The sequence below is a fragment of the Nitrospirillum guanabarense genome, from assembly GCF_034653355.1.
Taxonomy (GTDB): Bacteria; Pseudomonadota; Alphaproteobacteria; order Azospirillales; family Azospirillaceae; genus Nitrospirillum.
Genome location: NZ_JAYEER010000003.1, coordinates 1 through 228,897, shown reverse-complemented (window position 1 = coordinate 228,897; position 228,897 = coordinate 1). Strand labels below are relative to the sequence as shown.

The following is a 228,897-nucleotide window of genomic DNA, read 5'->3' as shown; positions in this document are numbered from 1 at the left end:
CTGGATTTCCGCCGCGTGCCGGGGCCCTTCGTCGCCAGCACCCAGACCAAGAACCCCTCCGCCCCCGAGGTCGCCGGCCTGATCATGACGGAGATGGGCAAGCTGGGCACCCAGGCGCCGGCGGAGACGGAACTGGCCGGCCGCAAGGCCGTACTGATCGGCAATTTCGGCCGCACGGTGGAAACCACCCACGGCGTGGCCAGCCTGGTCGGCAGCCTGGCCCTGCAGGGCGTCGATCTGGCGGAGATCGGCCGCTACATCAGCAGCGTGCAGGCGGTGACCCCCGCCCAGGTGCAGGCCGCCGCCGCCCGCACCCTGTCGCCGGCCCAAAGCAGCCTGGTGGTGGTGGGCGACAGCGCCCAGTTCCTGCCCGCCCTGAAGCAGAAATACCCCAAGGTGCAGGTCATCCCCGCCGCCCGGCTGAACCTGGACAGCGGCAGCCTCAAGGCGGCGCCCAAAAAGGACGGGGACAAGAAGGCCGATGCGCAGGCCACGCAGCCGTGAACCCGGGGGAAACACCATGCATGAGGAGATGCGGCGGCTGACCGCCGCCTTCGCCGGCGACTGGGTGGGCACGGACGCCGTGCAGCCCAGCCCCTTCGGTCCCGGTGGCCCCGGCACGGGGCGCATGATCGTGCGCCCCACGCTCAACGGCCACCACCTGATGCTGGACTATGTCTTCGACCGGGGGGAGGCCGGCGCGTTCACCGCCCACGGTGTCCTGACCTGGGATCCGGACGTGGCGGTGCACCTGCTGTTCTGGTTCGACGACATGGGCTATGTGCCCGCCACCCCGGCACCCGGCCTGTGGGGTCCGGTCGAGGGGGCGGCGGAGCCGGGTGCCGAAGGGTTCACCTTCATCCGCACCTCCCCGCGCGGCCGCGCCCGCCACCGCTATTGGTGGCCCGTGCCCGACCACATGGAAACCGCCATAGACCGCTCCATCGACGGCGGCCTGACCTGGACACCCTTCCTCAAGGGCACCTACCGGCGGCGGGGGTAAGAAAAAGGCCCCCAGGCGTGCCAGCCTGAAGGCCTTCTCCCTTATTTGCGCTACCCGTCACCCGGAGCGAAGCGACAAGCCCGCGACCGCGGGCGCCGGACCTTTTCGGGGAACGCAGTGGACTGAAAAGGGAGGATAGCAAGGGCCCGGATGGGCCCGCCCGCAGGGCAGGGCGGCGTCAAGCCGCTTTAGAAGCCGCCTTGGTCTGGTACATCAGCACGTCGGCGCGGTGCAGCACCTCGTCCTCGCGGTCGTCGGCGCCGTAGGCCTGGCAACCGAAGCTGGCCTTCAGGGGCAGGCTGTGGGTCTGCCAGTCCAGCGCCATCCGGTGCAGGGTGGCGGACAGGGCCTCGGCGCGCTGCATGCCCTGGTCGGGCGCCACGCGGGTCAGCAGCACGGCGAATTCATCGCCGCCCAGGCGGGCCACGATGTCCTGGGCGCGGACATGGTCGGCCAGGGTGCGGGCCACCATGCGCAGGTAGGCGTCGCCGGCCTGGTGGCCGTGCGCGTCGTTGATGCGCTTGAACCCATCCAGGTCGACCATCACCAGCACGCCGCCCCGGCCGCCGCGCCGGGCCGCCGCCAGCTCGCGCCGGAAGGCGATCTGGAAGCCGCGCCGGTTCAAGAGGCCGGTCAGCTCATCCGTGGTGCTCAGCGTTTCCAGGTAGTCGATACGGTCGCGCTGTTCGGTGATGATGCGCTCCGCGTCCGCCAGGCGCATGGCCAGTTCCTGCACCAGCAGCTGGTTCAGGCTGGCCGCCGCCTCGGGTCCGCGCAGGCCCACCGGCATCTGGCCCCGGGGCAGGGTCAGGTTGATGGCGGGCATCAGGGGCAGGGCGGTGTCCGGCGGGGTCATGGGCGCTACTCCGTTGGGGGCGTCGGGTATGACGCGAACCGGAGATCGCAAGGGCTGTGCCGCTGGTTAGAGCGTTGAAATGAAAGGGTTTGCGTTTTGCAGCGGTGGGCCACGCCCCACCTGCGGCAGTTTTTGCCGACCCCCTTTCGCCAGATCCCACCGGCAATGTCTGCCCCCTATCCCAAAGGGTGGGGGACCGGGGGGCGACGACAGGGGCCGGCGCGACCGTATCACCCAAAGCCCAGGGCGTGCGGCGCCCTGTGACGACAAGAAGCTTGGCGTCGGGCCCCGGTACACGGCATGCTGAGGGTTCGGGCCTGGCCCGGATCGAGGTAGCGAGAGTGACCATAAGAATGCGCGCACGTCTGGTGAGCATGGGTTTGGCGTCCCTGGCCGTTCTGGCCTTGCCGGCGGCGACGGCCGTCGCCGCCACGCCCCCATCGTCGGCGGCCCCCGCCCCTGCGGCGCCGCCCGCCGCCCCGCCCACGATCGCCCCAACTTCCAACGGCGGCCCCATGGCTGGCACGGTCATGGCCGTGGGCGCGCAGATGTCTCCCCACCGGGCCGCCTATCGCCTGACGCTGGCCTCCTCGCGTGAGGGCAGCCGCGTCACCGGGGTGGTCGGCGCCATGAACTTCGCCTGGAACGACGTCTGCCGCGGCTGGACGACGGAACAGCGCTTCCAGATCCGCTTCCTCTATTCCGAGGCGGACGACCAGGAGATGACCACCAGCTACACGACGTGGGAGGCCAAGGACGGCAGCGTCTACCGCTTCAACGTCCGCAAGCAGACCACCGGCCAGCCGGATGAGGAGATGAAGGGGGTCGCCACCCTGAACGGCGAGGACGGCGGCGTCGCCCATTTCGAGAAGCCCAAGGCGCAGGACATCGAGCTGGCGCCCGGCACCGTCTTCCCCACGGCCCACACCCTGTTGCTGATCAACCAGGCCCGCCACGGCGACACGCCGGTCTATGTCCGCCCCGTGTTCGACGGGTCGGAGGCGGAGGAGGCGGGTCCCGTCTCCGCCGTCATCGGCAAGGCCAAGCCCCTGGCCAAGGACGCCATCGTCGTGGCCGCCCTGCACAAGGACAAGGCCTGGCCCGTGCACCTGGCCTTCTTCGCCAACGACGACCAGCAGGCGCTGCCCGACTACGACACCGCCATGATGCTGATGGACAACGGCATCGTGCAGTCCATGCTGATCGACTATGGCGACTTCAAGGTGCGGGCCGAGCTGGTGGCGCTGGAGCCCCTGCCCAAGCCCACCTGCTGAGGCGCCGTGGCGCCCGACGGCGATCGAACACTAGAACCGCAGGAACAGGCTCTTCAGCCACACCGGGCTGGTCTTGGCCGCCTGGCGCCAGTCGGCGATGTCCTCCTCCGCCTCCCCGCCGGCGTAGCCCCAGGGGTTGAAGACCTTCAGCCGGCCGGTGCGGTAGGCCGCCGCGTTGGGTGTCACCAGCGTCAGGCCGTGCGCCAGGGCCGTGGCGGCCAGCAGGGCGTCGCGGTTGTTGGGCAGGGCGACGGTGGCGCGGCGCAGGGCGACGGCGGCGTCGATGGGCAGGATGCGGCCCTCGAACGCCACCATGACGCGGTCGTCCAGCCAGGCGCGGAGTGCCGCCCCGGCGGCCTTGTCCGTCCGTTCCGCCTTGGCGACCGACTCCGCCAGTTCCATCAGGCTGAGGGCTGACAGGAACAGCTGCTGGCGGGGGATGTCGGTGGCCCAGGCGCGCACGCCGGCATCCGCCCTGTCGGTCTTGGCGCCGCGCAACTCCAGGATGACGGGGGTGTCCAGCAGGAACATCAGGCGAGGTCCAGGCGGGCCGGGGCCAGGGGCACGTCGTCGGCCATGGCCAACAGGTCGACGATGCTCTGCCCGTCACCGGTAAGCCGCAGGAAAGTCTCGAAATTCATCAGCACATGGGTGGGCGTGCCCCGATCGGTGATGAACACCGGTTCGCTCAGCGCCGCCCGCTTGGCGCCGCCCACGTCCTGGTTGAAATCCCGGCTGCTTATTGTAGCCATGTTGCTACATTCCTGGCGTTTCAGATGTTGCTACATTCCTACGTTTTTTATTCTTTGACAACGTGCGAAACCTACCCCTAACCCTGGTATCGGTAACAGGCGCAAAGCCGGGAAACGAATCAAAGAACGAGGGTGGAATCGCGTCATGGCTTCGGATCTTTTCTCTGCCGACACAGTGCAGAACATCGTCGACACGGCGACGCACCTGCTGTCGCCGCACGGTCCCAGCGGGGCCATGACGCCGACGGATTACAGCGTCCATTTCTTCCTGCAGCTGACGGCCATTATCCTGACCTGTCGCGTCGTCGGCTGGCTGGGACAGAAGCTGTTGGCCCAACCCCAGGTGGTGGGTGAGATGATCGCCGGCGTGGTGCTGGGCCCGTCCCTGCTGGGCCTGCTGTTCCCCGGCTTCGCCGCCGAGCTGTTCCCCAAGGAGACCAAGAACGTGCTGTACGTCGGCGCCCAGTTCGGCGTCGGTCTCTACATGTTCCTGGTGGGCACCACCTTCCGGGGCGACCATTTCCGCACCAACGGCAAAAGCGCGTTCGCCGTCTCCCTCTCCGGCATCGCCGCCCCTTTCCTGATCGCGGTGCTGATCACGCCCATGCTGCTGAAGGTGCCCGGCCTGTTCGCCGAAGGCCTGCCGCTCAGCCAGGCCACCCTGTTCATGGGCGCCTGCATCGCCCTGACCGCCTTCCCCATGCTGGCCCGCATCATCAATGAGCGCGGCCTCAGCAACTCCGCCCTGGGCACCCTGTCACTGACGGCCGGCGCCTTCGACGACGCCGCCTCCTGGTGCGTGCTGGCCATCGTGCTGGCCATCTTCGGCGCCGGCCCCGGCATCGCCGTGCTGGCCATCGGTGGCGGTGTGGCCTACGCCCTGCTGGTCATCCTGTTCGGCCGCCGCCTGCTGGCGCCGCTGGGCCGCGCGGTGGAACGGCGGGGCGAGATGACGCACACCGTGCTGGCCATCACCATGTCGGTGTTCTGCCTGTCGGCTTTCATCATGGACGCGGTCGGCATCCACGCCATCTTCGGCGGCTTCATCGTCGGCACCGCCATGCCGCGCGGCAAGTTCGTGGAAGAGCTGAAGAGGAAGGTGGAGCCGCTGGCCGTGGTCCTGCTGCTGCCCATGTTCTTCACCTATTCCGGCCTCAACACCCGCATGGACATGGTGAACTCCGCCTCGCTGCTGCTGATCGCGCTGGGCGTGCTGGTGGCCTCCATCGTCGCCAAGGGGGTGGCCTGCTACGCGGCGGCCCGCCTGTGCGGCGAGGACAACCGCACGGCCCTGGGCATCGGCGCGCTGATGAACTCGCGCGGCCTGATGGAGCTGATCATCATCAACATCGGCCTGCAAAAGGGCATCATCGGGCCGACGCTGTTCTCTATGTTGGTGCTGATGGCCATCGTCACGACTATGATGGCGTCCCCGCTGTTCGAACTGGTCTACGGCCGCAAGGCCCGGCTGAGTGGTGAATTGGGGGCTGTTCCCGAACGGGCGTGACGTTGACCTGATGACCTTGAAGCGGACCATCCTGATCGTGGGCGGCGGCACGGCCGGTTGGCTGGCCGCCGCCTACCTCGCCAGGTACCTGGGTGTGCGCCCGGATGGTCCCATCGGCGTCACCTTGCTGGAGGCGCCGGACATCGGCATCGTCGGGGTGGGGGAGGGGACCTTCCCCACCATCCGCGGCACCCTGAGGTTCCTGGGCCTGAACGAGGCCCAGTTCATGCGCGAGACCGCCGCCACCTTCAAGCAGGGCATCCGCTTCGCCCGCTGGGTGGACGGGGGCGGGGACGACAGCTTCTTCCACCCCTTCGAGGCGCCTTTCCCCACGGATGGCGCGGGCCTCGTGCCCTACTGGCTGCTGCAGGAGGACGGGCGCCGCCTGCCCTTCGCCCAGGCCATGACCTTCCAGCAGCAGGTGACCGACGCCCAGCGGGCGCCCAAGCGAGGGCCCGAGGGCGACTTCGAGGCGCCGCTGAACTACGCCTATCATTTCGACGCGGCCAAGGCCGCCGTGGCCCTGGCCGCGCGCGCGCGGGAGCTGGGCGTCCAGCACCTGCAGGGCACGGTGACGGACGTGGCCCTGGCGGCGGACGGCGCCATCGCCCACCTGATCACGCGGGAGCACGGGGCGATCTCCGCCGACTTCTACCTGGACTGCAGCGGCTTCCGCGCCGAGCTGATCGGCCGGGCGCTGGGCGTGCCGCGGAAGTCGGTGAAGCCCATCCTGTTCACCGACCGCGCCCTGTCCTGCAAGGTGCCCTATGGCGCGGCGGACGCCCCCCTGGAAAGCTGCACCGTGGCCACGGCGCACGCGGCGGGCTGGACCTGGGAGATTGGGCTGGAGGGCGCGCGCGGCGTGGGCTGCGTCTATTCCAGCGACCACATGTCGGACGACGAGGCCGAGGGGGTTCTGCGCGCCTATGTCGCCCCCCACCTGGGCTCGGGTGTCGAGCCGCCGCCCCTGCGCAAGACCGCCTTTGACGCCGGCTATCGCGAGACGCCCTGGGTCAAGAACTGCGTCGCCATCGGCCTGTCCGGCGGGTTCCTGGAGCCGCTGGAGTCCACCAGCGTGGTGCTGATCGAGGTGGCGGTGGGCATGCTGGCGGAGCTGTTCCCCCATGATGGCAACTGGGACGCGCCGGCCGCCCGCTTCAACGAGCTGATGACCCGGCGCTTCGAGAACATCGTCAATTTCCTGAAGCTGCACTATTGCCTGAGCAGGCGGGAAGAGCCGTTCTGGCGCGACAACCGCGACCCCGCCTCCATCCCGCCGGGCTTGCGCGACCTGCTGGCGCAATGGCGCACCCGGCCGCCCAGCCGCTTCGACTTCGCGCTGGATCTGGAGGCTTTCGCCTTCTTCAACTACCAGTACATCCTGTACGGCATGGGGTTCGAGACCGACCTGTCGGCGGCGCGCGCCGCCTATCCCGAGGCGGACGCCGCGCGCAAGACCTTCGCCCGCATCCAGGCCTATGGCGACCACGCCACCAGGGATTTGCCGGCCCACCGGGCGCTGATCCGGCGCATGCACCAGATCAGCGCGCTCGGCAAGGTCGGGGCCTGAGGCCCGCACCGGACTGTTACGCCGACAGGGCCTCCGGCGCGGTTTCGGCCAGCATGCTGCCTGTCGCCTGCGCCCGGGTGTGCCAGCTGAACGCCTCTTCCAGGACATGCGGGGTTTGCCCGCCCCGGGCCACGGCCCGGCGCACATAGTCGGCCATCTGCGCGCGATAGCTGGGGTGCAGGCAGTTCTCCATGATCACCCGCGCCCGCTCGCGCGGCGCCAGGCCGCGCAGGTCGGCCAGGCCGCGTTCCGTGACGATCACGTCCACGTCATGCTCGGTATGGTCCACATGGGTGACCATGGGCACGATGCTGGAGATGCGGCCATCCTTGGCCAGCGATTTGGTGACGAACACCGACAGCTGGGCGTTGCGGGCGAAGTCGCCCGACCCGCCGATGCCGTTCATCATGTGCGTGCCATTGACGTGGGTGGAATTCACGTTGCCGTAGATGTCGCACTCGATGGCGGTGTTGATGGCGATCAGGCCCAGGCGGCGCACCACCTCGGGATGGTTGCTGACCTCCTGCGGGCGCAGGACGATGCGGTCGCGGTAGCTGGCGATGTTGGGCATGACCCGGGCCATGACCGGGGCCGTCAGCACGATGCTGGAGGCTGAGGCGAAGGCCAGCTTGCCGGCATCGAACAGGTCGAAGGCGCTGTCCTGCAGCACCTCGCTGTACAGCTCCAGGTCGGTGAAGGGGCTGTCCTTCAGGCCTGCCAGCACGGCGTTGGCGATGGCGCCGATTCCCGCCTGCAGCGGTGGCAGGTGCCGGGGCAGGCGGCTGGCCAGCACCTCCTGCTCCAGGAAGGTGATCAGGTGGCGGGAGATGGCGGCGGTGTCGGCGTCGGCCGGCTGCAGGGTGGTGGCGCTGTCCGGCTGGTTGGTCACCACGATGGCGGCGATCTTGGCCGGGTCGACCGGGATGGCCGGCGTGCCCACGCGATCCGACGCCCGGGTCAGGCCGATGGGCTCGCGCGCCGGGCGGCGCTTGGGGATGTAGATGTCGTGCAGGCCCTCCAGGTCCGCCGGCTGGGCCAGGTTGATCTCCACGATCACCTTGTCGGCCAGGATGGCGAAGCTGGCGGAGTTGCCCACGCTGGTGGTGGGGACGATGGCGCCCGTCTCGGTGATGGCGCTGGCCTCGATGATGGCGCAGTCGAGATGCCCCAGGGCGCCGGACCGCAACTGCTCCACCATTTCCGACAGGTGCTGGTCGATGAACATGACCTCGCCCCGGTTGATGGCGGCGCGCAGGCGGGCGTCGGCCTGGAAGGGCAGGCGGCGCTTCAGCATGCCGGCGTCGGCCAGCATGCCGTCCAGATCGTTGCCCAGCGAGGCGCCGGTCAGCAGGTTGATGTGCAGGGGTTCGGCCCGCCCGCGATTGATCAGGGCCAGGGGGACGGCCTTGGCATCACCGGCGCGGGTGAAGCCGCTCATGCCCACCGTCATGCCGTCCTGGATCAGGGCGGCCGCCTGCTCGGCGCTCATGACGCGGTCGTGCAGGCTGCTCAGACGAATTCGCTCTCTAACCATGTTCTTGTCCGTTGTTCGTCACCGGCCGCCTGGGTGGCCAAGGACCCTTGGTCATTGTGGTCCCTGCGGCGTGCGGGCACCGAATATTTGGGGCCCTGCGCCGCTGCCCCTCCAATAGTTTCTCAAGGGCGCGACGATCACGGATTCTGATCGTGGGCTTGAGTCCCAACCATATCGAATAGATATTGAAGATGCCATTTCGATATATTAGACGCACCGCAACAGACGGGCGCATAGTTCATCTCACCAACGACCGCGCCGACTGAAGGCGCTGTACCTGACAGGACGCGGCCCGGTTGATTGATGGAGATGCTTGAATGTTCGCCCCGCTGAAGAATTCGTCCCGTAAGGTCGCCGCCGTTGCCGCCGCCCTGTCGGTTCTGGCGCTGTCCACGCCGTTGAGCGCCAACGCGGCCGGCACCGAGGTGGTGGTGACCCCGGCGGTCAGCCAGGCCTGCCAGGCCATGGGCCTGCACCCGGCCAATTCCGACTTCGCCGCCTGCACCAACGTGCTGACCCATGTGAAGGGCGCGCATGCCCAGGTCTCGGCCCAGGTCGGCCGTGAACAGCAGGCCTGTGCCGCCGCTGGCGCCACCCCCGGTACCGCCGACTTCAATTCCTGCGTCGACAATCTGGACGCGGCGCTGACGGCGCAGGCCCTGTCGGCCAACTGACAGGGTCTTTACGGGGCGGGGGAGGCCTAATGGTCCAGGGGCGGTTGATCCGGTTCCGCCCACCCCTGCCCCCTTCGTGACGGTGCCCGCCGGCCCCCCTCCCATCGGGTTGCCGGGCACCTCACGCTCAGGGAAAGGACGCGGCAAGGGGAGCACCCTCGGGCCGCGTCCTTTTCTTTTTCCACACTCCCAACGAGGTCCTTTCCGTCATGGCCGAATTGGATGTCGCCGGCATCTTCATGGCCCCCATTGTCGGCTATGTCGCCGTCACCCTGGTGCTTTTCCTGTTGCTGCGCGGCTTGCTGGCCTACCTGGGCTTCTGGCGCGTCGTCTGGCACCCCGCCCTGGTCGAGGCGGCCCTGTTCTCCATCCTGCTCTCCGGTCTGGTGCTGCTGTGAACGCTCGCCTCATGACCCTGGCGCGCGCCCTGGGGCGCGGGGCCTCCACCCTGGTCCTGGTGGCGCTGGCCATCCTACTGATCGGCGCCCTGTGGCAGCGCTACATGCTGGCGCCCTGGACGCGCGACGGCCGCGTGCGGGCGGAGGTGGTGGACGTGGCGCCGGAGGTGGCCGGCACCATCGTCGACATTCCCGTGCACGACAACCAGCTGGTCCACAAGGGCGACGTGCTGTTCGTCATCGATCCGGTGCGGTTCCGCATCGCCCAGGCCCAGGCCCGCGCCGCCGTCGCCGCCGCGCGCGATGACCGGGCCCTGAAGCTCAGCGATGCGCAGCGCCGCCAGGGCCTGGCCGGTGTGGTGTCCGAGGCCGAGCAGGACCGGTTCCGTAGCACCGCCAGCGTGGCCAATGCCCAGTTGGACGCGGCGACGGCGGCGCTGGACTTGGCCAACCTGAACCTGGAACGCTCCATCATCCGCGCGCCGGTCAACGGCTACGTCACCAACCTGCGCCTGCGCGTGGGCGACTACGCCACGGTGGGCCAGCCCCGGGTGGCGGTCATCGACACCGACAGCTTCTGGGTCTCAGGCTATTTCGAGGAAACCAAGCTGGCCCGCATCCATGAGGGCGACCCGGCCCGCATGAAGCTCATGGGCTACGCCGCGCCCCTGACCGGCCATGTCGAAACCATCGCCCGTGGCATCAACGACCGCAACAGCGCGCCCAACGCCTATGGCTTGCAGGACGTGAACCCGGTCTTCACCTGGGTGCGGCTGGCGCAGCGCATCCCCGTGCGCATCGGCATCGACACCGTGCCGCCCGGCGTGGTTCTCGCCGCCGGCATGACCTGCACCGTGTCGGTGGGGGATGAGGCGGCACGTCCGCAGGGCGTCGTGGGCCGGGTGCTTGCCCGCCTGGAATCGAGGATCTGAGCCATGATCCGCCGTAAGGCCCTGGCCGCCCTGATGCTGGGTGGCATGGTGTCCGCCTGTTCCGTGGTTGGCCCCGACTACAAGCCCGTGCCGCTGGACGATTTGCCCAAGGGGTGGATCGAACAGCTGCCGCCGGCGGCCGGCGTGGACGCCATGCGCGCCTGGTGGGACGGCTTCGGTGATCCCACGCTTAGCCGCCTGGTCCAGGTGGCCATCACGGATAACGAAGATTTGAAGATCGCGCGCCAGCGCCTGGTGCAGGCCCGGGCGGCGCGGGTCATCGCCAAGTCCGCCGACCTGCCCGATGTCCGTCTGGGTATCGATCCGGCCTTGCAACGATCCAGTGAAAGCGTGGATTGGCCGGCCGGCATCGGCAGCTACCACACCTGGCAGGCGGAATTGGACGCGACCTGGGAGATAGACGTGTTCGGGGGTACCCGCCGGGCGGTGGAGGCGGCCGACGCCGACGTCGCCGCGACCGAGGAAGGCCGGCGCGCCGTCCTGGTCAGCCTGCTGGCGGAGGTGGCGTCCGATTACGCCCGCCTGCGCGCCGCCCAGCTGCGCCTGACCATCGCGCGGAACAACATCGCCGTTGCCACCAAGGCCCTGGACCTGGCGCAGCGCGCCTATCAGCGCGGCCTGGGCACGGTGCTGGACATCGCGCAGGCCAGGGCGCAACTGGAAACGGTGCAGGCCGCCACCCCGCCGCTGGAAGCCACAGTGGCGCGCATGAGTTACGCCATCGCCTTGCTGTTGGGCCGCTACCCGGGGGAGTTGGAGACGGAATTGAGCCAGCCGGCGCCCCTGCTGTCCGTCCCCGACAGCCTGCCGGTGTCCGTGCCGTCCGAGGTGGTGGCCAACCGGCCGGATGTCCGCCAGGCCGACCGGCGCTATGCGGCGGCCACCGCCCGCATCGGCGTGGCCACCGCCGCCAGCCTGCCCCACTTCGCCATCCCGCTGACCCTGCTGCCCCAGGCGGCCGACCTGGGCAAGCTGTTCAGCCTGGCCAGCCTGACCTATTCCCTGGGGGCCCAGGTGACGGGCCCCGTCTACAACGGCGGCCGTGACGACGCCCGCATCACCATGGCCAAGGCGGAGGCCGAGGCCGCGCGCATCGATTATGAGCGCACGGTGAAGGAGGCGCTGCGCGATGTTGAGGACGCGCTGGTGAATTACCAGACGGAAACCCGGCGGCAGCAGACCCTGGCCGCCGCCCGCGACGACGCGGGCCAAGCCCTGGATCACGCCACCCGCCTGTACGGCGCCGGCCTCACCGACTTCCTGAAGGTGCTGGACAGCGAGCGCCAGGCCTACCAGGCGGAGGACCGGGAGGCGGAAAGCCGCCTGGCCCGGGTGGAGCACGTCATCACGCTCTACAAGGCGCTGGGCGGCGGCTGGCAAGGCGTCGATCTTGACGGGGCCGATTAGGCCTCCGCCGCCGCGCCGGCCAGGCTGACGAAGGCCCGCACCGCCGGTGCCGGATCCTGGGGGCGGTGGGCCAAGGCCAGGGTGTACTGGATGTCGGCATCGGCCAGGGGGCGGTAGATCACGCCCTCCACGGCCAGCCAGGCGATGGACCCGGGCAGGAGCGACAATCCTAGGCCGGCGGCTACCAGCCGGACGGTCAGCGATATCTGCGGCACCGACTGTACCACCTGGGGGGTGAAGCCATGGCGGCCGCACAGGTCGTCGATCAGGCTGCGCAGCTCCGCCGCCCCGGCACGGTGGTGCAGCACCATGGGCTCCGTCGCCAACGCCGCCACCGGGATGGCATCCAGTGCCGCCAGCGGATGGCCGGCCGGCAGCGCCGCCACCAGGCTGTCCGGCCGCAGGGGCAGGACCGTCACCCCAGGCGGCAGGCTGAGCGGCGGCAGGCGGACGAAACCGACGTCCAGGGTGCCGGCGGCGATGGCGGCCAGCTGCGGCCCCACCGCCATTTCCACCAAGTGCAACTCCACGGCCGGATGACTGCGCCGGAAATCACGCAGCACCGCCGGCATCAGGGCGCCGACACCGGCGGAGCCGACGAAGCCCACCTCCAGCTTGCCGACTTCGCCCCGGCCGGCCAGGCGGCCGATGGCCTCCGTCCGTGCCGCCTGCTCCAGGGTCTTGCGCGCCTCCGCCAGCACCAGGGCGCCGGCGTCAGTCAGGCTGATGCGGCCGCGCGCCCGGTTCAGCAGGGGCGTGCCGATCTGCCGCTCCAGCGACTGGATCTGCTGGGTCAGGGCCGGCTGCACGATGTGCAGCCGCTCCGCCGCCCGGCCGAAATGCAGCTCTTCCGCCAGCAGGACGAAGGAGCGCAGCAGTTTCAGTTCCAACATGGTCTTCGGGTCCCTCAGGGGGTGGCGGCGGCGCGGCGGGCCTGGGCCACCAGGTCGCGCACGGCGGTGGCGCCCTCGTTGGAGCGGTAGACCAGGACGATGGGCGCCTTGTCGTGACCGCCCTTCAGGTCCAGCAGCCGCACGCTGTCCAGGCCCATGGACCGCAGACTGTCCGGCACCACCCCCACGCCCAGGCCGGCGCCCACCAGGTTCAGCAGGGGCGGGAAGGCCGGCACCTCCTGCACGATGCGGGGGCTGAAACCCGCCTCGCGGCAGGCGGCGATGATGATGTCGTACACGTTGGGGCCGGCGCTGCGCGAGATCAGCAGGAAATCCTCGTCCGCCAACTGGGCCAGGTCGATGGGCCCGACCCCGGCCAGCGGATGGGTGGCGGGCAGGGCCGCCATCAGCTTCTCCTCCACCACGGTGTAGGAGGTGAGGCCGGGAATCTCCGCCGTGCGGCCGCGCAAGAGGGCCACGTCCAGGGTATGGTCGCGCACCGCGTCGGTCAGTTGGCCGAAATCGTTCATCTCCAGCGTCAGCTGCACGCCCGGGCTTTTGGCGCGGTAGTCGCGGATCAGCCGGGCGATCCAGGGATGGGCCGTGACCGACATGCTGAGGCCCAGGCGCAGGCGCCCCTTTTCCCCCGCGCCACCTGGCGGGCGGAGGTCACGGCCCGGTCGATCTGCGCCAGGATGGCCTTGGCGTCCTCCAGGAAGCTGGCGCCCACGGCCGTCAGCTCTACGCCGCGGGACAGGCGGTGGAACAGGGGGCTGCCGATCTCCCGCTCCAGCTGCTGGATCTGCTGGCTCAGCGGCGGCTGGCGGATGCCCAGCTTCTCCGCGGCGCGGGTGAAGTGCAGCTCTTCGGCGACGGCGGTGAAATAGCGCAGGTGGCGGATGTCCAAGGCGGCGCGTCCTGTCTGTTTTGGATATCGAAAACCATCCAGCCATATATTGGACCGTAGGCAGGCCGGGGAGCATCATCCAAATCGATGAACTGGCTGGCGTCTCGCTCATGGGCCAGCCCAGTCCCCGATCCTTTGGCGTTTCCCCTGCCGTGCCGCCCACCTTCCCCTCCCGGTATCTCACCAGCCTGGTTCCAAGCCGAGGGGCGCTGGGTCACGCCGTGCGCACGGTGCTGGCGGCCCTGCTGGCGCTCTATCTCGCCTATGCCTTGCAGCTGGAAAGCCCGCAGACGGCGGCGGTGACGGTGCTGATCGTCAGCCACCCCATGAGCGGCGCCGTCATCGCCAAGAGCGTATGGCGCATCGCCGGCACCCTGGTGGGGGCGGCGGCGGCGCTGGCGCTGATGGCGGGCTTCGGCCAATCGCCGGAGGCCTTCCTGCTGCTCTACAGCCTGTGGCTGGCGGGCTGCGTGGCGCTGGCCACCCGCCTGCGCCGCTTCCGGTCCTATGCCGCCGTGCTGGCGGGCTACACCCTGGCCCTGGTGGCGCTGGGGGCCGTGGACGACCCCTTGCGTACCTTCGACATCGCGGCCGCCCGCGTCGCCGCCATCGTCGTGGGGGTGCTGGCCAAGATGACGGTGTCGGGCATCGTCTGGCCGGTGACGGCGGCCCAGCGGCTGGACAGCCGGGTGAACCGCGTCACCGCCGCCGTGACCGGGGCGCTGGCCAACGACCTGACCGGCGCCGGCGCGTCCGGCCCGCACCGGGAACTGCTGGCGGAACTGCAAGGCTTGGACGACCTGGCGACTTACGCCGCCGTGGAGTCGGTCGCTTTCCGCCGCCAGGCCGACGGCGCCCGCGTCACCGCCGCCGCCCTGTTCGGCCTGCTGGCGCGGGTGGACGCGGCGCGGCGGGCGCTGACGGTGCTGCCGGCCGCGGATCCGCTACTGGCCTGCCTGACCCTGCTGGGGGCCGGCGACGGGCCGGCCTTCCGCGTGGCCGCGGCAGCCGCGCGGCGCCGCCTGCGCGCCGCCTTGCGCCTGGCCCGCCGGGTGGGCGATCCGGGGTCCATCTCCGCGGCCCACCAACTGGGGGAGGTGATGGACCTCATGGTGCAGGTGGCGGTGGCGCGCGACCCGACGCGACGCCTGTCCTTCACCCTGCCCGAGCCGGCGGATGGGCCCCTGGGCAGCGCCGTCATCGCCGCCTTGCGCACCCTGATCTCCGTCGGCCTGGCGGCGGGCTTCTGGATCGCCACGGAATGGCCGGCCGGCACCATCATGGTCAGTTGGACCAGCGCCTTCGGTGCCCTGCTGGCCAGTCGCGCCAACCCCGAACAGGTCAGCATCCAGATCTTCCGCGCCGCCCTCTGGGCCGGGCTGCTGGGCCTGCCCGTCACCTTCCTGGCGCTGCCGGCCGTGTCGGAATTCTGGGGCCTGTCGCTGGTATTGGCGCCCGTGATCCTGGTAACCGCGCTGATGTCGCAGCGGCCGGGGCGGGGGGACTTCGGCGCCTTCATGCCGCTGCTGTTCCTGACCCTGGTGGCTCCGACCAATCCGATGAACTACGACCTGCAGGGTTTCCTCAACGCCTTCGCCGCCATCGTCCTGTCCGCCCTGTGGATCCTGCTGACCTACCGGCTGATCCTGCCGGTGGACGGGCGGGGGGAGGTGCGGCGCCTGTTGGCCAGCTTCACCGCCAGCGTGCGGACGCTGGCGGGTGGCACGGCGCCCCTACCGGACGTGGCGGCCTGGGAATACCGCCACAATCACCGTCTGGCGCGGCTGGCCGTGTGGGGCGGACGGGGGGACGGCGGCGCCCTGGCCACCGCCCGCGCCCGCATGGACGTGGGGCGCGTCCTGATCGCCATGCGCGTCCTGCTGCCGGGTCTGGCGCCCCAGGATCGCCGTCGGGGCGACGCGGTCATGCGCGCGCTGGGCCGGTTGGTCGAGAAACCGGCGCGCCTGTCGTCCTTCGCCCGGCGGGCCGGGCGGCGGCTGGAAGTCGCGGCGGCCGACGCGACCGGCCCCCGGCGTCACGGCCTGCTGGATCTGGCCGCCTGGTGCCGGCAACTGGCCGGCTAGCGCGGGCCGGTGGATTCGCGGGTCCGCGAGGACAGCGCTGCCGATTCTCCCTGGTTTAGCGCGATTTCCGGATTACCTGTTGAGGAGACATGGGCGCCATGGGGGTACCCACAAGGCCTAGAACAGGGGAATGGCGCCGCCATGGCGACGCGACATCGAGCAGGCGGGGCGTTACCCGCGAGTGCGCCGGATGACGGTTGTACCCGTTCGACTTGTCCCTTAGTGTAGCTGCCACATCGCCACGGACGGCCTCATGGCCACGGTTGCCGCCGCCAAAAAATGTGTCCTCATCGTCGAGGATAACGAGTTGAACATGAAGCTGTTCAACGACCTGCTGGAGGCGCACGGCTATCGCACGGTGCAGACCCGCGATGGCGGCATGGCCGTGGAACTGGCGCGGACACACCGTCCGGATCTTATACTTATGGACATACAGCTTCCGGAGCTTTCCGGTCTGGACGTGACGCGTTGGTTGAAGGAGGATCAAGAGCTTGGGTCGATCCCCGTCATCGCCGTCACGGCCTTCGCCATGAAGGGTGACGAGGAGCGTATCCGGGAAGGCGGTTGTGACGACTACATCGCCAAACCGATCTCCGTTGCCACTTTCATCCGGACAGTTCGGCGCTTTCTGGATTAGGGTGCGCGATAGTACCTTGGAATAAGCCGCGCCCTCTCGGCGCGGCCGGAATAAGTGGTGTCATGTCGGCTCGCGTCCTGGTCGTTGATGATGTCCTGCCCAACGTCAAGCTGCTTGCGGCGAAGCTGACGCGCGAGTACTTCGACGTCATCACCGCCAGCAGCGGGCCCGAGGCGCTGGAGAAGATCAAGGCGCAGGCGCCCGATATCGTCCTGCTGGACGTCATGATGCCCGGCATGGATGGCTTCGAGGTGTGCGAGCGCATCCGCAGCGATCCCGCCATCATGCACATCCCCGTCGTCATGGTGACGGCCCTGTCCGACATCGCCGACCGCGTGCGGGGGCTGGAGGCCGGTGCCGACGACTTCCTGACCAAGCCGGTGAACGACGTGGCGCTGTTCGCCCGCGTGCGCTCCCTCGTCCGTCTCAAGATGATGATGGACGAATGGCGCCTGCGCGAGAGCACGTCCGGCCAGCTGGGCATGCTGGTCTCCACCGACAGCATGCACAACCAGTCGGCGGAGGGCGCCAACGTCCTGGTGGTGGAGGACAGCTCCATCGACCTGGACAAGATCACCGAGACGCTGGGCCGCGACCGGGGCCGCGTGGTGGCTGCCGACACTTGCGCTACCGGGCTGGAGCAGGCGCTGGCCGGCGACTTCGACTTCATCGTCATCAGCCTGACGCTGATGCGCGAGGATGGCCTGCGCCTCTGCTCGCAGTTGCGCTCGCAGGAGAAGACGCGCCAGGTGCCCGTTCTGCTGGTGGCGGACGAGACCGACATCGACCGCGTGGCCAAGGGCCTGGAACTGGGCGCCAACGACTACCTGATCAAGCCCATCGACCGGAATGAGCTGATGGCCCGCGCCCGGACCCAGATCCGGCGCAAACGCTACCAGGATCGGCTGCGCGCGAATTATGAGCAGAGCCTGTCCTTGGCCCTGACCGACAGCCTGACCGGTCTGTTCAACCGCCGCTACCTCAGCGCGCACCTGCCGCGCCTGCTGGACCGGGGCGGGGACAACCACAAGCCGGTGGCGGCCCTGCTGTTCGACATCGACCACTTCAAGGTGGTGAACGACACCTACGGCCACGGCGTGGGTGACGAAGTGCTGAAGGAGGTGGCGCTGCGCGCCAGCCGCAACCTGCGCAACTTCGACCTCGTGGCCCGGCTGGGCGGCGAGGAATTCGTCGTCGTCATGCCGGACACCGACTTGGCCGCCGGCGTGCTGGTGGCGGAGCGTCTGCGCCGCCGCATCGGCGAGACGCCGTTCCACGTCACCACCGATGGTGGGGAGATCACGGTCACCATCTCCGTCGGCGTGGCCGTGGCCGCCGGCGCCCAGGGGCCGGATGGCCGCATGGAGACGGGCGACAGCCTGCTGCGCCGGGCCGACATGGCGCTTTATGAGGCCAAGCGGGCGGGCCGCAACCGCGTGGTGACGGACAGCAGCCTGGACGCGGCGCCGCTGAGCCACGCCGACGCGCCGGACCTCAGCCTGCCGAGGTAGTTTTCGCTGTTCCTCAGTCGCCGGGCGCCGCCATCCAGCGGCCTTGATCGCTTCGGGTTATGGGGGAGGTTCAGCCCCGGTACAGGCGCTTGCGAACGCTGTCCGACAGGCGCTGCCAGCGGCGGGTCAGCCGGATGGCCAGGGGCTGGCCCTCATGCCGGCCGGCGGGCCGGGCGCCGATGCGCGAGTCCATGTCGGTACGCTGGCGCACAGGGATGGGGCGGACCAGGTAGGGGGCGATGCCGTTGTCCCAATAGCGGTCCATGGTCTGGTCCACCGGCATGAAGATGCGCCGGCCGTAGTCCAGCATGCGCCGCGCCCCGTCCAGGCGGATGAGATAGGCGCCGAAGCCCAGGACGTGGGTGCCCAGGCGCACCAGCTCGCCATCACGCAGGGCCTTGACCGTGCGGCCCCTGAACTTGGGCGTCTGGGGCTCCCGCACACGGGGGCGCAGGGATTCCAGCCGCACCACCTGCCATTCCGGCGCCGGGTCGGCCAGCAGGTCCTCCACGATGCGGGGCAGGGCCGGGCTCAGCTCCACGTCGTCCTCCATGATCAGGGCGGCGGGGATGTTCTCCCGCGCCATGCGCTCATAGAGGCGGTAGTGGCTGAGGTAACAGCCAATCTCCGTGTCCAGCATCTCCACGCCATAGACGCGCAGCGCCCGGGTGCGGTCATAGACGGCACGGTCGGCCTCGCCGAGGGCCCGGCCGTTCACCGCCGGCACGAACTCCGCCGTGATGCCCAGGCGCGCGCATTGTTCGGTCATATGCGCGCGTCGCGCCCCGTCATGCTCAAGATTGATGACGAAGACGGGGCACGGAAGGGGTGGGCTGGAAGGCACGGAAGTGGTGTTCCCAAGGTTCCGGGGCGCCGGGGAGAATACCCCAGCCACCGGACATGCCAATAGGAAAGGGCCGCTCCAGGAGCGGCCCTTCGCCTGACCAGGGTCCGTTCGGTTCCGGTTGTCCGCCGCCGGCCAAGGGGCGGGGCGTCGCTCCGGAACGGCGCGCCCGATACGGGCGCGCGGGACTTACTTGATCTTGGCTTCCTTGAACAGCACGTGCTTGCGGGCGACCGGATCGTACTTCCGGAACTCCAGCTTCTCGGTCGTCTTGCGCGGGTTCTTCTTCTTCACATAGAAGAAGCCGGTTTCAGCGGAGCTGATCAGACGGATCAGCACGGTATTCTGCTTGGCCATGACCTTCAATCCCACCTACGACAACCCCGTTCGGTCGCCAGCTCGGCGGGTCGGGGGCGGTCAAAAACAATTCCGTACCGTGTCCCTCGGGGGCACGGCGTCGCGGCACTTTAGTCAGCGGGCCCTGAGAGTCAAGGCCAAAGAGCCATACACCCGGGGAACCGGCGCTGGGGCAGGGGATGCGCGCCGCGCATGAGGCCGCGCCACCCTGGGTGGTCGCCGATTCCCCGTCCCCGGAAGCCCACGGCCGCTACCTTGATGCGCCCCCACGCGCTATCCTGCGCGCGTATTCCGTGCGGCCGACGCACTTCCCAGGCAGGAGAACCCCCATGGCCTTTCCCACCGCCGTGAACAGCCAGATCACCAATTCGGTCACGCAGGTGAACACCAAAGTGGTCGGCGAGGCGCCCGCCACGGCCATAGGCACGGCCGAGCGGACCCTGGCCCATTCCGTGGCGATCCTTGCGGAGAACACCGCCGAGGCGTCGCAGGGGGCCGCCGACGGCAACGCCGCGAAGGAATAAGGCTCAGGGACTGGAGCTGGCCGCCACCGGCTGGTCGGCCAGCAGGGTCTGGCCCGCCAGCCGGGCGCGGCGCAGCAGGGATGGGTTGGACAGCAGATCCTCGGCCACCGTCAGATCCACCGGCGCCGGCCGGTTGCGCTCAGCCGGGCAGGTGGCGGTCACGCTGCCGACGACAGGGCGGGCTTGCGCGCGCAGGGGGGCCAGGATGGCGGCGGCGTCGGTCAGGCCGGCGGTGCACAGGGCGGGCGCCAGGCCGTGATGGTCGAACATGCGGCCGGCCGGCGTCAGGATGCGCGACCAGGTGATGAACAGTTCCCCCCGTTGGGCAGGGGGGCCACGGTCTGCACCACGCCCTTGCCGAAACTGGTGGTGCCCACGTCCAGGGCCCGGCCGCTGTCGACCAGGGCGCCCAGCACGATCTCGGCGGAGGAGGCGGTCTGCCCGTCGGCCAGCACCACCAGGGGGGCGCCGTCCAGGATGTCGTCCGGCGTGGCGTCATAGTGCTGCACGCTGTCCGGATGGCGGCCCACGGTGTTCAGGATGGGGCCGCTGGTGATGAACAGGTCGGCCACGGCCACCGCCTGGTCCAGCAGGCCGCCGGTGTTGCCGCGCAGGTCCAGCACCCAGCCGGTGGGCCGGCCCAGGCCATCGGCGTCGCGCAGATGGCGGATGGCGGCGGCCAGGGCGTCGGCGGTGCCGGCGTTGAAGCGGCTGACGTGCAGCACGCCCACGGCGCCCGCCCGCTCCGCCGTCACGGTGGGCAGGATGATGCGCTGACGGCTGATCAGCACCGTCACCATGCCGCCGGCCCGGGACACGCGCACCGGCACGCCGGTTCCCTCCGGCCCGCTCAGGCGGGTCATGACCGCCTCCACCGTCATGGCGGGGCCGCCCCCGCCGTGGGCGTCCACGGGCACGCCGCCCACGGCGGTGATGATGTCGCCCACCAACAGGCCGGCGGCGGAGGCCGGGCTGCCCGGGGCCACGGCGATGATGCGGAAGCCGCGCGGCGTTTCCTCCAGCGTCACGCCGATGCCGACATAACCTTCGCGGCGCGACCGCTCCGTCCGCGCCGCCGCCGGCACGGAATAGCGGCTATAAGGGTCGAGGTCGGCCGTGCCGCCCTCCAGCATGGCGCGGAACAGGGTTTCCCGCGTCTGGTCGCCGGGGCCGGCATCGGCGCTTTGCGCCACCGTCCAGTCGGTGGTGAGGGCGGCCAGATGGGCCCATGATGCCGCGTCGTGGCCGGTGGGAAGGGCGAAGGTGCGTGGCGCCCGCCGGCCAACCACCAGGGTCACGGCACCGCCCCCCGGCGGCATCGTCACCGTCAAGTCGGGCACGACCACGCCGGCATGGACCAGGCCGTCCACGACCAGGCGGCGCATGTCCACCGGTTCCAGGTACAGCTCGTCGATCTTGCCATAGGCGCTCTGGTAGAATTGCTCGGCGGTGACGCTGCCGCGATTCCCGGGACCGCCGGCACAGGCGGCCAGGGCCAAAACACCGGCCAAAGCCGTCACCGTCCGGGCCAGGGCGGCGCCCCGGCGGATGCGGTCAGGCCTGACATGGGCGGGCCGGGCGCGGTGTGCCCGGCATGTGGCCTGGGCCACGGCGCCTCCCGGTTTGTTGTTCCCCTAGCCGCGGATGCCCATGGCCCACTGCACGCCGATCACGGCCCCCTTGAACAGGGGCAGCAGGGCCAGCGACAGGCCTATGGTCAACGGACCCCACAGGGCCGCGTGGACCCATAGGTCGGGGTGGAAATTCTGTTCGACCGCCAAGGCGGCGCCGACCACGATATGGCCGACGACGAAGATGGTAAAGTAGGGCGGCGCGTCGTCGGCGCGGAATTTACCCAATTCCAGGCCGCAGTTGGTGCAGACCGGCGCCACCTTGGTATATCCCGCGAACAGGGTGTGGGCGCCGCAGTTGGGGCAGCAGCGGCGGATGCCGCGCATCATGGCCGTGCCGGCCATGCCCTTGGGCGGTGCGATGATTTCCTCGTGCGTGTCCGTCATGGTGTCCTCCATCTCGGCGACGCTGGCCTCGCGGACTGCCCTCGGATGCGGGTCAACAGGGGGGACGGGGTCGGTCGTCATGGCCTAGATGATGGGTATGGCCCGAGCCATGGTCCAGACGCGTTTCACAGGGTACAGCCCTGCTATCTACACTTGTTGTGATTTGCGCGAATTGTGCGCTGGGGAACTGGTTGAGGCGCCGCCACGCGGCTTATCCGTTGAGCTGCAACAGATCCCAGCGGGTGCCGTAGAGGTCCTGGAACACCACCACGGTGCCATAGGCCTCAACCCGGGGTTCCTCGCAAAAGGTGACGCCGGCCGCCTTCATGCGGGCGTGGTCGCGCCAGAAGTCGTCGGTGCGCAGGAACAGGAAGACGCGGCCGCCGGCCTGATTGCCGATGGCGGCCTCCTGCTCCGGCCCCGCCGCCTTGGCCAGCAACAGGCGCGTTTCATGAGATCCCGGCGGGGCCATGACCACCCAGCGCTTACCCCCGCCCAGATCCGTGTCCTCCACGGCGTCGAAGCCCAGCACGTCGCGATACCAGGTCTTGGCCTCGTCATAGTCGCGCACGACCAGGGCGACGCCGCCGATGAATTGAGGCATTCACTTATCCTTTCAGCGGCGCCCGCTTGACGCGGGCCTTGGTGGCGGTCTTTCTGATCAGGCGGGCGCGGCCACCCTTGCCATCAGATTTGCCACCCGCCAGCCAGGGGGCGTCGTCGGTATCCTCACCCAGCAGGGCGAACACCATGCTGCCGGAGATGCGGTCGGCCTCCACCAGGCGGACCTTGACGACCGTGCCCAGGCGGTAGGTGCGGCCCCAGCGGCGGCCCACCAGCTGGTGGTTGGCCTCGTCGTGGTCGTAGAAGTCGTCCGGCAGGGTGGAGATGGGCACCAGTCCATCGGCGCCCGTCTCGTCCAGGGTGACGAACAGGCCGAAGCGGGTGACGCCGCCGATGCGGCCGGTGAAGGTGCCGCCCACCCTGTCCGACAGGTAGGCCGCGACATAGCGGTCCAGGGCGTCGCGCTCGGCTGTGGCGGCGCGGCGTTCGGTGACGGAGATATGCTCCCCCACCTGCACCAGGCGGCCCGCTTCCTCCTCATCCAGCCCGCCCGGCCCCAGGCCGTAGGCCTTCACCAGGGCGCGGTGCACCACCAGGTCGGCATAGCGGCGGATGGGAGAGGTGAAGTGGGCGTAGCGCGGCAGGGCCAGGCCGAAATGGCCGATGTTCTCCGGCTGGTACAGCGCCTGGGATTGGCTGCGCAGGATGACGGTGTTCACCAGGTCCGCCTCCGGCGTCTCCGCCGCCGTGTTCAGGATGCGGGTGAACAGGATGGGCTTCATCACCTGGCCCTTGGCCAGGGTGTAGCCCAGGGAGCCCAGGAACTGGCGCAGGGCCTCCAGCTTGTCGCGCGCGGGTTCGGCGTGCACGCGGTACATGCAGGGGCTGTGCTTGGCTTCCAGGGCCTCCGCTGCCGCCACGTTGGCGGCGATCATGAACTCCTCCACCAGGCGGTGGCTGTCCAGGCGGGGGCGCACGCCGATGCTCTGGATGGTCCCGGCCTCGTCCAGCTTCACCAGCCGTTCCGGCAGGTCCAGTTCCAGCGTGCCGCGCGCGTCGCGGGCCTTCTGCAGCACGGCGAAGGCGCCGTACAGCGGGGTGATTACCCGCTCCATCAGCGGGCCGGTCAGGTCATCCGGTTCGCCGTCGCGGGCCTTCTGCACCTGGGTGTAGGTCAGGCGCGCGACGGAGCGCATGAGGCCGCGCACGAAGCGGTGGCGCTTCAGGCGCCCTTGCGCATCGATCCACATGTGGACCGCCAGGCAGGCGCGGTTGACCTCGGGCTTCAGAGAGCAAAGCTCATTCGACAGCGCCTCGGGCAGCATGGGCACGACGCGGTCGGGGAAATAGACGCTGTTGCCCCGGTCGAAGGCGTTGCGGTCCAGCGCCATGCCGGGCCGGACGTAGAAGCTGACGTCGGCGATGGCCACCAGCAGGTGCCAGCCACCGGGATTGTTGGGGTCGGCGTCGGGTTCCGCGAACACTGCGTCGTCGAAGTCGCGCGCGTCTTCGCCATCGATGGTCACCAGGGGGAAATCGCGCAGGTCGGTGCGCCCCTCCACCGTCGGTTCGGGCGCGGCCTCCGCCTCCTCGATCGCCGCCTTGGCGAACTGGGTGGGGATGGCGTGCTGGGCGATGGCGATCAGGCTGACGGCACGCGGCTCCTCGATGCTGCCCAGCCGCTCCACCACCCGCACCTGCTTTAGGCCCAGGCGGGACGCGGGCAGCAGTTCGGCCACCACCAGCTCGCCCGGCTGCGCCCCTTCCGCGTTGGCGTCGGCCACGGCGAATTCCGCCTTGGCGCGGCGGTCCACCGGTTTCAGCCGGCCGCCGTCGCGGGCGCGCTCATAGATGCCGACGATGCGGGTGGCCGTGCCGCCGTCCAGCTTGCGCATGGTGCGGCCTTCATAGACGTCTTCCCCGCCAGGCTGGGGTTGCCGCGACAGGCGGGCCAGAACGCGGTCGCCCACCGCCAGTGCTGGATGGCCGCGCTTCTCGGCGGCCATGTAGATGCGCGGTGGTGGCGCCTCATGCGCCCAGCTGGTGGGCCGGGCCAGCACCTCGCCATCCGGCGTCACTTCGCTGACGATCAGCACGGCGACCTCGGGCAGGGCCGCCGGCACGGCCACGCGCCGGCCTTCGCCCTTCTCGATGCTGCCCTCGCCCTCCAGCTCCTTCAGCAGCTCCTTCAGGACGATGCGGCCGTCGCCGGTGATGTTGAAGGCGCGCGCGATCTCCCGCTTGCCCACGGGCACGGGGCTGGACTGGATGTAGTCCATGATCTCTTCCCGGGTGGGGAAGGGGGCGTCGGCCGCACGGCGGGCCGGCACCGGCCTGGGCAAAGCCCGCCGGGGGCCCTCCGGACGCTTCGGCATGGGAACTTCCTTAAGTTGGGCCGGCGGGCTCAGTCGCCCGCCGCCGCCTTCTTCACCGCCGGCTTCTTGGCGGCCGTGGTGGTCTTCTTCGGGGCGGCCGCCTTGCTGGCCGCCGTTTTCGCCGGCGCCTTCTTGGCCGGCGCCTTCTTCGGCTTTTCCTCGCCGTCCGTCGCCGCCGCCGCCGGCTTCTTGCCGCTGTCCTTGGCCGCTTTGGCCGCCAGCAGCTCCACCGCCTGCTCCAGGGTGATGGTGTCGGCGTTGATGGCCTTGGGGATGCTGGCGAACAGCTTCAGGTGCTTGACGTAGGGGCCGAAGCGGCCGCTGCCCAGGGTGATGGGCTTGCCGTCTTTGGGATGGTTGCCCAGCTCACGGCCCGCCACCGTCTTGCGCGCGGCCACGCCGGCCAGCAGCACCACGGCCCGGTTCAGGCCGATGGTCAGCACGTCGTCGTCCGGCGTCAGGTTCTTGTACGCGTCGCCATGCTTCAGATAGGGGCCGAAACGGCCGATGCCGGCCGTGATCTCCTGCCCCGTCTCGGGATGCGGGCCCAGGCTGCGCGGCAGGGCCAGCAGGCGCAGGGCGATATCCAGGTCCACGTCCTGCGGGTTCATGGCGCGTGGCAGCGACACGCGCTTGGGCTTGGGCTCATCCGGCGCGCCCGTCTGGACGTAGACGCCGTAAGGGCCCCGCTTCATGGACACGGGGTAGCCCGTCTCCGGATCGTTGCCCAGCTCGCGGTCGGCGTTGCCCTCCTCGCCACCCTCGACGCTCAGGGGGCGGGTGTACTTGCAGCCCGGGTAGTTGGAACAGCCGATGAAGGCGCCGTTCTTGCCCAGCTTCAGCGACAGCCGGCCCTCGCCGCAGACGGGGCAGACGCGCGGGTCTCGCCCGCCCTCGGCCGGCGTCGGGAAGAAGTGCGGGCCCAGCGCCTCGTCCAGGGCGTCCAGCACCTGGGTGATGGTCAGGTCCTTGGTTCCCTCCACCGCGGCGGAGAAGGCCTGCCAGAACTCGCGCAGCACCGTCTTCCAGTCGATGCGACCGCCGGAGATGTCGTCCAGCTTGGTTTCCAGGTCGGCGGTGAAGCCGTACTCGACATACCGGTTGAAGAAGTTCTCCAGGAAGGTCGTGACCAGGCGGCCGCGATCCTCCGGCTCGAACCGGCGCTTTTCCAGGCGGACGTAGTTCCGGTCCTGCAGCACCTGCAGGATGCTGGCGTAGGTGGACGGCCGGCCGATGCCCAGCTCCTCCATCTTCTTCACCAGGCTGGCCTCGGTATAGCGCGGCGGGGGCTGGGTGAAATGCTGGTCGGACTTGACCTCGCCCTTGGCCAGGTCGTCGCCGTCCTTCATGGCCGGCAGGCGGGTGTCCTTGTCCTCCTCGTCGCCCGCGTCGTCGCGGTCCTCCTGGTAGACCTTCAGGAAACCGTCGAAGGTGACGATGGAGCCGGTGGCGCGGAACTGCGCCTCGGCCTTGGGCGAGGCGATGTCGACCGAGACCTGGTCCAGCTCGGCGCTGGCCATCTGGCAGGCGATGGTGCGCTTCCACACCAGCTCGTACAGGCGCTGCTCATCCTTGTCCAGGAAGCGGCCCATCTGGTCCGGCCGGCGGAACATGTCGGTGGGGCGGATGGCCTCGTGCGCTTCCTGCGCGTTCTTGGCGCTGGACTTGTACACGCGCGGGGCGTTGGGCACATACTCGTTGCCGAAGGCGGAGGAGATCAGGCGGCGGGCGCCGTCGATGGCCTCGTTCGACAGCTGTACGCCGTCGGTACGCATATAGGTGATCAGACCCACCGTCTCGCCGCCGATGTCCACGCCCTCGTACAGCTTCTGGGCGATGCGCATGGTCTTGGTGGCGCCGAAGCCCAGCTTGCGGCTGGCCTCCTGCTGCAGGGTGGAGGTGGTGAAGGGCGGGAAGGGGTTGCGGCGCACCTGGCGCCGTTCCACCGACCGCACCATGAAGGACAGCGGGCGGATGGTGGCCAGCGCCGCGTCGGCGTCGCCCTTGTTGCCCAGGGTGAACTTGTCCAGCTTCTTGCCATTCAGGCCCACCAGGCGGGCGGTGAAGGGCGCGCCGGCCGGCGTGCGGAACTCCGCCTCGATGGTCCAGTATTCCTGCGGGCGGAAGGCCTCGATCTCCGACTCACGCTCGCAGATCAGGCGCAGGGCCACGGACTGCACACGGCCGGCGGAGCGCGAGCCCGGCAGCTTGCGCCACAGCACCGGCGACAGGGTGAAACCCACCAGGTAGTCCAGGGCGCGGCGGGCCAGGTAGGCGTCGACCAGTTCCTGGTGCACGTCGCGCGGATGGGCGATGGCGTCCAGCACGGCGCTCTTGGTGATCTCGTTGAAGGTGACGCGCTTGATGTCCACCTTGCCGGAGATGCGCTTTTCATCCAGCAGCTGCTTGACGTGCCAGGCGATGGCCTCCCCCTCGCGATCCGGGTCGGTGGCGAGGTAGACGCGGGTGGCGCCGCGGGCGGCCTTGGTGATGTCGTCGATATGGCGTTTGGAGCGGTCGCCCAGCTCCCACTCCATCGAGAAGTCCTCTTCCGGCTTCACCGAACCGTCGCGGGCCGGCAGGTCGCGCACATGGCCGTAGCTGGCGAGAACGGTGAAATCATCGCCCAGGTACTTGTTGATGGTCTTCGCCTTGGCCGGCAATTCGACGATGAGGACGTTGCTGCCCGACAAGGGGACCCCGCACTGCAATAGGTGGCGATGTTTTCCGAAAACCTTGATCCCGGGACGGCGCCGTCCAGCATCACGCCAGGCTCACGCGGCCCCCGGGGTGGCGATGCAGACGGCCCGCCAGCTCCAGTTCCAGCAGGATGGTCAACACCACCGCCGCAGACAATTGGCAGTCCCGGACAATTTCGTCAATGTGTACCGGGGTCGGGCTTAAGCACAGGGTGACCCGGGGACGGGCCGCCTCCACCTCCTTTTCCCCGGGATCGGCGGGGGGCGGGACGGGTCCGCCGCCCGTAGGCGGGGCATTGAACGTGGCCAAACCCTGGGGCCCCAGATAGGCCAGGATGTCGTCCGCCGTCTCCACCAAGACCGCGCCGTCCTTCAGCAGGCGGTTGCAGCCCTGGGCGCGCGGGTCCAGCGGCGACCCCGGCACGGCGAACAGATCGCGGCCCTGTTCCAGCGCCAGCCGGGCGGTGATCAGGGATCCGGACTTCAGCGCCGCCTCCACCACCAGCACGCCGCGCGACAGGCCGGAGATCAGGCGGTTGCGCCGGGGAAAGTGGCGGGCCTGCGGCTCCGTCCCCGGCGGCGATTCGGCCACCAGGGCGCCCTGGTCGGCAATGCGCCGGTGCAGCTCCGCGTTCTCCGGCGGGTAGATGACGTCCACGCCGCCGGCCAGCGCCGCGATGGTGCAGCGGTGCAGCGCCGCCTCGTGCGCCGCCGTGTCGATGCCCCGCGCCAGGCCGGAAACGACGGTGATGCCGGCCTCCGCCAGGTCGCGAGCGATCATGGCCGCCAGCTTGCGCCCGGTGAGGGAGGCGTTGCGGGCGCCGACGATGGCGACGGACGGGCGGCTGAGGCGGGCGGGGTCGCCCAGCACGGTGAGGACGGGCGGCGCGTCCTCGATGGCGGCCAGCTGGGCGGGATAGTCGGGCTCACACCAGCACAGCAGGCGGGCGCCCATGCGGTCCAGCACCACCAGCTCCCGTTCGGCGGCGGCGCGCGGTGCGATGCTCAGGGGACGGTCGCGCCCGCCGCGCCGGGCCAGGTCGGGCAGGGCCTCCAGGGCCGCCGCCGGGGTGCCGAAGCGCTCCATCAGGCGATGAAAGGTGACAGGCCCCACCGACTCCGTGCGCGTCAGGCGCAGCCAGTCCAGGCGCTCGACAGGGGAAAGGGCGCGCGTGCCCCTCAATTGGGCTGTTCCGGAATCTTGAAGCCCAGATAGGTGCCGGCGCTGATGCCCAATACGCCCAGGCTATAGGGGTCGAGGTCCGGCATCTTGCGGTGGACCACCGTCTCGATCAGGAACAGCACGCCGATGACCACCGTCCACACCGCCGTCTGGAACCGGTGCAGGCTGATGCCGTTGGCGTCGGTCAGGATGTCATGGACGAAATCCCGCGACGCCAGCTGGCGGGCCAGCGTGTCGCGGGTGGCGGTCAGGGTGGGCAGGTCGGCCGGCGCCGTGGCCGGGTCGGCGATCTGGGTCAGCACGGCCTGGTAGGCGGCCAGGATGGGGTTGGTCTTGTTCTGCTCCACCATCGCCGCCCCCATGGCGGTGCCGGTGCCCAGGCCCATCAGGCACAGCGCCTGGCCGGTCAGGGTGTCCAGCTCCCCCGTCACCAGGAACAGGTAAAGGTAGGCCGCCAGCACGATGACGAACCACCAGGCCATCTGGCTTTGCGCCAGGCTGAAGGCGCGGCGCAGCGGCTTGCCCGTAGCGCTGGTGACGCCGGCGAAGGTGGACGGCGTGTTGTCGCGCAGCATGTCGGTGGACATGGCGAGGTACAGCAGGGCGGCGGTGACCGCCACCAGCACCAGCACGCTGCCCACCGCCAGGGTCTTCTGGTTTTCCGGCAGCGCCCGCCAGGTGGCGGACAGGCTGGGCTGGGGCGCGGCGGCGCCTGGGTCGACCAGGATGGTTGTGCGCGGCGCCGGGGCGGACGGACCGGGGGCCGTCCCGGGCGCCGGCGCGGTGGCGGCAGGGGGGGCCGTAGTCACGACCGGCGGCGCGGTCTGCGCCTGCGCGTCGGCCGTCGTCGTCGCCATATGGAATCCGGCGCCCAGCAGCGCCAGCAACGCCGTCACCAGAAACATCCTGCGCACCATGCCCCTCCCCAACCGCAAGGCCCCGCCTGAGAGCGGTAAATCTATCGCGACACACCTATTGAGGGAACGACCAAACAGCGCGGCGCAGTAAAGTGGTGGCGGGTATAGGCCCCAGGGCAACCGTCGCCGCCGTGGCGCTGATATATGAAGGAAGGCTTTGTAGCTTACCTTCGCATCTGCTAGATCCAGGGCATGAACGATCCCCTGAACATGCCCGGCACGGGCGATCCCGATGCTCCGGCCGTCATGGCGACGGCGGTGGAGCTGCGCGTGGTCATGGGCCAGCTGCGGCGCAAGTTGCGTGAGCAGGCCAACGTCGGCGACCTGACGCCCTCGCAAATCGCCGTGCTGCGCCGGCTGGACGGCGGGCCGGCCACGGTGACGGCCCTGGCCAAGGCGGAGGGCGTGCGGCCCCAGTCCATGGGCGCCACCGTCGCGGCGCTGGAGGCGGCGGGCCTGGTGATGGGCAGCCCCGATCCCGCCGATGGCCGCCAGACCTTGTGGGACCTGACCCCGGCCTGCCGCGAGCGGGTGCGGGTAGGCCGCGCCCTGCATGAGGACTGGCTGTTCCGCGCCATGCGCGCCCGCCTGACGGCGACGGAGCGGGCGGAACTGGGCCGCGCGGTCGACCTTTTGAAGCGTCTGGTCACCGACTGATATTCCCAAATTTAAGGAGACCGGCCATGGCCGTCACCACCCTGGATGCCCGCACCGCCCTGATCGTCATCGACCTGCAGAAAGGCCTGCTGGCCATGCCCGGCCTGCCGCCCCTGGACGGGATTCTGCAGAACGCCGCCGATCTGGCCGCCGCCTTTCGCCGCAAGGGCCTGCCGGTGGTGCTGGTTACCGTGACCGGCGGCCCCCCGGGCCGGACGGAGCAGGGGCGCGTTCCTCGCGACCTGCCAGTGGACTGGACCGAGCTGGTCCCTGAACTGGATGCCCAGCCGGGCGACCATCGTGTGGTGAAGCGCACCTGGGGCGCCTTTCCCCATACCGATCTGGACGCTTACCTCAAAGGTCGGGACGTGACCCAGGTGGTGTTGGCCGGCGTCGCCACCAGCATCGGGGTGGAATCCACGGCGCGCGAGGCGCATGCGCTGGGCTACAACGTCACGCTGGCGGTCGACGCCATGGCCGATCGCGATGCCGAGGCCCATGACCATAGCGTCACGCGCATCTTTCCCCGCCTGGGTGAAATCGGCACCACGGCCGGGATCCTGGCCCTGCTGGACGGCACCTCATGACGGTGCCCGCCACCCCGGCCTCGACCGGCACTTTCCGTGCCCTGGCCAACCGCAATTTCCGTCTATGGTCCGCCGGCGGTATCGTGTCCAACGTGGGCACCTGGATGCAGCGCACGGCGCAGGACTGGCTGGTGCTGACGGAACTGGCGCACGTCAACGGCGCCTCCGCCGTCGGCGTTGTCATGGCCCTACAGTTCGGCCCCCTGGCCCTGCTGCTGCCCTTCAGCGGTTTCGCCGCCGACTATTTCGACCGGCGGCGCCTGCTGTTCTGCACCCAGGCCGCCTCCGCCCTGCTGGCGCTGGGCCTGGGCCTGCTGACCGTGCTGGGCCTGGTGCAGCTGTGGCACGTCTACATCTTCGCCTTCCTGCTGGGCTGTGTCGCCGCCTTCGACGCGCCCGCGCGCCAGACCTTCATCGGTGAACTGGTGGGCGAGGCGGACCTGGCCAACGCGGTGGCGCTCAACTCCACCTCCTTCAACGCGGCGCGCATGATCGGGCCGGCGGTGGCGGGCGTGCTGATCGCGGCGGTGGGCACCGGCTGGGTGTTCCTGATCAACGCCGCCTCCTTCGTCGCCGTCATCGGGTCCCTTTGCCTACTGCGGGCGGCGGACATCCATCCCCGCACGCGGGCGGTGCGCAGCCGGGGCAGTTTCGTCGGCGGCTTCCGCTATGTCTGGGGCCGGCCGGACCTGCGGGCCTTGCTGCTGATGCTGTTCCTCATCGGCACTTTCGGCCTGAACTTCCCCATCTTCATTTCCACCATGTCGGTGCACGTCTTCCGGGCCGGGGCGGACGAGTACGGCGTGCTCAGCTCCACCATGGCCATCGGCTCCGTCGCCGGCGCGCTGCTGGCGGCCAGACGCGCCACGCCCACCGTGTCCTTGCTGACGGGCGCCGCCCTGCTGTTCGGCGCGGGATGTGCCCTGGCGGCGGTCATGCCCACCACGTGGGCGTTCGGCATCCTGCTGGTGGTCGTCGGCGTGGCGGCGCAGACCTTCACCACCTCCACCAACAGCTTGGTGCAATTATCGACTGACAGCGCCATGCGCGGCCGGGTGGTGGCCCTGCTGCTGGCCATCGCGGTCGGGGGCACGCCGTTGGGCGCCCCCGTCGTCGGCTGGGTGGCGGACGTGGCCGGCCCGCGCTGGTCCCTGGGGGTGGGCGCCGCCTCCGGCTTGATGGCGGCGCTGGTGGGCTTGCGCCACCTGGTCAGGCACGCCGGCTGGCGGCCTTGGGGCGGGGTTAAAACCGCAGAGTAAACACCGTGCCGCCACCTTCCACCGGTGACGCGGCGATGGTGCCGCCGTGGGCCAGCATGATCTGGCGGGCGAGCGGCAGGCCGATGCCGCTGCCCTCGCGCTTGGTGGTGTAGAAGGGCACGAAGATCTTGTCGGCGACGTCGGGCGGGATGCCGGGGCCGTTGTCGCGCACCAGCAGATTCAGGTGCCCGGTCACGTCCAGGTGCCCCGCCAGGATGATGGCCGGGGCGCGGGTCGCCATGCCGCCGGCCTTCCACTCGTCAAGCGCCTCCACCGCGTTCTTCACCAGGTTGATCAGCACCTGGTCGATCAGGTCGGGGTCGGCGCTGATCTCCAGCGAGGGTGGCAGCACCACCACCTCCAGCGCCACGCCGTGCTCCGCCATCGCCGGGCCCATCAGCCGTTCCACCCGGCCGAACAGCTCGCGCACCTTCAGCCGCTCCACCTTCGGCCGCGGCATCTGGGTGAAGCGGCGGTAGCGCTCGACGAAGCGCAGCAGGCCGCCGGCGCGCCGGGTGACCGTGTCCATGGCCTCCCCCGCGTCGGCCGCGTCCAGCAGCACGGCGGGGGGCAGGCCGGGGATGGTCTCCAGCTGGGTGCGCAGATCGGCCAGCAGCGACTGCGCCGTGCCCGCCAGGGAGGAGACGGGCGTCAGTGAATTCATCATCTCATGCGTCAGCACCCGCACCAGATCCGACCAGGCCTTGACCTCCGTCGCCTCCAGCTCCCCGCCGATGTTCTGCAGGCTGATCAGCAGGCGCGGCCCCTCGGCCAGGGTCAGCTGGGTGGCGCGCACCGTCAGGTGCAGGGGCGTGATGCCGCCCGCCACCTTCAGCAGGGCGCTTTTCCCCGGTTCCAGCACGCGCAGGGCGCTGTCCAGCGTGCCGCCGTCCACGAGGCGGCGGTTCAGGTCGTCGTGGCCGATCAGGCGCCGGGCCACGTTGTTCAGCAGGTTGACGCGGCCGTCGGGATGCACCTCCGCCAGGGCCACGGGCACATGCTCCACCAGCACGTTCAGGTAGTCGGCCTTGCGCTCGGCGTCGGCGCGGGCGTCGCGGAACTTGTCGAACACCCCGGCGAAGGCGCGGCCCAGTTCCTGGAAGCTGGGGCCCATGGCGCGGTAGCTGAAGCTCTGGGTGAAGTCGGAATGGCTGAGCGCGTTCAGGAAGCGGGCCAGCTCGCGGTTGGTGGTGTTCACCACCCGCACCACGCCGCCGATCTGCAGCACGATCAGCACGCCCACCAGCAGTTCGGTCGCGTGGTAGTCCGTCGCCTGCAGCAGCAGGCCCAGGGCCACGCAGCTGAGACACAGCAGGGCCACCCGCAGGGTCAGCGCCGTGCTGAACGACGACTTAAAGACCATGCTTCTCCATCCGGCGGTAGAGGGAGGTGCGGGTGATGCCCAGCTCTGTCGCGGCGTGGCTGATGTTGCCCTGGTGCTTGTCCAGCGCCCGGCGGATCACCTGGGCTTCCACGGTCTCCAGGTCCAGCGTGCCCAGGGTGAAGCCGTCATCGTCCACCGCCGCCAGGGCCGTGGGTGGCGGTGCCGCCGGCCGGGGCGCCCCGCCGGGGGCGGAGGGCAGGGAGAAATCCTCCGCCTCCAGCACGTCGCCGGCGCCCAGGATCATCGCGCGCTCCACCGCGTGGCGCAGGGCGCGGACATTGCCCGGCCAGTGATAGGCCTTCAGCCGCGCCAGCGCGTCGTTGGACAGGCGGCGCGGCGGGATGGCGTATTTCCGGGCGTACAGTCCCATGAAATGGCTGACCAGGGCCGGGATGTCGTCCGAGCGGTCGCGCAAGGGGGGTAGGCGCAGCTCCACCGTGTTGATGCGGTACAGCAGGTCCTGGCGGAAGGTGTCCGGGCTTTCCAGCTGTTCCACCGGCATGTTGGTGGCGGAGATCAGGCGCACGTCGATGGGGATGGGCCGGTTGCCACCCACGGGGATGACCACGCGCTGCTCCAGCACCGACAGCAGCTTGCTCTGCTGGTACAGGGGCAGGTTGCCGATCTCATCCAGGAACAGGGTGCCGCCGTTGGCCGCCACCAGCCGGCCCACGCGGTCCTCCTTGGCGTCGGTGAAGGCGCCCTTCTTGTGGCCGAACAGCTCGCTCTCGAACAGGTTCTCGGCGATGGCGCCCAGGTCCACGGCCACGAACACCTGGTCGGCGCGGCGCGACCGGCGGTGGATCTCGCGGGCGATGACCTCCTTGCCGGTGCCGTTCTCGCCCAGGATCAGGACGTTGGCGTCGGTGGGCGCCGCGCGGTCCACCAGGGTCAGCACACGGGCCATGGCCGGGCTGCTGCCGATCAGGGTCTGTCCCGGTTGGTCCAGGGCCGCCGCCAGCTCCTTGTTGCGGGCGCCCAGTTGCGCCGCCTCGCGCCGGGAGGCGGTCAGGGTCATGGCGCTCATCAGGGTCGCCACCAGCCGCTCGTTGGACCAGGGCTTCAGCACGAAGTCGCAGGCGCCCTGCTTCATCGCCTCCACCGCCGTGCCCACGTCGCCGTACGCGGTCATCAGGATGACGGACAGGGTGGGGTCGATCTCCAGCACCCGCTTCAGCCACTGGAAGCCCTCGCGCCCGGTGTTGGCGCCGATGGCGAAGTTCATGTCCAGCAGGACGGCGTCGAACGCCTCGTCCTTCAGCAGCAGGGGGATGCGGTCCGGCTGGCTCTCGGTATGGACCAGGATGCCTTCCCGCTTCAGCAACAGGCGGGCGGCCACCAGGATGTCCTGGTCATCGTCCACCATCAGGATGCGGCCGCTTTTCTGTGTCATCGGTGCGAAGTCCCCCACAATACTGTCCGAAATCGTACACCGCCCAGGGGCGGAGCGCATGTCCGTTCTGCGGTGGTTCCCCCTGGCGCACCTGGAATGGCTCCCCTCCAATGTCGGCAACAACCATCAGCCAAAGGGAGCGACATCATGGCCGGCAAGCAGCACACCTATCGTGTCACCGCCACCTGGACCGGGAACAAGGGGCGGGGCACAGCCAGCTATCGCGCCTACACCCGCGACCATGAAATCCAGGCGGCGGGCAAGCCGGTCATCCCCGGCTCCTCCGATCCCGCCTTCCTGGGCGACGCCACCCGCTACAATCCGGAGGAGATGCTGGTCGCCTCCCTCTCCACCTGCCACAAGCTGTGGTATTTGCACCTGGCGGCCGAGGCCGGGCTGGTCGTCACCGCCTACCAGGACCAGGCGGAGGGCACGATGGTGGAGACGGCGGACGGCAATGGCCGCTTCACCCAGGTCACGCTACGGCCCACGGTGACGCTGGCGGCTGGCGGCGACGCGCAACTGGCCCAGGCGCTGCATGAAAAGGCGCACCATTTCTGCTTCATCGCCAACTCCGTCAACTTCCCGGTGGTGACCGAGGGAACGGTAGTGACGGAATAGAGGGCCTACACGGTAATGGTTCTGTAATCTGATCCTGTCACAACTTGTGACATGTGAATTGTGTACTATGGCGTGTATGTGACTTATCCTCCACGACCATGAGGGCGCTTCTCCGCAAAGAAGCGTCCTCACATGGATGAGGAGGCCGCGCGCCATGCGCCTAAAGGATGATGAGTGGACCATCGCCCATCTGCACCAGCATTTGCAGGCGGCGGTGGATTTGGAATTTTGGACCATCCCCTATTACATGTCGGCGCTGTATTCGGTCGTCGATCGGACGGCACAGGCCGTTCAACTGGTGCAAAGCGTGGTGAACCAGGAGATGTTGCACGTCCAGTTGGCGTGCAACATCGCTAATGCCTACGGCTTGTCGCCGCGCTTCGCCGCCCCCGTCTACCGGGGCCACGACATTCCCCACCTGGACTTCGCCCTGGACAAGCCCGATCCCCGGCCGGAGTTCGCGCCCTATAGCGCGGAGATCCGTCTGCTGGATATCCCGCGCATCAACGGCATGTGCCTGATCGAATATCCGGAGTGGGACACGGGCGGTAAAGCGATCCTGCGCGACACCATCACCGAATACGGCAGCATCGGCGAGTTCTACGACGCCTTGCAGTATGGGGCGGGCCTGCTGCGCCGTCACATCCAGGGCGGCGTGCGTCAGGTCGACCACTTCTCCGCCTTCTACAACAACATGCCGTCCCTGACCGTCACCGACAGCGATGGCGACGGCTACAACCAGGTGGTGCTGCTGATCAACACCATCCGGGAGCAGGGGGAGGGGGCGAGCGGCGCCAGCGCGGCGCTGCCGGCGGCCTATCAGAACACCGCCGACGACAGCGACCCCAGCTGGCCCCATTTCCAGAAGTTCCAGACCATTCGGCAGACGGTGGGAAAGCCGCTGACCTATCCGGTGACGCTGGCGGTGGATTACAGCGACCACCAGCGGGCCTTGGCCGCCACCCTGGCGGAGACGTTCGGCCGCTTCCGAACGGCGCTGGAGCAGTTGTTCGCCGGGGGTAATCCCGGCGGTTTTGTCCCGCTGATGATCTCGGTCGGCGCCGGCATCCAAAACTGCTGGAAGAACGGCGTCACGCCGCGCTTCGGCTGACGCCCACCGCCGCATCCCCGTCACTTCCGGACAATTGAGGTTGCGCCCCATGTCGACCCGGACCGTTTTCCGCGTTCACCCGACCATCAACTTCGCCCGCTTCGGCACCAGCCAGGATTTCTACTATTCGCCGGAGACCAGCGCCGGCCTGCCCCTGGACGGCACCGACACCACCGGCGGCTTGCCCTTGCAGGCGGCCGCGGACGGGACGGAGTCCTTCGTGCGCAGCGGCGATCTGCGCGACGCCGACGGCAACCTGAAGCGCCAGGCCGCGCGCTTCCGCCTCTACGCATACGATCTGGCGGGGCCGGACGCCTATCCCAACGGTGGCGGGGTGGAGATCCTGCCCGGCACCACGCTGGCTGATGGCCGCACCGTGGCGCAGGTAGTCTGGACCGTGCACTTGGCCAACAAGAAGGCCAACAACTATTGCGTTGTCAGCTCCGAAGGCTTGAACGCCTTCGCCGACGGCCAGGTGCCGCAGCTGCGCAATCCCCAGGTCTACGGCACGCCCGACAGCGAGACGCGGCTGAAGTCCCTGGTGATCGATCCCGGCCCCCGCGCCCTGGTGGCCGGTGGCACGCCCGGCGCGGTGGTGGATTTCGACGCCACCACCCCGGCCAGCTATTCCGACGGCAAGGGCGGCATCGCCGAGAACGCCGACTATCCCAAGAGCTTCCCGTCCGGCCTGCTGTATGAGCCCATGGGCGCCATCGACACCCTGGGCGAATTGCGCACCGACGCGCAGGGGCGCCTGCTGGTGCTGTCGGCCTTCGGCCGCACCGCTGGCAAGTATGACGAATACAGCCAAGTCGTCCAGATGACCGGCGACACCAACAACCCCAGCTGGTTCGACGATGCCGCCGACGGCCCGGTGTCGGCCACGCTGGTGTTCACCGACGGCACGGTGGCGGAGGCGTTCGGCGGCTGGGTCGTCTGCTGCGATCCGTCCTACGCCCCGCAGATCCGCAACGTCGTCTCCGTCTGGGATGACGTGTTCGACGCCTGGGTGCGCACCTTGGACCTGATGCCGTCGCTTTACGCCAACGGTGTCTACAACGGTGACTACGTGCCCAATTTCGAGACGGACATCCACCCGGTGTTCCGCGCCGCCGCTTTGCAGCGCTGGACCGTGAACCTGCCGCCTATCGCCCAGCGGGCGCACGCGGCGGTGGACGCCATCGCCGCCGCCGACGACCCCGACCAGACCATCATGGCGGGCCTGACCTTCATCCGTAACCCCAACTTGGCGGGGGAGACGTCGGTGGGCGTGCCGTTGATGCCCCTGTCGCTGGGCGATGCGGGCAAGGCCTTCCTGACGGTCACGCCCACCCAGTACTTCTTCCTGGAACAGTGGAGCAAGCATCGCTTCAACACCGCCGCAGCACCCGCCCTGGGCCCTGGCGAGCTGTTGGACCAGGCCTCGCTCAGCAACTGCCTGGGCGGGCGCTATGTACCGGGGATCGAGGTCAGCTACACCATCCGCCAGAAGGACATTTACCAGCAGGACTGGGCCAGCACCGGCGCCGGACCCTTCCGCATCAAGCATAAGCCGCTGGATTACAGCCGGGCCGTCGCGGCCAAGCCCTTCCTGAAGGGCGGGTGGATACCGCTGCGCCACCAGGATGATGGGTTGGAGCCGGGCGACCTTTGCAAGTTCATGGCCATCCCCTGGCAGACCGACTACAACTCCTGCTCCATCCACCAGACCAGCATCAACGGCACCAATACCGCCACCGGCAGCCCGACCACGCTCTACTGGTCGTGGCCAGCGCAGCGGCCGGACGCCGTCTATGTGGCGGACGAGGTGGTGGCCAAGGTGCTGCCGCCGCAGAAATGGTCCATCCGCGGCCAGGGTAGCTTCGCCCTCAATCCCCGGACGGCCAGCACCTTCCAGGACCCGTTGGAGGCTGTGCAGCAGTGGGACCAGATCGGCATCGTGCTGCAGGGCACGGTGATCGACGGCAACGATGTGTCGCCGGATCATTATCTGGAGGTCGCCAGCCAGTTGCAGGACGCTGGCGATCCGGATGAGCCGGTGCTGGCCTGGCCGTTCAACGCCAACCCGGCCAAGGCGGTGCTGGACGGTCCCCTGGGCGGGATTGCCGGTGGGGCCAGACGGGCGCCGGCCGGCCGGCGGCGGCGTGGCCGCTGACGGCAGGGTGCTGCCGGTGCGGACGCGGTACGACGCCGTCATCCTGGGGGGTGGGCCCGCTGGCCTGGCCACGGCCCTGTCCCTCAAGAACCACTGCCCGGACATCGCCGTTCTGGTCGCGGAGGCGGGCGTGGCGGGGCGGCGGCGCATCGGCGAAAGCGCGCCGCCCGACCTGTTGCTGCCCCTGGGGCAACTGGGGCTGACGGCGCGCTTCCGGGCCGATGGCCATGCGCCGTGTCCGGGCAGCGTGTCCCTGTGGGGTGGCGACCGGGTTGGCCATAACGATTTCCTCTACAACCCCATGGGGCCCGCGTGGCGGCTGGACCGCCGCCGGTTTGACGCCATGCTGGTGGCTGCGGCGGAAACCGCCGGCGTGACGGTGGTTTTCGACGCCGCGTTCCGGCGGGCGGAGGTCATGCCGGATTTGGGCCATCGGGTGATGCTGGACGTGGCGGGCACGGCCCGGGCCGTGGAAACCCGCCAGGTGGTGGACGCGACGGGGCCGGAGGCGCGCTTCGCCCGCGCGCTGGGTGTGGAACGCCGGGTGGACGACACCCTGTACGCCCTGGCCGCTTTTCTGCCCCTGCCCGGAATTCTGACTTGGCAAACCCTGCTGGAGGCGACGCCCGACGGCTGGTGGTACGCGGCCCGTCTGCCCGATGAGCGGGTGGTGGTCATGATGGTGACCGACCAGGCGGGTCTTCGCCGGTTGCGCGATGACGGGACACTGCCGTCCTGGCGGCGCGGATTGGCGGCCACGGCCCTGATCGGGCCGCGGCTGGCGGCGGCCGGGGTGGATCCGGATGCCGATGAAGCGGAACCGGCGCTGGTGCCCATCCAGTCCAGCCTTCTGGCGCGGGTGGATGGGCCAGGCTGGCTGGCCGTGGGGGACGCCGCCGCCAGCTATGACCCGGTGGCGGCGCAAGGGGTCTACAAGGCGCTGGTGGATGGCGTCGCCGCTGGCCGGGATGTTGCCCGGGGCTGGGGCGCCGCCCTGCCGCCGCCGTCCCGGCCCCGGGCGGCGCTGGTGGCGGAACGCTATGCCGACTATTGCTTGAACCGCGCCTACCTCTACGGCCTGGAAACCCGATGGCCCGACGCCTTGTTCTGGCGGGAGCGGCAGCGGCGCGCCGACCTGGCGCGGCCGGGCGCATCTTCGGATGGCGCACCAACCCGCGTCATGACCGATTGATGATAAGGAGAGGCCTCATGTCTTTGTTGCCCAGAAGCCCGCGCCGCCTGCTGGCCGGCGCGCTGATCGCGATGGGATTGGCGCCGGTGGCCCAGGCGGCCGGCTCCACGCCCGATTACAGCGCCTACACCACGACCGTCCTGATCCCCTTCATCCCGTCCATCACCCAAATGGTCACCAATCCCGATGGGACCAAGCAGCTGGAGAAGTTCGTCAACGCGCCGTCCTTTCACGTGAGGATCGGGACCAAGGCCGACGCCAAGGTCCACACGATGGACATGGACACGGGCTCCACCGGCGTGATGCTGCCGATTGGCGAAATCGTCGGCTATACGCGCGACCAGGTCGTGAAGATGGAGAAGGGGTGGGAATTCCTGTCCAGCGACAATCTTCTGTCGGTCGGTTACTGGGTTCCGCAGGATCTGGTATTCGTGGACAAGGACAAGAACCCGGTGGCGATGGCGCACCTGCGCGTGCTGGCGGTGGAAAAGCAGATCAAGTGCAGCTCATATGACGAGCAGAAGGCGCTGCCCGACTGCGAGGGTGAGCCCAGGCCGCCTTATCCGCACTACATGGGCGTGGGGTTCGGCCGGCGTTATGACGGCCAGCCGCAGGGTTTCCCGGACCGCAACGCGCTGCTCAGCATCGTCAGCATCAAGGGCAAGCCGGTGCAGCCCGGCACCATGCGCGCCGGCTACGTCATCACGGCGGACGGCATGCAGCTGGGCCTGACCCAGGACAATACCGCGGGCTTCACCTTCAGCCAGTTGGCCCCCTATCAGGGGTCGACGCTGGCGCGGGATTGGGCCCAGGTGACGGCCTGCATTTCCGTCAAGGGACAGGAATGCGTGGCCGGTAACGCCCTGATCGATACCGGCATCGCGCAGATGTACCTGAACCTGCCGCAGGCCAAGGCGGAAACGTTGGGCAAGGGGGATGCCGTCAATATCCGGATCCCGGCGACCGGCACGCCCATCGCGGCATACGCTTTCACGGTCAACCCCCAGGACCCGTTGCAGCCTTCCGCCGTCTACGTGCATCAGCGGCCGGCCTTCGCCAACACCGGCCGGCATTTCCTGCGCAGCTATCAGGTGGCGTTCGATGCCGACGGCGGTTATTTCGGTGTCCGGCCGAACCAGCCGCCATCGCGGCCTCGGCTGTGAGGGTATGGTCGCAAAGCGATCAGTGTCACCTGTTCCACGAACACATCCGGTTATGCGCGCATTCAATGGTCGAATGTCGGCACGGATCGGGACACGGCCGGCTTGGCCGCGCTGGCCATCCGCAACATCACGTTCGGCAGCGCCCAGGAAACGACCCCGATTATCATCAATGGCTCCAATCCGTTCTGACGCCAGCCGCTGGCATTGAGGGCGGGCGGGGGCCGGGCTACCATGCCGGGCCCCCGATCCATCGCGCCGGTTTCCATCCCTTGTCCCGCTCCGCCCGCCTGCTCGACCTTATCCAAGCGTTGCGGCGTCATCGCCGGCCGGTGACGGCTGCTGCTTTGGCCGATGAACTGGGCGTGTCACTCCGCACCGTCTATCGCGACGTGGCGACGCTGGCCGCGCAAGGCGTGCCGGTGGAGGGGGAGGCCGGCTTGGGCTACGTCCTGCGCCCTGGCTTCATGCTGCCGCCCCTGATGTTCGGGGATGACGAGATCGAGGCCCTGGTGCTGGGCCTGCGCTGGGTGGCACAGCGCGGCGACGGCCCCCTGGGCCTGGCGGCGCAGAACGCCACCGCCAAGATCACGGCCGTGCTGCCCGCCGACTTGAAGGCCCTGGCCGAGGACAGCGGCCTGGTGCCGGTGTCGCTGAAGCCCAGCGTGACGGAACCGCGCGACCTGACGGAAATCCGCCGCGCCATCCGGACGGAGCGCAAGCTGCGCATCGCCTACACCGACGGCCAGGGGCGGGCCAGCGACCGCACCATCTGGCCCTTCGCCCTGGCCTTTCTGGAACGGGTCCGCATGGTGGCGGCGTGGTGCGAGACCCGGCGGGCCTTCCGCCATTTCCGCACCGACCGCATCGTCGAGGTGACGGTGGAGGCCGACCGCTATCCCCGCCGCCGCCACGCCCTGCTGGCCGATTGGAAGGCGGAGATGGACGCCATGGACCCGGACGCCCCTTAGGAGGCGGGCTTCACGCTGTCGTAGGTCAGCAGCACCTCGGTATGGCCGTCGGCCAGGCGGTGGAACAGGGTGCCGGTCACGGCCACCCGGCGGCCCAGTGGGGGCTTGGCGCCCTTGGGCAGCCGCAGCTGCAGGGCGTCGATGGACTCCACGTCCTCGTCCGTTTCCGCCGTGCCGCCCGCCACGCAGATCATCTGCGGCAGGGTCAGCACGTAATAGTCTTCGTTGGTCACGCCCTTGGCGCCGCTGCGGGTGCCGTGCAGCAGGGTGATCTCCCCCGTCAGAGTCACGGGCTCCGGCTGGTAGGGCTGGCAGTCATGGGCCCAGGCGGTGGAGGTGACGGGCACGGCGGTGATGGCGGCCAGCGCTATCCGCGGAAGGGTTCTGGAATACATTCGAATGTCCCGAAACGTGCGAAGACTGGGACCGTAAAGGTTGCCGTTGCGTTTGGCGAGTGATGGCATGGTTGCGGCGGGATGAAGGGCTGGGCCAGTCTGTCGCCGCTGCCAAACTCTCCTGGAGCATTAGAATTCAAACAGGGTAGCAACACATGATGTGTCGCTCTGCTTGACATATTGAACGCGGATAAGGGGTGTGTTGGTCGCCTTGGCGCTGAGCACCAGGGAATAGAGCGCTTGTCCCGCGTTAGTCGTGACATCGATATAAAGAACGTCCCATATGCACCCTGCGGACGGCGGTGTGCTGAAGCCGACGTAGGCATAGGTGCTGCTTTGGGCGCCTACCCGGGATATGACCCTGTTGTAGTCAACTGTGTCGGCTAGGGCGCTTGTCGAGACAATGGAGAAAAAACTGATAGCACTAATCTTCATCAGTGATCGCACTGCCGAGTCTCCATATATATAGTTGATAATAAAATGACTAAGTCCCCTGTGGAAGTGTGTCAACATGCCAGTCGCCAGATGGAGCGTTTCTGTGTGCGCGCCTGTTCAGCCTGGCCAGGAAACATGGATTTAGGGCACAGTGGCCTCCTGACAGGATCTGTCAGGGCATGGCGCTAGGATACAGGTCCACCCGTCGATGGAGTGTCGCCATGACCCCCGAAGCCGCCACCGCCTCTTGCCTGCCGCTTCCGCCCGCCGTGTCGCTGGTCACCGGCACCCCAGGCTGGGTGTGGGTGGCGTCCGTGGGCGCCATCGGGCAGGGCCGGGCGGTGGGGGACGTGCGCCTGCCGGCCCGTCATGACGGGGGGCTGCGGCGGGTGGCGGCGGGGGACCGCGTGGCCTGTTTCGCCCCGGACGGCATGGGCGGCGCCTGCTTCCTGGCGGTGGGCCAGGTTCTGCCCGGCGGGATGTATGTCGAGCATGACGCCGCCGGGCGCGCCTGGGCCTGCCTGCCGGTCGCCTATCTGCCGTCGCGGCCCGTGCCGCTGGCCGCCGTGCTGGATGGGGCGCTGGCGGCCATGGGCTGGGGGTTCAGCCTGCCCGTGGGGCTGACGCGGCTGGACGGCGCCAGCCTGGACGCCATCGCGGCGGCGCTGGTGGGGAAGGCCGGGGCGGGCGGGGATGGCGACGATTCAGTCATGGCCTTTCCGCCGGTCCGTATTGCGTCCCTGGAAGGTGTTGATTGATACAGGTCAGGGATAGGGCGGCCAATCTCCAATAAAACTCCTCTCATTGAAAAATAAGTGCGGCGTTGAGGCGGCGGAACATTCGCCGGCCGCACTGTTCAAGGAGGGGTAAGTGATGAAGTTCTTGTCCGTCACGGTGGCCGCCGCTGCGCTCATGGCTGGGATTTACGGTATGGCCCCGGCGGCTCATGCCTCCGATGCTGGCGATTTCCTGATCCGGGGCCGCGCCCTGGTGGTGGCGCCGGACGTCGGCAGTTCGTTGTCCCTGGGCGGGGCCGGCATTCCCGGTCACACCGACATCAGCACGGCCATCGTGCCGGAAGTGGACTTCAGCTACTTCTTCACCGACAGCATCGCTGCGGAACTGATCGCCGGGACCACGCCGCACAACGTGAAGGCCTCGGGCACGCCGCTGGGGAAGGTCGATCTGGGCAATGTCTGGCTGCTGCCGCCGACGCTGACCTTCCAGTACCATTTCATGCCGCATGAAAAGATCAGCCCGTACATCGGCGTGGGCGTGAACTACACGCTGTTCTACGGCGTCGACAAGGGTGACGCCCTGGGCCTGAAGTACGACAACACCTTCGGCTACGCCTTTCAGGCCGGCGTCGATTACAAGCTGGACGACCACTGGTCCCTGAACCTGGACCTGAAGAAGCTGATGCTCAACACCACGGCCACGGTGAACGCCGGCCTGGGCACGCCCATCAAGGCGGACGTTGACATCAACCCCTGGCTGGTCGGTTTTGGCGTGGGCTACCGCTTCTGAGGCGAGGCGCCCATCGATTGTTGAAGCAACGGGTCGTTCCACCAGGCGTGGGCGGCCCGTTTGTCTTTTGCCGGGGATCGATAGCAATAAAACGAATTCCATCAAAAGAGGAACTAATCCTTCAGGTTAGTAATAAACGCCGCGTGAATGACCGGTTAAGTCTTTGATATGAAAACGTTAACCAGACCATTTGTAGTCTGTGTGTTTAAGGGAAATTTAAGGATACCGGCCCTAATCCTCGCATGTCCGGTCGGGAAATCTCGGCCACGCAATAAGGAAAAGGGCGGGCCAATCATGATGAGCGGGCTGTTTTCCCACGGCGCGGGTGCTAACCTAAAGGCGACCCTGGAGGCCGTTAACCGTTCCCAAGCCATCATCGAGTTCAAACTGGATGGCACCATCCTGACGGCCAACGAGAACTTCCTGAACGCCATGGGCTACAGCCTGGCGGAGATCCAGGGGCGGCACCACAGCATGTTCGTGGACCAGGCCCACAAGGACAGCGACGACTACCGGAACTTCTGGGACGCCTTGGCCCGGGGCGAATTCCAGACCGCCGAGTACAAGCGCGTGGCCAAGGGTGGCAGGGAGGTCTGGCTGCAGGCGACCTACACCCCGGTGATGGACGCCTCCGGCAAGCCGGTGAAGGTCATCAAGCTGGCGACCGACATCACCGCCCGCCGTCGGCGCAACGACGACCTACGCGGCCAGCTGAAGGCCATCCACAAGAGCCAGGCGGTCATCGAGTTCAACATGGACGGCACCATCCTGACGGCCAACGAGAACTTCCTGAACGCCATGGGCTACAGCCTGGCGGAGATCCAGGGGCGGCACCACAGCATGTTCGTGGATGATGCCTTCAAGGGCAGCGACGAATACAGGCGCTTCTGGGCGGCGCTGGGCCGGGGTGAGTTCCAGTCGGCCGAATACAAGCGCCTGGGCAAAGGCGGCCGCCCCGTGTGGATCCAGGCGACCTACAACCCCATCTTCGACATCGGCGGCAAGCCCTACAAGGTGGTGAAGTTCGCCACCGACATCACCGAGCAGGTGGAGGCCCGCGATCGCCGCGCGGCCACGCAGAAGGTGATCTCCCAGGATCTGAACGGCTTGGCGGGCGCCATGACCGTGACCGACGAGCAGGTCAGCCACGCCTCCAGCGCCGCCATGATCGCCTCGGGCAACGTGCAGGCCATCGCTGGCGGCGCCACCGAGCTGGTGGCCTCGATCGAGGAGATCAGCCGCCAGATGGCCGAAGCCTCCAAGATTTCCGAGGACGCGGTCCATCAGACGGACCTGACCAACGCCTCCGTCTCCGGCTTGCTGAACGCCGCCCAGCGGATCGGTGAGGTGGTGAAGCTGATCAGCGACATCGCCAGCCAGACCAACCTGCTGGCCCTGAACGCCACCATCGAAGCCGCCCGTGCGGGCGAAGCGGGCAAAGGCTTCGCCGTGGTGGCTTCCGAGGTCAAGGCCCTGGCCAACCAGACGGCCAAGGCCACGGGCGAGATCGCCGAACAGATCAACACGGTGCAGCTGGCCACCACGGAATTGGCCACGGCCATCCAGGGCATCGGCGGCATCATCAACCGCATCAACGCCATCTCCAGCGCCATGGCGGCGGCGGTCGAGGAACAGAACGCGGTCGCCCGCGACATCTCCAGCAACATGCAGACCGCCGCCGACGGCGTCTCCAGCATCAGCGAAAGCCTGACGAAGATCGCCGACGCCACCAATGGCGCCAACGCCTTGACCCGCCGGATCAACGAGGCCTCGCTGGCCATGGTCGGCTGACGACCCCCGCCTTGTTGAACCCGGACCTTGAAGGGCGTCCCCTCGGGGGCGCCCTTTTTTCGCGCACGACCCAGGGGCGGGCATCGCAACGCCCCCCATCGAAATGCAGGGTTCTAATCGGGCGTCCAAGCGGTTATCTAAGCGGTCCGTTACAAGACCATTTCATGACCCGAGACGAGGAGGACCGCGATGCGGGCCGAGATCGAGGCGGTCGTCGAGGCTGTGCGACAGTCCTTGACGCTGCTAAGGAGGCATCTTTGACTGGGAGAATGCCCTCCGCCGCTACGACGAACTGAACGCCCTGTCGGAAGACCCCAAGCTGTGGGACGATTCCGACCGCGCGCAGAAGATCATGCGGGAAAAGACCCAGCTTGAGACCGCCATCGAAGGCTATCGCGCGCTGGAGCGCGACCTGAACGACGGCATCGAGCTGATCGAGATGGGTGAGCTGGAAGGCGACCAGGAGATCGTCACCGACGCCGAGCAGGGCCTGATCGCCCTGCAGAAGCGCGCGGCCGCCCTGGAGCTGGAAAGCCTGCTGTCGGGTGAGGCCGACGCCAACGACTGCTACCTGGAAGTGAACGCCGGCGCCGGCGGCACCGAGGCCCAGGACTGGGCGCTGATGCTGCTGCGCATGTACACCCGCTGGGCCGAACAGCATAAGTTCAAGGTGGAACTGCTGGACGAGACCAACGGTGAAGAGGCGGGCATCAAGTCGTCCACGATCCAGATCAAGGGCCACAACGCCTATGGCTGGCTGAAGACGGAATCGGGCGTGCACCGCCTGGTGCGCATCAGCCCCTTCGACAGCCAGGCGCGCCGGCACACCAGTTTCTCCAGCGTCTCCGTCACCCCGGTCATCGACGACAAGATCGTGGTGGAGATCAACGAGAAGGACGTTCGCGTTGACACCTACCGCGCCTCCGGCGCCGGCGGCCAGCACGTGAACAAGACGGACTCGGCCGTGCGCCTGACCCACATGCCCACGGGCATCGTGGTCGCCTGCCAGCAGGAACGCAGCCAGCACAAGAACCGGTCCAAGGCCTGGGACATGCTGCGCGCCCGCATCTATGAGATGGAGCTGCGCAAGCGTGAGGAGGCCGCCGCCAACCTGGAGGCGCAGAAGACGGAGATCGGCTGGGGCCACCAGAATCCGCTCCTACGTCCTGCAGCCCTACCAGATGGTGAAGGATCTGCGCACCGGCGTGGAAACCAGCCAGAGCGGCGCCGTTCTCGATGGCGACATCGACGAGTTCCTGCAGGCCGCCTTGGCCCACAGGATCAAGGGCCAGGGCGATGAGGCGGAGGCGTAAGCCTGTGTGCGCCTGCGTCGTTCTGAAAGCGTAATGAAAGGGCCGGGGAGAAATCCGCCGGCCCTTGTCATTTTCAGAGCCGGGCGACCAGGCGGCGGATGGTCTTGCCGGAGGAGCCGCCGGTTGCGGTGGCGCGTCCAAGGCCGATCCTCCTTATGCCGCCCCACCCGGTGCGGCGGCCTCCGGTGGATTGAAGGCATTCCAGGCCGTCAGGGCGTCGCTAAACGTGGTGTGTCCCAATTCGCACGCCAGGGTGTCATGGTCCATGCGAATTGGCTGGTTGCGAACGGAAGGGCTGGGGGCGCCGCTGCCCGCCAACCACAGCTCAGCCAGATGCTTGATCGCATCTACCTCGCCCTGTTCCACGGCATCCATGTCCATTTTGACCAGGGCCTGAAATTGCGCAGGCGACAGACCTTGGGGCGGGCCCCAGGGGCCTGGATCCGTCGCGGGCACTGGACTGATCAAGGGGTTCATCCGCACGATGCGGCTGACTTGGCCGTTGGGAAGGTCGGCACCGCCACCGGTCATGACGTGGGCGATGAAAGTCGCAGCATCGGGAGGATCATCCAGGACCGTGGTGGCCAGCTTTTTCAGGTCGGTCACCAATCCTGGATCCAATCGGGGGCATAGGAAAGGGGAAGGACGGGCGCCGTCCGCGGGCCATGCCAGCGCGACGGAGGCGGTGCCTATGCTCAACGCGCGGATATCGGTCGGCCGAACATCCAGTACGATTGCTTCGGTAACGGCGGCCAGGATGGGATTGTTATGCCCTGTCAAGCCGCCATCCCAATACCGTCCTGGATGGCCGCCGACGGGAAATTCCGCCGGCCCGTCGAAGTAGTTGAGGGGGGCGTTGGTGGACGCGTGTATGGCTTCGGCCAGTTCAATGTCGATCGTGTCGCCGACACCCAATTGAGCCCCGCCTTCAGCTCGCTTGGACCGGAAAAAGGCCGCCCGGTTACGGTCGTAGTCGAACCCAATGATCAGTACATGAAGATCCGTTTCGGACATTGAGCGGATGCCTTTGGCCACCTCGTTCAATTTCTGCTGGCCTCGCGTGCGCATCAGTCGCTGCAGGGCCGGCAGCTTCGCCTCGGCATTATATTTGGGGCCAATATCCGTCAGCTCACGCACCGCCCAATCGGGGATGGAACGGGTTGGCGAGAAGATGGACCGGCGGATGGTTTCGTTCTCGAACAAGGCCCGAATCTCTGTCGGTGATTTATTCTCCAGCAGACCACCCAGCACGATGCTGCCGCCGGAATTGGCGGCCACCATGTCGAATTCGGCCAGTATTTCCCGTCCTGGCGTGCCCTCGCCAAAGATTCTTCCCAACGCCAAGGCCTGGATCAGCGCCCAGGAACCACCACCATCAAGGGAAAGAATGCGGTACGTCATGACAGGCCCCTCCGACGAAAAAGGGTTGGGGAAGGCCGGTCGGATTTAGCCCCTTTGCCAGAAGCGCGTGGCTTCGGTCTTCAGGGTGTCCGGCCCGGGAATGCAGGAGACGATGTTTTCCCCAGCCGACTGGGCCAGGCTGGCGCAGGCGCTATCCAGAACCTTGTCCCAAGTGCGCCAAATCTGGACGCCCAAGGGCGGGCTGTTCGCGGGGGCGCCAGGGGGCAGGGCGGCGAATGCCGCGTCGAAGGCGGCGGCGGTGGCGCCAGGGGGCAGGGCGACTTTGCGCAGGTCTTCAAAACCGCCCGCGGCATAAGCGGCGCCGTAGTTGTTGTAGAGCGCCACCTTGTTCAGGCCTTCGATTGCGGCCTCGCCGATTTCCTTGACGTCGCCCAGAATGGTGGGGCCGGTGGCGATGGACACGACCAAGCGTTCAATCGCCGAGTAGGAATTATAGGCGTCGATCTTGTCCGCCAACGCCGCCGCCTGCAGGATCACCCAGACCCGCTGCATGTTCAGGACGTGCCGCAGGGCCAACCCTTCGTAAGGGGAGTGGCCGGGCGGAGCGATGAAGGTGATCAACGGATCGCCGGCGCTGTCCTTGAGGGGGGCGACGAAGGCGAGGGAATTCACCTCGAGGTTCAATTCCGCCTTGGTCAATAGGTGCAGGGCCTGCTGCGCGAATTCCGATTTGTGCGAAGCGTCTGCGTCATGCACCACGGCGGCCAGGTATTGGGCCACGGCAGCCAGGACCATATGGCCCCGCAGCAACCGGCCTTGGAAATTCACCGGATCCACCGGGGCGACATAGCAGTCGAGGAAACTGTTGAATGGCGTCGCTTCAATGGCGCCCAGCCATTGGGCGTCGGGTATGGCCTGGGTGGCCAGTGCCAATTCATCATTGGTGAGGGCGCTGCCGCTGGTCAGCATGATGCCCAGGTTGGATATGGCGGCCAAGATGACGGTGTTATCATCGGACGGTTTCGCCGCCATCGATTTGCGGCCATCGTCCCAAAGATTGGCCTTGCCAGCCAGGCATCGTGCATAGACGTTCTTGTCGCGCCCCGGCGGCTTGTACAGGCTGAGGGTGCTGCACCCGGACAGGGCGATGCAGGCGATGGCGCCCCATAAAGCCAATATCCGCATAGCGCTTCCCCTATTCTTGATGACAAGCGATCACGCGGAATCGCCCTGGGCAATTCCGGATACAGGTCGGATTGGGTATGGGGGCGCACGCGACGGGAAAGCCGTTCAACGGCGCCGGTGATGCTTGGAACCAGGCGCGGAGATGGCCGCGGGCCCCGCTGTTGTTCGCGGCATCTCACACAAAAGTTATATTCCTATATGTGTATGCAACCGTCAATCCCTGTTTTCTCACTTAAGCATCTTATGCGTGTATACGCGTCAACACCTTGACATGATTCCATGCCAAGCCGAGGCGGTGCCGGCTTCCCCTCCCGGCGGTTTAAGCGCGGCGCTTGCGGTACAGCACGTGGCGGCGCAGGGGGTGGCCATCAGCCAAGCGGGGATGATCGAAATCCTCCGCCGGGTCATGGGTCATGCCCAGCCGTTCCATGACGGCGCGCGACCGGCGGTTGGCCGGCACGGTCAGGGCCACCACCTGATCCAGGCCGAAGCGGGTGAAGGCGGCGTCCATCGCCGCCTGAGCCGCCTCGGTGGCGTAGCCCTGGCCCCACCACGCGCGGGCCAGCCGCCACGAAATCTCCACCGCCGGGGTGAAGGCGGCGGTGAAGCCCACGGTACCCAGGCCGACGAAGCCGATGAAGGGCGTCACGCCCGGCACCTCCACCGCCCAATAGCCGAAGCCATGTTGGACGAAGTGGGCTTGCGCACGGTCGACCAAGGCGTCGCTGCCGGTGCGGTCCAGAGGGGTGAGGAATTCCATCACCCGGGGATCGTCGGCCAGGGCGGCGAAGGCGTCGCGGTCGGTCGGCAACCAGGGGCGCAGCAGCAGACGGGGCGTCAGCAGTATGGGGATGTCGGACATGGGCGGTCCCTTCCGGGTTCCAAAACACGAAGGGGCGGCCCCGGATCGGGATGCCGCCCCCACGCATGCCGTGAACTGCCAAAGCTCTCGTCGGATCGGGCGCCACGTTTGGTTGGGCTGCCCTTTCCCCTATTACGCGGCACCGTGCCCCGACCCGGCGCCCGGTGCCATCAGTTCGTGTGATAATATAACGCATACCGGATATGGTCGGGACGGCGGGCTGTTTGGCATGGCCGTCCCAAATCCGGGTGGCTGAAATCGATCTCAGGCGGTGCGCTTGACCCAATCCTGCACCAGCGCCTCCAGCACCGGCAGGTTGACCGAGCCCGAGGTCAGCACCGTGTCGTGGAAGGCGCGGATGTCGAACCTGGTGCCCAGCTTGGCCTTGGCGGCCTCGCGCAGCTCCAGGATCTTGTTCATGCCGATCTTGTAGGCCAGCGCCTGGCCCGGCCAGACGAAGTAGCGCTCGATCTCGGTGATGTTGTCGTGCTCGGGGTTGGCCGTGTTGTCGTTCATGTAGGCGATGGCCTGTTCCCGCGTCCACCGCTTCAGGTGGATGCCGGTGTCCAGCACCAGGCGGGCGGCGCGGAACAGTTCCGAGGCGATGCGGCCGGCGTCCGAGTAGGGATCCTGGTAATAGCCGTACTCCTTGGGGAAGCGCTCGGCATACAGGGCCCAGCCCTCGCCATAGGCGCTGTTCCAGATGAAGCGGCGGAAGGTGGGCAGGTTGGCCATCTCCTGCGCGATGGCGATCTGCATGTGATGGCCGGGAATGCCCTCGTGATAGGCCAGGCTTTCCAGCATGGGGATGGGGTTGACCGACATGTCGTACAGGTTGGTGTAGAACACGCCGGGCCGCGACCCGTCCGGCGACGCCGGCTCATAGAAGGCGCTGGCCGTGGCCTTCTCGCGGAAGGGCTCCACCGCCTTGACCACGATGGGGGCCTTGGGCTTGGTCAGGAAGAACCGGTCCAGGTCCGACCGCATTTTATCGATGATGTCGGTGGCGCGCTTCAGCAGGGTGGCGCGACCCTCCGGCGTGGCCGGATCGAAGAAGCGCTTGTCGGTGCGCAGGTAATCGAAGAAGGCGCGCAGTTCGCCCTTGAAGCCCACCTTGGCCATGATGGCGCGCATCTCGTCCTGCAGCGCCGCCACCTCCTTCAGGCCCTGGGCGTGCACGGCCGCCGGGTCCAGGGGCAGGGTGGTCATCAGCTGCACTTGCGAGCGGTAGAAGCGTTCGCCATCCGGCAGGGCCCAGACGCCGTTGCTGGTGGTGGCCTTGGTCTCCAGCGCCGACACGGTGGCGATCAGCTTCTGGAACGAGGCCTGGACCTGGCCGGTAAGGGCCTTCTCCGCGGCGGCCAGCAGACGGGCCTGATCCGCCTCGGCCAGCTTCAGGGCCGTCACCTTCTCCGTGAAGTCGGCCAGCAGCGGGCTGCTTTCCGTGGCGCCGCTCGTGAACGGCTTGCCGGTGATGACGTTGCGCGCCGCCTCCAGGATGGATTTGAAGGCGAAGGCCGGCGGCAGGACACCCATGTCGGCCTGCTTGCCGATGCGGGCGATGTAGGCGTCCATCAGCGGGGCGATGCCCACCAGGCGGGCTACGTAGTCTTCCGCGTCCTGCGCGCTGCCGACGGCGTGGTAGGTGATCAGGAAGCTGGCGATGTCGGTGTGCGGGCCGGTCAGTTGGCTGATGACATAGCTGTGGTTACGCCAGGGATACTGGGTGATGGTCTGCTGCAGCTCATTCTCGAACAGCCGGGCGCTGACCTGGGCGCCGGGCGACAGCTCCGCCCCCTTGAAGCCCTTCAGGGTCTTCAGCCGCTGTTCGGCCAGGTGGAAGTTCTCCAGCAGGTGGGCGTCGTCCGGGATGGTCCATTTATCGTGCGGGCCGGGCAGGCCCAGCACGGTGCGCTGTTGCGGGTCGCGGGCCAGATCCTCGTTCCAGCAATCCTCGAAGAAGGCGTTCAGCGCCTTCTCCGTCTCCGATGGCTCGGCCGCCATGGCGGGCTGGGCGATCAGCCCGGGGACGGCCGTCAGGGCCACCAGGGCGGTACCGGCCATCAGGCCGCGGCGCAGCAGGGTACGGCGGGTCATGGTCTCACCGGAGGAGGAAGCGGTCATGGGCGTTCTGGATACCGTGGTGGGGCTGGCGGGGCAGCGAAAATGGCGGGAACCGGGCATGGGCCCAGCCGGATGGCGCGGATGGTAGCAAGGGCGATGGGCGCCGCCCAAGGACAGTTTGTTACTGAACGGTAACGGGGCTGACGGGTTTATTCGTCCAGTCCCGCCACCCCGGCCAGGATGGTTTCCACCGGTGCCAGCGGCTCATACCAGTCGGGCGGGAAGTTGGCCTTGCGGCGGCTGACGTCGTTGAAGGGGCGCTTGATGTCGCCCTTGAAGTACCGCCGTACCAGGGCGCGCCAGTGCTCCGCCGGCTCCTCCCCTGCGGCGGCGGCGATGACGCCGAACCAGTGGCGGCCGGCGGCGACGTGGCCGATCTCCTCATCATGGATGATCCGCAGCACGGCGGCGCTGTCCTCATCCCCCACCTTCTTGAGGTTGGCGATCATCATGGGCGTCACGTCCAGGCCACGCGCCTCCAGCACCATGGGCACCAGGGCCAGGCGGGCGGCCAGGTCATGGGCCGTGACCTCGCTGGCCTGCCACAGCCCGTCATGGGCCGGCAGGTCGCCATAGGAAGCATCCAGCGCGGCCAAGCGCTGGGCCAGCAGGCCGTGGTGCTTGGCCTCCTCATCCGCCACCTTCACCCAGTCGTCCTTGAAGGCGCGCGGCGCCGGCGTGCCGTCGGGGAGAGTGGTGAAGCGGGCCACGATGTCCCAGGCGAGGTCGATGGCGTTCAACTCGATATGGGCCAGGGCGTGCAGCAGGGCCACGCGGCCCGCCACGCTGCCGGCCTTGCGCCGCTTGGGCATGTCGCGCGGCAGCTTCAGTTCCGGCCGCTCGGGTCGCGCCGGGCGGTCCGGCGGCGGTGGGCCGGGCCGATCGGGCAGCAGGCCTTGCGCCCAGGCGGCGGCATAGGCCCGCGTCAGCCGCACCTTTTCCATCGGTGCCGCCGTCGTCAGCACGTGCACGGCCGCCGCCGTCAGGCTGGAGGTTAACGGTTGTTCGGCCGAATCATCTTGGAATGGTTCTAAAGTATCGGCCGAAGCAGGGTCTGGAACATGGTAGGGTGCCATGGCGTTTTTGGACGCCATCCGGTGGGGGGAAGTCAAGGGGCCCGCGCCCCCCATCGGGATTTGACAGGGCCCCGGGCGGCATTTAAGCCGTCGAGCCCCGGACATGGGGGCAATGCGGGGAGTAAATCGTCATGAGGCGGGCGGGGATCGCGCTGGCGGCGGCATTGTTGCCGGCGGCTGCTTGGGGGGCGGGGGATGTGGACCAGCTGCCCACCATCATCGTCACCGGCCGCGTGCCGCCCGACGCCGCCACCGAGCGCATCTACGGCACCTTGCAGTTGGACGGCACCTGGCTGGACGCGGCACCCGAGCGGCGGCTGGATGAGGCGCTGCGTAGCGTGCCCGGCTTCTCCCTGTTTCGCCGGACGGGCAGTACCAGCGCCCACCCCACATCGCAGGGCATTTCGCTGCGCGCCCTGGGACCCAACGGTGCCGGGCGCACCCTGGTGCTGGTGGACGACATCCCGATCAACGACCCCTTCGGCGGCTGGGTGTACTGGAGCCGCCTGCCCACCGCCGCCGTCGCCAGTGTGGCGGTGACGGAGGGCAGCGGCGCCGGCCCCTGGGGCAACCAGGCCCTGGACGGCGTCATCCGCATCACCACCAAGCCGCTGGAGGGCGGGGAGGTCCGGGCCGGCAGCAATGGCCTGGCGGAGGGCACGGCCGGCGCCTCCGCCGGTGGCGTTTCCATCCTGGCGCATGCCAGCCGCGGCGACGGCAGCTATCTGGTGCGGTCCGACCAGCGCGGCCCCATCGACACCCAAGCCGGCTGGGACGACGCCTGGGTGGATGTGAAGGCGCGCGGGGACGCCGTCGCTGGCCCTGGCCGGCACCCTCTCCGCCTTCCATGAGCACCGCGGCAACGGCACGCCCCTGCAGGAGAACGGCACCGACGCGCTGGAGGGCAGCCTGCGCCTGAGCGAGGCCGACGGTCCCCTGGGCCTTCCCTGGCACGGCACGCTGTACCTGCGCCGCTATGTCTTCAAGAACAGGTTCTCCTCCGTCAACGCCACGCGCACGGCTGAGACGCCGGCCCTGGACCAGTACCGCGTGCCGGCCACCGCCGCCGGCGGGTCGCTGTCCACCACGGTGGAGGAGGGCGGCGGACGCCGCACGGTGCTGGGCGCCGACCTGCGCTGGGCGGAAGGGGCGACGCATGAGCGTTTCCAGCCCGTGGCCGGGGTGTTCCAGCGCGACCGCGACGCCGGCGGCGATCAGATCGTGGGCGGCGTCTATGCCGAGCAGACCTGGCCGCTGGCGCAGACCGTCGACCTGCATGGCGGCGTGCGCCTGGATGGCTGGAGCACGGGGGATGGCCACCGGGTGGAGCGCTCCGTTCAGACGGGCGCCCTGACGCGCGACGACCACTACGACGACCGGGGCGGCGCCTTGCCCACGGCGCGGTTGGGCGTTGATTGGCGGCCCCTGTCGGATTGGACCCTGCGTGCGGCCGCCTACACCGGCTTCCGCCTGCCCACCATCAATGAGCTGTATCGCCCCTATCGCGTGGGCAACGACATCATCGAGGCCAACGCCCGGCTGAAGCCGGAGCGCATGGTGGGGGCGGAGGCCGGGATGACCTGGGCGCCCGAAAAAGGCCCCACCGTCAGCCTGACCGCGTATCACGACGGCGTCACCGACGCCGTGGACAATGTGCTGATCACCACCAAGCCGGGGACGGTGCCGGGCTTCGGCGTGGTGGTGCCGGCCGGCGGCACCTTCGCCCAGCGCCGCAACCTGGACCGGGTGCGGGCCGACGGGGTGGAGATGCGGGCGACCTGGGCGCTGGACCCCACGCTGGACGCGGGCCTGGGCTATCTGTGGAGCCGGTCGACCGTGTTGCGCGCCGACGGCTTCGTGGCCCTGGTGGGCAAGCGGCTGGCGCAGAGCCCGCTGCACACCGGCACGGCGGATCTGACGTGGACCCCGTCCGCCGCGTTCACCACGGCGCTGCGGCTGAAGGCCAGCGGCCAGCAGTATGAGGATGGGTTGAACACCCGGTCGTTGGCGCCGACGGTCACGGTGGACCTGTCGGGCACCTGGCGGATATCGGATTATCTGGCGGTTTTCGCCACTGCGGAGAACCTGTTCGACCGCACGGTGGAATCAGGGCGCCGCATCGATGGCCTGGTGGCGATCGCCCCGGGGCGGATCATTTCCGGCGGAGCACGTGTTGATTGGTAGTACGCGCGACCTGGTGGAAAAGTGGAAGAGGAAGCGGAAGGCCAAGGAATACTTAGCGCGGGGTCGCCGTGCCGGAAGATTGCTGATTCACGTAGAACTCGGCCGGAAAAGCGGGCTTGTAGTAGTGGCCGGCCTTGACCAGGGCGCGTTCGTGTTCCGAACGCATGTAACTGATCACCGGTAGTGACCAGGCGATGCTCAGCAGCACCACCCACAAGCTTAAAGTGACCAGGCGATCTTTATTGAACACGGCGGTCATGATCCCTACTCCTAAACTTCCCAAACCATCGTCCTTTATTGTGGAAGGATTGTGGCGGGAAGCAGCGCGTTGCGGCTCATGACGTTATTTTTACGCCCGTGAAGATGAACAGGTCGCTAACGACTGGGGGATCGCCTTTGAATTTTTCGCAAAGGGTAATGGTTAAGCCATCCCGCCGGCGCAGGGCTCAGCCGCTGACGGGATCGCCGATGGTGTAGAAATGGCCGCCGGCCACGTGGTGCAGGCTGCGCCAGGCGGGGTCGGCCGCCTCATACATCCAGTGCCCATCCTTGAAGATACGGGCGTCGGCCCAGGCGGCCACCACCTCGGCGATGAACAGATCGTAGGTCCGCTGGATGTGCGGCTCGGGGATGACGCGGCAGGACAACCAGGCGGCACAACCGGCGACCAGGGGCGGGACGTGCCCCTCGATGCGGAACAGCTCCACCCCGTGGCGGGCCAGCTTGTCGGGGGTGTCGGCCAGGCTTTCGCCGCCCACGCCTTGGGTCAGGCGCACCTGCGCCCGCGTCGGCACCTGCAGGGCGAAGGCGCCGCTGCCCTCGACCAGGACGCGGGTGGCCGTCGCCTTGTCCAGCACCACGGTGACCTTGGGCGGGCTGAAGTCCAGCGGGCAGGCCCAGGCGGCGGCCATGACGTTGTCCGTCCCGGCATGGTGGGCGGAGACCAGCACGGTGGGGCCGTGGTTCAGCAGGCGGTAGGCTTTGGCGAGATCGACGGGCTGGATGGGGGCGTCCACGGACCGGGCCTTCGTGAAGACGGGTAGGGGGTCCAGAGGTATCCTCAAAAATGTCACCGGCACAAGAAACGGATTGGCCGGAGGCGCCCCGCGCTCTACCGTTGCGCCCCGCGTCGGCGATGCCGGCGCCGCAGCCGTTCATCGGGTCGCCACCATGTCCCCCATCCTGGGCCTTTACCTGACCGCCGTCCTCATCTGGGGATCGACCTGGTACGTGATCGAGTTCCAGCTGGGGGCCGTGGATCCGGCCGTGTCGGTGGCGTACCGCTTCGGCTTGGCGGCCGTGCTGCTCATGGGCTGGCTGGTGGCGCGGGGGCAGAAGGTGATCCCGCCCCGGCACGCCTGGCGGCAGGTGGCGCTGGTCGGCGCCTTCACCTTCTCCACCAACTACCTTCTGGTCTACCTGGCGACCGAGCGGCTGCCGTCCGGCCTGGTGGCGGTGGCGGGCTCGGCGCTCAGTCTCATGAACGTGCTGAACGCCCGCCTCTTCCTGCGCCAGCCCATACGTCCCCTGGTGCTGCTGGGCGGGCTGATCGGCATGACCGGCGTCGTCCTGCTGTTCCTGCCGGAACTTCAGGTGGACGGCCTGACGGGCAAGGCAGCGGTGGGCCTGGCCCTGGTCATGCTCAGCAACGTCAGTGCCTCGCTGGGCAGCATCTGCGTGCAGCGCGGCGCCAAGCTGGGCGTTCCCCTGCTGCCGGCCACGGCGTGGAGCATGGCCTTCGGCGCCGTGCTGATGGTGGGCGTGGCCCTGGCCCGGGGTGCCGTCTTTAGCTTTCCGGCCAGCCTCAGCTACGCCGCGTCCTTGGGCTACCTGGCCCTTTTCGGCTCGGTCATCGCTTTTCTGGCGTACTTCTCCCTGATCGGCCGCATCGGGGCGGACCGCGCCGGCTACATTGCCGTCATGATCCCCATCCTGGCGCTGATCATCTCCACCGTTTTCGAGGGCTATCACTGGTCGGCGGCGGCCTTCATCGGCCTGGCGCTGGCGGTGGCGGGCAACCTGCTGGTGCTGGGGCCTAGGACCTGGCGCAAGCCGGAGGCGGACGCCGCCTCGGCGACCGCGAGCTAACCCTCAAATTCCACCCGCACCAGGCCGGGCAGCTTGTGGCGCAGGGCGGGTGTCAGCCGGAACAGCGTGTCCACCAGGCGGGGCAGGCCGCGCGGCATGCGGTAGTCCAGCGTCTCCACCACCGCCACCTGGGGCGACCAGCCGCGCAGGGTGGGGACCACGGCATCGGCGTCGATGCCCCAGGGCATGGGCGGGATGCGGTAATGCGGCGTGCGGTGCAGGCCGCGCAGGGTCAAGCGCGACAGCCAGGCCGGCACGGTGTCGAACACCAGTTGCCCGCCGGGGAAGCGCTGGGCCAGGGTGGCCACCAGCCGGCGCACGTCCGCTTCGGCCAGATACATGAACAGGCCCTGGGCCACGAGGTGCACGGGACCGTCGCCCGTCACCGCGTCCATCCAGGCCGGATCGCGGGCGTCGGCCGCCAGATGGCGCGTGCGGGTGTCGGAGGGCGGCAGGAAGTGGTCCCGCAACGCGATGCCCTCCGGCAAATCCACCGTCAGCCAGCTCAGGCGCCCATTGTCCACGCGGTGGCGCTGGGTCTCCAGCCCTTCGCCCAGCGAGACGACGGTGCCCTCCGGATGCTGGTCCAGCCAGGCGCGCAGCAGGGCGTCGATGGCGGCGGCGCGCGCGGCGTGCGAGCCGTCGGCCCGGCCGAAATGCCTCTCGAAATCATAGGCCAGGGCCTGGTAGATGCGCACCGCCTCCGGGTCATGGAAGCGGCCGTTGGGGCGCATGGCCTCCGCCGCGCGGTTGTGCAGGGTCCACAGCATGGTCTCCGGCACGCCAGTCAGGCCAGGCTGGGTCAGGCCGGGGGAATGCTTGGGTCGCTGGTTGTCGGGACTCATGAAACAACGCTTCCGGCCATGGTGTGCGCCAGGCTGTCCAACCGCGTCCGCCACCAGCCGCCCTGGCGGTTCAGGAAGGGCAGGTCGTCCAGGCCGTGGCGGGCGGGATGGTCGGGCGGCAGGGCCTGCCAGCCGCGATGCTCCACCCGCACCCGGGTGTGGTCGCCGTCAGGCCCGGGGGAGGAAATGAAAAGGACCTCCACCTCCGTCGCCTCTCCTGGGGAGTAGTTGGTGCCGCGCCAGCTGAACATCAACCGCCGCCCCGGTTCCCACGCCAGGATGCGCCCGACCTCATGGCATCCGCCGTCATCATACCGCTCGACGAAGCGACCGCCTTGGTGCAGCCCGTCGGGCCCCGGCTCGAAGACACGGCGTTGTGCGGGCGCTGCCGTGAAGAACGCTTCCCATAGGACATCCTCCTCCTGACGACCAAGGATCGATGATGCACCATCAGATTCCGGGATTGAACACCTAGAACACGTCCCTGCCGTCGGGGGCGCCGGCCGGCACCGGCTGGCTGACGGACCAGTGCTCCACCACCTTGCCGTCCAGCACCCGGAAGATGTCCACCACCGCCTGGCCCTGGTCGCCCGGGCTGGGAATGGCGTGCACGTGCAGCGCCACCAGGTCTCCCTGGGCGATGCTGCGGACCACATCCACCTTGGCATCGGGATGATGCTGGAAGAACGCGGCGTAGGCGTCCTGCAGGGCGCGGCGCCCGTCGGCCAGGCCGGGGGTGTGCTGCCGGCAGTCCTGGGCGACGTAGCGGTCGGCGGCGGACAGGTCGTGCTTGTTGAAGAAGGCGTCGTAGAAGGCCAGCACCGTCTGGCGGTTGGCCTCCCCCTCCGCCGCGCTGTCGGGAATGCGGGTGCTGGTCGCGCCCGCCGCCTGGTTGGCCGGGGGTGGGGAGGCCTGGGCCGACACCAGGCCGGAACCGGCCAGCGCGGCGCCCAGGGCCAGGGCACGGAGGGTCAGGCGCATCTCTTCCTCATCGGGGCTGGACGACGCGGGAAAGGCGGGCTTCAAGGGCGGTTTCCCCATCTCGCGCCCAATCCCGTGTCGGCCTTTACCTGCACCGGCATTGTGGCGACTCTGGGGTGGTGGCGTGGAAGGGTTGGGGCCACGGCACTTATACGAGTTGGAGGGCTCCGCCCTGGCGGGCTTCGGCTATATTGGATAAAATATTTGACATATAATATCCTATCATCAACCCTGATGGGATACGACGGGCAGCAGGGGGGCGATGATGAACCGTACCGCGGTCGCGCTGGCATTCACCATGGTGGCGGTGTCTTCCGTCGCTTCCTCCGCCTGGGCCAAACCCGCCGCCCCGATGGCGAAACCAACCAGCGGCGTCGACGCGGTCATCGCGGAGTACGAGGGGCTGGCGCGCCAGACGGACGGCGACGACGGCCCCGGCTGGCCCGATGTCGGCAAGGCCGCCGCTGACCGCCGCGCCCAGGGCTATGCCGTGCTGAAAGCCCGCCTGGACAGGCTGCCGCCCTCGGCCCCCGATGGCGAGGAGGCGCTGACCCGCCGCCTGCTGGACTGGCGTCTGGGCGTGCTGGTGGAGGGGGCCAGGTTCGACGAGGACCGCATCCCCTTCGACAACGGTGACGGTTTCTTCAACACCGCCAACTACGCCGCCGCCACCACCGTCATCCGGACGGAGGCGGACGCCCAGGCTTGGATCGCGCGCCTTCGGGCCTTGCCTGCCTACTATGACCAGCAGATCGCCAACATGCGGCGCGGGCTGGAAACCGGCTTCGTCCAGCCGCGCCCCACCGCCACCTCGGTCCTGAACATCCTGAAGATCGCGGCTGACCAGTCGGCGGAGGCCAGCCCCCTGCTGGGGCCGCTGAGGGCGCTGCCGGCCACCATTCCGGCCGATCGCCAAGCGGCCCTGCGCGCCGACGCCCTGGCGGCGGTGACCCAGGCGGTGAAGCCGGCGCAGGCGAAGCTGATGGCCTTCTTCGAGCAGGACTACGTGCCCCATGCGCGCGACACGCTGGGTGCCAGCAGCCTGCCCGGCGGGCGGGAGTACTACGCCTACGCGGTGCGCCGCTCCACCACCACCGACTTGACGCCCGACGCCGTGTTCGCGCTGGGGGAGCGGGAGGTGGCGCGCATCCGGGGGGAGATGGAGGCCGCGATGCGGGCCACCGGCTTCACCGGCACATTGCCCGAGTTCATCGCCAAGCTGCGTACGGACAAACAGTTCTACGCCCCGGATTTGGCAACGTACGTGGAAAAGGCCAGCGAGATCGGCAAGCGCATCGACGGCCTGCTGCCCCTGTGGTTCGGCAAGCTGCCGCGCCTGACCTGGACCATCCGGCAGAAGCCGCCGGAGCAGGAGGGCTCGTCCAGCGGCTATGACCTGGGCGACCCGGTGAAGGGCGTGCCCGGCCGCGTGGTGGTGGGTGCCAAATCCTTCGGCGACCCGCTGTTCGGCCTGCCGTCCTGGATCCTGCATGAGGGCGTGCCCGGCCACCACCTGCAGATCGCCCTGGGGCAGGAGCGCACGGATCTGCCGGCCTTCCGCCGCAAGGACGAACCCACCGCCTTCATCGAGGGCTGGGCGCTGTATGCCGAACAGTTGGGCGAGGATATGGGCGTCTACCGCACGGACTACGAACGTTTCGGCCGGCTGTCCTTCGACATGTGGCGCGCCTGCCGCCTGATGATGGACGTGGGCATCCATTGGAAGGGGTGGAGCGCCGATCAGGCCGCCAGCTGCCTGCGCGACAACACCGCCCTGCCGGAACGCGTGGTGCTGGGCGAGACGCAGCGCTACATCGCCTGGCCGGCCCAGGCCCTGGCCTACAAGGTGGGCGAGCTGAAGTTCCTGGCGGAGCGGCGGCGGGCGGAGCAGGCGCTGGGCGCCCGCTTCGACATCCGCGCCTTCCACGACGCCCTGCTGGACGACGGCCCCATGCCCATGGACATCCTGCACGACCAGATGGGACGCTGGCTGGCCCGCCAGGGGGCCAAGCCGTAACCCGCCGCCGGGCGCTTGAGGGGGAAAGCCTTAGGCTTTCCGGCCGGCCCGCAGGGCATTATACGCGAAGCCGGCGGCGAGCGCGGCGGCCATGACCGCTTGCGCCGCCACGGTTTGCGCCGTGGGGAACAGCCCCACGATCTCCACGCTGGGCACATGGACCAGGGGGATGACGTCCAGCCAGCCGGCCTCCTGCAGGGCCTTCACGCCCTTGCCGGCCAGCACCACGGCCAGCACGGCCATCAGCCCGGAACTCCAGGCGAAGAAGGCGCCGATGGGCAGGCGGCGGCTGTAGCGCAGCAGCCCCCAGGCGATGGCGGCCAGCAGCAGCACGGCCGCCCCGGCGCCGGCCAGCACGGCCATGTGCGCCCCCTCCGCCCACAGCGCCATGTAGAACAGGATGGTCTCGAACACCTCGCGATAGACCACCACGAAGGTCAGCAGGAACAGGAACCAGGCCGACTGCCGCGACAGGGCGTGGGACAGCTTCTCCTTGATGTACAGCTGCCAGGCGCCGGCCTGGGACTTGCCGTGCATCCACACGCCCACCGACAGCAGCACCAGGGCGGCGAACACCGAGCCCAGGCCCTCCGTCAGTTCCCGGCTGGCGCCGCTGATGGACACCAGGTAGGTCGCCGCGGCCCACGTCGCCAGGCCGGCAGCCAGGGCGGTGGTCCAGCCCAGGTGGACATGGCGCAGCACATCCGCGCGCCCGGCCTTGCGCAGGAAGGCGATCATCGCCACCACGATCAGCAAGGCCTCCAGCCCTTCGCGCAGCAGGATGGTGAAGGCGCCGACGAAGGTGGAGGCGTCGCTGGCGGCGGCTGGCGAGAGCGCATGCTCCGCCTCGGTCAGCAGGCCGGTGATGGCCTGGGCCTGGGCGCGCACCTCGTCCGCCGGCCGGCCTTGGCTGATGACGCCGCGGAAGGCGCCCATGGCACTTTCCACGCGGGTCATCAGGCCGCCATCGCGTGCCTTCAGGATGGGCTCCACCGGCTCGAACCCGTCGAGGTAGGCGGCCAGGGCCAGGTCACCCGCCGCCTTGGCGTCGCCGGCCTCATAGGCCTTCACGGCCAAGCCCAGCTTGGCGCGCGCGATGGCCAGGCTGTCGTTGGCCTTGGGCATGACCGCGTCGGGATGGGTGCGCAGATAGGCCAGCAGCGCCTGGGCGTCGCTGGCGCCCACCTTTTCCTCCAGGGCGGCCTGCGAGGTCTGGGTGAGGGCCTCCAGATTGGGAAACAGGGCGGGCAGGTCCGGCCGCGCGCGCCACAGCGCCTCGCCCGCCTGGATGTCGCCGGGGGTGAAGGCGAAGCTGCCGGCGACGAAGGCCAGGGCCCAGCGGTCGTCGGCCGGCAGGTGGGCGAAGCTGACCATGGGCGTGCCGTCCAGCCCCTGCTCGATCACCTGTTCCAGGGCGAAGACGCTGCGCTGCCGTGCGCGCCCCGCGTCGCTGAAGGCCACGGGGCGCGGTTCTAGCGTGACGCCCACCGGGCCGTCGCCCTGGCCGGTGGCGCCATGGCAGGCGGCGCAGTTCTCCGCGTAAAGGGCCCGGCCCCGCGCCAGGCCCGGCGGGGTGGTCGGCGCCAGCGGCACGGGATAGGCGGCCAGCAGATCCCGGCCCAGGGCGCGGGCCAGGCCCGCCACCTCGACCGGGGACGCCTTGGCGGCGATGGCGGCCTTCAGCGCGTCGGCCTGGGCCTGCAACTGGGGCAGGACGGGGGTGGGCGGCAGCTCGGCCATCCGCTCCCGCGCGCTGGCCGCGAACTCCGCCTGTTCGGCATATTCGCTCTCGCTGGTCACCCGGCCGTTGGCCACGGCGCCGGCATAATCCACCGCCACATAGTCCAGCAGCCGCCAGATGGTTTGCGCTGGGGCCGCTTCCACCGCCCGGGCAGGCAGGGCGATCGCCAAGCCCAGCAGCGTGAAGGCGACGGCGAGAAGGTGATGCGGTCTGACCATGGTGCGGCCCGGCTGAGAAGTGCGAGTCATTCTCAGTAACCCCGTCGCCGGCCTTTTTGCAAGCATGGACCGGCGCGCGTCTGCCTTGTGGGGGCGCCATGGGAGGCATCGCCGCCACCGTCGGAAACGACCAGACCCGCCGCGCAGGCTATGCGGGCGTATCCACTTGGGCCATCGCGCTCCACAAGGCGGCGGCAACCGGTCCCGGCATATTGCCAGCTTTGCGCGCTGCGACGATGTCGACTGAGCCGCCTCGGAACACTGAGTTCGCGATGGATTGAAGTCGGCCTTTCTTAATATCCTCGGCCACAAGGTAATCGGGCATATGTCCCCAGCCCAGGCCCTGCAGGATGACCTCACGCTTCATGATTTGGTCGGTTACCGAACAGGTCCTCGCGCCGTCGATCATGAAGTACTCCCGATCGGCGGGCATAACCGCGCTGTCGCGGATGACGCACTGAGTGAAGTCTCGCATGCGCTCGACCGTTGCCGCCTCGGCTGGAAAGGTCAGGAAGCCCGGCGCCACGACGGGGATCAGTTTGACCCGGCGAAGCGGGAGGGTTTCGAAGCGGGTGTCGCCCTGTTCGACGTGATGCAGGATCAAATCGGCACGGCCGTTTTCGAGCAGCTCCCAAGGGGCCGATAGCGTCTCGAACCGCAGATTGAGGCGAGTCTGTGGGTGTCTCGCAAAGAAGTCCTTCAACAGCTCCAGCATGGGGGGCAACGGTGTCAGGTCGCCGATGACGACGGTCAGTTCGATCTCGTCTCCCGCAGCCACGTGGTCGGCATAGACAAGCAGCCCGTTCACTTCGACCAGCACCCGTTGGGCGCGGGCCAAGAAGGCGGCGCCTGCGGGGGTGAGCGTCAACCTATAGCCGCTCCGGTCGAACAGGGTGAAGCCGATCTCCCGTTCGATGTTGGCGATCGCGGTGTGCAAGGTCGGATGGGTGCGACCGAGACGCGCCGCCGCCGCCTGCAGAGAACCCTCCGCCGCTACGGCGTCGAGCACTCGAAGCTGGGTTAAGGTCATGGCGCGCGGCATGGTTCAATCTACAATCATGGGCGAAACTTTGTAAAATCTATTGGCGCAGCCCGGCTTTATCTTTGTGGTCACTCGCGAACAGGGAGGACCGGGACATGCAGGCGATCGTGATCAAGCAATATGGTGGGCCGGAGGTTTTGGCGATCGAGGAGCGGCCCGATCCGGTGGCGCGGGCCGGTCATGTCCTCATCGAGGTCAAGGCCTTCGGCCTCAACCACGCGGAAATCTACTTCCGGCGCGGGGTATGGGGCGAGGTTGCGGAGATCAGTGGCATTGAGTGCGCCGGTCTCGTCAGGTCTGATCCATCGGGCCAATTCCGCCCGGGTCAAACCGTCGTCGGCCTCGTCGGCGGGATGGGGCGAAGCCTGAACGGCAGCTATGCCGAGCTTACCCTTGTTCCCGTAAGTAACGTCGCCGCGGTCGAAACCAACCTGTCCTGGGAAGATCTCGCGGCGTTGCCGGAGTCCTACGCGACGGCGTGGTCGGCGATCATCAGCATCCTGAAGCTCAAGCGCGGGCAGACATTGGTTGTTCGCGGCGCAACCTCGGCGCTCGGCCAGGCAGCGGTTAACATCGCCGCCGACCTGGGCGCGCGAGTAATCGGCACGACACGGCGATTTGCGCGCACAGGCCTGATCGAGGCCGCCGGCGCTCACGCTGCCATGATCGAGGGGCCGGAACTATCAACCACCCTGCGTCGGGAATACGAGGACGGCGTCGATGCCGTCCTCGATATCGTGGGGAACTCGACCGTGCTGGACTCGCTGGCCATGCTGAAGCGGGACGGCGAGGTATGCCTCATCGGCTTCCTGGGCGGTGGAGAACCACTCAGCTTACAGCCGGTATTCAACATCCCGAGCGGGCGGCGGCTGAGCGTCTTTGCAAGTGCCCTGGTCTTGGGCGGCCCTGAATTTCCTCTATCGGAGGTTCCGTTCCAGTCGCTCATCGATAAGGCGACCTCAGGCGCCTATCGCGCGGCACCGGCCCATGTGTTCGGCTTCGACGATATTCGCGAGGCTCACAGCCTCATGGAATCGGGTGACGCGAAAGGGAAGATCGTCGTGAGCCTTGGCTAGGTAACTATCGCCACGGTCTGAAGACGGAAGGACCCTAAGTTATCATAGCGTTAAAAGATAAAAAGCCCGCCGCAGAGAACCTGCGGTGGGCTTTTTCACAAGACCCTCACCAAACTATGGTGCCATTTAAGGCAGCTTATGGCCGAAAAAGGCCAAACTATGCTGCCTCCCACACAGGCGGTCTGAGCGGTGGCGACCCCAGCAGGACTCGAACCTGCGACCTACCGCTTAGAAGGCGGTTGCTCTATCCAGCTGAGCTATGGGGCCCCGAGGCGGCCCCCGGGCCCGAGGGCCGGGGCGCCCGATATCAAAGAGATCAGAAGCGGCCGACGCGGGGGCGGTCGGTGCGGAAGTTGTCGGCGTAGTTCTTCGGCCGGACGATGCGGTCGTTGTGGGTGATGACCTCGTAGGCCCAGCCCTTGCGCGTGGCGTAGGCGATGGCCTCGTCGGCGCTGTCGAACGTCAGCTTCACCTGGTTCAGGGTGTCGCCTGAACTGGTCCAGCCCATCAGCGGTTCGGGCCGGCGGGCGGTGGCCAGTTCATATTCCAGCATCCATGAATGGGTCTTGGCGCGGCCGGACTGCATGGCCGTCTTGGCCGGCTGATAGATACGAACCTGCATCTCTGGAACGTTCCCCGGTTGAACGAAACACCCGATGCCCGCCGTCCGGCGACCCCGGCCGACAGGCGGCTTCAAGAAACCGGTCGTTGCCATCCGGCGCCGGTCCGGGCGATGGTCGGGGCGCCCGGATTCGAACCGGGGGCCTACGGTTCCCAAAACCGTCGCGCTACCAGACTGCGCTACGCCCCGAAACCATCGCGAGCTAGGGTTTACGCGGTTCGCGGGGCCATGGTCAATGAGGAAAGCGGGCGGGCGCGCGGCAACCCAGACCCGCCCCGCTCCCGGTTTTCCAGCTGGAATCCCAGCCGGTCAATTCACCAAAGAGTGGTGTGGCGCCCGGCAAAAAGCGCCACGGCGATGGCCGGGGTCGACCGGCGGCCCGGATTCCCCGCGTCGGTGGGAGGGCTTGGCCAGCCGTTGGCGCACCCATTCGCGGCCCCTCAACCAGGAAATCCCGACCGCCCTCGGCGGTGCCACCCGGCAAATTTGACCGGGCGGGGGGAAATTCCGACCGGTCCGATTGTTTGCATTCCTGCCGATGCCCGGCGGGCGACACCAGGAAACTCCTTTATTTACAGGTGGATAAATACCGCTTCGCGCTGTTGGCACGGTTTCTGCGGTTAACCGGCCGAACCTAACCGTCCATCAGAGGAGGTTGATGGCGTCCATGCCAGCGTAGCGCCCCCGGGCAACCCCGGACCAATCCGTCCCGCCATGTCGGCAGGAACGGGTTGCCGCCCGGAGACGGGGACTTAGGCCCCCCCGGCAGCGGGCGGGTGGTGCTCTCCGGTGGCATGGGACCAGCAGCTTGCTCTCGCCAGAAGGATCAGACCGGCCCAAACGGCCGCCCTCCGGCAGCTCAAAAGGAGATAGATGATGTCCTCTCAAGTCGCCCTTTCTTCGGCAATGCGTTCCAACCTGCTGTTGCTGCAGAACACCAACAGCTCGATCGACAAGCTCCAGGCGCAACTGTCCACGGGCAACAAGATCAACAGCGCGCTGGATGGCCCCACGGCCTTCTTCGCCGCGCAGGGGCTGAACCAGCGCGCCAGCGACCTGTCCACCTTGAAGGATGCGATGGGTCAGGCCGTCAGCACCATCAAGGCGGGCAACCAGGGCATCACCTCCATCCAGAAGCTGATCGACCAGGCCAAGGGCCTGACGACCTCGGCCTACTCCAACCTGGGCAACGATCCCGGCGCCATCGCGACCCGCAAGTCGCTGGCCGACCAGTTCAACGCCATCAAGGACCAGATCGACAAGCTGGCCGCCGACAGCGGCTACGGCGGCAAGAACCTGCTGGCCGGCAGCGGCCAGACCTTTGACGCCACCTCCGTGTCGCGGGCGACCATCAACTCCATCACCGGCCTATCCAACAGCCGCGTCACCAATGTGACCACGTCGGACACCTATTCCATCCGCGTCTCCGGCACGGGTGACATCTCGGGCAGCGCCGGCGACATCGCCTCCACCGAAACCGCTCGTGGCCTGTTCGGCCTGAAGGTTTCCGGCAAGCTCAGCTCGACCGCCGGCAACTTCTCCGACGTGTCGATCGAAATGCGCGGCGCCGTGGGCCAGACCCGTACGGCCGTGATCACGGAAGGCACCGAATCCCGGTCCATCACCTTCTTCGACAACACCCAGGCTGCCTCGAATACCCTGACCACCGCGGGCGTCTCCGGCACCCCCCAGAAGTCGACCATCAGCATCACCGGCAATGTCGACCAGGGCGACACCTTCACCGCCACGGTCAACGGCACCTCCTTCACTTACACCGCGTCGGCCGGTGACGTGGCGGCACCGGACGCGGCCACCCGCGAAGCCAACATCGCCGCCGGCTTGGCCGGCAGGATCAGCGCCGCCACCGCCGCCGGCGGCTCGCTGTCCAGCTTCACGGTCACGCCTCCCGGCACCGGCGTCAACAGCTTCACGCTGACGGCTCCCGGCAGCACGGGCACGGCCAACACCTTCACCCTGGGCACCTCGGCGACCAACGCCCTGACGAAGAACATCTCCGTGTCCTTCTCCTCGGGCACCGTGGTGTCGTTCACGGTGGATCGCACCACCCTTGAGGCCCTGGGAACATCGGGTAATGGCGTCTCAACCGTCGAAAAGGATGTGGACGTCGCCGTCACCGCCACCGACCTGAACGGCGTGTCCATCACCCGCTCGGGCGACAACGATCGTGGCAGCGGCAAGCTGGCGGACGGCGAAAACGCCATGTCCTTCACCACGGGCACGGTGCGTATCAACGTCGACCCGACCAAGATCATGCAGGCGGCGTCGGCCAGCGCTTTCGCCAACATGACGACGACGCAGCAGACGGCGGCGAACACGCAGAACGACCTGTCGGTGCAGTTCAACGAGACCAACACCAACTCGCTGACGGTGAAGTCCACCAACGTCACCACCGACGGCCAGGGCCTGCGTCTCGACTATGCCCAGAACGACTTCCTGGACCGATCGGACATCGATGCCGCGGTGGCCCAGCTGACCTATGCCACGAACCAGCTGCGGTCGGCCGGACAGACGCTCAGCACCAACCTGAACGTCATCCAGACCCGGTCCGACTTCACCGACGCCTTCAACAACGTCCTGTCGGACGGCGCCGACAGCCTGGTGCAGGTCGATCAGAATCAGGCCGGCGCCGAGTTGCTGACCCTGCAGACCCGCCAGTCGCTGGGTGTCACCACCCTGTCGCTCGCGAACCAGAGCCAGCAGGCCATCCTGAAGCTGTTCTAATCGGCGACGGCGACGGCGGGGACGGGGGCGGCGTGGCAAAAGGCCACCGGACCCCACCCCGCCGGCCCGGTGCAAGCGGCGACGGATACGGAAAAAGGGCGGTCCCCAGGGGCCGCCCTTTTTCTGTTCATACCCAGGGTCCTGGCACCGCGTGGATCATTCCACCCCCAGAACGACCAGGCGCGCCGGCTTCTTGAAATTCATGGTGATCATGAGGGTGGCCCGCCCCTTGATGACGTACAGGGCCTTGTCGGCCACGACGGGCAGCGGAACGTTGCGGGACATGCAATAGCCCACCAAGGCCGCCTGCAGCTCCTGCTCCGGGATGGCGACGTCGTTGGCGGCGCCGTTCAGCGTGACGGACAGGCGGGCGGTGACGCCGCGGTTGACCGTGTATTCCAGGTTGGTGACATCGCCTTCGGGGAAGGCGTCGTTCAGCTTGCGCCGCCGTTCCGTGATGGCGCTCACCACCTCGCGGTCGGTGAAGACGATGCAGCGTAGTTCCTTCATGCGCTCGCGTTCCGGGCAGGCGGGGACGCGGGAACTCTACGCCAGGTGTCCGCGCCGCCGCCAGTTGCAAATATCCTTCGCCCATCGCGCGCCGCCGGTCCGGAAGGATAGGCGCGGCCGGGCTGCGGCAAATTGGCCGATGGGGGCGATGGTGGGAATTTTTTTTGAAAAGCACCCGCCGGGTTTCGACGACCGGGCCGTGTAACCCGGTCCGTATGGACTCCAATCCCCCGCGCGCCACTCCGGCCCAGTCCCGTCATTTCCAGCCGGTGTACCGGCCAAACACCCTTTAATTCGTCTGAACAGGCAGGATTTCTCCGCAAATGAAGCGCCTTCTCGCGCCGGTGGCCGCCGCGCCCCTGTGCCTCGCCGCCCTGACCGACCTCCACGCGGCGACCACGATTTCCGATACCCGCTCCAGCGGGGTGGCGACCTCGTCCGCCGGCGACCTGACCATCACGGGGACGGTCAGCCCGTCCAGCGGAACGGCGGTGACGCTGGACAGCAACAATACCATCAGCAGCTCCGGCACCATCTCCATCACCGGCGGCGACGACACCACCGGCATCCTGGTGAAAGGGGGCACCACCGGCAGCGTCAGTCTCAGCGGCACCCTGACGCTGACCGACAGCAGCGTCAGCTCCACCATCCCCCTGACCTCGGCCGAGCGGCGCTATGGCATCTGGGTTTCGGGCGCGGGGGTGTTCACCGGCGACATCAACACATCCGCCACCATTACGGTCCGGGGCAACGACAGCGCGGGCATCCTGGTGGCGACCGAGATGGACGGCAGCCTGACGATGAGCGGCACCGTGTCGGTCACCGGCAACAATTCCTACGGCATCCGGACCACGGCGGCCACGGCCGGCACCATCCTGATTTCCGGGACCGTCAGCGTGCTCGGCACCGGTTCGGTCGGCGTCGCGCTGGACGGCGTGACGGAAGGGACGGTGCAGGTATCGGGCTCCGTCACGTCCACCGGCTATCTGTCGACCACCCGCCCCACCACCACCGCCGGCTTCGCGGCGCTGACCGCCAATGACGAACTGCAGGGCGGCGCCGCCTTGCGAATTTCCTCGACCGTGACGGGTGGCCTGAACCTGGAATCGACGTCCTCCATCATCTCCTACGGCTCGGCTCCGGCGGTGGTGATCGGCAGTGCCAACGGTGAGGTCGAACTGGGCGTCGTTCCCGGCGACACGCACGGCCTGCTGCTGGCGGGCGGTGTCACCGCCAACGGCGTCTATGACGGGTTCAGCACGACCGGCGTCCAGATCGGGGGCACGGGCGGGACGGTGCTGGTGGATGGCGGCATCAACCTGACGGGTACCGTGACCACCTTGTCCTACAAGGCGGACTCCACCGGCCTGTCGATCGGGTCGGGCGCCACCATTCCCGACAACATCACCGTTTCCGGCACCATCAGCACCACGGTATCCTCGCAATCCTCGAAGGCGACCGCCATCTCCATCGGCAGCGGCGCCAACGTCAACGGCCTGATCATCAGCGGCACGGTCGCGGCCTACGCCACCGGTTATGCCGGCGCCACCACCGCCGTGGGCAGCAACGCCGTCGCCATTTACGACGGGTCGGGCACCGTCACGCAGATCACCAACAGCGGCACCATCCTGGCGAAGGTGTCGGAATCCACGGACAACACCGGCATCACCGGCACGGCCACCGCCCTGGACCTGCGGGCCAATACCGTCGGCGTCACTATCAACAACAGTGGCACCATCACCGGTGACATCCTGTTGGGCTCGGGCGACGCCACCGTCAACCTGACGGGTGGCACCGTCACCGGCGCCCTGTCCTTCGGCGGTGGCACCAATACGCTGACCATCGACGGTGGCGCGGTCTACTCCGGCGCGTTGACTAGCGACGGCACCCTGGCCGCCACGGTCACCAACGGCAAGCTGCGCAACAGCAGCACCACGACCGTCAACATGCGCTCGCTGACCGTGGGATCCAGTGGCGAGATCGACTTCAGCGCCGATCCGGCCAACAACACCAACACCCTGTTCAACGTCTCCGGCGCCGCCTCGCTGGCTTCAGGCACCAAGATCGGCCTGATCTTCAAGAGCAAGGTCACCGACAGCAACAGCTTCACGGTCATCAAGGCCAGCAGCCTGAGCGTGGGCAGCGTCGACCAGTCGCTGCTGGGTGACGTGTCCTACTGGTACAAGGCCAACATCGCCACCGACACCACCGCCGGCACCGTGACGGTGAACGTGGCGCGCCGCACGGCGGCCGAGGCGGGCATCACCGTGGGCGCCGGCGCCTTCAACGCCGTCTACGGCGCCTTCGACAAGGACACCCAGATCGGCGAGGCCTTCTTCAACGCCACCAGCGCCAGCAGCTTCGGCAATCTCTATGAGAAGATGCTGCCCGACTATAACGGCGGCCCCTTCCAGCTGCTGAATCGCGGCATGATGGCGCTGGCCCGCACCGAGGCCGACCCCACTGTGGCCATGAGGGATGAGAAGCGCGGCGCCTGGGTGCAGGAACTGGGCTTCGCCGTGTCGCAGAACCGCGACCAGGGCCCGGGCTACAACGGCAACGGCGTGGCGCTGATGGGCGGCTACGAGAAATCCATGGAGAATGTCGGCATCGTCGGCCTGTCCTCCTCCTACATGATCACCGCCGTCAACGACCCGGACGCCTCCAGCGGCAACCAGGTGAAGGGCGAGGTCTTCACCGGCGGCGCCTATTGGCGCGACCGGTACGGCGGGCTGATGGCCAGCGCCAGCCTGAATGCCGGTTACATCCGGTTCTCCAGCAAGCGCGTCTTCAGCGGTACGGACGATAACGGCGCCGCGTTCGAGCGTGACGCCAGCGCCCACTGGTCGGGCTATCTGGGCGACGCCCATTTCGGCCTGGGGTATGAGCAGTCGCTGGGCTTCATGTTCGTGCGGCCCACCGCCTCCCTGGACTATTTCGTGCTGTCCGACGGCGCCCATCAGGAAAGCGGCGGCAGCGACGGCTTCAACCTGAAGATCGACGAACGCACCGGCCAGCAGGGCAATGCCGAGGCCGCCTTGACCTTCGGTACCCAGCTGGGTGGCGACTTCCAGTGGAAGCCATCGCTGACCGTGGGGTGGAAGCAGGTGTTCGGCGACGGCCCGGGCGATACCACCGCCAGCTTCGCCGGCGGGTCCAGCTTCACCCTGATGCCCCAGTCGGTGGTCGGCGGCGGCCCCATCGCCCGCATCACGGTGCAGGGTGGCAACCGCTACTCCGACATCGCGCTGGAGCTGGGCGGCGAAGACCGTCGCGGCTTCATCGGCTATGACGCCCGCTTCGTCAGCAAGTTCCGCTTCTGATCAGTGGGTCCCGGCCCAGATGAAGAAAAGCGGCCCTACCCCCCGGGGCCGTTTTTTTCAGTGGCGCGGCGGTCGCGTCAAACAGGCACGCCCAGGAAACGCTGGCGCAGGGCATCCCAGGAGCGGTGGCCCAGGTCGGCCAGCGCCCGCAGCTGTCCGGCCACGTCCGCTCCGCCGTCCGGGTGCGCCAGGCTGTCGCCCAGCTGGCGGGCCCGGCCGGCCAGCTGCACCAGGCCGCAGCTGTCGGCCATCACCGCCAGGTCGCGCGTGGCTTCGCGCAGCGCCTCGGTGGCGTCGGCGGCGGTCAGGTCCAGGACGGCGTCCAGCCGCGCGCGGCCGCGGCTGACGATGCCGTCGACCAGGGCGCGAAAATCCGCTGGCGGTACCGTCCGTTCCAGGCGCGCCAACACCCTGGGTTCCAGTAGCAGGGTGGTCTCGTCTGGCTCCGCCACCGCCTGGGGCGCGCGCTCCGCCAGCCAGCGGCCCACCGTCTCCAGGAAGCGGTCGGACTTGAAGGGCTTGGACACATAATCGTCCATGCCCGCCGCCAGATACTCCTCCTTCATGCCGGCCATGGCGTTGGCGGTCATGGCGATGATGGGCATCGGCGGCACGCGGCCATCCACGGCGCGGATGCGGCGGGTGGCCTCGATGCCGTCCATGACCGGCATCTGCACGTCCATGAGCACCAGGTCGAAGCGGGTCTGCAGGCAGGCGCGCACGGCCTGCGCCCCGTCCTCGGCGATCTGCACCTGGTATCCCGCCTTTTCCAGCAGGACCGAGGCGATGGTCTGGTTGGTGATGTTGTCCTCCACCACCAGGATGCGGCCCGTGGCGGCGGTGGTGGGCGGCGCGGCGCGGGGCTCGGCGGTGGTGTCCGCCAATTCGCCGCGCAGGCCACAGGCCTTGGCCAGCGCCTCCAGCAGCTGGGGCCGGCGGATGGGCTTGGGCACCACGGCATCGAACAGGCTTTCACGCCCGGCCGGCGCCTCCAGCGAACTGGCCAGCAGCAGGCGGACGCCGGCCAGGCGCGGCTCCGCCCGGATCCAGGCGGCCAGGCCGGGCCCGTCCAGTTCAGGCATGTGGTGGTCGATCAGGATGACGTCGGGCAGGGTGGCCTGGTTGCCGTCCGCGCAGGCGCCCTCCAGGGCCCCGTCCATCGCCGCCATGGCCCGCAGCAGATGGTTGCGGGCCTGGATTCCGCCCGATGCCTCATCCACCGCCATGCCGCAGGTCATCAGGTGATGGACCAGGATCAGGCGGTTGACGGGGGTGTCGTCCACCACCAGGGCGCGCCGCCCGCGCAGGCGGTCACCCAGGGGCTGGACGGCGCGGCTGGGCGCCGCCGCCCGTTCCAGCGGAATGTCGAACCAGAAGGTGGACCCCTCGCCGGGCGTGCTTTCCACGCCGATGCTGCCGCCCATCAGTTCCACCAGCTGGCGGCTGATGGCCAGGCCCAGGCCGGTGCCGCCGAAACGGCGGGTGATGGAGCTGTCGGCCTGCTCGAACATCTGGAACAGCTTGCCGGCCTGCGCCGGGTCGATGCCGATGCCGGTGTCCTGCACGGTGACGCGCAGGCGTCGCGTCTGTTCGGGCATGGCGGCGCCATCGCCCAGCAGCTTGACGTCCACCGACACGGCACCCTTGGCCGTGAACTTGATGGCGTTGCCCACAAGGTTCAGCAGCACCTGGCGAATGCGCGTGGGGTCGCCCCACCACATACCGATGGCACCCTCGTGCACCAGGGCGCCAATCTCCAGTCCCTTGTCGCGCGCCTTGGGGCCCAGGATGGCCAGGACGCCGTCCACCAACTCATCCAGGTTGAACTGGAGGCGCTCCAGCGTGACCTTGCCGGCCTCCAGCTTGGAGATGTCCAGGATGTCGTTGATGACGCCCAGCAGGGCGTCCGCGTTGTCGCGGATGATCTCGGCATAGCCGCGCTGCTGGGTGGTCAGCGGGGTGTCCAGCAGGATCTGCGCCATGCCGGTGACACCGTTCATGGGGGTGCGGATCTCGTGGCTCATGTTGGCCAGGAAGTCGGACTTGGCGGCGTTGGCCCGTTCCGCCACCAAGCGGGCCTCCTCCGCCGTGCGGCGGGCGCGGTCCAGGTCGCCGGTCAGGGCCAGCAGGCGCTCGCGCTGGGCGTTCAGCTGGCCGTTCATCAGATGGACGCGGCGGTACAGGCTGACCATTTCCGCCAGCAGCAGCAGCAGCACGACGCTGGACGCGATGGCGCCGTCGGCGCGGGCCAGGAACCAGCCCAGGGTGAAGCGCGCCAGCCCCAGGCCGTTCAGCAGCGTGTCCATGGCCAGCGCGACGGTGGAGATCAACAGTCCCAGATGGCCCACCGTGCGGACCTTGGTCACCGACACCAGGATGGCCGGCGTGCAGAAGTTGATCAGCAGCATGGCCACGTAGATGACCTTGACCACCACGTCGTTGTTGTAGGTGTTGACCAGGGTGACGCGCGGCAGCCAGCGGTCTATGGAAAACAGCACGACGACCAGGGTGAGGCCCGCCGCCAGCACGGCCCCCCCGCCCACGCCCAGCGCCAGCGTCTTGCGCGCGTCGGCCGCCACCGGCGGCGGGGCCTGGCGCTGCCGCCGGGCGAAGCCCAGCACCGCCAGGGGGAAGGCCATGTGCCAGGCGGTGTACAGCCACAGCGCCGACTGCGACAGCGGGCCGTCCGGGTCCAGGGGCGCGAAGGCGCCGGGCAGGGCCGCCACCTGCAGCACCGCCATGATGCCGGAATAGGCGTAGCCGCCCACCAGCCACAGCAAGGCGCGGTTGCCCGACAGCAGGAACTGGCTGGCGATCAGGAACGATGTCAGCAGGTCGGTGACCAGGATGATGACGGCGTAGGCGGGCAGCAGGCCGGGAATGTTGCCCACGGGCGTCTTCGCCCCCATGGCGCCGATCAGGAACAGCGCCAGCATGGCCAGGCCCACCAGGAAGGCCGCCGCGTGCTGCGACGGTGTGGTGGGCACCGCGAACAGGGTGGTGGCCTGCGCCAACCCCGGGGGGCGCGGGGATGACAATCCCTGTCCGCCACCAGCCCCCTGAACAGCGCCAGTCATACCGGTCTTCCCCCACGGGGATCCGTCGGTTCCACCCAAAAACCGAACCGGACCCCACCACCAATCCCGTTGTCCAACCGACGGCGACCAATGAATTACCGTCAATTGGACAATACTGGAAACCGGAAACGATTGCTGGACTTTTAGCTAAGTTGTCTCGTGCTTGTGGCCATGCGGCGGATACAGGACCAGGGGGTCGGTGACCACATCCGCGATTGTGGACAGGCCGTCCGCCGTCGCCGCGCGGTAGAAGCAGGACCGGCGGCCGGTATGGCAGGCGACACCGGCCTGATCCACCAGCAGCAGCAGGGTGTCGCCGTCGCAATCCACGCGCAACTCACGCAAGTGCTGCACCTGGCCCGAGGTGTCGCCCTTGCGCCAGAAGGACTGGCGCGAGCGCGACCAGTAACAGGCGCGGCCGGTGGCCAGGCTTTCGGCGACGGACTTGCGGTTCATCCACGCCATCATCAGCACCTCGCCCGTGTCATGCTGCTGCGCGATGGCTGGCACCAGGCCGTTGGCGTCGAAGCGGATGGCGGCCAGCGTCGACTCGACGGTTGCCGGGGGCAGGGGATACGAAATCTCGGTGCTCACGCGGCGGCTCCCTTCATCCGGTCCAAACCCCGTTCCAGGTCGCGGATCAGGTCGTCGGCATCCTCAAGGCCCGCATGCAGGCGGATCAGCGTGCCGGTGCCGGTCCAGGGGACGGCCGTGCGGATCTTGCGTGGGTCGGTGGGCAGGATCAGGGATTTGAATCCGCCCCAGCTGAAGCCGATGCCGAAGTGCGACATGCCGTCCACCAGCGCGGCGACGGCGGCGCGGGGCTGCTTCCTCAGTTCCACCGTGAACAGGCCGCTGGACCCGGAGAAGTCGCGCCGCCAGATGTCATGGCCGGGGCAGTCGGTGAAGGCCGGGTGCAGGACGCGTTGCACCTCTTCCCGGCCCTTCAGCCACCGGGCGAGGGCCAGCGCCGTCTCCTGGTGGCGGGCCATGCGGGCGGGCAGGGTGCGCATGCCGCGCATGGCCAGGTACAGGTCGTCGCCACCCACGTTCTGGCCCAGCTGCAGGGCGGTGTTCTTCACCCGCTGCCAGGCCTCCCGCGTGCCGACGATGACACCCACCGTGGCGTCGGCATGGCCCACGAAATACTTGGTGGCGGCGTGGATGACGACGTCGGCGCCCAGGTCCAGCGGCTTGCTGCAGATGCCGGCCGACCAGGTGCTGTCCACCAGCACGGCCACCCCCCTGTTGTGGGCCGCCCGCGCGATGGCGGGGACGTCCTGCACCTCGAAGGTCAGGGACCCCGGGGATTCCAGCAGGATGGCGGCGGTTTCCGGCCGCAGCTTGTGCGCGATGCCGGCGCCGATCAGCGGGTCGACATACTCCACGGTGACGCCCAGGCGCGTCAGCACCTTGTCGCAGAAGTCGCGCGACGGGCCGTAGACGGTGTCGGCCACCAGCAAGTGGCTGCCGGCCTCGGCATAGGCCAGCAGGGCGGTGGTGACGGCGGCCAGGCCGGAACTGGCCACCACCGCGCGATGCCCGCCCTCCAGCGCCGCCACGGCGTCCTCGAACGCCAGGCTGCTGGGCGTGGAGCGGCGGCCGTAGCGCGGCGCGCGATGCTCGGGATCGTGGCCCTCCAGCTCGTCCAGGCAGGAGAACAGGATGGTGGAGGCCCGATAGGGCGGCACGTTGACCACGCCGTAATTGTCCAGCGGGTTCCGGCCGGCATGGACCAGCAGGGTGGCGGGGTTGTTCGTGTCGCCGGATTCTTTTGTGTCGTCAGACATGGGCGCCAAGTCATAAACGGAAACGGGCGGGCATCTTCGCACCGCCTCCGGCCCCAGGGAAGCGGCCCCGCCGCCGCGACCCGTCATGCCTCCGTTGCGTTACAGCCCGTACAGGTAGTCCACCGTCAGATGGGCCAGGGTACGGGCGCCGACGATCAGGCCGGATTCGTCCACGAAGAACTTGGGCGAGTGGTTGGAGGCGGCCTTGGACAGCTCCGTCCCCGGCGGGGTGATGCCCACGAACAGGTACACGCCCGGCGCCTGCTGTTCGTAGAAGGAGAAGTCCTCCGACGGGGTGACCTTGTCGATCAGTTTCACATGGTCCTTGCCCGCGACCCGCTGCAGGGTGGGGACGATCTTGGCCGTCAGTTCCGGGTTGTTGATGGTGACGGGATAGCCCTTGATGATGTCCACGTCGGCGGTGGCGCCGGCGGCATCGGCGATGCCGGCCACGGTGCGGCGCAGGCGCTTGTCGATGTCATCGCGCATGCCCTCATCGAAGGTGCGGATGGTGCCGTTCAGGGTGACCGTGTCGGGGATGATGTTGTTGCGGTTGCCGCCGTGGATGCTGCCGACGCTGAGGATCGACGGCTCCTTGATCACCTCCATCTGCCGGCTCTCAATGGTCTGCATGCCCAGCACGATCTGCGAGGCGGTGACGATGGGGTCGACGCCGGTCCAGGGCAGGGCGCCATGGCTCTGCTTGCCATGCACGGTGATGACGAACTCATCCGCCGCCGCCATGAAGGGACCAGGGCGGTAGCCGACGTCGCCGGCATGCAGGGTGGAGATGACGTGCACGCCGAAGACGGCGTCGGGCTTGGGATTCTCGAAAGCACCTTCCTTCAACATCTGCTCGGCGCCGCCGACCTCGCCCTTGGCCAGGCCCTCCTCCGCCGGTTGGAAGATGAACTTCACCGTGCCGGGCAGCTGGTCCTTCATGCCGGCCAACACCTCGGCCACGCCCATCAGCATGGCGACGTGGGTGTCGTGGCCACAGGCGTGCATCACGCCCACCTCCTGGCCGTTGTACTGGGTCTTCACCTTCGAGGCGAAGGGCACGTCCACCTGCTCCACCACCGGCAGGGCGTCCATGTCGGCGCGCAGGGCCACGACCGGGCCGGGCTTGCCGCCCTTCAGCACGGCCACCACGCCGGTCTTGGCGACACCGGTGCGCACCTCCAGCCCCAGGCTTTTCAGGTGCTTGGCCACCAGGGCGGCGGTGCGCGTCTCCTGGTTGCCCAGCTCGGGATGCTCATGGATGTCGCGGCGCCAGGCGATGATCTTGGGCTGTTCCACCGCGGCGCGGGTGTCCACCATGGCCTGGGCCGCCTCACGATCGCCGGCACGGGCCGGCGTGGCGGCGGCCATCGCGGCCCCCATGCTTGCGCCCAGGGCCAACACGCATCCGAAATGCCGCTTACCCATAGTCACCGCCCCTTGTTGTTTGCCGCCATCGCCTTGATCCAGCGCGGCCTTCTGACGGAAAGGGTACCCGTCCGCCCCGCCCAGGCCAGCCTGTGGCGGGTCTGTGACGGCGCATGGCAGCTATGCGCATGGCTGATTGACGGACGCCGGTTTGGGGCAAGGGTGGGATCGCAGGGGGTGGCCCTCTACCTTTTGAACCCGCCCTTCTATGGCCAAGGCGCCGTCCCTCTGCCGTCGGCGGGATTGACAAGAAACGGCAGTCGAAGGTAGCGTTATTACATAACGCGGCTACTATAACGTGAAATTAACGAAGCCGGCAACAGACCGGACCGCGCTAGGGCGGGTACGGGTCGAGAAGACACGAAGGCCTTGTTTTCTCAAGGAGATAACCCATGGCTTCCATGCTCAAATCCATTACTCGCACCCTTTTCGCCCTGGCGGGCTTGGCCAGTGGTGCTGTTACCGCCGGCGTCGCGTGGGGCGCCGACGCCGCCGGTCCCTGCGGTCCGACCCCCACCCTGTCGCTGAAGCGGCTGGACGCGCGGCCCGCCTCCATCAACGGCGACGCCTTCGTGGCGCAGGTGAACAGCTTTGCCGCCAAGGCCAAGGCGCATAGCGCCTGTCTGGCCAAGGTCGCGGCCAACAGCGGCACCACCGGCCCGGCCATGGCCCCGGCGCCCTCCGGCGACTGAGCGCCCTTGCCCCTTCCCGTCATCAAAGGCGACCGGTTCTCCCGGTCGCCTTTGATGTCTTCGCGCATGTCTGACATGCTATAGCTGCGGGGCGCCGGATCAGAAGCATAATTCTCTTTTACGGCAAAGGCTTCGGCCAAAACGGTTCGCCGGTGATAGCGTTATCAACATCCGGGCCATTGTTGACACCCCAACAAGCAATCCGTACGGTTATCGCGACGCACAATAAATAATGTGCGTTTGCGAAATGGTAGTTTCGTCAATCAATCCGCAGGGGAGGATGCGACCGTCAAGGGCACAACCTTTCGCCATCGGAGAGATGAACATGGCTTCCGTTTCCCGCGCTTTCGCCGTCCTGGTCCTGGGTGGCCTGGTCACCGCCGCCGCCTTTCCCGCCGCCGCCCAGTCCCTGGGTGTCGAGCGCGCCTGCGGCAAAGCCCCCGTCGCCCCGGTGAACCACCTGTCCGCTGGCGCCTCGGCGGCCGAGGTCAGCGCCGCCACGGCCGAAGTCCGTGCCTATGGCAAGGCCGCCCAGGCCCGCCTGGCCTGCCTGGACAACCTCAGCGCCCGCAGCGTCATCGCCTGGACGCCCGACGGCCGCGCCGCCATTGCCAACAGCTATGACCGCACCATCCATGACCTGAAGGTCGCCGCCCGCGACTTCGCCACCCTGCCGGCCGAACAGGTGGCCGACACCGCCCGCTAAGCGCCCCCTGCGACGTCTCTCCGACGGCGGGGCGGGACGGCGGCATGCGCGCCGCCCACCGCCTTACGCCGGCGGCGGGGTGTCCGGGGACGCGGGGGCCGGTGGCTGGGTGGGCGCGGGTTCCACGCCCGCGGTCACAATGGCCACCTCCGGCTTCTTCTCCTGATGCCGGGCCGGCGGGATCATTTCCTCCGCCCGGGCATGCAGATCCGTCAGATCCTGGGTCAGCTGTTCCAGCGCGAAGGACAGGGTGTAAATCTGTCCCGTCACGCCGCGCGGCAGTTCCCGCAACACGCCCTCCGCCCGCAGGGTCTGCACCATGTCCAGATAGGCGTGCGTGGCCGCCTGCACCGGCTCGACCTCCGGTATCTGGCCTTGCCCGTGCAGCGCCGACGGCGCGCGCAAGGCCGTGGCGGCATGGCGCAGGAACAGCACGCCTTGCCTGCGCACCTCGGCCTGCGGCCCTTCCAGCCGCTGGGCCGCCGCCACGCCCGAAGGGGCACGATTGCTGGTGGCGCGGCTGACCATCACCAGGTCGTGGCGCACACGGGTCAGGGTACGCACTAGGGGGGCCGGGTCGCGCTGGTCACCCAGCCAGGTGCGGCGCTCCCGCTGCGCCTCCTCCGCCGCCGTGTCCAGGGGGCGCAGCGCCGCCCACAGCTGGGCATGGCGCTTGGAGATGCCCTGGCGCACATCATCGGCCAGGTCCGGATCCAGCAGCACGTCCAGCATGTCGGCGCACAAGTCGGCCACCCGCGCGGCGGTCGTCAGCACCACGCCATGGGCGCGTGCCGGAAAGACGAACAGGGCCACGGCCAGGCCGATGACATTGCCGATGATGATCTCGAACACCCGGTCCAGCGCCAGCATGAAGGACGATTGCGTGCCGCCGGCCGAGGTCAGCAGCACGATGATGGCGGTGACGGGCGCCAGCTTGCACACGGGATAGCGGGCGGCCAGCCATGCCAGGGGCGCCAGCGCCACGGCCAGGGTCAGGCACAGGTGCGGCAGCGTGTCGTGCAGGCCGAAGGTGGCGACCAGGGCGCCCCAGGCGGCCCCCGACAGGGTGCCGGCGAAGCGGTCCAGCGCCGCTTTCAGTGATCCGCCGATGCTGGCCTGCATGACCATGATGGCGGTGATGACGGCCCAGTACCCCTGGGGCAGGTTGAACAGGTGGGCCATGGCCAGGGCCGCCACGCCGGCGACGGTGACGCGGAAGGCCAGTCGCACCTCAGGCGCACGCAAGTCCGCCAGCAGGCTCATGGGCGGCCGGCCATGGGGTGAAATGCCATGGGGCGTCGGGGCGGGTCGCCGCCGACCTGAGGCATGCCCCCAGGCGCGGGCGGGGCGGGCGGCATGGGCGGGGCAAGCGGGATGTGCGGGGCGGCGTCCAGCGGCAGCACGCCGGCGCGCCGGGGATCGTCCACGAATTTCCGTTCCTGGCGCAGGCGGCGGAAGCCGGCGCGCTGGTACAGGGGCAGGGCGGACGGATGATCGAAGCTGCAGGTGTTGATGGTCAGGCGACGGACACGGGGGCGTTGCCATACCCGGCGCACCGCCCAGTCCAGCAGCCAGGACCCCAGGCCCCGGCCGATGGCCCAGGGCATCAGGCCCAGATAGTCGATGGCCACCGTGCCATCGGCCGGCAACAGGCGCCAATCCAGTTCCACAAAGCCGGCGGGCATGCCGTCGACATGGATCACATGCACCTCCACCTGCGGGTCGGCCAGCATGCGGGCCAATTCACCCTGGTCCATGCGCCGCCGGATTTCCCACAGCCATGGCTCGCCGATCGTGTCGTAGAGAAAGCGATAATAGGCCAGGGTGCAGCGCCGGGCCAAGACCGGACCATGCACCCCTTCCGGCATCGGCCGCTCCGGTGTTTCCGGTCGCTTGGCCATTTCCATGAAGGTGATCAGGACCGGCAGCTTGCCGGGCGGCACCTCTCCCGTCGTCACCATGGTCGTCATCGCCCTGGCCTCCTTGCCTGGTGGCGGGGCGGCTCATGTGCAGGACTGCGTGCAGAACTGCACGCGAGCCACCCCTTCAGGGATGGCACGTCGGACGATCCTGCAACCTTGCGGGGCCACGGATGCGGCAAATGGTGCCGGCTTAAGGCCGGCGGGGACTTAAGGGTGGCGGGCCAGGGGGATGTGCGGGGCGGCCGACCGGGGCAGCAGGCCGGTCAGGCGCGGATCGTCCACCAGCTTGTCTTCCGTCCGCAGGGCCTTGAAGCCCACGCGCTGGTACAGGCCCAGGGCCGACGGGTGGTCGAAGGTGCAGGTGTTGACGGTCAGCCGCCGCACCCCCGGCTTGGTCCAGGCCAGCCGCACGCCCCAGTCCAGCAGCCAGGGGCCGATGCCGCGGCCGATGGCCCAGGGCATCAGGCCGAAATAGGCCACGTCCATGGCCCCGTCGCTGACCAGCTTCTCCGCGTCCAGCTCGATATAGCCCGCAGGCACGCCCTGGACGGAAACGACATGCACCTCGACAGCCGGGTCGGCCAGGATCTCGGCCAGGCGTTCCGAGGCCATGCGGCGGCGGTATTCCCACAGCCAGGGCTCCCCCACCGTGTCGTAGAGGAAGCGGTAATAGGCGGGCGGGCAGTTCCGGGCATGCACGGGGCCGTCCACGCCCCCACCGGCCACGCCATCTGGCCTCGTCCGCGCCGGGCCGGCCGGCGGCTCCGCCATTTCGAGGTAGGTCACTGTGACGGGCAGCTTGCCGGCCGGCAAGTCGGCCGGCAGCGTCCAGGTCTCGGGCTTCATGGACGGCCTCAGGCCGGGCCGGTGGCGACGGGCAGGTCCGCCCGGCCGCCCCATTCCGTCCACGACCCGTCGTAGATGGCGACGTCGGGCTGGCCGATCTCATACAGCGCCAGGGCCAGGATGGCGGCGGTCAGGCCGCTGCCGCAACTGGTGACCAGGGGACGGTTCACGTCCACGCCGGCGTCCTGGAAGCGGGCCGCCAGCTCATCCGCCGGCTTCAGGCGGCCGTTTGAGATCAGGTCGGTGTAGGGCACGTTGCGGCTGCCCGGGATGTGGCCGCCGCGCAAGCCGGCGCGCGGCTCCGGCGCCGTCGCCTCGAACCGGCCTTGCGAGCGGGCGTCCACCACCTGCTCCACCTTGCGATCCACGTTCTCGCGGATGGCGTCGGCATCGCGCACCAGGGCCGGGTTCAGGCGGGCGGCGATCGGCTCTCCCGCCGGTTTGGGCTGGGCGGGGCCAGCTTCCACCGGCCGGCCTTCCGCCAGCCATTTGGGAAGGCCGCCGTCCAGGACATGGACCTTGTCGTGGCCGAAGACGCGGAAGGTCCACCACACCCGCGCCGCGCTGAACAGGTCATAGACGTCGTAGACGATGACGGTGCTGTCGCGGCCGATGCCCAGGTCCGTCACGGCCTGGGCGAACACCTCGGCCGAGGGCAGCATGTGGGGCAGGGGGATGGTCTTGTCGGCGATGCCGTCGATGTCGAAGAAGACGGCGCCCGGGATGTGCTGGGCCGCGAACTCGGCCTTGGCCTCGCGCGGCACGGCCGGCATGTGGTAGCTGGCGTCCACCACCCGGATGTCCGGGTCGGCCAGGTGCTGGGCCAGCCAGTCGGTGCTGACGAGGGCGCCCGGGGTCGTGGAACTGGGGGTCATGGGCTTCGCCTCCTTATCACAGAGCCAGCCGGGTCACAGCCAACCGGGAACGGGCAGGTTCCGTTCCCGCAGGAATTCCGGGTTGAACAGCTTGGACTGGTAACGGGTGCCGAAGTCGCACAGCACCGTCACCACCGTGTGGCCGGGGCCGAGGTCGCGGGCGACGCGGATGGCGGCGGCGACGTTGATGCCGCTGGACCCGCCCACCACCAGGCCTTGCGTCTTCACCAGGTCGAAAATGATGGGCAGGGCTTCCTCATCGGGGATCTGCACGGCGTCGTCGATGGGGGCGTCCAACAGGTTGGCGGTGACGCGGCCCTGGCCGATGCCCTCGGTGATGGAGGTGCCGGAGGACACCAGTTCCCCCGTCTTCTTCCAGCTGTACAGCACGCTGCCCAGCGGGTCGGCCATCACGATGCGAACGTTGGGGTTGCGATCCTTCAGGGCCAGGGCCACGCCGGCCAGCGTGCCGCCGGTGCCCACGGCGCAGGTGAAGGCATCGACCTTGCCGCCGGTCTGTTCCCAGATTTCCACGCCGGTGGTGGCGCGGTGGCCCTCGCGGTTGGCCAGGTTGTCGAACTGGTTGGCCCAGACGGCGCCGTTCGGCTCCGTCGCCGCCAGTTCCTCCGCGATGCGGCGGCTGACATGGACGTAGTTGCCCGGGTCCTTATAGGGCACGGCCGGCACCAGGCGCAGGTCGGCGCCGATCAGGCGCAGCATGTCCTTCTTTTCCTGGCTCTGCGTCTCGGGCATGACGATGACGGTCTTGAAGCCCCAGGCGTTGCCCACCAGGGCCAGGCCGATGCCGGTGTTGCCGGCGGTGCCCTCGACGATGGTGCCGCCGGGCTTCAGAGTCCCCCGCTTGATGGCGTCCTGGATGATGGCCAGGGCCGCGCGGTCCTTCACCGACCCGCCGGGGTTCAGGAACTCGGCCTTGGCCAGGATGTCGCAGCCCGTCGCCTTGGAGGCGGCTTCCAGCCGGATCAGGGGGGTGTGGCCGATCGTTCCGATGAAACCGTCGCGTATGTCCAAAGCCGTCTTCCGTGCTGTCGAGGTACGGGCGCCGCCCCAGGCGGCCCCGCAAGGATGTGCAGAGACTAGTGAGCCCGCGCGCGCCCTTCAAGCGCGGCCCCCGCATATTGGCCCCCGCATATTGCGTTGAGCGGCGGTGGAATCACACAGCCAATGCTGGTGAATCCACCCGGTGCCCGGTCGGGCCGCCCGCGCGGATGTCCTTGTGTTCGGCCAATGGTAGCGGTAACTTTCCGGCCTTGCCGCCCCGCCGCGAGGATAGGGGCCATAAAAATATCGGGAGGACACATGCGTCGCTTGTTCGGTTTCACCTTGCCTGTCGTGGGCGCGCTCATGGCGACCGGGGCCGCCACGGCCCAGGACAAGCCCGCCGATCAGAATCCGGTGGCGCTCAACGGCAAGCATTTCCTGTCGCAGCCGCTGGTGACCGAGATTTACACGGCCGACCCCTCGGCCCATGTGTTCGACGGCAAAATCTACGTCTATCCCAGCCACGACATCGATGCCGGCATCCCCGACGACGACCTGGGCAGCCAGTACGCCATGCGCGACTATCGCGTCCTGTCCATGGATACGATCGGCGGCAAGGTGACCATCGGCGGCGTGGCGCTGTCGGTGGAGCAGGTCCCCTGGGCCAAGGAATTCATGTGGGCCCCGGATGCCGCGTACAAGAACGGCACCTATTACCTTTATTTCCCCGCCAAGGATAAGAAGGGCGTCTTCCACATCGGCGTCGCCACCGGCATTTCGCCCACCGGCCCCTTCAAGGCGGAGCCCAAGCCCATCCCCGGCAGCTTCTCCATCGACCCCGCCGTGTTCACCGACGCGGACGGCAGCAGCTACATGTATTTCGGCGGCATCTGGGGCGGCCAGCTGCAGAAGTGGGCCAAGGGCCATTATGACGCCGGCATCGGCGACACCGACCTGAAGCAGGACGACAAGCCGGCGCTCAGCGCCAAGATCGCCAAGCTGTCGCCCGACATGAAGACCTTCGCGGAAAAGCCGCGCGACGTCGTCATCCTGGGCCAGGACGGCAAGCCCTTGCTGGGCGGCGACCATGAGCGGCGCTTCTTCGAGGCGTCGTGGATGTACAAGCGCGGCGGCACCTACTACTTCACCTATTCCACCGGCGATACCCACTTCCTGGCCTACGCCACCGGCGACAACCCCTATGGCCCCTTCAAGTACCAGGGCCATTTCCTGCTGCCGGTGCAGGGCTGGACGACCCATCACTCCATCGTCGATTGGGGCGGCAAGACCTGGCTGTTCTACGCCGACAACCAGTTGAGCGGCAAAAACCACCTGCGCAACGTCAAGGTGACCGAGCTGCACTTCAACGCCGACGGCTCGATCCAGACCGTCGATCCGTTTGTGCCGTGATGAGGATTGGGGAGGGCGGGTTTGTGCCTGTCCTCCCTCTCATGTCAGTGCGATGGTTCCGTAGGGCTATCGCCAGCGGCAGGTTTTTCATCCCCAGCGCCACCCAGAAAAGCCAGGACGGCATCGCGTGAACCGTCGGTAGCTCGGTCGCGGAAAAATGCCTCCGTTTCCGAGGCGGACAGGTTCTTGGTGAGACGGTTCGCAATCAATTTGGGCCAAGATCGAGGCCGCAGGGAATACTTGGTCTTGCCCATGAAACTCTCCAAAGTTGGCCTTAAACCATAATATGCGGATGCTGGCGTGACCGCCCGCCGCAAATGGGCATTGGCTTATCCTCATTTGCATCGCCGGCTTGAGGGCATGGTATAAAGGGCGCACACGACATCCGCAGCTGAAAGCCTGGTCCCATGGCCGTCCGCCGTTCCGAGATTTGCTACACCTGCCGCCACTGGCTGGGTGGCGGCGTGCGGGAGCGGGGCCCCAAGGGACAGTGCCGGCGCTATCCGCCGGTGGTGACCGACCGGGCGCCAGCCGGCGTCTTCCCCACCACCCTGTCCACCGACTGGTGCGGGGAATGGCTGCGCAACGCCGGCGTCAAGCCGGAGAGCGACCCCGGCCCGGACACGGATGAGGACGTGATGGTGGACGACCGCCCGCTGGCTGCCGTGCGCGCGGACGCGGCGGCGGCAAGGCCGACGCCTGCCCGCCCGGGCAAACAGCCCGCCCCGCCGCCGGATGAGGGCAACCTCTACGACGACCTCTGAGGCGTCAGCGGTCCAGGAACCCCAGCGCCGTCCTGTTGAAATCTTCCGGCCGTTCCAGGTGGACCAGATGGCCCACGCCGTCGAACACCACCACCTGGGCGTTGGGCATGGACGCGGCGATGGTCTTGGCGTTGTCGGCGTTGCGGCCCATGCCGGCGCCCAGTTCCTTGGTGGTGTAGGGCTTGCCCGGCGCGTTGTGGTCGGCCGACCCCATGATGAACAAGGTGGGCGTGGCGATCAGCGGGTATTCGTGCACTACCGGCTGGTCGTGGATCATCTGATAGGACTTGATGAAGGACTTCACCCAGCGCGGATACTCGCCGCTGGCCTTCAGCCGTTCGCGCAAGCTGACGAAGGGCTCGATCTCCGCCACGGGGCCGGAGAGGGAATAGGTGTTCTTCAGGAAGTCGCGGTAGGCGTCCGCTGTCAGGCCGTATTCACGGTCGTAAAGGAAGGCGTCGCTGACCGGCGGCACGGTCAGGCGGTAATCCTCCAGCCCCACCGGCGCCTCCAGCACCAGGCGGCGCACCCGCTCCGGATAGGTGCGGGTGAAGCGGGCGGCCAGCATGCCGCCGATGGAATGGCCCACCAGATCCACCTGCTTGATATCAAGGCTGTCCAGCAGGGCCGCCGTATTGGCGGCGAAAAAGTCGAAGCTGTAGGGCAGGTCGGGCTTGGAGGATTTGCCGAAGCCGATCTGGTCGGTGGCGATGACGCGGTAGCCGTCAGCGCTGAAGGCGCGGATGACCTTGTCCCAATAGCTGGCGGGGAAGTTGCGGCCGTGGAACAGCAGGGCCACGCGACCATTCGGTGTGCCGGTGGGCGCCATGTCCATATAGGCTTGGCGCAGCGTCTGTCCCTCGGCCACGAACTCGAAATAACGGACAGGGAAAGGATAGGGCCATCCCTCCAGCGCGATGCCGATGGGCTCCGCCGCCGCCGGGGCGACAGTGGTGGCCCCCGCCGTGGTGGAGACAGCGGGGCTGGCGGCCAGGGCGGCCGCCAGGATCAGGGGAATAAAGCGCCGCATGAGGGGTGGCCCTTCCGGTATCAGGCGATGAAGTCGACCACGCCGCCGTCCACGCGCAGGGCGGCACCATTGGTGGCCGATGCCTGGGGGGAGCAGGCGTAGACCACCATGTTCGCCACCTCCTCCACCGTCGCCGTGCGCTGGATCAGCGAGGTCGGGCGGAAGGCGCGGACGAAATCGGCGCCCACCTCCTCGATCGGCTTGCCGGTCTTGGCCACCTGGTCCTTCAGCAGGGCCTCGACCCCTTCCGACAGGGTGGGGCCGGGCAGGACGGCGTTGACGGTCACCTTGCTGCCGCGCGTCAGCTTGGCCAGACCGCGCGACACCGCCAGCTGGGCGGTCTTGCTGAAACCGTAGTGGATCATGTCCTCCGGAATGTTCAGGCCGGATTCGGAGGAGATGAAGATGACGCGGCCCTGGTTGCGCTCCAGCATGCCCTTGAGGTAGGCGCGGGACAGGCGCACGCCGGACAGGACGTTGACCTCGAATATGCGGGTCCAGTCTTCGTCCGGCGTCTCGAAGAAGTCCTTGAGCTCGAAGATGCCGGCGTTGTTCACCAGGATATCGGCCTGGGGCACGGCTTCCACCAGGGCGGCGGCCCCTTCGGCGGTGCTGACGTCGGCGGCCACGCCGCGCGCGTCGGCGCCGGGCACCAGCTCGTTCAGCTTGGCGACGGCGGCGGTGACGGTGGCCTGGCTGCGGCCGTTCAGGATGACGGATGCGCCGGCCTGGGCCAGGCCCAGGGCGATGGCGAAGCCGATGCCGGCGGTGGAACCGGTGACGATGGCCGTCTGGCCCTTCAGGTCGATCTGCATGGTTCTGCTCTCTTTGTCAGGGAAAGGGGGCGGTCAGGGAAAGGGGGCGGTCGGGGAAAGGGGGCTGTCAGGGGAAAGGGGGCGTGGTGTCAGACCAAGGCGCCGCCGCCGTCCACATAGGTAACGCTGCCGGTCAGGTAGGGATTGACCATTCCCGCGATAATTTGAACGGCGATGTGTTCGCCTTGGCCGGCGACGCCGGCGGGCAAGCCTTTGGCGATGCCGGCCAAGCGGGTGGCCTTCTCCTCCGCCGGGGCGGTGCCCCAGAGCGGGGTGTCGACGAAGCCGGGGGAGACGGCGTTGACCCGGACCGGCGCCAATTCCAAGGCCAGGCCCTTGGCCAGCGCCTCCAGCCCGGCATTGATGGCGGCCTGCAGGGCGGCGCCCTTCTTGGGCCGGATGGCGAGGTAGCCGGTGACGAAGGTCAGCGAGCCGCCGGGGTTGATGGCGTCGGCCACCGTGGCGGCGCGGGCCACGCGATAGGCGCCCCAGAACTTGGAGTTCAGCGAGGCGTAGGCGTCGGCCAGTGGCATTTCCGCCACCGTGCCCCGGCTGGTGCTGGAGGCGGTGACAACCACATGGTCGTAGGTCTTGCCCTTCTGGAAGAAACCGGCGACGGCGGCGTCATCCAGGGTGCTGAGCGTGTGGCCCTGGGCGCTATGGCCGATGGCCTCCACCGCCGCCGCCACCCTTTCCGCGTTGCGGGAGGCGACCGTGACCCGGGCGCCCAGCCGGGCGGCGGCGACCGCCGTGGCCAGGCCGATACCCGAGGAACCGCCGATGACCAGCACGTCCTTGCTTGTGAGGTCGAACATTCGCATGCGTCCTTTTGCCAACGTTTGCATGGCTTTTGATGTAGCACCGGCAGGGGATGGCAAGAATGAGCGCCGTTGCCAAATCACTCTTTCCAAAACGCGAAGAGTGTTTCCGTGATTGCCCGGTTTTTCGCAGGCGCGAGAAGGGCGAGGGTGGGGGTGACACGAAACAGATAGGCCGCCGACGGGATTTTTCCCTCCCCTCCGATTTCTCCCGGGTGGCCCCTCAGGCCGGAGCGACTCCCAATGCCCCTACCCCTCTTCGCCCTGGCTGCCGCGGCCTTCGCCATCGGCACCACGGAATTCGTCATCATGGGTCTGCTGCCCGACGTCGCGGTGGACCTGGGTGTTTCCATCCCCACGGCGGGCCTGCTCATCTCCGGCTACGCCCTGGGCGTGGTGGTGGGCGCCCCCATCCTGACCCTGACCACCGGCAGGTTGCCGCGCAAAACGCTGCTGATCGGTCTCATGGCGCTGTTCATCCTGGGCAACGCGATGGCCGCGGTCTCCACCGGTTACACCATGCTGATGGTGGCGCGCATCATCGCCAGCTTCACCCACGGCTCCTTCTTCGGCATCGGTTCCGTCGTCGCGGCCAGCCTGGTGCCGGCGGAACGGCGGGCCAGCGCCATCGCCCTGATGTTCACCGGCCTGACCCTGGCCAACATCCTGGGCGTGCCCCTGGGCACCCTGATCGGCCAGCATTTCGGCTGGCGCGCCACCTTCTGGGCCGTGGCCGGGTTGGGCCTGGTGGCGGCGTTGGCGGTGGCGGCGCTGGTGCCGCCGGTTGCCGCCTCGGAACAGGGCAGCCTGGGGCGGGAGGTCGCGGTGCTGAAGCGGTCGGCCGTGCTGGTGGCCCTGGCCACCACGGTGCTGGGCTTCGGCGGCGTGTTCGTCGTCTTCACCTACATCACCCCCATCCTGGAACACGCGGCGGGCCTGTCGCCCACCGGCGTCACCAGCGCCCTGCTGGTCTTCGGCCTGGGCCTGACCCTGGGCAACGTGCTGGGCGGCAAGCTGGCCGACCGGGCGCTGATGCCCGCCCTGGTGGGCGTCCTGGCCCTGCTGGGCCTGATCCTCGCCGGCTTCTCCCTCACCATGCACAACCCCGCAGCATCCATCGCCACCCTGTTCGTCTGGGGTATGGCCGCCTTCGCCACCGTCCCGCCCCTGCAGATGCGGGTGCTGGAAAAGGCCGGCGACGCCCCCAACCTGGCCGCGTCGCTCAACATCGGCGCCTTCAACCTGGGCAATGCCGGCGGCGCCTTCCTGGGTGGCCTGGTGATCGACGGCGGCTTCGGCTATGAGGCGGTGGCCTACGCCGGGGCCGTCGTGGCGCTGGGCGGCCTGCTGCTGGCCCTGCTGGGTTGGACTCAGGACCGGCGGGCGGCCGCCAACCTGAAGATGGCGGAGGCGTCCTGCTGACGCGTCGCTGATCCCCTGACCTGAAGAGGGCCGGGCCAACGCGGCGTGGACCGGTCCTCCACATATTCTCCACAAAAGTCGGTTAACCCATCTCGGATTTATCGGCCACTTTGCTATCTTGTCCGGATGCCCATGGGCCTCCTGAGCAACCGGGAGTGGCCGCCGTAACCGTCAGGATGACGCCCGAGATGTTGAAGCGATTGAGTTTTCCGGCCCCTGCGGGTGCCGCCCTGCTGAGCCTGCTGGTCCTGGCGGCGTGCGAGAAGAAGCAGGAGCAGGCGCCGCCGCCGCCGCAACAGGTGGGCTACGTCGTCCTGCGCACCCAGACGGTGCCGTTGCGTGCCGAACTGGCCGGCCGCACCAGCGCCTACCGCGTCTCCGACGTGCGGCCGCAGGTGGCCGGCATCATCCAGAAGCGCCTGTTCGAGGAAGGCGCCCTGGTCCAGGCGGGCCAGCTGCTGTACCAGATCGACCCGGCGCCCTATGAGGCGACCTACGAACAGGCGCAGGGCACCCTGGCCAACGCCGAGGCCAACCTGATCAGCCTGAAATCCAAGGCCGAGCGCTATGGCGAGCTGGTGAAGGTCGAGGGTGTCAGCCGCCAGGACTACGACGACGCCCGCGCCGCCTACCAGCAGGGCCAGGCCACCATCATCGCCGACAAGGCGGCGGTGAAGGCCGCCAAGGTCAACCTGGACTATACCCGCATCACCGCGCCCATCAGCGGCCGTATCGGCCGGTCCAGCATCACCGAGGGGGCACTGGTGACAGCGGACCAGACGACGGCGCTGGCCACCATCACCCAGCTGGACCCCATCTACGTCGACATCACCCAATCCAGCATGGAGATGACCGCGCTGAAACGGCGCCTGGTCTCTGGTGGGCTGGGCAAGGCGGACGCGCAGGTGACCCTGAAGCTGGAGGACGGCACCGCCTACGCCACCCCCGGCACACTGAAGTTCGCCGAGGTGTCGGTGGACCAGGAGTCCGGCGCCGTGACCCTGCGCGCCATGTTCCCCAATCCACAGGAAATGCTGCTGCCCGGCATGTACGTCCGCACGATGGTGGAGCAGGGCGTGATGTCCGGCGCCATCCTGGCGCCGCAGCAGGGCGTGTCGCGTAACCCCAAGAGCGAGCCCATCGCCCTGGTGGTGACGGCGGACAACAAGGTGGAGCAGCGGTCGCTGACGGTGGACCGCACGGTGGGTGACAAGTGGCTGGTGACCGATGGCCTGAAGGACGGCGACCGCCTGATCGTCGAGGGCTCGCTGAAGGTGAAGGCCGGCCAGACGGTGACGCCGGTCGAGGTCGATCTGTCGCCCAAGCCCGCGGCCACTCCTGCCGGCGGGAAGTAAGGCGCCATGTTCGCACGCTACTTCATCGACCGGCCGATCTTCGCCTGGGTCATCGCCATCGTCATCATGCTGTTTGGCGTGCTGGCCATCTTCACCCTGCCGATCTCGCAATACCCGGACATCGCCCCACCCTCCGTCTCGATCAGCGCCTCCTATCCCGGCGCGTCGGCCGAGGCGGTGGAAAGCAGCGTGGTGCAGGTGTTGGAACAGCAGCTGACCGGCATTGACCACCTGCTGTATTTCAGCTCCAGCAGCAGTTCCGACGGCGACGCCAGCATCAGCGTGACGTTCGAGCAGGGCACCAATCCCGACGTGGCCCAGGTGCAGGTGCAGAACAAGGTGTCGCGGGCCACCAGTCGCCTGCCCACCCAGGTGCAGCAGCAGGGCATCACCGTCGCCAAGGCGCAGACCGATTTCCTGATGGTCGTCTCCGTCTATGACGAGACGGACAAGGCGACCAGCGCCGACGTGGCCGACTTCCTCGTCAGCAACCTGCAGGACCCGCTGAGCCGCGTGAACGGCGTGGGCACCACCCGCGTGTTCGGCTCGCAGTACGCCATGCGCATCTGGCTGGACCCGCACAAGCTGCACAGCTACGGCCTGATGCCGTCGGACATCGAGAGCGCCATCCAGGCGCAGAACACCCAGGTGACGGCGGGCGAGATCGGTGCCCGCCCTTCCGCCGACACCCAGCAGCTGAACGCCACCGTCACCGCCATGTCGCGGCTGCACACGCCGGACCAGTTCCGCGCCATCATCGTCAAGACGCTGACCGACGGCGCCACCGTGCACCTCAGCGACGTGGCGCGGGTGGAACTGGGCAACGAGGATTACAGCGTCAGCACCCGGCTGAACGGCCACCCGGCCTCGGGCATGGCCCTGCAGCTGGCGTCCGGCGCCAACGCCATGAAGACCGCCGCCGCCGTGAAGGCCAAGGTGGAGGCCATGGCCCACAACTTCCCCGCCGGTTACAAGATCGCCTATCCCCGCGACAGCACCGCCTTCGTGAAGCTGTCCATCCATGAGGTGATCAAGACCCTGATCGAGGCCATCATCCTGGTGGTCATCGTGATGTTCGTCTTCCTGCAGAGCTGGCGCGCCGTGCTGATACCGGCCATCGCCGTGCCGGTGGTGCTGCTGGGCACCTTCGGCGTGCTGTCGGCGGCGGGCTATTCCATCAACACCCTGACCCTGTTCGCCATGGTGCTGGCCATCGGCCTGCTGGTGGACGACGCCATCGTCGTGGTGGAGAACGTCGAGCGCATCATGCGGGAGGACAAGCTGTCGGCCTATGAGGCCACGGCCAAGTCCATGACCGAGATCACCGGCGCCCTGGTGGGCATCGCCATGGTGCTGTCCGCCGTGTTCCTGCCCATGGCCTTCTTCGGCGGGTCCGTGGGCGTGATCTACCGCCAGTTCTCCATCACCATCGTGTCGGCCATGGCCCTGTCGGTGGTGGTGGCCCTGGTGCTGTCGCCAGCCCTCTGCGCCACGCTACTAAAGGCCAACGGCCATGCCCATACCAAGGGCCTGGCCGGTTGGTTCAACCGCAATTTCGACCGGGGGCAGGAGGGCTACGCCCGCCGCCTGGGCGGCATCGTCGGCCGGCCCGTGCTGTTCATGCTGACCTACGGCGTCATCGTCGGCACGATGGCCCTGCTGTTCGTGCGCCTGCCCACCAGCTTCCTGCCCGATGAGGACCAGGGCAGCGTCATGGTGCAGTACACCCTGCCGGTGGGGGCCACCTACGCCCGCACCGACCAGGTGTCCCGCGCCATCGAGAAGTACTTCATGGAGAACGAGAAGGACACGGTGCGCACGCTGTTCACCGTGGCCGGGTTCAGTTTCGCCGGGTCGGGCCAGAACGCTGGCATGGCCTTCCTGGCCTTGAAGGACTGGAGCCTGCGCCCCGGGGCGGGAAACAAGGCCCAGGCCATCGCCGCCCGCGCGACCAAGACCCTGTCCAGCGTCCGCGACGCCCAGGTCTTCTCCCTCATCCCGCCCTCCATCCAGGGCCTGGGCCAGTCCAACGGCTTCGACATGTGGCTGCAGGACAACGGCACCCTGGGCCATGCCGGCCTGATGGCCGCCCGCAACCAGCTGCTGGGCCTGGCGGCGCAGGACAAGACCCTGCAGGCCGTCCGCCCCAACGGCCTGGACGACACGCCGCAGCTGAAGATCGACATCGACCATGCCAAGGCGACGGCCCTTGGCCTATCCATCGGCGACATCACCAGCACGCTCAGCGGCGCCTGGGGCACCAACTACGTCAACGATTTCATCGACCGGGGCCGCGTGAAGCGCGTCTACGTCCAGGCCGACGCGCCCTACCGCTCGGCACCGGAAGACCTGGCCGCCTGGTACGTCAAGGGTTCCAGCGGCACCATGGCGCCCTTCACCGCCTTCGCCAAGGCGCGCTGGGAGATGGGGCCGCCGCAGTTGCAGCGCTTCAACGGCCTGGCCGCCCTGGAAGTCCAGGGTGCCGCCGCCGGCGAGACCAGCTCGGGCGACGCCATGAACACCATGGAAAGGCTGGCGGCCCAGCTGCCGCCGGGCACCAGCCTGTCGTGGACCGGCCTGTCCTACCAGGAACGGCTGTCCAGCGGCCAGGCGCCCATGCTGTACGCCCTGTCCATCCTGGTGGTCTTCCTCTGCCTGGCGGCGCTGTACGAAAGCTGGTCCATTCCGGTGTCGGTGCTGCTGGTCATCCCGCTGGGCGTCCTGGGCGCCGTCACGGCGGCCACCCTGCGCGGCCTCAGCAACGACATCTATTTCCAGGTGGGCCTGCTGACCACCATCGGCCTGTCGGCCAAGAACGCCATCCTGATCGTGGAGTTCGCGGAGGCGGCGGAGAAGCGCGGCGTGCCCACGGTGCGCGCCGCCATCGAGGGCGCCCGCCTGCGCCTGCGCCCCATCCTGATGACTTCGCTGGCCTTCGTGGCGGGCGTTCTGCCCCTGGCCCTGGCCACCGGGGCGGGTGCGGGCAGCCAGAACGACATCGGCACCGGCGTTGTCGGCGGCGTGATCTCGGCCACCGTGCTGGCCATCTTCTTCGTGCCCCTGTTCTACGTCCTGGTGCGCAAGCTGTTCGGCGGCGACCTGGCCGGCAAGCATGGCGCCGCGAAAGACGATCTGCATTCGGAGGGCGTGTGATGACGCAGCCGTTCATGCGTACCACCACCTCCCTTGTGGCGCTCAGCCTGCTGACCGGCTGCATCTCGCTGGATCCGGACTACCAGCGTCCCGCGGCCCCGGTGCCGGCCGGCTGGCCGCAGGGGGCCGCTTATGCCCAGGCGCCCGTGGGGCCTGGGACGGGAACCCCGACGGCCGACACCGGCTGGCGGGACTTCTTCGTCGACGCCGATTTGCGCGCCGTCGTCGGTCAGGCGCTGGACAACAACCGCGACCTGCGGGTGGCGGTGCAGAACGTTCTGGCCGCCCGGGCCAAGTACCATGTGCAGCAGGCGGCGCAGCTGCCCACCCTCGACGCCTCGGCCAGCGGCGGCTACAGCCGCACCGGGGCCGGGTCCAACCGTCAGGAGACCAAGTCCCTGTCCGCCGCCGTCGGCGTCAGCGCCTTCGAGGCCGACCTGTTCGGCCGCGTCGCCAGCCTGACGCGGGCGGACCTTGAGACCTACCTGGCGGAGGAGGAGACGGCGCGGGCCACCCGCATCAGCCTGATTTCCGAGGTCGCCAGCGCCTACATCACCTACGCCGCCGACAAGAGCCTGCTGCGCATCGCGCAGGAGACCATGGAAAGCGCCCAGCATTCCGCCGACGTGACGCGCAAGCGCCTGAGCAACGGGGTGGCCACCCGGCTGGACGCGGCGGAAGCCGACACCGTCTATCAGACGGCGCGGGCCGACGTCGCCAACTACACCACCCTGGTGGCGCAGGACCTGAACGCGCTGGAGACGCTGACCGGCGCGCCCGTGGACCCCGCCCATCTGCCGGACGGGATCGAGGGCCGCACCTTCACGCTGGCGGCGCTGCCGGCGGGGATCAGCACCGACGTGCTGCTGAACCGGCCGGACGTGCTGTCGGCGGAACACAGCCTGAAGTCGGCCAACGCCAACATCGGGGCCGCCCGCGCCGCCTTCTTCCCCACCGTCAGCCTGACGACGGCGGCGGGCTTCGCCAGTTCGGCCTTCGGCAATCTGTTCCAGGCCCAGTCGCAATCGCTGAGCTTCACGCCGTCGGTCTCGGTGCCCATCTTCGACAACGGCGCCAACCAGGCCAACCTGGATTACGCCAAGGCCACGCGGCAGGCGGCGGTGGCCACCTATGAGAAGACCATCCAGACCGCGTTCAAGGAGGTGGCGAATGCCCTGGCCCGGCGCGGCACCATCGCCGAGCAGCTGGACGCCCAGCAGGCGACGGTGAGGGCCGCCCAGACCAGCTACGACTTGTCGCAGGCCCGTTACAAGCAGGGGGCGGACAGCTACCTGAACGCCCTGGACGCCCAGCGCACCCTCTATTCCGCGCAGCAGACCCTGGTGTCGGTGCAGCTGACGGACGCCGGCAACCTGGTCACGCTGTACCAGGTGCTGGGCGGCGGGGTGAAATAGGAAGGGACGGGGATCATGAGTTCCCTGGTGCTGATTGCCGAGGACGAGCCGGAGATCGCCAGCATCCTGCAAGGCTATCTGGAGCGGGAGGGCCTGCGCACCGTCACCGCCATCAACGGCCAGGTGGCGCTGGATCTGCACCGCGCCCTGCCGCCCGACCTGGTCATCCTGGACGTGAAGATGCCCAAGGTGGATGGGTACGAGGTGCTGGCCGAACTCCGCCGCCGGGGCGACACCCCCGTCATCATGGTGACGGCGTTGAGCGAGGATCTGGACAAGCTGCAAGCCCTGCGCATTGGCGCCGACGACTACATCGTGAAGCCGTTCAACCCGCTGGAGGTGGTGGCGCGGGTCAAGGCCGTGCTGCGCCGTACCCGCTCCACCGAGGGGCAGACCCTGCTGCGCCTGGGCGGGTTGGAACTGGACCTCACCGCCCACATGGCGATGGTGACCACGGAGGGGAAGCGCAACCGGCTGGACCTGACGCTGACGGAATTCCGCATCCTGGCCCACATGATGCGGGCGCCCACCCGCGCCTTCACCCGGGCCGAACTGATCGACGCCTGCCTGCCCGAGGGCGACACCCTGGAACGCACCATCGACAGCCACGCCAGCAACATCCGGCGCAAGCTGCAGGCCGCCGGCGCCGGCGGCTTCATGGAAGGGGTGCGGGGCGTGGGCTACCGCCTGGGCCCGGCGGTCTGACGGCGATGTGGACCTTCAAGCGCTTCACCGGCCTGAACCGGCAGCTGGTCCTGTCCATGGCCACCGTCACCGGGCTGGCCCTGGTGCTCATGACCGTGGGCATCACCATCTTCTTCACCGTCATGTTCCGCCTGTGGCCGGAGATTTTCCACCACCCGCCGGGCATCTGGCAGCATGTGCTGGATTGGACGGTGACGGCGCTGCTGGGCATGCTGGGCGTCGCCCTGGCGGCACGGGCGGCGGTGCGCTTCGCCCGCCGGCTGATCGCGCCCCTGGACGCCGTGGCGGGGGCGGCCCAGCGCATCGCCGGCGGCGACCTGACGGCGCGCGCCCAGGTCGACGCCAGCGCCTTCCATGAGACCAAGCAGCTGGTGCAGGACTTCAACGTCATGGCCGCCCAGCTGGAACGCGCGGCCATCGAGATGCGCACCTGGAATGTGGCCATCGCGCATGAGCTGCGCACGCCCCTGACCATCCTGCGCGGCCGCCTGCAGGGCTACGCCGACGGCGTGTTCACCCCGGATATGGAAGCCTTTCGCGGCCTGGTGGGGCAGGTGGATCTGCTGACCCGCATCGTCGACGACCTCAAGCTGCTGACCCTGGCGCAGAGCGGCCGGCTGGAGCTGCGTCGGGGGCAGGTGGACGTGGCGGCGGAGGCGGCGGCCGTGGTGGCCCTGGTGGGGCCCACCTGCGCCGCCGCCGGCCTGGCCATCGAGACGGATCTGGCCCCGGTGGAGGTCTCGGCCGACGGCGCCCGCGTGCGCCAGGCCCTGCTGGCCCTGCTGGAGAACGCCCGCCGCTATGCCGCTCCGGGCCGGGTGCGGGTGGCGACCGCGCTGGATGGCGGCAGCGTCGTGCTGCGCGTGGCGGACGAGGGGCCGGGGCTGCCGCCGGGCATGGAGGCCCACGCCTTCGACCCCTTCTGGCGCGCCGACGATTCCCGCGCCCGCATCAGCGGCGGCACCGGCCTGGGCCTGGCCGTCGTCCAGGCCATCGCCCGCGCCCACGGCGGTGACGTGCGCGCGGAGCCGGTGGCGCCGCAGGGTGTGGCGTTCGAGATCAGGCTGCCGGCAGGGGGCAAGGCGGACTGAAGCGGCGTCATCCCATCGGCACGGAATGATTTGCAAGAATGCGACATATTGCCGTACTTTCACCTCTACAAACGGGGGAAAGGAAGTTGGCGATGCATGCTCTCGGTGAGAGTGCGCCGCGCAAGGCGCATGTCCGACTGCATATGGACGTCCTGGAACGTCCTTATACGACGCCAACCCCCAGCATTCTCTAGCTTATCGCTTTATCCGGCCAGTGCCTTGGCACCGGCCGGCCAGCCGCGCGGCCGTGCGACGCCGCGTGGACGTGCCCCATCGCGCCAGAGATACCCTGACAAGGACCGCCCTTGACCATGCGCCACGATCTCCGTTCCGAAGTGACCGCCCCGCCCTTTAGCGTCCGGCGGACTTTGGCCGCCGCCTTCGGGGGACTGTGGTTGGTTTTGGTGGGGGGCTTGGTGGCAGGCGGCGCTCACGCTCAAGTTGATTCGACCAATATGCCGGCGGCGCGCATCGGTGTGGGCACGGCGGTGACGCCCGACCAGGGCTGGGCCTACCACCAGGGCCAGGGTCTGCAAAGCCCAGCCGATATTTCCGACACCATGGTCAGCGACCTGGCCCAGGCGCTGCAGAAGAACCCGAACGTGATCTATGATTACGTCCGCAATAACATCACCCTTGTTCCCATTTACGGCCTGCAGAAGGGTGCGCGCGGCGCCATCATCGATGGCGCCGGCACGCCGTTCGATCAGGCTCAGCTGATGGTGCTGCTGCTGCGCGCCTCCGGCTATACCGCCAACTACCGGGTGGGCCGCATCAGTGTTTCCGGCGGCGATTTCGCCGCCTGGTTCGGCATCACCAATGCCGACGCCGCCCGCAAGATCCTGGCGGACGGCGGCTTCCCGGCGACGGTCAACGGCGCCGGCACCATCGGCAGCGTGGACATGCTGCATGTCTGGGTGCAGGCGAACATCAACGGCGCCTGGCTGGAGTTCGATCCTAGTTTCAAGACGCACACCCAGGTCGGCGGCATCGACCTGACCGGCGTCTCCGGCTTCAACCGGAATGATTTCCTGTCGTCCGCCGTCTCGGACATGCAGGAGACGGCCACCACCATCCGCGCCCTGAACGTCGGCAATGTGGAGAACCGCCTGCAGACGGCCGCCACCAACCTGGCCAACTGGATCGATGCCAACAAGCCGGGCGCCACGATGGACGAGATCGTGGGCGGCCGGGTCATTATCCCCTCCGTCGTGCCCGTGCCCGGGACGCTGCCCTACGCGGCCACCGCGCTGGGCACCTTCAACGCCCAACTGCCCAACACCTTCCGCACCAAGTTGTCGCTGAAGGTCAGCTATCGCCTAACGCCCAGCGTTTACTTCCAGCGCCTCTATTACGCCGACGAGATCTACGGCCGGGAGTTCATGATCGAACATACCGGCGGCGGTGCCGTCTGCGACCCAAACTCATGCTCAGCTTACGGTAAGGTCGAACTGAACGTCACGGTGCGCGGCTTCAGCCGGGACGTGTGGTCCAACCCCTATGAAAGCGACCATGTCGCCGACGGCTGGTATCGGGTGGAACTGGCGGTGGATCACCCCTATCCCGCCAACAACGGCGGCTATATGGATTATAGCTATGTCCGCAAGCTGGTGGATCTCAACACCCCCGCCATGGTGGTGGCCGGCTGGGGCCTGACATCGGAAAACTTGAAGCTGCGCTTGGAGCGTGAGCGGCTGACCAACCAGTCGGTATTCCAAAATCGGGCCAGTGGCAGCGATGCCACCATGAACCAGGGGGAGCGCAGCAAGGACAGTATTGGTGCGACCTTCCTGGCAAATCACAGCCGGATGTCGGAGATTCTGGCGCGGGTAGCTGGCGGTATCGTCCAGCAGCACGCCGTTGTCGGCCTGGTGACGGCGACCACGGTGCATGGCGCCGGCAAGACGCTGTGGAATGACAGTTCCTGGAATCACACCAACATCAGCTTTGACGTTGCCGCCTCGATCACCGATCAGGGTTTCGTGCTGGATGTGGAGCCCAGCTATAGCGTCAACAGCTTGGGCAACGACTCCGGTGCCCGCCAGGGCTTGATGCACGCCGTCGCCAACGCATCCAGTACGCTGGAGGCGGCGGCAATCGAAGAAACCTTGGGCACGCCGGAAAACCCCTCCGCGACCAACCGCATCGGCTGGGCGCAGGCCAACCGGTCGGACATGAACTTCCTCAAGCTCGATCTGGCCACCTATAACAGCATGAATCCCAAGCCCGTCATTGGTGAGGGGCTGTATTACCTCCAGGCCGGCTATACCCTGTTGATGAGTGAATTCGGCGGCCTGGGGCCGGGCCGCAGCGGTGACAGTTCGCCGGTCGCGCCCTACGCGTGTTGTTATCTGGAGACGGTCGGCATGGCGGCCGTCGCCATCAAGGACGGCAATATCGCCTATGTCACCGCAGCCCCTGGCGGCGTGGTCAAGGGCGGCGAAGGGGGCAGCGTCGGCGCTGATAATACGCCCACGCTGAACCGCGCCGATGCGTCAGCCGACTTCGTCAAGGAACAGGCGAAAGCCTATCCTTTCAAGACAGATGTCAACCTGCGGACGGGTGATCTCAGCTACACCCAGCCCGCCGATATCAGTGTGGGTGCCGGTAAATTCCCCTACAGCCTCATTTTCCAGCGAACCTATAGGCCGGGGGAAGGTTTTGCCCCCGGTTGGCATCATAACGTCGGCGGATCCGCCATCGTCAGCACCAGCGCGCTGGACGCCATGGGCCGCCAGGCGCCGCGCGACGCCGCCGCCACGCTGGCCTACGCCCTGGCGGCCATCGGGTCATTCCAGGACAGCATCGCCGCTAGCCGCATCATCACGGCGTCCATGGCCGCCACTTGGTGGCAGAAGACCATGTCCAACAACAGCGTCACGCTGCAGGACGGGACGGGCGCCGACAGCACCACCTATATCCGCCGACCGGATGGCAGCTTCGGCTACCGGGCGGGCGGCACCAGCCGGTTGTCCCAGACGGGCCAAGTCAAGACGGCGAAGGAGGACTACGTCCATCCCGTCTATTGCTTCCGTGAGCTGTCGTTCACGGAAACCCTGGGGGATGGCCAGACGCGCACCTTCGCCGTTCCCGACGGCAGTTCCAAAAGTTGCGCCGCGGACGAGAAGGGCTACAACACCCGCGACCTGCGCCTGACCAGCTGGAGATGGCCCAGCACCGTCACGCTTTCATACACTTACACATCATCGAATGCCTACGCTGGCCCCTTGGTGACGGGCATCAGCAACAATCTGGGCCGGTCCTTGACGCTGGCCTACGACCCGGAGCCCAACGCCAGCACGCCCACCTTGTTGAAAAGCGTCACGGACAATTCCACGGGCCGGCAGGTCACTTTCTCCTGGGACCCGGGGGTGCAGGGGTATCACCTGAGCAAGGCGATCAACCCCTTGAGCTATGTCAGCCAGTACGACTATGGCGACAGCAACGTCCAGTTCAACTATGGCGTGAACGTTCCGGAGTTGACCTATCGCTACAACTATGGGGACGACATCGCCAACCGCTTTCGGGATCAGCGCGACCAGTTGACTGCCGTCCATATTCCGGAGGATGTGGCTAACGGGACCAACGCCAGCCTGACCGTGTCTTATGATGCCGAAGGGCGCACCCGGACGCTGACCACCAAGGTGGGGGCGGTGATCAGCTACTATCCCGGACTCTTCCGGGGGTCCACGAAGGACGCGAACTGCGCCGCGAACTGGAGCAATTGCGGTGTCACCGCCACCTGGTTCGATAGCCTGGGGCGCAGCGTCCGCCAAGTGGACGCCTTGGGTCGGGAGCATAGCGCGGCTTATGATGGCATCGGCCATCCCGTGCAGCAGACCGACCCCATGGGCGGCGTGGTCAAGCACGTCTATGACAGCCGGGGGCGGGAGACGGAGACCCACACCACGCCCCGCCCCGGTTCCGGCCTGGGTGAGAAGGCGGTCTACACCAGCTATGACGGGACCTGGAACAAGCCCAGCCAGGTGAAGGACGCTCGTGGCCAGATCACGGATTACGCCTATGACGGCACCACGGGTGATCTGAAGACGGTGGACCAGCCGGCGGTCTGGAATACGGCGAGTGGCGGCAACATCCGCCCGCGGATCACCTATGCCTATGATATGGGCCGGATATTCAGCATCACCGACGCCAGTGGGATGGAGACGCACTTCACCTACAATGCAGGCAAGGAAACCCTGAACAAGGTGGTGGTGGACAACAACCGTAAGAACCTGACCACCAGTTTCGAATGGACCGATGCCGGCGACCTCAAGACCGTGACGGATCCCAACAACGCCCAGATCACCGCCACCTACAACAACGCGCGTTGGCGCACGGAGTTGAAGGCGCCCGAGGGCTGGGACGCGAAGTGGACCTATAACCGCAACGGCTGGATCACCAAGCTGGAGCAGGCCACGGGTGCCGCCGCGCCCAACGACTGGATCAATACGCAGTTCGCCTATACGGGGGAAGGTCGCCTGTACACGGTGACCGACCCGATGAACAACGTGACCAAGACCGACTATGACCCGTCGGGCCGGCCTATCAAGGTGACCGATGCCCTGAGCCGGGTCAGCACGACGGACTATGACGCGGCGGGGCAAAAGACGGCGGAACACCGCGCGGTGGGCACGCCGCTGGAACAGACCAGCGCCGCCTACACCTATTTCGCGGACGGCCAGGTGCAGACGATCACCGACCCGCGCGGGCAGGTTCTGACCTACACCTATGACGGCTTTGGACGGGTGGCTTGGCTGCGCTATCCGGACGGGGCGTCGGATGGCTACGATTACGACGCCAACGACAACACCACGGCGCTGCATTTCCGTGACGGTTCCGGCGCGACGCTGGAGTACGACGCCCTGAACCGCCAGACGGGGGTGACGCGGGCGGGCATGGCCAAGGTGGTCACCGGCTACGACGCGGCAGGTCGTGTGGGCAGCATCGATGACGGCTACAGCGGCCGCACACCCAGCTATGACACGGCGGGCCGGATGACCTCGGTGGCGGTGCGGGTGCCGCGCCCAGGGATGGGCGCCGCTGGCCTGACCATGGGCTTCGGCTACGACAACGCGGGCAACCGCACCTCGGCCACCTGGCCGGACGGGACCACGGTGAATTGGGCCTATGACGGGTTGGGCCGGGTGAAGGACGTCACGGAAGGCAACTTCACCTGGATACACCGCAACTATGACCCGCTGAACCGATCGACGGGGGCTTGGCGGGGCGTCACCGGGGCGCCGGCGATCAGCACCAGCGCTTATACCTACGACGCGGCCAGCCGGCTGCTGAAGCTGGGGAATGGCTGGATCGGTGGGGCGGTGAACTACACCTACAGCTATGACGTGGTCGGCCAGTTGACCTCCATGGGGCTGGACAACGACGCCTTCCAGTCGACGGTGGGATCGACGCAGACCTATGGCACGGCCAATGGCCTCAACGGCTATACCACGGTGAACAACTACACCTACGGCTATGACGGCCGGGGGAACCTGACGGCGGTGGGGTCGGCGGCGGCCATGACCTACGACAGCCGCAACATGCTGACCCGGTACGCGCAGGGCGCCACGGTGCAGACCATGGGCTACTACCCCGAGGGCGGCCGGGCCTGGAAGCAGGTGAACGGCACCACCACCCTGACGCTGGAGGCCGGTGGGGTGGAGTGGGGCGATTACGACATCAACGGCAATCTGATGCGCCGCTACATCCATGCCAGCGGCGCCGGCGGGCCCGGCGGTGGGGATGTGGTGGGCTGGGAGGACGGCGGCGGCAACCGCTCATTGGCCATCCACGACCGGCAGGGCAGCGTCATCGCCGTGCTGAACGGATCGGGCCAGGCCACCAGCACCTATTCCTACAACGCCTATGGCCAGAGTGCCCAGGACGGGAGCACAGGCTCGCCATATCGCTACGCGGGCATGCGGTATGACGAGATCGGGCTGTATGTGACACCCAATCGCACCTACGTGCCGGGGATCGGTCGCTGGCTCCAGATGGATCCGGCGGGGTTCGTGGATGGGCTGAACCGGTACGCTTATGTGGGTGATGATCCGCTGGGTCGGTTCGATCCATCTGGGTTGCAGGCCATAGTGATGACCCCTGAAGGCCCCATGCCCCTGCCGGTTGCGCCTCAAGGTATGCCCGGCGCGGTAGATGCACGGCAGACTGTGGTGGCGATTGATAATGCACTGTCAAAATTTGGAAAATGGATTTTGGACCACGGTCTGTCCACAAGGTTCGGGCACATCTCCTTGAGTGAGCAGCATGCCGAGGAAGATAACAAGGCGCAGGATGGTGCGTCTGGCGGCAATAGGATCTATGATGCAAATGGTGTCGGGCGAATTAAGGATCCAAATCCTGCAGCGGTGCCCGTTGGAGATGACGAACTGGAGCAGGCTATTAGTGAATTGGAGAAAAGTATAGGGCAGAGGAAACTGGAAAATGATCGATATCCGAGAGGGAATCCGAATGGTAATTCTCGGGAGAGGGCCGATAATATTAGCCACAAAGGACATAAGGAAAGAATAAGACGAGAACAGGAGGTTCTTGACAGACTAAAAGACAGACTGAAAAAGATAGATAGGGATCAATAAGATCATGGACAAATATGACATTATAAAACTTGTTGAAACAGGAGAGGGCGATATCTGGAATATTATAGAATATTACGCAGAAAATAAAAATATAAATGAATTATTAGATTGCATTAATGATCCCGTTATAGGATCTCTGGTTCTGTATATCGGTTCCGAGCTTCCGCCGAGAGCTCTTACCCGGGAGTACGTCGCTGCAGTAGAAAACCTTCTGAAAACTGGAAGTCTTTCGGGGCGAGGCGCGTATTGTGCGGAAGACATCGTGGAATCTGGCCGTGAACTGTTAAAAGACTAATTTTCAGCTATTAAGTGGTTTTATTGAAAATGTTATTGATAAGTTGCGGAATTGACCTAATCAATCTGTTGCACTGATGCGCAACAGATTGCTGGCGACCTCCCAGCACGGATCCGCCTTCAGTTCCGCCGAGAGGAAATCCAGGAAGGCGCGCAGCTTGGCGGCGGTGTGGCGGCCGGCGGGGTAGACGGCTTGGATGGCCGGGGCGGGAGAGCAGTAGCCGGGCAGCAGGCCCGTCAGGCGGCCACTGGCCAGGTCATCGCAGATGTCCCAGATGGATTTCAGCACGATGCCGGAGCCGGCCAAGGCCGCGGCGTGGCCGACCTCGCCATCGTTGGTCTGGATCAGGGGGCGGATTTCCACCGCCACCGGCTCCCCCTCCGCCTCGCGGCAGTCGAAGCGCCAGGTGGACATGGGCGGGTCGCCCATGACGATGCAGTGGTGGCGCAGCAAATCCTGCGGCGTCGCCGGCGCGCCGTGCCTGGCCACATACTCCGGGGAGGCGCAGGGCACGCGGTAGTTGGGTGCCAGCCAGCGCACCATCAGGGTGCTGTCGGGCAGGGCCGCCTGGCGGATGGCGACGTCGATGCCGGCCTCCACCAGATCCACCACCGTGTCGGTCACCAGCACCTGCACCCGCACGTCGGGATACTGGGCGTGGAAGCGGGGCAGGCGGGGGGCTATGTGGCGGCGGGCGAAGGCGGCCGTGGCCGTCACCCGCAGCAGGCCGGTGGCGGCGCGCCGCCGGCTGGCCACCAGATCCTGCGCCTCCTCTAGGTCCGCCACGATCCGCACGCAGCGCTCATGGAACTCCAACCCCTCATCCGTCAGGCTGAAGCGCCGGGTGGTGCGGTTGGCCAGGCGCACGCCCAGCCGTTCCTCCAGCCGCGCCAGGCGCTTGGACACCACCGCCAGGGACAGGTCCAGCTCCCGCGCCGCCGCCGACAGGCTGCCCGTGGCGACCACGCGGATGAAGATGGTGATGTCGGTCAGGTTCTCGATCAGCATGGTGAGGATATCGTTGCCGGGGAAATCGATACTATAGTCGCGCGGACGGGGGCGCCCGCCTTGGCGTAAGGTGGCGGCTCACGGGCCGGTTTCCCCTTACTCTGGAGGGGGAAGGCGCCGGCATCAATCCTGCACCAGATAGGAAACGCACCCATGAAGACCCGAGCCGCCGTGGCGTTCGAGGCGAAGAAGCCCCTGGAGATCGTGGAAGTGGACCTGGAGGGCCCGAAGACGGGCGAGGTCCTGGTCGAGATCATGGCGACCGGCATCTGCCACACCGACGCCTACACCTTGGACGGCCTGGACAGCGAAGGCCTGTTCCCCTCCATCCTGGGCCATGAGGGCGCCGGCATCGTGCGCGAGGTGGGGCCGGGCGTCACCAGCGTGAAGCCGGGCGACCACGTCATCCCGCTGTACACCCCGGAATGCCGCCAGTGCAAATCCTGCCTGTCGGGCAAGACCAACCTGTGCACCGCCATCCGCGCGACCCAGGGCAAGGGCCTGATGCCCGACGGCACCAGCCGCTTCAGCTACAAGGGCCAGCCCATTTTCCATTACATGGGCTGCTCCACCTTCTCCAACTTCACGGTGCTGCCGGAAATCGCCCTGGCCAAGATCCGCGAGGACGCGCCCTTCAACACCTCCTGCTACATCGGCTGCGGTGTGACCACCGGCGTGGGCGCGGTGGTGAAGACCGCGAAGGTGGAACCGGGCGCCAACGTCGTCGTCTTCGGCCTGGGCGGCATCGGCCTGAACGTCATCCAGGGCGCCAGGATGGTGGGCGCCGACAAGATCGTCGGCGTCGACATCAACGACAGCAAGGAGGAATGGGGCCGCCGCTTCGGCATGACCCATTTCGTCAACCCGAAGAAGGTTGAGGGCGACATCGTCCAGCACCTGGTGGCCCTGACCGACGGCGGCGCCGACTACACCTTCGACTGCACGGGCAACACCCTGGTGATGCGCCAGGCGCTGGAAGCCTGCCATCGCGGCTGGGGCGTGTCCGTGGTCATCGGCGTGGCCGAGGCCGGCAAGGAAATCTCCACCCGTCCCTTCCAGCTGGTGACGGGCCGCGTGTGGAAGGGCTCCGCCTTCGGCGGCGCGAAGGGCCGCACCGACGTGCCCAAGATCGTCGACTGGTACATGAACGGCAAGATCCAGATCGACCCCATGATCACCCACACCCTGAGCCTGGACGAGATCAACAAGGGTTTTGATCTCATGCACGCCGGCGAAAGCATCCGCTCGGTGGTGGTGTATTGATTTGATCCGCCGTCAGGACCGGGCGCGGCCGCCGCGCCCGGTCTTCCTATGTCTGGAGGCCCCCTCATGACCCTTGAGACCGTATCCACCAGCCGCAGCCATGGCGGGATCCAGGGCGTCTACCGCCATGCCTCGGCCGAGACCGGCACGCCCATGGTGTTCAGCGTCTTCCTGCCGCCCCAAGCCACGAATGGCGCCAAGCTGCCCGTACTTTGGTATCTGTCGGGCCTGACCTGCACCCACGCCAACGTGACCGACAAGGGCGAGTTCCGCCAGGCGGCGGCCGAGCTGGGCCTGGTCATCGTCTGCCCCGACACCAGCCCCCGGGGCGAGGGCGTGGCCGATGATGCCGCCTGGGACATGGGCCAGGGCGCGGGATTCTACGTCGACGCGACGCAAGCGCCGTGGACGCCGCATTTCCGCATGTGGTCCTACGTCACCAAGGAGTTGCCGGAGGTGGTGGCCGCCAACTTCCCCGTGGATATGGAGCGCCAGGGGATCACCGGCCATTCCATGGGCGGGCATGGCGCCCTGACCGTGGCGCTGCGCCACCCGGGGCGTTTCAAGTCCGTCTCCGCCTTCGCGCCCATCGTCGCACCCACCCAGGTGCCCTGGGGGCAGAAGGCGCTGCCCGGCTACCTGGGTGACGACCCGGCCGCCTGGCGCCGCCACGACACCGTGGCGCTGATCCAGGATGGCGCGCGGCTGCCCGACCTGCTGGTGGACCAGGGCACGGCCGACAGCTTCCTGGAAAACCAGCTGCGGCCGGAGCTGCTGCGCCAGGCCTGCGCCGATGCCGGCATCCCCCTGACCCTGCGGCTGCAGGAGGGATACGACCATTCCTACTTCTTCATCTCCACCTTCATGCGCGACCATCTGGAATGGCACGCGGAACGGCTGAAGGCCTGAAGGCGTTCCTCCTTCCGTCACCGTTGACGTTTCCCGGGCGTGCCCCACCTATGGCGGGGCCGCCCGTTTCCGTGTTGGGAAACGGGGGACGGACGATGCGCGGCGCGCTATCCGGCGTCGGCGATTGGCGAGGGGAGGAAGCGATGGCGAAGCAGGGCCGTATCCGGGTGGGCATCGGCGGTTGGACGTACGAGCCCTGGCGGGGCACCTTCTACCCCGACGGCCTGACCCAGAAGCGGGAGCTGGAATACGCCAGCCGCAAGCTCAGCTCCATCGAGATCAACGGCACCTATTACGGCTCGCAGAAGCCCGAGAGCTTCGCCAAGTGGCATGACGAGACGCCGGACGATTTCGTCTTCTCCCTCAAGGGCCCGCGCTTCACCACCAACCGCCGCGTGCTGGCGGAGGCGGCGGAGTCGGTACAGCGCTTCATCGACAGCGGCGTGCTGGAGCTGAAGGACAAGCTGGGCCCCATCAACTGGCAGTTCATGCCCACCAAGAAGTTCGATCCGGAGGATTTCGGCGCCTTCCTGGCGGCCTTGCCGGCCGAGGCGGGTGGCCGCGCCCTGCGCCATGCGGTGGAGGTGCGGCACGATAGCTTCCGCGACCCCGCGTTCACCGAGCTGGCGCGTCAGCACGGCGTGGCCGTCATCCACGCCGCCGACAGCGACTATCCGGAGATCGAGGTCGACACCGCGCCCTTCACCTACGCCCGCATCATGGGCACGACGGAGGGGGAGGAGAAGGGCTACAGCGCCGCCGCCCTGGACGCCTGGGCCAAGAAGGCCAAGGCGTGGGCGTCTGGCGGCAAGGACGTCTATCTTTATGTCATCAGCGGCCACAAGGTGCGCAACCCCGCCGCCGCCATGGCCCTGATCGAGCGCCTGGGATAAGTCATGATGGATCTGCTGGCCGGGTTGGAGCCACCCCCGCCGGCACGGGAGGAGATCGGGCCCGGGGCCGTGCTGCTGCGCGGCTGGGCGCTGCCCCAGGTCGAGGCCTTGCTGGCGGCGGTGGGCGATGTCACGGCCGCCGCCCCCTTCCGTCGCATGGTGACGCCGGGCGGGTTCGAGATGTCGGTGGCCATGACCAATTGCGGGCCCGCTGGCTGGGTCACCGATCGGTCCGGCTATCGCTATACGGCGCAGGATCCGCTGACCGGCCGCCCCTGGCCGCCCCTGCCGGAGATCGTGCGGGAGCTAGCGCACGCGACGGCGGCGGAGGCCGGCTACGCCGGGTTCGATCCCGACGCCTGCCTGATCAACCAGTATGCCCCCGGCGCGCGCCTGACCTTGCACCAGGACCGGGATGAGCGGGACAAGGGCCACCCCATCGTGTCGCTGTCCCTGGGCCTGCCGGCGACCTTTCAGTTCGGCGGGCTGAAACGCACCGACCCGGTGCGCCGCATGGCGCTGACCCATGGCGATGTCGTGGTGTGGGGCGGGCCGTCGCGCCTGTTCCATCACGGCGTCCTGCCGCTGAAGGATGCCGTGCATCCGCTTCTGGGCGCGCGGCGCATCAACCTGACGCTGCGCCGCGCGTTCTAGGAGACGCGGCCCTACTCGGCCTTGGGCTCGGGCAATGTCGCGCAGCCGAACAGCACGGCGCGGCACATGGCACGGTAGCGGGCGGTCAGGTGCTCCGCGGGGAAGGGGGGCAGGCTCTGGTTCACGGCGCGGCCGCCATCGGCCAGGGCCTGGGCCGCCATGGCGGGGGTGAACTCCGCCGACAGGCGCAGCAGGCCGTCCTGTTCCAGTTCCCGCAGCAGCTTTTCCAGTCGCGCCTGGAAGTTGATGGCCGCCTCGATCATCTGCTCGCGGCCGCGTTTGAACGCCTCCGCGTTCAGGTCGATGATGTGGGGTGATTTGGACAGGACGCGACGGGTGTAGCCGTAGCGCACGTCCATGATCTCGGTGATGATGTCCAGCGCGCTGCCGCCCGCCTGGCGCACCCGGGCGCCGGCCTCCATCCCCGCCTGGATCAGCATGGCGTTCTCATGCCGCATGGTGGCTTTGAACGCGTCTTCCTTGTTGCTGAAATAGTGGTACAGGGCCCGGCGGGTGAAGCCGCAGGCCTCCGCCAGATCCACCATGGTCAGGTCGCTGTAGCCGTAGGTGAGGAAAGCCTGTTGCACCCGTTTCATCAGGTCGTTGCCGGGCTTCAGTGTCTTTTCGGCCATCTGGTCAGCTGCGTCCGCGATTCATTCCCGAAGGGGGCCCATTACTAGAAGCGAGCGCAGGGTAACGCACCCGGGCAGAGGCATTAACACTTTTTATAGTGGCAATGGCGGGCGGTTGTATTTTGTCGCGGCGCATTTTCGCGCGCGGTTAGTTTGGGTGCCGCACCATTTCCCGGTGCCGCCGCCCGGTTCGGTGGGAAGAGGCCCCCATCCGGCATCACTATGCATCCGCATTCATAGAGCATCGCGGCAGCGGTGTCGCCGATATGAACAATCAATCCTATTGATTTGACCATGCGCCGCACCCAGACGCATATTTCTTTGCATTCGAATTCACGACCGGGGCGCCCCCGCGGCCGGCGGTCATAAGGGAGAGGGATACCAGGATGGCGCAGTGGCTGAAGCGCGGTGCGGACGCGGCCGTGGTGGCGGAGACCGAGCGGAAGGTGCGGGACGCCGTGGAGGGCATCCTGGCGGACATCCAGGCGCGGGGCGACGCGGCGGTGCGCGAGCTGTCGGTGAAATTCGACACGTGGGATCGCGACAGCTATCGCCTGACCGACGCGGAAATCCAGGCCTGCATCGATAGCCTGTCGGCCCAGGATCTGAAGGACATCGAATTCGCCCAGACCCAGGTGCGCACCTTCGCCCAGCACCAGCGTGACGCCTTGCGGGACCTGGAGGTGGAGACGCTGCCGGGCGTGGTGCTGGGCCACAGGAACGTGCCGGTGAACGCCGCCGGCTGCTACGTCCCTGGCGGCAAGTACCCGCTCCTGGCGTCGGCGCACATGTCGGTGGTGACGGCCAAGGTGGCGGGGGTGAAGCGGGTGGTGACCTGCGCCCCGCCTTTCCATGGCAAGCCGGCGCCCGCCATCGTCGCGGCCCAGGCCCTGGCCGGCGCCGATGAGATCTACTGCCTGGGCGGCATCCAGGCGGTGGGCGCCATGGCCCTGGGGACGCAGAGCATCGCGCCGGTCGACATGCTGGTCGGCCCCGGCAACGCCTATGTGGCGGAGGCCAAGCGCCAGCTGTTCGGCCGCGTCGGCATCGACCTGTTCGCCGGACCCACCGAGACCCTGGTCATCGCGGACGAGACGGTGGATGGCGAGCTGTGCGCCACCGATTTGCTGGGCCAGGCCGAGCATGGGCCCGACAGTCCGGCCGTGCTGCTGACCACCTCGGAAAAGCTGGCGCGCGACACCATGGTGGAGGTGGAGCGCCTGCTGGGCGTCCTGCCCACGGCCGACATCGCCCGTCAGGCCTGGGACCGCCATGGCGAGGTCATCGTGGCCGAGAGCGAGGAGGAGATGGTGCGCATCGCCGACCAGATCGCCTCCGAGCACGTCCAGGTCATGACCCGTGACCCGGACTATTTCCTGACCCACATGACCAACTACGGCGCCCTGTTCCTGGGTGCCCGCACCAACGTCTCCTTCGGGGACAAGGTCATCGGCACCAACCACACCCTGCCGACCAAGAAGTCCGCCCGCTACACCGGCGGCCTGTGGGTGGGCAAGTTCATCAAGACCTGCACCTACCAGCGGGTGCTGACGGACGAGGCGTCGGCCCTGGTGGGCGAGTATTGCTCCCGCCTGTGCGCGCTGGAGGGTTTCGCCGGCCATGGCGAACAGGCCAATATCCGTGTCCGCCGCTACGGCCGCCGCAACGTGCCCTATGCCAGCGCGGTGCCCGCCCTCTCCGCCGCCGAGTGACCGCCATGACCAGCTTGCCGCGTACCCCGACCTTCCGCCTGGAGGGTAGGCGCGCCCTGGTGACGGGCGGGGGCCGGGGGATAGGCGCGGCCTGCGCCGCCGCCCTGGCCGATGCCGGTGCCCACGTCGTCGTCTCCGCCCGCTCGGGCGACGAGATCGCGGCGGTGGCGGCGGCCATCCGGGAGCAGGGCGGCTCGGCGGAGGCCCTGGCGCTGGATGTGGGCGACACGGCCGGCGTCCGGGCCGCGCTGGCGGACCAGCCATCCTTCGACATCCTGGTGAACAACGCCGGCACCAACCGGCCCAAGCCCTTCACCCAGGTGACGGAGGATGATTATGACGCCGTGCTGGATCTGAACCTCAAGGCCGCCTTCTTTGTGGCCCAGGCGGTGGCGGACGGCATGGTCAACGCTGGCCGGGGCGGGTCGCTGATCCACATGTCCTCGCAGATGGGGCATGTGGGCGGGCCCACCCGCACGCTCTACTGCGCCTCCAAATGGGGGCTGGAGGGGCTGAACAAGGCCATGGCGCTTGATCTCGCGCCGCACGGCATCCGGTCCAACACCATCTGCCCCACCTTCATCGAAACACCGCTGACCCGCCCCTTCTTCGAGAACAAGGACTTCCTGGCCAGCGTGCTGGCCAGGATCAAGCTGGGCCGGCTGGGGCGGGTGCAGGACCTGATGGGGGCGGTGGTGTTCCTGGCCTCCGACGCGTCGGCCCTCATGACCGGCACGGCCATGGTGATCGACGGCGGCTGGACCGCCGATTGAAGTGCCGGACGGCCGCGCCCGGCGCCTGAGGGACTCGAACCAAGGATCAGAGCCATGAAACTCGCGACGTACAAGTCGGTGGACAGCCGCGACGGCCGCCTGGTGGTGGTGTCGCGCGACCTGGCCCGCGCCGTTGACGCGGGCGGCATCGTTCCCACCCTGCAGGCGGCGCTGGACCGCTGGGACGCGGTGGCGCCCCGGCTGGCGGCGCTGTCCGACGCCCTCGACGCCGGAGAAGTGAACGGCACCTTTCCCTTTGACCAGGCCCAGGCGGAATCGCCCCTGCCGCGCGCCTATCAATGGCTGGACGGTTCCTCCTACCTGGCGCACGGCCGCCTGCTGGATCGGGCCTTCAACATCCCACCCATCCCCCAGGCCGACGTCATCCCCATCATGTACCAGGGCGGGTCGGATGATTTCCTGCCGCCGCGGGGTGAGGCATCCTTCGTCAGTGACGAGGACGGCATCGATTTCGAGGCGGAGTTCGCCATCGTCGTGGGCGACGTCCCCATGGGGGCGGACGAGGCCACCGCCCGCGACGCCGTGCGCCTGGTCATGCTGGCCAACGACTGGAGCCTGCGCGCCCTGCAGCCATGGGAGATGAAGCGCGGCTTCGGTCTGATCCACGCCAAGCCGTCCACGGCTTTCGCGCCCGTGGCGGTGACGCCGGATGAACTAGGCGGCGCGTGGCGGGATGGCTTGGTGGATCTGCGGGTCCTGACCGCCTGGAACGGAAAGATGTTCGGTCGGCCCAGCGGTGGGGCCATGGACTACCGCTATGGCCAGTTGGTGACGCACGCCGCCCGCACCCGCCGTCTGCGCGCCGGCACCATCATCGGCTTCGGCACCACCTCGGAAGGGCAGCCGGACAAGGTGGGCTCCGCCTGCATCACCGAGCGGCGGGGATACGAGATCATCCAGGAGGGGGCGCCCAAGACCCCGTTCATGAAGTTCGGCGACACGGTGAGCATCGAGGTGCTTGGCGCCGATGGGCGGTCCGTCTTCGGCCGCATCGACCAGCGGGTTGTAAAGGCGCGCGTCTGATCCTTCGGTGCCGTCGATACCACGCCTCCGCCCTATCGTTTATGCGGTGGGGCGGGGCGGGGCTATCGTGGCCGATTGAGACAGCCAACCAAGCGAAAGCGGGAATCCCATGAGGATCATACTGACCGGTGCCGGCGGTTTCGTCGGCCGCCATCTGGCGCGTCGCTTGCTAGTCCAGGGCCTGGAGGGGCGGGTGGTGGAGCGGCTGGTGCTGGCCGATTTGGACCCGCCGGAGCTGGACGACATCCGCGTGACACGGGTGGCGGGCGATCTGTCGGATGCCGGCGTGCGCGCCCGGCTGGTGGCGGATGGCGCCGATGTGTTGTTCCACCTGGCGGCATTGCCGGGTGGGGCGGCGGCCCGCGATCCCGCGCTGTCGCGCAAGGTGAACCTGGATGGCACGCTGGATTTGATCGAGGCGGTGGCCGCGGCGCACGCGGGAAGGGTGCCGCCGCCGCGCGTGGTCTACACCAGCACCATCGCCGTGCTGGGCCACCCCATGCCGGCGCTGGTCGATGACGCGACACCGCTTCAGCCCGCCATGACCTATGGCACCCACAAGCGCATGGTGGAGCTGGCGCTGGACGATTACCGCCGCCGGGGCCTGGTCGATCCCGTGGCCATCCGCCTGTCCGGTATCCTGGCGCGGCCCGGTGGGGCAACGGGCCTGAAGTCCGCCTTCATGAGCGACGTGTTCCATGCCCTGGCCGACGGGCGGCGCTACACCTGCCCGGTGTCGCCCGCCGCCACCATCTGGGCCATGTCGCTGGACCGCTGCGTCGACAACCTGCTGCACGCCGCCACCGTCGACAGCGCGCTCATGCCCGTCGGCGGGGCCGTCACCCTGCCGGCTTTGCGCGTTGCCATGGGGAACCTGGTCACCGCGATCGCCCGCCGCACGGGGATGGACGCCGGCCTGGTTGATTATGCCCCGGATGCCGGGCTGGAGGCGGCGTTCGGCGCCCATCCGCCGCTGTCGACGCCAGCGGCGGACGCGGCGGGTTTCCGCCATGACGGCACGGTGGACGCCTTGGTGGAATCCGCGCTGTCGACCCTTTAAAGTCGGACCCCGAAGAAGTCCGGGGCGGGGCCGGGCGGATGAGGCGTGGGGGCAGCGTGGCGAAGCGGCCGGTGCGGGGATTTGAGGGCGTGGCGCCGTTGCCCACGGCCTATGACGTGGCGACGCGCGCCGGCGTGTCGCAATCCGCCGTGTCCCGTGCCTTCACCAAGGGCGCCAGCATCGCCCCCGCCACCCGCGACCGCGTCCTGAAGGCGGCGGCGGAGCTGGGCTACCGCCCCAACCTCATCGCCCGTTCCCTCATCACCCGGCGGTCCAGGACCATCGGCGTGGTGGTGGGCTATCTCGAAAACCAGTTCTATCCGCAATTGCTGCAGGCCCTGTCCCACGCGTTCCAGGCGGAAGGCTACCGCCTGCTGCTGTTCACCAGCCCGCCCGGTGGCGGCGACCCGGTGGTGGCGGACATGCTGAGCTACCGCGTCGACGCGGTCATCCTGGCCTCCGTCATGCTGTCCTCGCACTTCGCGGAGGAGTGCAGGGCGGCCGGCATCCCCGTGCTGTTGCTGAATTGCAAGACCGACAGCCCCACCGTGTCCAGCGTCACCGGCGATAACGAGGGCGGCGGCCGGGCCATCGCCAACTACCTGCTGGCCATGGGACACCGCCGTTTCGGCTATGTCGCCGGCCTGGAAAGCTCCTCCACCAGCCGGGATCGTGAGGCGGCGTACCGCGCCGTGCTGGAACCCCAGGGATACGGCGTCGCCCGTGCCGTGGGGCATTACGACCATGTGGGCGCCAAGATTGCCACCCGCGCCCTGCTGGCCAGCGGCCAGGCGCCGGACGCCATCTTCTACGCCAACGACCACATGGCCATGGCCGGGCTGGAGGTGGCGCGGTTCGAGTTCGGCCTGGTCCCCGGCCGTGACCTGTCCATCGTCGGCTTCGACAATGTCGGGGCCGCCGCGTGGTCCAGTTTCGACCTGACGACATATTCCCAGCCCATCGACCGCATGGTGCCCATGGTCGTCGGCGCCCTCCTGGACCAGATATCCCATCCCCAGGCCGCGCCGGTGCGGGCGGTGGTGGAAGGCGGGCTGATCATCCGCGCCAGCACCCGGGGTCCCGCCGGGCGGGGCTGACGGCCGGCGCCGCGCCACATGATGGACATCGCCTCATCGACGCCCCGTCAGGCGCGCTGGTGCCCGCTGACGTTCTGCGCGGCGTCGGGCGTCAATTTCCAGGCGTCGTAGAGGCTCAGCAGCACGACCATCCCCATGATGAAGAAGGCGTTGTGGAAATCGGCCAGGTCCGGCTGCCCTTGGGGGTGGCCGCGCAGGACGGCGCCCAGGTTCAGGGCCAGCGCCCCCACCACCACGCCCAGGCCGGACGTCAGCTGCCCCAGCATGGCGGCCAGGGTGTTGGCGGCCGAGACCTCCTCCTTGGGCACGTCGGCGAACTGGATGGTGCTGAGGCTGGTGAACTGCATGGACCGGAACAGGCCGCCCAGGAACAGCACCAGGCCCACCAGGGCCTTGGGCGTGGCGGGCGTGAATAGCCCGCAGGCCGCCAGCGACACCGACATCAGCACGCCGTTGACCAGCAGCACCCGGCGGAAGCCGAAACGGCGCAGGACTTGGCTGGTCACCGTCTTCATGGCCAGGTTGCCGGCGAAGATGCACAGCACCAGCGTGCCCGACTGGAACGCGTCCAGGCCCAGCGCCGTCTGGAACAGCAGCGGCGTCAGGAAGGGCACGGTGCCGATGGCCACCCGCTGCACCGAGCCGCCCCAGACGGCGATGGCGTACGTGGGCAGGCGCAGGGCGTCCAGCTTGAACAGGGGCGTGGGATGACGGCGGCAATGGCGGATGGTCAGGGCCGACAGGACCAGGCCCAGGGCGATGCCGCCGATCGCCTGGCCGGACGACTGCGCCCCCTGGCCCGCCGTGTCCAGCCCGTAGACCAGGGCCACCAGCGCCGCGCCCGACAGCAGGAAGCCGGTGGCATCCAGGGGCCGCATGGCGGTGGGCCGCTCATTGGGCACCCAGGCGGCGGTCATCGCCAGGGCGGCCAGGCCCAGCGGCAGGTTCAGGAAAAAGATCCAGGGCCAGCTGGCGTAGGTGACGAGGAATCCGCCCAGGGGCGGTCCCAGGACCGGTGCCACCAGGCCGGGCCAGACGATGGTGCCGATGGCGCGCATCAGGTCCCGCTTCTCGGTGACGCGCAGGACGATCAGCCGGCCGACCGGCACCATGGCCGCCCCGCCCAGGCCCTGCAGGGTTCGGGCGGCGGTGAAGCTCCACAGGCCGGAACTGAAGCCGCACAGCGCCGACGACAGGGTGAACAGGGCGATGGCGCCACCGAACACGGTGCGTGGCCCCAGCCGGTCGGCCACCCAGCCGCTGATGGGGATGAACACGGCCAGGGCCAGCAGATAGGCCGTCATGCCGATGTTCATGTCCACCGGCGCCACGCCGAAGGACCGTGCCATCTGGGGCATGGCGGTGGCGATCACCGTGCCATCCAGCAGCTCCATGAAAAAGGCGCCCGCGACCAAGTAGGTCACGGCGCGGCTGTGACGGGCGGAAACGGCGGTGTCAGGCATGGAGACCAGGCGGGAACGGGACGGAACCGTGCCGACTATGGCGTCTGGCTCCGGTCCCGTCCCGCGCGTTTAGCTCACCCCACCTTCCAGGCCATGGTGCCCTTGGGCGCCTTGTACCAGCCGGGGTCGCGGTAGTCGGCGGCCACCTCGTCGCGCACCTTGATCACCGTCACCATGCCGCCCATGTCCAGGCCGCCATAGGGCCCGGTGCCGGTCATCATGGGCGGGGTGTTGGCGGGGCCGGGCATCATGCCGGCCATCTGCCCCATGTCGCCCATGCCGCCCTGCCCCATGGGCATGTAGCCCGGCAGTTGCGCGCCCAGGCGCTGGGCCACCTCGCCTTGGCTGACACCCAGGAAGTTGGGGATGTCGTGGCCCATGGTGTTCATGGCGTGATGGGTCTTGTGGCAGTGGAAGGCCCAGTCGCCGGGGTTGTCGGCCACGAACTCCACCGTGCGGGTGCTGCCCACCGGCACCTGGATGGTGGTCTCGGGCCAGCGCGCGCCCTCCGGAATCATGCCGCCATCGGTGCCCGTCACCCACATGTGGTGGCCGTGGATGTGCATGGGATGCTCGTGCATGGACACGTTGCCGATGCGCAGGCGCACCCGCTGCCCCGTCTTGACCACCAGATGCTCCACCGCCGGGAAGACGCGGCCGTTGATGGTCCAGGTGTCATGCTCCAGCATCACCGCCGGGTCGGGGCGCGAGGTGCCGGGGTGGATGGCCCAGGCGTGCAGCATCATGGTGTAGTCGCGGTCGACCTGGCCGATGGCCGCGTCCCGAGGGTGGATGACGAACATGCCCATCATGCCCACGGCCATCTGCACCATCTCGTCGAAATGCGGATGGTACATCTGGGTCCCATGCTGGCGCAGGGTGAACTCGTAGGCCCAGGTCTCCCCCGGCGGAATGGGCGGGGCGGACAGGCCGCTGACCCCATCCATGCCCGAGGGCAGCAGCACGCCGTGCCAATGGACGCTGGTGGGCTCCGGCAGCTTGTTGGTCACCAGGATGCGCACGCGGTCCCCCTCCACCGCCTCGATGGTGGGACCGGGGCTGCTGCCGTTGTAGCCCCAGACCTTGACCTTGAAGCCGGGGCAGAACTCCTGCTCGAACTCATGGGCCGTCAGGTGGAACTCCTTGACCCCGTCCTTCATGACGAAGGGCAGGGTGCCGCCATTCAGGGTGATGGTCGCCGGGCGGTCGGTGCCGGGCACCAGCTTGGGCGGGCGCGGTGGGGTGACCGACGCCGCCACCGTCTTCCTGTTCATGGTCATCGGGCCCACGGACACGGCGCGAGGGGTGGGTGTCGGCGTGGCCGGCGCGGTGTGATGCGCATGGTCCTGCGCCGCCGCCGACGTGCCGCGCAGCAGGGCGCCGGCCCCGCCGATCAGGGCGGCGGACTTCAGCAGCTGGCGGCGTGCCCAACGGTGATGGGGCGGGGGGGAATTGGTGGTCATGACGGGCCTCCCGGCTGGGCCGCTGCATCGGTGTTGGAGGGGGGAATGGTCTGCCGTCCGCCGGCCAGGCGGATCAGGTCGCCGTCGGCCAGCCAATAATCACGCACGGCGGTGATGTAGCGGCGATAGGCCGTCAGGCGGGCCTGGCGTGCCGCCAAGACCTCGAACGGGCTGGTCAGCATGTAGTTGTATTCGGCCATGCCCAGGCGGACCAACCGGTCCTGCAGGGGCAGAACGGTGCGCAGGTAGTGGTCCGCCAGGTCACGCGCCCGCACCAGGCGGTCGCGCGCCTCCCGCGCTTCCGATCGCAGATCCACGGCCAGCTGCAGGGTGCGCCGCGCCTCCTGCCTGTACTCCGCTTCCGCCTTGGCGACGGCCGGCTGGCCCTGGTCGAACAGGGGCAGGGCCAGGGTCAGGGACGGGCCCAGCACCAGGGACCGGTCGGTCTCCCGCTCGCCGGCCACGCCCAGCTCCCCCTCCGTCCACAGGCGGCCGGCGTCGGCCAGGCCCAGGGCGGATGCCTTGGCCGCCGTGGCCCGCCGGGCGGCGTCCAGCTTCAGGTTGCCAGCGATCACCGTGGTCTCCACGGCGGCCAGGTCCGGCTCCCGCGGGGGCAGGGGCGGCAGATCACCGGCCACGCTCCACTGCGCCTGCGCTCCCCAGATGCCCATCAGGCGGTTCAGCGTTTCCCGCGTGGCGGTGACCTCGCCGGCCGCTTCCAGGCTTTCCACCCTGGCCTCCTCCAGGGCCGCCTGTTCGGTGGCCAGACGGCGGTCGCTGACATTCCCGGCCTGATGCAGGCGCGCCACCAGGTCATAGGCGGCCTGGGCGGCCTCTTGCGCCTGGGCCAGGGTCTGCGCCTCCTCCAGCGCCGCGCGGTGGCGCAGATAGGCGGCCCGGGTCTCGGCGGCCAGCTCCACCACCTCGGCGCTGACGGTCAGCTTCACCTGCTCGAACCGGTCCGCCGCCACCTTCCGCCGGGCGGGCAGCCACAGCAGATCCAGGAAGTTGGCGACAACGCTGAATTCCAGCTTGGGCGGCTCCGCCCCCTTGGTGGGGAACTCGGTCGCCAGCGACAGGATGGGATTGCGCAGCAGGCCGGCCTGCACCAGGTCGGCCTGGGCCACGCCCAAATCCTCATAGGTCGCCTGCAGGCCGGGATTGTTCAGCAGGGCCACCTGCACGGCGCCGTCCGCCGTCAACGGCCGGGTCAGCAGGTCCGCCACCGCCTGGGCGGCCTGGGCGTCGGCGGCGGCATCCCGGTTCCACGACACACGGTGGGGCAGGCGGGCTTCCACCTGCTTTTGCACGTCCGGGAAGCCGGCCTCGGGCGGGACGGTGGCGCAGCCGGCCAGCGCGCCCGCCAGCATCAGCGGCATCAAGCGCATGGGCAGGGCGGCGGTCATGGCGTCCCCCCGTGATGCTGGCTGTGGTCCATGGCGGGCATGGGGCCAGCGGGCGTGGGGGCGGGAACCGGCGCGGGGACCGTCTCGACGGGGGCGGCGGGGCGGGTCCAGGGCGTCACCGGGGCGTTGGCGTCGGCGGCGCCGGTGGCCGGCGGAAAGGCGGGGGGCGCCAGGGGCGTGCATCCCGCCACGGCCGCCAGCAAGGCGGCGCGCGCAAGGGTGTTGGGCATGGGAAAGCTCGGACGAAAGGGAATACCGGTCGCGGGAGGACGCGCCGGCAGCCCCCTCGGGGCTGTCCGGGCGTCAGGCGATGCGGTCGTGTCTGGGCGGCCCCAAGGCGGGCGCCAGGGCCAAGCCGGCGCCCAGGCTGTCCCCTGCGGGCATCAGCACCAGTGGTGCGGCGGTGCGCCTCGCGTCCGGCAGGGTGCCCGGCATCAGGACGCCGGCGCAGGCGGTGGCGCAGCCGGCCATGCCGGCGGCACAGCAGCAGTCGGCTGCCTCATGGCAATCATGGGCGGCGGTCGCCACGGTCGGGATGGCGGCGGGCGCCGCCGCGACCGTCGCGACCACGGCAACGGCCCGTCCGCACTCGTGCGCCCGCGCAGGCGCCGACCAGCCCGTGACCAGGATCACGAGGGTGAGGAAAGCCAGCAGGGGAAACAAAGGCAGGCGGATCATGACACCGACTATACCGTTCTGAACGGTGCCAGCAAGGGGGCAGGGCCGGGAAAGGCGGCACGGCGGCAGGAATGAGGGGTCGGGCGTCGCCGCCCGGCCCCACCGATGCGCAAGGGTCGTTGCGCTTAGTGGCGCACGTGTTCCGCCTTGCCTTTGCGCTTGGTCGAGGCCATGTCATGCAGTTCCTTCTCGCTCATGGATTTCTCCATGGAGCGCGAGGCGCCTTTCAGCTCGCTCTTCTTCATCTCGCCGCGCTTGGCGGCCAGCGCCGCGCCGGCGGCCTTCTGCTGGGACTGGGATTTGGCGGGCATGGGTGTCCTCCGCTGGTTAGATGCTTCAAATGCCGATGGTGGTTTCCATCCGCCGGGCCGCGGCAGCCTGTGGGGGGCCGGCCGGCAGGGCCGCGGGCTGTGGCGCATCCACGCCTTCCTGTGTCCTGTCCCCATATTCGCGTAGCAGCGCGCTGCTCCAATAGACGGCGAGGAGGATGGAGTAGAGGGTGATCATCGCGGCCAGGGCGCCGAAGGCGGCGAGCAGCAACGTGTGCAGGAAGACGGGGGCGGTGGCGGGCACGCCCAGGCCGCCGAAGGAAAAGGCGCCCATGACAGCGCCGATGGCGCCCAGCAGGGCCTCCACCGTGAAGAATCCCGGCCGGCCGTTGACGATCCTGCCGCAGACCAGGCCTAAGACGACGCCCAAGCCGACGCAGAACAACAGCTGCATGACGATGTCCCTTCATCTCATCGATGCCCGGGGCCGTTCGGGGCAGTGGACCCGGCCTTGGCGGCGGGCTTCCGGTGTGCAGTCTAAATCAGGCTCCGGCGTCTTTGTTCCCCGCCAAGGGCGCGCCCCTGTTCCGCCAAGGGGCGTTCCGGCCAAAGCTTCGCTTGCATGGCCGAAGTCTCAGGCAGGGGCCGACTGTCCAAGTCGGAACAAATGACTGCCGGCGCGGTTGAGTTCGTCAGGGATTTGACCCGCGAACCCTGTTCAGGAGGCCTCTCATGATCGGAACCATCCTGTTGGTTATTTTGATCTTGTTGTTAATCGGCGCCCTGCCCAGCTGGCCCTACAGCAGCGGCTGGGGCTACGGCCCCAGTGGGTTGCTGGGCTTGGTGTTGATTGTCGTGCTGGTCCTGGTGCTGACAGGCAACGCCTGACGCTCAGACCTCTCGCACCCCTGTCCCACGCCCACCGACGGAGGACAAGATGACGAGCCAAGACATGGGTCGCCTGTTGGGCGACGTCTCCAGCCACTTCGAACGGCCGCACGACATCGTCGTGTCCGACCAGTACACCCGTGAACAGAAGATCCAGCTGCTGCAGCATTGGGAACATGACCTGCAGTTGCTGATGGTGGCGTCGGAGGAAAGCATGACCGGCGGCACCCCCGGCCAGACAGCCGATCAGATGAAGGCGGTTTGCGACGCCCTGTCGGCCTTGGGCGGACTTGAGCGTCCCTCAGGCCCCGGAAAAGTGGGTTAAGCCCAAAGTGGGTTAAGGCCACGGCCCAAGCCGAGGTACCCGTTTCGGGGAAAACGGTGGAACAAATCACCGCCGGTGCGGGTTGTCGGCCATCATTCCAATCCCGGAGACGATAAGGAGATCAGTCCCATGGCTAGCATGAGCATCGACGACGTGACCGGTAAGGCCTCGGACATCGCGGCGGATACCGCCGCCGCCGCGAGCCGGGCTGGCCGCACCGCCTACGACGCCTTGCGCGAAGGCGCCTACGCCGCGGCTGATTTGGCCAAGGCCAAGGGCGACATCGCGGTACAGGAGGTCAGCACCCGCGTGGCCGCCCGGCCCTTGACAGCCATCGCGCTGGCTGGCGCGGCCGGCTTCATCCTGGCCCGGCTGTGCAGCCGCTGATCCCTGGTGGCGAAAAACGGCCCCGGTGTCACCGGGGCCGTTTCTTCCATCCCCTTTCTTGCAATCAAGCTGGCGCGGCCTAACCTTATGGGCGTTGCGCGTTTTTTGTGATTGCGCCTTTTCCGTGCAATACGGCGGCATTGCCGGCGTGTTCCATTCATCACGGGGCTGGCCGCTGGGCCATCCGATCGGGGCTTTTCCATCAGGGGGACATTGCCTGTGCCTTCCGCCGTTCCGGTATCCGCCGACGCCGCATCGCCGGTGCAGTCCTTACCCTTGCCGGTCCCACCCCTGCCGGGACGCCACCAGCCGGCCGACGCCCAGGCGCGATACCGCGCCGTGCGCCAGGAAACATTGGCCCGCATCGGGGGCCTTACGCCGGAAGACCAGACGCTGCAGTCCATGCCGGACGCCAGCCCGACCAAATGGCACCTGGCCCACACCACCTGGTTTTTCGAGACCTTCCTGCTGGCGGCGCTGGTGCCCGGCTATCAGCCCTTCGACCCCAGCTTCCGCTACCTCTTCAACTCCTATTACGAGGGGGTGGGGGAGCGTTGGCCGCGGCCCGCGCGCGGGCTGCTGTCGCGCCCCACCGTGGCGCAGGTGCTGGATTACCGGGCCCATGTCGACCAGGCCATGCAGGGTTGGCTGGCGGGCGGCCCGGACCCTCGCGCCGCCGCCCTGCTGGAACTGGGCCTGCAGCATGAGCAGCAGCACCAGGAACTGATCATCACCGACATCAAGCACGCCCTGCTGCTGCACCCGTTTCCGGCCGCGGTGTTCCCGCCGCCGGCCACGCCCGCGCTGGCGGTGGGCGAGGTCGCGTGGCGCGGCGTGCCGGCCGGGCTGTACGCCATCGGCGCCACGGGGCAGGAGGACTTCATCTTCGATAATGAAGGGCCCCGCCATAAGGTCTGGCTGGAGGCGTTCGAGATCGCGGATCGCGTGGTCACCAACGCCGAGTACCTGGACTTCATCGCCGATGGCGGCTACCGCCGGCCGGATCTCTGGTTGTCCGATGGCTGGGCCACCGCGCGGGCCCAGGACTGGCAGGCGCCCCTGTACTGGCAGCGGGGGGAAGAGGGGGAGTGGCAGGTGAAGACCCTGTCCGGCGTCCGCGCCCTCGATCCCAATGAACCCGTCTGCCACGTCAGCCAGTATGAGGCGGACGCCTACGCCAAATGGGCCGAGACCCGCTGGCCCGGCGCCCGCCTGCCGACGGAGGCGGAGTGGGAGATCGCGGCGGGCGAGCCGGGCCAGCGGCCCGGGGACGACGGCAGCTTCCATGCCCATACTGCGACCGGCTTCTACGGTGACGTCTGGGAATGGACGGCCAGCGCCTATACCGGCTACCCCGGTTACCGCCCGCCCGATGGCGCCATCGGCGAGTACAACGGCAAGTTCATGAGCGGCCAGATGGTGCTGCGCGGCGGGTCGCGCGCCACCCCGGCCGGCCATGTGCGCAAGACCTACCGCAATTTCTTCCCGCCGGCCGCGCGCTGGCAATTCTCCGGCATTCGACTTGCGAGGACGACGCCATGACCGTGACGGACGTGATCGATCGCGTGAGCTTCATGGATTTCGAGCCGGCCACGGCCAGCTTCCGCGATGATGTGCTGGCGGGACTGTCCCACCCCATCCGCCGCATTCCCTGCAAATATCTGTACGACGCCGCGGGAGCCGCCCTGTTCGAGCGCATCTGCGACCTGCCGGAGTATTATCCCACCCGCACCGAACTGGCGATGCTGCGGCACCTGGGGCCGGAGATCGCGGCCCTGGCGGGGCCTGAGGCGCAGGTGGTGGAGTTCGGCACCGGCGACGGCCGCAAGAGCCGCCTGCTGCTCAACGCGCTGGACCGCCCCGCCTCCTATGTTTCCATCGACATCTCCCGCGACCAGCTGATCCGCGAGGCGGCGGCGCTGGCGCTGGACATGCCGCAGGTGGAGATCATGGCCGTCTGTGGCGATTACACCCAGCAGACCTTGTCGCTGCCCATGGTGGGAAAGCGACGCGTGGGCTTCTTCCCCGGCTCCACCATCGGCAATCTGACGCCGGTGGCGGCCACCGCCTTCCTGGCCCGCTGCGCCAACATGCTGCCGGGGGGCGCCATGCTGGTGGGGGTGGACATCCCCAAGGACATCGCGGTGCTGGAGGCGGCCTACAACGACAGCGCCGGCGTCACCGCCGCCTTCTCCCTGAACCTGCTGGCCCGCATCAACCGCGAGCTGGGCGGCACCTTCGACCTGTCCGGCTTCCGCCATTACGCCTACTTCAATGAGCAACAGTCGAAGATCGAGATCTTCCTGATCAGCCAGCGCGAGCAGCGCGCCGCCGTGGCCGGGCGCTTCTTCCATTTCCGCGCCGGCGAACGCATCCATATCGAGGATTCCTACAAGCTGGCGCCCGCCACCTTCCAGAACATGGCCCGCGCCGCCGGATTCGAGCCGATGCAAGTGTGGGTGGACCCGGACGGCCTGTTCAGCCTGCACTGGCTGCTGGCACCGCTGTGAGCGTTAGGGAACCGGTGGACAAAAGCGCTGGCGCCAACGAAGCTCCAGGCCGGGAGTGAACGGCCTGGAAGGATGGGCGATGGCGTTGGACGAGACTGATTCCCGGCCACGCGGGGCGGCCGCGTGGTAGGCGGCGACCTCTGGCTGGTCCTGGCGGCGGGCGGCTGCATCGCCCTGGCCGTGGTCCTCATCATCCGGCTGAAGCTGCACCCCTTTCTGGCATTGCTGTGCGCGGCGCTTGCCCTGGCGGTGGCGCGGGGCATGGCGGCGGATCGGGCTTTGAGCGCCCTGCAGAAGGGTTTCGGCGACATCATGGGCGGGGCGGGCCTGGTGGTGGCCCTGGGCCTGACCCTGGGGGCCATGCTCAAGGTCTCCGGCGCCGCCGCCGCGTTGGCCCATGCCACGGTGGGCGCGGTGGGGCCGCGTTGGCGGCCCTGGGGCTGCCTGCTGGCCTCCTTGGTCCTGGGCCTGCCATTGTTCTTCGAGACGGGTGTGGTGCTGCTGCTGCCCATCATCGCGGCCCTGCCCATCACCGGTGACCGGGATGGGCGTCAGCGCCTGCTGCTGATGCTGCCGGCCCTGGCCGGGCTGTCGGTGCTGCACGCCCTGGTGCCGCCGCACCCCGGACCCATCATCGCGGTGGACCAGCTGGGCGCTGGCGTAGGGCCGACCCTGGTGCTGGGCGTGCTGCTGGGCCTGCCCATCGCCGTGCTGGCCGGGCCGGTGTTCGCCGGCTTGATCACCCCCCATGTCGCGGGCGGGGATGGTGCCCGGGCCGAGATGCCGGACGGGCCGCTGCCCTCACCCTGGACGGCGCTGGTCGTCATCCTGCTGCCGGTGGTGCTGATCGCCGCCAAGGCGGTGCCGGCGCTGAGCCATGGGCCCGTGCTGTCCCTGCTGGGTGCTCCGCCGGTGGCCCTGCTGCTGGCCAACCTGGTGGCCCTGGTCGCCTTCTTCAGCCCTGGAACATGGGGTGGGGGAAAGCCGGTGGACTGGGACGCGCTGTGGCATGAGGCCATGGCGCCGGCGGCCAGCATCCTGCTCAGCATCGCCGGGGGCGGCGCCTTCAAGCAGGTGCTGGTGGAGGCCGGGCTGGCCGACACCCTGTCCCGTTTCGCCCAGCAGGGGACGGTGTCGCCCATCCTGCTGGCCTGGGGCATCGCGGTGATGATCCGGCTGGCCACCGGCTCGGCCACCGTCGCCACCATCACCGCGTCGGGGGCCCTGACCTCGGTCGCGGCCACCTCCGGCGTGGCGCCGGAATGGCTGGTGCTGGCGGTGGGCGCGGGGTCGCTGTTCTTCTCCCACGTCAACGACCCGGGCTTCTGGCTGGTGAAGAACTACCTGGGCCTCAGTACCGCCGACACGCTGAAGACCTGGTCGGTGATGGAAACCATCGTCTCCGTCACCGGCCTGATCCTGGTGCTGGCCGCCAGCCGCTTGTTCTGACCTTGGCTCCAAGAAAGCCAATGGCGCGGGAATATTCCCGCGCCATTGTAGCCCGCGACTGCGGGCGCCGGAGCTTTCCGGGGAGCGTAGCGGACTGGAAAGTGAGGAAGGCAAGCGGCCGGATGGCCGCGCCCGCCGTCTGAGGGCACCGCTTAAGCCGCCAGCCCATACCGCCTGAGCAGCGCGTCGTTTTCCGGTTCGCGCCCGCGGAAGGCGATGTAGCTGTCCAGCGCGGGGCGGGACGATCCCACGGCCAGCACCTGGGCGCGGAAGGCCTCGCCGGCCGCCGCCCTGTCGCCCTCCAGGAACTTGCCGAAGCCGTCCAGGGACAGGCGCTCCGCCCACAGGTAGCTGTAGTAGCCCGCCGCATATCCGCCGGCGAAGATGTGGGTGAAGGCGTGGGCGAAGCGGTGCCATTCCGGCGGGGTCAGCACCGCCACCTCCGCCCGCACCCGCTCCAGCAGGGCCTGGATGCCCTGGGCGTCGGTGATGCCGGCATCCAGGTGCATCCGCAGGTCGAACAGCGCGAACTCCACTTGGCGCAGCAGGGCCAGGGCCGCCTGGAAGCGCTGGGCCCCCAGCATGGCGTCGAACAGGTCGTCGGGCAGGGGCTCGCCGGTATCGACATGGCCGGACATGGAGCGCAGGACCTGCCGGTCCCAGGCGAAGTTCTCCAGCAGCTGGCTGGGCAGCTCCACCGCGTCCCACTCGAAACCGGTGACGCCGCTGATGGAGGGGTAGTCGACCTCGCTCAGCACATGGTGCAGGCAGTGCCCCATCTCATGCAGCAGGGTCAGCACGTCGCCATGGCTCAGCAGGCTGGGCTTGCCTCCCGCCGGCGGGGCGAAGTTGCAGTTGAGGTAGGCGACCGGCAGTTGGGTCCCGTCTTGGCGCTTCAGGCGGGCGCGGCACACCGCCATCCAGGCGCCCCCCTTCTTGCCGGTGCGGGCGAACAGGTCCATGTACAGCCCAGCGAAGGGCACGCCGTCGCGCGACAGGGTGTAATAGCGCACGTCCTTGTGCCAGACGCGGGTGCCTTCCTCCTGCGTCAGCGTGATGCCGAAGACGTCGCGCAGCAGGGCCAGCAGGCCGTCCAGCACGCGGGGCAGGGGGAAATAGGTCTTGATCTTCTGGTCGTCGATGCTGTGCAGGGCCTGGCGCAGCTTCTCCGCGACATAGCCGTTGTCCCAGGGCTCCAGCGCGTCGATGCCCAGGGTGTCGCGGGCGAAGGCCTCCAGCTGCGCCTTGTCCGCCTCCGCCGGCTGGCGGGCGCGGCGGGCCAGGTCGCGCAAGAAGTCCACGACCTCGGCGCCGGTGCGCGCCATCTTGGTGGCCAGCGACAGGTCCACCGGGTCCTTGAAGCCCAGCAGCGCCGCCGCCTCGCGCCGCAGGGCCAGGATGGCGCCCATGCGTTCGCTGTTGTCCAGCGTCTCCGGCTTCAGGCCCTGGTCCGACGCGCGGGTGCCATAGGCGCGGTAGACGCGGGCGCGCAAATCGCGGTTGTCGGCATAGGTCAGGATGGCGCGCACCGACGGCTGGTGCAGGGTGACGGCCCAGCCTTCCAGCCCCCGCGCCGCCGCCAGGCTGGCCAGCATGGCCTTGTCCGCCTCCGGCACGCCGGCCAGCAGGGCCTCATGGGTGATGTGCTCCACCCAAGCCTCGGTCGCGTCCAGCACGGCGCTGCTGTAGGCGGTTTGCAGCCGGCCCAGCTCCACCTGCAGGGCGGCGAAGCGCTCGCGCTCGGCCGGGGGCAGGGCGACGCCGCCCAGCTTGAAGTTGCGCAGGCTCAATTCCACCAGGCGCCGCTCCGTCGGGCCCAGCGCCGCCTGGTCCACGGCGGCATAGGCGGCGTAGAGGTCCGGGTTCTGCGCCACGGCGGAGGAATAGCCGATCAGCCGTTCCAGCGAGGCGGCGTGGGCGGCGCGCAGTTCCGGCGTGTCGGCCACGCTGTGCAGGTGGCTGACCGTGGCCCACAGGTCGGACAGCTCGGCCTCCGCCTGCTCCATGGCGCGGCAGACGGCGTCGAAGCCGCGGTCGGTCCCCTGGACGATGGCCTGGACCACGGCGTCGTGCCGGGCGATGGCGGCCTCCAGCGCCGGGGCCACATGCTCCGGCTTCACCGCGTCGAAGGCGGGCAGCCCGGTCGTGACGAGAAGGGGATTGGCGTCGTCAGCGGGGGAAGGGGTGGGCGTGATGCTCATGGGTGCGCTCAAGTCCTTGGTCCAAGCGTGGGCTAAGCGGGCTGTTTCAGGTCCACCGTCCCATATGGGGCCTCCTTCGCGCAATTATGAGAGGGCGGGCTGTCGCCGCCGCCTTCGCTGTTTGGGGGCGCATCGTTGGGTTTGTAAACCCTTTGGTGGAAATCTATGCGGATGAGCGCGGGCATGGATCGCCCCCGCCGCCTATGATCCTGAAATGCCAAAGGCCGCCCAAATCACCGGCCCCGCAGGCTCTCCCGCACGGGGTACCCATGACGCGTCAGTCGACAGGGGGGCGGCCACGCGCCACCGTTCCCCCTTCCTCACGGGATGGTGGAAAACGGTTTGAGAAACCGGCACTTTCGCCGTTAACCAAAGTGGAACGGGGGACGTTCCGGAAAAGGCAGTGCGTGGTGGGTTCCGGCCTGGAGACGGAAATGATGGATCATCAAGGCATCGCCGCGCGGGTGGCGGCGGGCTGGGTCGTCCCATGATGGGCGTTTCCGCGCATCGCATCCTGCTGGTCGAGGATTTGCCGACCCAGGCCCTGCAACTGCAGATGACGCTGGAACGCCAGGGCTGGTCCGTCACGGTCTGCGGCGATGCCGAAAGCGCGCTGGAGCAGCTGGGCCGGGAAATGCCGGACCTGGCCATGGTGGACTTCCACCTGCCGCGCATGAATGGGGATGAGTTCGTGCGCCGAGTGCGCATGGACATACGCACCCGCGGCCTGTCCGTCCTGATGCTGACCGACAGCCATGCCGCCGATCGGGAACGCCAGGGCTATGACAGCGGCGCCGACGCCTACGTGCCCAAGTCGGTCGACATCGACATCCTGCTGAGCCGGGTGGGCGCCCTGCTGCGCAAGACGACGGCGCCGGCGGCGCAGGCGCCGGTCGACATCCGCCAGAGCCGCCTGCTGGTGGTGGACGACAGCCCCACCTATCTGTTCTTCATCACCGCCCAGTTGCAGGAGGATGGGCACGAGGTGATCGGCGTCTCCAGCGGGCGCGAAGCGCTGGCCCGCATGGCGGAGGAGAAGTTCGACTGTGTCGTGGTCGACCTGGTCATGCCCGAGATGAGCGGCACGGAGCTGTGCCAGCACCTGGACCAGATGCGCCGCCAGCACGACCGCCTGTTCCAGATCGTCATCCTGACCTCCCGCGACAACAAGGAGGACATGATGCGCGGCCTGGAGGCGGGGGCCGACGACTTCGTGGGCAAGGCCGGCGAAAGCGAGATCCTGAAGGCCCGCATCCGGGCCCTGCTGCGCCGCAAGTTCCTGCATGAGGAGAACCTGCGCATCAGCAGCGAATTCCGGGATAAGGAACTGGAGCTGGAGCGCACGCGCGACGAACGCCGCATCGCCCAGGAACGCGCCGCCATGACCGAGGCGCTGGAGCGGTCGCACGCCGAGCTGGCCGAGGCCTACCGCGAGCTGCAGGGCACGCAGTCACAGCTGGTGCAGGCGGCCAAGATGGCGTCCCTGGGCGCGCTGGTGGCCGGCATCGCGCATGAACTGAACAACCCGCTGGCCTTCGTCGGCAACCATTTGGGCACGGTGCTGCGCTGCCTGGAGACCATTACGCCGGAGGTGCGGGGACACCTGTCGGACAAGGGCGCCCGCGACCTGGACAAGATGCGCCAGCGCCTGGACGCCATGCGCCTGGGCATCGACCGGGTGGAGAACCTGGTGGTGAAGCTGCGCACCTTCTCCCGCCTGGACGAGGCGGAGGTGAAGGAGGTGGAGATCGAGGACAGCCTGGAGTCGGTGCTGACCCTGTTGCAGCACAAGCTGTCCGACCGAATCACGGTGGCGCGGAAGTACCAGGGGCCCAAGCGCATCACCTGCCAGCCGGGACCGCTGAACCAGGTGCTGATGAATGTGGTGGGCAACGCCATCGACGCCATCGAAGGGACGGGCACCATCACCCTGGAAACCAGCCAAAACGGGGCGATGTTCCACCTGTCCGTCCGCGATACGGGCCACGGCATCCCGGCATCCATCCGCGACCGCGTCTGCGAACCGTTCTTCACCACCAAGCCGGTCGGGTCAGGGACTGGTCTTGGCCTTTCGATTTCCTATAGCATCATCCAACGTCACCGGGGGCGGCTGGAATTCCATAGTGAAGAGGGGCGGGGTACGGAGGTGGTGATCGAGATCCCCATGGACGGGGCGTCCGCCGAAGCGCCGCCCCTGCCCGCTCCTGCGCAAACGGCGCATGCGACGCCGGGGAGTGCATGATGATCGGCCAAGAGCTGCCCACCGTCATGGTGGTCGACGACGAGCCGGAGGTGCTGATGGCGGTGACCGACGCGCTGGAGGATGAGTTCAACGTCCTGACCAGCACGTCGCCGCTGAGGGCGCGGGCCATGCTGGAGGGGGACGACATCGCCCCCCTGGTCATTATTTCCGATCAGCGCATGCCGGGCGTCACCGGCCACGAGTTCCTGCGCTGGGCGCGGGAGTTGTCGGACGCCACCCGTGTGCTGATCACCGGCTACACCGACATCGACGCCCTGGGCGCCGCCGTCAACGCCGGCCAGATTTTCGGCTACCTGCCCAAGCCGTGGACCCCAGACAGGCTGCGCCGCCTGATTCGCGAGGCGGCGGAACATTGCGCCGTGCGCCGCGCCCTGGCGGAGGAGCGGCGGCTGCTGTCGCACCTGATGAACAGCGTGCCGGACCCCATCTCCTTCAAGGACAAGAACCTGCGCTACATGCGCAGCAACGTGGCCCATGCCAAGGCCCTGGGTGTGGACGACCCCGACGACCTGATCGGCCGCACGGACGAGGAGATCGGGGCCGAGGGGGCGCATCGCCGCGAAGCGGCCGACCAGGCCGCCTTGGAGGACGGCATCACCGTCACCGACACCCTGCAGGAGATCCCAGCGTCGGGCGACGCGCCGGCGCGCCGGCGCTGGTACTCGGTCGTGCGTTCCACCTTCAGGGACAGCGAGGGGGCGATCGAGGGGCTGGTCACCATCGCCCGCGACATCACCGCCGCCAAGGAGGCGGAGCAAGCCTTGAGCGAGGCGCACGCCACGCTGGAGCGCCGGGTGGCGGAGCGGACGGAGGACCTGGCGGCCACGGCCCGCGATCTGCTGGCCGCGCGCAAGGCCGCCGACATGGCGAACGAGGCCAAGTCGCGCTACCTGGCCACCGTGGCGCACGAGCTGCGCACCCCGCTGACGGGCGTCATCGGTTTCTCCGAATTGCTGCTGCGCGGCGGTGTCAGCCCCGGCGAATGGCACCGCCTGCTGACCTTGCAGGCGGAGGCGGGGCGCACCCTGCTGGGCCTGCTGGACGACATCCTGGACCTGTCCAAGATCGAGGCCGGGCGCCTGACCCTGGAGAACCTGCCGCTGGATTTCCGCACCCTGGTGGACGACTGCATCGCCCTGGTCCGCCCTTCGGCCACCGGCAAGGGGCTGGCGTTCAGCTCCGTCGTGACCAGCGCCCTGCCGGCCAAGATCATGGGCGATCCCACCCGGCTGCGCCAGGTGATGCTGAACCTCCTGACCAACGCCGTGAAGTTCACCCCGGCCGGCAGCGTCAGCCTGACGGCGGAAGTCCTGCCGCCGCCCGTCGGCCAGGGGGGGAGCCGTCGCGCCTGCGGGTGTCCGTGGCCGACACCGGCATCGGCATCCCGCCGGAGCGGCTGTCCGGCCTGTTCGAGGAATTCAGCCAGGTGGATGAAACCACGGCCCGCCGCTTCGGTGGCACGGGGCTGGGCCTAGCCATCTGCCGCCGCCTGGTGGAACACATGGACGGGCGCATCGGGGTGGAGAGCACGCCGGACCGGGGCAGCCGCTTCTGGTTCGAACTGCCGTTGGCCGTGCCGGCGGAGGAAGCGGCGACCCTGCCGCCGGACGCCGATCGGCCGACCGAGACGGCGCCGGGGCGTTCCAGGGGCGGCCGCCGAATCCTGCTGGTGGAGGACGACCGCTCCACCCAGATCCTGGTGTCCACCATCCTGCGCGGCGTGGGGCATGAGGTGGAGGTCGTGGACAACGGCGCCGCCGCCGTGGAGGCGGTGGACAAGGGCACCTACGACCTGGTGTTCATGGACATGCACATGCCGGTCATGGGCGGGCTGGAGGCCACGACCCGCATCCGCGCCCTGCCGCGCACGTCCGACCGGCCACTGCCGCCGCTGGTTGTGCTGACCGCCGGTGTCACGGCGGAGGAGCGGGAGCGATGCCGCGCCGTGGGGCTGGAGGTCTTCCTCAGCAAGCCCGTCGATCTGGAAAAGCTGCTGCACACCGCCGCCACGGTGGGCCTGCCGGCCGAAGAAGGCGATATCCATGGCTGACCGGGGCCCGACCTCCGGCGTCGCCGCGGCGGGTGGCGCCGGCGCCTTTCTTCTGCGCTTCGACCTGGGGGGCCAGGCCTACGGCCTGCCGCTGGCCATGGTGGAGCGGGCGGTGCGGGCCGTGGCGGTGACTCCCTTACCGGGCGCGCCGGGCTTGGTACGGGGCGTCATCAACCTGCAGGGCCAGGTGGTGCCGGTCATGGACGTGCGCCGCCGCTTCGGCCTGGACAGCCGCCCCCTATCGCTGAGCGACCATATGATCGTGGCGCGCGGCCTGCGCCGCACCGTCGTCCTGCTGGTTGACAGCGTGGTGGGCACGGTGGCCGGCGCGCCGGTCGACTGGGTGTCGACCCAGGGAGTGGTGCCGGGGGCGGATGACGCCATCGTCGGCGTGGCGCGCCTGTCGGACGGCCTGTTGCTGATCCACGATCTGGACCGCTTCCTGTCGGCGGCTGAGGAGGAACAGCTAGACCAGGCGCTGGCGGCCAAGGACGGGTCCGAAGGAGGCGGTGGATGAGCCGCACCCTGCCGGACACCCTGCTGGCCGCCATGTCGGACCGGCTGAGCGCCAGTATCGGGCTGTATTTCCCGGCCGACCGCTGGACCGACATGGAACGCGGACTGGAACGGGCGGCGGCGGAGCTGGGCTATCCCAGCACGCTGGCGGCCGTGCAGCATTGGTTGACCGCGGGCGCCCCCGACCGCGTTCAGCTGGAGGCCCTGGCCGGCCAGCTGACGGTGGGGGAGACCTATTTCTTCCGCGAGCCCAAGAGCTTCGAGGCCCTGGGCCAGAAGATCCTGCCCGACCTGATCGCCGAGCGGCGCGCGCATGGGCTGCTGGCCTTGCGTATCTGGAGCGCGGCCTGCTGCACGGGGGAGGAGGCGTACAGCCTGGCCATGCTGCTGGACACGCTGTTGCCCGACCGCGTCCGCTGGACCATCACCCTGCTGGCCACCGATATCAACCCCCGCTTCCTCAGGCGCGCGGCGGAGGGCATCTATGGCGAGTGGTCCTTCCGCGGCGTCGACCCGGCCATGCGCGCCCGCTATTTCACCGCCCTGCCGGATGGGCGCTATCGCATCAGCCCCGATATCGCGCGCATGGTCACCTTCTCCTACCACAACTTGGTGGACGACCCCTATCCGGCGTTGGAGAGCAACACCAACGCCATGGACGTCATCCTCTGCCGCAACGTCCTGATGTACTTCAACGGGGAGCAGGCGAACCGCGTGGTGCGGCGGCTGGCGCGGTCGCTGGTGGACAACGGCTGGCTGCTGCCCAGTTCCGTCGATGGCGCCCCCCCCATGTTCGCGCCGCTGACCTTCGTGCCCTTCGAGGGCGCCACGGTCTATCGCAAGCTGCCGGTGCCGCCGCGCGCCATGCCCCACGCGCCGGTCACCCACCATTTCCCCATACCGCCGCCGCCCACGCCGCCGGAGGCGCCACCGGTGGCGCCTCCGGCGATGGCCGCCGTGAAGCCGTCCGTCCCCAGCCTCGACCATTGCCGCTCCCTTTACGACCAGGGGCGCTATGGCGAGGTCGTGGAACAGCTGGAGGCGCGACTGGCCCTGGGGCCGGCGGACGCCGCCGCCATGCTGCTGCTGGCCCGCAGTTATGCCAACCAGGGCCATCTGGCGGAGGCCGCGCACTGGTGCCAGGGGGTGCTGGACCACAACCGGGTGAGCGCCGAGGCGCACCACCTGCTGGCCATGATCCAGCAGGAACGGGGTGACGCAGCGGCCGCGGCCGCCTCGCTGCAGCGCGCGCTGTTCCTGGCGCCGCACTCCATCGCCACGCATCTGGCGATGGCCAACCTGGCCCGCAGCGAGGGCCGCACCGGGGACGCGCGCAAGCACTACCGCAACGTCATGGGTCTGCTGGAAGGGCACCGGCCGGAGGAAATCCTGCCGGATCTGGAGGGCATGACCGTGGGCCGGCTGATGGACGTCGCCGCCCATGCCCACGCGGCGCTCGGCCAGGTCATGGGGGGGGAGTTCTAAGGCATGGCCGTGGAGCGGGTTGCCGGGGGGCGGAGCATCGACTGGGAGGACGTCCACCGCCGCCTGGCCGGCTGGGCGGCGTCGCTGGAACGCGGCTGGGTGCCGGATGAGGAGACGACGCGGCGCATCCTGCACCGGCGCGGGCTGGAACTGGCCAAGCCCCCGGTGCTGGAAGACGCCGGCGACATCCTGGAATTCATGGAATTCACGGTGGGACAGGAGCGCTATGGCTTCGAGACCGCCGCCGTGGTGGAGGTGCTGGCCCTCAATGGCCTGACCGCCGTGCCCAAGGCGCCACCCTTCATCGCCGGCCTGACCACCGTGCGGGGCCAGGTGCTGCCCCTGGTCCACCTGGGCCGTCTGCTGGATTTGGGCCCGGTTCCGCCCGCCGATCTGCGCCGCGTCGTCGTGCTGGGCCAGGCGCAGGCGCCCGGCCAGGGCGGCGGCGCGCTGGGCTTGCTGGTCACCTCCATCGTCGGCGTCTCGCGGACCCCGCGCGCCCGGCTGCAGGCGCCGCCCAGCGTCGTCACCGGGCGCCAGCGCCATTACCTCGCCGGCGTCCTGCCGCCCCATCTGGCCCTGCTGGATGCCCAGCGCCTGCTGGCCGATCCCGATCTCATCGTCGTGGGCGGTCCCGCCGCCCGTCCGGGCTGAGCCGCACCAATCGCCCGCCTATCTCCAAAACCAGTCCACCGTCCACGCACAGCCCCTCGGGAGCGCCGGTCATGAAGTACTCTGTCGGAATGAAAATCTGGATCTGCTTGTGCAGCGTCCTGTTCATTCTTCTCGTGGTGGCCGCCACCTCGTACGGCAACATCCGCCAGCTGACGGAAACCACCATGTTGCGCTCCCATTCCTATGAGGTGCAGGCCAAACTGATCAGCCTGCTCTCCGCCCTGCAGGACATGGAAACGGGCCAGCGCGGCTATCTCATCACCGGTGAGGACCGCTACCTGGAACCCTATCGCCAGGGCCTGAACACCATGGAGCAGGCGCTGCAGGCGGTGGCGACGCTGACCCTGGACAACCCGGTGCAGCAGCAGAACCTGGAACGCCTGCGCGGCCCCATGAAGGAGAAGACGGCGGAGCTGAAGGACACCATCGACCTGCGCCGCCTGCAGGGCTTCGATCCGGCGCGCGCCGCGGTGCTGAGCGACCGGGGCAAGCAGTCGATGGACGACATCCGTCGCATCGTCGCCACCATGCAGGCGGGCGAAGGCGAACTGCTGCGCGTGCGTGACGCGGCGGCGGCGGCCAGCGCCGAGAGCGCGGTGCTGGTCATCGCCGTCGGCACGCTGATCGCCGCCGTGTTCGTGGTGGTGGCGGGCCTGTTCCTGGGCCGCAACATCGCCACGCCCCTGCGCACCATCACCACCACGGCCGAGCGCATCGGTGGCGGCGACCTGACGGTGGCCGGCACCATCGAGGTTGGCGACCGGGGCGACGAGGTGGGCATCCTGGGCCGCACCTTCCATGGCATGGCCACCAACCTGCGCCAGCTGATGCGTGACCTGCGCGAGGGCACCAGCGTGCTGGGCACCGCGTCCAGCCAGATCGTCACCATCACCGCCCAGGTGGCGGCCAGCGCCGCCGAGACGGCGACCGCCCTGGCCCAGACCAGCGCCACGATGGAGGAGGTGAAGAAGACCTCGCAGGTGTCCAGCGAGAAGGCGCTTTACGTCTCGCAGACGGCGCAGAACACGGCCCAGATCTCCCAGAACGGCAAGCAGGCGGTGGAGCAGTCCATCGAGGGCATCACCAAGGTGCGCGAGCAGATCATGGCCATCGCCGAGGCGGTCATGCAACTGAGCGAGCAGAGCCAGGCCATCGGCGAGATCGTGGCCACGGTGAATGACCTGGCTGAACAGTCCAACCTGCTGGCCGTGAACGCCGCCATCGAGGCGGCGCGGGCCGGCGAGCAGGGCAAGGGCTTCGTCGTGGTGGCGCAGGAGGTGCGCAGCCTGGCCGAACAGTCCAAGCAGGCCACCACGCAGGTGCGCTCCATCCTGGGTGACATCCAGAAGGCGACGGCCACGGCCGTGCTGGCCGCCGAACAGGGCAGCAAGGCGGTGGACACCGGCGTGAAGCAGTCGGTGGCGGCGGGCGAGGCGATCGACCGACTGGCCCAGAGCATCGCCGTGGCGACCCAGGCCGCCACCCAGATCGCCGCATCCAACCAGCAGCAGCAGGTGGGCATCGACCAGGTGGCGCTGGCCATGGAGAACATCAAGCAGGCCAGCATGCAGAACATGAACGCCACCAAGCAAGCCGAGACCGCCGCGCAGAACCTGAACGAGCTGGGGCACAAGCTGAAGACCATCACCGGCCAGTACCAGGCCTGAGGACCGGCGCATGAGCCAGTCGGACGATCAGCTCCTGAAAAGGCTGCTGGCCATGTTCGAGGTGGAGGCGGAGGAGCATCTCTCCGCCATCGCCGCCGGACTGTTGGCCCTGGAGCAGTCGCCCCCGCGTGAGCGCGCGCAGGAGCTGGTGGAGACCACTTTCCGCGAGGTGCACACCCTCAAGGGGGCCGCCCGGGCGGTGAACCTGGGCGCGGTGGTGGGCGTGTGCCACGCCATGGAGAGCGTCTTCGCGGCGCTGAAGGGCGGGCGGCGGGCGCTCACGCCCGGGGGCATGGACCTGCTGCACCAGGGCTACGCCCGGGTGCGCGGCCTGCTGGACGGTAGCGTCATGGCCGGCCCCGACCAGGACGCGCTGGTGGCGGCGCTGGACGCCTATGCCGAGGGGCGGGAGCCGTCGGCGCCCGGGACCACGGCTCCCGCCGCTCCAGCGCCCCCGAAACCGGAACCGGTGGTGGGGCGGGCGGAGGAGGCGCCGGCGGTCGACTTCCCAGGGACGGAGGCCCCGGTGCCGGACGCCCCGCGGGTGGGCAGCCGACCCACCCTGCGCATCGCCACGTCCAAGGTGGACACCCTGCTGCGCCATGCGGAGGAGTTGGTCTCCGCCCGCCTGGCCGCTGGCCGTCAGGTCGCCGACCTGGGGGGACTGGCGTCGGAAGTGGCGGAGCGCGTGCGCTCGCATGAGCGTGCCCGCCGCCGGCTGGAGGAGGCCGACGACAGCCCCGCCGCCCGCCTGCTGAAGCAGCAGGGCGACACCCTGCGCTGGCTGTCCGGTCGCATCGCCCAGCTGGCCAACGCCGGGCGGCAGGATCTGCGCATCCTGGGCAAGATGCTGGACAGCCTGCTGGATGAGGCCAAGCAGGTGCTGATGGTGCCGGTCTCGACCCTGCTGGACCCCATGGCCCCCCTGGTGCGGGATCTGGCCCGGGGGGAGGGCAAGGAGGTTGAGCTGGTCATCCGCGGCGGGGATCTGGAGATCGACCGCCGCATCCAGGAGGAAATGAAGGACGCGCTGCTGCACCTGGTGCGCAACGCCATCGCCCACGGCATTGAGGCGCCTGGCGCGCGCGAGGCCAAGGGCAAGGCCCCCCGGGGCGCGCTGGCCATCACCGTCGCCCAGACCGAGGCCGGCCGGGCGGAGATCGCCATCGCCGACGATGGCGGCGGTTTCGACGTGACCCGCCTGCGTCATGCCGCGGTCGAACAGGGCCTGATGTCGGTGGAGGCCGCCGCCGCGTTGGACGACGATGCGGCCAGGGCCCTGGCCTTCCGGTCCGGCCTGTCGACCAGCGGCCTGCTGACGGATGTGTCCGGCCGGGGCCTGGGCCTGCCCATCGTGCAGGAGAAAGTGGAACGGCTGGGCGGCAGCTTGGCCGTGGAATCAACCGTGGGCCTGGGCACCGTCTTCCGCATCCGCCTGCCGGTGACGCTGGCCAGTTTCCGCGGGGTGCTGGTGGAGGTGGAGGGCGCCTGTTTCATCCTGCCCACCGGCGGTGTGGAACGGGTGGCGCGCGTGGCGCTGGGCGCCGTCGCCACCGTGGAGAACCGCGAGACGGTGGTGCTGGACGGCCGCACGGTGGGCCTGGTGCGTCTGGGCGACGTGCTGGGCCTGACCCCCGCCCGCGGCAACCAGGCACCGCCCAGCCACCATACCGTGGCGGTGCTCAGCCGGGGCGGCCAGGCCATCGCCTTCATCGTCGACCGGGTGCGCGATGAGCAGGAGGTGCTGATGAAAAGCCTGGGCCCGCAGCTGGCCCGGGCGCCTTACGTCACCGGCGCCAGCGTGCTGGCCACGGGTGAGGTGGCGCTGATCCTGAACGTCCCCGACCTGCTGGCCGGCGCCGCCCAGGCGTCCACGACGGCGCGGCCGACGGTGGCCGTGTCGCGGAAAAAGTCCATATTGATTGCGGAGGACAGCATCACCGCACGCACGCTGTTCAAGAACCTGCTGGAGGCGGCGGGCTATCAGGTGCGCACCGCGGTGGACGGGGTGGACGCCTGGGCCGCCCTGACAGGCGGGGACGACTTCGATCTGCTGGTGTCGGATGTGGAAATGCCGCGCATGGGCGGCTTCGAGTTGACCACCAAGGTGCGCGGCAACCCCAAGCTGGCGGAGCTGCCCGTGGTGCTGATCACCTCGCTGGGTTCGCGGGAGGACAAGGAACGGGGAATCGATGCCGGTGCCAACGCCTACCTGGTCAAGGACAGTTTCGACCAGGGCAACCTGCTGCAAATCGTCAGTCATTTGGTCTAAGGAAAGCCTCTAATGATCCGGGTCGTTGTCGCCGAAGACTCACCCACGCTGCGTGAATACCTGGTCTCCATCTTGTCGGGAGAACCCGACATCGAGGTGGTGGCGATCGCTGTCGACGGCTTGCAGGCGGTGGAGGCGGTGGCACGCCATCGTCCCGACGTGGTGACGATGGACATCCACATGCCGCGCCTGGGCGGTCTGGCCGCCACCCGCCGCATCATGGAGGAGACCCCCTGTCCCATCGTGGTGGTCAGCAGCACCATGAGCGACCATGTGGCGGCCACCTTCCGCGCCCTGGACGCCGGCGCCGTGGCCTTCGTCCACCGCCCCGTGGGCGTGGGCCATCCCCGCCAGGCCATCGAGGCGGCGGAACTGGCGCAGACCGTGCGCCTGATGGCCGAGGTCAAGGTGGTACGGCGCTGGGCCAGCCCGTCCAGGCTGCCGCGTGAACCTGTGGCCCGCCCCATGCCGGAGGCCGCTCTGCCGACCGGCACGCGGCCGGCCGTCATCGCCATCGGCGCGTCCACCGGCGGCCCCGTGGCCTTGCAGGCCATCCTGGCGGGCCTGCCGGCGGACTTTCCCATCCCGCTGCTGGCGGTGCAGCACATCTCCCCCGGCTTCGTGGGCGGTTTCGCCGATTGGCTGGCCAGTGGCTCCGTCCTGCCGGTGCGGGTGGCCAAGGCGGGCGACGTGCCGCGCCCCGGCCATTTCTACTTGGCGCCCGACAACGCCCACATGGGCCTCGGCATGGACGGGACCGTCAAGCTGGACCACGGCGCGCCGGAAAACAGCGCCCGGCCAGCGGTGTCGCATTTCTTCCGCTCCGTCACCCGGGTGCACGGGGCCCGCGCCGTCGGCGTGCTGCTGTCCGGCATGGGGGTGGACGGCGCCGCGGAACTGCGCGAGATGCGCGACGCGGGGGCGGTGACCTTCGCGCAGGACAAGGAAAGCAGCATCGTCCACGGCATGCCAGGGGCCGCCATCGCGCTGGGTGGCGCCACCGCCGTGCTGAAGCCGGACGAGATCGCCGCCCGACTGGTCACGCTGGCGCGAAAGGCGGAGGGAAAGTAGCCATGCCCCAAGGCAAGGACGCGAAAACCATCCTCGTGGTCGATGATGAGCCCCAGGTGCTGGCGGCCATGGAGGACCTGCTTGAGGATGACTTTCGCGTCCTGCTGCAGACCTCGCCCAAGGCGGCGCTGAAGTTGCTGGAGCGGGAATCCGACCTGTCCGCCATCATTTCCGACCAGCGCATGCCGGGCCTCAGCGGCCATGAGTTCTTAGGCATCGCCAGCCGATTGTCCGACGCCCCGCGCATCCTGTTCACTGGATATTCCGACCTGGACGCCGTGGTGGCGGCGGTGAACAAGGGCCAGATCTTCGGCTACATCACCAAGCCCTGGGACCCCAAGGAACTGCGCCGGGTGGTGGACAAGGCGGTGGAGCATTGCGAGCTGCACCGCGCCCTGCTGGAGGAACAGCGCTTGCTGCACCACCTGATGGACAGCATGCCGGACGCCATTTTCTTCAAGGACCGCGTCCACCGTTTCCAGCGCGTCAACCGCGCGGCCGCCCGCGAGCTGGGGGCGGAGAGCGCGGCGGCCTGCCTGGGCAAGCGGGTGGGCGACTTCCTGGACCCCGTCCGGGCGGAAACCATCGAGGCGCAGGAGCGCATGGTGCTGCAGACCGGCAAGCCGGTGGTGGACCTGGTGGGCCGCCGGGGAGAGCGCTGGGTGTCGGCCACCGTGGCGCCGGTGGTGGATGAGCAGGGCCAGGGGACCGGGCTGGTGGGCATCACCCGCGACGTTACCGACCGCCTGCGGCTGGAGGAACGCATCGCCCGCCTGACCCGCGCCCACGCGGTGCTCAGCGGCATCAACGGCCTGATCGTGCGCGTGCACGACCAGCACCAGCTGTTCGCCGACGCCTGCCGCATCGCCACCGGCCAGGGCCAGTTCCACCAGGCGTGGATCGGCCTAGTGGCGGAGGGGCGGGTGGTTCCCGTGGCGGCCGACGGCGTGAGTTTGGCGGCCCTTTCGCCGATAGAGCCGAATTTGGCGCCGGGAAGGGCGGGCCACCCGCTGGACACCATTGTCACCTCCGCCCTGGCGGACCAGGTGCCGGTGGCGGCGGCGGAATGTGTCGGGGGGATGGCCACCCTGGTGCTACCCCTGGTGGTGGACCGGGCATCCGTGGGCGTCATGGCCCTGTCGGCCATGGAGACCGATCGCTTCGACGCGCAGGAGGTGGCCCTGCTGCGTGAGATGGCGGGCAACATCTCCTTCGCGCTGGATCATCTGCACAAGGCCCTGCGCTTGGACTACCTGGCGCTGTACGACGGGTTGACCGGCCTGGCGAACCGCAGGCTGTTCGCTGACCGCCTGGCGCAGCACATGGCGCGGGCGCGCGCCAAGCGGCGGTTGATGGCCTTGGTCCTGGTCGATGTGGAGCGTTTCCGCAGCATCAACGACAGCCTGGGCCTGGACATCGGGGATGAGGTGCTGCGCGAGGTGGCCCGCCGCCTGTCCGCCGCGGCCCCCCTTACCGACACGCTGGGGCGCGTCGGCGCCGACTGCTTCGGCATGCTGGTGCCGGAGGTGAAAAGCGCGGGCGACGTGGCGCATCTGGTGCGGGAGAGGATCCTGCCCTGCTTCGACACCCTGATCCAGGCGGGCGGCGAACAGCTGCGCCTGTCCGCCCGCGTGGGCGCGGCCCTGTTTCCAGACGACGCCCAGGACGGGGAGACGCTGTTCACCCATGCCGAGATCGCGCTCAAGAAGGCCAAGGACACGCGCGAGCGCCTGCTGTTCTACGCCACCGGCATGAACAAACGCCTGGCCCAGGCCCTGCGGCGCGAGACACGGCTGCGCACCGCGCTGGAGAACCGGCAATATGTGCTGCACTACCAACCCAAGATCGATCTGCGCGACGGCCGTGTCACCGGGCTTGAGGCGCTGATCCGCTGGAACGAGCCTGGGGGTGATGTCGTCGGTCCGGCCGAGTTCATTCCCCTGGTGGAGGAGCTGGGCCTGATCCACGACATGGGCGACTGGGTCATGAACCAGGCGGTGACGGACTTCCAATGCTGGCGGGCCCAGGGCCTGAAGCCGCCGCGCATCGCCGTCAACGTCTCCGCCCTGCAGTTGGCGCGCGACGATTTCGTGGACGGGATGAGGGCTCGCCTGGACCGGGACGAGGCGGCACGCGCCTGCCTGGATCTGGAGATCACGGAAAGCGTGCTGATGCGCGACATCCAGGCCTGCATCCCCAAGATCGCGGCCCTGCGCGAGATGGGCGTGCAGGTCTATATCGATGATTTCGGCACAGGCTATTCCTCGCTGGCCTATATCGCCCGCCTGCCACTGACGGCGCTGAAGATCGACCGGGCCTTCGTCTCCAGCATCGACGCCAGCTCGGAAGACACAACCATCGTCTCCACCATCATCCAGTTGGCCCACAGCCTGGGCCTGAAGGTGGTGGCGGAGGGGGTGGAGACGGCGGACCAGGCCAAGCTGCTGCGCCTGCTGCGCTGTGACGAGATGCAGGGCTACCTCATCAGCCGCCCGGTCCCGGCCCTGGAGATCGAGGCGATGCTGGCGGCCCCGAAGCTGATTTGAGGTATTTGCCGCTCGCCGCGCGGAACGCGCCCGGCGCCATGTCCGTCCATTTGCGGAAGGCGCGGTGGAAGGCGCTGGGCTCGGCGAAGCCCAGGCGCGCCGCCAACTCGGGAATGGGCTCCGTCCCCGCCGCCAGCGACGCTTCCGCCACCCGTCGGCGCAGTTCGTCCTTGATGGTTTGGAAGGGCCGCCCCTCCTGCCGCAGGCCCCGGCGCAGGGTGGCGGGGGAACAGCGCAGGCGGCGGGCCACGGTGTCGAAGTCCGGCCAGGCGGTGGGCGGCTGGCGGTCCAGCAGTTGGGTCACGCGGCGGGCGTAGCTGTCGGGGTTGCGGTAGCGCACCAGGAAATTCTCCGGCGCGCGGTTCAGGAAGGTGACGGCCGAGCGCGCGTCCTGCGCCACCGGCAGGGCCAGCAGGGCCGCGTCGAACCACAGGCGGGCGGCGTCCTGGCCGAAGCGCAGGGTGGAACTGTAGAGCACCCGGTATTCCTCCGCATGCGGCGGGGGTGGATGGGCGAAGTCGGCGGCGGCTATGGGGATGCGCCGGCGCACCAGCCAGCAAGCCAGGCCGTGCAGATAGGTCATCAGCGTCTCCTGCGCGAACAGGGCCAAAGGGAGTTGCGGCGGCGTGGCGCGGATCTCCAGGCAGGCCAGGCGCCCCTGGCGGCGGATGCCCACCCGGATGCCGTCGAACACGCTGTTGTAGCCGCGACAGGCCAGGTCCAGGGCCCGGCCCAGGTCGCGGCCGCCCAAGGCCAGCAGGCAGATGACGGAGAAGGTGCCGATCTTCATGCGCCGGCTGTCCAGGCCGAAGAACTCGTCATCCGTCACCTGGGCCACCAGGCGCAGCAGCGTGCCGTAGGTCGCCACCGGCACGCGGGCGCCATCGGGAATGCCGTCCAGCCCGGCCTTGCGCCGCAGCGGGCCGGCGTCCAAACCCTTCGCGGCGGCGCAGCCCAGCGCCGCCTCCACGAAATAGGGGGCGACGCTGTTTTTCTCCTGAAGGATCAAGTCCACGCGATGACACCCGAGCCGCTTGACAAAAACGATCACCGGATTTGATCCGGTTGGTCATTTCGGATTGGATCAATCATGTCTAGTGTGGCCGCGGCTGGCAAGCCGGCCCATAAGCGAGCCCATAAGCGACGAGGAAACGCCCCCCATGCTGATCACCGAGGAACAGGCCATGGTGCGTGACATGGCGCGCGCCTTCGCCCGTGAGCGGCTGGCGCCCGGGGCGGCGGAACGCGATCGCACCAGCGCCTTCCCGGCCGATGAGCTGAAGGCGATGGGCGAGTTGGGCCTGATGGGCATGCTGGTGCCCGAGGAGTGGGGCGGGGCCGGCACCGACATCCTGTCCTATGTCCTGGCGATCGAGGAGATCGCGGCCGGCGACGGCGCCATTTCCACCATCATGAGCGTGCACAACTCCGTGGGCTGCGCGCCCATCCTGACGTTCGGCACCCCGGCGCAGAAGGAACGCTACCTGCGCGCCATGGCGTCGGGCCAAACGCTGGGCGCCTTCTGCCTGACGGAACCGCAGGCGGGCTCCGACGCGTCCGCGCTCAAGACCCGCGCCGTGCGGGATGGCGACCATTGGGTCATCAACGGCGCCAAGCAGTTCATCACCAACGGTCAAAACGCCGGCGTGGCCCTGGTCTTCGCCGTCACCGATCCGGCCGCCGGCAAGAAGGGCATCTCCGCCTTCCTGGTGCCCACCGACACCCCCGGCTATACCGTCGCGCGGCTGGAGCACAAGCTGGGACAGCGCTGCAGCGATACCGCGCAGATCGTGTTCGACAATGTTCGGGTGCCGCATGAAGCCATGCTGGGTGAGCCCGGCCAGGGCTATCGCATCGCGCTGGCCAACCTGGAGGGCGGGCGCATCGGCATCGCCGCCCAGTCCGTGGGCATGGCCCAGGCGGCGTTCGAGGCGGCGCGTGACTACGCGCGCGAGCGCACCAGCATGGGCGTCGCCATCATCGAGCATCAGGCCGTGGCGTTCCGCCTGGCGGACATGGCCACCCGCATCGAGGCGGCGCGCCAGCTGGTGCTGCATGCCGCCAGCCTGCGCCAGGTGGGCCAGCCCTGCCTGAAGGAGGCCTCCATGGCCAAGCTGTTCGCCTCGGAGATGGCGGAGCGTGTCTGCTCCGACGCCATCCAGACCTTCGGCGGCTATGGCTATGTCGATGATTTCCCGGTGGAGCGCATCTATCGCGATGTGCGCGTCTGCCAGATTTACGAGGGCACCAGCGACATCCAGAAGCTGGTGATTTCCCGCAACCTCTGAGGGACTTGAGCGATGAAAGCGCTGGTCGCGGTCAAGCGGGTCGTTGACTACAACGTGAAGGTTCGCGTGAAGGCGGACGGCACGGGTGTGGAGACGGCCAACGTCAAGATGTCGATGAACCCGTTCGACGAGATCGCGGTTGAGGAGGCTGTGCGCCTGAAAGAGGCGGGCAAAGCCACCGAGATCGTGGTGGTGAGCATCGGGCCGGGGGCGGCGCAAGATGCGTTGCGCACGGCGCTGGCCATGGGGGCCGACCGCGCCATCCTGGTGGAAACGGATGTGGAGACGCAGCCGCTGGGCGTGGCCAAGGCGCTGAAGGCGTTGGTGGAAAAGGAACAGCCCGGCCTGGTCATCCTGGGCAAGCAGGCCATCGACGACGACGCCAACCAGACCGGCCAGATGCTGGCGGCGCTGCTGGGCTGGGCCCAGGGCACCTTCGCCAGCAAGGTGGTGCCGGCGGAAGGTACTGTGGCGGTGACGCGTGAGATCGACGGCGGTCTGGAGACGGTGGAGCTCAAGCTGCCGGCGGTGGTGACCACCGACCTGCGCCTGAACGAGCCGCGCTACGCCTCGCTGCCCAACATCATGAAGGCGAGGAAGAAGCCGCTGGAGACGGTGGACGCCGCCAGCCTGGGCGTGGACCTGACGCCGCGGCTGAAGACGCTGAAGGTGGCGGAGCCGCCGAAGCGGGCCGGCGGGGTGAAGGTGGGCTCCGTCCAGGAGCTGGTGGCCAAGCTGAAGACCGAAGCGCGGGTGATCTGACCATGACAACTCTTGTTATCGCTGAGCCCTCGGTCGAGGGCGTGAAGGCCCCGACGCTGACCACCCTGGGTGCCGCCGCCAAGCTGGGCGGCGACGTGCATGTGCTGGTGCTGGGCCAGGGCGTGGGTGCTGTCGCCGACGCGACCGCCCAGGTGGCCGGTGTTGCCAAGGTGCTGACGGCCGATGCCGCCGAGCTGGCCCATGGCCTGGCGGAGAACGTGGCCCCGCTGGTGGTGGGGCTGGTGAAGGCCGGCGGCTACAGCCATGTGCTGGCCCCCAGCACCACCTTCGGCAAGAACGTGGCGCCGCGCATCGCGGCCCTGCTGGATGTGGCGCAGGTCAGCGACATCACCGGGGTGGAAAGCCCGGACACCTTCACCCGGCCCATCTACGCCGGCAACGCTATCGCCACGGTACAGTCGTCGGACCCGGTGAAGGTGGCGACGGTGCGTGGCACGGCGTTCGAGGCGGTAGCCGCCACGGGCGGCAGCGCCGCCGTCGAGGCCGCGTCCGGTGCGGCCGACGCCGGCCTGTCGAGGTTCGTGAGCCAGGAGGTCTCCAAGTCCGAACGTCCGGAGCTGACCAGCGCCCGGGTGATCGTCTCGGGCGGGCGGGGCATGCAGTCGGGCGACAACTTCCCCCTGCTGGAGGCGCTGGCCGACAAGCTGGGGGCGGCCGTCGGCGCATCCCGCGCCGCCGTGGACGCCGGCTTCGTGCCCAACGACTACCAGGTCGGGCAGACGGGCAAGATCGTGGCGCCGGAACTGTACATCGCCGTGGGCATCTCGGGCGCCATCCAGCACCTGGCCGGCATGAAGGACAGCAAGGTCATCGTCGCCATCAACAAGGACGAAGAGGCGCCGATCTTCCAGATCGCCGACTACGGCCTGGTCGCCGACCTGTTCAAGGCCGTGCCGGAATTGACGGCCGAGGTCTGAGCCATTTCAGGGTTCAAGGAATAACACCGTGAACTGGCCGGGCGCTCGCAAGGGCGTCCGGCCAAATTTTTATTCCGCAGCGTGGTGCAACACCTGCACGGCCGACAGGTCTACGCTCTGATGGGCGCGGGCCAGGTTGTGGGTGGTCTGCAGGTTCAGCCAGAACTGCGCCGTGGTGCCCAGCGCCTTGGCCAGGCGTAGGGCGGTATCCGCCGTCATGTCCGTCTGTTCGCTCGCCACCCGTTCGATCCGTGTGCGGGGCACGCCGCAGGCCTTGGCGATCTTGCCCGCTGTCAGGCCCAGGGGCTCCATGAACTCCTCCCGTAGGACTTCGCCGGGATGGACGGGGCGCATGGCGATCAGGGGATCGATGGTCACAGGTGCCTCCGTTCAATGATAATCGACGATTTCAACATCATGGGCATCTTGGCCGTCCCAGCGGAAACACACGCGCCATTGATCGTTGATGCGGATGGAATGCTGGCCTTCACGGTCTCCCGACAGCTTTTCCAAGCGATTGCCGGGCGGAACGCGCAGATCGTCCACGGTGGTCGCCGCGTGAAGGATCGCCAATTTCCGCTGCGCCGCGCGCACCAAGTCCGCAGGAAAACCTTTCGTCAACATGCCCGTGAGCACTGCCTCACTGATCTTGCCCTTGGTGCTTTTAATCATCGCAACCAGTCATTCATTGAGATTATTCACGTATCATGAAACGATACACATAACAAGTGGAACTGTGTCATGTTATGATACGCTATGCCCCGCCGCCCTCAGCAGGGACAGGGTGCGGTCCCGGTTCTCCGCCTGGATCATGAGATGGTCGGTGTTGAAGGTGGAGGTGACGAAGACGCCGATGCCATCCTCCGACAACGGGCGGATGACGGACAGCAGGATGCCCGCCTGGTCGAAGGCGAAGGGGCCGATGAACTTCAGGCACACCCAGTCGCGGTCGGCCTTCACGTCCTGCGGCACCCTCTCCTCGCGGCAGATCAGCGTCAGTTCCTCGTCGTCCCGGGCCAGGGCGGTGAAACCTTCGCCGTCCCACCAGTTGGGGACGGGGGTATCGGGCGGGAATTGGACGATGGCGTAGCGGCCGTCCAGGTGCTGCAGGGTGATGCCCATGGGGTGCTTTCCATAGAATGAGGCCGTGGCGCCGATGACGGCGCCATCTTACCGGAAAATTTCCCTGATGGCGCATGGTGGGAATCGCGGCGGCCAAGATCCGGCCGCCGCGATCCCCTGGTGCTTATTCCACCGTGTCCACCGGGGTGGCGGAAACCACCACCGGCGCTTCGGCCAGCAGGTCGCCCACGGCCGCGCGGAAGGCGGTGTAGTGCGGGCTGGTGCGGTGGGCCTCGACGGCCGCCTCGTCGGCGTAGATCTCGAACACATGGAAGCGGACCGTGGCGTCGGTGCCGCGGAACAGGTCGTAGCGGCGGGCGCCCGGCTCTGCCCGCGAGTGGCCGGTCAGTTCGCGCATTAGCGCTTCCACCTTGTCCACGGCCTCGGGCTTGGGCGTGACGGTGGCGATCAATGCAATAGTCATTAAGAATTCTCCTTAAGCTTCGACGGCGTAGCGTTGCAGCCAGTGGGCGTAGGGGGCGGGCAGGACCCAGGCCTGGCGTTCCACGCCCAGCTTGAGAGCGGCGGCGTAGGGCCAATGCGGGCTGGCCAGGTGATTGCGGCCGACCAGCACCTGGTCCAACTGCCCCTCCCGCACCACGCGGTCGGCGACCTCGGGATTGGCGAAGCCCCAGGCGGAGGAGACGGGGATGCCGGCCTCCTTGCGCACGCGGGCGGCGACCGGCGCCAGGAAGGCGGGGCCCCAGGGCACGTTGCCCTTGGGCGTGGAGAAGCCGACGCTGACGCTCAGCAGATCCAGCCCTTCCTGGCGGAAGCGGCGGGTCAGGGCGATGGATTCGGCCAGCGTCTCCTCATCCCGCCCGTCATACTCGATGACGCCGAAGCGGGCGGTCAGGGGCAGGTGCTCCGGCCACACCTGGCGCACGGCGGCCAGTGTTTCCACCAGGAAGCGGCCCCGGTTCTCCGCACTGCCGCCGTACTGGTCGGTGCGCTGGTTGGCGTCGCGGCTGAAGAAGCTTTGGCCCAGATAGCCGTGGGCGAAGTGCAGTTCCAGCCATTCGAAGCCCGCGTCGCGGGCGCGCTTGGCGGCGGCCACGAAGTCCTCGCGCACCCGGGCGATGTCGTCCAGGGTCATGGCCTTCGGCACCTTGGGCAGGGTGCCGCCGAAGGCAATGGCCGAGGGGGCGATGGTGTCCCAGCCGCGCGGATCGCCCTCGGCGATGTGATCGTCCCCTTCCCAGGGACGGTTGGCGCTGGCCTTGCGGCCGGCATGGCCGATCTGGATACCGGGCACGGCCCCGGCCGCCTTGATGGCGCGGACGATGGGCACGAAGGCCTGGGCCTGCGCGTCGTTCCACAGGCCGGTGCAGGCCGGGGTGATGCGGCCCTCCGGGGCGACGCCGGTGGCCTCCACCACCACCAGGCCGGCGCCGCCCCGGGCCAGGCCGGCATAATGGCTGAGGTGCCAGTCGTTGGGCAGGCCGTCGGTGGCGCTGTACTGGCACATCGGCGGCACGGCGATGCGGTTGCGTAACACGACGTCTTTGATCTTCAGCGGATCGAACAAGGTGGGCATGCGAAACTCCGAATGAACGGGAAGGGTATAGGATTGGTCGGGAAGGATCAGGGCAGGGTGGAATAGACCAGTCGTCTAGATGTTCGGTTACGGCAATGCCGGCCTGGTCATGCGCGCCGACAGGCCGGCGGGTTGCGGTTGGGCCTTAAGAAGGGGTGCTGCAGGGCGTGTCGAGGTGCAGCATCATGCGGGTGGCGCGCATGGCGGCCTCCAGCGGGGCGGCGCTGCGGGAAATCTTGGCCATCAGGCTGGCGCCCAGCCAAGTCTGGTACAAAGTTTCCGCTGTGGGGCAGGCAGGGCCGGATACCTTCAGGGAACCGTCGGCCATGCCGTCCTCCAGCGCCTGGCCCAGGCGCCTGATGATGGCCTTGGTGCCGCGGTCCAGCACGGCGCGCATCGCCTCCGACAGATCGGCGACCTCGGCCCCCAGCTTTACCGCCAGGCACTTGCCCTCTGGATCGCAGCCACCCTGGGTATCGATCCAGTTCTGCCAGTAGGCCAGCATGCGGTCGACCACCGGCTTACCCGGCACCGACAACTGCCGGTCCAGGTCCGCCAGGTACACCTCGAAATAGCTCTCCAGCAGCGCCGTGCCGAAGGCGTCCTTGAACTCGAAGTAGTGGTAGAACGACCCCTTGGGCACGTTGGCGGCGCCCAGGATCTCGTTCAGCCCAACCGCGGCGAACCCCTTGCCGCCGATGATGCGCTGGGCGGTGTCGAGGATGTGCTGGCGCACGTCGATGCTGTGGGGCTTGGCAATCATGGGCGCGATATAGGCACAATTAGACCAGTCGTCTAGTGACGGTCGTCACCCGGTGCGGACTTTTGTTTGCGGGCGATCAGGTCCAGGACGTGGGGCCAAGGATAGGCCGCCGCCCGGTCCACGGGGCGGATACCCTCGGGATCCGGCCGGTTGAAATCGGCGCCGCGCTCAATCAGCAGCAGGGCGCTGTCCTCATCGCGCACGGTGTCCAGGGGCGCATAGCCTTGCTGGTTGGGCCGGTTGGGATCAGCGCCCCCATCCAACAAGGCGCGCTCCACCATCAGGTCGTCCGTCAATTGCAGCGGGTCCTCGTAACCGACGGCATTCATGCTGACATGGGCCGCGCTCAGGGCGTGGAGGATGTGAACGACATTGTCCGATGAAGCTGGATTCAAGGCTGGCGCTAATATCGCCGCCACTACGGGCGACCGCGTGCGTAACGTTTCCATTTCCGGAAGCGCTTGTGACAGCGATGACAGATCCGGGTGATGGCGCAAAATCAGCTCGACCAGCTGGGGCTTGCCCGACCAGGCCGCCGCCGTGATTACAGACCGGCCAGACCATTTCTGCACGCCCCCCGGGTCGGCGCCCGCATCAATAAGTTTGGCGGCGATGGTCACCCATCCATGCTCCGCCGCGGCATATAAGGCGTCCGTCCTGGCTTGGGCGTTGCCAGCCCCGACCCCGTGCGCCAGCAGATGTTCCACCACCTCAATTTGACCTTTGCCGGCGGCCCATCCCAGGGCCCATTGGCTGACCTTGTCATCACGCAGCGTCGCGCCGGCGGCCTCAAAAGCCAGGATCGTTTCGAGATTGGTGCTGCCAGCCAGCCGGGCGAGGAGCTGTGAGGCTTGGGGTGTCGTGAAGTCATATCCTTGCTGTTGCAGGGTCCCGACATCCTCGGATGTGCCATTCAGCCACTTACTGGTATCGGCGACATGGTCGATCATTTCTTCCAGCGCCGTCATGGACGGTGGCATGCCGACTTCCCTGCCGACATAGTCCACGACCGTCTTGCTTTGGCCGTTGATGGAGACGGTGACGGAATAACTGGGCATGTCCGTGACCGATCGCGCGTAGCGGTCGGCCAGATTGTAAAAGTCCATGGCTCGCAGCATGGACAGCAGTGTGTCGATGCCAGCCTGCGATGCCATGCCAGTTTGCAGCCCGAGAACCTTGGCGTAGACCTCTCCTTGGTAGCTCACCGTGCCGTCGCCCCGAATTTCGACCGTGTAGCTGGGGCAGTGGCCATAGCAGGCACCCCGCTTCAGGGCAATGGACAGGCCGGATCGGTCCTTTACCGTTGGGAAGGGACGTGCTTTGGCCGGCAGCGCTGGGGTGATGACGTAGTCCTCCAGGCGGGCCAGCGCCCATACCGGGGCACCGTCCTTGATGAAGGGTTTGAAGCGCAACTTGCCCAGATTCTTCCGCGCCCTGTCGACGTATGCCGGCTCGCCGTCGATCGGTGTGACTGAGATCGCTTCGCCCCTAGGGTCGACAAGGACATCGAAGGAAACGGTGTGGATTTGGTCGCGGCTGAGGCCAACATCCGTCAACGGCTGTTTGGGCAGGGTCAACAGATGACGCATGGCCTGCCATCGCTCCACCTGAAGGGGCGGGCCATCAGGCTTTGAGACGCAGCCTGATAATAGGGCGCCAAACGATACACAAACGACGAGCCCGCCTTGCCATACCCAAATCCCCATCCGCTTCCCCAACACTATTACAAGCGTTCAGCGGACGGTGGCGCCGGATTGTGGCGGCGGTGTGATAGCGCGCGCCGGTGAGGCCTCACCCCACCTCCACCACGATCTTGCCCACGGCCTGACGGGCGCCCAGTGCCACCAGACCTTCGGGCGCGCGGGCGAAGGGCAGGCGCAGGCCGATGTGGGGGCGGATGGTGCCGTCGGCCAGCCAGCCCATGATCTCCTCCAGGTAGGTCTGGTTCAGGGCCGGGTCGCGCCGGGTGAACTCGCCGTAGAACACGCCCAGCACGGCGCCGTCCTTCAGCAGGGTCAGGTTCAGGGGCAACTTGGGAATGCCGGCGGTGAAGCCCACCACCAGGTAGCGGCCACGCCAGCCCAGGGCGCGGAAGGCGGGCTCGGCATAGGCGCCGCCCATGGGGTCGTAGATCACGTCGGCCTCGCCCTTGGAGGACACGGCCTGGCAGGCGGCGCGGATGTCGGCGGTCAGGGCCTTGGCGGCGACCGGGTCGTCCAGGCGGGCGGGGTAGACCACCACGGCGTCGGCGCCGTTATCCTTGGCGATGGCGGCTTTCTCCGGCGAGGATGCGGCCGCGATGACGGTGGCGCCCATGGCCTTGCCCAATTGCACCGCCGCCAGGCCCACGCCGCCGGCCGCCCCCAGCACCACCAGCGTCTCCCCCGCCGCCAGCCTGGCGCGGTCGCGCAGGGCGTAGTGGCTGGTGCCGTAGGTCAGTCGCAGGGCGGCGCCGGCGGCGTCATCCACGCCATCCGGCAGGGGCAAGCAGTCCGATGCCGGTATGGCCAGCTGTTCCGACAGGCCGCCGTGGGGCACCACGCCGATGACGCGATCACCCACCGCGAAATCCTGGACGCCGTCGCCCATGGCGGTCACCCGGCCGGCCACCTCCAGCCCGGGGGCGAAGGGCCGGGGGGACGGGCCTGGTACAGGTCCTGGATCACCAGCAGGTCCGGGTAGTTCAAGGCCGTGGCTGTCACGGTCACCACCACCTGGCCAGGGCCCGCCACCGGCGGTGCCGCGTCCGTATCCAGGACCAGGGTGTCCGGTCCCCCCGCCTGATGGCTGCGCCAAGCCCGCATCGCTGTCCTCCCGTGACCGCATCGTTGGTTGGGCAACAGAGTGGGGGAGGCGGCGGGGCCGGTCCATCATTCATATTGACCGGTCGCGGCGGTCTTCCCAGGATCGCGGCCATGCCGGGCCGCGCGCAGTGCGCTGGCGGGCCGGGTTTCTGACAATGGGAGAGTCCACGCATGATCGGCCGCTTGAACCATGTCGGCATCGCCACACCGTCGATCGAGGACGCCATCGCGGTCTATCGCGACCTTTTGGGCGCCACGGTGATTCGCGACCCCTTCGATCTGCCGGCCCAGGGCGTGCGCGTCTGCTTCATCGACACGCCCAACAGCCAGATCGAGCTGATCGAGCCCCTGGGCGAGGCCTCCCCCGTCCACGCCTTCCTGAAGAAGTTCCCCCAGGGCGGCCAGCACCATGTCTGTTTCGAGGTGCCGGACATCCATGCCGCCGCCGCCGACATGGCGGCCAAGGGCGCCACCGTGCTGGGCCAGCCCCGCATCGGCGCCCATGGCACACCGGTGATCTTCGTGCACCCCAAGAGCATGGGCGGCGTGTTGGTGGAACTCATGGAGACGCCGAAGGACGGTCACCACTGAAGAAACGGCGGGGTCGGCCCCTTATCCTCCGCTCAAAATCCCCTTGATGCGGTTGGCCAGGGTTTCCATGGTGAAGGGCTTGGTCTGCACGTGCAGGCCGGGCGCCAGGCGTTCGTTGCCGATGACGGCGTTCTCGGCATAGCCGGTGATGAACAGCACCTTCAGGCCGGGACGCAACTTCCGTCCGGCGTCGGCCAACTCGCGGCCGTTCATGCCCTGGGGCAGGCCGATGTCGGTGACCAGCAGGTTGATGGCGGCTTCCGACTGCAGGATGCGCAGGCCCTCGGGGCCGTCCGCCGCTTCCAGCGTGGTGTAGCCCAGCTCGTCCAGCACCTCGGTCATCAGCAGGCGCACGGTGGGTTCATCATCCACCACCAGCACGGTCTCGCCCCGCTTGGCCCGGGGCGCCGCCGGGGCGATGGCCAGCATCTCCGCCGCCCGCTCCTCGCCCTCGTGGCGAGGCAGGTAGAGGGACACCGTGGTGCCATGCCCGACCTCGGACCGGATGCGCACCTGGCCGCCCGACTGGCGCACGAAGCCATAGATCATGGACAGGCCCAGGCCGGTGCCCTGGCCGATGGGCTTGGTGGTGAAGAAGGGGTCGAAGGCGCGGGCGATGACATCGGGCGGCATGCCGACGCCGGTGTCGGTGACGCTCAGCAGCACGAACTGGCCGGCCGGCATGTCCTGAAGTCCGACCAGTTCGTCATCGATCACCCGATTGCTGGCCTCGATGGTGATGTGGCCGCCGTGGGGCATGGCGTCGCGGGCATTGATGCACAGGTTCAGCAGGGCGCTTTCCAGCTGGTTGGCATCGACCAGGGTGGTCCACAGGTCGGGCGGCGTGTCCACAATCAGAGCGATGGCTGGTCCCGCGGTGCGCCGCACCAGGTCCTCCATATCGCGCACCAGGCGGCTGATGTCGGTGGGCCGGGGGTCCAGGGTCTGCTGGCGGGAGAAGGCCAGCAGCCGATGGGTAAGGGACGCCGCGCGGTCCACCGCGCCCCGCGCCGCCGTCATGTAACGGTCCAGCGTCCCCAGCCGGCCCTGGCGGACACGCTGGTCCAGCAATTCCAGGCTGCCGCTGATGGCGGTCAGCAGGTTGTTGAAGTCATGGGCCAGGCCACCGGTCAGCTGGCCCACCGCCTCCATCTTCTGCGCCTGGCGCAATTGCGCCTCCGCCAGGCGCAGGGCCTCAGCCTGCCGCTTCTCCGCGGTGATGTCGCGGCCGTAACCGTAAACCACCTCCCCCTCGGCGAAGGAGTTCCAGGAAATCCAACGGAAGCCGCCGTCCTTGTGGCGCACCCGGTTCTCGAAGCTCAGCAACTGGCCCTTGACCAGCAGATCCGCATGCGCGGCGGCGGTGGTGCGGGCGTCGTCCGGCCAGGTCAACTCCAGGAAGCTGTGGCCGATGACCTCGTCCGGCTCAAAGCCCAGGATGGGCTTCCAGGCGGGGTTGGCGTCGCGGAACACGCCGTCCCGCCCCACCACCAGCAGCAGGTCGCGGGAAAAGCGCCAGACGCGGTCGCGCTCCGCCGTCCGTTCCGCCACCCGCTCTTCCAGTTCGGCGTTCAGGCGGGCCAGCTTGTCGGCGGTGACGCGTAGGGTCCGCTCGGCCCGCACCTTGGCCGTCGTCTCCACCACGATGGCGATGACGCCGGCGGGGCGGCCGCTCTCATCCAGGATGGGGGAGTAATCGAGGTTCATCCACACCTGTTCCGGCCGGCCTGAGCGGTGCAGCGTCAGTTGCTGGTCCTGGTAGGCCAGCGTCCCGCCGGCCAAGCCCACCTTCATGACATGGTCGTTGAAATCGGCGACCTCATGCCAGCCTTCGCGGACCTTTGAGCCCAGCAGTGCTGGATGGCGCCCGCCGGCGAAGACGGAATAGGCATCGTTGTAGATCATGATGCCGTCCGGTCCCCACAGCGTGACGATGGGGACGGGCGACCGCAGGATCAGCCCCACGGTGGTCTGCAGGCTTTGCGGCCAGTGGGCCAGGGGCCCCAGGGGCGTGGTGGCCCAGTCATAGGCGGCGATCAGGCCCGCCAGCTCGCCGCCGCCGTTCAGGAACACCGGTACCGCCTCTCGCGCCATCTGCCGCCGCGTCCCGTCCACCCACACACCCGCCATCGCGCCGCATTTCCCAAGATACCTGTTATGTCACGCCGGCGTTGAGGCCACATCGCCAACCAAAGACCATATCGCGGCGCGATATCCTCCCCAAAAGGCAGAGGGTCGGGGCGGATGGGTCAGCGCTGGTGGTGCAGGTCCATCATCTCCGGCGGCATCATGTTGGCGCTGAGGTTGGCCATGATCCACAGCGACCCCGCCACCACCAGGAAGACGATCAGCACGCCGAAGGCCAGCGCCAGCACGTTGTTGGTGTTGTCGGGACCGGTGGTGATGTGCAGGAAGAACACCAGGTGGACGCCCATTTGGGCCACCGCCAGCACGGCCAGCCCGATGGGCACGCCCGGTTGCCACAGCACGTGCGTGCTGGCCGCCCAGAAGGAGGTGGCGGTCAGGATGATGGCCAGCGCCAGGCCGATGACATAGGCCTTGAGGCTGGACAGCAGCTCTTCCCGGCTGTCGCCCGGGGCCGTATCACCGCCATGGGTGTGTTCTTGCGTGGTGTCCGCCATGTCAGCGCGCTCCCATCAGGTAGACGATCGTGAACAGGGCCACCCAGATGATGTCCAGGGCATGCCAGAACAGGCTGAAGCACATCAGGCGATGGCATACGGTGGGGCGCCAGCCCTTGTCCGCCACCTGGGCCACCATGACCACCAGCCACAGCAGCCCCACCGCCACATGGGCACCGTGGCAGCCCACCAGGGTGAAGAAGCCCGACAGGAAGGCGCTACGGTCGGCGGTGGCACCCCGGGCGACCATGCCGGCGAACTCGCGCATCTCCAGGACCAGGAAGCCCAGCCCCAGGATGAAGGTGATCGCCGCGCCCAGATAGAAGGTGCCGCGATGCCGCGCGTCCATGGCCAGGGACATCATCCCGCAGCTGAAGCTGGAGAACAGCAGCAGCGCCGTTTCCACCGCCACGTTCCGGGCATCGAACAGCTCCGCCCCCGTCGGGCCGCCCGCCGTCGCCTTCCCCAGCACCGCGAAGGTCGCGAAGAGGGCGGAGAACATGACGATGTCGCTCAGCAGGAACAGCCAGAAGCCGTAGGCGATGATGATACGCTTGGGCGCCGGGCCGGCGGCGCTGTCGGACACCGGCATGCCGTGGTGGGTGTGGGCCTCGTGCCCGTGGACGGTGGTGGCGGTCATGGCGTGCCCCCCACCCAATAGGCCTGGTGGTGGGCGCGGTCGACCCGTGCCAGTTCATCCGCTGCGATCTCGAACTCGCTCTCATCCCGCCAGGCGAAGACCAGGGTGGTGATCAGCGCGCCCACCAGGCCCAGGATCACCAGCCACCAGATGTGCCAGATGAGGGCGAAGCCGGTGACCACGGCGAAGAAGGCGGTGACGAAGCCGGTGGGGCTGTTGAGCGGCATGTGGATGGGCGCGTAGGCCAGGGCTTCGGCCGCGGCGACCCGTTCCTCCCTCGCGCGACGCTTCATGTGCCAGTAGGCGTCCTCCCGCTCCACACGGGGCAGGACGGCGAAGTTCCAGGCGGGCGGGGGCGAGGGCGTGGACCATTCCAGCGTGCGGCCGTGCCAGGGGTCGCCCGTATGGTCGCGCCGCCGCTCGCGCGTCCGGATGGACACGACCAGCTGGATGACCAGCGCCAGGATGCCGGCCAGGATGAAGGCGACGCCCACCGCCGCCACGATCAGCCAGGGCTGCCAGCCGGGATTGTCGTAATGCTGCAGCCGGCGCGTCATGCCCAGCATGCCCAGGTAATAAAGCGGCATGAAGGCCAGGTAGAAGCCGACGAACCAACACCAGAACGAGACCTTGCCCCAGCCCTCATCCAGGGTGAAGCCGAAGGCCTTGGGGAACCAGTACATGTAGCCGGCCAACACCCCGAACACGACGCCGCCGATGATGACGTTGTGGAAATGGGCGATCAGGAACAGGCTGTTGTGCAGGATGAAGTCGGCTGGGGGCACGGCCAGCAGCACGCCCGTCATGCCGCCGATGACGAAGGTCACCATGAAGCCCACGGACCACAGGATGGGGACGTTGAAGCGCACCCGGCCGCCGTACATGGTGAACAGCCAATTGTAGACCTTCACACCCGTGGGCACGGCGATGATCATGGTCATGACGCCGAAGAAGCCGTTGACGTTGGCCCCGGCGCCCATGGTGAAGAAGTGGTGCAGCCAGACGATGAAGGACAGGATGCAGATGGCCATGGTGGCCGCCACCATGGAGCGGTAGCCGAACAGCGGCTTGCCCGAGAAGGTGGACACCACCTCCGAGAACACGCCGAAGCACGGCAGGATCAGAATGTAGACCTCCGGATGGCCCCAGACCCAGATGAGGTTCACGTACATCATCGGGTTGCCGTCGCCGTCGGCGGTGAAGAAGTGCATGCCGAGGTAACGGTCCAGCAGCAGCATGGCGAAGGTGGCGGTCAGGACGGGGAAGGCCGCGATGATCAGCAGGTTGGACGCCAGCGAGGTCCAGCAGAACACGGGCATGCGCATGTAACTCATCCCCGGCGCCCGCATCTTCAGGATGGTGGTCGCCAGGTTGATGCCCGACAGCAGGGTGCCGACGCCCGAGATCTGCAGCGCCCAGAGATAGTAATCGACCCCCACGCCGGGGGAGTATTTCAGTTCGCTCAAGGGCGGGTAGGCCAGCCAGCCGGTGCGGGCGAACTCCCCCACCACAAGGGAGATGTTGGTCAGCAGGATGCCCGAGGCGGTCAGCCACAGGCTGACGGAATTCAGCGTGGGGAAGGCCACGTCGCGGATGCCCAGTTGCAGGGGGACCGCGAAGTTCATCAGGCCGATGACGAAGGGCATGGCCATGAAGAAGATCATGATGGTGCCGTGGGCGGAGAAGATCTGGTTGTAATGCTCCGGCGGCAGATAGCCGGCGTCCGGCCCCACCGACACGGCCTGCTGCAGCCGCATCATCACCGCGTCGGTGAAGCCGCGCAGCAGCATCACCAGGGCCAGGACCACGTACATGACGCCGATGCGCTTGTGGTCGACGGACGTCAGCCATTCCCGCCACAGATAGGGCCAATAACCCTTCACCGTCACCCAGGCCAGCATGCCCAGCACCGCCAGGATCATGAGGCCCGAGGCGATCATGTCGATCGGCTGGTTGATGGGGATGGCGCTCCAGCTCAGCTTGCCGAACATGCTCGATCCTTATTCCGGGTCTTTGTTCAGGGACGGATAATCGTGTCCGGGCCAGTGGGGGTTGGTTTGGGGCAGGGCGGGATTGCGGCCGGGGTTGGCGACGGCGTCGAACAGGCCCGGCATCACGCTGCGGAAGGTGCGGGGGCAGTTCGCCCGGCTGGATTGGGTCAGCCGCGCCCAGGCCGCGGCGTCCAGCGCCTCGCCCTGGGCGCGGGCGTTGGCGACCCAGCCATCGAAGGCGTCGCGGGGCAAGGCCTCCAGCGTGAACAGCATGTCGGGGAAACCGGCGCCGCTGAACTGGGCGGAGATTCCGGAATAGCGGCCCGGCCTGTCGGCCTGCAGGTTCAGCCGGGTGATCATGCCGGGCATGGTGTAGATCTGGCTGCCCAGCTGGGGCACGAAGAAGCTGTTCATGACCCCGTCGGACGTCAGCTGGAAGCTGACCGGCGTGCCGGCGGGCACCACCAGGTGGTTGATGCTGGCGATGTTCTGGTCGGGGTAGATGAACAGCCATTTCCAATCCAGCGAAACCACCTGCACCGTCATGGGCGGCGTGTCGGCGGGCAGGGGCTTGGGCGGGTCCAGGTCGCGTGAGCTGACCCAGCCGATGCCGCCCAGCAGCAGCACGGTCATGGCGGGAATGGCCCACACCACCATCTCGATGCGGCCGGAATATTCCCAGTCGGGACGGTAGCGGGCCCGTGTGTTGCCGGCGCGGAACCACCACGCCACCCCCAAGGTCGTCAGGATGGTGGGGACGACGATGGCCAGCATGATGCCCAGGGAATCCCACAGGATGGTCAGTTCCTGGGCGGCCACCGGCCCTTGCGGGTCCAGCACCCCGCCGGAACAGCCGGTGAGGCCGGACAGCGCCAGGGCCAGGACGGCGGCCAAGGCGGCGGCTGTGGCGGGGCGGGCCATGGCTTTCCTTGGTTTGACAGGGGGTTGCTTTGACGGCGGGTGGGCGGTGGGTCAATGCCCCCCGCCCCATTAGTTCCCGGGCCATGCGGGGAAAAAACGTCGCACGCTTCCCATATCGGGTGGGTCGCCCTGTCCCCGGATCGCTGTCCATGCCCGTTCAGCCCAGCCTCTTCCCTGACGCGCCGCCGCCCGGCGACCATCCGCCGGGTTTCCGCTACACCCCCGACCTGATCGATGGGGAGGAGGAGCGCCGGCTGGCGGCCGGCATCGCGGCGCTGCCGCTGAAGCCGTTCGAGTTCCACGGCTACCTGGCCAATCGGCGGGTCGTGTCCTTCGGCTACCGCTATGATTACGCCCAGCGCGCGGTCGCGGCGGCGCCGGACGTGCCGTCCTTCCTTTTGGATTTGCGCACTCGGGTCGCCGCTTGGGCCGGGGTGGCGCCCGATGACTTCCGCCAGCTGCTGATCAACGAATACGCGCCGGGCGCCGGCATCGGTTGGCATCGGGACAAGCCGCAGTTCGGCCTGGTGGCGGGGGTGTCGCTGCTGTCCCCGGCCATCTTGCGCTTCCGGCGGCGGGGGGCGGGCGGTTGGCGCCGGGCCGCGGCCCCCCTGGCGCCCCGATCGGCCTATCTGCTGACGGGGGAGGCGCGCGCGGTGTGGGAACACAGCATCGTCGAGGGTGAGGTTCTGCGCTATTCGGTAACCTTCCGCACCCTGGCGAACGATTGGCGCCCCTGAAACGGTGTTGGCACGGACAGGAACCTTTAATCCTGATTTCGGCCAAGGCGGCGGAAAAAGACAAAACGCGGCACACCCAGCCAAGCCATTGGTCCGGCGGCCCCATAGTGTGATGGAAGAACTGCGTCCAGGCGCGGTTTGTCTATCATGGCCGCGGACGCCGCCTCCGTGCGGGCTCCCGAGCTTGAGCCTCGTGTTGGGGGAAGGATGCTGTCCACCATGCCGTCGCCGGTTCGCCGGCTGTATCCCTTGGTCCTGGCCCTGGCGTTGGCCGCCTGCGGCGACAAGCATCCCCCGGCCGCCAATGCCGGCCCCCCGCCGGTGACGGTGGCCCAGCCGCTGCCGCACAAGATCGTGGACTGGGATGAATTCACCGGCCGGTTCGAGGCGGTGCAGACGGTGGAGCTGCGCGCCCGCGTCTCCGGCTACCTGGACCAGATCAAGTTCCGCGACGGCCAGCTGGTGCAGAAGGGCGACCTCCTGTTCGTCATCGACCCGCGTCCCTTCCAGGCCACACTGGACAAGGCCAACGCCGACCTGCAGCGGGAAAAGACCCGCCAGGCCCTGGCCGTTTCGGAACTGAAACGAGCGGCCCAACTATTGGCCGCCCGCGCCATCAGCCAGGAAGAATATGACACCCGCGCCCAGGCGGAGCAGGAAAGCCAGGCGGCGGTGGCCTCGGCCACGGCGGCGGCGCGGTCGGCGGCGCTGGACCTGGAATTTACCCAGATCCGCTCCCCCATCTCCGGCCGCATCGGCGACCGCAAGATCGACATCGGCAACCTGGTCAGCGGTGGGTCGGCGCAATCCACCCTGCTGGCCACCGTGGTGACCCAGGACCCCATCTATTTCGTCTTCGACGGCAGCGAGGCGGACTATCTGCGCTACAACCGCCTGGCGCTGGAAGGCACCCGCGCCTCGTCCCGTGACAAGGCCAACCCCGTCTTCGTCCGCCTGATGGATGAGACCGCCTGGACCCACAAGGGCGAGATGGATTTCGTCGACAACCGGCTGGACCCCAACTCCGGCACCATTCGGGGCCGCGCCGTCATTCCCAACACCGACAACTTTCTGCAGCCCGGCACCTTCGGCCGCATGCGGCTGCTGGGCTCCGGCGAGTACGACGCCCTGCTGGTCCCGGATGAGGCCATCGCGTCCGACCAGTCGCACAAGATCGTCCTGACCGTGGCCGAGGACGGCACGGTGACGCCCAAGCCGGTGGTGCTGGGCAACCTGGCCTACGGCTTGCGCGTCATCAAGTCCGGCCTGGCGCCCACCGACCGCGTCATCATCAGCGGCCTCATGCGGGCGCGGCCCGGCACCAAGGTCACGCCCCAGCCCGGGACCGTCACGCCCGCGGCCGAGCAGTAAAGGGCCGCGCCATGAAGTTCTCCCACTTCTTCATCGACCGGCCCATCTTCGCCTGCGTGATCTCCATCCTGATCACGCTGGTCGGCGGCCTGGCCTATTTCGCCCTGCCGGTGGCCCAGTATCCCGAGGTGGCGCCGCCCACCGTGGTGGTGACGGCGACATATCCCGGCGCCTCCGCCGAGACGGTGGCCAACACCGTGGCCGCCCCCCTGGAGCAGGAGATCAACGGCGTCGACGACATGCTGTACATGGTCTCCCAGAACACGGGCGACGGCGGCCTGTCGCTGACCATCACCTTCAAGCTGGGCACCGACATCGACAAGGCCCAGGTGCTGGTGCAGAACCGCGTGTCGGTGGCGCAGCCACACCTGCCGGACGAAGTGAACCGCCTGGGCGTCACCACGCGCAAGAATTCCCCCAACCTGATGATGGTCATCCACCTGTATTCGCCGGATGACAGCCTGGACCAGCTCTACATCTCCAACTACGCCACCCTGCAGGTGCGCGACCCGCTGGCCCGCCTGGACGGCGTGGGCGACGCCCGCATCCGTGGCGCCGGCGACTACTCCATGCGGGTCTGGCTTGATCCGGAGAAAGTGCAGGCCCGCGGCCTGACCACGGCGGAGGTGGTGCAGGCGCTGCAGGGCAACAACGTGCAGGTGGCCTCGGGCCAGTTGAACCACCCGCCCGTGCCCAAGCCCAGCGCCTTCGAGGTGCAGGTGCAGACCCTGGGCCGCCTGACCGACCCCAGCCAGTTCGCCGACATCGTCATCAAGTCCGACGCCCAGGGCCGCGTCACCCGCGTGCGCGACGTGGGCTGGGTGGAGCTGGGGGCGCAGGACTACAACACCTATTCCTACGTCGACGGCCAGCGGGCGGCGGCCATCCTGATCTACCAGCGCCCGGGCTCCAACGCCCTGAAGACCGCGGCCAACGTGCTGTCGTCCATGGAGACGATGAGCCACGACATGCCCAAGGGCATGGCCTACAAGGTGGTCTACAACCCCACCAACTACATCGCGGAATCGGTGAAGGAGGTCTACCACACCATCTTCGAGGCGGTGGTGCTGGTGGTCATCGTCGTCATCGTCTTCCTGCAATCGTGGCGGGCGGCCCTGATCCCCGTCATCGCCATTCCAATCTCGCTCATCGGCACCTTCGCCGTCATGGCGGCGGTGGGTTTCTCCCTCAACAACCTGTCCCTCTTCGGGCTGGTGCTGGCCATCGGCATCGTCGTCGACGACGCCATCGTGGTGGTGGAGAATGTGGAGCGCAACCTGGCCCAGGGCCTGTCCCCGCGTGAGGCCGCGCACCGCACCATGGACGAGGTCGGCGGCGCCCTGGTCGCCATCGCCCTGGTGCTGACCGCCGTCTTCCTGCCCACGGCCTTCCTCACCGGCATCGCGGGTGAGTTCTACCGCCAGTTCGGCGTCACCATCGCCGCCGCCACCGTCATCTCCATGCTGGTGTCGCAGACGCTGAGCCCGGCCCTGGCCGCCTTGCTGCTGAAGCCGCACGTGCAGGAGCATGCGGCCCCCCGGCGGGGCTTCCATCCGGTGGCGCGGTTCTTTGGCGGCTTCAATCGCGGCTTCGATTGGCTGTCGGAGCGCTATGGCCGGGTGACCGGCCACCTCGTGCGCCTGGCCACCGTCGTGCTGGTGGTCTATGCCGGCTTGATCGTGCTGGGCGGCGGCCTCATTTCCCGCACGCCCACGGGCTTCATCCCGGCGCAGGACCAGGGCTACTTCATCACCGTCATCCAGCTGCCGCCGGGTTCATCCCTCGCCCGGACGGACGCCATCCTGCGCCATGTTCAGGACCTGCTGAGCAAGCGGCCGGGTGTCGCCCACACCGTGGGCTTCGCCGGCTTCGACGGCGCCACCTTCACCAATGCCCCCAACGCCGGCGCCGTCTTCGTCGCCACCACGCCGTTCGCGGAGCGTGGCAGCCTCACCACCCAGGGCATCTTCTCCGACCTGCAGAAGACCATACAGCAGGTCGACGGCGCCCTGATCCTGCTGATCCCGCCGCCCACGGTGCCGGGCATCGGCTCCTCCGGCGGGTTCAAGCTCTACATCGAAGACAGGCGCTCGCGCGGCCTGCAGGCCCTGGCCGACGCCACGCAGGACATGATGCTGGCGGCCAACCAGACGCCGGGCCTGGCCAACGTCTTCAGCCTGTACAACACCCGCACGCCGCAGGTGTACGCCGACATCGACCGGGTGAAGGCCGACATGCTGGGCGTGCCGCCGTCGCGCATCTTCGACACGCTGAACGTCTATCTGGGATCGGCCTTCGTCAACGACTTCAACCTGCTGGGCCGTACCTACCGGGTGACGGCGCAGGCCGACGGTGCCGACCGCACCAGCGTGCGCGACATCGCCTACCTGCGCACGCGCTCCGACAGCGGGGGGCTGGTGCCCCTGGGCTCCGTCGCCACCTTCCGCGACGTGACCGGGCCCTACCGCGTGCCGCGTTACAACCTGTATCCGGCGGCGGAGCTGCAGGGCTCACCCGCGCCCGGTTATTCCACCGGCCAGGCCATCGCCGCCGTGCAGCAGCTGGCGCAGCAGCGCCTGCCGGACGGCTTCGCCATCGAATGGACGGAGCTGACCTTCCAGCAGATCATCGCCGGTAACACCGCCCCCATCGCCTTCGGCCTGGCCGTGGTGTTCGTCTACCTGCTGCTGGCCGCCCTGTATGAAAGCTGGATGCTGCCGCTGTCGGTCATCCTGATCGTGCCCATGTGCCTGCTGACCGCCATCTCCGGTGTCAATCTGCGGGGCATGGACAATAACATCCTGACCCAGATCGGCCTCGTGGTGCTGGTGGGCCTGGCGGCCAAGAACGCCATCCTGATCGTGGAATTCGCCAAGCAGGATGAGGAGGAGGGGATGGACCGCTTCCAGGCGGCGGTGCGTGCGGCCCGCACGCGCTTGCGCCCCATCCTCATGACCTCCTTCGCCTTCATCTTGGGTGTGGTGCCACTGGTCAACGCCTCGGGCGCCGGGTCGGAGATGCGGCAGGCCCTGGGCACCGCCGTCTTTTTCGGCATGCTGGGCGTCACCTTTTTCGGCCTGCTGTTCACGCCGGTGTTCTACGTCGTCTGCCGCTGGCTGGCGCTATGGGGCCAGCGGCGTTTCGGCAAGCGGGAAGAAACATCACCGCCGCATGCCGGGTCACCCGGTCATCATACGGCCTGATGGGGAAGGGGGATCAGTCCATGCGCACCTATCGCACCCTGTGGGCCCTGTCGGTCTGCCTGCTGCCGCTGGCCGGTTGCATCACCGTGGGGCCGGATTACCAGGCGCCGGCCAGCCCGGCCGCCGCCGGCACCTCCTTCACCCGCGCCGGCGCCGCGCCCGCCAGCGCCGCCGTCCATGCCGCCGACATGCTGAAGGCGGAAGAGCCGCTGGAGGAATGGTGGCGCCAGCTGGGCGACCCGGTGCTGGACCAGCTGGTGGCCGACGCCGTCAAGGCCAACCTGGACCTGAAGGCGGCCGACGCCGCCGTTCGCGCCGCCCGGGCGGAAGCGGAGGCGGTGGGCGCCCGCAACCTGCCGTCGGTGGGCGCCAGCGCCAGCTACAGCCGGTCGCGCGCCGCGGCGGCCACGCAGCAGGGACTGCCCAACGCGCAATTGCCCGACAGCAACGTCACCACCGCCGGCGGCAGCCTGTCGTGGGAGATCGACCTGTTCGGCCAGGTGCGGCGGGCCATCGAGGCGGCAGAGGCCGACAGCGCGCGGGCGGAGGCGCTGCGCCACCAGGTGCTGACCGTCATCATCGCCGACGTGGCCAGCACCTATGTCGATCTGCGCGGCGCGCAGCTGCGCCTGTCCGTGGCGCTGCGCAACGCGGAGAATCAGCGCGGCACCTTCGACCTGACCCACACCCTCAGCGACGCCGGACGGGGGACGGACCTGGACATCGCCCGCGCCCAGGCGCAGCTGGAAACCACCCTGGCCTCCATCCCCCCCTTGCGCGCCACGGTGGCGGCGGATGAGCACATCCTGGCCACCCTGACGGGGCGGGAGCCCGGGGCCCTGCTGAGCCTGCTCGACGCGCCGGCCCCCCTGCCCGACCTGCCCGACAGCGTGGCCGTGGGCACGCCCGCCACCCTGCTGGGCCGCCGGGCCGACGTGGCGGCGGCGGAGCGGGCCCTGGCGGCGGCCACGGCCCGCATCGGCGTCGCCACCGCCGACCTCTACCCCAAGATCTCCCTCACCGGGTCGGTGGGGGTGCAGGCCCTGCAGCCGGGGGACCTGGGCGCGCGCGGCGCCTTCACCTACGGTATCGGGCCCAGTGTCAGCCTGCCGCTGTTCGACGCCGCCCTCTATGCCCGCATCCGCGAGGCCAACGCCAACACCGACCAGGCGGCGGCCAACTTCCAGAAGGCGGTGCTGACCGCCTGGCAGGAGGCGGAGACGGCGCTGGCCCGCTATGCCCAGGAACGGTCGCGGCGCGCCTCGCTGGATACCGCCGCCGCCGCCAGCACCCGGGCCGCCAGCCTGGCGGCCACGCGCTACCGCTACGGCGCCGACAATTTCCTGACCGTGCTGGACGCCCAGCGCACCCAGCTGGAGGCGGAGGACCAGCTGGCCCAGAGCCGTATCCAGGTGGCGCAGGACCTGGTGGCCACATACCGGGCGCTGGGCGGCGGCTGGACCATATCGCGGGACGTGCCTCGGGATATGGCTGACGCGCGGTGAGGACGCCTATCCGGCAGTCGCGAACAGGTCGCCCGTTATTGCCGGGCGGCGGGCGGGGCGGCGCCCTTCCAGCGTCAGCAGATAGTCCTTGGCCTCCAGGCCGCCGGCGAAGCCGGTCAGGGTGCCGTCCATGCCCACCACCCGGTGGCAGGGTGCGATGATGGAGATGGGGTTGCGCCCGTTGGCGGCCCCCACCGCCCGCACTGCCGCAGGCTTGCCGATCTGCCGGGCGATGTCGCTGTAGCTGCGCACCTCGCCATAGGGGATGGTCAGCAGCGCCCGCCACACCTGTTTCTGGAAATCCGTGCCGGTGAAGGACAGCGGCACGTCGAATACCGTCAGCTCCTTGCCGAAATAGGCCCGCAGCTGTCGTTCGGTCTCACTCAACACCGGATGGTCGGGGGCCGGGACCAGCGGACCCAGCCGCACCCGGCCCGGCCGGTCATTCTCCCACAGGATGGCTGCCAGACCCTCATCGCCGGCCACCAGGGTCAGCCGTCCGACGGGGGAGGGCACGTACCTGAACGCAAACGTGGCAGTGCCGGTCATGGCGGCAAGCTCCTCATCCGGGGGAGTGGCCAGGGTGGCAAAACGATAAGGCCAGGGGCAAGGGCGGTCATCACAGGCCTCGGGCCATTGTCCCGGCCCGGTTTCAGGGAGAGCATCGTTATGTTCATATAAATATAGCGCGCCTAGAACGCCGCGTTTCAGGTAGCGGACGCGGAATACCTTTGGTTGGGTAATAAACTTTGCGCATGACGCAACCAATTTTCTGAATTTAGTTAATGAGAACGGTTATCAATATGACCGTCTTCATTCGCTGCCCGAGAAATTCACCGCCAATAACTTGACGGGCTGCGGCCGCGTCTTATGATGCATGCATCCGTCTGCCGGCGTCTGCTTGCCCTTCCCGGGCGGCTTCGGCGTTTTGGCAGGGCCGATTTTCACGGGAGCGTGTGAGACATGGATCTCAGTCGTCGCGGCTTTATCAAGCTGACCGGCGCGGGACTGGCGGTCTCCAGCATGGGCGCGCTGGGCTTCGGCTCGGCGGGCACCGCGCTGGCGGCATCCGTCCGGCCGTTCAAGCTGACCGCCGCCACCGAAACCCGCAACACCTGCACCTATTGCTCGGTGGCCTGCGGCATCCTCATCTACAGCCAGGGCGATCGCGCGAAGAACGTGAAGTCCTCGGTCATCCATATCGAGGGTGATCCGGACCATCCCGTCAACCGCGGCACGCTGTGCCCCAAGGGCGCCGGCCTGCTGGACATCGTGCGCGCGCCGGGCCGCCTGACGGTGCCGAAATATCGCGCCGCCGGTGCCACGGAGTGGAAGGAGGTCAGCTGGGATTTCGCCCTGGACCGCATCGCCACGCTGATGAAGCAGGATCGCGACGCCAACTTCATCGCCAAGAACGGCGCCGGCGCCACGGTGAACCGCTGGAACACCACGGGCATGCTGGCGGCCTCTGCGGCCTCGAACGAGGCGGCCTATGTGACCTTCAAGTGGGCCCGTTCGCTGGGCATGGTGACGTTCGACAACCAGGCGCGTGTCTGACACGGACCGACGGTGGCCAGTTTGGCCCCAACATTCGGTCGCGGTGCGATGACCAACACCTGGCAGGACATAAAGAACGCCAACGTCGTCATCGTCATGGGCGGCAATGCCGCCGAAGCGCACCCCTGCGGATTCAAATGGGTGGTCGAGGCCAAGATCGAGAACAAGGCCAAGCTCATCGTTGTCGATCCGCGTTTCACCCGCACGGCCTCCGTGGCGGACGTCTATGCCCCCATCCGGCCGGGCACCGACATCGCTTTCCTCAGCGGCCTCATGCGCTATCTGCTGACGAACGATGCCATCCAGCACGAGTACGTGCGGGCGTATACCAACGCCAGCCTGATCGTGAAGGACGGCTTCGCCTTCGAGGATGGCCTGTTCAGCGGCTATAACGAGGAAAAGCGCAGCTACGACAAGTCCAGCTGGGATTACGAGCTGGATGAGCAAGGCTACGCCAAGTCCGATGACACCTGGCAGAACCCGCGCTGCGTCATCAACCTGCTGAAAAAGCACGTCGACCGGTACACGCCCGAGATGGTGTCCCGCATCTGCGGCACGCCCCAGGACAAGTACCTGGAGATCTGCAAGCTGATCGCCACCACCTCGGCGCCGGACAAGGCCCTGACCAGCCTGTTCGCGCTGGGCTGGACCCAGCATTCGGTGGGCGCGCAGAACATCCGCACCATGGCCATGGTGCAGCTGCTGCTGGGCAACATCGGTGTCGCCGGCGGCGGCATGAACGCCCTGCGCGGCCATTCCAACATCCAGGGCCTGACCGACATCGGCCTGCTCTCGGCCTCGCTGCCGGGCTACATGAACATGCCGAAGGACAGTGAAGTCACCTTCGACAAGTACATGGAGACCAAGCTGTTCAAGCCCCTGCGCCCGGGGCAGACCAGTTACTGGCAGAACTACCGCAAGTTCTTCGTCAGCTTCCAGAAGGCCATGTTCGGCAGCGCCGCCACGGCCGAGAACAACTGGGCCTACGACTATTTGCCCAAGCTGGACGTGGATGGTTACGACATCCTGCGCGCGTTCGAGATGATGAACAACAAGCAGATGAACGGCTACATCTGCCAGGGCTTCAACCCCATGCAGGCCTTCCCCGACCGGGGCAAGATCCGCCGGGGCCTGTCGAACCTGAAGTACCTCGTCGTCATGGACCCGCTGGATACCGAGACGGCCAATTTCTGGCAGGACTACGGTCCGCAGAACCCGTCCAAGCCGACGGAAATCCAGACCGAGGTGTTCCAGCTGCCAACCACCTGTTTCGCGGAGGAGAACGGCACGCTGGTCAACTCCGCCCGCTGGCTGCAGTGGCACTGGAAGGCGGCCGACGCCCCCGGCCAGGCCAAGACCGACCTGTGGATCATCGCCGGCCTCTACAACCGCATGAAGGCGATGTACGCCAAGGACGGCGGTGCCTTCCCCGACGCGCTGCTGAACCTCACCTGGACCTATGCCGACCCGCATGAGCCGGAGCCGGAGGAAGTGGCCAAGGAGATGAACGGCCGCGCGCTGGTGGACGTCAACGACCCGGCCACGGGTGCCCCGCTGTTGAAGGCGGGGCAGCAGCTGGACGCCTTCGCCCAGCTGCGCGACGACGGCACCACCATGTCGGGCTGCTGGATCTTCGCCGGCAGCTTCACCGACAAGGGCAACATGACGGCCCGCCGCGACGCGACGGACCCGCGTGAGGCGGGCATCGCCCCCAACTGGGCCTGGGCGTGGCCGGCCAACCGGCGCATCCTGTACAATCGTGCCAGCGCCAACCCGGAGGGCAAAGCCTGGAACCCGGCCAAGCCCGTCATCGAGTGGAACGGGTCCAAGTGGGTGGGCGTGGACGTGCCCGACTACGGCCCGACGGTGAAGCCGTCGGACAGTGTCGGCCCCTTCATCATGAACCAGGAGGGGCAGGCCCGCCTGTTCGCCCGCGGCCTGATGAACGAGGGTCCGTTCCCCGAGCATTACGAGCCGTTCGAAAGCCCGTCGGAAAACGTGCTGCACCCCAAGGTGAAGAGCAACCCGGCCGCCCGCGTGTTCGCCAGCGACAAGGCGCACATGGGCGCCTCGGCCGACTTCCCCTACGTCGGCACCACCTACCGCCTGACCGAGCACTTCCACTATTGGACCAAGCATTCGCTGATCAACGCCATCCTCCAGCCGGAGGAATTCGTGGAGATCGGCGAGGCCCTGGCCAAGGAGAAGGGCATTGAGCAGGGCGGCTGGGTCAAGGTGTCGTCCAAGCGCGGCCAGGTGATCTGCAAGGCCTTCGTGACCAAGCGCATCAAGCCGCTGATGGTGGACGGCAAGCCGACCCACGTCATCGGCTGCCCCATCCACTGGGGCTTCACCGGCGTGGCGCGCAAGGGCTACGGCGCCAACACCCTGACGCCGTTCGTGGGCGACGCCAACACCAACACGCCGGAGTTCAAGGCCTTCCTGCTCAACATCGAGAAGACCAGCGCGCCCCCCGCGGTGGATGTGGCCCAGGGGCCGCGTGACGCCCAAGGGGTGCCGAAGTCGCTCACCAAGATGGGGAGCCTGTGATGGCCGACCTGCAATCCCAAGACTACATCCGCCGGTCGGCCACCAACCTGACGCCACCCTCGGTGCGCCACCATGAGCTTGAGGTGGCCAAGCTGATCGACGTCAGCCGCTGCATCGGCTGCAAGGCTTGCCAGTCCGCCTGCATGGAATGGAACAACCTGCGGCCGGAGATGGAGGAGTTCCAGGGCGCGTACGAGAACCCGCACGACCTCAACCCCGGCACCTGGACCCTGATGCGGTTCGCCGAGTACGAGGACGAGCAGGGGAATCTGGAGTGGCTGATCCGCAAGGACGGCTGCATGCACTGCGAGGATCCGGGCTGCCTCAAGGCCTGCCCGGCCCCCGGCGCCATCGTCCAGTACGCCAACGGCATCGTCGACTTCATCAGCGAGAACTGCATCGGCTGCGGCTATTGCGTGAAGGGGTGCCCCTTCAACATCCCGCGCATCAGCGCCCAGGACCACAAGTCGTACAAGTGCACCTTGTGTTCCGACCGCGTGGGCGTGGGGCTGGAGCCGGCCTGCGTGAAGACCTGCCCCACCGGGGCCATCATGTTCGGCTCCAAGGACGACATGAAGGACTGGGCGGGCGAGCGCATCGCCGAGCTGAAGGAACGCGGCTTCCAGAACGCCGGCCTCTATGACCCGCCGGAGGTGGGCGGCACGCACGTCATGTACGTGCTGCACCACGCCGACAAGCCCTCGCTCTACTCCGGCCTGCCGGACAAGCCCCACATCAGCGCGCTGGTGGGGGCGTGGAAGGGCTTCCTGAAGCCGGTGGCCCTGGCCGGCCTGGCCTTCGCCGCCGTCAGCACCTTCGTCCATTCCATCGTCTCCGGCCCCAATGAGACGACGGAAGCCGATGAGACCCACGCCCGGCTGGAAATGGAGAAGGCAAAACGGAATGGGAGCGCCGAGTCATGAGCTATCCCAAGGGAACCATCGTCCGTAATTCCACCCTGACCCGGGTGAACCACTGGATCACCGGCCTCTGCTTCGTGCTGCTGACCCTGTCGGGCTTGGCCATGTTCCATCCCGTCTTCTTCTGGCTGTCGAACCTGTTCGGCAGCGGACAATGGATGCGGGCGCTGCACCCTTGGCTGGGCGTGACCCTGATCGTCAGCTTCCTGGGCCTGTTCATCCAGTTCTGGCGGGACAACCTGTGGAACCGCGACGACGTGGAATGGGCCAAGTCGCTGGACAAGGTGCTGGATAACCGGGAGGAGGAGGTGCCTCCCGTCGGCCGCTTCAACGCCGGCCAGAAGGCGGTGTTCTGGGGCATGGCCCTGATCATCCCGGTCCTGTTCGTCACCGGCATCCTGATCTGGGAGGTTTATTTCGGGGACGCCACCTCCATCGAGACGCAGCGCGTGGCCGTGCTGATCCACAGCATGGCCGCCATCGGCGCCATCCTGATCTGGATCACGCATGTCTATGCCGCGCTGTGGGTGAAGGGCTCCATGCGGGCCATGCTGCACGGCTGGGTCACGCCCGGCTGGGCCTACCGGCACCATCGCAAGTGGTTCAAGAGCCTGGTCGCCAGTGGTTCCCCCGGCCCGACGCCGGACAGCACGGCCAAATTCCGCGAGCACTGAGCGGCATCAACGCTTATGTATCTGGGGCGCGGTCCTGTCTCGGGGCCGCGCCCCTTTCATTCCATGCTATGAGCGGCTTCCGCCCGCTTCAGGAGTTCGATCATGAGACAGGGTGAGGTGGCGCCCAAGGCGCCATGGATCGGCAACCCCCAGGGTGGGGTGACCGCTCCGGCCCCGGTGATCCTGCCCGACCCGGCCACCCGTTTTGCCCGCACCTCCGGGCGGCTGGGCGTGCTGGCGGTCGACCATCCCATGGCGCAGTGGCTGGAGTTTCTGTGCGAGCTGTCGCAGGCCCAGCACGACGCGGCCGACATGATCGACGTGACCGCCCCGGATGCCGACGACCTGGCCACGGCCACCGATGCCGGCATGCCGCCCCTGGCCGCCGATGGCCATGAGCGCGACATCGTCTGGCGCGAGGCGCTGACCCTGATCCTGCGCCATTTCGACCGCCTGCCCGAAGTGCCGGATCTGGTGGCCTCCGTCATCGACAGCCTGAACGAGGTGGACGGCGACACGCTGGAATACCTGGCCAACGACTTCCTCAGCGGCAACGTCGCGCCTGAGGATGCCGGCCGCGCCGTCTTCATCGCGGCGGCCCTGCAGGTCTATTTCACCAAGCTGGCCGCCACCCTGGACGAGTCCCAGGTGCATTTGCTGCCGGAGCGCGGCCTGTGCCCCTGCTGCGGCTCCACCCCGGTGGCGGGTGTCATCACCGCTTCCGGCTCCACGCCCGGCGTGCGTTACCTCTATTGCTCCCTCTGCTCCACCGCCTGGAACCATGTGCGGGCGGTGTGCATCACCTGCGGGCAGTCGGCCCACCTGTCGCTGAAAAGCGTGGAGGGCGAGAACGGTGCGGTGCAGGTGGAAACCTGCGACGACTGCCACACCTACGCCAAGATGCTGTACGTGGCCAAGGACCCCAGGCTGGACCCCTACGCCGACGATCTGGCCAGCCTGGGGCTGGACCTGATGGTGGCCGAGGTCGGCTGGCTGCGCCACGCGCCCAATCCGCTGCTGCTGGCGTAGGGAGAGGCGGCCCCGGTTGATGATATCGGGGCCGGTTCCCTTAGACCGTCACCACCAGCTTGCCGAACTGCTGGTTCGATTCCAGGTGGCGGTGGGCCGCCACGATGTCGTCGAAGGCGAAGCTGCGGTCGATGATGGGCTTCAGCGCGCCGGACTCCAGGCCCTTGAGCACGAAGGCCTTGGCCGCCGCCAGCCGCGCGGGGTCGGTGGTGATCTCGTGGATCAGATATCCCCGCAGCGTCAGGCTCTTGCCCAGCACGTTGAACAGGGGGAAGGGCGTCGGCTCGGGGCTCAGCGCGCCGTACTCGATCAGGATGCCGCCCCGGGCCATGGCGGCGGTCAAAGGCGTGAAGATGGGGCCGCCGATGGGGTCGAACACCACGCGCACGCCCTCGGGCCCCGCGATCTCCGCCAGCCGTGCCTCCAGATCCTCCTCCGCCGACGCGACGACATGGGCGGCCCCGGCCTCCAGCAGGGCCTGGCGCTTGGCATGCGTGCGGGTGACGGCGATGGGGGTGGCGCCCACCATGCGGGCGATCTGGATGGCGGCCAGGCCCACGCTGCTGCTGGCCGCCGTGATGACCACGAAATCGCCGGCCGCCAGCTTGGCCAAGTCGATCAGGGCGCCATAGGCGGTGACGTATTGCATCCAGGTGGCGGCGGCCTCTTCCCAGCTGAGGGTGGCCGGGTGCTTCACCACCAGGTGCTGGGGAAAGTTGGCCAGTTCGGCGTAGGCGGGCCACTCGATCTGTGAGGGCGGCGGCACCACGCTGACGGCGTCGCCAACCTTGAGGCCTTCCACGCCGGCGCCCAGGGCCGCCACCTCGCCGGCCGCCTCAAAGCCCAGGCCGCTGGGCCAATTCTCCACCGTTTCGATATAGGCGCCGGTGCGTAGCATGGACTCCGCCCGGTTCAGGCCCAGCGCCTTGACGCGGATCTGCACCTGCCCGACGCCGGGGGGCGGCACATCGGCCTCCTCGATACGCAGGACCTCGGGGCCGCCATGCTCATGAAAGCGGATAACGCGTGCCATGGTCATTCACTCCAAATCAATTGACTAGAATGAACATGAGCGTGGCCGCCAGGCGGGATAAATGGGCTAGGATGCAGAACACTACGAACCAATGGTTTTCAATATGGACCGCTTGGGCAGCATGGCCGTCTTCGTCAAGGCGGTGGATCTGGGGTCTTTCGCCGCCGCCGCGTCGGCGCTGGGCCTGTCGGGCCCCATGGTGGGCAAGCACATCCGCTTCCTGGAGGAACGGCTGGGCGTGCGGCTGCTGAACCGCACCACGCGGCGGCAGAGCCTGACGGATTTCGGCCGGGCCTATTACGAGCGCTGCCGCGTCGTGCTGGCGGAGGCGGACGCGGCCGACGCCCTGGCCGCCGACCAGCTGGGGGAGCCGCGCGGCCGGCTGCGCGTGACCATGCCGGAGCATTTCGGGCGCCGCTGCGTCGTGCCCGTGCTGCTGCAACTGGCGCGGCGCTATCCGGCGCTGGAGCTGGATTTGTCGCTGGGCGATCGCTTGGTCGACCTGGTGGAGGAGGGGTTCGATCTGGCCATCCGCACCGGCGGCCTGGCCGACCGCGCCGGCCTGATCGCCCGGCGCGTGGCGCGCCAGCGCATGGTGGTCTGCGCCGCACCCGCCTATCTCTCGGCGCATGGCGCGCCGACGGATTTGGATGACCTGGGCCGGCATGAGGGCATCATCTACCGCCGCTCCGCCCGCATTCCGCAATGGCTGTTCCCGCGCGACGGGCGCCCGGCGGTGGAGGTGCTGCCCCGCCACCGCATCCAGCTGGACGATCTGGAGACCATCGCCGACCTGGCCGTGGCCGGCATGGGTCTGGCCTGGCTGCCCTCCTGGCTTATCCGTGAACAGCTGGCGTCAGGCGCGCTGGTGACGGTGCTGCCGGACCAGCCGGAGTATCTCTATGACGTCCATACCCTGTGGGTGCAGACGCCGCACCTGCCCCTTAAGGTGCGGGCGGCGGTGGATGCTCTTGTGGATGCTCTTCCAAACACGATGAGGTAGGTTTGAAAATAAATTCAAAGCTAGGTCTTGCGATGGCGTTTGGCTCTCCCCACCATCCAATGTGGTGCCCCTAAACGCGGCGCCGTTCCGCTTACTTGGTCGGAGTTGAATCATGACCCACCAGCAGCCTGGCCTTGATGGTCGTCACCGTAATGTGAATGGCCAAATTCATCAGAAGCGCGGAGACACGCTTCTTCGCACGATTCGCGAGAAGCATTCCGATTTTGCGCCTTACGCTTCGGACGATATGCGTCTGGACACCTGGTTAAGTTTGACAGGAATTAAGAGCCTCACCGAGGGAGTGAGGCTTAGTCGCTTTTACACACACCGGTCGAGTTGGCCGTCGATTCCTTGATTGGGTTGCGCTGGGTGAGTTAAAAGCCCAGCCCAACCGCCAGATAGCCGCCGACGATGCCCAGCAGCACCACGCCGGCGATGACCGCCGCCAGCGCCTTGGGCGGGAAGGAGCGGTGCAGCATGGCGATGGACGGCAGGCTGACGGGCGGCAAGGTCATCAGCAGGGCGCCGGCAGGCCCCACGCCCATGCCCAGCGACAGCATGGCCTGGATGATGGGAACTTCGCCCGCCGTGGGGATGACGAACAGCGTGCCGGCGATGGCGAAGGCGGCAATCCAGATGAAGCTGTTGCCGATCTCCGGCCCGATGGCGGGGAACAGCCAGGCGCGGGCAGCACCTAAGGCCAGGACGATGACGACGTATTCCGGGATCAGGCGCACCGCCATGCGGCCCAGGATTTTGAGCCAGCGGACAAAGGGGTTCTGTGCCTCCGCCTCCGCCTGCAGGGCCAGCAGGGCGGTCGCCTGATCGGGCATGGGGCTGACGCGGTTGGCCAGCAGGCCCAGGCCCAGCACCATCACCAGCCCCAGGGCCAGGCGCAGGCCCGTCCACTGCCAGCCCAGGACGAAGCCGATGAAGACCAGGGTGGCGGGGTTCAGCACGGTGTTGCCCAGCCAGAAGGCCATGGCCGCCCCCGGCGCCGCCTGCTGACGGCGCAGGCCCATGACCACCGGGGCCGCGCAGCAGGTGCACATCATGCCGGGCAGGGACAGCAGGCCGCCGGCCAGCACGCTGCCGAAGCCGGTACGGCCCAGCAGGCGCGCCACCCAGGTGACGGGCAGCAGCGCCTGGATGGCGGAGCCCAGCAGCAGGCCCAGCACCATGGCCTGCCAGATGGCTTTGCCGTAGGCCAGGGCATAGCCCACGGCCGCGTCCCACGACGGGGCCGGCGCGGCTGCGTCGGTACCCATCAGGATGGACTTGCCGATGGCGTGGTTGGCTGCCGCCGCGAAGGCGCGGGCGTAATAGGGCGACCATTTCACGTAGAACAGGCCGGCGATGGCGATCAGGGCGACGATGGCGATGCCCACCATGGGGTGGGGGCGTCCGGGGATGTGCGAAGACTTCGCGGCGGTCAGGTCCATGGGGATGCGTCCGTGGCATAGGCTAAGTCCCGCGAGGGGCGGCGCGCCCCCCACGTCTTGGACCCGACCGGGCCACGGTTCGGCGTCGGGAGCCCGCTATCGCCGTCCCCGATGGTGGGTGTCGTGGCGATAGGCATCCTCGATCGAACAACTGCGGTCTTAACGCCGCTTGCAAATAAGGGCAATGTCCTTATTTGCGATGCGGTTGGTTTGCCTGCAGACAATACAAAAACCGGTCTTCCATACAATTGAAGGCGATAGAAATGTCCAATGACCCGATACGTTTGACCGATCTCGCCCACGGTGGGGGGTGCGGCTGCAAGCTGGCGCCGGCGGTGCTGCAGCAGCTGCTGGCGGGCCAGCCGCAGACGGCGGGTTACGCCAACCTGCTGGTGGGGACGGAAACGGGGGACGACGCTGCCGTCTGGCAGCTGGACGACCGCCATTGCATCATCGCCACCACCGACTTTTTCATGCCGGTGGTGGACGATCCGCGCGACTTTGGCCGAATCGCCGCCACCAACGCGCTGTCCGACGTCTACGCCATGGGCGGCCGGCCCCTGTTCGCGCTGGCCATCCTGGGCATGCCGCTGGGCAAGCTGGCGCCCGAGGTGGTGCGGGAGATTCTGGCCGGCGGCGCCAGCATCTGCGCCGAGGCCGGCATCCCCGTGGCTGGCGGCCATTCCATCGATTCAGGCGAGCCCATCTACGGCTTGGCCGTCATCGGTATCGCCCCGCCCCAGGCCATCCGCCGCAACGCCAGCGCGCGGGCCGGCGACGCCCTGATCCTGACCAAGGGCCTGGGCGTGGGCGTCTATTCCGCCGCCTTCAAGAAGCAGACGCTGGATGCCGCCGGCTACGCCGAGATGGTGGCCAGCACCACCTTGCTGAACCGCATCGGCGCCACCCTGGCACAGGATGCCGACGTGCACGCCATCACCGACGTCACCGGCTTCGGCCTGCTGGGCCACGGCCTGGAGATGGCGCGCGGCGCCGGGCTGACGCTGACGGTGGACTGGGACCGTTTGCCTTTCCTGTCCCAGGCCGCCCAATTGGCCCAGGCCGGCTTCATCACCGGCGCCTCCAGCCGCAACTGGGCCAGCTATGGCGAGGAAGCCCGCCTGCCCGCCGACCTGCCTCTGTGGCAGCGCGCCCTGCTGACCGACCCGCAAACCTCCGGCGGCCTGCTGGTGGCGTGCGCGCCCGAGCGGGCGGAGGAGATCCGCCGCCAGATCGTGGAGGCGGGGTATCCCATGGCCCGCATCATCGGCCGCGTGACGGAAGGGGAACCGGTGGTGCGTGTGGCGTGAACTGCCCGCCGTCAGTAGACCGCGCCGCGGGTGACGCTTTCGAAGATGAACTCTCCGGAGCCATCCCGCCGGGTTTCTGCCTTCTTAAACAGGGCGGTTTCCTTATAGCCGCCTTTCACGCGCATGGTTAGCCACGCCGGCTTATTGATTACGTCCGGCGGCAACAACGTCACGGCACCCGGTTTGCTGCCCGCCGCGTAGGGGAAAATCGTCAAAAAGTATTCGCGCATGTCTGCTTGTTGCGCCGGCTTGAAAAGCGTTGTGATGCCCACGTCCCCTTCACGCCTAATCGGTACGTTGAAGGACGGATTGAGGGTCAAGTCGGCGGGGGAGACGTAAAACCGTGTTGCGTCGTAAAGCACCTCGATGCTGCTGATCCGGACGCCATTGATCCAGACCAGCAGACCGGGGTCGGTATCGATGGTGATTCCGATCTGTCCCGCGGCGCCCGCCCCCGCCGGCCCGCTGATGGCCTGACTGGGACCGCCATCGCCATAACGCGGAAAGTCGGAGATGTACCGCGCGTTGAAGCTCTTCTCAATGTAGGCGTATGCCGCGTGGCTCATTATCCCCCCTGGCAGGTTCAGCCAACCTTCTCATTTCAGAAGGTCGCGCAGAGGTGGAATTATCTTGAAACTTTTGCCCGCTGAGTAGCTTGAAAATTGGCGGAAGGGAATGGGAGTCGAACCCACCCGGGACAGTCTCGCTGCCCCACCCGGATTTGAAGTCCGGACGCCCCACCAGGGGCGATTCCCTTCCGTCTTGGCCTAGCTTACGTAAGCGGGGGGCTCACAAAACCACAGGCGGGCCGAACAAGTCCAGCCGGTGCGGGTTGACGCGGCGCAGGTCACCCCGGCGCAGGGTGACGCCGTGGCGGTCGAAGAAATCCAGGATCTGGATGGCGACCTTGCGGCCGTTGTCCATGCGGTCGCGGAAGGCCGCCGCGACGAAGGCGCCACCGGGGGCCTGGGCCGCCACGTCCACGGCGATGGCGACCATTTCGCGCACGGTGTCGCGCAGGAAGAAATGATCATGCGCCACCTGGTCGGCCCAGCCCATGCGGCCGGCCAGCTTCAGGATGCGCCGTACCTCCCCCTCGTCGCGGCCAGTGTCGGCGGCGATGTCGCGCACGCGGGGCGGGCGGAAGCGCACCTCCCCGCCCAGCAGGGGGGCGAGGTCGGCCCACGCCGCCTCATCCGCCGGCGCCAGGCGTACGACATGCCCGGAGAGGCGGATGAAGGCGCCATCCAGCGCCACCAGGCCCTGGGCCACGGCCTTGGCGATGGCGACGGTGAAGACGGGGGCGGGCAGGCGGGGCTGCACGGCGAGGCGCAGCTTCTCCCGCCCCATGCCCTGCAGGTCCGGGTTTTCGGCGTGATAGGCCACCAATGTTTCCGACAGATGGGCCAGGAAGGTGGCCCATTGCCCAGCCGACAGGGCCGTGCGCGCCTCCCCATGCTCCAGCACCACCAGGTCCAGTTCGGCGGCCAGCGCCTCCGCCGTGCCGTCCGGCAGGGCGTGGTCGCGGACGAAGGCGGTCAGGTCCGCGGTATGCGGCGGGATGGCCAGCAGGGCGGCCAGGGCGGCTTTGGGGTCCGGCAGGGCCAGGGCGATGCGCTGGGCCACGCGCTCCGCCGTGCGCCGCCGGCGGGGCGGGGGGCGAAGGTCGATGAAGCGGCCGCCGCCAAGGGTGTGCTGGGCCGAGACGTCGCGGATGACGTAGCGGTCGCCCACGGCCGCCGCGATGGGCCGTTCCAGCACCAGTTGCACCTGCGTGGCTTCGCCACCCGCCAGCGCCTCTTCCGACAGCAGCACGACACGGGCGCCCACCTCCGCCGCCGCGTGGTGCAGCCGTACCGGGAACCATTGCGGCAGCGGCTTGGCCCCCGCCTCGCGCGGCAGCAGGCGCAGGCTGGCGTCGATGCGGTCGGTGGGGGCGTGCAGGGCCGGGGTCAGCACCATGTCGCCCCGATGCAAGGCTTCCTTGGTGATGTCGGGGCCGGCCAGGTTCAGGGCACAGCGGTCGCCGGCGCGGCCTTCCTCCGCCACGGTGTTCTGCGCGTGCAGCGAGCGGACGCGGGCCGGCAAGCCAGACGGGCTGACCGTGACGCTGTCGCCCACCCGCACCCGCCCGGACAGCACCGTGCCCGTCACCACCACACCCACGCCGGCCAGGGTGAAGGCGCGGTCGATGGCCAGGCGGAAGGCGCCGGGGTCAGCCGCCGTTTTCGCCATCGCCTGGGCGCGGGCCTCCCCCTCCAGCCGCTGGCGCAACGCATCGATGCCGGTGCCGCTGAGGGCGGAGACGGGCAGGATGTCGGCGCCGTCCAGGCTGGTGCCCGCCAGCGCCGCCCTGATTTCCGCCGTCACGGCCGCCAGGCGGTCGGGCGAGGCGAGGTCCGCCTTGGTCAGGGCCACCAGGCCGTGGCGGATGCCCAGCAGGTCGATGATGGCCAGGTGTTCGCGCGTCTGCGGCATGACGCCGTCGTCGGCCGCCACCACCAGCAGGGCGTAGTCGATGCCGCCGGCGCCCGCCACCATGGTGTGAACGAAGCGCTCATGCCCCGGCACATCGACGAAACCCAGCGTGGGGCCGGCACCTTCGGGTCCATCTGGCAGGGGCAGGTAGGCGAAGCCCAGGTCGATGGTGATGCCCCGGGCTTTTTCCTCCTTCAGGCGGTCGCCATCGACGCCCGTCAGCGCCCGCACCAGGGCCGTCTTGCCGTGGTCGATATGGCCGGCGGTGCCGATGATCATGGCAGCCGCAACTCCGCCAGGGTGGCGATGAAGGCCGCCTCGTCACGCAGGCAGCGCAGGTCCAGCACCAGGCGCCCATCCTCGATGCGGCCGATGATGGGGCGCGACAGGGCGCGGAAGGCGGCCGCCAACCCGTTCAATGCGGCCCCCCCGGCGCCGACGGCCAGGCCGGCGCTGGGCAGCGTGTCCAGCGGCAGGGCGCCGGAGCCGATCTGGCTGTCGCAATCGCAGATCTCGACCGTGTAGCCGCTCCCCAACGCTTGGGCCAGCGTCGACGCCAGACGCCGGGCCTGCTCCGCGATCTCCCCCTGGGGGCGGGACAGCAGGGCCAGGGTGGGCAGGCGCTGGGCCAGGCGATCGGGGTCGCGGTACAGCTTCAGCGTCGCCTCGATGGCGGCCAGCCGCACCTTGTCCACCCGCAGGGCCCGCTTCATGGGGTTGCGGTTGAGGGCCCGGATCAGGTCGCGGCGGCCGACGATGAAGCCGGCCTGTGGCCCGCCCAGCAGCTTGTCGCCGGAGAAGGTGACCAGATCCGCCCCCTCCACCACCGCCTCGCGCACCGTGGGTTCGCGCTTCAGGCCGTACGTGGACAGATCCACCAAGGTGCCGGACCCGAGGTCGTTCACCAGGGGCACGTTGGCGCCATGGGCGATGGCCGCCAACTCCGGCGCCAGCACTTCCTTGGTGAAGCCCTGGATGCGGTAGTTGCTGGTGTGGACCTTCAGGACCAGGCCGGTCTCGGGCGTCAGCGCGCCCTTGTAGTCCTTGGCGTGGGTGCGGTTGGTGGTGCCGACCTCCACCAGCCGGGCGCCGGCCTGGGCCATGATGTCGGGCATGCGGAAGGCGCCGCCGATCTCGATCAGCTCCCCCGCGACACGATGGCGTCGCGGCCCCGGGCCAGGGTGTTGAGCACCAGCAGCACGGCGGCGGCGTTGTTGTTGACGACGGTGGCGTCCTCCGCCCCCGTCAGTTCGCACAACAAGGCGCGGACATGGTCGTCCCGCTCGCCGCGCTTGCCGTCCTCCAGGTCGAATTCCAGGGCCACCGGGTTACCCATGGCGGCCAGGGCCGCGTCCATGGCCTCCCGCGCCAGCAGGGCGCGGCCCAGGTTGGTGTGCAGCACCGTGCCCGTCAGGTTGAACAGGGGGCGCAGGTTGGATCGGCCCGTATCCTCCAGCCGGGCCTCCGCCAGGGCGGCCACGGCGTCAGCATCCGGCACGGTGTCGCCGCCGCCGGCCAGCAGGGCGGCGCGGGCCTCAGCCAGCACGGCGCGGATGGCGTCCGTCGCCGCCGTCCGGCCGTGGCGGTCCAGCAGCGGGGATGCGGCGGGGTGGGAAAGGACGGCGCTGATGGACGGCAAATCGCGGAGACGCACGGGGACAGGGCGCTTTCGTTGGAGGGGTTCCCCCTTTTGGCACATTTAAAAATTTGGTCAATCCCGCCGAAAATCAACGCGTTGCCAAGCCATACCCAGGTATGGGCGCCTTAGGCCCTAAAACGCCAAGCCCAACCCGATGGTCCAGCCGCGCACGCCGTTGCCGATGATGGCCGACCCGCGCAGCGTCACGCCCTCGACGCCATAGCCCATGTGGGGCGTCATCACCTCCAGCCCGCCGCCCACCTCCAGGAACTTGTCGAAGCCCAGGAAATCCTGCTGCGATCCGATCAGGATGTTGCCCCGGCTGAAGGCGATCCAGCGCAGGTCGTCGGCGAACAGGTGACCCAGCGGGCCGTCCAGCTGGGCATTGACGGTGGCGAAGCCGAAGCTGCCGGTGGATTTCAAGGACGGGTCGCTGACGCGGCTGGGGATGTCGGCGAATTCGCTGAAGCGGCCCATCAGGTGCAGGCGCAGGCCGTCGGTCAGGGTACGCTCATGCAGCACCTCCACCCCGCCGCCAGCCAGGAAGCTGTCGATGCGCATGCTGGTCAGGATGCCGCCCGTGCTCTCCCGCAACAGGTCGGCATTGGGGCCGGCGAATTCCCCGCTGCCGCGAATGCGGGTGTAGCCGCCCAGGGCGACCGGCCGGACGGAGGTGGAACCGCCGATCGGTATGTCCAGGCCGAAGCCGCCCAGCGCGGAATAGGACTTGTAGTTTTCCTTCACCACGTCCGGCGCGCCGGTATCGGCGCCCAAGGCCGTCTGATGCCAGGCCGTCTCATAGCCCAGCGTCACCTCCAGATAGGGGGCGACGCTGTCGGTGTCGTCCTTGTCGCGGAAGCTGTGGGTGATGGGCAGCTTGTAGCCGTGCAGCGTGATGTCATTGCTGCTGTAGCGGGCGGCGCTGGCGTCGGGCGTGCCGCCGAAGACGCTCAGGGTCTCGAAGCCGTGGCCGATGTCCTCCGCCTTCAACTGGTCGCGCACCGCGTCGCGTATCGCCTCGGCGCTGATGCCGGAAGTGGCGGTTTGCGCCTTCGCCCCTTGGGAGAGCAGGACGGCGGCCATGCCTGTCATTATGGCGGCAGCGCGCCAACGAGGGGTGAGTACCGCCAACCGATGTCCCATGCGCGCCTATCCGATCGTTGCGACAACTCCCAGGGAAATGTCTCTCGGTGGCGCGGCGGCAATGCGCCAAGAGTAATAACAAATAATAAATGTAAATTTAAGGTTGTTGACCTTCATATGCGATGGTGTTTGAAATTATCCCACGTTTGCGAAGCGCGGATGAGGATACGGATGACAGCGATCGCGAAGGTGCGGATGCGGGCCGAAACCTGGGCGGAGGCGTGCCTGCCACTGGCGGTGCTCCTGTATCTCATGCTGCTGGGCGCGCTATTCCCCGGCACGCCCGCCTGAAGGCGAATACCGTAAAAGATTTGTGGAATGGTGTTTCGCCGTCCGCGCATGAAAACGGCGGCCCAGGGCAACCCAGGCCGCCGTTTCATTCAGGCGCTGAAAAGATGTGTCAGTTGGTCGCCGGGCGCTGAGAGGTGCGGTCCACCAGGCCGGCCCAGTTGCTGACCGAGATGAAGTGGGCATAGGCCAGGGCCAGCCAGCCGCGCTCGCGCCAGCGCTGGAAATCCTCGGCCGGCAACTGGTTGAACTTGGCCTCATCGATGACCTTGAAGCCGGCCAGGCTCAGCTTCTGGCCGCTCTTCAGGGTGACGTCGGCGCGGTTTTCCACCAGCAGGTCGGCCTTGATCAGCGCGTCTACGAACTCGGTGGTGGCGTTGTAGTGGCCCTGGTAGTCGCTGCAGAAGGCCAGGGCGTTGCGGGTGACCTCGGTGGGCTGGCCGCCCTCGAACAGCTTGTTGGGGCCGCCGTGGCTCAGGCTGGAGGCGGCTTCATCGATGCACAGGGTGAACTCCGCCTTCTCCCGGTTCTCCAGGAAGATGAAGGGATAGCGGCGGACGTAGGCCGGGATGTAGGCGCCGGATTCCCAGGCGCCGTCGGCGTCCACGAACAGGTTCTCGCCATTGCGCATGCCCAGCAGGGCCACGGCTTGGGGCGGCGCGCCGTCCAGGAACAGGATGGGGTAGTGCTTGCAGGCCAGCGTGAACTCCGCCGCGATCACGGGCACGGAGTTGGAACCGGCCGCGAACTGGTAGCCGGCGGCGGGGGCCAGCGACAGGTCGCCGTCGCGCTCCGCGGCCAGGGGGCGGGGGCGCTGGTAGAAGGCGGGAAGGGTCTGCTGCGTGCTCATCTCTGTTCCAAGTCCCGGATCAATTGGGGTTATTTCGCCGTTATGCCGACTTCCCCTAGCCGCTGGTGGCCGGGGCCGGTCTACTTTGAAGTTAGTGGTGTCTCACCCGCCGGTGGTCAACGTCGGGGACGGGGTATTGCCCGCCGGCGCCACGCTACCACCAACGACACGGGAAAGGGCACCGCTATTCACCACCTTTGACGGGGACTATCCCGCCGGGCGGCCCGTTTCGGACAGCCACCCGGTGGGTGCGATGGGAAACGGAGCGTCACTCGGCCGCCTGGGCCCGGCGTACGCTATGGCGGTTCGCGGGAATGGGCAGGCCCAGATGACCGCGCAGGGTGTCGGCCGTGTAGTCGGTGCGGAACAGGCCGCGCCGCTGCAGGATGGGCACGACCTTTTCGACGAATTGGGTGAAGGCGCCGGGCTTGCTGACATGGATATTGAAGCCGTCGGCGGCCCGGCCCGTGAACCAGCGCTCGATCTCATCGGCCACCGCCTCCGGCGTGCCGACGAAGCCGGAGCGCCAGCGGCCAAAGCGCCACGCCGCCTCGCGCAGGGTCAGGCCTTCCTCCCGCGCGGTCCTGATGATCCGCTCCGCATGGCCCTTGTAGCCGTTCAGGCTGACATGGCTGAGGTCGGGGAAGGGGGCGTCCAGGTCGTACTGCCGGAAGTCGTGGTAGTTGAAGGGCCGTCCCAGCTGGACCAGCAGCTTGTCCAAATCAAGCTCCGCCTCGTGCGCGGCGGCCAGGCGGTCCGCCTCTTCCTGGGTGTCGGCGAGGGTGACGACCAGGCCGGGCAGGACGATGAGGTGGTCGGGGTCGCGGCCCTTGGCGACGGCGCGCGCCTTCAGGTCGGCGTAGTAGGCCTGGGCCGCCTCGAACCCGTCGGCGCTGGCGAAGGTGGCGTCGGCGATGGTGGCGCCCAGGTCGCGGCCGGCGTCGCTGTCGCCCGCCTGGAAGATGACCGGCTGACCCTGGGGGCTGCGGGTCAGGGCCAGGGGGCCGGCGACGGAGAAGAAGCGGCCCTTGTGGTTCAGGGCGTGCTGCTTGGTCTTGTCCAGGAACACCCCCGCCGCCTTGTCGCGGGGGAAGGCGTCATCCTCATAGCTGTCCCACAGGCCCTGGACGACGGACACGAATTCCCGGGCGCGCTGGTAGCGCTCCGCATGGTCGAAATGGTCGTCGCGGCCATAGTTTCGGGCCGCCCCCTCCAACCCCGTGGTCACCACGTTCCAGCCGGCGCGGCCTCGGCTGATGGTGTCCAGCGAGCCGAACTGGCGGGCGACGTTGTACGGCTCCCAGTACGAGGTGGTCAGCGTGCCCACCAGGCCGATGTGGCTGGTGGAGACGGCCAGGGCCGACAGCAGGGTCAGCGGCTCCAGCCGGTTCAGGAAATGCGGGGCGCTGTCGGGCGTGATGTAGGGGCTGTCGACGATGAAGACCAGGTCGAACTTGGCGGCCTCCGCCTTGCGGGCGGTGTCGATGTACCAGTTGATGTCGATGCTGGCGTCGCCGGGCAGGTCGGGGTCGCGCCAATCGTCGTGGCTGGTGCCGACGCCGGCCAGGATGGCGCCCAGGTGCAGGGAACGGGTCATGGTGCGGGTCTCCAGTCGGCGGCCAGGGGACTGGCCGGCGGTTGAACGGTTCGGGGAAGGCTGTCAGGGGAAAAGTCTAGCGCCGCCGGCCGCATCGGAAATTTTGGAAATTGTGCAGCGTTCGTTTGGCGGCGCTGAAGGATGGCTCAGAACTTCACCGACACGCGGCTGTAGTAATAGCCGCCGGTGATGCCGAAGGGGGAGAACAGGCCGTACTTGTTCAGGCCGGTCTTGGCGTCGACGATGCCGATGGCGTCGGGATAGACGTCGAACAGGTTGTTGGCGCCCAGGCTGACGCTGATGCGGTCGGTCAGGTCCACGCCCACGTCCAGGTCGGTGATCCACTTGGCGCTGAAGGTGCGGTCGTTGGCGGCCACCGTGCCGGCCTCGGTATAGCTGCCGTAGCGGGTGAGGCGCGTGTCGACATGCAGGCGGTCCCAGTGCCAGTTGGCGGACAGGATGGCCTTGCCGCGCGGCGTGCCGTCGGTCAGGTCCGCCTGGCGCTGCCGGTCGAACAGGGCATAGCCCAGGCTGGACAGCTGGGTCGGTGTCGGCTTGATGTGGGTGATATAGGTGCGCGTCCAGCTGTAGGCGGCACCCAGCCGTACGTCGCCGGCGTCGCCCAGATCGACCAGGTAGTTGGCCACGGCGTCCACACCCTCCGTCCGGGTATCGACGGCGTTGGTGTAGTACTGCGCCGACAGGCCGGGGGCGAAGCCGGCCCGCTGCAGGATGGCGGAGACGGCGTTGCCGGTCAGCAACCCGGTCTCGACGATGCGATCCTTGATGTCGATGCGGTAGGCGTCCAGCGTCAGCTGCAGGTTATGCACCGGTTCCGCGGTCACGCCGACGCTGTAGTTGGTGGACGTCTCGGGCGTCAGCGGCGTGGCGCCCAGGGCCTTGGCCTCGCCGGAGGTCGCCGGCAGCACCTTGATGGGCAGGGTGATGTAATTGCCGGCGGCGTCCACCGTGCCGGTGAAGGTGGAGGAGGCGTAGATGGTCTGTGCCAGCGAGGGCGCGCGGAAGCCGTTGCTGACCGTGCCGCGCAAGGCGTAGCCCGGCGCCAGTTCATAGCGCGTGGCGAGCTTGCCGCTGGCGGTGTCCCCCACGGCGCCGGTGTAGTGCTCCACCCGGCCGGCGGCGTCCAGCGACCAGGCGGGCGTCAGGTTGGTGGCCAGGTCGATGTAGGCCGCACCGTTGTTACGGGCGATGGCGCCGCTGTCGGCGGGCGAGGTGCCGGTGTAGGACGCCAGGCCCGGCTGCGGATGCTGTCCGGCGTAGTAGCCGCTGGGAATGACGTAGCTGCCGATGATGTAGCTGGCCGGATCGCCGGGATCGATCTCGTAACGCTCATACCGATGTTCCAGGCCCCAGGCTACGGTCACGGGGGCGGGCAGGCCCAGATTCAGGGCCCGGCTGACGTCCAGGTCGGTGGTCACCTGGTCGAAGATCTGGTCGGCCAGGTGGAAATAGGTGGGGCTGGTGGGCCCCAAAGTGGCGTTCAGCGTGTTCTCGCCATCCAGTTTGGCGTCGTCGCGGCCATAGGTGGTGCTGAGGTCCCAGGACCAGGACGCGATCTCGCCCCGCCCACCCACCGTGGTCTGGAAATCCGTCTCCCAAATGCGGCGCAGGGCGTTGAAACCGTTGGGATAAACCTCGGGCAATGAGTTGATGTTGTTGGGTAGGAAGCTGCCGGTGTTCTTGCGCGAGCGGCGCTTGGACGCGGTGCTGAAGGAATAGAGAGTGACATCATCCCCTACCGGCAGTTCCGCGTTGTACGACCCGCTGTAGATCGTCTCCTGCCCCGGGCCGTAGCTGTTGCCGTAGAAGGTGCGATCGGCCGTGGCCTCGCGCGGGTCGCGGGCACCATTGGCCAGGGGGTTGTACAGGTTGGCCACGCTGGTGGGCGCGGCGCGGCTGGCCGACTGGTTGTCCTTGTAGTCGGCGGAGAGGTTCAGGAAGCCCTGCCGGGGCAGGTCCAGCCCGTAATTGGCGGCGACGTGCTTGGTGAAGCCGTCACCGCCATAGTTCTGGCCCAGGCTGCTTTCCACGCTGCCGCCCTGCGGCGCGTTCTTCAGGATGACGTTGATGACGCCGGCGATGGCGTCAGAGCCATACTGGGCGGCGGCGCCGTCGCGCAGCACCTCGATATGGTCGATGGCGCCCACGGGGATGAGGTCCAGATCCACCGGCACGCCGCCGTTGGCGATGCGCGCCAGGTTGTTGATCAGGGCCGTGTTGTGCCGGCGCTTGCCATTGACCAGCACCAGCGCCTGGTCGCCGTTCAGGCCGCGCATGGTGGTGGAGCGCACGGTCCAGCTGGTGCCGCCGCCGTTGACGCCGGGCAGGTTGAAGGAGGGCACCAGCTGGTTCAGCAGTTCCTTCAGGCCGACCTTGCCCGTCTCCGCCAACGCCGCCGAGCCGACGACATCGATGGGGGAGGGGCTGTCGATGGCCGCCCGGCTGCCGCCGCGCAGGCCCGTCACCACCGTTTCCTGCACCGCGTCCAAATCCACACTATCGCTGGCCGGGGCCCCGGTGGCCGCGGTCGCCGGGGCGGCCGGCTCCGCCGCGTGCGCCGTGGCGGCAACGGCGGGCAGGGCCAGCGCGGTGGCCAGCAGCAGGATCTTGTGACGGCTCAGAATAGCGGCGGCATGCATATAAAACCCCCTTGGGCCCGGCTTGGCACGCCTGCCGGGCTTCCCCGATGTTGAATAAAGCGATGGGGTTTTTAGACAGGCCGCCGCCCTGGCCCGTAAATCGACTTATCCTTGAGGATTTGATGAGGGCACTAAATTGGTAGTCAGGCCGCGCATCATTGCGACGGGCCGCCCGGGAGGAAGCCTTGGAAAGGCTGGATTCTTATAATGCGATAAATAAGTGTGAAATATGGAGCTATGCGATATATTGTACATCGCCATGCTGCGGACTCAGGTTGCTGTCTTGCGTGTCGGCGTGTGTAATTGGGGTCAATGAGAACCCATGGACAGTGAGGACCGTGCCCCATGCCCCCCAATCTGCCCACCGAGCTGTTGCGCACCTTCGTCGCCATCGTTGACGCCGGCACCCTGCAAAAGGCGACGGAGCGCATTTTCCTGACCCAGTCGGCCCTCAGCCTGCAGATCAAGCGGCTGGAGGATCTGCTGCAGACGCAGTTGTTCCTGCGTGAGGGGCGGCGCCTGACGTTGGCGCCGGCCGGGGTGACCTTGCTGGGCTTCGCCCGCAAGATCCTGGAGATGAATGAGCAGGCGGTCAGCGCCGTCACCGCCGGCGCCTTCGCCGGCCCGGTGCGGGTGGGCATGGTACAGGACATGACCGACACGCTGCTGACCGGAGTGCTGGCCAGCTACGCCCAGATCCATCCCCAGGCGCAGTTGCATGCCCGCATCGCCGGCACCGCCGAACTGCTGGAGCAGATGACGGCCGACCGGCTGGACGTGGTGGCGGGCTTCGGTCCGGCGGGCGACCCCAATGGGGTGCTGACGGTGCCGGTGCGCTGGATGGGCAATCCGGAACTGTTGAGCGCCGACGTGCTGCCCCTGGTGGTGCTGGAAACGCCCTGCCGTTTCCGTGAGGCGGCGCTGGCGGCCCTGGACCGCATCGGCCGGCCCCACCGCATCGTGGTGGAAACGCCCAACCTGTCCAGCCTGCGCGCCGCCGTGCGCGCCGGCTTGGGGCTGACCTGCCGCGCCATGGCCTTCGACCCGCTGCCGCCCCTGCCGCTGGGGGTGTTGCCGCCCCTGGCCCCCGTCAGCGTCGTCCTGGCCCACCGCCCCAACCCGTCCGAGTCCATCACCAGCCTGATCAGTCTGGTGCACCAGGCGATCAGCGCCCAAGGCGCCGGGGACGATGATGGCGAAGAGGATGAGCCGCGGGCCAACGCGGCGTGACGTGACGCGGCCCTTGTCTGACCCGCCGTTAGTCCGGCAATTCGTCACCGGACTGTGGCGGAGCGTCGGGTATACGGGCCAGGAAGGCGGCAAAACCTTCACCTGAGGCGCCCGCAGCCCGCGCATGCAGAAACGCGGCGGCGGTTTCGATAGAGCGCTCCTGGGGCGGCTCTGATGGTTGCAGCGGATCGGTCTCTTTAACCATCTCGTGGCCACCCGATGGGAAGGCAGCGAATTTCGCACGAGTGACGATAGCGAAGCGCGGATGGCCGGACAACAGTCCGGCACATCCCGCAACCTCTCTCAAAACTTACGCGTCATACCCCGGCGACTCCCGGGCCAGGCGGCGAAGCAGGCCGGCCCAGGGCAGCTTGGCGTGGTCGGGGCGGTGGTTGGCCACCTGCTGGCGCACCTCGGCCTGGGCGTGCTCCGGCGCCAGCAGGATGCCGTCGCGGCCGGCGCTAAGGGTGCGCACCTGCAAGGTGGCGGAGCGTTCCAGGGCGTGGATGCCCAGGAAGGCGTGGGCGGCGGTGGGGCCCAGGGCCAGGGTGCCATGGTTGCGCAGCAGCATCAGGCTTTTGTCACCCAGGTCGGCCACCAGCCGCTCCCGCTCATCCAGATGCAGGGCGATGCCTTCATAGTCGTGATAGGCCAAGCGCGGGAGGACGGTCAGGGAATGCTGGTTCAGGGGCAACAGCCCCTCCTTGTGGGCCGACACGGCGATGCCGTCGGCGGTGTGCAGGTGGATGACGAACTTGGCGTCATGCCGCGCGCCGTGGATGGCGGAATGGATGGTGAAGCCGGCCGGATTGATGCCGTATTCCGTGTCGCCCCAGACCGGCGCCTGCAGGATGTTGCCGTCCAGATCCACCTTGACCAGGCTACTGGCCGTGATCTCATCGAAATACAGGCCGTAGGGGTTGATCAGGAAATGCTCCTCCGGCCCCGGCACGCGGGCGGAGATGTGGGTGTAGATCAGGTCGGTCCAGCCGAACAGCGCCACCAGGCGGTACAGCGCCGCCAGTTCAACCCGTGTCTGCCATTCCGCCTCATCCACCCGCCCCTTCAGGGACTGGATGCCCAGATAGGACCCGTCCGCCATTCTCATTCTCCATCGCGTTGATTGGCCTTCAGCGTCCATCCACGCGGGGCGGGGTGTCAAATTGGGGATTTTAAAGCGTCCCTTGAGCGGCGGCGGGCGCAGGGGCGCTCAAGGGACGCTTGAGACTAATCAAACAGTCGGCAACGCCCCGATCCGCTAGCCTGTTTCCTCGGAACAATGATGGACTTTCGGGTGCACGATGGCGTCAGGTTGGGATTGGTCGCGGCGGGGTTTCCTGCGGGCGGGCGCGGGTTTGGGCGCGGTCATCGCCGCCCCGGCGCTGCTGACCGGCTGCGATGACAAGAAGGCGCCGGGCGTCCTGAAGGTGGGGGACCAGCGCGGCGGGCTGCAGGCCCTGCTCAGCGCCTATCCCGATGACAAGCCTGCTCTGGACTATCAGGTGGAATGGGCGCAATTCCCCAACGCCGCCCCGGTGATCGAGGCCCTGAACGCCCAGGCCATCGACGTGGGCGCGGTGGGCGACGCGCCCTTCGGCTTCGGCCTGGCGGGCAAGGCGCAGATCAAGGCGGTTTCCGCCTATCGCTCCAGCGGTGAGGGCACGGCTGTGCTGGTGAAGCCGGACGGCCCGGTCCAGGCGGTGGCCGACCTCGCCGGCCGCGCGGTCGCCACCAGCAAGGGGTCCATCGGCCATTTCCTGGTGCTGCGCGCGCTGGCGGAGGCGGGCGTGCCGGTGGACAGGGTGACCATCGCTTTCCTGGCGCCCAACGACGCCAAGGCCGCCCTGCTGGCCGGCAGCATCGACGCCTGGGCCACCTGGGACCCCTATACCGCCCTGGGGGAATTGCACGACGGGCTGAAGGTGCTGGTGAACGCGCAAGGGCGCATGCCCGGCCTGTCCTATCTGCTGTCCACACCGGCGGCGCTGTCCGCCCGCCGCGCCCTGGTGCGGGACTTCGTGGCCCGCATCGACCGGGCGCGGGAGTATTCCGCCGCCAAGCCCGACGCTTACGCCGCGGTCTTCGCCCAGCAGACGGGCGTGCCGGCGGAGGTGGCGTCGCTCATGATCCGCCGCACCAACTTCCACCCCGTACCTCTGGACGATGGCATCATCGCCGACCAGCAGAGCATCGTGGACCAGTTCGCCAAGGTGGGGCTGGGTGGCGACGGCCTGGACGTGCGGCCGGCCTTCGAGCGGGTGCTGTAGGGTCCGCCCGCATCAGGAGGGCTGGTCGTCCGGCTGCTCCTCCACCAACAGCGTCTCCACCTCCGACGCGCGCGTCAGGGTGATGTCCACGGGGCAGCGGTTGGCGATGGACAGCAGCTTGGCGCGCTGCTCCGCGTCCAGGGGGCCTTCCAGGGTGATGGTGCGGGTGAACAGGTCGGCGGGCGTCTGGTCTGGTCGCTTGGTGTGCACCACCCGTGTCTGGGCGCGCACCAGGGGCAGGCCCTTGCGCTCCGCATACATGCGCATGGTCATGGTGGTGCAGGCGGCCAGGCCCGCCGACACGAAGTCGTAGGGGGCCAGGCCGCTGTTCAGGCCGCCCACGTCCACCGGCTCATCTGCCAGGAACTGGTGCGAACCGCTGCGCATGGCCAGTTGATAGCGGCCGCGGCCCGTTTCCGTCGCCAGCACGCCTTCCGCCTCGCCATGCGGGTCCGGCGTCTCCCCCTGCTGCGGCAGGTAGCGGCTGGCCCAGGCGGCGATGACGGCGGCCGCGTAGTCGGCGTCCGCCGGGCGGGTCAGCAGATGGTCGGCGTCGTCCAGCGAGACGAAGCTCTTGGGATGCTTCGCGGCCACAAAGATGCGGGTGGCGTTGTCGATGCCCACCGTCATGTCGCCCGGGGCGTGCAGGATCAGCAGCGGACGGCGCAAGCGGGCGATGCGTGTCGCCAAATCCTGTTCGCGGGCATCATCGACGAAGCTCTGGCGGATCACGAAGGGGCGGCCGGCCAGGTCGACCTCGGCCTCGCCCTCCGCCTCGATGCGGTTCAGCGCCTCCGGCCCGAAGGTCTGCAGCACGTGGGCCACATCGGACGGGGCGGCGATGGTCACGACGGCCTTGACCGTGGGCATGTCGCCGGCGGCGGCCAGGGCCGCGGCCCCACCGAAGCTGTGGCCCACCAGCAGGCTAGGCGGCATGCCCGCCTGGGTCATGGCCCCATACGCGGCGAGCAGGTCGTCGACATCGGCCGCGAAGCCGCCGTCGGCGAAGCCACCGCCGCTTTTGCCCAGCCCGGCGAAGTCGAAGCGCAGCACGCCGATGCCGGTCATGGCCAGGGCGCGGGCCAGCCGCGTGGTGGCCAGGCTGTCCTTTCCGCAGGTGAAGCAGTGGGCGAAGATGGCCCAGCCGCGCGGCGTACCCTCCGCCGCCTCGATCCGGCCGGACAACCGGTACCCCTTGGCGCTGTCGAAATCGAACTGCTGGCTGGCCATGGCGGCCTCCCTTCCCTCTGCCTGCCGTTCTTGTAGCACCGCCAGCGGGGCGATGGCCAAGCCGTCCACCGCCATGCAACGAAATCTCCATGCTTGAGAATTTTCAAACATTCACAGCATGAGAAGTCCATTGCCGGATTAAAATCCACGACATTTAATGGAGTTTACCGATCAGAGATCACCATATTTCACATGTAGAATGAGGTGCGGCCTTGTCCCTGACCCTCGACGCTCCGCAGGACGCGGCATTGTCCGCCGTCTCCCGGCCCGCCCCCCGGCCCGTTGGCGCCCCGCTGATCCGGTGGGTTCTGACCCGCCTGGGCAATTCCCGCTGGACCGTGCCCCTGGCCCTGGTCCTGGCGTGGGAACTGGGGTCGCGGGTCGGCCTGGTGCCCTCCCGCGTGCTGGCCGCCCCCAGCGCCGTGCTGGCCACCTTCTGGACCCTGCTGGCCTCGGGCGAGCTGGTGTCCAACCTGCTGGTGTCGCTGGTCCGCGTGGCTACGGGCCTGGGCATCGGGGTCGGTGTCGGCACGGTGCTGGCCGTCCTGGCGGGCCTGTTCCGCCGGGGGGAGACGCTGGTCGATCCCCTGATGCAGATGCTGCGCACCTTGCCCTTCCTGGCGCTGGTGCCCCTGTTCATCGTGTGGTTCGGCATTGGCGAGGTGCCCAAGGTGGCGCTGATCGCCCTGGGCGCCGCCTTCCCCACCTACCTCACCCTGTTCTCCGGCATCCGCGCCATCGAGGCCAAGCTGGTGGAGGCGGGGCGCAGCTTCGGCCTGTCGCGGCTGGAGCTGATCACCAACGTGGTGCTGCCGGGGGCCGCCCCGTCCTTCCTGGTCGGCCTGCGCTACGCTCTGGGCCATGCCTGGCTGAGCCTGGTGGTGGCGGAGCAGATCAACGCCTCGGCCGGCCTGGGCTACCTCATCAACAACGCCCGCGACTTCATGCGCACCGACATCATCGTCGTCTGCCTGGGCGTCTATGCCGTGCTGGGCCTGGGCACCGACTTCCTCGTCCGCCTTCTGGAGCGCCGCCTGCTGGCCTGGCGCCCCACCTTCCTGGAGCGCTGAACCATGGCTTCCAACACCGCCCCTCTCACAGCTGCCCCCTTGACCGCCGACAGTTCCACCGTGTCCAGCGACGCCGCGGTTCGCGTGCGTGGCTTCAGCCGCCGCTTCGGCGACGTCACCGTGCTGCGCGATCTGGACCTGGACATCGCGCCGGGTGAGTTCGTGGCCCTGCTGGGCCGCAGCGGCTCGGGCAAGACCACCCTGCTGCGCACGCTGGCCGGCCTGGACGCCGCGCCGGCGGAGCAGGTGTCCACCCCCGGTGCCCGCGCCGTCGTGTTCCAGGAGCCGCGCCTGCTGCCGTGGAAAAAGGTGTGGCGCAACGTCACCCTGGGCCTGAAGGGCGGTCGCACCCGTCTGCAGGCCACGGCGGCGCTGGAGGAGGTGGGCCTGGGCCATCGCGTCGACGCCTGGCCCGCCACCCTGTCGGGGGGGAGGCGCAGCGTGCCGCCCTGGCCCGCGCCCTGGTGCGTGAGCCGCAACTGCTGCTGTTGGACGAACCCTTCGCCGCCCTGGACGCCCTGACCCGTTTGCGCATGCATCAGCTGGTGCTGTCGTTGTGGCGGGCGCACCGTCCGGCCGTGCTGCTGGTCACCCATGATGTGGACGAGGCGATCGCCTTGGCCGACCGCATCCTCGTGCTAGCCGATGGCCGGCTGGCGGTGGAGGAGAGGGTGACCCTTGCCCGCCCGCGGGAGACGGGGCCGGAGTTCCAGGCCCTGCGCCGCCGCCTGCTGGGCCATCTGGGGGTGGAGCATCCGGCGCCGCGCGACACGGCGCCCCTGACCTTCATCCCGCCCGCTGCCGGCTTGCGCCCCGGCTGGAACCGGGCGGCTGCCGTTAATGGTCACGCTGTCAACGGTCACGGCGGCCACAACGGTGTGCTCAATGGCGGTGCCCATCACGGCGCCCCGCTGGGCGGGGGCCTGTCATGACGGCGGCCCTGCGCCGCGTGGAAGCGGTGGAGGAGGGGCGCCTCGACGGCCCGGCCCTGGACGCCGTGCTGGCCGAACTGACCGCCGAGTTCGCCGCCGGTGCCGCCGCGCATGACCGCGCCGGCAGCTTTCCCTTCGAAAACTTCAGCAGCCTGCATGCCAAGGGCCTGCTGGGCCTGACGGTGGGGCCCGCCTGGGGCGGTGCCGGCGCCGACCTCGCCACCACGCTGAAGGTGGTGCGGGCGGTGGCCAAGGGCGACCCCGCCACCGCCCTGGTGCTGGTCATGCAGTACCTGTTTCATGCGTCCGTCGATCAGCGCGCCGTGCCCGACGCGCTCTACGACCGGGTGGCGCGGGACGCGGTGGAAAACGGCGCCCTGATCAATGCCCTGCGGGTGGAGCCTGACCTGGGCACGCCGGCGCGCGGCGGCCTGCCGGCCACGGTGGCGCGGCGCACGGCGGACGGCTGGTCCATCAGCGGGCACAAGCTCTATTCCACCGGCATCCCGGCCCTGACTTGGCTGCTGGTCTGGGCCCGCACCGATGAGCCGCAGCCGCGTGTCGGCGGCTTCCTGGTGCACCGCGACAGCCCCGGCATCCGCGTGGTCGAAACCTGGGACCATCTGGGCCTGCGCGCCAGCGGCAGCCACGACGTGATCCTGGAGGATGTGCCCACGCCGCTGGACCATGCGCTGGATCTGCGGGCGCCCGGGGTGGCCGGGCCGCGCGACGCGCTGTTCGGCGCATGGGCGGCCGTCCTGACCGCCGGCATTTATGATGCGGTGGCGGAAGCGGCGCGCGACTGGCTGATCGATTTCGCCCGCCAGCGGGTGCCCAGCAACCTGGGCGCCGCCCTGTCCACCCTGCCGCGCTTCCAGGAAGCGGTGGGAACCATTGACGGCCTGCTGCTGTCCAACCGCGCCCTGCTGGCCGCCGCCACGCGCGGGGAGACCAGCGCGGTGGAGGCCGGCCTGGTCAAGCATCTGGTGACCGAGAACGCCATCCAGGCGGTGGAGACGGCGGTGCGCCTGACCGGCAACCCCGGCACCACCCGCCACAACCCGCTGGAGCGGCATTACCGCGACGTGCTGTGCGGCCGCATCCATACCCCCCAGGCCGATGTGGTGCTGGTCGGCGCCGGCCGTGCCGCCTTCGCCGCCGCCACCCCCTCCTGAAGCTCCCCCTCCTGAAAGGGTTCCGCCATGTCCAACACCTTGCAGTTCATCGGCTTCATCGGGTCGCAGGATGGGTCCGAGACACGGCCCGGCAGCGGCCCCGTCATCGACCGCGACTATGTCGGCACCGTGGCGCGAGCCCATGAGTACGCCGGTTTCGACCGGGCGCTGATCGCGCACTCCAGCGCCTCGCCCGACGGCTTCCAGATCGCGGCCTACGCCGTGCAGCAGACGGAACGGCTGAAGATCCTGCTGGCCCATCGCCCAGGCTTCGTGGCGCCCACCCTGGCCGCCCGACAGCTGGCCTCGCTGGATCATTTCAGCCAGGGCCGCTTGGCCGTGCACATCATCACCGGCGGGTCGGATGAGGAACAGCAGCGCGATGGCGACTTCCTGAACAAGACGGAACGCTACGCCCGCACCGACGACTACCTGGACGTGGTGCGCAAGGTGTGGACCAGCGCGGCGCCCTTCGACCATGACGGCCCCTATTACAAGTCGCGCGGCTCGCAGTCGTACGTGAAGCCCGTCAACGGCACGCTGCCCATCTATTTCGGCGGATCGTCGGACGAGGCCATCGCCGTGGCTGGCCGTCACGCCGATGTCTACGCCCTGTGGGGCGAGCCCCTGGACGACGTGCGTGAGACCATCGCCAAGGTGCGCGCCGCTGCCGCCCTGCATGGCCGGCAGGACCATGTGCAGTTCAGCCTGTCGCTGCGTCCCATCCTGGGGCGGACGGAGGAGGAGGCCTGGGCCAAGGCCGACCGCATCCTGGAGCAGGCCAAGCAGCTGCGCGCCACCCAGTCGACCTTCCGGCCCGTGCGTGCGGGAGAGCCACAGAATGTGGGCTCGCAGCGTCTGCTGGCGGCGGCCGCGGCCGGCAAGGTGCGGGACAAGCGCCTGTGGACGGAGATCGCCGCCCTGACCGGGGCCCAAGGCAATTCCACCAGCCTGGTGGGCACGCCGGAGCAGGTCACGGAATCGCTGCTGGACTACTATGACCTGGGTGTGCGCACCTTCCTCATCCGGGGTTTCGACCCGCTGGTGGACGCTATCGAGTATGGCCGCGACCTTATTCCCTTGGTGCGCCAGGCGGTCGCGACCCGGGAAGCGGGCCACGGGGCGGCAACGACGGCGGTGGCGGCCGAATGAGCCCCATCCGCGTGGCCAGCCAACTGGCCGAGCCCATCAATGCCGAGGTGGCGCGGCGGGTCAGCGCCGCCACGGGGGAGGGGGCGGTCGAGCTGATCACCCTGCCCCGGGGGGTGCCGTCCGAGTGGCCGCGCGACGCCGATGTCTTCGTGGCCGCACCCTTCCGCCGCGCCGGCGGCGACCTGCCGGCCCAGCCGCCGGGCTGGCCTTTCAACCTGCGCTGGGTGCAGCTGATCTCCGTCGGCATCGACTTTTATCCCGACTGGCTGTTCGACGGGCCGGTGGTGACGGCGGCCAAGCGGTCGTCCGCCACGGCCTTGGCCGAGTTCTCCCTGGCCGCCATTTTCGCCGCCGCCAAGCGTTTCCCCGACATCTGGATCCGCCAGGCGGCGGACTGGCAACCCACGCCCCTAGGCCTGGTGGAGGGCGCCACCCTGGGCCTCGTCGGCTTCGGCGGCATCGGCCAGGCCTTGGCGCCCAAGGCCCTGGCCCTGGGCATGAAGGTGTTGGCCATGCGTCGCGGGCCCGGCGACCTGGGGGTGCCGGGCGTCGAACGGGTGGATGGCGTGGACGAGCTGTTTGCCCGTGCCGACCACGTGGTGCTGGCGGCCCCGGCGACGGCGGAGACGCACCATCTGGTGAACGCCCGGGTGCTGGCCACCGCCAAGCATGGCTTGCATCTGGTCAACGTGGCGCGGGGCGCGCTGATCGACGACCAGGCCCTGCTGGCGGCGCTGGCCGACGGCCGGGTGTCATTGGCGACTTTGGATGTCACGCATCCGGAACCATTGCCGGACGGCCACCCCTACTATCGCCACCCGAGCGTGCGCCTGTCCCCCCACACCTCCGTTTTCACGCCGGACACCCACGCCAACCTGGCGGCCAAGCTGACCCACAACCTGATCCGCTTCCGCCGGGGTGAACCGCTGGAAGATGTGGTCGACCTGACGCGTGGGTATTGAGGACGCGCGGGCCACTGAAGGAAAGACCGAACCCATGATGCTGATATCGCGCCGGTCCGCTCTGCGGGGCCTGGCGGTGGGGGCGTTGGGCCTGGGCGCCCTGAACCTGGCCGCCTGCGGCCGCAAGAAGGACGCGGAGCTGGCCGGCGTCACCCTGCGGGCCGCGACCTACCGGGGCAACCCGGACTCCTTCTTCGAGCAGGCAGGCGTGGCCAACACGCCCTACACCCTGGAAACGGCGCAGTTCGCGGGCGGCAATTTGATCGCGGAGGCGATCAACGCCCACTCCCTGGACGTGGGCGGAATGAGCGAGATCCCGCCCATCTTCATCGCCGCCGCGAACCCCCTGGTGCGCATCGTCGCCGTGCTGCAGGGCGACGTGAACAACCAGGTGGTGCTGGTACCCAAGGACAGCCCGCTGCAAGCCACGGCGGACCTCAAGGGCAAGCGCGTGGGCTATGTCCGCGCTACCACCTCGCAATACATGCTGCTGAAGATCCTGAAGGAACAGGGGCTGACATTCGCCGACATCACGCCGGTGGCGCTGTCGCCGCAGGATGGTCTGGCGGCCTTCAACCAGGGCAGCCTGGACGCCTGGGTCATCTATGGCGTGGTGGTGCAACTGGCGCGCGAGGGCGGGGCCCGGGTGCTGACCACCGGCTTGAACCGCCTGTCCGGCAACTACTTGGTGGCGGCGTCCAAGGACGCGCTGGCCGATCCCTTGAAGAAGCGGGCCATCGCCGATTACCTGCAGCGCTATGCCAAGACGCTGGCCTGGATCGAGGCTGACTACACCCGCTGGGCCCGCATCCGGGCGCAGCTGACCAGCATTCCGGAGGCCGCCTACCTTCAGGAATACCGCGAGCGCAGCGCCGGCTACCGCCTGCTGCCGGTCAGCGACGCGGCCATCGCCTCGCAACAGGACGTGGCCGACACCTTCGCCGCCGCCGGCGTCATCCCCGCCCCAGTGGATGTGCGCCCGCTGTGGGACGACAGCCTGCATGAGGTGCTGGCGAAACTCTAAAAGGCGCTTGATTGCGGGATCATATGATCTGCGGTATTTTCTGAGGACAACCGGAGGGAGGTGCTAGCTCCCCCCGGCGCCTTTCACCTCCCCAGTTTCAGTTCAACGGTCACGCCGAGGAACCGGAAGCGGATATAAAGGAAGAAGGATCGGATGAGCATCCAATTTCCTTTCTTCCTGTGGCGGGGAGGCGGCCCATTCGCCCCCTGACCACAGGAAGATATTCATCGAGAATCCCAGATATTCCACAACCTATAGGTTGCTCTCTCAGCATCTGGCGTGTGGGTGCGAATTTTTTCGACCGCCATGTCACACGGCCATGAAGCCATCTCGTCTTTGGGTCATGCGATGACGCATATCCTGAAGGAGATGAAGATGAGCACGCACGCCCCCCGCCTGAACAATGTCTTCAAGCTGGCCCCGGACACGATCAAGGCCATGATCTCGGTGGAGGCCGCCATCAAGGCCAGCAGCTTGGAACCCGCCTTGCTGGATCTGGTGAAGATGCGGGCTTCACAGATCAACGGCTGCGCCTTCTGCCTGCACATGCATGCCACCGAGGCCCGCAAGCAGGGGGAGACGGAGATGCGCCTGTACTTGCTGAACGCCTGGCGGGAATCCACCCTGTACACGTAACCGGGAACGCGCCGCCCTGGCGTGGACCGAGGCGCTGACCCGCGTGGCCGACACCAGCGCGCCGGATGCGGACTACGCGCTGGTGAAGGCCAACTTCACCGAGGCGGAGCAGGTGCAGCTCACCCTGGCCATCGGCGCCATCAACCTGTGGAATTGCCTGCAGGTGGGCTTCCAGGCCGGTCACCCGCCGGTCGCCGTGCAGGCCACCGGGGCGGCGGCCTGATGGATGGGCGGGAAGCCACCGCGATCTTCCAGACGCACCGCCCCCGGCTCGTGCGTCTGGCCTACCGCATGCTGGGTTCCCTGGCGGAGGCGGAGGACGTGGTGCAGGACGCCTACCTGCGCTGGTGTCAGGCGGACCACGCCACGGTGGACGTTCCCGCCGCCTTCCTGTCACGCATCGTCACCCGCTTGTGCCTGGACACACTGAAATCGGCCCGGGTGCGGCGGGAGACCTATGTCGGCGCCTGGTTGCCGGAGCCCCTGGCCGGCAGTGACGAGGACGCGGGCGAGGACGACCTGACGCTGACGCTGATGATGGCGCTGGAGCGGCTGTCGCCGCTGGAACGGGCGGCCTTTCTGCTGCACGACGTCTTCGGCGTGGGGCTGGACGAGGTGGCGGGCACCCTGCGCCGCGATGCCGCCGCCGTGCGTCAGCTGGCTGTGCGCGCCCGCCGCCATGTGCAGGAGGCGCGCCCCCGCTATCCCGTGGCGCCGGAGGAGGGGGAGCGCATCGCCCAGGCCTTCTACGCCGCGTCCCACCTGGGAGATGTCGACACGCTGCGCGGCCTGCTGGCGCAGGACGTGGTACTGCACGCCGACGGCGGCGGCAAGGTGAACGCCTTCCGCAACCCGATCCGCGGGCTGGAACATCTGGTCCGCATGTTCGGCAGCCTCCACACCAAGGGCGAGTTCCAGACCGCCGTCTTCATCCGTCCCCTGCGCATCGACGGCCTGCCGGGCTACGTCAGCGTGGAGCGGGGGGCCGTGCTGCAGACCACGGCCTTCGAGATCGAGGATGGCCGCATCACCGCCATCTACATCACCCGCAACCCCGACAAGCTGGCCCGCATCGCGCAGGCGCTGGGAATGGCGCCCGGGACCCCATAAAAGAACGAAGCCGCATCACGACGTGATTTGCGGAGGTTCGCGCTTAATCGGGCGGACGCTTGCGTCATGGTCGCTTTCCTTGCATCCTCCCGTCGCAAATCCAGGGGAGTTTTGCGCCATGACCCATCGCATCCTGATCGTCGGCCAGGACCCCGACACCGTAGACTACACGGCACCGGGGATCATCCCGGGCATGACGGCCGACAAGGTTCGCGCAGGCGTGACCGCTTCCAAGCAGTCGCTGGAGGGCCAGGGCTACATCTGCGACAACCTGTATGTCCAGCCCGCCCCCGCCGTGGCCGAGACGGAAGTCACTGCCGCCTTGTCCCGCGGGACCTATGACGTGGTGGTGATCGGCGCCGGCATCCGTAACCCGCCGGCCAACTTGGTCCTGCTGGAAACCGTCCTGAACACCATCCACCGTGCCGCCCCCCACACCCGTATCGCGTTCAACACCCGGCCCGACGATACGGACGCGGCGGCGGTGAGGTGGCTCGGGCGATAGCGCATCGCCGGCAGGACCCACTCGGGCTGCGGCGGGTGTGGTATTGGCAGAATTCACAGTCATTTGACGGCCAATCACTAATCACATAAGCAAATCTCGTTTTTATGAAACTGTGAAATACGCCAAACGAGTGTTTCCCCATTCGTTTCGCGGAGCACTCTTCCATGGTTCGCCGGGCCTCGTTTTCCCCCGTTGCCGTTTCCTCGTTGCTGCTGGGGACTGCCCTGTGCGCGCTGACGGCATCCGCGTCAGCTCAGACGGTCCCGGCGCCGGTGGCCGGGGTGGCGCCGGACCTGGACGCCAGCGGCGGCGGCATCGCCGACATCGTGGTCACGGCGGAAAAGCGCCAGACGCGGCTGCAGGAAACGCCCATCGCCCTGTCTGCCTACACCGGCGACGCCATCGCCGATCAGCACATCAGCACGGTGCGCGACCTGGCCGGCCTGGTGCCCGGCCTGACGGTGCCGCGCGGCGGCATCACCCCGACGACGCAGCTGTTCTTCCTGCGCGGCATCGGTGAGACCGACCCCATCTTCGACCCCGCCATCGCCCAGTACGTGGACGACGTCTACATCCCGCGCTCCATCGCCGCCTCCCCCCTGCTGGCGGAGCTGGAGCGGGTGGAGGTCCTGCGCGGGCCACAGGGCACGCTCTACGGCCGCAACACCAGCGCCGGCGCCATCCGCTATATAACGCGCGATCCGAATGACGAGGTGCGCCTGGCGGTGGATGCCGGCGTCGGCACCTGGGGTGCCTTTGAGAGCCATGGCTACGTCTCCGGTCCCCTGATCGCCAACAAGCTGTACGCCAGCCTGGCCTACGGGCACGAGCAGCACGACGGCTACACCCACGATCCCACCATCAACAAGGACGTGAACGACCTGAACGTGGACAGCGCCCGGGCCAAACTGCGGCTGCAGGCCACCGACGACCTGGACATCCAGCTGACCCTGGATGCCAAGCGCGACCGCTCCACCACCGCCTATTACACGCCCAGGAACCAGCCGGGCGGCGGCTTCGATCCGTCGCTGTCCTTCGCGGAGCCCCAGCCGCAGAACAACTCCAACTCCGGCGGGGCGGCGCTGCGTATCACCCAGACCCTGGGTGACAAGCTGACCTTGAAGTCCGTCACCGCCTACCGCCTGTTCGGGCAGGCGCCCGTCACCTACGACAACGACGGCGAGGCGGCGGTGAAGCAGGTGAATTTCATCCGTTATTACGAGAACGAGCTGACGCAGGAATTCCAGGCCAACGGCAGCTGGGGCCCGCTGGACTTCACCAGTGGCCTGTTCTACTTGCACGAAAATTTCTCCAGCGACCGCAACGGCTTCAGCTATCCCAGCCTGGCCAACCCGCCGCAGGACCAGGTGGGCAACACCAAGACCGACAGCTACGCGGCCTACGGCCAGGGTGACTATCACGTCACCGACAAGCTGACCGGCACGGTGGGCCTGCGCTACACCATCGAAAGCCGCGACTTCACCTACCGGCAGTTCGATGACACGCTGACCGGCACGCGCATCACCGACGCCGCCGGCAACCCCATCGTGCCGGCCACGGCCACCAACAAGGCCGGCGCCTTCCAAACCAAGTCGGACGCCACCTGGTATTCGCTGACGCCCAAGTTCGGCGTCTCCTACCAATGGACGCCGGACCTCTTGACCTATGCCAGCTATTCCAAGGGCTTCAAGGCTGGTGGCTTCGACAACCGGGCCAGCGCGCTGATCAACGCCCAGCTGCCCTACCAGCCGGAAAAGGTCGAGACCTATGAGGTGGGCGTGAAAAGCCAGTGGTGGGAGCGGCGGCTGCTGGTCAACCTGGCACTTTACTACAACGACTACACGAACCTGCAGGCGACGGCGACCGATCCCGCCACCCTGCGCTCCCGCCGTCTGAACGCGGCGTCGGCCTATACCGAGGGGTTTGAGCTGGAGACCACCTTCCAGCCCTTCGATGGCCTGCGCTGGGACAATTCCGCCAGCTACACCCTGGCGCTGTACGACCAGTTCCCGAACTACGCCGGCATCGGCACCAGCGCCAGCGGCAACCGGCTGCCCTACGCCCCGCGCTGGACCTTCCGCACGGCCCCGACCTACACCCTGCCGCTGGCGGTGCCGGGCCAGGCGCAGGTGGGCGTGGACGCCCAGTACCAGACGCTGTCCTACGCCGACGTCGCCAACTCCTGGCAGGTGGCAATCCCGGCGCAGTGGAACGTCAATCTGTTCGCCAAGTACACGACGGAGGACGACCGCTGGACCTTCTCCGCCACCGTGCGCAACCTGGCCGACCGGCGACTGCCCCAGGGCGGCAGCTACTCCGCCTCCGCCGCCGGCACCGTCTGGACCTTCGTCGAAAGCCCGCCGCGCACCGTGTTCTTCAAGGTGGGGTATAAACTGTGAGGGGTATAAGCTGCAAAAGGACGGGGCCGTATTCTCTTCCTATGGTCAATGCCATAGCATATGGGACGCCGGATCGATCGTCATGCTGGCTGGTGGCCAACCTATTGGGTGACACTCAATACCGATGGTTGTGGCCACGACGATGAGTACATATACACCTTGAAAGTGAGGCGGTCGCTGTGGGGTCATTTGCGGGTAACCGACATTGAGCGCTGGAATCTCTAGGCACGGCAGATCCCAAACCTCAGAGGAGACGCCATGAACAGTGAAGACAAGCCTTTGGTGGAGCGCGATCAGCCCGCAGGTCCGCGGAGGGACTGGTCAGGTTTCTTTGCGGCGTTTGAGGGAGTGGAGATTCCGGAAGACTTCCTTTCCGTGTGGGAGCGGGGGCAGCGCGCGCACGATCGTGATCTTTTCCAGTGGCTGAGTCCTTCGTCAGACTTTCCTATTATGGTGATCGAAAATCGGGCTAAATAGGCGTTTCGCCTCGCGCCTGACCACCGGGCCTCAAGCCCAACTTCAGGAAAACTCGATTTCCCCGGCCCTGGTCCAGCCCCTAGGGTTGCTGTCCACCCACCGACGGAGGGACGAGATGAGCGAAACCACCAATCCCGAGGCGCCGGCGCGGCTGCGCGTCTTCATCGGCCGGCTGAATACGCTGGTGGACCAGCGCCTGCCCGAGGGCGCGTTGCTGGATCAGGCGCGGGACGCCCTGGCGGAACTGGTGGCCCAGGACGACTGGCTGCCGGCCGCGTATGCGGAACCCGATCCGGTACGCTACCGCCAGTTCCTGCTCTATGCCGATCCGGACGGGCGCTATTCCGTCGTCAGCTTCGTCTGGGGTCCGGGGCAGGAGACGCCGGTGCATGACCACACCGTCTGGGGCCTGGTGGGCATCCTGCGCGGGGCGGAATATTCCCAGCGCTTCGTCGTGGGATCGCGCGAGGAGCTGGTGGCCATCGGTCCCAAGCAGCGCTTGGAGGCTGGGGAGGTGGAGACGCTGTCGCCCCAGGCGGGCGATATCCACCGTGTCACCAACGCCCACCTGGACCGCACCTCTGTCAGCATCCACGTCTATGGCGCCGATATTGGCCAGGTGCGGCGCTGGGTCTACCCGGCGGAAGGGCCGCGCAAGCCCTTCATCTCCGGCTACAGCAACGCCGGCGCCACCCCCGCGTTCACCTTGTCTCACACGCGATCTTTGGAGCACGCTTGATGTCCTTCGCCACCGCCACCCCCGCGGACGTCCGCTTCGCCCTGATCGCCCGGCGCGAACTGGCCTTGCTGGACGTGCGGGAGGAGGACCCCTACGCCCAGGCCCATCCGCTGTTCGCCGCCAACCTGCCCTTGTCGCGGTTGGAGCTGGAGGTGCTGGACCGCGTGCCCCGGCGTGACACCGCCATCGTGCTGTACGACGCGGGTGAGGGCTTGGCGGAGCGGGCGGCGGCCACGCTGGCGGCCTTGGGCTACACCAACGTCCGCCTGCTGGCCGGCGGCTTGGAAGGCTGGCGCGCGGCCGGCCACGAGATCTTCCGCGACGTGAACGTGCCGTCCAAGTCCTTCGGGGAACTGGTGGAGACGGAGGCGCACACGCCCTCGCTGAGCGCCCCCCAGGTCAAGGAGTTGCTGGACGCCCGGGCCGACGTGGTGGTGCTGGACAGCCGGCGGTTCGAGGAATACCGCACCATGAGCATCCCCACCGGCACCAGCGTGCCGGGGGCGGAGCTGGTGTTGCGCGCCCGCACCCTGGCGCCGGACCCCGACACCACCATCATCGTCAACTGCGCCGGCCGCACCCGCAGCCTGATCGGCGCCCAGTCGCTGCGCAACGCCGGGGTGCCCAATCCCGTCTATGCCCTGCGCAACGGCACCATAGGCTGGACCCTGGCCGGCTTCGCGCTGGAGCACGGGCAGGAACGCCGCTTCGGCGCCGTGGACGATACGGACCAGGAAAAGGCCCGCCAGGCCGCCCGCACCGTGGCCTATCGCGCCGGTGTGCGCCGACTGCCCTATGCCGAGCTTGAGGCGCTGGAGGAGCCGGGGCGCACCCTTTACCGCCTGGATGTGCGCACGCCGGAGGAATACCAGGCTGGCCACCTGCCGGGTTTCCGGGGCGCGCCGGGCGGCCAGCTGGTGCAGGAGACGGACCATTCCGCCCCGGTGCGCGGCGCCCGCATCGTGCTGTTCGACACCCTGTCGGTGCGGGCGGACATGAGCGCGTCCTGGCTGGCCCAGATGGGGTGGGAGGTGCTGGTGCTGGACGATGTGCCTCCGGCGGCGTTGACCGCCACGGGGGCGTGGCGACCGACCCTGCCGCCGCTCCCGGCGGTGGAGGCCATCCCACCCGCCCACTTGGCTCGGCTGCTGGCCGAGGGCGGCATCACCCTCCTGGATGTGGGCCCCAGCCCGGCCTATCGCCGGGGCCGCGTTCCGGGGGCCCGCTTCATCATCCGCGCCCGGCTGACGGCGGATCTGCCGGCGGCGGCGCGCGACCAGACCCTCGTCGTGACTTCACCCGACGGTGTCGCCGCCCGCTTCGCCGCCGCCGACATCCAGGCGCTGGCCGGCCGGCCGGTGCTGGTGCTGGAGGGCGGCACGGCCGCCTGGTCCAATGCCGGCCTACAACTGGAAACGGGGCAGGGCACCTGCCTGTCCGCCCCCGATGACGTCTACCGCCGCCCCTATGAGGGCACGGACAACGCGGTGGAGGCGATGCAGGCTTACCTGGACTGGGAATACGGCTTGGTGGGGCAGTTGCGCCGCGACGGCACCCACGGCTTTTTCGTCATCCCGCCGTCGCGTGAAGCCCATGACACGCCACCGTCCCTGTCGCCGCACCTGGCGCAGGGGCACTGACAAGCCCCGATCTCAGGCGATCGAGACGACGATCTTGCCTTTGGCGCTGTGGTCTGTGATGCCCGCATGGGCCTCGGCCACGCCGTCCAGGGTGTAGGCGCGCGGGTCCAGGCGAGGCAGCAGTTTGCCCGCCTCGACCAGGGTGGTGACCTGCGCCAGGATTTCGCCATGGTGGGCGCGGTCCACGCCGGTCAGCAGCGGTGCCAGGGCGTGGCTGCCCCAGCCCAGCGCGCTGACAACGTGGCGAAAGCGGGCCACCGCCTGGAAGGACGCGTCCAGCACGGCGCCGCCGTTGGTGTCATACACCAGCTCGAACCCTTTGCCGCCGGTCAGCCGGTCCACATCGCGCCTCCGGGCCTTGCTCGACCTGATCGTCCAACGCCTGGCCAATTGAAGGCTTGGAGCCAACGCAGTTCTTCGGGAACACCCGTCCAGCCTGGCCGTTGATGGCGATAAGCCCGTTTGGCGTGGGCGAGGCTTCAACCCAGGCGAAGGAGTGTGCGATGCGGATCCAGGAAATCATGTCCACGAACGTGAAGCTGGCGACGCCGGATCAGAAGCTGCGCGATGCCGCGCGGCTGATGTCCGAATGCGACATCGGCGCCATCCCGGTCGGCCAGGGCGACCGCCTGGTCGGAATGATCACCGACCGCGACATCACCATCCGCGGCGTCGCCGAGGGGCGCGGCCCCGACGCCACGGTGGGCGAGGTCATGACCCCCCAGGTGTGTTACTGCTATGAAGACGAGGATGTGGAGCAGGTCTGCCACAACATGGTGAACATCCAGATGCGCCGCCTGCCCGTCCTGAACCGGGAAAAGCGCTTGGTCGGCATCGTCGCCCTGGGTGACTTGGCCCTGCGCGCCAGCGCCACCGCCGGCCGGGCCTTGAGCGGCATTTCCCAGCGGGACTGACGCCATGGATCGCGACCTGGCCGCCCTGGCGGCCGGCGCGGCCGGCTGCAGGCGGTGCGATCTCTACCGCGACGCCACCCAGGTGGTGTTCGGCGAAGGACCGGCGCAGGCGCCCCTGCTGCTGGTGGGTGAACAGCCCGGCGACCAGGAGGACAAGGCCGGCCGTCCCTTCGTCGGCCCGGCGGGGCGCATATTGGACGAGGCGTTGGCGACGGCCGGCCTGGAGCGCGGGGATCTTTACGTCACCAACGCCGTCAAACACTTCAAGCATGAGATGCGCGGCAAGCGCCGCATGCACCAGCGCCCCAACCAGGGGGAGGTGGAGGCTTGCCGATGGTGGCTGGACCGGGAGGTGGCGCTGGTCCAGCCCGCCGTCATCGTCGCCTTGGGCGCCACCGCGGCCCGGTCCTTGATGGGCCGCACCGTGGCCCTGACGCGCGAAGGGGGCCGGCCGCTGGCTTGGGCCGACGGGCGGCCCGGCATCGCGACGTACCACCCATCCGCCGTGCTTCGGGCCTGGGACGATGCCGCCCGCGCCCGCACCTACGACGCGCTGGTGGCCGCCCTGCGGCAGGCGCGGGAAATGGCGGGGAATGTGCCGTTGGTATTGAATAGAAATTCAATATAGACGTGCGCTTAAGCGAGCCTTTGGCTTGTCTATATTCATTGATGTCAATAGTTTTGAGAAAAAACTCGGAACCATGGGGCGGGGAAGGATCTTTATCAGTCATCCAGCGCATGAACCGTGCTGGACGCCTTGGACCACCGAATGGGCGCCAAGGCTAAGATCCCGAAGCAGAATGGAGTGATCCAATGGCTTCCAACACCTCGAATCGCGGCTTCGCGTCCATGGACGACGACAAGCAGCGCGAGATCGCCGCCAAGGGCGGCTCCAGCGTTCCGGATGAGAAGCGCAGCTTCTCCAAGGATCATGAACTGGCCGCCGAGGCCGGCCGCAAGGGTGGCCAGGCGTCGGGCGGCAATTTCGCCCATGACCGGGAACGCGCCTCCGAGGCTGGCCGCAAGGGCGGCCAGCACTAAGGACGCCGGCATGACCGTTCGTGAGTAACCCGTTCACAAGTAAGGGGGCCGGGCCCGTGGGTCCGGCCCCAGTCTTGTCCGCCGTAGGCGAAAAGGAGCAACCCCATGAAGGCCGTCGTCTTCCACGATATCGGCGACATCCGCCTGGAAGAGGTGCCGGAGCCCCGCATCCAGGACCCCACCGACGCCGTCATCCGCATCACCGCCTCCGCCATTTGCGGCACCGATCTGCACATGGTGCGCGGCACGTTCGCGGGCATGCGGCCGGGCACCATCCTGGGGCATGAGGCGGTGGGGGTGGTGGAGGAACTGGGGCCGATGGTGCGCAACTTCGACGTCGGCGACCGGGTGGTGGTGGTCTCCACCATCGCCTGTGGATCCTGCTCGTACTGCCGTGCCGGTTATTTCGCCCAATGCGATGTCGCCAACCCCGGCGGCAAGCGGGCCGGCACCGCCTTTTTCGGCGGTCCCGGGCCGTCGGGTCCCTTCCACGGCCTGCAGGCGGAAAAGGCCCGCATTCCCTATGCCCATGTCGGCATGGTCAAGCTGCCGGACGAGGTCAGCGACGACCAGGCCATCCTCATCTCCGACATCTTTCCCACCGGTTGGTTCGGCGCCGACATCGCGGAGATCGGGGACGGGGACACCGTGGCCGTTTTTGGCTGTGGCCCCGTGGGGCAGTTCGCCATCGCCTCGGCCAGGCTGATGAACGCCGGCCGGGTCATCGCGGTGGACCGGCGCGAGGATAGGCTGGCCATGGCGCGGCGCCAGGGGGCGGAGTGCGTGAACTTTGAGACGGAGGATCCCGTACAGACCATCCTGGATCTGACCGGCGGCATCGGGGTGGATCGCGTCATCGACGCCGTGGGCGTGGACGCGGAACATGCGCACGAGGGGCCGGCCGCATCGGCCGCACGCGACCAGGCGGACCAGAATCTGGCGGATGTGGAGAAGGTGGCGCCGGTCCAGCATCCCAAGGATGGCGATTGGCATCCGGGCGACGCGCCGTCCCAGGCGCTGCATTGGGCGGTGGAGGCGGTGGCCAAGGCTGGCACCATCGCCATCATCGGTGTCTATCCCCCCGCCATGGACCGCTTCCCCATCGGCCAGGCCATGAACAAGAACCTGACCATCAACATGGGCAACTGCAATCATCGCCGCTATGCCCCGCACTTGGTGGAACTGGTGCGTACCGGCGCCATCGATCCCGCCGCCGTCCTGACCCAAGTCGAGCCTATGACCGGGGTCATCGAGGCCTATCAGGCCTTCGACAAGCGCCGGAGCGGTTGGATCAAGGTGGAGTTGGCACCGGACATGTGAGTGACTGGGGCTCACAATGAAATCAAGAGATGGCCAAAATACAAGCGAAGCTTCGACTTAACTATACTTATAAATGATGGAATTTTTAAATAATAACTGGAACATCGGGCGGCATCCCCACTTATATGCGCGCGCCCTGAAGAAGAAGCGTCCGGACGAAAGGCAGGACCGGGCGCGGCGCATCGCTGACATAAGAGAGGATGTCATGACCAAGGACAGCAGCACCCGCGGCCGCGGCTTCGCTTCCATGGACGAGGGCAAGCAGCGGGTTATCGCCAGCAAGGGCGGCTCCAGCGTGCCGAATGAAAAGCGCAGCTTTTCCCAGAATTCCGGCTTGGCCGCGCAGGCCGGCCGCAAGGGTGGGCAGAACGTCCCCGATGAAAAGCGCAGCTTCTCGCAAAACCGTGGCCTGGCGGCCGAGGCGGGGCGCAAGGGCGGCCAGGCTTCCGGCGGCAATTTCGCCAATGACCGGGCGCGGGCGGCGGAGGCGGGGCGCAAGGGAGGCGGGACCAGCCACGCCCAGCGCTGACGGCAACAGATCGGGCGGTCCGTCGCTTGGTCGGGCCGCCCGAAAGCCGGCCGGTGATGGCTCCCCTCTGGCCGGATGCCATACCGGACGGCCTTGGCCGAAATTCCACCTGGAACCCCGCATCCCGCCGCGCGGTTCACCCATCCTCAACCGCGAGACCGGCTCAACCCGCAAGACTGGCCCGCAAGACTGGCCCGCAAGACTGGCCCGCAAGACTGGCCCGCAAGACTGGCCCGCAAGACTGGCCCGCAAGACTGGCCCGCAAGACTGGCCCGCAAGACTGGAGCGTACCCATGGACGACGCCATTCCCCCGCAGCAGCAAGACCACCAGCCGGGCCGTGAGCGTGAGATGACGCCGGCGCCTGATTACGCCCCGCGGTTCCCCGGCGCCGGGCGGCTGACGGACAAGGTGGCGCTGGTCACCGGAGGCGACAGCGGCATCGGCCGCGCCGTGGCCGTGCTGATGGCCCGCGAGGGCGCTGACGTTGCCATCGTCTATTTGGATGAGCATGAGGACGCGGCCGACACCCTGAGGCTGATCGAAGCCGAGGGACGGCGCGGCCTGGCCATCGCCGGCGACGTGGGCGTCGAGGCCTTCTGCAAGGAGGCGGTGGACAAGGTGGCGGCCACCTTCGGCAAGCTGGACATCCTGGTCAACAACGCGGCGGAGCAGCATACCGCCGATGGCCTGGGCGACCTGACGGCGGCGCAGCTGGAGCGCACCTTCCGCACCAACGTTTTCGGCTATTTCTTCATGTCCAAGATGGCGCTGCAGCACATGCAGCGCGGGGGCGCCATCGTCAACACCACCTCCGTCACCGCCTACAAGGGCAGCCCGCACCTGCTGGACTATTCCGCCACTCGCGGCGCCGTCCTGGCCTTCACCCGGTCCCTGTCGCAGTTGCTGGTGGAGGCCGGCATCCGTGTCAACGCCGTGGCGCCGGGTCCCATCTGGACACCGCTCATTCCCGCCTCTTACGACGCGGACAAGGTGGCGGAGCATGGCAAGAACACCCCCATGGGCCGTCCGGGCCAGCCCAACGAGGTGGCGCCCTGCCACGTCTTCCTCGCCAGCGACGAGGCCTCGTACATGACTGGCCAGGTCATGCATCCCAACGGCGGCACCGTCGTGAATTCTTGATGTCGGAAGCCGGAGGGTCAAACCTTCGCCACGTACCCGTGAGATCCGCCGCTGGCGCCCGACTTTATTCTTGGCTTATCGATCTCCGTCGATCTGCCCACCTTCCGGGCCGATGGCCCGCTGCAGCATCACAGTGTCGGTCCATTTGCCGAAGCGGAAGGCCACCGCCGCCAGATAACCGACCTGGCGGAAGCCGCAGGCCTCATGCAGCCGCAACGAGGCGACGTTGGAGCTGTCGACATAGCCGATCATCTGGCGGAAGCCGGCGGCGGCGCATTCCTGGATCAGGGCGGGCAGCAGCGCCCGGCCGATGCCGCGATGCAGGCGGTCGGGATGAATGTAGATCGAATGCTTGACCGTGAACCGGTAGGCGGGGCGCTTGCGGAACAGCACGGCGTAGGCGTAGCCGACCACGACGCCATCGATGGTGGCGACCAGATGGGGCAGCTTGTGCTTGCGCATGTTCTTGCGCCGCGCCTTCAGGTCCTCGACGTCGAACGGTGTCGGCACGAAAGTGCCGAGGTTGCCCACGCCATGCCCGATGTGATGCCGGTAGATGTCGAGCATGGCCGGCACGTCCTCGTCATTCGAGGGGCGCAGCACGATGGGGGACGGCAGCGTCCCCGGCACGGGCGAAGCCAGGTCCTGGTTCACGCCAGGGTCCTGGCCCATCCCGGGGACGGGCATGGAAGAGTCGGTCATGGCGGACATTCCGGCACGCTCACTCCTGCATCACATAGGTATAAAACCGCATCGATCCATCCGGCTCGATCTTGCGGTAGAGGCCCTGCACCTCGTTCTCGAAGCCCGGGAACAGGTTGGCGCTCTGCTCGAACATTTTGAGATAGTCCAGCATGGGCTTGGCCCGCGCGTCCAGGCGCTCGCCCGGGACGATGGTGGCGATGCCCGGCGGATAGACCAGGAACAGGGTGGTGGCGATGCGGCCGTCGATCTCGCTCAGCGGCAGGTAGTCGACCTTGTTGCGCACCAGGCTGCGCGCCGCCTCATGGGGCGGCACCACCATCTCCGGCAGGTGCTCGGGCGCGAACTGCTTCCGCTGCAGCGCGCTGACGTTGATGTCGCGATAGAAGGCGTGCATCTGGGCGCACAGGTCGCGCAGGCGCACGCCCCGGTACCGCTGCGGCCAGCGGGTGACGAAGCGGGGCATGACGTCGTCCAGCAGGGCGTTGTCGTCATGCAGGCGCTTGAACGCCGCCAAGGCGCTCAGCAGGGTGCCGGCCTTGCTGGACTCCACGCCGGGCGTCAGCAGGAACAGCAGGGAGTTGAGGTCGTTCTTCTCCGGCACGACGCGGTTCTCGCGCAGGTACTGGGCCACCACCGGGGCCGGTATGCCATGGTCGCTGTAGGTGCCTGTCCGCCGGTCGAACCCCGGGGTCAGGATGATCAGCTTGTTGGGGTCGGTCATGGCCAGCCCCTCGGTCACATGGCTGAAGCCGTGCCAGGTCTCACCGGGCGAGAAGGACCAGTACCGCGCATTGGTGGCCAGCTCGTCGGTGCTCAGGCTTTCCCAGGGCACTTCGTGAGCCGTCTCCCCGGGGCCGGAGCCCGGGGGCGAGACGACGTCGGGAATGAAGGGCTCGAAGAACCAGCGGCGGGCCGGATCGGTTTCCTTCTGCTCGTACTCGCGGCGCAGGGCCCGCAGCTTCTTGCGCAGTTCGATGCCCAGCCGGACGGTGTCATCCCAGAGGATGGTGCCGGACCGTCCCTTCATCATCTGCGCACCCACGTCCAGCGAGGCGAACAGGGGGTAGAAGGGGGAGGTGGAGGCGTGCTGCAGGAAGCTTTCGTTGAAGCGGCGATGCTCCACCCGGCGCTTCTGGCCCTTGATGTGCCGGTCGCGGACATGGATCTGCGAGGCCTGGGAGAAGCTGGCCAATTGCTTGTGCGTCGACTGCGTGGCGATGATGCCGGGCGCGTCCTCACCCAAATCCTTCAGCCCCATGGCGAAGCGGCCGGCATAGAGGGGGTGGAATTTCATGAAGCCGGCCCAGGCCTCATCGAACAGGATGTATTCGCAGAGATGGCCGATCCGGTTCAGGATCATCTCCGCGCTGTAGATCGTGCCGTCGTAGGTGCATTGCTCGATGACCGCGACGCGGAAGGGGCGGGGCTTTTTCCACGCCTCGGGATCGCTCACGTGCGGGTTCAGCCGGATCTTCTCCCGGATGGCCGCCTCATCCAGCGCCTGGCTCTGGATGGGGCCGATCATGCCGTAGCAGTTGCGGTCCGGTTTCCAGGTAGATGGGGATGCCGCCGCTGATCAGCAGGGCGCCGTGGTGGGCGGCCTTGTGGTTGTTGCGGTCGAACAGGACCAGGTCGCCCTCCGCCACCAGCGCGCCCAGCACGACCTTGTTGGAGGAGGAGGTGCCGTTCAGCACGAAATAGGTCTTTTCCGCGCCGAAGATGGCGGCGGCCTCTTTCTGGGCCTTCAGGGCCGGGCCCTCATGTGTCAGCAGGTCGCCCAACTCGATGACCGAATTGTCCAGGTCGTCGCGGAACACCGCCTCGCCCAGATGCTCCACGAAAATCTGCCCGATGGGGCTGCGGCTATAGAAGATGCCGCCGTTGTGCCCCGGGCAGGTCCAGAGCTGGTTGCCTTCCTCGGCGTAATCCACCAGGGCGCCGAAGAAGGGCGTCTTCAGGGTGTCGGCATATTTCTTGAGGCGGCTGATCAGGTTGCGGGCGATGAACTCCGGCGTTTCCTCCGACAGGAAGATGTAGCCGTCGATGAAGTCCAGCACCTCAACCGGGATGTCCTCCAGGCGCTTGCGGCGGACCAGGATGACGATGGGCATGTCCAGGCCGCGGCGGCGCATCAGGTTGATCAGGGCCGCCGTCTTGCCCTCCAGCCCACGCTTGCCCCAGTCCACCACCATGCAGCCGATGGCGGCGTCGGTCTGGACGGCGATCTCCGCGTCCTCGACCCGCCGCGCCTTGACCACCTCAATGCCGTCGTCCTCGATGGCCGCGATGATTTTCTGAAGCCGCATGCCTTCCAGGTCATCGGCGTCGAAGCCGGGGGCGCAAAGAAGAACAGTGAAACGCTTAAAGAAATCCATTGCCAAGCCATCCTTTGTTCAAAGCGCGCCGTCGGATCATTTAATGACAATTACGTGACGGTCCCGCCCTCTACCTTTGGACCGCGCCGCAGTATTATCTTAAGCCACAGCGTTTCGCTTAATACAAACGCTACCGCATGGCGACCGGGATCAAAACCATCCGGTCTCGCGAGAGGGTGTTTGCCGCGTCCGTCATGTCCGCCATCTCAGGTCCTGTCACTAAACTGCAAACGCTTCCAGGTAACCGTTTGGGAACCAGGAGGACGACACATGATCGAACACGACAAGACCGAAACCCGCAGCTGGCTGGACATCGAGCTCGAAGACGACATGGACGAGGAGCTGGAGCAGGCCGTTGACGATGTGCGCATCCCGCCCGAGCTGCGCGCCCTGATGCAAAGGCGCCAGAAGAGCACCCTCGACCGCCACACCTATTTCCGCGAACTGCTGCGCCTGCAGAGCGAACTGCTGAAGCTGCAGGACTGGGTGCGCTTCAAGGGCCTCAAGATGGTGATCCTGTTCGAAGGCCGCGACAGCGCCGGGAAGGGCGGCGCCATCAAGCGCATCACGCAGCGCGTCAATCCGCGCAGCTGCCGCGTCGTGGCGCTGCCGGCCCCATCCGACCGCGAGAAGACCCAATGGTACTTCCAGCGCTACGTCCCGCACTTGCCGGCCGCCGGTGAGATCGTGCTCTTCGATCGCAGCTGGTATAACCGCGCCGGTGTCGAGCGCGTCATGGGCTTCGCCACCAATGCCGAGGTCGAGGACTTCTTCCGCGACGTGCCGGAGTTTGAGCGCATGCTGGTGCGTTCCGGCATCATCCTGGTGAAGTACTGGTTCTCCATCACCGATGAGGAACAGCAGTTGCGCTTCCTCATGCGCATCCATGATCCCATCAAGCAATGGAAGCTCTCGCCCATGGATCTGCAGTCCCGCGTGCGGTGGGAGCAATACACCATGGCCAAGGAGGACATGTTCGCGCGCACCAGCATTCCCGAGGCGCCCTGGCACATCGTGGAAGGCAACGACAAGAAGCGCGCCCGTCTCAACCTCATCTCGCACCTGCTCTCGGTCGTCCCGTATGAGGAGGTCCCGCATGAGCCCGTGACGCTGCCGGACCGGGTGTTCAACCCGAACTACGAGCGGCACACGCTGCCGGCCGACCTGTATGTGCCGCAACGCTACTGATCGACCGCCGGCAATTGGGAAAACGGAACCCTGGCCGGGTGATCACGCCCCGGCCAGGGGCGTTCGGGCAGTAAATCCTGCGGAGGGTGGCCGTGGCAACGTGCCTTCATCTTGGCAATACTGAATAATTCCGATGAGCGTGGAACCCGCGCCAGACTGGATTCTTATATGCCCATGCCGCCAGTGACAGGGCGGCATGGCTTCGGCACCACCCGGATCGCAGATTGCCTGATCCGGCGTGCCGATGGCGGCTCCACGATCTCTCCAAACTGCTCTTGGGACAGGCCACGTTGGACCGCCAGCGTGGCCCTTTTTGTATGGCTGCCATTATTATCAAGTGCTTATAAATAATTATATTCCAACGAAGCGAGAGCGTCGCAATAAAACATTTTCACAATCAATTATTTATTGGATCTCCATCGAAATGACATTCCTTTTGCCATAAAAATCCAGGTTATACAGAAAAAATAAAGGATCGATTTTCGCCCGGGGGCGTTGTTTGACGGACCGGACATGGCAGTCACCTGTCCGGCCTATCGGATAAGCCAGGAGGAAAATTCATGGCACGAGAACAATACGAGGATCCGCGCCGCCAATCCCGGGCTCCCCAGGGTGGACGCCGGGATTACAACGATTATGAGGACGACCGCCGCCATGCCCGTGGCCGCGATGACGATGATGATGATGGTTATCGGTCCGGTGGCGGCGGCCGGCGCGGCTATTCCGAGGACGTCGGCCAAGGCGGCTACTTCGGTGACCCCCGAGGCCACTCCGAGATTGGCCGGCGGGGCGGTGAGGTCCGTCACGAACGGGCGATGCGGGCCCGGCGTGACGAATACGGCCACGCCGAGGATGAGGGCCAGGGTGGCTACTTCGGCGACCGCGAGGGTCATTCGGAGATCGGCCGGCGGGGCGGTGAGGTCCGTCACGAACGGGCGATGCGCGCCCGGCGTGACGAATACGGCCACGCCGAGGACGAGGGCCAGGGTGGCTACTTCGGCGACCGCGAGGGTCATTCGGAGATCGGCCGGCGGGGCGGTGAGGTCCGTCACGAACGGGCGATGCGCGCCCGGCGTGACGAATACGGCCACGCCGAGGACGAGGGCCAGGGTGGCTACTTCGGCGACCGCGAGGGTCATTCGGAGATCGGCCGGCGGGGCGGTGAGGTCCGTCACGAACGGGCGATGCGGGCCCGGCGCGACGAATATGGCCACGCCGAGGATGAGGGCCAGGGTGGTTACTTCGGCGATCCCGAGGGCCATTCGGAGATCGGCCGCCGGGGCGGCCAGGTGCGTCACGAGCGGGCGATGCGGGCCCGGCGCGACGAATACGGCCACGCCGAGGACGAGGGCCAGGGCGGCTACTTCCGCGATCCGGAGGGCCATTCGGAGATCGGCCGCCGGGGCGGCCAGGTGCGTCACGAGCGGGCGATGCGGGCCCGGCGCGACGAGGAGGGCCACGCCGAGGACGAGGGCCAGGGCGGCTACTTCGGCGATCCCGAGGGCCATTCGGAGATCGGCCGCCGGGGCGGCCAGGTGCGTCACGAGCGGGCGTTGCGGGCCCGGCGCGACGAATACGGCCACGCCGAGGACGAGGGCCAGGGTGGTTACTTCGGCGATCCGGAGGGCCATTCGGAGATCGGCCGCCGGGGCGGCCAGGTGCGTCATGAGCGGGCGTTGCGGGCCCGGCGCGACGAGGAAGGGCACGCCGAGGACGAGGGCCAGGGCGGCTACTTCGGCGATCCCGAGGAGCATGCCGAAATCGGCCGCCGCGGTGGACAGAGCCGGCGGGCCAGCAGCCGCGATGATGAGGACGGCACACCGGAGCGCAAGACACGCTCCCGCTCCTCCAGCAGCCGGTCCTCCTCCTCTTCATCGGAAGATGAAGACAAGCCGAAGACGACCCGCCGCCGCAGCAATGTGCATTGATCCTTGAGGGACGGGGCGTTCGCGCCCCGTCCTGCCCTTGGGATGGGAGACCAGACATGACGCGAGGACTGGGTGGCCATTCGCCCGCCAATGTGGCCCATTATTTGAGGGGCGTCGATTTTCCGGCTGACAAGCAGGCGCTGATCCGCAAGGCCAAGGAGAATGGCGCGGAAGGTGAGGTGCTGGATATGCTGGAGGCCATGCCTGACGCCGACTACGAAACGGCGGCCGACGTGATGAAAGGCTATGGTGCGGCGGATGACGGCACCTTCGGGTCGCGGCGCAAGCACTGACGGGCGTCCGGCCGGGCCTGGATGTGACGGGGCGGGTACCGGCGGGTACCCGCCCCGGTCGTTTTAGGGCTGTCAATCGCCTGGCCAGCCGTTCAGCAGTTCCTCGGTGGTCAGGGTGATGACCTGCTGGGCGAAACGGGTGCGGTACAAGGTCAGCACGGCGTCGTGGGACGCGTCGACGGAACTGCAGACGGCATCGGTCACCACGCAGACGGGATAGCCGAGGTCGATGGCGTCCAGCACCGTGGCCAGGACGCAAACGTCGGTCTCGCATCCCGTGACAACCAAGCCGTCGGCCCGGCGTTGCCGCAGCAAGGACGCAAGCGTGCTGCGGATGAAGGCGGAATAGACCGGCTTGTCCACCACGATGGCGGGCGGGCACAGGCGGGCCAAGGGCGCCAGCAACTCCATCGTGTCCGGGGGCAGGTGGGCCCTGGTGGCGTGGCGCCAGCGTTCGTAATAGGGCCGCCAGGTCCCAGGCATGGTCCCCGGCGTGCGAGGGGGGATGAAGCGGGTGAAGATCGTGCGCGCGGGAAAGCGCTCGGCGATTGCGGCCACCATCGGCAGGATACGGGGCAGCCAGGGGGTGGGCCACGGGCCCGCCGGGTGCTCCGGTGAGAACAGCCGCTGCATGTCCAGGCAGAGGTGCACGGTGGCCGGCGTCGGCATCCAATCCATAGGGTCGGTTCCAGATGATAGATCGGCGACCGCAGATGCCGGCCCTGAACCATGGCCGCTGCGGGCGCCAGCGTCGCTGTGCCCCTGAACCCGCTGGCCGCCAAATTGTTCACCGTGATGCGACCTGTTTCGGTCGGCCAGGCTGAAACACCGTCGCTGGGACGCTATGCCCGGAAGCACCGGAGTCGCTGGCGGCGGTCCCGATCGCAACCGCCGTGATATAAACTAAAGGTTATAATGTGAGGGTCTGACCTGGCCCTGCGGGCGGGGGGATCTTTGGTGCATCAGGATAGATTGTCCAGACGCGACGGGGTGGCTGACGGCGTGCGGACCACCGTCGCGAACGGAACGACGGTTAAAAAGTGGTAAAAGCGTCGCGCGAATGGGTGCGGGTGCCGGGCATATTTTTCTCATATGCGGTCGGTACGTACGCAAGGGTTAGCGCGGAGTGGCGTGAGGATATCCATAAATTCATTCGATGTTACCAAATGTGACAAAGACAGATGCGGATGTGACGGCGCCGGACACGAGAGAAAGATTAATAACCATTAACCAATAGGATTTTTCGCCTTCCCCGATAGTTGAAGTCTCTGAAGATTTAATTGACATGAATTACCCGCCTATCCCAAAAGGTGATGGCGCGCCTGTCCCCTTCGGACAGGTCAGGAACTTGGGGGCACGGGGCCTCGGGTTTCGGGCGCGGGAAGAAGGGTTGGGGTGGCAAGAAACGGATTTGGGTGTCGGGCGGTTGACCCGGCGATACCCCAAAGCCGCCTTTTTTGTCTCCCGGCCCGGCGATGGCGCAACCAGTGGTTGGGAGACGGGTGGGATGGCGAAGCAGGCGGTTACGCGCGGTCAAGGCACGAAGAAGACGCAGCAGGCTTTCCTGCTGGGCGCATCGGCGCTGGCCATCGGCGTGGGCTTGGCCGCGCCGAAGTCCGCCTGGGCCAGCGCCTGCGGCAGCTTCTCCACCAATTCCACCATCGGCTCGGCGGCGCACTGCACGGCCTTCACCTGGACGGGCACGGTCGGCACCGTCATCAACAACGGCACGCTGGTGGCCAACAACACCGGCAGCTCCAGCAATTACGCGGGCTTCAGCATCCAGGGCGGCAAGACGCTGACCGCCTTCATCAACAACAACCAGATCGGCGGCACCGGGACGACAGGCGGCATCGCCGCCATCGTCCTGACGGGCACCCCCACCTACACGACGACCAGCGGCACCATCAGCTACGGCATCAGCGCCTACACCACCATCGGCACGTTTGTGAACAACGCCGCCGGCCTCATCCAATCGGATGGCGGCTACGGCGCCATCCGGATGATGAACGGCGTGAAGGTTGCCGGCTTCACCAACGCCGGCACCATCCTGGCCAACGGCAACAGCGCCTTGAACCTGACGGGTGTCAGCATCGGCACGCTGACCAACAGCGGCTACATTTACAGCTCTGTGGGCGGTGCCATCGACGTCGACGTCATCACCACGATCAGCACCGTCGGCACCATCATCAACAGCGGCACGTTGAGGGGCAACAGCGGCGGCACCGGCGCCGTGAACGTGTTCGGCGTCGTGGGCTCGATCAACAACACCGGCACCATCCTCAACGATTCCGGCCCGGGCGTGGAGGTGCGGAACTATGGCGGCTTCGGCCCCACCGCCATCTTCCACAGCCATGTCGGTCAGGACGGCACCATCGCTACCCTGACCAACTCGGGCCTGATCACCGGTACCGTCGGCGTGTTGATCGGGGCCGGCGGCTCCATCGCCAACCTGACCAACGCCAGCACCGGCACCATCCAGGGCGGCATCAATATCGCGGCGACCAGCGGCAACCCGTCGGTCACTAATGCCGGTTATCTAGGCTCCTTGGTCAATGCCGGCGTGATCAGCGGCAACATCGTCAATTCCTCCCCCAACGCCCTCAGCATCAGTGGCGGGACGGGCACGACGGTCGGCACCTTCACCGGCGCATCGGGCAAGGGCTCGATCATCAACACGCTGAGCAACATCGTGCTCACCGGCGGCAACCTGCTGCTGAACGACAATATCAACGTCGGCTCCGGAACGCTGATCAGCCAAGGCACCAACCTGACCATCGCCGCCGGTTCCACCATCACCGGCAACTATTACAACACCCTCTCGACCAACACCCTCACCACCAGCGGCCTGACGGTCACGGGCCGCGTGACGCTGATCACCGGCACCATCGTTCCGTCCTTCAGCAGTGCGGGCAATTACATCGTCGGCACGGCCGCCAGCCTGATCTATTCGCCCACCGGCATTTCCAACCTCGGCTCGGCTTTCGCCGCCGTGCAGGCCCCCACCGGCGCCCATTTCTCCAACATTGGCGCCAGCGGCACGACGCTGATCTATTACAACCCCTTGACCGATTACATCGGTGGGGCCGTTGCCTCGCTCAGCATCGGCAGCACGGTCCTGAATGGCCTGTCCACCATCTATCCCACGGCGTTGTACATCGCCAGCACCGGCTCCCTGGGCACGCTGACCAACAGCGGCACGATCCGGGGCAACATCGTCAACCTCACCGCCAACGACCTGTCCATCCGCGGCGGCACGCTGACCACCGTCGGCACGCTGACCGGTTATTCCGGCTCCATCGGCACCATCACCAACACCACCAGCAACGTGGTCCTGGTGTCGGGGAACCTGCGGATCAACGACGTCATCGATGTCGGCAGCAACACCTTGGTCAACAACGGCGCCAACCTGACCTTCGGCACGCTGGGGACCATCAGCCTCACCGGCAATTTCGCCCAGACCTCCGCGTCGGGCACGCTGGCGCTGGGCACCAACCTGCTGTCCATTTCGGGTGCCGCCAGCATCGCCGGCACGGTGTTGAGCAACTTCACCACCACCGTCAACCACACGCTGGGTGAGGCCATCACCCTGATTTCCGCCGGCGGCGGCCTGACCATGAGCTACGGCTCGCTGACCGGCGTGGTCAGTTCCTCAGGCACCGGCATCAACGTGACCGGCACCACCAGCGGCAACAACCTGCTGGCCATGGTGCAGAACTACTACATCGCCGGCACCTACGGCACGATCACCAACACCGGCACCCTGACGGCCGCCTCGGCCGTCTATGTCGCCTCCACCGGCACGCTGGGCGCCGTGTCCAACACCGGTGTGATCCAGGGCAGCATCATCAACAACAGTGTCCGCGACCTGACCCTGCTGGGCGGCGGCGCCGGCACCTTCGGCACCTTCACGGGCATCACCGGCACCACGGCGGGCAGCATCGTCAACACCGCCAGCAACGTGACGCTGTCGGGCAACGTGGCGCTGAACGATCATGTCAACGTCACCGGCCACACGCTGGTGAACAATGGCGGCAGCCTGTATCTCGGCTCCATCATCAGTGTCACCGGCAACTACAGCCAGACCGGCGGCACGCTGTCGGAACTGTCGGCGCTCAGCGGCGGCCAGCTAATCGTCAGCGGCGCCGCGGTGGTCAGCGGTGTCAGCTATTCGGTGGTCGGCGCCACGTCGGCCTACCACTACCTGCAGGGTCCGGCCGGCGCCACGCCCATCATCTCGGGCGGCGCCGGGTCCAGCTACACCAGCATCACCTACAACAGCGGCATCGCCGGCCTGACCCTGGGCGGGTACACCCAGGGCACCAGCCTGTGGGGCACCGTGCTGAACGACTATGTCGGTGACAGCCTGGCCTCCATCTCCATCGGCAGCGGCACGGTGCTGGCGGCGCCGGCCGGAGTCCAGACGCTCATCTATATTTCCGGTGCCGGTGTCCTGGGCACGCTGTCGAACAGCGGCACCATCCAGGGCAACATCGCCAACAACGGGTCGGCGGACCTCAACCTGCGGGGGGGCGGCGGCGCGACCTGGGGCACCTTCACAGGCGCCGGCGGCACGGTGGGTACCCTCACCAACACCAACAGCAACGTGGTGGTCTCGGGCGGCCAGATCTACCTGGCGGACCAGGTCAACGTCGGCAGCCACTTGCTGTACAACACCGGCGGCACCCTGGGCGTGGCGCCGGGGGTGACCGTCACGGGCAACTATCTGCAGAACAGCGCCAACGGCACGCTGGTCCTGGGCCCGAACGCCCCCCTGGTGGTCACTGGGTCCGCCATCATCACCGACGGCTACATTAAGGTCGGCAGCTTCGACAGCCTGACCAACCATGTGGCGGGAGAGACCACCACCCTGGTGCAGGCGGGGGCGGCCTCCACCTACAGCCTGGTCAGCAGCCAGAGCGTGCCGGTGGTGCAGTCCAACGTGGGCGGCCTGGGGGTCACCGGCACCCAGGTGGGCAACAACCTGCAGGCCGTGGTCGAGAACGACTACTTCGGCACCAGCACGGCGGCGTTCACGCAGGCCGGCACCATCGTGCTGGGGACCAACAGCCAGGCCAGCGCCGCGCTCTACGTGGCGGGCACCGCCACCATCGGCACCCTGACCAACACCGGCGTGCTGAACGGCGAGGCCAACCTCGGCAACGGCATCTTCATGGCGTCGGCCGGCACGCTGGCCGCCTCCATCGGCACGCTGGTCAACAGCGGCACCATCGCCGGCCGCGTGGGTGTCGCCAACTTCAGCGGCGTCATCGGCACCATCGACAACAGCGGCCAGATCCTGGACAGCCTGCCCAACTCGGGCATCTACAACGGCAATACCATCACCCTGGTGAACAACCAGGCGGCCGGCACCATCGCCGGCGCCTATGGCATCGCCAACAGCAACCTGCTGGGCACCCTCCTCAACGCCGGGCTGGTCGCCGGCTCCATCACCAGCGGGTCGACCACCGCGGTGGGCGTCGCCAACTACGGCACGCTCAACACCCTGACCAACAGCGGCCGCATCCTGGCCACGGCCGCCCGCATCGCGGACGGCGTGCTGAACTACGGCACCCTGGACACCCTGACCAACGCCACGGGCGGCACCATCGGCGCCAGCGGCAGCATCGTCAGCGGCACCGGCAACGTCGTCGCCGGTGTCGCCAACGGCGGCACCATCGGCACCCTGTCCAACAGCGGTCTGGTCACCGTCACCGGCCGCGACACCGTCACCGGCTTCAACGTGGTGGCCGGCATCGCCAACCTGTCGGGCGGCACCATCGGCGTCCTGTCCAACGCCAGCACCATCGCCGCCACCGGCAGCATCACCGACGTCACCCTGTCCCGCCTGGCGGGCGTGTTCAATGCGGGGGTCATCGGCACGCTGTCCAACACCGTGGGCGGCGTGATCAACGGCCTGGACAACTACACCGGCGGCGGCATCACCCAGCTGGCCAACGCCGGCCTCATCACGTCCGCCTCCCGTTCCGCCCTGTTCAACGAAGGCACCATCGGCACCCTCTCCAACAGCGGGACGATCCAGGGCCCGACCGCGCTGCGCCTGGGCGGCAGCGGCACCATCGGCACCTTCACCAACAGCGGCACCATCGCGGGCTCCATCCTGAACGGCGCGTCCACGGCCCTGACCATCGGCGGCGGCACGGGCACGGTGGTGGGCGTGCTGACGGGGGTCAGCGGCAGCGTCGGCGGCGCCGACAAGGGCCGGATCACCAGCACCGGCGCCAACCTGGTGTTCGGCAGCGGCAATCTGCTGCTGAACGACGACATCACCGCCACCGGCCGCACGGTGGTCAACAGCGGCGCCTCGCTGCGCCTGTCCAACACCGTCATCGTCACGGGCAATTACGCGCAGGGCGCCACCGGCACCCTGGTGCTGGGCAGCGGCGCGCTGCTGTCGGTGACCGGTGCGGCCTCCATCACCACGGGCACGGTGACCTCCAGCGGCTTCAACGCCACGGGCAACTACCTGGCGGGGGGCAGCAACGTCACCCTGGTGCAGGGCGGCGCGGGCTCGTCCTACAACACCACGGTGGTGGCGGGCGGCGGCATCACCGGCCTGGGCCTGACCGGCAGCGTGTCGGGCAACGACCTGCTGGCGGTGGTCGGCAACGACTATGTCGGCGGCTCGCTGGGTTCCATCGTCAACAGCGGCGCGCTGAGCTACAGCGGCGCCAACACGGGCGCGGTCTACGTGGCCTCGACCGGTAGCCTGGGCACCCTGGTCAACAGCGGCACGATCGCCGGCTCCATCGCGGTTGAGGTGGCGTCGGGCGGCACGCTGGGCCAGGTGGTCAACACCGGCACCATCAGCGGCAACATCATCAACCTGTCGACCAACGGGCTGGTCCTGTCGGGCGGCACGGTGGCCGGCACCTACAGCGGCGGCACCATCACCAGCGCCCTGGCCAACGTGACCCTGGCCTCGGGCGCCATCGTCCTGGGTGACGCGGTCAATGTCGGCGGCAACACCCTGGTCAACGGCGGCGCCTCGGTGTCGCTCAACACCGTCATCGCGGTGACGGGCAACTACAGCCAGTCCACGGGGACCCTGGTGCTGGGTGCCAGCGGCGAGCTGGTGGTCAGCGGGGCGGCGGTCATGACCGGCGGCACCGTGGCCACCACCCTGAACTCCGGCATCAATTACGTGGCGGGCCAGTTGGGCGCCACCCTGGTGGCGGGCGGCGCCGGGTCCAGCTATACGGGCCTCAGCTACGCGACCGGCGTCACGGGGCTGGAGGCGACGGGCAGCGCATCAGGCAACAACTTGCAGATCACCAGCCTGAACGATTACGTCGGCACGGTGCTGGGCAGCCTGAACAACACGGGCACGGTCAGCGCCAACAACGCCGTCTACGTGGCGGCGACGGGCACGTTGGGCACCCTGTCCAACACCGGCACTCTCATGGGCGCCAATGCCGCCATCGACAACCTGGGCAGCATCGGCACCCTGGTGAACACGGGCCTGGCGACCAGCAGCCTCACCGCGCTGTACAATGCCGCCAACGCCACCCTGGGCACCATCGTCAACACCGGCACCATCCAGGGTGCCATCGTCAACCTGTCGACGGGCGACCTGGTCATCGCGGGCAGCGGCACCCTGGCCGGCACCCTGACGGGCGGCGTCATCACCAACACGTCCAGCAACGTGGTGTTCGCGGGCGGCGCCCAGGTTCTGG

197 protein-coding genes, 3 tRNA genes and 4 pseudogenes (1 of these 204 only partly in view) are annotated in these 228,897 nt (G+C 68.1%); 111 read left to right on the top strand and 93 right to left on the bottom strand.

All coding sequences use genetic code 11. The annotated features are described in order from the left end of the window. Both UAA55_RS10400 and UAA55_RS10395 read left to right on the top strand, forming a co-directional pair. Window positions 1-504 carry the end of a M16 family metallopeptidase gene (locus tag UAA55_RS10400; protein WP_322952619.1) on the top strand. The gene continues 2,427 nt to the left of window position 1, outside the view, so only the last 504 of its 2,931 coding nucleotides appear in the window; the start codon falls outside the window, past its left edge; it ends in the stop codon at window positions 502-504. Window positions 505-520: 16 nt separating this feature from the next. Further along, a complete protein-coding gene (locus tag UAA55_RS10395; protein WP_322952618.1) occupies window positions 521-1,003 on the top strand; it encodes a DUF1579 family protein in 483 nt (160 codons plus the stop codon). A 178-nt stretch (window positions 1,004-1,181) separates the two neighbouring features. On the opposite strand, the gene UAA55_RS10390 is transcribed toward UAA55_RS10395, so the two are convergent. Next, window positions 1,182-1,859 (bottom strand): GGDEF domain-containing protein, encoded by a 678-nt coding sequence (locus UAA55_RS10390; RefSeq protein WP_322952617.1) that lies wholly within the window; start codon window positions 1,857-1,859, stop codon window positions 1,182-1,184. Window positions 1,860-2,212: 353 nt separating this feature from the next. Between UAA55_RS10390 and UAA55_RS10385 the strand changes: the two genes are divergently transcribed. Continuing rightward, window positions 2,213-3,133, top strand: a complete 921-nt coding sequence (locus tag UAA55_RS10385) for a cell envelope integrity EipB family protein (RefSeq protein WP_322952616.1) — start codon at window positions 2,213-2,215, stop codon at window positions 3,131-3,133. Window positions 3,134-3,163: 30 nt separating this feature from the next. Here UAA55_RS10385 and UAA55_RS10380 read toward each other — a convergent pair whose 3' ends face one another. Together UAA55_RS10380 and UAA55_RS10375 are read right to left on the bottom strand one after the other, a co-directional pair. Beyond that, window positions 3,164-3,664 (bottom strand): PIN domain-containing protein, encoded by a 501-nt coding sequence (locus UAA55_RS10380; protein ID WP_322952615.1) that lies wholly within the window; start codon window positions 3,662-3,664, stop codon window positions 3,164-3,166. Further along, on the bottom strand, window positions 3,664-3,885 hold the full coding sequence (locus UAA55_RS10375) for a type II toxin-antitoxin system Phd/YefM family antitoxin (RefSeq protein ID WP_322952614.1): 222 nt from the start codon (window positions 3,883-3,885) through the stop codon (window positions 3,664-3,666). The genes UAA55_RS10380 and UAA55_RS10375 overlap by 1 nt, the downstream gene beginning before the upstream one ends. A 145-nt stretch (window positions 3,886-4,030) precedes the next feature. On the opposite strand from UAA55_RS10375, the gene UAA55_RS10370 reads away from it, so the two are divergent. Both UAA55_RS10370 and UAA55_RS10365 read left to right on the top strand, forming a co-directional pair. After that, window positions 4,031-5,392 (top strand): cation:proton antiporter, encoded by a 1,362-nt coding sequence (locus tag UAA55_RS10370; RefSeq protein ID WP_322952613.1) that lies wholly within the window; start codon window positions 4,031-4,033, stop codon window positions 5,390-5,392. A gap of 10 nt (window positions 5,393-5,402) precedes the next feature. Continuing rightward, the gene (locus UAA55_RS10365; protein WP_322952612.1) at window positions 5,403-6,962 is read left to right on the top strand and encodes a tryptophan halogenase family protein; all 1,560 of its coding nucleotides are present in this window, start codon (window positions 5,403-5,405) and stop codon (window positions 6,960-6,962) included. A 16-nt stretch (window positions 6,963-6,978) separates the two neighbouring features. Here UAA55_RS10365 and UAA55_RS10360 read toward each other — a convergent pair whose 3' ends face one another. Continuing rightward, entirely contained in the window at window positions 6,979-8,496 is a 1,518-nt protein-coding gene (locus UAA55_RS10360) for an acetyl-CoA hydrolase/transferase family protein (protein ID WP_322952611.1), read from the bottom strand. A gap of 317 nt (window positions 8,497-8,813) precedes the next feature. Here UAA55_RS10360 and UAA55_RS10355 point away from each other — a divergent pair, with 317 nt between their 5' ends. The 4 genes from UAA55_RS10355 (at window position 8,814) to UAA55_RS10340 (ending at window position 11,928) form a co-directional block, all read left to right on the top strand. Continuing rightward, the gene (locus tag UAA55_RS10355; RefSeq protein WP_322952610.1) at window positions 8,814-9,170 is read left to right on the top strand and encodes a hypothetical protein; all 357 of its coding nucleotides are present in this window, start codon (window positions 8,814-8,816) and stop codon (window positions 9,168-9,170) included. 209 nt (window positions 9,171-9,379) lie between these two features. Next, window positions 9,380-9,568, top strand: coding sequence for a DUF1656 domain-containing protein (locus UAA55_RS10350; RefSeq protein ID WP_322952609.1), 189 nt, complete (start codon window positions 9,380-9,382; stop codon window positions 9,566-9,568). Window positions 9,569-9,579: 11 nt separating this feature from the next. Next, window positions 9,580-10,500 carry an HlyD family secretion protein gene (locus UAA55_RS10345; protein ID WP_322952608.1) on the top strand — a complete coding sequence of 307 codons (921 nt, stop codon included), beginning with the start codon at window positions 9,580-9,582 and terminating at the stop codon, window positions 10,498-10,500. A gap of 3 nt (window positions 10,501-10,503) precedes the next feature. Next, a complete protein-coding gene (locus UAA55_RS10340) occupies window positions 10,504-11,928 on the top strand; it encodes an efflux transporter outer membrane subunit (protein WP_322952607.1) in 1,425 nt (474 codons plus the stop codon). Here the strand turns inward: UAA55_RS10340 and UAA55_RS10335 are convergent. The 3 genes from UAA55_RS10335 to UAA55_RS10325 are packed head-to-tail and all read right to left on the bottom strand — an operon-like array spanning window position 11,925 to window position 13,728. After that, complete coding sequence (locus tag UAA55_RS10335) at window positions 11,925-12,821, bottom strand: LysR substrate-binding domain-containing protein (protein WP_322952606.1); 897 nt, start codon at window positions 12,819-12,821, stop codon at window positions 11,925-11,927. The genes UAA55_RS10340 and UAA55_RS10335 overlap by 4 nt on opposite strands. Window positions 12,822-12,835: 14 nt before the next feature. After that, a complete protein-coding gene (locus UAA55_RS10330) occupies window positions 12,836-13,435 on the bottom strand; it encodes a LysR substrate-binding domain-containing protein (protein ID WP_322952605.1) in 600 nt (199 codons plus the stop codon). Then, entirely contained in the window at window positions 13,399-13,728 is a 330-nt protein-coding gene (locus UAA55_RS10325) for a LysR family transcriptional regulator (RefSeq protein ID WP_322952604.1), read from the bottom strand. Before UAA55_RS10325 ends, UAA55_RS10330 begins: the two co-directional genes overlap by 37 nt. Window positions 13,729-13,838: 110 nt before the next feature. On the opposite strand from UAA55_RS10325, the gene UAA55_RS10320 reads away from it, so the two are divergent. The 3 genes from UAA55_RS10320 to UAA55_RS10310 all read left to right on the top strand — a co-directional run bounded on the left by UAA55_RS10320 (window position 13,839) and on the right by UAA55_RS10310 (window position 17,960). Next, window positions 13,839-15,812 (top strand): FUSC family protein, encoded by a 1,974-nt coding sequence (locus UAA55_RS10320; protein ID WP_322952603.1) that lies wholly within the window; start codon window positions 13,839-13,841, stop codon window positions 15,810-15,812. A 253-nt stretch (window positions 15,813-16,065) separates the two neighbouring features. Then, window positions 16,066-16,449 carry a response regulator gene (locus UAA55_RS10315; protein ID WP_040845322.1) on the top strand — a complete coding sequence of 128 codons (384 nt, stop codon included), beginning with the start codon at window positions 16,066-16,068 and terminating at the stop codon, window positions 16,447-16,449. Window positions 16,450-16,511: 62 nt separating this feature from the next. After that, window positions 16,512-17,960 carry a PleD family two-component system response regulator gene (locus UAA55_RS10310; protein WP_145608311.1) on the top strand — a complete coding sequence of 483 codons (1,449 nt, stop codon included), beginning with the start codon at window positions 16,512-16,514 and terminating at the stop codon, window positions 17,958-17,960. A gap of 70 nt (window positions 17,961-18,030) precedes the next feature. Here the strand turns inward: UAA55_RS10310 and UAA55_RS10305 are convergent, their stop codons facing one another. Both UAA55_RS10305 and rpmG read right to left on the bottom strand, forming a co-directional pair. Beyond that, complete coding sequence (locus UAA55_RS10305) at window positions 18,031-18,804, bottom strand: glycosyltransferase family 25 protein (protein ID WP_322952602.1); 774 nt, start codon at window positions 18,802-18,804, stop codon at window positions 18,031-18,033. 189 nt (window positions 18,805-18,993) lie between these two features. After that, window positions 18,994-19,161: a 50S ribosomal protein L33 gene (rpmG, locus tag UAA55_RS10300; RefSeq protein ID WP_040845325.1), complete on the bottom strand. Its 168-nt coding sequence runs from the start codon at window positions 19,159-19,161 to the stop codon at window positions 18,994-18,996. Between the two features lie 329 nt (window positions 19,162-19,490). On the opposite strand from rpmG, the gene UAA55_RS10295 reads away from it, so the two are divergent. Beyond that, window positions 19,491-19,685 carry a RebB family R body protein gene (locus UAA55_RS10295; protein ID WP_322952601.1) on the top strand — a complete coding sequence of 65 codons (195 nt, stop codon included), beginning with the start codon at window positions 19,491-19,493 and terminating at the stop codon, window positions 19,683-19,685. A gap of 3 nt (window positions 19,686-19,688) precedes the next feature. On the opposite strand, the gene UAA55_RS10290 is transcribed toward UAA55_RS10295, so the two are convergent. The 8 genes from UAA55_RS10290 to UAA55_RS10255 all read right to left on the bottom strand — a co-directional run bounded on the left by UAA55_RS10290 (window position 19,689) and on the right by UAA55_RS10255 (window position 29,441). Beyond that, window positions 19,689-19,955 (bottom strand): hypothetical protein, encoded by a 267-nt coding sequence (locus UAA55_RS10290; RefSeq protein ID WP_322952600.1) that lies wholly within the window; start codon window positions 19,953-19,955, stop codon window positions 19,689-19,691. A 14-nt stretch (window positions 19,956-19,969) separates the two neighbouring features. Continuing rightward, the gene (locus UAA55_RS10285) at window positions 19,970-21,295 is read right to left on the bottom strand and encodes a S41 family peptidase (RefSeq protein WP_322952598.1); all 1,326 of its coding nucleotides are present in this window, start codon (window positions 21,293-21,295) and stop codon (window positions 19,970-19,972) included. A 24-nt stretch (window positions 21,296-21,319) separates the two neighbouring features. After that, complete coding sequence (locus tag UAA55_RS10280) at window positions 21,320-21,703, bottom strand: DUF983 domain-containing protein (RefSeq protein WP_040843385.1); 384 nt, start codon at window positions 21,701-21,703, stop codon at window positions 21,320-21,322. 211 nt (window positions 21,704-21,914) lie between these two features. After that, window positions 21,915-22,307, bottom strand: a complete 393-nt coding sequence (locus UAA55_RS10275; RefSeq protein WP_322952597.1) for a VOC family protein — start codon at window positions 22,305-22,307, stop codon at window positions 21,915-21,917. Window positions 22,308-22,311: 4 nt separating this feature from the next. After that, a complete protein-coding gene (gene rnr / locus UAA55_RS10270; protein WP_322952596.1) occupies window positions 22,312-24,642 on the bottom strand; it encodes a ribonuclease R in 2,331 nt (776 codons plus the stop codon). A 29-nt stretch (window positions 24,643-24,671) separates the two neighbouring features. Next, window positions 24,672-27,335, bottom strand: a complete 2,664-nt coding sequence (topA, locus tag UAA55_RS10265) for a type I DNA topoisomerase (protein ID WP_322952595.1) — start codon at window positions 27,333-27,335, stop codon at window positions 24,672-24,674. A 70-nt stretch (window positions 27,336-27,405) separates the two neighbouring features. Continuing rightward, window positions 27,406-28,524: a DNA-processing protein DprA gene (gene dprA / locus UAA55_RS10260; RefSeq protein ID WP_322952594.1), complete on the bottom strand. Its 1,119-nt coding sequence runs from the start codon at window positions 28,522-28,524 to the stop codon at window positions 27,406-27,408. Next, entirely contained in the window at window positions 28,521-29,441 is a 921-nt protein-coding gene (locus tag UAA55_RS10255) for a hypothetical protein (protein ID WP_322952593.1), read from the bottom strand. Before UAA55_RS10255 ends, dprA begins: the two co-directional genes overlap by 4 nt. A gap of 192 nt (window positions 29,442-29,633) precedes the next feature. On the opposite strand from UAA55_RS10255, the gene UAA55_RS10250 reads away from it, so the two are divergent. From UAA55_RS10250 to UAA55_RS10240, 3 genes are read left to right on the top strand one after another with little or no spacing between them, the layout of a single operon-like run. After that, entirely contained in the window at window positions 29,634-30,098 is a 465-nt protein-coding gene (locus tag UAA55_RS10250; RefSeq protein WP_322952592.1) for a MarR family winged helix-turn-helix transcriptional regulator, read from the top strand. 26 nt (window positions 30,099-30,124) lie between these two features. Continuing rightward, the gene (locus UAA55_RS10245; RefSeq protein ID WP_322952590.1) at window positions 30,125-30,685 is read left to right on the top strand and encodes a cysteine hydrolase family protein; all 561 of its coding nucleotides are present in this window, start codon (window positions 30,125-30,127) and stop codon (window positions 30,683-30,685) included. Then, window positions 30,682-31,944, top strand: a complete 1,263-nt coding sequence (locus tag UAA55_RS10240; RefSeq protein WP_322952589.1) for an MFS transporter — start codon at window positions 30,682-30,684, stop codon at window positions 31,942-31,944. The genes UAA55_RS10245 and UAA55_RS10240 overlap by 4 nt, the downstream gene beginning before the upstream one ends. On the opposite strand, the gene UAA55_RS10235 is transcribed toward UAA55_RS10240, so the two are convergent. Both UAA55_RS10235 and UAA55_RS10230 read right to left on the bottom strand, forming a co-directional pair. Continuing rightward, entirely contained in the window at window positions 31,928-33,307 is a 1,380-nt protein-coding gene (locus UAA55_RS10235) for a sensor histidine kinase (protein ID WP_322952588.1), read from the bottom strand. The two genes, UAA55_RS10240 and UAA55_RS10235, sit on opposite strands and share 17 nt — an antisense overlap. Next, window positions 33,297-34,721, bottom strand: coding sequence for a sigma-54-dependent transcriptional regulator (locus UAA55_RS10230; protein ID WP_322952587.1), 1,425 nt, complete (start codon window positions 34,719-34,721; stop codon window positions 33,297-33,299). The genes UAA55_RS10235 and UAA55_RS10230 overlap by 11 nt, the downstream gene beginning before the upstream one ends. A gap of 147 nt (window positions 34,722-34,868) precedes the next feature. On the opposite strand from UAA55_RS10230, the gene UAA55_RS10225 reads away from it, so the two are divergent. The 6 genes from UAA55_RS10225 to UAA55_RS10200 all read left to right on the top strand — a co-directional run bounded on the left by UAA55_RS10225 (window position 34,869) and on the right by UAA55_RS10200 (window position 41,931). Then, window positions 34,869-35,342 carry an OsmC family protein gene (locus UAA55_RS10225; RefSeq protein ID WP_322952586.1) on the top strand — a complete coding sequence of 158 codons (474 nt, stop codon included), beginning with the start codon at window positions 34,869-34,871 and terminating at the stop codon, window positions 35,340-35,342. Between the two features lie 154 nt (window positions 35,343-35,496). Then, window positions 35,497-36,453 carry a ferritin-like domain-containing protein gene (locus UAA55_RS10220; protein WP_322952585.1) on the top strand — a complete coding sequence of 319 codons (957 nt, stop codon included), beginning with the start codon at window positions 35,497-35,499 and terminating at the stop codon, window positions 36,451-36,453. Window positions 36,454-36,502: 49 nt separating this feature from the next. Beyond that, entirely contained in the window at window positions 36,503-38,608 is a 2,106-nt protein-coding gene (locus UAA55_RS10215) for a LodA/GoxA family CTQ-dependent oxidase (RefSeq protein WP_322952584.1), read from the top strand. After that, window positions 38,598-39,800: an FAD-dependent monooxygenase gene (locus UAA55_RS10210; protein ID WP_322952583.1), complete on the top strand. Its 1,203-nt coding sequence runs from the start codon at window positions 38,598-38,600 to the stop codon at window positions 39,798-39,800. Before UAA55_RS10215 ends, UAA55_RS10210 begins: the two co-directional genes overlap by 11 nt. Before the next feature lie 17 nt (window positions 39,801-39,817). Beyond that, a complete protein-coding gene (locus UAA55_RS10205) occupies window positions 39,818-40,963 on the top strand; it encodes a hypothetical protein (RefSeq protein WP_322952582.1) in 1,146 nt (381 codons plus the stop codon). A gap of 269 nt (window positions 40,964-41,232) precedes the next feature. Then, window positions 41,233-41,931 carry a helix-turn-helix transcriptional regulator gene (locus tag UAA55_RS10200; RefSeq protein WP_322952581.1) on the top strand — a complete coding sequence of 233 codons (699 nt, stop codon included), beginning with the start codon at window positions 41,233-41,235 and terminating at the stop codon, window positions 41,929-41,931. Here the strand turns inward: UAA55_RS10200 and UAA55_RS10195 are convergent. Then, window positions 41,928-42,326, bottom strand: a complete 399-nt coding sequence (locus tag UAA55_RS10195; protein ID WP_322952580.1) for a hypothetical protein — start codon at window positions 42,324-42,326, stop codon at window positions 41,928-41,930. The genes UAA55_RS10200 and UAA55_RS10195 overlap by 4 nt on opposite strands. A 656-nt stretch (window positions 42,327-42,982) precedes the next feature. On the opposite strand from UAA55_RS10195, the gene UAA55_RS10190 reads away from it, so the two are divergent. From UAA55_RS10190 to prfB, 4 genes and pseudogenes are all read left to right on the top strand, one after another. Further along, window positions 42,983-43,519 (top strand): EVE domain-containing protein, encoded by a 537-nt coding sequence (locus UAA55_RS10190; protein WP_322952579.1) that lies wholly within the window; start codon window positions 42,983-42,985, stop codon window positions 43,517-43,519. A 115-nt stretch (window positions 43,520-43,634) separates the two neighbouring features. After that, window positions 43,635-44,288: an OmpW/AlkL family protein gene (locus UAA55_RS10185; protein WP_145750372.1), complete on the top strand. Its 654-nt coding sequence runs from the start codon at window positions 43,635-43,637 to the stop codon at window positions 44,286-44,288. A 294-nt stretch (window positions 44,289-44,582) separates the two neighbouring features. Continuing rightward, entirely contained in the window at window positions 44,583-46,079 is a 1,497-nt protein-coding gene (locus UAA55_RS10180) for a methyl-accepting chemotaxis protein (protein WP_322952578.1), read from the top strand. A 189-nt stretch (window positions 46,080-46,268) separates the two neighbouring features. Further along, window positions 46,269-47,392 (top strand): annotated as a pseudogene (prfB, locus tag UAA55_RS10175) (peptide chain release factor 2). A 153-nt stretch (window positions 47,393-47,545) separates the two neighbouring features. Here the strand turns inward: prfB and UAA55_RS10170 are convergent. From UAA55_RS10170 to UAA55_RS10150, 5 genes are all read right to left on the bottom strand, one after another. Continuing rightward, a complete protein-coding gene (locus UAA55_RS10170; protein ID WP_322952577.1) occupies window positions 47,546-48,793 on the bottom strand; it encodes a patatin-like phospholipase family protein in 1,248 nt (415 codons plus the stop codon). 45 nt (window positions 48,794-48,838) lie between these two features. Then, window positions 48,839-49,939 carry a hypothetical protein gene (locus tag UAA55_RS10165; protein ID WP_322952576.1) on the bottom strand — a complete coding sequence of 367 codons (1,101 nt, stop codon included), beginning with the start codon at window positions 49,937-49,939 and terminating at the stop codon, window positions 48,839-48,841. 319 nt (window positions 49,940-50,258) lie between these two features. Continuing rightward, window positions 50,259-50,801, bottom strand: a complete 543-nt coding sequence (locus UAA55_RS10160; protein WP_322952575.1) for a GNAT family N-acetyltransferase — start codon at window positions 50,799-50,801, stop codon at window positions 50,259-50,261. Window positions 50,802-51,065: 264 nt separating this feature from the next. Then, on the bottom strand, window positions 51,066-52,925 hold the full coding sequence (locus UAA55_RS10155) for a DUF885 domain-containing protein (protein WP_322952574.1): 1,860 nt from the start codon (window positions 52,923-52,925) through the stop codon (window positions 51,066-51,068). 149 nt (window positions 52,926-53,074) lie between these two features. Further along, window positions 53,075-53,869 (bottom strand): ferritin-like domain-containing protein, encoded by a 795-nt coding sequence (locus UAA55_RS10150; protein ID WP_416235206.1) that lies wholly within the window; start codon window positions 53,867-53,869, stop codon window positions 53,075-53,077. 263 nt (window positions 53,870-54,132) lie between these two features. Between UAA55_RS10150 and UAA55_RS10145 the strand changes: the two genes are divergently transcribed. Together UAA55_RS10145 and UAA55_RS10140 are read left to right on the top strand one after the other, a co-directional pair. Next, window positions 54,133-54,852, top strand: a complete 720-nt coding sequence (locus UAA55_RS10145; RefSeq protein WP_322952572.1) for a TonB-dependent receptor plug domain-containing protein — start codon at window positions 54,133-54,135, stop codon at window positions 54,850-54,852. Then, window positions 54,818-56,185, top strand: a complete 1,368-nt coding sequence (locus UAA55_RS10140) for a TonB-dependent receptor (RefSeq protein ID WP_322954439.1) — start codon at window positions 54,818-54,820, stop codon at window positions 56,183-56,185. Before UAA55_RS10145 ends, UAA55_RS10140 begins: the two co-directional genes overlap by 35 nt. 52 nt (window positions 56,186-56,237) lie before the next feature. Here UAA55_RS10140 and UAA55_RS10135 read toward each other — a convergent pair whose 3' ends face one another. Beyond that, window positions 56,238-56,444, bottom strand: a complete 207-nt coding sequence (locus UAA55_RS10135) for a hypothetical protein (protein WP_322952571.1) — start codon at window positions 56,442-56,444, stop codon at window positions 56,238-56,240. A 187-nt stretch (window positions 56,445-56,631) separates the two neighbouring features. Continuing rightward, window positions 56,632-57,201, bottom strand: coding sequence for a flavin reductase family protein (locus tag UAA55_RS10130; RefSeq protein ID WP_322952570.1), 570 nt, complete (start codon window positions 57,199-57,201; stop codon window positions 56,632-56,634). A gap of 154 nt (window positions 57,202-57,355) precedes the next feature. On the opposite strand from UAA55_RS10130, the gene UAA55_RS10125 reads away from it, so the two are divergent. Next, window positions 57,356-58,273, top strand: coding sequence for a DMT family transporter (locus UAA55_RS10125; protein WP_322952569.1), 918 nt, complete (start codon window positions 57,356-57,358; stop codon window positions 58,271-58,273). Here the strand turns inward: UAA55_RS10125 and UAA55_RS10120 are convergent. The 3 genes from UAA55_RS10120 to UAA55_RS10110 all read right to left on the bottom strand — a co-directional run bounded on the left by UAA55_RS10120 (window position 58,270) and on the right by UAA55_RS10110 (window position 60,144). Beyond that, a complete protein-coding gene (locus tag UAA55_RS10120; RefSeq protein ID WP_322952568.1) occupies window positions 58,270-59,118 on the bottom strand; it encodes a class I SAM-dependent methyltransferase in 849 nt (282 codons plus the stop codon). The genes UAA55_RS10125 and UAA55_RS10120 overlap by 4 nt on opposite strands. Beyond that, on the bottom strand, window positions 59,115-59,462 hold the full coding sequence (locus UAA55_RS10115) for an SRPBCC domain-containing protein (protein ID WP_322954438.1): 348 nt from the start codon (window positions 59,460-59,462) through the stop codon (window positions 59,115-59,117). Before UAA55_RS10115 ends, UAA55_RS10120 begins: the two co-directional genes overlap by 4 nt. 127 nt (window positions 59,463-59,589) lie before the next feature. Continuing rightward, window positions 59,590-60,144, bottom strand: a complete 555-nt coding sequence (locus UAA55_RS10110; RefSeq protein WP_322952567.1) for a nuclear transport factor 2 family protein — start codon at window positions 60,142-60,144, stop codon at window positions 59,590-59,592. A 217-nt stretch (window positions 60,145-60,361) separates the two neighbouring features. On the opposite strand from UAA55_RS10110, the gene UAA55_RS10105 reads away from it, so the two are divergent. Next, entirely contained in the window at window positions 60,362-62,116 is a 1,755-nt protein-coding gene (locus UAA55_RS10105; RefSeq protein WP_322952566.1) for a DUF885 domain-containing protein, read from the top strand. Between the two features lie 30 nt (window positions 62,117-62,146). Here the strand turns inward: UAA55_RS10105 and UAA55_RS10100 are convergent, their stop codons facing one another. Beyond that, window positions 62,147-64,105, bottom strand: a complete 1,959-nt coding sequence (locus tag UAA55_RS10100) for an FTR1 family protein (protein WP_322952565.1) — start codon at window positions 64,103-64,105, stop codon at window positions 62,147-62,149. Between the two features lie 118 nt (window positions 64,106-64,223). Further along, on the bottom strand, window positions 64,224-65,117 hold the full coding sequence (locus UAA55_RS10095; RefSeq protein ID WP_322952564.1) for a LysR family transcriptional regulator: 894 nt from the start codon (window positions 65,115-65,117) through the stop codon (window positions 64,224-64,226). A 95-nt stretch (window positions 65,118-65,212) separates the two neighbouring features. Here UAA55_RS10095 and UAA55_RS10090 point away from each other — a divergent pair, with 95 nt between their 5' ends. Then, on the top strand, window positions 65,213-66,193 hold the full coding sequence (locus UAA55_RS10090) for a zinc-binding dehydrogenase (RefSeq protein WP_322952563.1): 981 nt from the start codon (window positions 65,213-65,215) through the stop codon (window positions 66,191-66,193). A gap of 190 nt (window positions 66,194-66,383) precedes the next feature. On the opposite strand, the gene UAA55_RS10085 is transcribed toward UAA55_RS10090, so the two are convergent. The 3 genes from UAA55_RS10085 to UAA55_RS10075 form a co-directional block, all read right to left on the bottom strand. Continuing rightward, window positions 66,384-66,460 (bottom strand) — tRNA-Arg (locus UAA55_RS10085). 49 nt (window positions 66,461-66,509) lie between these two features. Next, window positions 66,510-66,815 (bottom strand): ETC complex I subunit, encoded by a 306-nt coding sequence (locus tag UAA55_RS10080; protein ID WP_322952562.1) that lies wholly within the window; start codon window positions 66,813-66,815, stop codon window positions 66,510-66,512. Window positions 66,816-66,927: 112 nt separating this feature from the next. Then, window positions 66,928-67,004 (bottom strand) — tRNA-Pro (locus tag UAA55_RS10075). Window positions 67,005-67,691: 687 nt separating this feature from the next. Between UAA55_RS10075 and UAA55_RS10070 the strand changes: the two genes are divergently transcribed. Beyond that, window positions 67,692-69,557 (top strand): flagellin N-terminal helical domain-containing protein, encoded by a 1,866-nt coding sequence (locus UAA55_RS10070; RefSeq protein WP_322954437.1) that lies wholly within the window; start codon window positions 67,692-67,694, stop codon window positions 69,555-69,557. A 156-nt stretch (window positions 69,558-69,713) separates the two neighbouring features. Here the strand turns inward: UAA55_RS10070 and UAA55_RS10065 are convergent, their stop codons facing one another. Further along, window positions 69,714-70,067 carry a hypothetical protein gene (locus UAA55_RS10065; protein ID WP_322952561.1) on the bottom strand — a complete coding sequence of 118 codons (354 nt, stop codon included), beginning with the start codon at window positions 70,065-70,067 and terminating at the stop codon, window positions 69,714-69,716. Between the two features lie 323 nt (window positions 70,068-70,390). On the opposite strand from UAA55_RS10065, the gene UAA55_RS10060 reads away from it, so the two are divergent. Then, entirely contained in the window at window positions 70,391-73,390 is a 3,000-nt protein-coding gene (locus UAA55_RS10060; RefSeq protein WP_322952560.1) for an autotransporter outer membrane beta-barrel domain-containing protein, read from the top strand. A gap of 77 nt (window positions 73,391-73,467) precedes the next feature. Here UAA55_RS10060 and UAA55_RS10055 read toward each other — a convergent pair whose 3' ends face one another. The 4 genes from UAA55_RS10055 to UAA55_RS10040 all read right to left on the bottom strand — a co-directional run bounded on the left by UAA55_RS10055 (window position 73,468) and on the right by UAA55_RS10040 (window position 79,640). Further along, a complete protein-coding gene (locus UAA55_RS10055) occupies window positions 73,468-76,467 on the bottom strand; it encodes a hybrid sensor histidine kinase/response regulator (protein WP_322952559.1) in 3,000 nt (999 codons plus the stop codon). A 147-nt stretch (window positions 76,468-76,614) separates the two neighbouring features. Next, window positions 76,615-77,037: a phosphoribosyl-AMP cyclohydrolase gene (hisI, locus tag UAA55_RS10050; RefSeq protein WP_416235205.1), complete on the bottom strand. Its 423-nt coding sequence runs from the start codon at window positions 77,035-77,037 to the stop codon at window positions 76,615-76,617. A gap of 20 nt (window positions 77,038-77,057) precedes the next feature. Next, window positions 77,058-78,257: a cystathionine beta-lyase gene (metC, locus tag UAA55_RS10045; protein WP_322952558.1), complete on the bottom strand. Its 1,200-nt coding sequence runs from the start codon at window positions 78,255-78,257 to the stop codon at window positions 77,058-77,060. Window positions 78,258-78,356: 99 nt separating this feature from the next. Then, window positions 78,357-79,640 carry an amidohydrolase gene (locus UAA55_RS10040; protein WP_322952557.1) on the bottom strand — a complete coding sequence of 428 codons (1,284 nt, stop codon included), beginning with the start codon at window positions 79,638-79,640 and terminating at the stop codon, window positions 78,357-78,359. Between the two features lie 437 nt (window positions 79,641-80,077). Between UAA55_RS10040 and UAA55_RS10035 the strand changes: the two genes are divergently transcribed. Further along, a complete protein-coding gene (locus UAA55_RS10035) occupies window positions 80,078-80,377 on the top strand; it encodes a hypothetical protein (protein WP_322952556.1) in 300 nt (99 codons plus the stop codon). Window positions 80,378-80,702: 325 nt separating this feature from the next. After that, entirely contained in the window at window positions 80,703-81,083 is a 381-nt protein-coding gene (locus UAA55_RS10030) for a hypothetical protein (protein ID WP_322952555.1), read from the top strand. A 63-nt stretch (window positions 81,084-81,146) separates the two neighbouring features. Here the strand turns inward: UAA55_RS10030 and UAA55_RS10025 are convergent, their stop codons facing one another. The 5 genes from UAA55_RS10025 to UAA55_RS10005 all read right to left on the bottom strand — a co-directional run bounded on the left by UAA55_RS10025 (window position 81,147) and on the right by UAA55_RS10005 (window position 85,758). Then, a complete protein-coding gene (locus tag UAA55_RS10025; RefSeq protein ID WP_322952554.1) occupies window positions 81,147-82,346 on the bottom strand; it encodes an FUSC family protein in 1,200 nt (399 codons plus the stop codon). Then, window positions 82,343-83,053: a GNAT family N-acetyltransferase gene (locus tag UAA55_RS10020; RefSeq protein ID WP_322952553.1), complete on the bottom strand. Its 711-nt coding sequence runs from the start codon at window positions 83,051-83,053 to the stop codon at window positions 82,343-82,345. The genes UAA55_RS10025 and UAA55_RS10020 overlap by 4 nt, the downstream gene beginning before the upstream one ends. A gap of 159 nt (window positions 83,054-83,212) precedes the next feature. After that, on the bottom strand, window positions 83,213-83,851 hold the full coding sequence (locus UAA55_RS10015; protein ID WP_322952552.1) for a GNAT family N-acetyltransferase: 639 nt from the start codon (window positions 83,849-83,851) through the stop codon (window positions 83,213-83,215). 8 nt (window positions 83,852-83,859) lie between these two features. Further along, a complete protein-coding gene (gene sseA, locus UAA55_RS10010; protein WP_322952551.1) occupies window positions 83,860-84,726 on the bottom strand; it encodes a 3-mercaptopyruvate sulfurtransferase in 867 nt (288 codons plus the stop codon). A 33-nt stretch (window positions 84,727-84,759) separates the two neighbouring features. Then, window positions 84,760-85,758 carry a cysteine synthase A gene (locus UAA55_RS10005; RefSeq protein WP_322952550.1) on the bottom strand — a complete coding sequence of 333 codons (999 nt, stop codon included), beginning with the start codon at window positions 85,756-85,758 and terminating at the stop codon, window positions 84,760-84,762. A gap of 288 nt (window positions 85,759-86,046) precedes the next feature. Here UAA55_RS10005 and UAA55_RS10000 point away from each other — a divergent pair, with 288 nt between their 5' ends. Next, window positions 86,047-87,138 carry a glycoside hydrolase family 43 protein gene (locus tag UAA55_RS10000; protein ID WP_322952549.1) on the top strand — a complete coding sequence of 364 codons (1,092 nt, stop codon included), beginning with the start codon at window positions 86,047-86,049 and terminating at the stop codon, window positions 87,136-87,138. 44 nt (window positions 87,139-87,182) lie between these two features. On the opposite strand, the gene UAA55_RS09995 is transcribed toward UAA55_RS10000, so the two are convergent. Then, on the bottom strand, window positions 87,183-87,392 hold the full coding sequence (locus UAA55_RS09995) for a hypothetical protein (protein ID WP_322952548.1): 210 nt from the start codon (window positions 87,390-87,392) through the stop codon (window positions 87,183-87,185). A gap of 153 nt (window positions 87,393-87,545) precedes the next feature. Here UAA55_RS09995 and UAA55_RS09990 point away from each other — a divergent pair, with 153 nt between their 5' ends. Continuing rightward, window positions 87,546-87,902 carry a hypothetical protein gene (locus tag UAA55_RS09990; protein WP_322952547.1) on the top strand — a complete coding sequence of 119 codons (357 nt, stop codon included), beginning with the start codon at window positions 87,546-87,548 and terminating at the stop codon, window positions 87,900-87,902. A 4-nt stretch (window positions 87,903-87,906) separates the two neighbouring features. Here the strand turns inward: UAA55_RS09990 and UAA55_RS09985 are convergent, their stop codons facing one another. The 3 genes from UAA55_RS09985 to UAA55_RS09975 all read right to left on the bottom strand — a co-directional run bounded on the left by UAA55_RS09985 (window position 87,907) and on the right by UAA55_RS09975 (window position 90,562). Further along, window positions 87,907-88,932 (bottom strand): alpha/beta hydrolase, encoded by a 1,026-nt coding sequence (locus UAA55_RS09985; protein ID WP_322952546.1) that lies wholly within the window; start codon window positions 88,930-88,932, stop codon window positions 87,907-87,909. A 20-nt stretch (window positions 88,933-88,952) separates the two neighbouring features. Next, window positions 88,953-89,747 carry an SDR family NAD(P)-dependent oxidoreductase gene (locus UAA55_RS09980; RefSeq protein ID WP_322952545.1) on the bottom strand — a complete coding sequence of 265 codons (795 nt, stop codon included), beginning with the start codon at window positions 89,745-89,747 and terminating at the stop codon, window positions 88,953-88,955. A gap of 89 nt (window positions 89,748-89,836) precedes the next feature. Then, entirely contained in the window at window positions 89,837-90,562 is a 726-nt protein-coding gene (locus UAA55_RS09975; RefSeq protein WP_322952544.1) for an SDR family oxidoreductase, read from the bottom strand. Between the two features lie 246 nt (window positions 90,563-90,808). On the opposite strand from UAA55_RS09975, the gene UAA55_RS09970 reads away from it, so the two are divergent. The 8 genes from UAA55_RS09970 (at window position 90,809) to UAA55_RS09935 (ending at window position 106,597) form a co-directional block, all read left to right on the top strand. Then, a complete protein-coding gene (locus UAA55_RS09970; protein ID WP_322952543.1) occupies window positions 90,809-91,987 on the top strand; it encodes an MFS transporter in 1,179 nt (392 codons plus the stop codon). Window positions 91,988-92,175: 188 nt separating this feature from the next. After that, window positions 92,176-93,342, top strand: coding sequence for an efflux RND transporter periplasmic adaptor subunit (locus UAA55_RS09965; RefSeq protein WP_322952542.1), 1,167 nt, complete (start codon window positions 92,176-92,178; stop codon window positions 93,340-93,342). A gap of 6 nt (window positions 93,343-93,348) precedes the next feature. Continuing rightward, the gene (locus UAA55_RS09960; protein WP_322952541.1) at window positions 93,349-96,495 is read left to right on the top strand and encodes an efflux RND transporter permease subunit; all 3,147 of its coding nucleotides are present in this window, start codon (window positions 93,349-93,351) and stop codon (window positions 96,493-96,495) included. Further along, a complete protein-coding gene (locus UAA55_RS09955; RefSeq protein WP_322952540.1) occupies window positions 96,495-97,910 on the top strand; it encodes an efflux transporter outer membrane subunit in 1,416 nt (471 codons plus the stop codon). Before UAA55_RS09960 ends, UAA55_RS09955 begins: the two co-directional genes overlap by 1 nt. Window positions 97,911-97,925: 15 nt before the next feature. Further along, window positions 97,926-98,615 (top strand): response regulator, encoded by a 690-nt coding sequence (locus tag UAA55_RS09950; RefSeq protein WP_322952539.1) that lies wholly within the window; start codon window positions 97,926-97,928, stop codon window positions 98,613-98,615. A gap of 5 nt (window positions 98,616-98,620) precedes the next feature. Then, complete coding sequence (locus tag UAA55_RS09945; RefSeq protein WP_322952538.1) at window positions 98,621-99,706, top strand: ATP-binding protein; 1,086 nt, start codon at window positions 98,621-98,623, stop codon at window positions 99,704-99,706. Between the two features lie 455 nt (window positions 99,707-100,161). Further along, on the top strand, window positions 100,162-106,302 hold the full coding sequence (locus UAA55_RS09940; RefSeq protein WP_322952537.1) for an RHS repeat-associated core domain-containing protein: 6,141 nt from the start codon (window positions 100,162-100,164) through the stop codon (window positions 106,300-106,302). Between the two features lie 4 nt (window positions 106,303-106,306). Continuing rightward, window positions 106,307-106,597, top strand: coding sequence for a hypothetical protein (locus UAA55_RS09935; RefSeq protein ID WP_322952536.1), 291 nt, complete (start codon window positions 106,307-106,309; stop codon window positions 106,595-106,597). A 60-nt stretch (window positions 106,598-106,657) separates the two neighbouring features. On the opposite strand, the gene UAA55_RS09930 is transcribed toward UAA55_RS09935, so the two are convergent. Beyond that, the gene (locus tag UAA55_RS09930; RefSeq protein WP_322952535.1) at window positions 106,658-107,605 is read right to left on the bottom strand and encodes a LysR family transcriptional regulator; all 948 of its coding nucleotides are present in this window, start codon (window positions 107,603-107,605) and stop codon (window positions 106,658-106,660) included. Window positions 107,606-107,758: 153 nt separating this feature from the next. Here UAA55_RS09930 and UAA55_RS09925 point away from each other — a divergent pair, with 153 nt between their 5' ends. From UAA55_RS09925 to alkB, 4 genes are all read left to right on the top strand, one after another. Further along, window positions 107,759-108,868 (top strand): S-(hydroxymethyl)glutathione dehydrogenase/class III alcohol dehydrogenase, encoded by a 1,110-nt coding sequence (locus UAA55_RS09925; protein ID WP_145608202.1) that lies wholly within the window; start codon window positions 107,759-107,761, stop codon window positions 108,866-108,868. Window positions 108,869-108,934: 66 nt separating this feature from the next. Next, window positions 108,935-109,777 (top strand): S-formylglutathione hydrolase, encoded by an 843-nt coding sequence (gene fghA / locus UAA55_RS09920; protein WP_322952534.1) that lies wholly within the window; start codon window positions 108,935-108,937, stop codon window positions 109,775-109,777. A gap of 143 nt (window positions 109,778-109,920) precedes the next feature. Then, entirely contained in the window at window positions 109,921-110,670 is a 750-nt protein-coding gene (locus UAA55_RS09915) for a DUF72 domain-containing protein (RefSeq protein WP_322952533.1), read from the top strand. A gap of 3 nt (window positions 110,671-110,673) precedes the next feature. Next, a complete protein-coding gene (gene alkB / locus UAA55_RS09910) occupies window positions 110,674-111,324 on the top strand; it encodes a DNA oxidative demethylase AlkB (RefSeq protein WP_322952532.1) in 651 nt (216 codons plus the stop codon). 11 nt (window positions 111,325-111,335) lie between these two features. Here the strand turns inward: alkB and UAA55_RS09905 are convergent, their stop codons facing one another. Then, window positions 111,336-111,956 (bottom strand): TetR/AcrR family transcriptional regulator, encoded by a 621-nt coding sequence (locus tag UAA55_RS09905; protein WP_322952530.1) that lies wholly within the window; start codon window positions 111,954-111,956, stop codon window positions 111,336-111,338. 386 nt (window positions 111,957-112,342) lie between these two features. Between UAA55_RS09905 and hisD the strand changes: the two genes are divergently transcribed. The 5 genes from hisD to UAA55_RS09880 all read left to right on the top strand — a co-directional run bounded on the left by hisD (window position 112,343) and on the right by UAA55_RS09880 (window position 117,642). Continuing rightward, window positions 112,343-113,668: a histidinol dehydrogenase gene (gene hisD, locus UAA55_RS09900; RefSeq protein ID WP_322952529.1), complete on the top strand. Its 1,326-nt coding sequence runs from the start codon at window positions 112,343-112,345 to the stop codon at window positions 113,666-113,668. A 5-nt stretch (window positions 113,669-113,673) separates the two neighbouring features. After that, entirely contained in the window at window positions 113,674-114,441 is a 768-nt protein-coding gene (locus UAA55_RS09895) for an SDR family NAD(P)-dependent oxidoreductase (protein WP_322952528.1), read from the top strand. 54 nt (window positions 114,442-114,495) lie between these two features. Then, the gene (locus tag UAA55_RS09890; protein ID WP_322952527.1) at window positions 114,496-115,485 is read left to right on the top strand and encodes a fumarylacetoacetate hydrolase family protein; all 990 of its coding nucleotides are present in this window, start codon (window positions 114,496-114,498) and stop codon (window positions 115,483-115,485) included. A gap of 109 nt (window positions 115,486-115,594) precedes the next feature. Then, window positions 115,595-116,545 (top strand): NAD-dependent epimerase/dehydratase family protein, encoded by a 951-nt coding sequence (locus UAA55_RS09885; protein ID WP_322952526.1) that lies wholly within the window; start codon window positions 115,595-115,597, stop codon window positions 116,543-116,545. A 56-nt stretch (window positions 116,546-116,601) separates the two neighbouring features. Next, the gene (locus tag UAA55_RS09880; protein WP_322952525.1) at window positions 116,602-117,642 is read left to right on the top strand and encodes a LacI family DNA-binding transcriptional regulator; all 1,041 of its coding nucleotides are present in this window, start codon (window positions 116,602-116,604) and stop codon (window positions 117,640-117,642) included. Window positions 117,643-117,689: 47 nt separating this feature from the next. Here the strand turns inward: UAA55_RS09880 and UAA55_RS09875 are convergent, their stop codons facing one another. The 7 genes from UAA55_RS09875 to UAA55_RS09845 form a co-directional block, all read right to left on the bottom strand. Continuing rightward, complete coding sequence (locus UAA55_RS09875; RefSeq protein ID WP_322952524.1) at window positions 117,690-119,105, bottom strand: MFS transporter; 1,416 nt, start codon at window positions 119,103-119,105, stop codon at window positions 117,690-117,692. 74 nt (window positions 119,106-119,179) lie between these two features. Next, window positions 119,180-120,568, bottom strand: coding sequence for a multicopper oxidase family protein (locus UAA55_RS09870; RefSeq protein WP_322952523.1), 1,389 nt, complete (start codon window positions 120,566-120,568; stop codon window positions 119,180-119,182). Further along, entirely contained in the window at window positions 120,565-121,974 is a 1,410-nt protein-coding gene (locus tag UAA55_RS09865; RefSeq protein ID WP_322952522.1) for a TolC family protein, read from the bottom strand. The genes UAA55_RS09870 and UAA55_RS09865 overlap by 4 nt, the downstream gene beginning before the upstream one ends. Beyond that, window positions 121,971-122,204, bottom strand: a complete 234-nt coding sequence (locus UAA55_RS09860) for a hypothetical protein (protein WP_322952521.1) — start codon at window positions 122,202-122,204, stop codon at window positions 121,971-121,973. The genes UAA55_RS09865 and UAA55_RS09860 overlap by 4 nt, the downstream gene beginning before the upstream one ends. 73 nt (window positions 122,205-122,277) lie before the next feature. Next, window positions 122,278-122,652 carry a hypothetical protein gene (locus UAA55_RS09855; protein ID WP_322952520.1) on the bottom strand — a complete coding sequence of 125 codons (375 nt, stop codon included), beginning with the start codon at window positions 122,650-122,652 and terminating at the stop codon, window positions 122,278-122,280. A gap of 125 nt (window positions 122,653-122,777) precedes the next feature. Then, window positions 122,778-122,963: a DUF3008 family protein gene (locus tag UAA55_RS09850; RefSeq protein WP_322952519.1), complete on the bottom strand. Its 186-nt coding sequence runs from the start codon at window positions 122,961-122,963 to the stop codon at window positions 122,778-122,780. A 25-nt stretch (window positions 122,964-122,988) separates the two neighbouring features. Further along, window positions 122,989-123,375, bottom strand: coding sequence for a hypothetical protein (locus UAA55_RS09845; protein WP_322952518.1), 387 nt, complete (start codon window positions 123,373-123,375; stop codon window positions 122,989-122,991). A gap of 278 nt (window positions 123,376-123,653) precedes the next feature. Between UAA55_RS09845 and UAA55_RS09840 the strand changes: the two genes are divergently transcribed. From UAA55_RS09840 to UAA55_RS09815, 6 genes are all read left to right on the top strand, one after another. Beyond that, window positions 123,654-123,809: a DUF3309 family protein gene (locus UAA55_RS09840; protein WP_322952517.1), complete on the top strand. Its 156-nt coding sequence runs from the start codon at window positions 123,654-123,656 to the stop codon at window positions 123,807-123,809. A 49-nt stretch (window positions 123,810-123,858) separates the two neighbouring features. Further along, entirely contained in the window at window positions 123,859-124,134 is a 276-nt protein-coding gene (locus UAA55_RS09835; protein WP_322952516.1) for a hypothetical protein, read from the top strand. A gap of 129 nt (window positions 124,135-124,263) precedes the next feature. Next, window positions 124,264-124,521, top strand: coding sequence for a hypothetical protein (locus UAA55_RS09830; protein WP_322952515.1), 258 nt, complete (start codon window positions 124,264-124,266; stop codon window positions 124,519-124,521). A gap of 219 nt (window positions 124,522-124,740) precedes the next feature. Then, entirely contained in the window at window positions 124,741-126,063 is a 1,323-nt protein-coding gene (gene egtB / locus UAA55_RS09825; protein WP_322952514.1) for an ergothioneine biosynthesis protein EgtB, read from the top strand. Further along, the gene (gene egtD, locus UAA55_RS09820; RefSeq protein ID WP_322952513.1) at window positions 126,060-127,031 is read left to right on the top strand and encodes an L-histidine N(alpha)-methyltransferase; all 972 of its coding nucleotides are present in this window, start codon (window positions 126,060-126,062) and stop codon (window positions 127,029-127,031) included. Before egtB ends, egtD begins: the two co-directional genes overlap by 4 nt. A 123-nt stretch (window positions 127,032-127,154) precedes the next feature. Next, on the top strand, window positions 127,155-128,480 hold the full coding sequence (locus tag UAA55_RS09815; protein ID WP_322952512.1) for a GntP family permease: 1,326 nt from the start codon (window positions 127,155-127,157) through the stop codon (window positions 128,478-128,480). A 152-nt stretch (window positions 128,481-128,632) separates the two neighbouring features. Here the strand turns inward: UAA55_RS09815 and UAA55_RS09810 are convergent, their stop codons facing one another. After that, window positions 128,633-130,681 (bottom strand): M3 family metallopeptidase, encoded by a 2,049-nt coding sequence (locus UAA55_RS09810; protein WP_322952511.1) that lies wholly within the window; start codon window positions 130,679-130,681, stop codon window positions 128,633-128,635. Between the two features lie 487 nt (window positions 130,682-131,168). Here UAA55_RS09810 and UAA55_RS09805 point away from each other — a divergent pair, with 487 nt between their 5' ends. The 10 genes from UAA55_RS09805 to UAA55_RS09760 all read left to right on the top strand — a co-directional run bounded on the left by UAA55_RS09805 (window position 131,169) and on the right by UAA55_RS09760 (window position 145,226). Then, window positions 131,169-132,923: a response regulator gene (locus tag UAA55_RS09805; protein WP_322952510.1), complete on the top strand. Its 1,755-nt coding sequence runs from the start codon at window positions 131,169-131,171 to the stop codon at window positions 132,921-132,923. Further along, on the top strand, window positions 132,920-134,419 hold the full coding sequence (locus UAA55_RS09800) for a histidine kinase dimerization/phospho-acceptor domain-containing protein (RefSeq protein ID WP_322952509.1): 1,500 nt from the start codon (window positions 132,920-132,922) through the stop codon (window positions 134,417-134,419). The genes UAA55_RS09805 and UAA55_RS09800 overlap by 4 nt, the downstream gene beginning before the upstream one ends. Beyond that, the gene (locus UAA55_RS09795; RefSeq protein ID WP_322954434.1) at window positions 134,305-134,994 is read left to right on the top strand and encodes an ATP-binding response regulator; all 690 of its coding nucleotides are present in this window, start codon (window positions 134,305-134,307) and stop codon (window positions 134,992-134,994) included. Before UAA55_RS09800 ends, UAA55_RS09795 begins: the two co-directional genes overlap by 115 nt. Beyond that, entirely contained in the window at window positions 134,987-135,511 is a 525-nt protein-coding gene (locus UAA55_RS09790; RefSeq protein WP_322952508.1) for a chemotaxis protein CheW, read from the top strand. The genes UAA55_RS09795 and UAA55_RS09790 overlap by 8 nt, the downstream gene beginning before the upstream one ends. After that, window positions 135,508-136,995 (top strand): CheR family methyltransferase, encoded by a 1,488-nt coding sequence (locus tag UAA55_RS09785; protein WP_322952507.1) that lies wholly within the window; start codon window positions 135,508-135,510, stop codon window positions 136,993-136,995. The genes UAA55_RS09790 and UAA55_RS09785 overlap by 4 nt, the downstream gene beginning before the upstream one ends. 3 nt (window positions 136,996-136,998) lie before the next feature. Then, on the top strand, window positions 136,999-137,649 hold the full coding sequence (locus UAA55_RS09780; protein WP_322952506.1) for a chemotaxis protein CheW: 651 nt from the start codon (window positions 136,999-137,001) through the stop codon (window positions 137,647-137,649). Between the two features lie 71 nt (window positions 137,650-137,720). Then, entirely contained in the window at window positions 137,721-139,337 is a 1,617-nt protein-coding gene (locus UAA55_RS09775) for a methyl-accepting chemotaxis protein (RefSeq protein ID WP_322952505.1), read from the top strand. A 10-nt stretch (window positions 139,338-139,347) separates the two neighbouring features. Further along, window positions 139,348-141,609 (top strand): hybrid sensor histidine kinase/response regulator, encoded by a 2,262-nt coding sequence (locus UAA55_RS09770; RefSeq protein ID WP_322952504.1) that lies wholly within the window; start codon window positions 139,348-139,350, stop codon window positions 141,607-141,609. 12 nt (window positions 141,610-141,621) lie between these two features. Then, a complete protein-coding gene (gene cheB, locus UAA55_RS09765) occupies window positions 141,622-142,680 on the top strand; it encodes a chemotaxis-specific protein-glutamate methyltransferase CheB (protein ID WP_322952503.1) in 1,059 nt (352 codons plus the stop codon). A gap of 2 nt (window positions 142,681-142,682) precedes the next feature. Then, window positions 142,683-145,226, top strand: a complete 2,544-nt coding sequence (locus UAA55_RS09760) for an EAL domain-containing protein (RefSeq protein WP_322952502.1) — start codon at window positions 142,683-142,685, stop codon at window positions 145,224-145,226. On the opposite strand, the gene UAA55_RS09755 is transcribed toward UAA55_RS09760, so the two are convergent. Beyond that, window positions 145,165-146,241 carry an AraC family transcriptional regulator gene (locus UAA55_RS09755; protein ID WP_322952501.1) on the bottom strand — a complete coding sequence of 359 codons (1,077 nt, stop codon included), beginning with the start codon at window positions 146,239-146,241 and terminating at the stop codon, window positions 145,165-145,167. The genes UAA55_RS09760 and UAA55_RS09755 overlap by 62 nt on opposite strands. 145 nt (window positions 146,242-146,386) lie before the next feature. Here UAA55_RS09755 and UAA55_RS09750 point away from each other — a divergent pair, with 145 nt between their 5' ends. Genes UAA55_RS09750 through UAA55_RS09740 form a run of 3 tightly spaced genes read left to right on the top strand, consistent with a single transcriptional unit; the run spans window position 146,387 to window position 149,214 of the window. Beyond that, a complete protein-coding gene (locus UAA55_RS09750; protein ID WP_322952499.1) occupies window positions 146,387-147,514 on the top strand; it encodes an acyl-CoA dehydrogenase in 1,128 nt (375 codons plus the stop codon). A gap of 12 nt (window positions 147,515-147,526) precedes the next feature. Next, the gene (locus tag UAA55_RS09745; protein WP_322952498.1) at window positions 147,527-148,276 is read left to right on the top strand and encodes an electron transfer flavoprotein subunit beta/FixA family protein; all 750 of its coding nucleotides are present in this window, start codon (window positions 147,527-147,529) and stop codon (window positions 148,274-148,276) included. Window positions 148,277-148,278: 2 nt separating this feature from the next. Next, complete coding sequence (locus UAA55_RS09740; protein ID WP_322952497.1) at window positions 148,279-149,214, top strand: electron transfer flavoprotein subunit alpha/FixB family protein; 936 nt, start codon at window positions 148,279-148,281, stop codon at window positions 149,212-149,214. A 69-nt stretch (window positions 149,215-149,283) separates the two neighbouring features. Here the strand turns inward: UAA55_RS09740 and UAA55_RS09735 are convergent, their stop codons facing one another. The 9 genes from UAA55_RS09735 to UAA55_RS09695 all read right to left on the bottom strand — a co-directional run bounded on the left by UAA55_RS09735 (window position 149,284) and on the right by UAA55_RS09695 (window position 155,440). Then, window positions 149,284-149,592, bottom strand: coding sequence for a HigA family addiction module antitoxin (locus UAA55_RS09735; protein WP_322952496.1), 309 nt, complete (start codon window positions 149,590-149,592; stop codon window positions 149,284-149,286). Window positions 149,593-149,604: 12 nt separating this feature from the next. After that, on the bottom strand, window positions 149,605-149,886 hold the full coding sequence (locus UAA55_RS09730; protein WP_322952495.1) for a type II toxin-antitoxin system RelE/ParE family toxin: 282 nt from the start codon (window positions 149,884-149,886) through the stop codon (window positions 149,605-149,607). A 72-nt stretch (window positions 149,887-149,958) separates the two neighbouring features. Next, on the bottom strand, window positions 149,959-150,336 hold the full coding sequence (locus UAA55_RS09725) for an ACT domain-containing protein (protein WP_322952494.1): 378 nt from the start codon (window positions 150,334-150,336) through the stop codon (window positions 149,959-149,961). 124 nt (window positions 150,337-150,460) lie between these two features. Next, window positions 150,461-150,760 (bottom strand): putative quinol monooxygenase, encoded by a 300-nt coding sequence (locus tag UAA55_RS09720; protein ID WP_322952493.1) that lies wholly within the window; start codon window positions 150,758-150,760, stop codon window positions 150,461-150,463. Window positions 150,761-150,772: 12 nt separating this feature from the next. Continuing rightward, window positions 150,773-151,873: an NADH:flavin oxidoreductase/NADH oxidase gene (locus UAA55_RS09715; protein WP_322952492.1), complete on the bottom strand. Its 1,101-nt coding sequence runs from the start codon at window positions 151,871-151,873 to the stop codon at window positions 150,773-150,775. 145 nt (window positions 151,874-152,018) lie between these two features. Then, complete coding sequence (locus tag UAA55_RS09710; RefSeq protein ID WP_322952491.1) at window positions 152,019-152,636, bottom strand: TetR/AcrR family transcriptional regulator; 618 nt, start codon at window positions 152,634-152,636, stop codon at window positions 152,019-152,021. Window positions 152,637-152,668: 32 nt separating this feature from the next. Beyond that, window positions 152,669-154,225, bottom strand: a complete 1,557-nt coding sequence (locus UAA55_RS09705) for a DUF6438 domain-containing protein (RefSeq protein WP_322952490.1) — start codon at window positions 154,223-154,225, stop codon at window positions 152,669-152,671. A gap of 202 nt (window positions 154,226-154,427) precedes the next feature. Continuing rightward, the gene (locus UAA55_RS09700) at window positions 154,428-155,225 is read right to left on the bottom strand and encodes an NADPH:quinone oxidoreductase family protein (RefSeq protein ID WP_322952489.1); all 798 of its coding nucleotides are present in this window, start codon (window positions 155,223-155,225) and stop codon (window positions 154,428-154,430) included. A gap of 5 nt (window positions 155,226-155,230) precedes the next feature. Next, window positions 155,231-155,440 (bottom strand): hypothetical protein, encoded by a 210-nt coding sequence (locus UAA55_RS09695; protein WP_322952488.1) that lies wholly within the window; start codon window positions 155,438-155,440, stop codon window positions 155,231-155,233. Window positions 155,441-155,611: 171 nt separating this feature from the next. On the opposite strand from UAA55_RS09695, the gene mce reads away from it, so the two are divergent. After that, entirely contained in the window at window positions 155,612-156,031 is a 420-nt protein-coding gene (mce, locus tag UAA55_RS09690) for a methylmalonyl-CoA epimerase (protein WP_322952487.1), read from the top strand. Between the two features lie 21 nt (window positions 156,032-156,052). Here the strand turns inward: mce and UAA55_RS09685 are convergent, their stop codons facing one another. From UAA55_RS09685 to cyoA, 5 genes are all read right to left on the bottom strand, one after another. Then, on the bottom strand, window positions 156,053-158,161 hold the full coding sequence (locus UAA55_RS09685; RefSeq protein WP_322952486.1) for a hybrid sensor histidine kinase/response regulator: 2,109 nt from the start codon (window positions 158,159-158,161) through the stop codon (window positions 156,053-156,055). Window positions 158,162-158,280: 119 nt separating this feature from the next. Next, a complete protein-coding gene (gene cyoD / locus UAA55_RS09680) occupies window positions 158,281-158,673 on the bottom strand; it encodes a cytochrome o ubiquinol oxidase subunit IV (RefSeq protein ID WP_322952485.1) in 393 nt (130 codons plus the stop codon). 1 nt (window position 158,674) lies between these two features. Beyond that, entirely contained in the window at window positions 158,675-159,313 is a 639-nt protein-coding gene (locus tag UAA55_RS09675) for a cytochrome (ubi)quinol oxidase subunit III (protein ID WP_322952484.1), read from the bottom strand. Then, window positions 159,310-161,304 (bottom strand): cytochrome o ubiquinol oxidase subunit I, encoded by a 1,995-nt coding sequence (gene cyoB, locus UAA55_RS09670; protein ID WP_322952483.1) that lies wholly within the window; start codon window positions 161,302-161,304, stop codon window positions 159,310-159,312. Before cyoB ends, UAA55_RS09675 begins: the two co-directional genes overlap by 4 nt. Before the next feature lie 9 nt (window positions 161,305-161,313). After that, window positions 161,314-162,225 (bottom strand): ubiquinol oxidase subunit II, encoded by a 912-nt coding sequence (gene cyoA, locus UAA55_RS09665; protein ID WP_322952482.1) that lies wholly within the window; start codon window positions 162,223-162,225, stop codon window positions 161,314-161,316. Window positions 162,226-162,374: 149 nt separating this feature from the next. Here cyoA and UAA55_RS09660 point away from each other — a divergent pair, with 149 nt between their 5' ends. From UAA55_RS09660 to UAA55_RS09645, 4 genes are all read left to right on the top strand, one after another. After that, complete coding sequence (locus UAA55_RS09660; protein WP_322952481.1) at window positions 162,375-162,965, top strand: alpha-ketoglutarate-dependent dioxygenase AlkB; 591 nt, start codon at window positions 162,375-162,377, stop codon at window positions 162,963-162,965. 219 nt (window positions 162,966-163,184) lie between these two features. Continuing rightward, window positions 163,185-164,336 (top strand): efflux RND transporter periplasmic adaptor subunit, encoded by a 1,152-nt coding sequence (locus tag UAA55_RS09655; protein WP_322952480.1) that lies wholly within the window; start codon window positions 163,185-163,187, stop codon window positions 164,334-164,336. Between the two features lie 11 nt (window positions 164,337-164,347). Then, on the top strand, window positions 164,348-167,539 hold the full coding sequence (locus UAA55_RS09650; protein WP_322952479.1) for an efflux RND transporter permease subunit: 3,192 nt from the start codon (window positions 164,348-164,350) through the stop codon (window positions 167,537-167,539). A gap of 20 nt (window positions 167,540-167,559) precedes the next feature. Further along, entirely contained in the window at window positions 167,560-169,044 is a 1,485-nt protein-coding gene (locus UAA55_RS09645) for an efflux transporter outer membrane subunit (RefSeq protein WP_322952478.1), read from the top strand. 6 nt (window positions 169,045-169,050) lie between these two features. Here UAA55_RS09645 and UAA55_RS09640 read toward each other — a convergent pair whose 3' ends face one another. After that, window positions 169,051-169,593, bottom strand: coding sequence for a methylated-DNA--[protein]-cysteine S-methyltransferase (locus tag UAA55_RS09640; RefSeq protein WP_322952477.1), 543 nt, complete (start codon window positions 169,591-169,593; stop codon window positions 169,051-169,053). 414 nt (window positions 169,594-170,007) lie between these two features. Between UAA55_RS09640 and fdnG the strand changes: the two are divergent. The 4 genes and pseudogenes from fdnG to fdhE form a co-directional block, all read left to right on the top strand. After that, window positions 170,008-173,061 (top strand): annotated as a pseudogene (gene fdnG / locus UAA55_RS09635) (formate dehydrogenase-N subunit alpha); the annotation flags it as partial. A gap of 89 nt (window positions 173,062-173,150) precedes the next feature. Then, window positions 173,151-174,074 (top strand): formate dehydrogenase subunit beta, encoded by a 924-nt coding sequence (gene fdxH, locus UAA55_RS09630; RefSeq protein ID WP_322952476.1) that lies wholly within the window; start codon window positions 173,151-173,153, stop codon window positions 174,072-174,074. After that, complete coding sequence (locus UAA55_RS09625; RefSeq protein ID WP_322952475.1) at window positions 174,071-174,745, top strand: formate dehydrogenase subunit gamma; 675 nt, start codon at window positions 174,071-174,073, stop codon at window positions 174,743-174,745. The genes fdxH and UAA55_RS09625 overlap by 4 nt, the downstream gene beginning before the upstream one ends. Before the next feature lie 102 nt (window positions 174,746-174,847). Next, window positions 174,848-175,774: a formate dehydrogenase accessory protein FdhE gene (gene fdhE / locus UAA55_RS09620; protein WP_322952474.1), complete on the top strand. Its 927-nt coding sequence runs from the start codon at window positions 174,848-174,850 to the stop codon at window positions 175,772-175,774. A 40-nt stretch (window positions 175,775-175,814) separates the two neighbouring features. On the opposite strand, the gene UAA55_RS09615 is transcribed toward fdhE, so the two are convergent. Next, the gene (locus UAA55_RS09615) at window positions 175,815-176,807 is read right to left on the bottom strand and encodes a zinc-dependent alcohol dehydrogenase family protein (RefSeq protein WP_322952473.1); all 993 of its coding nucleotides are present in this window, start codon (window positions 176,805-176,807) and stop codon (window positions 175,815-175,817) included. 103 nt (window positions 176,808-176,910) lie between these two features. On the opposite strand from UAA55_RS09615, the gene UAA55_RS09610 reads away from it, so the two are divergent. Further along, window positions 176,911-177,810, top strand: coding sequence for a LysR family transcriptional regulator (locus UAA55_RS09610; protein ID WP_322952472.1), 900 nt, complete (start codon window positions 176,911-176,913; stop codon window positions 177,808-177,810). Between the two features lie 374 nt (window positions 177,811-178,184). Here the strand turns inward: UAA55_RS09610 and UAA55_RS09605 are convergent, their stop codons facing one another. Further along, window positions 178,185-179,252 carry a permease gene (locus UAA55_RS09605; RefSeq protein ID WP_322952471.1) on the bottom strand — a complete coding sequence of 356 codons (1,068 nt, stop codon included), beginning with the start codon at window positions 179,250-179,252 and terminating at the stop codon, window positions 178,185-178,187. Window positions 179,253-179,515: 263 nt separating this feature from the next. On the opposite strand from UAA55_RS09605, the gene selD reads away from it, so the two are divergent. Then, entirely contained in the window at window positions 179,516-180,562 is a 1,047-nt protein-coding gene (gene selD / locus UAA55_RS09600; protein ID WP_322952470.1) for a selenide, water dikinase SelD, read from the top strand. 11 nt (window positions 180,563-180,573) lie between these two features. Here the strand turns inward: selD and UAA55_RS09595 are convergent, their stop codons facing one another. The 8 genes and pseudogenes from UAA55_RS09595 to UAA55_RS09560 all read right to left on the bottom strand — a co-directional run bounded on the left by UAA55_RS09595 (window position 180,574) and on the right by UAA55_RS09560 (window position 191,217). After that, window positions 180,574-181,128, bottom strand: coding sequence for a hypothetical protein (locus tag UAA55_RS09595; RefSeq protein ID WP_322952469.1), 555 nt, complete (start codon window positions 181,126-181,128; stop codon window positions 180,574-180,576). Window positions 181,129-181,225: 97 nt separating this feature from the next. Beyond that, window positions 181,226-181,321, bottom strand: a tRNA-Sec gene (locus tag UAA55_RS09590). Between the two features lie 30 nt (window positions 181,322-181,351). Next, complete coding sequence (selB, locus tag UAA55_RS09585; protein ID WP_322952468.1) at window positions 181,352-183,319, bottom strand: selenocysteine-specific translation elongation factor; 1,968 nt, start codon at window positions 183,317-183,319, stop codon at window positions 181,352-181,354. Continuing rightward, a pseudogene (gene selA / locus UAA55_RS09580) lies at window positions 183,316-184,739 on the bottom strand (L-seryl-tRNA(Sec) selenium transferase). Before selA ends, selB begins: the two are co-directional and overlap by 4 nt. A gap of 72 nt (window positions 184,740-184,811) precedes the next feature. Then, the gene (locus tag UAA55_RS09575) at window positions 184,812-185,762 is read right to left on the bottom strand and encodes a hypothetical protein (RefSeq protein WP_322952467.1); all 951 of its coding nucleotides are present in this window, start codon (window positions 185,760-185,762) and stop codon (window positions 184,812-184,814) included. A gap of 460 nt (window positions 185,763-186,222) precedes the next feature. After that, a complete protein-coding gene (locus UAA55_RS09570; RefSeq protein WP_322952466.1) occupies window positions 186,223-186,960 on the bottom strand; it encodes a SapC family protein in 738 nt (245 codons plus the stop codon). 268 nt (window positions 186,961-187,228) lie between these two features. Continuing rightward, window positions 187,229-188,557 carry an LLM class flavin-dependent oxidoreductase gene (locus tag UAA55_RS09565; RefSeq protein WP_322952465.1) on the bottom strand — a complete coding sequence of 443 codons (1,329 nt, stop codon included), beginning with the start codon at window positions 188,555-188,557 and terminating at the stop codon, window positions 187,229-187,231. A 146-nt stretch (window positions 188,558-188,703) separates the two neighbouring features. Further along, window positions 188,704-191,217 carry a TonB-dependent receptor plug domain-containing protein gene (locus UAA55_RS09560; RefSeq protein WP_322952464.1) on the bottom strand — a complete coding sequence of 838 codons (2,514 nt, stop codon included), beginning with the start codon at window positions 191,215-191,217 and terminating at the stop codon, window positions 188,704-188,706. A 345-nt stretch (window positions 191,218-191,562) separates the two neighbouring features. Between UAA55_RS09560 and UAA55_RS09555 the strand changes: the two genes are divergently transcribed. Continuing rightward, window positions 191,563-192,447, top strand: coding sequence for a LysR substrate-binding domain-containing protein (locus tag UAA55_RS09555; RefSeq protein WP_322952463.1), 885 nt, complete (start codon window positions 191,563-191,565; stop codon window positions 192,445-192,447). Window positions 192,448-192,475: 28 nt separating this feature from the next. On the opposite strand, the gene UAA55_RS09550 is transcribed toward UAA55_RS09555, so the two are convergent. Beyond that, window positions 192,476-192,724: a hypothetical protein gene (locus UAA55_RS09550; protein ID WP_322952462.1), complete on the bottom strand. Its 249-nt coding sequence runs from the start codon at window positions 192,722-192,724 to the stop codon at window positions 192,476-192,478. Window positions 192,725-192,757: 33 nt separating this feature from the next. Then, entirely contained in the window at window positions 192,758-193,549 is a 792-nt protein-coding gene (locus tag UAA55_RS09545) for a class II aldolase/adducin family protein (RefSeq protein WP_322952461.1), read from the bottom strand. Between the two features lie 199 nt (window positions 193,550-193,748). On the opposite strand from UAA55_RS09545, the gene UAA55_RS09540 reads away from it, so the two are divergent. Continuing rightward, on the top strand, window positions 193,749-194,714 hold the full coding sequence (locus tag UAA55_RS09540) for an ABC transporter substrate-binding protein (protein ID WP_322952460.1): 966 nt from the start codon (window positions 193,749-193,751) through the stop codon (window positions 194,712-194,714). A gap of 12 nt (window positions 194,715-194,726) precedes the next feature. Here the strand turns inward: UAA55_RS09540 and UAA55_RS09535 are convergent, their stop codons facing one another. Next, window positions 194,727-196,019 (bottom strand): bifunctional alpha/beta hydrolase/OsmC family protein, encoded by a 1,293-nt coding sequence (locus tag UAA55_RS09535; RefSeq protein ID WP_322952459.1) that lies wholly within the window; start codon window positions 196,017-196,019, stop codon window positions 194,727-194,729. A gap of 137 nt (window positions 196,020-196,156) precedes the next feature. On the opposite strand from UAA55_RS09535, the gene UAA55_RS09530 reads away from it, so the two are divergent. The 15 genes and pseudogenes from UAA55_RS09530 to UAA55_RS09465 all read left to right on the top strand — a co-directional run bounded on the left by UAA55_RS09530 (window position 196,157) and on the right by UAA55_RS09465 (window position 209,765). Beyond that, the gene (locus UAA55_RS09530) at window positions 196,157-197,014 is read left to right on the top strand and encodes an ABC transporter permease (RefSeq protein ID WP_322952458.1); all 858 of its coding nucleotides are present in this window, start codon (window positions 196,157-196,159) and stop codon (window positions 197,012-197,014) included. Between the two features lie 3 nt (window positions 197,015-197,017). Then, a pseudogene (locus tag UAA55_RS31280) lies at window positions 197,018-197,460 on the top strand (ATP-binding cassette domain-containing protein); the annotation flags it as partial. An 18-nt stretch (window positions 197,461-197,478) separates the two neighbouring features. Next, window positions 197,479-197,946: a hypothetical protein gene (locus UAA55_RS31275; protein ID WP_416235210.1), complete on the top strand. Its 468-nt coding sequence runs from the start codon at window positions 197,479-197,481 to the stop codon at window positions 197,944-197,946. Further along, entirely contained in the window at window positions 197,943-199,121 is a 1,179-nt protein-coding gene (locus tag UAA55_RS09520; RefSeq protein ID WP_322952457.1) for an acyl-CoA dehydrogenase family protein, read from the top strand. Before UAA55_RS31275 ends, UAA55_RS09520 begins: the two co-directional genes overlap by 4 nt. A 27-nt stretch (window positions 199,122-199,148) precedes the next feature. Continuing rightward, on the top strand, window positions 199,149-200,273 hold the full coding sequence (locus tag UAA55_RS09515; protein WP_322952456.1) for an LLM class flavin-dependent oxidoreductase: 1,125 nt from the start codon (window positions 199,149-199,151) through the stop codon (window positions 200,271-200,273). After that, complete coding sequence (locus tag UAA55_RS09510; protein ID WP_322952455.1) at window positions 200,270-201,235, top strand: D-isomer specific 2-hydroxyacid dehydrogenase family protein; 966 nt, start codon at window positions 200,270-200,272, stop codon at window positions 201,233-201,235. Before UAA55_RS09515 ends, UAA55_RS09510 begins: the two co-directional genes overlap by 4 nt. Before the next feature lie 34 nt (window positions 201,236-201,269). Beyond that, on the top strand, window positions 201,270-202,259 hold the full coding sequence (locus UAA55_RS09505) for an ABC transporter substrate-binding protein (protein ID WP_322952454.1): 990 nt from the start codon (window positions 201,270-201,272) through the stop codon (window positions 202,257-202,259). Between the two features lie 375 nt (window positions 202,260-202,634). Further along, entirely contained in the window at window positions 202,635-202,895 is a 261-nt protein-coding gene (locus tag UAA55_RS09500; RefSeq protein WP_322952453.1) for a carboxymuconolactone decarboxylase family protein, read from the top strand. Window positions 202,896-202,938: 43 nt separating this feature from the next. Beyond that, window positions 202,939-203,118, top strand: a complete 180-nt coding sequence (locus UAA55_RS09495) for a carboxymuconolactone decarboxylase family protein (protein WP_322952452.1) — start codon at window positions 202,939-202,941, stop codon at window positions 203,116-203,118. Next, complete coding sequence (locus UAA55_RS09490; protein ID WP_322952451.1) at window positions 203,118-204,005, top strand: sigma-70 family RNA polymerase sigma factor; 888 nt, start codon at window positions 203,118-203,120, stop codon at window positions 204,003-204,005. Before UAA55_RS09495 ends, UAA55_RS09490 begins: the two co-directional genes overlap by 1 nt. A 118-nt stretch (window positions 204,006-204,123) precedes the next feature. Continuing rightward, window positions 204,124-204,510 (top strand): hypothetical protein, encoded by a 387-nt coding sequence (locus UAA55_RS09485; RefSeq protein WP_322952450.1) that lies wholly within the window; start codon window positions 204,124-204,126, stop codon window positions 204,508-204,510. 164 nt (window positions 204,511-204,674) lie between these two features. Further along, window positions 204,675-206,909 carry a TonB-dependent receptor gene (locus UAA55_RS09480; protein WP_322952449.1) on the top strand — a complete coding sequence of 745 codons (2,235 nt, stop codon included), beginning with the start codon at window positions 204,675-204,677 and terminating at the stop codon, window positions 206,907-206,909. A 258-nt stretch (window positions 206,910-207,167) separates the two neighbouring features. Further along, the gene (locus tag UAA55_RS09475; protein WP_322952448.1) at window positions 207,168-207,386 is read left to right on the top strand and encodes a hypothetical protein; all 219 of its coding nucleotides are present in this window, start codon (window positions 207,168-207,170) and stop codon (window positions 207,384-207,386) included. Window positions 207,387-207,501: 115 nt separating this feature from the next. Next, window positions 207,502-208,125 carry a cysteine dioxygenase family protein gene (locus UAA55_RS09470; protein WP_322952447.1) on the top strand — a complete coding sequence of 208 codons (624 nt, stop codon included), beginning with the start codon at window positions 207,502-207,504 and terminating at the stop codon, window positions 208,123-208,125. Then, window positions 208,125-209,765 (top strand): rhodanese-like domain-containing protein, encoded by a 1,641-nt coding sequence (locus tag UAA55_RS09465; RefSeq protein ID WP_322952446.1) that lies wholly within the window; start codon window positions 208,125-208,127, stop codon window positions 209,763-209,765. Before UAA55_RS09470 ends, UAA55_RS09465 begins: the two co-directional genes overlap by 1 nt. Before the next feature lie 12 nt (window positions 209,766-209,777). On the opposite strand, the gene UAA55_RS09460 is transcribed toward UAA55_RS09465, so the two are convergent. After that, on the bottom strand, window positions 209,778-210,107 hold the full coding sequence (locus UAA55_RS09460; RefSeq protein ID WP_322952445.1) for a zinc-binding dehydrogenase: 330 nt from the start codon (window positions 210,105-210,107) through the stop codon (window positions 209,778-209,780). A gap of 179 nt (window positions 210,108-210,286) precedes the next feature. On the opposite strand from UAA55_RS09460, the gene UAA55_RS09455 reads away from it, so the two are divergent. The 6 genes from UAA55_RS09455 to UAA55_RS09430 all read left to right on the top strand — a co-directional run bounded on the left by UAA55_RS09455 (window position 210,287) and on the right by UAA55_RS09430 (window position 214,711). Continuing rightward, window positions 210,287-210,679: a CBS domain-containing protein gene (locus tag UAA55_RS09455; RefSeq protein ID WP_322952444.1), complete on the top strand. Its 393-nt coding sequence runs from the start codon at window positions 210,287-210,289 to the stop codon at window positions 210,677-210,679. Between the two features lie 4 nt (window positions 210,680-210,683). After that, entirely contained in the window at window positions 210,684-211,307 is a 624-nt protein-coding gene (locus UAA55_RS09450; protein WP_322952443.1) for a UdgX family uracil-DNA binding protein, read from the top strand. 185 nt (window positions 211,308-211,492) lie between these two features. Continuing rightward, complete coding sequence (locus tag UAA55_RS09445; RefSeq protein WP_322952442.1) at window positions 211,493-211,720, top strand: con-10 family general stress protein; 228 nt, start codon at window positions 211,493-211,495, stop codon at window positions 211,718-211,720. A gap of 105 nt (window positions 211,721-211,825) precedes the next feature. Beyond that, entirely contained in the window at window positions 211,826-213,040 is a 1,215-nt protein-coding gene (locus UAA55_RS09440; protein WP_322952441.1) for a zinc-dependent alcohol dehydrogenase, read from the top strand. A 205-nt stretch (window positions 213,041-213,245) separates the two neighbouring features. Beyond that, the gene (locus UAA55_RS09435; RefSeq protein WP_322952440.1) at window positions 213,246-213,569 is read left to right on the top strand and encodes a con-10 family general stress protein; all 324 of its coding nucleotides are present in this window, start codon (window positions 213,246-213,248) and stop codon (window positions 213,567-213,569) included. Window positions 213,570-213,862: 293 nt separating this feature from the next. Continuing rightward, on the top strand, window positions 213,863-214,711 hold the full coding sequence (locus tag UAA55_RS09430; RefSeq protein ID WP_322952439.1) for an SDR family oxidoreductase: 849 nt from the start codon (window positions 213,863-213,865) through the stop codon (window positions 214,709-214,711). 75 nt (window positions 214,712-214,786) lie between these two features. Here the strand turns inward: UAA55_RS09430 and UAA55_RS09425 are convergent, their stop codons facing one another. From UAA55_RS09425 to UAA55_RS09415, 3 genes are read right to left on the bottom strand one after another with little or no spacing between them, the layout of a single operon-like run. Then, the gene (locus UAA55_RS09425; protein ID WP_322952438.1) at window positions 214,787-215,413 is read right to left on the bottom strand and encodes a GNAT family N-acetyltransferase; all 627 of its coding nucleotides are present in this window, start codon (window positions 215,411-215,413) and stop codon (window positions 214,787-214,789) included. A gap of 19 nt (window positions 215,414-215,432) precedes the next feature. Continuing rightward, entirely contained in the window at window positions 215,433-216,941 is a 1,509-nt protein-coding gene (locus UAA55_RS09420; RefSeq protein WP_322952437.1) for an Orn/Lys/Arg family decarboxylase, read from the bottom strand. Beyond that, window positions 216,907-217,791: an Orn/Lys/Arg decarboxylase N-terminal domain-containing protein gene (locus UAA55_RS09415; protein ID WP_322952436.1), complete on the bottom strand. Its 885-nt coding sequence runs from the start codon at window positions 217,789-217,791 to the stop codon at window positions 216,907-216,909. Before UAA55_RS09415 ends, UAA55_RS09420 begins: the two co-directional genes overlap by 35 nt. Before the next feature lie 270 nt (window positions 217,792-218,061). Between UAA55_RS09415 and ppk2 the strand changes: the two genes are divergently transcribed. The 3 genes from ppk2 to UAA55_RS09400 all read left to right on the top strand — a co-directional run bounded on the left by ppk2 (window position 218,062) and on the right by UAA55_RS09400 (window position 221,200). Further along, window positions 218,062-218,979: a polyphosphate kinase 2 gene (ppk2, locus tag UAA55_RS09410; RefSeq protein WP_322952435.1), complete on the top strand. Its 918-nt coding sequence runs from the start codon at window positions 218,062-218,064 to the stop codon at window positions 218,977-218,979. 560 nt (window positions 218,980-219,539) lie between these two features. Continuing rightward, complete coding sequence (locus UAA55_RS09405; protein ID WP_322952434.1) at window positions 219,540-220,907, top strand: putative sodium/potassium/calcium exchanger; 1,368 nt, start codon at window positions 219,540-219,542, stop codon at window positions 220,905-220,907. A 56-nt stretch (window positions 220,908-220,963) separates the two neighbouring features. After that, a complete protein-coding gene (locus tag UAA55_RS09400) occupies window positions 220,964-221,200 on the top strand; it encodes a DUF2795 domain-containing protein (protein WP_322952433.1) in 237 nt (78 codons plus the stop codon). Window positions 221,201-221,272: 72 nt separating this feature from the next. Here UAA55_RS09400 and UAA55_RS09395 read toward each other — a convergent pair whose 3' ends face one another. Then, window positions 221,273-221,878 carry a cysteine hydrolase family protein gene (locus UAA55_RS09395; RefSeq protein WP_322952432.1) on the bottom strand — a complete coding sequence of 202 codons (606 nt, stop codon included), beginning with the start codon at window positions 221,876-221,878 and terminating at the stop codon, window positions 221,273-221,275. 829 nt (window positions 221,879-222,707) lie between these two features. On the opposite strand from UAA55_RS09395, the gene UAA55_RS09390 reads away from it, so the two are divergent. Next, a partial coding sequence (locus UAA55_RS09390; RefSeq protein WP_322952431.1) for a hypothetical protein occupies window positions 222,708-228,897 on the top strand: 6,190 nt, incomplete at its 3' end.

Excerpts from the sequence above, each read along its gene's own strand:
- UAA55_RS10365 (WP_322952612.1), top strand. The coding sequence starts at position 5,403 with ATGACCTTGAAGCGGACCATCCTGATCGTGGGCGGCGGCACGGCCGGT.
- UAA55_RS09905 (WP_322952530.1), bottom strand. The coding sequence starts at position 111,956 with ATGGCCGAAAAGACACTGAAGCCCGGCAACGACCTGATGAAACGGGTG.
- UAA55_RS09990 (WP_322952547.1), top strand. The coding sequence starts at position 87,546 with ATGGCCGTCCGCCGTTCCGAGATTTGCTACACCTGCCGCCACTGGCTG.
- UAA55_RS10135 (WP_322952571.1), bottom strand. The coding sequence starts at position 56,444 with ATGACCGCCGTGTTCAATAAAGATCGCCTGGTCACTTTAAGCTTGTGG.
- UAA55_RS09875 (WP_322952524.1), bottom strand. The coding sequence starts at position 119,105 with ATGCCTGACACCGCCGTTTCCGCCCGTCACAGCCGCGCCGTGACCTAC.
- UAA55_RS10195 (WP_322952580.1), bottom strand. The coding sequence starts at position 42,326 with ATGTATTCCAGAACCCTTCCGCGGATAGCGCTGGCCGCCATCACCGCC.
- mce (WP_322952487.1), top strand. The coding sequence starts at position 155,612 with ATGATCGGCCGCTTGAACCATGTCGGCATCGCCACACCGTCGATCGAG.
- UAA55_RS09705 (WP_322952490.1), bottom strand. The coding sequence starts at position 154,225 with ATGCGTCATCTGTTGACCCTGCCCAAACAGCCGTTGACGGATGTTGGC.
- UAA55_RS10020 (WP_322952553.1), bottom strand. The coding sequence starts at position 83,053 with ATGACGACCATGGTGACGACGGGAGAGGTGCCGCCCGGCAAGCTGCCG.
- UAA55_RS10025 (WP_322952554.1), bottom strand. The coding sequence starts at position 82,346 with ATGAGCCTGCTGGCGGACTTGCGTGCGCCTGAGGTGCGACTGGCCTTC.
- UAA55_RS09430 (WP_322952439.1), top strand. The coding sequence starts at position 213,863 with ATGGACGACGCCATTCCCCCGCAGCAGCAAGACCACCAGCCGGGCCGT.
- UAA55_RS10230 (WP_322952587.1), bottom strand. The coding sequence starts at position 34,721 with ATGACACAGAAAAGCGGCCGCATCCTGATGGTGGACGATGACCAGGAC.
- UAA55_RS10250 (WP_322952592.1), top strand. The coding sequence starts at position 29,634 with ATGAACGATCCCCTGAACATGCCCGGCACGGGCGATCCCGATGCTCCG.
- UAA55_RS10080 (WP_322952562.1), bottom strand. The coding sequence starts at position 66,815 with ATGCAGGTTCGTATCTATCAGCCGGCCAAGACGGCCATGCAGTCCGGC.
- UAA55_RS09960 (WP_322952541.1), top strand. The coding sequence starts at position 93,349 with ATGTTCGCACGCTACTTCATCGACCGGCCGATCTTCGCCTGGGTCATC.
- UAA55_RS09750 (WP_322952499.1), top strand. The coding sequence starts at position 146,387 with ATGCTGATCACCGAGGAACAGGCCATGGTGCGTGACATGGCGCGCGCC.
- UAA55_RS09865 (WP_322952522.1), bottom strand. The coding sequence starts at position 121,974 with ATGACCGCCGCCCTGCCCATGCGCTTGATGCCGCTGATGCTGGCGGGC.
- UAA55_RS09455 (WP_322952444.1), top strand. The coding sequence starts at position 210,287 with ATGTCCACGAACGTGAAGCTGGCGACGCCGGATCAGAAGCTGCGCGAT.
- UAA55_RS10390 (WP_322952617.1), bottom strand. The coding sequence starts at position 1,859 with ATGACCCCGCCGGACACCGCCCTGCCCCTGATGCCCGCCATCAACCTG.
- UAA55_RS09555 (WP_322952463.1), top strand. The coding sequence starts at position 191,563 with ATGCCCCCCAATCTGCCCACCGAGCTGTTGCGCACCTTCGTCGCCATC.
- UAA55_RS09490 (WP_322952451.1), top strand. The coding sequence starts at position 203,118 with ATGGATGGGCGGGAAGCCACCGCGATCTTCCAGACGCACCGCCCCCGG.
- cyoA (WP_322952482.1), bottom strand. The coding sequence starts at position 162,225 with ATGGCCCGCCCCGCCACAGCCGCCGCCTTGGCCGCCGTCCTGGCCCTG.
- UAA55_RS09890 (WP_322952527.1), top strand. The coding sequence starts at position 114,496 with ATGAAACTCGCGACGTACAAGTCGGTGGACAGCCGCGACGGCCGCCTG.
- UAA55_RS09850 (WP_322952519.1), bottom strand. The coding sequence starts at position 122,963 with ATGCCCGCCAAATCCCAGTCCCAGCAGAAGGCCGCCGGCGCGGCGCTG.
- UAA55_RS09660 (WP_322952481.1), top strand. The coding sequence starts at position 162,375 with ATGCCCGTTCAGCCCAGCCTCTTCCCTGACGCGCCGCCGCCCGGCGAC.
- UAA55_RS10165 (WP_322952576.1), bottom strand. The coding sequence starts at position 49,939 with ATGCGGATATTGGCTTTATGGGGCGCCATCGCCTGCATCGCCCTGTCC.
- UAA55_RS09610 (WP_322952472.1), top strand. The coding sequence starts at position 176,911 with ATGGACCGCTTGGGCAGCATGGCCGTCTTCGTCAAGGCGGTGGATCTG.
- UAA55_RS09925 (WP_145608202.1), top strand. The coding sequence starts at position 107,759 with ATGAAGACCCGAGCCGCCGTGGCGTTCGAGGCGAAGAAGCCCCTGGAG.
- UAA55_RS10180 (WP_322952578.1), top strand. The coding sequence starts at position 44,583 with ATGATGAGCGGGCTGTTTTCCCACGGCGCGGGTGCTAACCTAAAGGCG.
- UAA55_RS09470 (WP_322952447.1), top strand. The coding sequence starts at position 207,502 with ATGAGCGAAACCACCAATCCCGAGGCGCCGGCGCGGCTGCGCGTCTTC.
- UAA55_RS09855 (WP_322952520.1), bottom strand. The coding sequence starts at position 122,652 with ATGATCCGCCTGCCTTTGTTTCCCCTGCTGGCTTTCCTCACCCTCGTG.
- egtD (WP_322952513.1), top strand. The coding sequence starts at position 126,060 with ATGACCGTGACGGACGTGATCGATCGCGTGAGCTTCATGGATTTCGAG.
- UAA55_RS09415 (WP_322952436.1), bottom strand. The coding sequence starts at position 217,791 with ATGGATTTCTTTAAGCGTTTCACTGTTCTTCTTTGCGCCCCCGGCTTC.
- UAA55_RS09710 (WP_322952491.1), bottom strand. The coding sequence starts at position 152,636 with ATGATTGCCAAGCCCCACAGCATCGACGTGCGCCAGCACATCCTCGAC.
- UAA55_RS10040 (WP_322952557.1), bottom strand. The coding sequence starts at position 79,640 with ATGGGGGCCGCGATGGCCGCCGCCACGCCGGCCCGTGCCGGCGATCGT.
- UAA55_RS10030 (WP_322952555.1), top strand. The coding sequence starts at position 80,703 with ATGGCTTCCGTTTCCCGCGCTTTCGCCGTCCTGGTCCTGGGTGGCCTG.
- UAA55_RS09475 (WP_322952448.1), top strand. The coding sequence starts at position 207,168 with ATGAACAGTGAAGACAAGCCTTTGGTGGAGCGCGATCAGCCCGCAGGT.
- UAA55_RS09975 (WP_322952544.1), bottom strand. The coding sequence starts at position 90,562 with ATGTTCGACCTCACAAGCAAGGACGTGCTGGTCATCGGCGGTTCCTCG.
- UAA55_RS10335 (WP_322952606.1), bottom strand. The coding sequence starts at position 12,821 with ATGTTGGAACTGAAACTGCTGCGCTCCTTCGTCCTGCTGGCGGAAGAG.
- UAA55_RS09950 (WP_322952539.1), top strand. The coding sequence starts at position 97,926 with ATGAGTTCCCTGGTGCTGATTGCCGAGGACGAGCCGGAGATCGCCAGC.
- UAA55_RS09505 (WP_322952454.1), top strand. The coding sequence starts at position 201,270 with ATGATGCTGATATCGCGCCGGTCCGCTCTGCGGGGCCTGGCGGTGGGG.
- UAA55_RS09775 (WP_322952505.1), top strand. The coding sequence starts at position 137,721 with ATGAAGTACTCTGTCGGAATGAAAATCTGGATCTGCTTGTGCAGCGTC.
- UAA55_RS09440 (WP_322952441.1), top strand. The coding sequence starts at position 211,826 with ATGAAGGCCGTCGTCTTCCACGATATCGGCGACATCCGCCTGGAAGAG.
- UAA55_RS09565 (WP_322952465.1), bottom strand. The coding sequence starts at position 188,557 with ATGACCCGTTCCCTGCACCTGGGCGCCATCCTGGCCGGCGTCGGCACC.
- UAA55_RS10015 (WP_322952552.1), bottom strand. The coding sequence starts at position 83,851 with ATGAAGCCCGAGACCTGGACGCTGCCGGCCGACTTGCCGGCCGGCAAG.
- UAA55_RS10065 (WP_322952561.1), bottom strand. The coding sequence starts at position 70,067 with ATGAAGGAACTACGCTGCATCGTCTTCACCGACCGCGAGGTGGTGAGC.
- UAA55_RS09945 (WP_322952538.1), top strand. The coding sequence starts at position 98,621 with ATGTGGACCTTCAAGCGCTTCACCGGCCTGAACCGGCAGCTGGTCCTG.
- UAA55_RS10215 (WP_322952584.1), top strand. The coding sequence starts at position 36,503 with ATGTCGACCCGGACCGTTTTCCGCGTTCACCCGACCATCAACTTCGCC.
- UAA55_RS10370 (WP_322952613.1), top strand. The coding sequence starts at position 4,031 with ATGGCTTCGGATCTTTTCTCTGCCGACACAGTGCAGAACATCGTCGAC.
- UAA55_RS09810 (WP_322952511.1), bottom strand. The coding sequence starts at position 130,681 with ATGAGCATCACGCCCACCCCTTCCCCCGCTGACGACGCCAATCCCCTT.
- UAA55_RS09640 (WP_322952477.1), bottom strand. The coding sequence starts at position 169,593 with ATGACCGGCACTGCCACGTTTGCGTTCAGGTACGTGCCCTCCCCCGTC.
- UAA55_RS09435 (WP_322952440.1), top strand. The coding sequence starts at position 213,246 with ATGACCAAGGACAGCAGCACCCGCGGCCGCGGCTTCGCTTCCATGGAC.
- UAA55_RS09450 (WP_322952443.1), top strand. The coding sequence starts at position 210,684 with ATGGATCGCGACCTGGCCGCCCTGGCGGCCGGCGCGGCCGGCTGCAGG.
- UAA55_RS09895 (WP_322952528.1), top strand. The coding sequence starts at position 113,674 with ATGACCAGCTTGCCGCGTACCCCGACCTTCCGCCTGGAGGGTAGGCGC.
- UAA55_RS10070 (WP_322954437.1), top strand. The coding sequence starts at position 67,692 with ATGTCCTCTCAAGTCGCCCTTTCTTCGGCAATGCGTTCCAACCTGCTG.
- UAA55_RS09405 (WP_322952434.1), top strand. The coding sequence starts at position 219,540 with ATGGCACGAGAACAATACGAGGATCCGCGCCGCCAATCCCGGGCTCCC.
- UAA55_RS09805 (WP_322952510.1), top strand. The coding sequence starts at position 131,169 with ATGATGGGCGTTTCCGCGCATCGCATCCTGCTGGTCGAGGATTTGCCG.
- UAA55_RS09595 (WP_322952469.1), bottom strand. The coding sequence starts at position 181,128 with ATGAGCCACGCGGCATACGCCTACATTGAGAAGAGCTTCAACGCGCGG.
- UAA55_RS10275 (WP_322952597.1), bottom strand. The coding sequence starts at position 22,307 with ATGCCTCAATTCATCGGCGGCGTCGCCCTGGTCGTGCGCGACTATGAC.
- UAA55_RS09400 (WP_322952433.1), top strand. The coding sequence starts at position 220,964 with ATGACGCGAGGACTGGGTGGCCATTCGCCCGCCAATGTGGCCCATTAT.
- alkB (WP_322952532.1), top strand. The coding sequence starts at position 110,674 with ATGATGGATCTGCTGGCCGGGTTGGAGCCACCCCCGCCGGCACGGGAG.
- UAA55_RS10320 (WP_322952603.1), top strand. The coding sequence starts at position 13,839 with ATGGGCCAGCCCAGTCCCCGATCCTTTGGCGTTTCCCCTGCCGTGCCG.
- UAA55_RS09425 (WP_322952438.1), bottom strand. The coding sequence starts at position 215,413 with ATGACCGACTCTTCCATGCCCGTCCCCGGGATGGGCCAGGACCCTGGC.
- UAA55_RS10225 (WP_322952586.1), top strand. The coding sequence starts at position 34,869 with ATGGCCGGCAAGCAGCACACCTATCGTGTCACCGCCACCTGGACCGGG.
- UAA55_RS09860 (WP_322952521.1), bottom strand. The coding sequence starts at position 122,204 with ATGCCCAACACCCTTGCGCGCGCCGCCTTGCTGGCGGCCGTGGCGGGA.
- UAA55_RS09885 (WP_322952526.1), top strand. The coding sequence starts at position 115,595 with ATGAGGATCATACTGACCGGTGCCGGCGGTTTCGTCGGCCGCCATCTG.
- selD (WP_322952470.1), top strand. The coding sequence starts at position 179,516 with ATGTCCAATGACCCGATACGTTTGACCGATCTCGCCCACGGTGGGGGG.
- UAA55_RS10055 (WP_322952559.1), bottom strand. The coding sequence starts at position 76,467 with ATGACTGGCGCTGTTCAGGGGGCTGGTGGCGGACAGGGATTGTCATCC.
- UAA55_RS09645 (WP_322952478.1), top strand. The coding sequence starts at position 167,560 with ATGCGCACCTATCGCACCCTGTGGGCCCTGTCGGTCTGCCTGCTGCCG.
- rpmG (WP_040845325.1), bottom strand. The coding sequence starts at position 19,161 with ATGGCCAAGCAGAATACCGTGCTGATCCGTCTGATCAGCTCCGCTGAA.
- UAA55_RS09845 (WP_322952518.1), bottom strand. The coding sequence starts at position 123,375 with ATGCAGCTGTTGTTCTGCGTCGGCTTGGGCGTCGTCTTAGGCCTGGTC.
- UAA55_RS09615 (WP_322952473.1), bottom strand. The coding sequence starts at position 176,807 with ATGGCACGCGTTATCCGCTTTCATGAGCATGGCGGCCCCGAGGTCCTG.
- UAA55_RS09835 (WP_322952516.1), top strand. The coding sequence starts at position 123,859 with ATGACGAGCCAAGACATGGGTCGCCTGTTGGGCGACGTCTCCAGCCAC.
- UAA55_RS09800 (WP_322952509.1), top strand. The coding sequence starts at position 132,920 with ATGATGATCGGCCAAGAGCTGCCCACCGTCATGGTGGTCGACGACGAG.
- UAA55_RS09515 (WP_322952456.1), top strand. The coding sequence starts at position 199,149 with ATGTCCAACACCTTGCAGTTCATCGGCTTCATCGGGTCGCAGGATGGG.
- UAA55_RS10035 (WP_322952556.1), top strand. The coding sequence starts at position 80,078 with ATGGCTTCCATGCTCAAATCCATTACTCGCACCCTTTTCGCCCTGGCG.
- UAA55_RS10000 (WP_322952549.1), top strand. The coding sequence starts at position 86,047 with ATGCGTCGCTTGTTCGGTTTCACCTTGCCTGTCGTGGGCGCGCTCATG.
- UAA55_RS09445 (WP_322952442.1), top strand. The coding sequence starts at position 211,493 with ATGGCTTCCAACACCTCGAATCGCGGCTTCGCGTCCATGGACGACGAC.
- UAA55_RS09740 (WP_322952497.1), top strand. The coding sequence starts at position 148,279 with ATGACAACTCTTGTTATCGCTGAGCCCTCGGTCGAGGGCGTGAAGGCC.
- UAA55_RS09940 (WP_322952537.1), top strand. The coding sequence starts at position 100,162 with ATGCCGGCGGCGCGCATCGGTGTGGGCACGGCGGTGACGCCCGACCAG.
- UAA55_RS10105 (WP_322952566.1), top strand. The coding sequence starts at position 60,362 with ATGATGAACCGTACCGCGGTCGCGCTGGCATTCACCATGGTGGCGGTG.
- UAA55_RS10170 (WP_322952577.1), bottom strand. The coding sequence starts at position 48,793 with ATGACGTACCGCATTCTTTCCCTTGATGGTGGTGGTTCCTGGGCGCTG.
- UAA55_RS09685 (WP_322952486.1), bottom strand. The coding sequence starts at position 158,161 with ATGGCGGGTGTGTGGGTGGACGGGACGCGGCGGCAGATGGCGCGAGAG.
- metC (WP_322952558.1), bottom strand. The coding sequence starts at position 78,257 with ATGTCTGACGACACAAAAGAATCCGGCGACACGAACAACCCCGCCACC.
- cyoB (WP_322952483.1), bottom strand. The coding sequence starts at position 161,304 with ATGTTCGGCAAGCTGAGCTGGAGCGCCATCCCCATCAACCAGCCGATC.
- hisD (WP_322952529.1), top strand. The coding sequence starts at position 112,343 with ATGGCGCAGTGGCTGAAGCGCGGTGCGGACGCGGCCGTGGTGGCGGAG.
- UAA55_RS09730 (WP_322952495.1), bottom strand. The coding sequence starts at position 149,886 with ATGATTAAAAGCACCAAGGGCAAGATCAGTGAGGCAGTGCTCACGGGC.
- UAA55_RS10155 (WP_322952574.1), bottom strand. The coding sequence starts at position 52,925 with ATGACCGCTTCCTCCTCCGGTGAGACCATGACCCGCCGTACCCTGCTG.
- UAA55_RS10340 (WP_322952607.1), top strand. The coding sequence starts at position 10,504 with ATGATCCGCCGTAAGGCCCTGGCCGCCCTGATGCTGGGTGGCATGGTG.
- sseA (WP_322952551.1), bottom strand. The coding sequence starts at position 84,726 with ATGACCCCCAGTTCCACGACCCCGGGCGCCCTCGTCAGCACCGACTGG.
- UAA55_RS09785 (WP_322952507.1), top strand. The coding sequence starts at position 135,508 with ATGAGCCGCACCCTGCCGGACACCCTGCTGGCCGCCATGTCGGACCGG.
- UAA55_RS10245 (WP_322952590.1), top strand. The coding sequence starts at position 30,125 with ATGGCCGTCACCACCCTGGATGCCCGCACCGCCCTGATCGTCATCGAC.
- UAA55_RS09560 (WP_322952464.1), bottom strand. The coding sequence starts at position 191,217 with ATGCATGCCGCCGCTATTCTGAGCCGTCACAAGATCCTGCTGCTGGCC.
- UAA55_RS10100 (WP_322952565.1), bottom strand. The coding sequence starts at position 64,105 with ATGACTCGCACTTCTCAGCCGGGCCGCACCATGGTCAGACCGCATCAC.
- UAA55_RS09520 (WP_322952457.1), top strand. The coding sequence starts at position 197,943 with ATGACGGCGGCCCTGCGCCGCGTGGAAGCGGTGGAGGAGGGGCGCCTC.
- UAA55_RS10145 (WP_322952572.1), top strand. The coding sequence starts at position 54,133 with ATGAGGCGGGCGGGGATCGCGCTGGCGGCGGCATTGTTGCCGGCGGCT.
- UAA55_RS10310 (WP_145608311.1), top strand. The coding sequence starts at position 16,512 with ATGTCGGCTCGCGTCCTGGTCGTTGATGATGTCCTGCCCAACGTCAAG.
- UAA55_RS10380 (WP_322952615.1), bottom strand. The coding sequence starts at position 3,664 with ATGTTCCTGCTGGACACCCCCGTCATCCTGGAGTTGCGCGGCGCCAAG.
- UAA55_RS09955 (WP_322952540.1), top strand. The coding sequence starts at position 96,495 with ATGACGCAGCCGTTCATGCGTACCACCACCTCCCTTGTGGCGCTCAGC.
- UAA55_RS10090 (WP_322952563.1), top strand. The coding sequence starts at position 65,213 with ATGCAGGCGATCGTGATCAAGCAATATGGTGGGCCGGAGGTTTTGGCG.
- UAA55_RS09770 (WP_322952504.1), top strand. The coding sequence starts at position 139,348 with ATGAGCCAGTCGGACGATCAGCTCCTGAAAAGGCTGCTGGCCATGTTC.
- UAA55_RS09655 (WP_322952480.1), top strand. The coding sequence starts at position 163,185 with ATGCCGTCGCCGGTTCGCCGGCTGTATCCCTTGGTCCTGGCCCTGGCG.
- fdhE (WP_322952474.1), top strand. The coding sequence starts at position 174,848 with ATGAGACAGGGTGAGGTGGCGCCCAAGGCGCCATGGATCGGCAACCCC.
- UAA55_RS10255 (WP_322952593.1), bottom strand. The coding sequence starts at position 29,441 with ATGGTGCGCAGGATGTTTCTGGTGACGGCGTTGCTGGCGCTGCTGGGC.
- UAA55_RS09485 (WP_322952450.1), top strand. The coding sequence starts at position 204,124 with ATGACCCATCGCATCCTGATCGTCGGCCAGGACCCCGACACCGTAGAC.
- UAA55_RS09480 (WP_322952449.1), top strand. The coding sequence starts at position 204,675 with ATGGTTCGCCGGGCCTCGTTTTCCCCCGTTGCCGTTTCCTCGTTGCTG.
- UAA55_RS09970 (WP_322952543.1), top strand. The coding sequence starts at position 90,809 with ATGCCCCTACCCCTCTTCGCCCTGGCTGCCGCGGCCTTCGCCATCGGC.
- UAA55_RS10185 (WP_145750372.1), top strand. The coding sequence starts at position 43,635 with ATGAAGTTCTTGTCCGTCACGGTGGCCGCCGCTGCGCTCATGGCTGGG.
- UAA55_RS10345 (WP_322952608.1), top strand. The coding sequence starts at position 9,580 with ATGACCCTGGCGCGCGCCCTGGGGCGCGGGGCCTCCACCCTGGTCCTG.
- UAA55_RS09540 (WP_322952460.1), top strand. The coding sequence starts at position 193,749 with ATGGCGTCAGGTTGGGATTGGTCGCGGCGGGGTTTCCTGCGGGCGGGC.
- UAA55_RS10375 (WP_322952614.1), bottom strand. The coding sequence starts at position 3,885 with ATGGCTACAATAAGCAGCCGGGATTTCAACCAGGACGTGGGCGGCGCC.
- UAA55_RS09935 (WP_322952536.1), top strand. The coding sequence starts at position 106,307 with ATGGACAAATATGACATTATAAAACTTGTTGAAACAGGAGAGGGCGAT.
- UAA55_RS10315 (WP_040845322.1), top strand. The coding sequence starts at position 16,066 with ATGGCCACGGTTGCCGCCGCCAAAAAATGTGTCCTCATCGTCGAGGAT.
- UAA55_RS09720 (WP_322952493.1), bottom strand. The coding sequence starts at position 150,760 with ATGACTATTGCATTGATCGCCACCGTCACGCCCAAGCCCGAGGCCGTG.
- UAA55_RS10160 (WP_322952575.1), bottom strand. The coding sequence starts at position 50,801 with ATGTCCGACATCCCCATACTGCTGACGCCCCGTCTGCTGCTGCGCCCC.
- UAA55_RS09625 (WP_322952475.1), top strand. The coding sequence starts at position 174,071 with ATGAGCTATCCCAAGGGAACCATCGTCCGTAATTCCACCCTGACCCGG.
- UAA55_RS10395 (WP_322952618.1), top strand. The coding sequence starts at position 521 with ATGCATGAGGAGATGCGGCGGCTGACCGCCGCCTTCGCCGGCGACTGG.
- UAA55_RS10280 (WP_040843385.1), bottom strand. The coding sequence starts at position 21,703 with ATGACGGACACGCACGAGGAAATCATCGCACCGCCCAAGGGCATGGCC.
- rnr (WP_322952596.1), bottom strand. The coding sequence starts at position 24,642 with ATGCCGAAGCGTCCGGAGGGCCCCCGGCGGGCTTTGCCCAGGCCGGTG.
- ppk2 (WP_322952435.1), top strand. The coding sequence starts at position 218,062 with ATGATCGAACACGACAAGACCGAAACCCGCAGCTGGCTGGACATCGAG.
- UAA55_RS10150 (WP_416235206.1), bottom strand. The coding sequence starts at position 53,869 with ATGGAAAAGGTGCGGCTGACGCGGGCCTATGCCGCCGCCTGGGCGCAA.
- UAA55_RS09650 (WP_322952479.1), top strand. The coding sequence starts at position 164,348 with ATGAAGTTCTCCCACTTCTTCATCGACCGGCCCATCTTCGCCTGCGTG.
- UAA55_RS09395 (WP_322952432.1), bottom strand. The coding sequence starts at position 221,878 with ATGGATTGGATGCCGACGCCGGCCACCGTGCACCTCTGCCTGGACATG.
- UAA55_RS09965 (WP_322952542.1), top strand. The coding sequence starts at position 92,176 with ATGTTGAAGCGATTGAGTTTTCCGGCCCCTGCGGGTGCCGCCCTGCTG.
- UAA55_RS10060 (WP_322952560.1), top strand. The coding sequence starts at position 70,391 with ATGAAGCGCCTTCTCGCGCCGGTGGCCGCCGCGCCCCTGTGCCTCGCC.
- UAA55_RS09420 (WP_322952437.1), bottom strand. The coding sequence starts at position 216,941 with ATGATCGGCCCCATCCAGAGCCAGGCGCTGGATGAGGCGGCCATCCGG.
- UAA55_RS10360 (WP_322952611.1), bottom strand. The coding sequence starts at position 8,496 with ATGGTTAGAGAGCGAATTCGTCTGAGCAGCCTGCACGACCGCGTCATG.
- UAA55_RS10205 (WP_322952582.1), top strand. The coding sequence starts at position 39,818 with ATGTCTTTGTTGCCCAGAAGCCCGCGCCGCCTGCTGGCCGGCGCGCTG.
- UAA55_RS09605 (WP_322952471.1), bottom strand. The coding sequence starts at position 179,252 with ATGGACCTGACCGCCGCGAAGTCTTCGCACATCCCCGGACGCCCCCAC.
- UAA55_RS10295 (WP_322952601.1), top strand. The coding sequence starts at position 19,491 with ATGGCCTTTCCCACCGCCGTGAACAGCCAGATCACCAATTCGGTCACG.
- UAA55_RS09700 (WP_322952489.1), bottom strand. The coding sequence starts at position 155,225 with ATGGGCGACGGCGTCCAGGATTTCGCGGTGGGTGATCGCGTCATCGGC.
- fdxH (WP_322952476.1), top strand. The coding sequence starts at position 173,151 with ATGGCCGACCTGCAATCCCAAGACTACATCCGCCGGTCGGCCACCAAC.
- UAA55_RS09980 (WP_322952545.1), bottom strand. The coding sequence starts at position 89,747 with ATGCAGATCGACCTGAAGGGCCAGACGGCCATCGTCACCGGTTCCACC.
- UAA55_RS09840 (WP_322952517.1), top strand. The coding sequence starts at position 123,654 with ATGATCGGAACCATCCTGTTGGTTATTTTGATCTTGTTGTTAATCGGC.
- UAA55_RS10290 (WP_322952600.1), bottom strand. The coding sequence starts at position 19,955 with ATGTTCGACCATCACGGCCTGGCGCCCGCCCTGTGCACCGCCGGCCTG.
- UAA55_RS09780 (WP_322952506.1), top strand. The coding sequence starts at position 136,999 with ATGGCCGTGGAGCGGGTTGCCGGGGGGCGGAGCATCGACTGGGAGGAC.
- UAA55_RS09915 (WP_322952533.1), top strand. The coding sequence starts at position 109,921 with ATGGCGAAGCAGGGCCGTATCCGGGTGGGCATCGGCGGTTGGACGTAC.
- UAA55_RS10330 (WP_322952605.1), bottom strand. The coding sequence starts at position 13,435 with ATGTCGGTCACGGCCCATCCCTGGATCGCCCGGCTGATCCGCGACTAC.
- UAA55_RS09985 (WP_322952546.1), bottom strand. The coding sequence starts at position 88,932 with ATGCGGCGCTTTATTCCCCTGATCCTGGCGGCCGCCCTGGCCGCCAGC.
- UAA55_RS09575 (WP_322952467.1), bottom strand. The coding sequence starts at position 185,762 with ATGGCCGCCGTCCTGCTCTCCCAAGGGGCGAAGGCGCAAACCGCCACT.
- UAA55_RS09500 (WP_322952453.1), top strand. The coding sequence starts at position 202,635 with ATGAGCACGCACGCCCCCCGCCTGAACAATGTCTTCAAGCTGGCCCCG.
- UAA55_RS09675 (WP_322952484.1), bottom strand. The coding sequence starts at position 159,313 with ATGACCGCCACCACCGTCCACGGGCACGAGGCCCACACCCACCACGGC.
- UAA55_RS10355 (WP_322952610.1), top strand. The coding sequence starts at position 8,814 with ATGTTCGCCCCGCTGAAGAATTCGTCCCGTAAGGTCGCCGCCGTTGCC.
- cheB (WP_322952503.1), top strand. The coding sequence starts at position 141,622 with ATGATCCGGGTCGTTGTCGCCGAAGACTCACCCACGCTGCGTGAATAC.
- UAA55_RS10095 (WP_322952564.1), bottom strand. The coding sequence starts at position 65,117 with ATGCCGCGCGCCATGACCTTAACCCAGCTTCGAGTGCTCGACGCCGTA.
- UAA55_RS10235 (WP_322952588.1), bottom strand. The coding sequence starts at position 33,307 with ATGGTCTTTAAGTCGTCGTTCAGCACGGCGCTGACCCTGCGGGTGGCC.
- UAA55_RS09745 (WP_322952498.1), top strand. The coding sequence starts at position 147,527 with ATGAAAGCGCTGGTCGCGGTCAAGCGGGTCGTTGACTACAACGTGAAG.
- UAA55_RS09725 (WP_322952494.1), bottom strand. The coding sequence starts at position 150,336 with ATGGGCATCACCCTGCAGCACCTGGACGGCCGCTACGCCATCGTCCAA.
- UAA55_RS09535 (WP_322952459.1), bottom strand. The coding sequence starts at position 196,019 with ATGGCGGTGGACGGCTTGGCCATCGCCCCGCTGGCGGTGCTACAAGAA.
- UAA55_RS10240 (WP_322952589.1), top strand. The coding sequence starts at position 30,682 with ATGACGGTGCCCGCCACCCCGGCCTCGACCGGCACTTTCCGTGCCCTG.
- UAA55_RS09695 (WP_322952488.1), bottom strand. The coding sequence starts at position 155,440 with ATGCGGGCTTGGCGCAGCCATCAGGCGGGGGGACCGGACACCCTGGTC.
- UAA55_RS09930 (WP_322952535.1), bottom strand. The coding sequence starts at position 107,605 with ATGCTGATCGAGAACCTGACCGACATCACCATCTTCATCCGCGTGGTC.
- UAA55_RS09760 (WP_322952502.1), top strand. The coding sequence starts at position 142,683 with ATGCCCCAAGGCAAGGACGCGAAAACCATCCTCGTGGTCGATGATGAG.
- UAA55_RS09465 (WP_322952446.1), top strand. The coding sequence starts at position 208,125 with ATGTCCTTCGCCACCGCCACCCCCGCGGACGTCCGCTTCGCCCTGATC.
- UAA55_RS09830 (WP_322952515.1), top strand. The coding sequence starts at position 124,264 with ATGGCTAGCATGAGCATCGACGACGTGACCGGTAAGGCCTCGGACATC.
- UAA55_RS10385 (WP_322952616.1), top strand. The coding sequence starts at position 2,213 with ATGCGCGCACGTCTGGTGAGCATGGGTTTGGCGTCCCTGGCCGTTCTG.
- selB (WP_322952468.1), bottom strand. The coding sequence starts at position 183,319 with ATGATCATCGGCACCGCCGGCCATATCGACCACGGCAAGACGGCCCTG.
- cyoD (WP_322952485.1), bottom strand. The coding sequence starts at position 158,673 with ATGGCGGACACCACGCAAGAACACACCCATGGCGGTGATACGGCCCCG.
- UAA55_RS10190 (WP_322952579.1), top strand. The coding sequence starts at position 42,983 with ATGACCCCCGAAGCCGCCACCGCCTCTTGCCTGCCGCTTCCGCCCGCC.
- UAA55_RS10220 (WP_322952585.1), top strand. The coding sequence starts at position 35,497 with ATGCGCCTAAAGGATGATGAGTGGACCATCGCCCATCTGCACCAGCAT.
- UAA55_RS09715 (WP_322952492.1), bottom strand. The coding sequence starts at position 151,873 with ATGCCCACCTTGTTCGATCCGCTGAAGATCAAAGACGTCGTGTTACGC.
- UAA55_RS10120 (WP_322952568.1), bottom strand. The coding sequence starts at position 59,118 with ATGAGTCCCGACAACCAGCGACCCAAGCATTCCCCCGGCCTGACCCAG.
- fghA (WP_322952534.1), top strand. The coding sequence starts at position 108,935 with ATGACCCTTGAGACCGTATCCACCAGCCGCAGCCATGGCGGGATCCAG.
- UAA55_RS09545 (WP_322952461.1), bottom strand. The coding sequence starts at position 193,549 with ATGGCGGACGGGTCCTATCTGGGCATCCAGTCCCTGAAGGGGCGGGTG.
- UAA55_RS10125 (WP_322952569.1), top strand. The coding sequence starts at position 57,356 with ATGTCCCCCATCCTGGGCCTTTACCTGACCGCCGTCCTCATCTGGGGA.
- UAA55_RS09510 (WP_322952455.1), top strand. The coding sequence starts at position 200,270 with ATGAGCCCCATCCGCGTGGCCAGCCAACTGGCCGAGCCCATCAATGCC.
- UAA55_RS09995 (WP_322952548.1), bottom strand. The coding sequence starts at position 87,392 with ATGGGCAAGACCAAGTATTCCCTGCGGCCTCGATCTTGGCCCAAATTG.
- UAA55_RS09570 (WP_322952466.1), bottom strand. The coding sequence starts at position 186,960 with ATGAGCACGCAGCAGACCCTTCCCGCCTTCTACCAGCGCCCCCGCCCC.
- UAA55_RS10350 (WP_322952609.1), top strand. The coding sequence starts at position 9,380 with ATGGCCGAATTGGATGTCGCCGGCATCTTCATGGCCCCCATTGTCGGC.
- UAA55_RS09870 (WP_322952523.1), bottom strand. The coding sequence starts at position 120,568 with ATGACCACCAATTCCCCCCCGCCCCATCACCGTTGGGCACGCCGCCAG.
- UAA55_RS09790 (WP_322952508.1), top strand. The coding sequence starts at position 134,987 with ATGGCTGACCGGGGCCCGACCTCCGGCGTCGCCGCGGCGGGTGGCGCC.